The sequence below is a fragment of the Nocardia vinacea genome (assembly GCF_035920345.1).
GTDB classification, from domain to species: Bacteria; Actinomycetota; Actinomycetes; order Mycobacteriales; family Mycobacteriaceae; genus Nocardia; species Nocardia vinacea_A.
The window spans coordinates 1-230,686 of sequence record NZ_CP109149.1; the positions used below are offsets into that span (position 1 = coordinate 1).

General features: G+C 63.9%; 181 protein-coding genes, 1 tRNA gene, 3 rRNA genes and 12 pseudogenes (1 of these 197 cut by a window edge). 96 read left to right on the forward strand and 101 right to left on the reverse strand.

Annotated features, from left to right (window positions below):
* Positions 1 to 411: 411 nt before the first annotated feature.
* The 9 genes and pseudogenes from OIE68_RS00005 to recN all read left to right on the forward strand — a co-directional run bounded on the left by OIE68_RS00005 (position 412) and on the right by recN (position 12,785).
* Positions 412 to 1,928 (forward strand): 16S ribosomal RNA (locus OIE68_RS00005).
* Positions 1,929 to 2,249: 321 nt separating this feature from the next.
* A 23S ribosomal RNA gene (locus OIE68_RS00010) occupies positions 2,250 to 5,382 on the forward strand.
* Positions 5,383 to 5,512: 130 nt separating this feature from the next.
* A 5S ribosomal RNA gene (gene rrf, locus OIE68_RS00015) occupies positions 5,513 to 5,629 on the forward strand.
* The 16S, 23S and 5S rRNA genes sit together here, the layout of an rRNA operon.
* A gap of 755 nt (positions 5,630 to 6,384) precedes the next feature.
* Positions 6,385 to 7,494, forward strand: a pseudogene (locus OIE68_RS00020) (tetratricopeptide repeat protein); the annotation flags it as partial.
* 498 nt (positions 7,495 to 7,992) lie between these two features.
* Positions 7,993 to 8,910, forward strand: a complete 918-nt coding sequence (locus OIE68_RS00025) for an HAD-IIA family hydrolase (protein WP_419150660.1) — start codon at positions 7,993 to 7,995, stop codon at positions 8,908 to 8,910.
* Positions 8,911 to 8,923: 13 nt separating this feature from the next.
* A complete protein-coding gene (locus OIE68_RS00030) occupies positions 8,924 to 9,226 on the forward strand; it encodes a hypothetical protein (protein WP_327097315.1) in 303 nt (100 codons plus the stop codon).
* 1 nt (position 9,227) lies between these two features.
* On the forward strand, positions 9,228 to 10,049 hold the full coding sequence (locus OIE68_RS00035) for a TlyA family RNA methyltransferase (protein WP_327097316.1): 822 nt from the start codon (positions 9,228 to 9,230) through the stop codon (positions 10,047 to 10,049).
* On the forward strand, positions 10,046 to 11,038 hold the full coding sequence (locus tag OIE68_RS00040; RefSeq protein WP_327097317.1) for an NAD kinase: 993 nt from the start codon (positions 10,046 to 10,048) through the stop codon (positions 11,036 to 11,038). Before OIE68_RS00035 ends, OIE68_RS00040 begins: the two co-directional genes overlap by 4 nt.
* Positions 11,016 to 12,785 (forward strand): DNA repair protein RecN, encoded by a 1,770-nt coding sequence (gene recN, locus OIE68_RS00045; protein ID WP_327097318.1) that lies wholly within the window; start codon positions 11,016 to 11,018, stop codon positions 12,783 to 12,785. Before OIE68_RS00040 ends, recN begins: the two co-directional genes overlap by 23 nt.
* A 4-nt stretch (positions 12,786 to 12,789) precedes the next feature.
* On the opposite strand, the gene OIE68_RS00050 is transcribed toward recN, so the two are convergent.
* Complete coding sequence (locus tag OIE68_RS00050; protein WP_327097319.1) at positions 12,790 to 13,209, reverse strand: SRPBCC family protein; 420 nt, start codon at positions 13,207 to 13,209, stop codon at positions 12,790 to 12,792.
* 159 nt (positions 13,210 to 13,368) lie between these two features.
* Between OIE68_RS00050 and steA the strand changes: the two genes are divergently transcribed.
* The 12 genes and pseudogenes from steA (at position 13,369) to der (ending at position 27,215) form a co-directional block, all read left to right on the forward strand.
* Positions 13,369 to 14,583, forward strand: a complete 1,215-nt coding sequence (gene steA / locus OIE68_RS00055; RefSeq protein WP_327097320.1) for a putative cytokinetic ring protein SteA — start codon at positions 13,369 to 13,371, stop codon at positions 14,581 to 14,583.
* The gene (locus OIE68_RS00060; RefSeq protein WP_327097321.1) at positions 14,580 to 15,527 is read left to right on the forward strand and encodes a copper transporter; all 948 of its coding nucleotides are present in this window, start codon (positions 14,580 to 14,582) and stop codon (positions 15,525 to 15,527) included. Before steA ends, OIE68_RS00060 begins: the two co-directional genes overlap by 4 nt.
* A 130-nt stretch (positions 15,528 to 15,657) precedes the next feature.
* On the forward strand, positions 15,658 to 17,379 hold the full coding sequence (locus OIE68_RS00065) for a CTP synthase (protein ID WP_327097322.1): 1,722 nt from the start codon (positions 15,658 to 15,660) through the stop codon (positions 17,377 to 17,379).
* A complete protein-coding gene (locus OIE68_RS00070; RefSeq protein WP_327097323.1) occupies positions 17,380 to 18,039 on the forward strand; it encodes an NUDIX hydrolase in 660 nt (219 codons plus the stop codon). It begins immediately after the preceding gene.
* 11 nt (positions 18,040 to 18,050) lie between these two features.
* Complete coding sequence (xerD, locus tag OIE68_RS00075; protein ID WP_327097324.1) at positions 18,051 to 19,001, forward strand: site-specific tyrosine recombinase XerD; 951 nt, start codon at positions 18,051 to 18,053, stop codon at positions 18,999 to 19,001.
* A gap of 178 nt (positions 19,002 to 19,179) precedes the next feature.
* Positions 19,180 to 19,644 (forward strand): cupin domain-containing protein, encoded by a 465-nt coding sequence (locus tag OIE68_RS00080; protein WP_327097325.1) that lies wholly within the window; start codon positions 19,180 to 19,182, stop codon positions 19,642 to 19,644.
* Between the two features lie 226 nt (positions 19,645 to 19,870).
* Positions 19,871 to 20,815: a ParA family protein gene (locus OIE68_RS00085; protein ID WP_419150741.1), complete on the forward strand. Its 945-nt coding sequence runs from the start codon at positions 19,871 to 19,873 to the stop codon at positions 20,813 to 20,815.
* 170 nt (positions 20,816 to 20,985) lie between these two features.
* Positions 20,986 to 21,789 carry a segregation and condensation protein A gene (locus tag OIE68_RS00090; protein WP_327101538.1) on the forward strand — a complete coding sequence of 268 codons (804 nt, stop codon included), beginning with the start codon at positions 20,986 to 20,988 and terminating at the stop codon, positions 21,787 to 21,789.
* Between the two features lie 665 nt (positions 21,790 to 22,454).
* Entirely contained in the window at positions 22,455 to 23,102 is a 648-nt protein-coding gene (gene scpB / locus OIE68_RS00095) for an SMC-Scp complex subunit ScpB (protein ID WP_327101539.1), read from the forward strand.
* A gap of 1,023 nt (positions 23,103 to 24,125) precedes the next feature.
* Positions 24,126 to 24,983: pseudogene (locus tag OIE68_RS00100) on the forward strand (pseudouridine synthase); the annotation flags it as partial.
* 32 nt (positions 24,984 to 25,015) lie between these two features.
* Positions 25,016 to 25,726, forward strand: coding sequence for a (d)CMP kinase (cmk, locus tag OIE68_RS00105; RefSeq protein WP_327097327.1), 711 nt, complete (start codon positions 25,016 to 25,018; stop codon positions 25,724 to 25,726).
* Between the two features lie 73 nt (positions 25,727 to 25,799).
* A complete protein-coding gene (der, locus tag OIE68_RS00110; protein WP_327097328.1) occupies positions 25,800 to 27,215 on the forward strand; it encodes a ribosome biogenesis GTPase Der in 1,416 nt (471 codons plus the stop codon).
* A gap of 67 nt (positions 27,216 to 27,282) precedes the next feature.
* On the opposite strand, the gene OIE68_RS00115 is transcribed toward der, so the two are convergent.
* Positions 27,283 to 28,107, reverse strand: a complete 825-nt coding sequence (locus OIE68_RS00115; protein WP_327097329.1) for an SDR family oxidoreductase — start codon at positions 28,105 to 28,107, stop codon at positions 27,283 to 27,285.
* Between the two features lie 84 nt (positions 28,108 to 28,191).
* On the opposite strand from OIE68_RS00115, the gene OIE68_RS00120 reads away from it, so the two are divergent.
* The 3 genes from OIE68_RS00120 to OIE68_RS00130 all read left to right on the forward strand — a co-directional run bounded on the left by OIE68_RS00120 (position 28,192) and on the right by OIE68_RS00130 (position 30,533).
* Complete coding sequence (locus OIE68_RS00120) at positions 28,192 to 29,142, forward strand: Lrp/AsnC family transcriptional regulator (protein WP_327097330.1); 951 nt, start codon at positions 28,192 to 28,194, stop codon at positions 29,140 to 29,142.
* Between the two features lie 78 nt (positions 29,143 to 29,220).
* A complete protein-coding gene (locus tag OIE68_RS00125) occupies positions 29,221 to 29,514 on the forward strand; it encodes a metalloregulator ArsR/SmtB family transcription factor (protein WP_327097331.1) in 294 nt (97 codons plus the stop codon).
* Between the two features lie 17 nt (positions 29,515 to 29,531).
* The gene (locus OIE68_RS00130; RefSeq protein ID WP_327097332.1) at positions 29,532 to 30,533 is read left to right on the forward strand and encodes an LLM class flavin-dependent oxidoreductase; all 1,002 of its coding nucleotides are present in this window, start codon (positions 29,532 to 29,534) and stop codon (positions 30,531 to 30,533) included.
* Here OIE68_RS00130 and OIE68_RS00135 read toward each other — a convergent pair.
* Positions 30,530 to 31,057, reverse strand: a complete 528-nt coding sequence (locus OIE68_RS00135) for a hypothetical protein (protein WP_327097333.1) — start codon at positions 31,055 to 31,057, stop codon at positions 30,530 to 30,532. The two genes, OIE68_RS00130 and OIE68_RS00135, sit on opposite strands and share 4 nt — an antisense overlap.
* 124 nt (positions 31,058 to 31,181) lie before the next feature.
* Between OIE68_RS00135 and OIE68_RS00140 the strand changes: the two genes are divergently transcribed.
* The gene (locus OIE68_RS00140; RefSeq protein ID WP_327097334.1) at positions 31,182 to 31,934 is read left to right on the forward strand and encodes an acyl-[acyl-carrier-protein] thioesterase; all 753 of its coding nucleotides are present in this window, start codon (positions 31,182 to 31,184) and stop codon (positions 31,932 to 31,934) included.
* Positions 31,935 to 32,027: 93 nt separating this feature from the next.
* Positions 32,028 to 32,101 (forward strand) — tRNA-Pro (locus tag OIE68_RS00145).
* An 85-nt stretch (positions 32,102 to 32,186) separates the two neighbouring features.
* Here OIE68_RS00145 and OIE68_RS00150 read toward each other — a convergent pair.
* The 3 genes from OIE68_RS00150 to OIE68_RS00160 form a co-directional block, all read right to left on the reverse strand.
* Positions 32,187 to 33,452: a hypothetical protein gene (locus OIE68_RS00150; RefSeq protein ID WP_327097335.1), complete on the reverse strand. Its 1,266-nt coding sequence runs from the start codon at positions 33,450 to 33,452 to the stop codon at positions 32,187 to 32,189.
* A gap of 334 nt (positions 33,453 to 33,786) precedes the next feature.
* Positions 33,787 to 33,972, reverse strand: a complete 186-nt coding sequence (locus OIE68_RS00155) for a helix-turn-helix domain-containing protein (RefSeq protein WP_327097336.1) — start codon at positions 33,970 to 33,972, stop codon at positions 33,787 to 33,789.
* A gap of 860 nt (positions 33,973 to 34,832) precedes the next feature.
* Positions 34,833 to 35,384, reverse strand: coding sequence for a flavoprotein (locus tag OIE68_RS00160; protein WP_327097337.1), 552 nt, complete (start codon positions 35,382 to 35,384; stop codon positions 34,833 to 34,835).
* A gap of 1,257 nt (positions 35,385 to 36,641) precedes the next feature.
* On the opposite strand from OIE68_RS00160, the gene OIE68_RS00165 reads away from it, so the two are divergent.
* Positions 36,642 to 37,463: a hypothetical protein gene (locus OIE68_RS00165; protein WP_327097338.1), complete on the forward strand. Its 822-nt coding sequence runs from the start codon at positions 36,642 to 36,644 to the stop codon at positions 37,461 to 37,463.
* 5 nt (positions 37,464 to 37,468) lie between these two features.
* Here the strand turns inward: OIE68_RS00165 and OIE68_RS00170 are convergent, their stop codons facing one another.
* Positions 37,469 to 38,713 (reverse strand): hypothetical protein, encoded by a 1,245-nt coding sequence (locus OIE68_RS00170; RefSeq protein ID WP_327097339.1) that lies wholly within the window; start codon positions 38,711 to 38,713, stop codon positions 37,469 to 37,471.
* Between the two features lie 190 nt (positions 38,714 to 38,903).
* On the opposite strand from OIE68_RS00170, the gene OIE68_RS00175 reads away from it, so the two are divergent.
* Positions 38,904 to 39,527 (forward strand): hypothetical protein, encoded by a 624-nt coding sequence (locus tag OIE68_RS00175; RefSeq protein WP_327097340.1) that lies wholly within the window; start codon positions 38,904 to 38,906, stop codon positions 39,525 to 39,527.
* A 366-nt stretch (positions 39,528 to 39,893) separates the two neighbouring features.
* Here the strand turns inward: OIE68_RS00175 and OIE68_RS00180 are convergent, their stop codons facing one another.
* Positions 39,894 to 43,781, reverse strand: coding sequence for a DUF4365 domain-containing protein (locus OIE68_RS00180; protein ID WP_327097341.1), 3,888 nt, complete (start codon positions 43,779 to 43,781; stop codon positions 39,894 to 39,896).
* Between the two features lie 431 nt (positions 43,782 to 44,212).
* Here OIE68_RS00180 and OIE68_RS00185 point away from each other — a divergent pair, with 431 nt between their 5' ends.
* Positions 44,213 to 48,178, forward strand: a complete 3,966-nt coding sequence (locus OIE68_RS00185) for a DEAD/DEAH box helicase (RefSeq protein ID WP_327097342.1) — start codon at positions 44,213 to 44,215, stop codon at positions 48,176 to 48,178.
* 181 nt (positions 48,179 to 48,359) lie between these two features.
* Here the strand turns inward: OIE68_RS00185 and OIE68_RS00190 are convergent, their stop codons facing one another.
* The 9 genes and pseudogenes from OIE68_RS00190 to OIE68_RS00230 all read right to left on the reverse strand — a co-directional run.
* Positions 48,360 to 48,965 carry a tetratricopeptide repeat protein gene (locus tag OIE68_RS00190; protein ID WP_327097343.1) on the reverse strand — a complete coding sequence of 202 codons (606 nt, stop codon included), beginning with the start codon at positions 48,963 to 48,965 and terminating at the stop codon, positions 48,360 to 48,362.
* A gap of 233 nt (positions 48,966 to 49,198) precedes the next feature.
* The gene (locus OIE68_RS00195) at positions 49,199 to 49,660 is read right to left on the reverse strand and encodes a caspase family protein (protein WP_327097344.1); all 462 of its coding nucleotides are present in this window, start codon (positions 49,658 to 49,660) and stop codon (positions 49,199 to 49,201) included.
* Positions 49,657 to 50,022, reverse strand: coding sequence for an effector-associated constant component EACC1 (locus OIE68_RS00200; RefSeq protein WP_327097345.1), 366 nt, complete (start codon positions 50,020 to 50,022; stop codon positions 49,657 to 49,659). Before OIE68_RS00200 ends, OIE68_RS00195 begins: the two co-directional genes overlap by 4 nt.
* 68 nt (positions 50,023 to 50,090) lie before the next feature.
* Positions 50,091 to 51,488 carry a DUF4041 domain-containing protein gene (locus OIE68_RS00205; protein ID WP_327097346.1) on the reverse strand — a complete coding sequence of 466 codons (1,398 nt, stop codon included), beginning with the start codon at positions 51,486 to 51,488 and terminating at the stop codon, positions 50,091 to 50,093.
* A gap of 1,289 nt (positions 51,489 to 52,777) precedes the next feature.
* Positions 52,778 to 52,987: pseudogene (locus tag OIE68_RS00210) on the reverse strand (transposase); the annotation flags it as partial.
* A 98-nt stretch (positions 52,988 to 53,085) separates the two neighbouring features.
* A complete protein-coding gene (locus OIE68_RS00215) occupies positions 53,086 to 53,517 on the reverse strand; it encodes a DUF6262 family protein (protein ID WP_327097347.1) in 432 nt (143 codons plus the stop codon).
* Entirely contained in the window at positions 53,507 to 55,696 is a 2,190-nt protein-coding gene (locus OIE68_RS00220; protein ID WP_327101540.1) for a site-specific integrase, read from the reverse strand. Before OIE68_RS00220 ends, OIE68_RS00215 begins: the two co-directional genes overlap by 11 nt.
* Positions 55,697 to 55,749: 53 nt before the next feature.
* Positions 55,750 to 56,859: a site-specific integrase gene (locus OIE68_RS00225; protein ID WP_327097348.1), complete on the reverse strand. Its 1,110-nt coding sequence runs from the start codon at positions 56,857 to 56,859 to the stop codon at positions 55,750 to 55,752.
* 121 nt (positions 56,860 to 56,980) lie between these two features.
* Positions 56,981 to 58,003: pseudogene (locus tag OIE68_RS00230) on the reverse strand (IS256 family transposase); the annotation flags it as partial.
* A gap of 431 nt (positions 58,004 to 58,434) precedes the next feature.
* Between OIE68_RS00230 and OIE68_RS00235 the strand changes: the two are divergent.
* Entirely contained in the window at positions 58,435 to 58,737 is a 303-nt protein-coding gene (locus OIE68_RS00235; protein ID WP_327097349.1) for a hypothetical protein, read from the forward strand.
* Positions 58,738 to 58,808: 71 nt separating this feature from the next.
* Here OIE68_RS00235 and OIE68_RS00240 read toward each other — a convergent pair.
* The 6 genes from OIE68_RS00240 to OIE68_RS00265 all read right to left on the reverse strand — a co-directional run bounded on the left by OIE68_RS00240 (position 58,809) and on the right by OIE68_RS00265 (position 63,129).
* A protein-coding gene (locus OIE68_RS00240; protein WP_327097350.1) for an IS3 family transposase occupies positions 58,809 to 59,920 on the reverse strand; the annotation gives its coding sequence in 2 pieces (ribosomal slippage) (positions 58,809 to 59,653 and positions 59,653 to 59,920; 1,113 coding nt in all).
* A gap of 476 nt (positions 59,921 to 60,396) precedes the next feature.
* Positions 60,397 to 60,828 carry a YbaB/EbfC family nucleoid-associated protein gene (locus OIE68_RS00245; protein WP_327097351.1) on the reverse strand — a complete coding sequence of 144 codons (432 nt, stop codon included), beginning with the start codon at positions 60,826 to 60,828 and terminating at the stop codon, positions 60,397 to 60,399.
* Positions 60,825 to 61,100 (reverse strand): hypothetical protein, encoded by a 276-nt coding sequence (locus OIE68_RS00250; protein ID WP_327097352.1) that lies wholly within the window; start codon positions 61,098 to 61,100, stop codon positions 60,825 to 60,827. The genes OIE68_RS00245 and OIE68_RS00250 overlap by 4 nt, the downstream gene beginning before the upstream one ends.
* A gap of 3 nt (positions 61,101 to 61,103) precedes the next feature.
* Positions 61,104 to 62,504, reverse strand: a complete 1,401-nt coding sequence (locus OIE68_RS00255) for a hypothetical protein (RefSeq protein ID WP_327097353.1) — start codon at positions 62,502 to 62,504, stop codon at positions 61,104 to 61,106.
* Between the two features lie 11 nt (positions 62,505 to 62,515).
* Complete coding sequence (locus OIE68_RS00260; RefSeq protein ID WP_327097354.1) at positions 62,516 to 62,812, reverse strand: WXG100 family type VII secretion target; 297 nt, start codon at positions 62,810 to 62,812, stop codon at positions 62,516 to 62,518.
* Entirely contained in the window at positions 62,809 to 63,129 is a 321-nt protein-coding gene (locus OIE68_RS00265; RefSeq protein ID WP_327097355.1) for a WXG100 family type VII secretion target, read from the reverse strand. The genes OIE68_RS00260 and OIE68_RS00265 overlap by 4 nt, the downstream gene beginning before the upstream one ends.
* 271 nt (positions 63,130 to 63,400) lie before the next feature.
* On the opposite strand from OIE68_RS00265, the gene OIE68_RS00270 reads away from it, so the two are divergent.
* Together OIE68_RS00270 and OIE68_RS00275 are read left to right on the forward strand one after the other, a co-directional pair.
* A complete protein-coding gene (locus OIE68_RS00270; RefSeq protein WP_327097356.1) occupies positions 63,401 to 63,790 on the forward strand; it encodes a hypothetical protein in 390 nt (129 codons plus the stop codon).
* Positions 63,791 to 63,793: 3 nt separating this feature from the next.
* Positions 63,794 to 64,579, forward strand: a complete 786-nt coding sequence (locus OIE68_RS00275) for an alpha/beta hydrolase (protein ID WP_327097357.1) — start codon at positions 63,794 to 63,796, stop codon at positions 64,577 to 64,579.
* A 319-nt stretch (positions 64,580 to 64,898) separates the two neighbouring features.
* On the opposite strand, the gene OIE68_RS00280 is transcribed toward OIE68_RS00275, so the two are convergent.
* Positions 64,899 to 66,128 carry a helix-turn-helix domain-containing protein gene (locus OIE68_RS00280; RefSeq protein WP_327097358.1) on the reverse strand — a complete coding sequence of 410 codons (1,230 nt, stop codon included), beginning with the start codon at positions 66,126 to 66,128 and terminating at the stop codon, positions 64,899 to 64,901.
* 291 nt (positions 66,129 to 66,419) lie between these two features.
* Here OIE68_RS00280 and OIE68_RS00285 point away from each other — a divergent pair, with 291 nt between their 5' ends.
* The 5 genes from OIE68_RS00285 to OIE68_RS00305 all read left to right on the forward strand — a co-directional run bounded on the left by OIE68_RS00285 (position 66,420) and on the right by OIE68_RS00305 (position 68,016).
* Positions 66,420 to 66,635 (forward strand): hypothetical protein, encoded by a 216-nt coding sequence (locus OIE68_RS00285; protein WP_327097359.1) that lies wholly within the window; start codon positions 66,420 to 66,422, stop codon positions 66,633 to 66,635.
* Positions 66,632 to 66,859 (forward strand): hypothetical protein, encoded by a 228-nt coding sequence (locus tag OIE68_RS00290; RefSeq protein ID WP_327097360.1) that lies wholly within the window; start codon positions 66,632 to 66,634, stop codon positions 66,857 to 66,859. The genes OIE68_RS00285 and OIE68_RS00290 overlap by 4 nt, the downstream gene beginning before the upstream one ends.
* Before the next feature lie 189 nt (positions 66,860 to 67,048).
* A complete protein-coding gene (locus OIE68_RS00295) occupies positions 67,049 to 67,534 on the forward strand; it encodes a hypothetical protein (protein WP_327097361.1) in 486 nt (161 codons plus the stop codon).
* Positions 67,534 to 67,731, forward strand: a complete 198-nt coding sequence (locus OIE68_RS00300) for a hypothetical protein (protein ID WP_327097362.1) — start codon at positions 67,534 to 67,536, stop codon at positions 67,729 to 67,731. The genes OIE68_RS00295 and OIE68_RS00300 overlap by 1 nt, the downstream gene beginning before the upstream one ends.
* Positions 67,732 to 67,734: 3 nt before the next feature.
* Positions 67,735 to 68,016, forward strand: a complete 282-nt coding sequence (locus OIE68_RS00305; RefSeq protein WP_327097363.1) for a hypothetical protein — start codon at positions 67,735 to 67,737, stop codon at positions 68,014 to 68,016.
* Positions 68,017 to 68,126: 110 nt separating this feature from the next.
* On the opposite strand, the gene OIE68_RS00310 is transcribed toward OIE68_RS00305, so the two are convergent.
* Genes OIE68_RS00310 through OIE68_RS00320 form a run of 3 tightly spaced genes read right to left on the reverse strand, consistent with a single transcriptional unit; the run spans position 68,127 to position 70,930 of the window.
* Positions 68,127 to 68,567: an NUDIX domain-containing protein gene (locus OIE68_RS00310; protein WP_327097364.1), complete on the reverse strand. Its 441-nt coding sequence runs from the start codon at positions 68,565 to 68,567 to the stop codon at positions 68,127 to 68,129.
* A gap of 6 nt (positions 68,568 to 68,573) precedes the next feature.
* Entirely contained in the window at positions 68,574 to 69,827 is a 1,254-nt protein-coding gene (locus OIE68_RS00315) for a DegT/DnrJ/EryC1/StrS family aminotransferase (RefSeq protein ID WP_327097365.1), read from the reverse strand.
* Positions 69,824 to 70,930, reverse strand: a complete 1,107-nt coding sequence (locus tag OIE68_RS00320) for a Gfo/Idh/MocA family oxidoreductase (protein ID WP_327097366.1) — start codon at positions 70,928 to 70,930, stop codon at positions 69,824 to 69,826. The genes OIE68_RS00315 and OIE68_RS00320 overlap by 4 nt, the downstream gene beginning before the upstream one ends.
* A gap of 472 nt (positions 70,931 to 71,402) precedes the next feature.
* Here OIE68_RS00320 and OIE68_RS00325 point away from each other — a divergent pair, with 472 nt between their 5' ends.
* The 3 genes from OIE68_RS00325 (at position 71,403) to OIE68_RS00335 (ending at position 74,307) form a co-directional block, all read left to right on the forward strand.
* Positions 71,403 to 72,413 (forward strand): XRE family transcriptional regulator, encoded by a 1,011-nt coding sequence (locus tag OIE68_RS00325; RefSeq protein ID WP_327097367.1) that lies wholly within the window; start codon positions 71,403 to 71,405, stop codon positions 72,411 to 72,413.
* Complete coding sequence (locus OIE68_RS00330; protein ID WP_327097368.1) at positions 72,410 to 73,291, forward strand: aminoglycoside phosphotransferase family protein; 882 nt, start codon at positions 72,410 to 72,412, stop codon at positions 73,289 to 73,291. Before OIE68_RS00325 ends, OIE68_RS00330 begins: the two co-directional genes overlap by 4 nt.
* Before the next feature lie 587 nt (positions 73,292 to 73,878).
* Entirely contained in the window at positions 73,879 to 74,307 is a 429-nt protein-coding gene (locus OIE68_RS00335) for an NUDIX hydrolase (protein WP_327097369.1), read from the forward strand.
* A 51-nt stretch (positions 74,308 to 74,358) separates the two neighbouring features.
* Here OIE68_RS00335 and OIE68_RS00340 read toward each other — a convergent pair whose 3' ends face one another.
* The 8 genes from OIE68_RS00340 to OIE68_RS00375 all read right to left on the reverse strand — a co-directional run bounded on the left by OIE68_RS00340 (position 74,359) and on the right by OIE68_RS00375 (position 87,568).
* Positions 74,359 to 74,781 carry a hypothetical protein gene (locus OIE68_RS00340; RefSeq protein WP_327097370.1) on the reverse strand — a complete coding sequence of 141 codons (423 nt, stop codon included), beginning with the start codon at positions 74,779 to 74,781 and terminating at the stop codon, positions 74,359 to 74,361.
* Positions 74,782 to 75,054: 273 nt separating this feature from the next.
* Positions 75,055 to 76,623 carry an EAL domain-containing protein gene (locus OIE68_RS00345; RefSeq protein WP_327097371.1) on the reverse strand — a complete coding sequence of 523 codons (1,569 nt, stop codon included), beginning with the start codon at positions 76,621 to 76,623 and terminating at the stop codon, positions 75,055 to 75,057.
* A gap of 27 nt (positions 76,624 to 76,650) precedes the next feature.
* Entirely contained in the window at positions 76,651 to 77,004 is a 354-nt protein-coding gene (locus OIE68_RS00350; RefSeq protein ID WP_327097372.1) for an effector-associated constant component EACC1, read from the reverse strand.
* A 202-nt stretch (positions 77,005 to 77,206) separates the two neighbouring features.
* A complete protein-coding gene (mobF, locus tag OIE68_RS00355; protein WP_327097373.1) occupies positions 77,207 to 83,140 on the reverse strand; it encodes a MobF family relaxase in 5,934 nt (1,977 codons plus the stop codon).
* Between the two features lie 1,001 nt (positions 83,141 to 84,141).
* Positions 84,142 to 84,531, reverse strand: coding sequence for a hypothetical protein (locus OIE68_RS00360; protein WP_327097374.1), 390 nt, complete (start codon positions 84,529 to 84,531; stop codon positions 84,142 to 84,144).
* Between the two features lie 93 nt (positions 84,532 to 84,624).
* Positions 84,625 to 86,166, reverse strand: coding sequence for a hypothetical protein (locus OIE68_RS00365; protein ID WP_327097375.1), 1,542 nt, complete (start codon positions 86,164 to 86,166; stop codon positions 84,625 to 84,627).
* 515 nt (positions 86,167 to 86,681) lie between these two features.
* Positions 86,682 to 87,074 (reverse strand): hypothetical protein, encoded by a 393-nt coding sequence (locus OIE68_RS00370; protein WP_327097376.1) that lies wholly within the window; start codon positions 87,072 to 87,074, stop codon positions 86,682 to 86,684.
* 113 nt (positions 87,075 to 87,187) lie between these two features.
* On the reverse strand, positions 87,188 to 87,568 hold the full coding sequence (locus OIE68_RS00375) for a single-stranded DNA-binding protein (RefSeq protein ID WP_327097377.1): 381 nt from the start codon (positions 87,566 to 87,568) through the stop codon (positions 87,188 to 87,190).
* Between the two features lie 95 nt (positions 87,569 to 87,663).
* Here OIE68_RS00375 and OIE68_RS00380 point away from each other — a divergent pair, with 95 nt between their 5' ends.
* Genes OIE68_RS00380 through OIE68_RS00390 form a run of 3 tightly spaced genes read left to right on the forward strand, consistent with a single transcriptional unit; the run spans position 87,664 to position 91,440 of the window.
* Entirely contained in the window at positions 87,664 to 88,788 is a 1,125-nt protein-coding gene (locus tag OIE68_RS00380) for a tyrosine-type recombinase/integrase (protein ID WP_327097378.1), read from the forward strand.
* A 2-nt stretch (positions 88,789 to 88,790) separates the two neighbouring features.
* Positions 88,791 to 91,064, forward strand: coding sequence for a tyrosine-type recombinase/integrase (locus tag OIE68_RS00385; RefSeq protein WP_327101541.1), 2,274 nt, complete (start codon positions 88,791 to 88,793; stop codon positions 91,062 to 91,064).
* Entirely contained in the window at positions 91,051 to 91,440 is a 390-nt protein-coding gene (locus tag OIE68_RS00390) for a DUF6262 family protein (RefSeq protein ID WP_327097379.1), read from the forward strand. The genes OIE68_RS00385 and OIE68_RS00390 overlap by 14 nt, the downstream gene beginning before the upstream one ends.
* 45 nt (positions 91,441 to 91,485) lie before the next feature.
* Here OIE68_RS00390 and OIE68_RS00395 read toward each other — a convergent pair whose 3' ends face one another.
* From OIE68_RS00395 to OIE68_RS00405, 3 genes and pseudogenes are all read right to left on the reverse strand, one after another.
* Positions 91,486 to 91,995, reverse strand: a complete 510-nt coding sequence (locus OIE68_RS00395; protein ID WP_327097380.1) for a single-stranded DNA-binding protein — start codon at positions 91,993 to 91,995, stop codon at positions 91,486 to 91,488.
* Between the two features lie 147 nt (positions 91,996 to 92,142).
* Positions 92,143 to 92,355: pseudogene (gene ssb / locus OIE68_RS00400) on the reverse strand (single-stranded DNA-binding protein); the annotation flags it as partial.
* 178 nt (positions 92,356 to 92,533) lie between these two features.
* Positions 92,534 to 93,721 (reverse strand): DUF4192 domain-containing protein, encoded by a 1,188-nt coding sequence (locus OIE68_RS00405; RefSeq protein ID WP_327097381.1) that lies wholly within the window; start codon positions 93,719 to 93,721, stop codon positions 92,534 to 92,536.
* A gap of 40 nt (positions 93,722 to 93,761) precedes the next feature.
* Here OIE68_RS00405 and OIE68_RS00410 point away from each other — a divergent pair, with 40 nt between their 5' ends.
* Positions 93,762 to 93,917, forward strand: coding sequence for a hypothetical protein (locus OIE68_RS00410; protein ID WP_327097382.1), 156 nt, complete (start codon positions 93,762 to 93,764; stop codon positions 93,915 to 93,917).
* A 209-nt stretch (positions 93,918 to 94,126) separates the two neighbouring features.
* On the opposite strand, the gene OIE68_RS00415 is transcribed toward OIE68_RS00410, so the two are convergent.
* The 14 genes from OIE68_RS00415 to OIE68_RS00480 form a co-directional block, all read right to left on the reverse strand.
* A complete protein-coding gene (locus tag OIE68_RS00415; RefSeq protein WP_327097383.1) occupies positions 94,127 to 95,800 on the reverse strand; it encodes a hypothetical protein in 1,674 nt (557 codons plus the stop codon).
* Positions 95,801 to 95,923: 123 nt separating this feature from the next.
* Positions 95,924 to 96,160, reverse strand: a complete 237-nt coding sequence (locus tag OIE68_RS00420; protein ID WP_327097384.1) for a hypothetical protein — start codon at positions 96,158 to 96,160, stop codon at positions 95,924 to 95,926.
* 93 nt (positions 96,161 to 96,253) lie between these two features.
* Positions 96,254 to 97,138: a DNA-processing protein DprA gene (gene dprA, locus OIE68_RS00425; protein WP_327097385.1), complete on the reverse strand. Its 885-nt coding sequence runs from the start codon at positions 97,136 to 97,138 to the stop codon at positions 96,254 to 96,256.
* A 465-nt stretch (positions 97,139 to 97,603) separates the two neighbouring features.
* On the reverse strand, positions 97,604 to 98,485 hold the full coding sequence (locus tag OIE68_RS00430) for a bifunctional DNA primase/polymerase (RefSeq protein ID WP_327097386.1): 882 nt from the start codon (positions 98,483 to 98,485) through the stop codon (positions 97,604 to 97,606).
* Positions 98,482 to 99,069: a hypothetical protein gene (locus tag OIE68_RS00435; RefSeq protein WP_327097387.1), complete on the reverse strand. Its 588-nt coding sequence runs from the start codon at positions 99,067 to 99,069 to the stop codon at positions 98,482 to 98,484. Before OIE68_RS00435 ends, OIE68_RS00430 begins: the two co-directional genes overlap by 4 nt.
* 45 nt (positions 99,070 to 99,114) lie before the next feature.
* Entirely contained in the window at positions 99,115 to 99,789 is a 675-nt protein-coding gene (locus OIE68_RS00440) for a hypothetical protein (protein ID WP_327097388.1), read from the reverse strand.
* A complete protein-coding gene (locus OIE68_RS00445; protein ID WP_327097389.1) occupies positions 99,786 to 100,070 on the reverse strand; it encodes a hypothetical protein in 285 nt (94 codons plus the stop codon). The genes OIE68_RS00440 and OIE68_RS00445 overlap by 4 nt, the downstream gene beginning before the upstream one ends.
* Positions 100,055 to 100,636 (reverse strand): hypothetical protein, encoded by a 582-nt coding sequence (locus OIE68_RS00450; RefSeq protein ID WP_327097390.1) that lies wholly within the window; start codon positions 100,634 to 100,636, stop codon positions 100,055 to 100,057. The genes OIE68_RS00445 and OIE68_RS00450 overlap by 16 nt, the downstream gene beginning before the upstream one ends.
* A complete protein-coding gene (locus tag OIE68_RS00455) occupies positions 100,542 to 101,081 on the reverse strand; it encodes a hypothetical protein (RefSeq protein ID WP_327097391.1) in 540 nt (179 codons plus the stop codon). Before OIE68_RS00455 ends, OIE68_RS00450 begins: the two co-directional genes overlap by 95 nt.
* 4 nt (positions 101,082 to 101,085) lie before the next feature.
* A complete protein-coding gene (locus OIE68_RS00460; protein WP_327097392.1) occupies positions 101,086 to 101,334 on the reverse strand; it encodes a hypothetical protein in 249 nt (82 codons plus the stop codon).
* Between the two features lie 51 nt (positions 101,335 to 101,385).
* The gene (locus OIE68_RS00465; protein ID WP_327097393.1) at positions 101,386 to 102,141 is read right to left on the reverse strand and encodes a hypothetical protein; all 756 of its coding nucleotides are present in this window, start codon (positions 102,139 to 102,141) and stop codon (positions 101,386 to 101,388) included.
* Complete coding sequence (locus tag OIE68_RS00470) at positions 102,129 to 103,346, reverse strand: hypothetical protein (RefSeq protein ID WP_327097394.1); 1,218 nt, start codon at positions 103,344 to 103,346, stop codon at positions 102,129 to 102,131. Before OIE68_RS00470 ends, OIE68_RS00465 begins: the two co-directional genes overlap by 13 nt.
* A 110-nt stretch (positions 103,347 to 103,456) precedes the next feature.
* On the reverse strand, positions 103,457 to 104,263 hold the full coding sequence (locus OIE68_RS00475; RefSeq protein WP_327097395.1) for a hypothetical protein: 807 nt from the start codon (positions 104,261 to 104,263) through the stop codon (positions 103,457 to 103,459).
* Complete coding sequence (locus OIE68_RS00480) at positions 104,251 to 105,447, reverse strand: hypothetical protein (protein WP_327097396.1); 1,197 nt, start codon at positions 105,445 to 105,447, stop codon at positions 104,251 to 104,253. Before OIE68_RS00480 ends, OIE68_RS00475 begins: the two co-directional genes overlap by 13 nt.
* A 610-nt stretch (positions 105,448 to 106,057) precedes the next feature.
* Here OIE68_RS00480 and OIE68_RS00485 point away from each other — a divergent pair.
* Positions 106,058 to 106,501, forward strand: coding sequence for a hypothetical protein (locus OIE68_RS00485; RefSeq protein WP_327097397.1), 444 nt, complete (start codon positions 106,058 to 106,060; stop codon positions 106,499 to 106,501).
* Between the two features lie 26 nt (positions 106,502 to 106,527).
* On the opposite strand, the gene OIE68_RS00490 is transcribed toward OIE68_RS00485, so the two are convergent.
* Complete coding sequence (locus OIE68_RS00490; RefSeq protein WP_327097398.1) at positions 106,528 to 106,665, reverse strand: hypothetical protein; 138 nt, start codon at positions 106,663 to 106,665, stop codon at positions 106,528 to 106,530.
* Between the two features lie 251 nt (positions 106,666 to 106,916).
* On the opposite strand from OIE68_RS00490, the gene OIE68_RS00495 reads away from it, so the two are divergent.
* The 3 genes from OIE68_RS00495 to OIE68_RS00505 all read left to right on the forward strand — a co-directional run bounded on the left by OIE68_RS00495 (position 106,917) and on the right by OIE68_RS00505 (position 108,888).
* Positions 106,917 to 107,351 (forward strand): hypothetical protein, encoded by a 435-nt coding sequence (locus tag OIE68_RS00495; RefSeq protein ID WP_327097399.1) that lies wholly within the window; start codon positions 106,917 to 106,919, stop codon positions 107,349 to 107,351.
* 131 nt (positions 107,352 to 107,482) lie between these two features.
* Positions 107,483 to 107,788, forward strand: a complete 306-nt coding sequence (locus OIE68_RS00500) for a helix-turn-helix domain-containing protein (RefSeq protein ID WP_327097400.1) — start codon at positions 107,483 to 107,485, stop codon at positions 107,786 to 107,788.
* Positions 107,773 to 108,888 carry a Mu transposase domain-containing protein gene (locus tag OIE68_RS00505; RefSeq protein ID WP_327101542.1) on the forward strand — a complete coding sequence of 372 codons (1,116 nt, stop codon included), beginning with the start codon at positions 107,773 to 107,775 and terminating at the stop codon, positions 108,886 to 108,888. The genes OIE68_RS00500 and OIE68_RS00505 overlap by 16 nt, the downstream gene beginning before the upstream one ends.
* Positions 108,889 to 109,231: 343 nt before the next feature.
* On the opposite strand, the gene OIE68_RS00510 is transcribed toward OIE68_RS00505, so the two are convergent.
* The 3 genes from OIE68_RS00510 to OIE68_RS00520 all read right to left on the reverse strand — a co-directional run bounded on the left by OIE68_RS00510 (position 109,232) and on the right by OIE68_RS00520 (position 110,839).
* Complete coding sequence (locus OIE68_RS00510) at positions 109,232 to 109,762, reverse strand: hypothetical protein (protein WP_327097401.1); 531 nt, start codon at positions 109,760 to 109,762, stop codon at positions 109,232 to 109,234.
* Positions 109,763 to 109,827: 65 nt separating this feature from the next.
* Positions 109,828 to 110,010, reverse strand: coding sequence for a hypothetical protein (locus OIE68_RS00515; RefSeq protein ID WP_327097402.1), 183 nt, complete (start codon positions 110,008 to 110,010; stop codon positions 109,828 to 109,830).
* 229 nt (positions 110,011 to 110,239) lie between these two features.
* A complete protein-coding gene (locus tag OIE68_RS00520; RefSeq protein ID WP_327101543.1) occupies positions 110,240 to 110,839 on the reverse strand; it encodes a TetR/AcrR family transcriptional regulator in 600 nt (199 codons plus the stop codon).
* Between the two features lie 695 nt (positions 110,840 to 111,534).
* Here OIE68_RS00520 and OIE68_RS00525 point away from each other — a divergent pair.
* A complete protein-coding gene (locus OIE68_RS00525) occupies positions 111,535 to 112,131 on the forward strand; it encodes a TetR/AcrR family transcriptional regulator (RefSeq protein WP_327097403.1) in 597 nt (198 codons plus the stop codon).
* A gap of 584 nt (positions 112,132 to 112,715) precedes the next feature.
* Here the strand turns inward: OIE68_RS00525 and OIE68_RS00530 are convergent.
* Together OIE68_RS00530 and OIE68_RS00535 are read right to left on the reverse strand one after the other, a co-directional pair.
* Positions 112,716 to 112,850 (reverse strand): hypothetical protein, encoded by a 135-nt coding sequence (locus OIE68_RS00530; RefSeq protein WP_327097404.1) that lies wholly within the window; start codon positions 112,848 to 112,850, stop codon positions 112,716 to 112,718.
* Complete coding sequence (locus OIE68_RS00535) at positions 112,844 to 112,978, reverse strand: TetR family transcriptional regulator (RefSeq protein ID WP_327097405.1); 135 nt, start codon at positions 112,976 to 112,978, stop codon at positions 112,844 to 112,846. The genes OIE68_RS00530 and OIE68_RS00535 overlap by 7 nt, the downstream gene beginning before the upstream one ends.
* 686 nt (positions 112,979 to 113,664) lie before the next feature.
* Here OIE68_RS00535 and OIE68_RS00540 point away from each other — a divergent pair.
* Complete coding sequence (locus OIE68_RS00540; RefSeq protein ID WP_327097406.1) at positions 113,665 to 114,294, forward strand: hypothetical protein; 630 nt, start codon at positions 113,665 to 113,667, stop codon at positions 114,292 to 114,294.
* Between the two features lie 496 nt (positions 114,295 to 114,790).
* On the opposite strand, the gene OIE68_RS00545 is transcribed toward OIE68_RS00540, so the two are convergent.
* The gene (locus OIE68_RS00545) at positions 114,791 to 115,012 is read right to left on the reverse strand and encodes a hypothetical protein (RefSeq protein WP_327097407.1); all 222 of its coding nucleotides are present in this window, start codon (positions 115,010 to 115,012) and stop codon (positions 114,791 to 114,793) included.
* Between the two features lie 86 nt (positions 115,013 to 115,098).
* Between OIE68_RS00545 and OIE68_RS00550 the strand changes: the two genes are divergently transcribed.
* Positions 115,099 to 116,322 carry an MMPL family transporter gene (locus tag OIE68_RS00550; protein ID WP_327097408.1) on the forward strand — a complete coding sequence of 408 codons (1,224 nt, stop codon included), beginning with the start codon at positions 115,099 to 115,101 and terminating at the stop codon, positions 116,320 to 116,322.
* A gap of 181 nt (positions 116,323 to 116,503) precedes the next feature.
* On the opposite strand, the gene OIE68_RS00555 is transcribed toward OIE68_RS00550, so the two are convergent.
* From OIE68_RS00555 to OIE68_RS00580, 6 genes are all read right to left on the reverse strand, one after another.
* Positions 116,504 to 116,971, reverse strand: a complete 468-nt coding sequence (locus OIE68_RS00555) for a hypothetical protein (RefSeq protein WP_327097409.1) — start codon at positions 116,969 to 116,971, stop codon at positions 116,504 to 116,506.
* A gap of 112 nt (positions 116,972 to 117,083) precedes the next feature.
* Positions 117,084 to 118,688 carry a hypothetical protein gene (locus OIE68_RS00560; RefSeq protein WP_327097410.1) on the reverse strand — a complete coding sequence of 535 codons (1,605 nt, stop codon included), beginning with the start codon at positions 118,686 to 118,688 and terminating at the stop codon, positions 117,084 to 117,086.
* Between the two features lie 664 nt (positions 118,689 to 119,352).
* Positions 119,353 to 121,791 carry a hypothetical protein gene (locus OIE68_RS00565; RefSeq protein WP_327097411.1) on the reverse strand — a complete coding sequence of 813 codons (2,439 nt, stop codon included), beginning with the start codon at positions 121,789 to 121,791 and terminating at the stop codon, positions 119,353 to 119,355.
* Positions 121,792 to 121,892: 101 nt separating this feature from the next.
* Entirely contained in the window at positions 121,893 to 122,273 is a 381-nt protein-coding gene (locus OIE68_RS00570; RefSeq protein WP_327097412.1) for a hypothetical protein, read from the reverse strand.
* Positions 122,274 to 122,306: 33 nt separating this feature from the next.
* Positions 122,307 to 122,741 carry a hypothetical protein gene (locus OIE68_RS00575; RefSeq protein WP_327097413.1) on the reverse strand — a complete coding sequence of 145 codons (435 nt, stop codon included), beginning with the start codon at positions 122,739 to 122,741 and terminating at the stop codon, positions 122,307 to 122,309.
* A 37-nt stretch (positions 122,742 to 122,778) separates the two neighbouring features.
* Positions 122,779 to 123,228: a hypothetical protein gene (locus tag OIE68_RS00580; RefSeq protein ID WP_327097414.1), complete on the reverse strand. Its 450-nt coding sequence runs from the start codon at positions 123,226 to 123,228 to the stop codon at positions 122,779 to 122,781.
* A 103-nt stretch (positions 123,229 to 123,331) separates the two neighbouring features.
* Between OIE68_RS00580 and OIE68_RS00585 the strand changes: the two genes are divergently transcribed.
* Positions 123,332 to 124,171 (forward strand): hypothetical protein, encoded by an 840-nt coding sequence (locus OIE68_RS00585; RefSeq protein WP_327102058.1) that lies wholly within the window; start codon positions 123,332 to 123,334, stop codon positions 124,169 to 124,171.
* Positions 124,172 to 124,421: 250 nt separating this feature from the next.
* Here OIE68_RS00585 and OIE68_RS00590 read toward each other — a convergent pair whose 3' ends face one another.
* Entirely contained in the window at positions 124,422 to 126,914 is a 2,493-nt protein-coding gene (locus tag OIE68_RS00590; RefSeq protein WP_327097415.1) for a tyrosine-type recombinase/integrase, read from the reverse strand.
* The gene (locus tag OIE68_RS00595; protein WP_327097416.1) at positions 126,911 to 128,155 is read right to left on the reverse strand and encodes a site-specific integrase; all 1,245 of its coding nucleotides are present in this window, start codon (positions 128,153 to 128,155) and stop codon (positions 126,911 to 126,913) included. Before OIE68_RS00595 ends, OIE68_RS00590 begins: the two co-directional genes overlap by 4 nt.
* Before the next feature lie 194 nt (positions 128,156 to 128,349).
* Here OIE68_RS00595 and OIE68_RS00600 point away from each other — a divergent pair, with 194 nt between their 5' ends.
* Both OIE68_RS00600 and OIE68_RS00605 read left to right on the forward strand, forming a co-directional pair.
* Positions 128,350 to 129,054, forward strand: a complete 705-nt coding sequence (locus OIE68_RS00600; RefSeq protein WP_327097417.1) for a Mu transposase domain-containing protein — start codon at positions 128,350 to 128,352, stop codon at positions 129,052 to 129,054.
* Positions 129,054 to 129,600, forward strand: a pseudogene (locus tag OIE68_RS00605) (ATP-binding protein); the annotation flags it as partial. The gene OIE68_RS00600 and the pseudogene OIE68_RS00605, both read left to right, overlap by 1 nt.
* A 282-nt stretch (positions 129,601 to 129,882) precedes the next feature.
* Here the strand turns inward: OIE68_RS00605 and OIE68_RS00610 are convergent.
* Positions 129,883 to 130,998, reverse strand: a complete 1,116-nt coding sequence (locus OIE68_RS00610; protein ID WP_327102059.1) for a hypothetical protein — start codon at positions 130,996 to 130,998, stop codon at positions 129,883 to 129,885.
* 202 nt (positions 130,999 to 131,200) lie between these two features.
* Here OIE68_RS00610 and OIE68_RS00615 point away from each other — a divergent pair, with 202 nt between their 5' ends.
* Entirely contained in the window at positions 131,201 to 131,368 is a 168-nt protein-coding gene (locus tag OIE68_RS00615; protein ID WP_327097418.1) for a hypothetical protein, read from the forward strand.
* 176 nt (positions 131,369 to 131,544) lie between these two features.
* Here OIE68_RS00615 and OIE68_RS00620 read toward each other — a convergent pair.
* The 5 genes and pseudogenes from OIE68_RS00620 to OIE68_RS00640 form a co-directional block, all read right to left on the reverse strand.
* A pseudogene (locus tag OIE68_RS00620) lies at positions 131,545 to 131,685 on the reverse strand (transposase); the annotation flags it as partial.
* A 319-nt stretch (positions 131,686 to 132,004) separates the two neighbouring features.
* Complete coding sequence (locus OIE68_RS00625; RefSeq protein ID WP_327097419.1) at positions 132,005 to 132,919, reverse strand: transposase; 915 nt, start codon at positions 132,917 to 132,919, stop codon at positions 132,005 to 132,007.
* Positions 132,888 to 133,343 carry an IS110 family transposase gene (locus tag OIE68_RS00630; RefSeq protein ID WP_327097420.1) on the reverse strand — a complete coding sequence of 152 codons (456 nt, stop codon included), beginning with the start codon at positions 133,341 to 133,343 and terminating at the stop codon, positions 132,888 to 132,890. The genes OIE68_RS00625 and OIE68_RS00630 overlap by 32 nt, the downstream gene beginning before the upstream one ends.
* An 81-nt stretch (positions 133,344 to 133,424) precedes the next feature.
* A pseudogene (locus tag OIE68_RS00635) lies at positions 133,425 to 134,100 on the reverse strand (IS256 family transposase); the annotation flags it as partial.
* Positions 134,101 to 134,130: 30 nt separating this feature from the next.
* Positions 134,131 to 134,766, reverse strand: coding sequence for a helix-turn-helix domain-containing protein (locus OIE68_RS00640; protein WP_327097421.1), 636 nt, complete (start codon positions 134,764 to 134,766; stop codon positions 134,131 to 134,133).
* Between the two features lie 120 nt (positions 134,767 to 134,886).
* Here OIE68_RS00640 and OIE68_RS00645 point away from each other — a divergent pair, with 120 nt between their 5' ends.
* On the forward strand, positions 134,887 to 135,375 hold the full coding sequence (locus OIE68_RS00645) for a TetR/AcrR family transcriptional regulator C-terminal domain-containing protein (RefSeq protein WP_327097422.1): 489 nt from the start codon (positions 134,887 to 134,889) through the stop codon (positions 135,373 to 135,375).
* 567 nt (positions 135,376 to 135,942) lie between these two features.
* Here the strand turns inward: OIE68_RS00645 and OIE68_RS00650 are convergent.
* From OIE68_RS00650 to OIE68_RS00670, 5 genes are all read right to left on the reverse strand, one after another.
* Positions 135,943 to 137,601 (reverse strand): ABC transporter permease, encoded by a 1,659-nt coding sequence (locus OIE68_RS00650; RefSeq protein ID WP_327097423.1) that lies wholly within the window; start codon positions 137,599 to 137,601, stop codon positions 135,943 to 135,945.
* Positions 137,598 to 138,536 (reverse strand): ABC transporter ATP-binding protein, encoded by a 939-nt coding sequence (locus OIE68_RS00655; RefSeq protein ID WP_327097424.1) that lies wholly within the window; start codon positions 138,534 to 138,536, stop codon positions 137,598 to 137,600. The genes OIE68_RS00650 and OIE68_RS00655 overlap by 4 nt, the downstream gene beginning before the upstream one ends.
* A gap of 50 nt (positions 138,537 to 138,586) precedes the next feature.
* The gene (locus OIE68_RS00660) at positions 138,587 to 139,243 is read right to left on the reverse strand and encodes a TetR/AcrR family transcriptional regulator (protein ID WP_327101544.1); all 657 of its coding nucleotides are present in this window, start codon (positions 139,241 to 139,243) and stop codon (positions 138,587 to 138,589) included.
* 93 nt (positions 139,244 to 139,336) lie between these two features.
* Positions 139,337 to 139,474, reverse strand: coding sequence for a hypothetical protein (locus OIE68_RS00665; protein WP_327097425.1), 138 nt, complete (start codon positions 139,472 to 139,474; stop codon positions 139,337 to 139,339).
* A 133-nt stretch (positions 139,475 to 139,607) separates the two neighbouring features.
* Complete coding sequence (locus OIE68_RS00670) at positions 139,608 to 140,030, reverse strand: nuclear transport factor 2 family protein (protein ID WP_327097426.1); 423 nt, start codon at positions 140,028 to 140,030, stop codon at positions 139,608 to 139,610.
* 99 nt (positions 140,031 to 140,129) lie between these two features.
* On the opposite strand from OIE68_RS00670, the gene OIE68_RS00675 reads away from it, so the two are divergent.
* Positions 140,130 to 140,840 (forward strand): winged helix-turn-helix domain-containing protein, encoded by a 711-nt coding sequence (locus OIE68_RS00675; protein WP_327097427.1) that lies wholly within the window; start codon positions 140,130 to 140,132, stop codon positions 140,838 to 140,840.
* A gap of 55 nt (positions 140,841 to 140,895) precedes the next feature.
* Here OIE68_RS00675 and OIE68_RS00680 read toward each other — a convergent pair whose 3' ends face one another.
* Entirely contained in the window at positions 140,896 to 141,276 is a 381-nt protein-coding gene (locus tag OIE68_RS00680; RefSeq protein ID WP_327097428.1) for a hypothetical protein, read from the reverse strand.
* Positions 141,277 to 141,398: 122 nt separating this feature from the next.
* Here OIE68_RS00680 and OIE68_RS00685 point away from each other — a divergent pair, with 122 nt between their 5' ends.
* From OIE68_RS00685 to OIE68_RS00695, 3 genes and pseudogenes are all read left to right on the forward strand, one after another.
* Positions 141,399 to 141,998, forward strand: coding sequence for a TetR/AcrR family transcriptional regulator (locus OIE68_RS00685; protein ID WP_327097429.1), 600 nt, complete (start codon positions 141,399 to 141,401; stop codon positions 141,996 to 141,998).
* Between the two features lie 306 nt (positions 141,999 to 142,304).
* On the forward strand, positions 142,305 to 143,024 hold the full coding sequence (locus OIE68_RS00690) for an alpha/beta hydrolase (protein ID WP_327097430.1): 720 nt from the start codon (positions 142,305 to 142,307) through the stop codon (positions 143,022 to 143,024).
* A 383-nt stretch (positions 143,025 to 143,407) separates the two neighbouring features.
* Positions 143,408 to 143,467: pseudogene (locus OIE68_RS00695) on the forward strand (hypothetical protein); the annotation flags it as partial.
* A gap of 168 nt (positions 143,468 to 143,635) precedes the next feature.
* Here OIE68_RS00695 and OIE68_RS00700 read toward each other — a convergent pair.
* From OIE68_RS00700 to OIE68_RS00715, 4 genes are all read right to left on the reverse strand, one after another.
* Positions 143,636 to 144,463 (reverse strand): hypothetical protein, encoded by an 828-nt coding sequence (locus OIE68_RS00700; protein ID WP_327102060.1) that lies wholly within the window; start codon positions 144,461 to 144,463, stop codon positions 143,636 to 143,638.
* A gap of 656 nt (positions 144,464 to 145,119) precedes the next feature.
* Positions 145,120 to 146,079, reverse strand: coding sequence for an endonuclease/exonuclease/phosphatase family protein (locus tag OIE68_RS00705; protein ID WP_327097431.1), 960 nt, complete (start codon positions 146,077 to 146,079; stop codon positions 145,120 to 145,122).
* Positions 146,080 to 146,219: 140 nt separating this feature from the next.
* Positions 146,220 to 146,504, reverse strand: coding sequence for a hypothetical protein (locus OIE68_RS00710; protein ID WP_327097432.1), 285 nt, complete (start codon positions 146,502 to 146,504; stop codon positions 146,220 to 146,222).
* A 54-nt stretch (positions 146,505 to 146,558) separates the two neighbouring features.
* Entirely contained in the window at positions 146,559 to 146,912 is a 354-nt protein-coding gene (locus OIE68_RS00715) for a hypothetical protein (RefSeq protein WP_327097434.1), read from the reverse strand.
* An 18-nt stretch (positions 146,913 to 146,930) separates the two neighbouring features.
* Here OIE68_RS00715 and OIE68_RS00720 point away from each other — a divergent pair, with 18 nt between their 5' ends.
* Entirely contained in the window at positions 146,931 to 147,506 is a 576-nt protein-coding gene (locus tag OIE68_RS00720) for a DUF3885 domain-containing protein (protein WP_327097435.1), read from the forward strand.
* Positions 147,507 to 147,529: 23 nt separating this feature from the next.
* Here the strand turns inward: OIE68_RS00720 and OIE68_RS00725 are convergent, their stop codons facing one another.
* Entirely contained in the window at positions 147,530 to 148,381 is an 852-nt protein-coding gene (locus OIE68_RS00725) for a cytochrome P450 (RefSeq protein ID WP_327097436.1), read from the reverse strand.
* Positions 148,382 to 148,544: 163 nt separating this feature from the next.
* Here OIE68_RS00725 and OIE68_RS00730 point away from each other — a divergent pair, with 163 nt between their 5' ends.
* Together OIE68_RS00730 and OIE68_RS00735 are read left to right on the forward strand one after the other, a co-directional pair.
* Positions 148,545 to 148,922, forward strand: a complete 378-nt coding sequence (locus tag OIE68_RS00730; protein WP_327097437.1) for a hypothetical protein — start codon at positions 148,545 to 148,547, stop codon at positions 148,920 to 148,922.
* 66 nt (positions 148,923 to 148,988) lie between these two features.
* Entirely contained in the window at positions 148,989 to 151,127 is a 2,139-nt protein-coding gene (locus OIE68_RS00735; RefSeq protein ID WP_327097438.1) for an ATP-binding protein, read from the forward strand.
* A 409-nt stretch (positions 151,128 to 151,536) separates the two neighbouring features.
* Here OIE68_RS00735 and OIE68_RS00740 read toward each other — a convergent pair whose 3' ends face one another.
* From OIE68_RS00740 to OIE68_RS00750, 3 genes are all read right to left on the reverse strand, one after another.
* A complete protein-coding gene (locus OIE68_RS00740) occupies positions 151,537 to 151,773 on the reverse strand; it encodes a hypothetical protein (RefSeq protein WP_327097439.1) in 237 nt (78 codons plus the stop codon).
* A 380-nt stretch (positions 151,774 to 152,153) separates the two neighbouring features.
* Entirely contained in the window at positions 152,154 to 182,660 is a 30,507-nt protein-coding gene (locus tag OIE68_RS00745) for a LuxR C-terminal-related transcriptional regulator (RefSeq protein ID WP_327097440.1), read from the reverse strand.
* Between the two features lie 298 nt (positions 182,661 to 182,958).
* Positions 182,959 to 183,273 carry a hypothetical protein gene (locus OIE68_RS00750; protein WP_327097441.1) on the reverse strand — a complete coding sequence of 105 codons (315 nt, stop codon included), beginning with the start codon at positions 183,271 to 183,273 and terminating at the stop codon, positions 182,959 to 182,961.
* 685 nt (positions 183,274 to 183,958) lie between these two features.
* On the opposite strand from OIE68_RS00750, the gene OIE68_RS00755 reads away from it, so the two are divergent.
* The 4 genes from OIE68_RS00755 (at position 183,959) to OIE68_RS00770 (ending at position 189,726) form a co-directional block, all read left to right on the forward strand.
* Complete coding sequence (locus OIE68_RS00755) at positions 183,959 to 184,693, forward strand: zeta toxin family protein (protein WP_327097442.1); 735 nt, start codon at positions 183,959 to 183,961, stop codon at positions 184,691 to 184,693.
* A gap of 312 nt (positions 184,694 to 185,005) precedes the next feature.
* Positions 185,006 to 185,749 (forward strand): zeta toxin family protein, encoded by a 744-nt coding sequence (locus tag OIE68_RS00760; protein WP_327097443.1) that lies wholly within the window; start codon positions 185,006 to 185,008, stop codon positions 185,747 to 185,749.
* A gap of 1,514 nt (positions 185,750 to 187,263) precedes the next feature.
* Positions 187,264 to 188,481 carry a hypothetical protein gene (locus OIE68_RS00765; protein ID WP_327097444.1) on the forward strand — a complete coding sequence of 406 codons (1,218 nt, stop codon included), beginning with the start codon at positions 187,264 to 187,266 and terminating at the stop codon, positions 188,479 to 188,481.
* A gap of 327 nt (positions 188,482 to 188,808) precedes the next feature.
* Positions 188,809 to 189,726, forward strand: coding sequence for a hypothetical protein (locus OIE68_RS00770; RefSeq protein ID WP_327097445.1), 918 nt, complete (start codon positions 188,809 to 188,811; stop codon positions 189,724 to 189,726).
* Positions 189,727 to 189,893: 167 nt separating this feature from the next.
* Here OIE68_RS00770 and OIE68_RS00775 read toward each other — a convergent pair whose 3' ends face one another.
* Both OIE68_RS00775 and OIE68_RS00780 read right to left on the reverse strand, forming a co-directional pair.
* Positions 189,894 to 190,718 carry an SDR family oxidoreductase gene (locus OIE68_RS00775; RefSeq protein ID WP_327097446.1) on the reverse strand — a complete coding sequence of 275 codons (825 nt, stop codon included), beginning with the start codon at positions 190,716 to 190,718 and terminating at the stop codon, positions 189,894 to 189,896.
* A gap of 52 nt (positions 190,719 to 190,770) precedes the next feature.
* Positions 190,771 to 191,595: a class I SAM-dependent methyltransferase gene (locus OIE68_RS00780; protein WP_327097447.1), complete on the reverse strand. Its 825-nt coding sequence runs from the start codon at positions 191,593 to 191,595 to the stop codon at positions 190,771 to 190,773.
* Positions 191,596 to 192,133: 538 nt separating this feature from the next.
* On the opposite strand from OIE68_RS00780, the gene OIE68_RS00785 reads away from it, so the two are divergent.
* On the forward strand, positions 192,134 to 192,709 hold the full coding sequence (locus OIE68_RS00785; protein WP_327097448.1) for a TetR/AcrR family transcriptional regulator: 576 nt from the start codon (positions 192,134 to 192,136) through the stop codon (positions 192,707 to 192,709).
* 178 nt (positions 192,710 to 192,887) lie between these two features.
* Here OIE68_RS00785 and OIE68_RS00790 read toward each other — a convergent pair whose 3' ends face one another.
* The 5 genes and pseudogenes from OIE68_RS00790 to OIE68_RS00810 all read right to left on the reverse strand — a co-directional run bounded on the left by OIE68_RS00790 (position 192,888) and on the right by OIE68_RS00810 (position 196,649).
* Positions 192,888 to 193,802: an immunity 49 family protein gene (locus tag OIE68_RS00790; protein WP_327097449.1), complete on the reverse strand. Its 915-nt coding sequence runs from the start codon at positions 193,800 to 193,802 to the stop codon at positions 192,888 to 192,890.
* Between the two features lie 100 nt (positions 193,803 to 193,902).
* Positions 193,903 to 194,037: pseudogene (locus tag OIE68_RS00795) on the reverse strand (transposase); the annotation flags it as partial.
* A gap of 192 nt (positions 194,038 to 194,229) precedes the next feature.
* Positions 194,230 to 194,799, reverse strand: coding sequence for a hypothetical protein (locus OIE68_RS00800; RefSeq protein ID WP_327097450.1), 570 nt, complete (start codon positions 194,797 to 194,799; stop codon positions 194,230 to 194,232).
* 64 nt (positions 194,800 to 194,863) lie between these two features.
* Positions 194,864 to 195,418, reverse strand: coding sequence for a hypothetical protein (locus tag OIE68_RS00805; protein ID WP_327097451.1), 555 nt, complete (start codon positions 195,416 to 195,418; stop codon positions 194,864 to 194,866).
* Positions 195,415 to 196,649 (reverse strand): annotated as a pseudogene (locus tag OIE68_RS00810) (DUF4158 domain-containing protein). The gene OIE68_RS00805 and the pseudogene OIE68_RS00810 overlap by 4 nt, the downstream one beginning before the upstream one ends.
* A 203-nt stretch (positions 196,650 to 196,852) precedes the next feature.
* On the opposite strand from OIE68_RS00810, the gene OIE68_RS00815 reads away from it, so the two are divergent.
* A complete protein-coding gene (locus OIE68_RS00815) occupies positions 196,853 to 197,140 on the forward strand; it encodes a hypothetical protein (protein ID WP_327097453.1) in 288 nt (95 codons plus the stop codon).
* A gap of 241 nt (positions 197,141 to 197,381) precedes the next feature.
* Here OIE68_RS00815 and OIE68_RS00820 read toward each other — a convergent pair whose 3' ends face one another.
* On the reverse strand, positions 197,382 to 198,095 hold the full coding sequence (locus OIE68_RS00820) for a TetR/AcrR family transcriptional regulator (RefSeq protein ID WP_327097454.1): 714 nt from the start codon (positions 198,093 to 198,095) through the stop codon (positions 197,382 to 197,384).
* Positions 198,096 to 198,534: 439 nt separating this feature from the next.
* Here OIE68_RS00820 and OIE68_RS00825 point away from each other — a divergent pair, with 439 nt between their 5' ends.
* Together OIE68_RS00825 and OIE68_RS00830 are read left to right on the forward strand one after the other, a co-directional pair.
* Entirely contained in the window at positions 198,535 to 200,751 is a 2,217-nt protein-coding gene (locus tag OIE68_RS00825; RefSeq protein WP_327097455.1) for an MMPL family transporter, read from the forward strand.
* Between the two features lie 286 nt (positions 200,752 to 201,037).
* A complete protein-coding gene (locus OIE68_RS00830; protein ID WP_327097456.1) occupies positions 201,038 to 201,766 on the forward strand; it encodes a hypothetical protein in 729 nt (242 codons plus the stop codon).
* Positions 201,767 to 202,105: 339 nt separating this feature from the next.
* On the opposite strand, the gene OIE68_RS00835 is transcribed toward OIE68_RS00830, so the two are convergent.
* Positions 202,106 to 202,297, reverse strand: coding sequence for a hypothetical protein (locus tag OIE68_RS00835; protein WP_327097457.1), 192 nt, complete (start codon positions 202,295 to 202,297; stop codon positions 202,106 to 202,108).
* On the opposite strand from OIE68_RS00835, the gene OIE68_RS00840 reads away from it, so the two are divergent.
* The 4 genes and pseudogenes from OIE68_RS00840 to OIE68_RS00855 all read left to right on the forward strand — a co-directional run.
* Positions 202,296 to 202,808, forward strand: a complete 513-nt coding sequence (locus OIE68_RS00840) for a hypothetical protein (RefSeq protein WP_327097458.1) — start codon at positions 202,296 to 202,298, stop codon at positions 202,806 to 202,808. The two genes, OIE68_RS00835 and OIE68_RS00840, sit on opposite strands and share 2 nt — an antisense overlap.
* A 51-nt stretch (positions 202,809 to 202,859) precedes the next feature.
* The gene (locus OIE68_RS00845) at positions 202,860 to 203,243 is read left to right on the forward strand and encodes a hypothetical protein (RefSeq protein ID WP_327097459.1); all 384 of its coding nucleotides are present in this window, start codon (positions 202,860 to 202,862) and stop codon (positions 203,241 to 203,243) included.
* Positions 203,244 to 203,557: 314 nt separating this feature from the next.
* Positions 203,558 to 203,935: a nitronate monooxygenase gene (locus OIE68_RS46910; RefSeq protein ID WP_419150661.1), complete on the forward strand. Its 378-nt coding sequence runs from the start codon at positions 203,558 to 203,560 to the stop codon at positions 203,933 to 203,935.
* 16 nt (positions 203,936 to 203,951) lie between these two features.
* Positions 203,952 to 204,053, forward strand: a pseudogene (locus OIE68_RS00855) (TetR family transcriptional regulator); the annotation flags it as partial.
* 779 nt (positions 204,054 to 204,832) lie between these two features.
* Here the strand turns inward: OIE68_RS00855 and OIE68_RS00860 are convergent.
* The 5 genes from OIE68_RS00860 to OIE68_RS00880 form a co-directional block, all read right to left on the reverse strand.
* Positions 204,833 to 204,961, reverse strand: coding sequence for a hypothetical protein (locus OIE68_RS00860; protein ID WP_327097460.1), 129 nt, complete (start codon positions 204,959 to 204,961; stop codon positions 204,833 to 204,835).
* Positions 204,962 to 205,093: 132 nt separating this feature from the next.
* Complete coding sequence (locus tag OIE68_RS00865) at positions 205,094 to 205,834, reverse strand: hypothetical protein (protein ID WP_327097461.1); 741 nt, start codon at positions 205,832 to 205,834, stop codon at positions 205,094 to 205,096.
* Between the two features lie 154 nt (positions 205,835 to 205,988).
* Entirely contained in the window at positions 205,989 to 206,942 is a 954-nt protein-coding gene (locus tag OIE68_RS00870) for a DUF2637 domain-containing protein (protein WP_327097462.1), read from the reverse strand.
* 183 nt (positions 206,943 to 207,125) lie between these two features.
* Positions 207,126 to 208,178 (reverse strand): site-specific integrase, encoded by a 1,053-nt coding sequence (locus OIE68_RS00875; protein ID WP_327097463.1) that lies wholly within the window; start codon positions 208,176 to 208,178, stop codon positions 207,126 to 207,128.
* Entirely contained in the window at positions 208,175 to 208,456 is a 282-nt protein-coding gene (locus OIE68_RS00880) for a hypothetical protein (RefSeq protein ID WP_327097464.1), read from the reverse strand. The genes OIE68_RS00875 and OIE68_RS00880 overlap by 4 nt, the downstream gene beginning before the upstream one ends.
* Before the next feature lie 1,619 nt (positions 208,457 to 210,075).
* On the opposite strand from OIE68_RS00880, the gene OIE68_RS00885 reads away from it, so the two are divergent.
* From OIE68_RS00885 to OIE68_RS00985, 21 genes are all read left to right on the forward strand, one after another.
* Positions 210,076 to 210,243: a hypothetical protein gene (locus OIE68_RS00885; protein ID WP_327097465.1), complete on the forward strand. Its 168-nt coding sequence runs from the start codon at positions 210,076 to 210,078 to the stop codon at positions 210,241 to 210,243.
* Between the two features lie 65 nt (positions 210,244 to 210,308).
* Entirely contained in the window at positions 210,309 to 210,692 is a 384-nt protein-coding gene (locus OIE68_RS00890) for a nuclear transport factor 2 family protein (protein ID WP_327097466.1), read from the forward strand.
* Positions 210,693 to 210,764: 72 nt separating this feature from the next.
* Positions 210,765 to 211,640, forward strand: a complete 876-nt coding sequence (locus tag OIE68_RS00895) for an RHS repeat-associated core domain-containing protein (RefSeq protein ID WP_327097467.1) — start codon at positions 210,765 to 210,767, stop codon at positions 211,638 to 211,640.
* A gap of 94 nt (positions 211,641 to 211,734) precedes the next feature.
* A complete protein-coding gene (locus tag OIE68_RS00900) occupies positions 211,735 to 212,187 on the forward strand; it encodes a hypothetical protein (protein WP_327097468.1) in 453 nt (150 codons plus the stop codon).
* Positions 212,184 to 212,600, forward strand: a complete 417-nt coding sequence (locus OIE68_RS00905; protein WP_327097469.1) for an HNH endonuclease — start codon at positions 212,184 to 212,186, stop codon at positions 212,598 to 212,600. The genes OIE68_RS00900 and OIE68_RS00905 overlap by 4 nt, the downstream gene beginning before the upstream one ends.
* A 1,109-nt stretch (positions 212,601 to 213,709) precedes the next feature.
* Positions 213,710 to 214,108: a hypothetical protein gene (locus OIE68_RS00910; protein WP_327097470.1), complete on the forward strand. Its 399-nt coding sequence runs from the start codon at positions 213,710 to 213,712 to the stop codon at positions 214,106 to 214,108.
* A 264-nt stretch (positions 214,109 to 214,372) separates the two neighbouring features.
* Positions 214,373 to 214,777, forward strand: a complete 405-nt coding sequence (locus OIE68_RS00915; protein WP_218007749.1) for a hypothetical protein — start codon at positions 214,373 to 214,375, stop codon at positions 214,775 to 214,777.
* A 486-nt stretch (positions 214,778 to 215,263) separates the two neighbouring features.
* Complete coding sequence (locus tag OIE68_RS00920) at positions 215,264 to 215,395, forward strand: hypothetical protein (protein ID WP_327097471.1); 132 nt, start codon at positions 215,264 to 215,266, stop codon at positions 215,393 to 215,395.
* Between the two features lie 199 nt (positions 215,396 to 215,594).
* Positions 215,595 to 216,200, forward strand: a complete 606-nt coding sequence (locus tag OIE68_RS00925; protein WP_327097472.1) for a hypothetical protein — start codon at positions 215,595 to 215,597, stop codon at positions 216,198 to 216,200.
* A 270-nt stretch (positions 216,201 to 216,470) separates the two neighbouring features.
* The gene (locus OIE68_RS00930; protein ID WP_327101545.1) at positions 216,471 to 216,710 is read left to right on the forward strand and encodes a TetR/AcrR family transcriptional regulator; all 240 of its coding nucleotides are present in this window, start codon (positions 216,471 to 216,473) and stop codon (positions 216,708 to 216,710) included.
* Positions 216,711 to 216,764: 54 nt separating this feature from the next.
* Positions 216,765 to 217,406 carry a lipoyl(octanoyl) transferase LipB gene (gene lipB, locus OIE68_RS00935; protein WP_327097473.1) on the forward strand — a complete coding sequence of 214 codons (642 nt, stop codon included), beginning with the start codon at positions 216,765 to 216,767 and terminating at the stop codon, positions 217,404 to 217,406.
* Between the two features lie 118 nt (positions 217,407 to 217,524).
* Complete coding sequence (locus OIE68_RS00940; protein WP_327097474.1) at positions 217,525 to 218,766, forward strand: PucR family transcriptional regulator; 1,242 nt, start codon at positions 217,525 to 217,527, stop codon at positions 218,764 to 218,766.
* A gap of 134 nt (positions 218,767 to 218,900) precedes the next feature.
* Positions 218,901 to 220,910 (forward strand): fatty acid desaturase, encoded by a 2,010-nt coding sequence (locus tag OIE68_RS00945; protein ID WP_327097475.1) that lies wholly within the window; start codon positions 218,901 to 218,903, stop codon positions 220,908 to 220,910.
* Positions 220,911 to 221,311: 401 nt separating this feature from the next.
* Complete coding sequence (locus OIE68_RS00950; protein WP_419150742.1) at positions 221,312 to 222,658, forward strand: aldehyde dehydrogenase family protein; 1,347 nt, start codon at positions 221,312 to 221,314, stop codon at positions 222,656 to 222,658.
* A gap of 277 nt (positions 222,659 to 222,935) precedes the next feature.
* Complete coding sequence (locus OIE68_RS00955) at positions 222,936 to 224,801, forward strand: GMC family oxidoreductase (protein WP_327097477.1); 1,866 nt, start codon at positions 222,936 to 222,938, stop codon at positions 224,799 to 224,801.
* Positions 224,802 to 225,145: 344 nt separating this feature from the next.
* Positions 225,146 to 225,943, forward strand: coding sequence for an ABC transporter permease (locus tag OIE68_RS00960; protein ID WP_327097478.1), 798 nt, complete (start codon positions 225,146 to 225,148; stop codon positions 225,941 to 225,943).
* A gap of 10 nt (positions 225,944 to 225,953) precedes the next feature.
* The gene (locus OIE68_RS00965; protein WP_327097479.1) at positions 225,954 to 226,841 is read left to right on the forward strand and encodes an ABC transporter permease; all 888 of its coding nucleotides are present in this window, start codon (positions 225,954 to 225,956) and stop codon (positions 226,839 to 226,841) included.
* Complete coding sequence (locus OIE68_RS00970; RefSeq protein ID WP_327097480.1) at positions 226,838 to 228,004, forward strand: MCE family protein; 1,167 nt, start codon at positions 226,838 to 226,840, stop codon at positions 228,002 to 228,004. The genes OIE68_RS00965 and OIE68_RS00970 overlap by 4 nt, the downstream gene beginning before the upstream one ends.
* On the forward strand, positions 228,001 to 229,020 hold the full coding sequence (locus OIE68_RS00975; protein ID WP_327097481.1) for an MCE family protein: 1,020 nt from the start codon (positions 228,001 to 228,003) through the stop codon (positions 229,018 to 229,020). Before OIE68_RS00970 ends, OIE68_RS00975 begins: the two co-directional genes overlap by 4 nt.
* 7 nt (positions 229,021 to 229,027) lie before the next feature.
* Positions 229,028 to 230,017: an MCE family protein gene (locus OIE68_RS00980; protein ID WP_327097482.1), complete on the forward strand. Its 990-nt coding sequence runs from the start codon at positions 229,028 to 229,030 to the stop codon at positions 230,015 to 230,017.
* Positions 230,017 to 230,686: the 5' portion of an MCE family protein gene (locus tag OIE68_RS00985; RefSeq protein WP_327097483.1), read on the forward strand. It continues 524 nt past the right edge of the window; the window shows 670 of its 1,194 coding nt (coding positions 1-670); the start codon lies at positions 230,017 to 230,019; the stop codon falls past the right edge of the window. Before OIE68_RS00980 ends, OIE68_RS00985 begins: the two co-directional genes overlap by 1 nt.

The following is a 230,686-nucleotide window of genomic DNA, read 5'->3' on the forward strand; positions in this document are numbered from 1 at the left end:
AGTCAGAGCGACACGGACACCGACCCGGAGCCCAAAGCGCAGCGGAAACGTTGAGCACAGTGGCCTGGGAAACGAGGTAGGACGAGGAGCGCCTGGTGATCAGCGTTGCCGGATCGAACGAGCGGACTTGACTCTGCGCGGGCGGTTGGCTAGGCTAGGACAGTTGCCTCAACAAGCCCCCACGAGAGAATCTGGGGTCCAGTTGTGTGCGTGTGTTCTTTGAGAACTCAATAGTGTGTCGATGAATGTCAGTGCCAAATATTTTTTTGGTTCCGGCTCCTCAAACCCCCGTTTGGGTGGGCTGGACATTTTAGTCAGCAAATACTTTTTGCTGGCGTTTGATTTTGCCAAGGTTTTCGGACTCTGGTTAATTCTTCTGATTGCATCCTTTTGGGGTGTGGTTGAGAGTCTTCAACGGAGAGTTTGATCCTGGCTCAGGACGAACGCTGGCGGCGTGCTTAACACATGCAAGTCGAGCGGTAAGGCCCTTCGGGGTACACGAGCGGCGAACGGGTGAGTAACACGTGGGTGATCTGCCTCGTACTTCGGGATAAGCCTGGGAAACTGGGTCTAATACCGGATATGACCACGGGATGCATGTCTTGTGGTGGAAAGATTTATCGGTGCGAGATGGGCCCGCGGCCTATCAGCTTGTTGGTGGGGTAATGGCCTACCAAGGCGACGACGGGTAGCCGACCTGAGAGGGTGACCGGCCACACTGGGACTGAGACACGGCCCAGACTCCTACGGGAGGCAGCAGTGGGGAATATTGCACAATGGGCGGAAGCCTGATGCAGCGACGCCGCGTGAGGGATGACGGCCTTCGGGTTGTAAACCTCTTTCGACAGGGACGAAGCGTGAGTGACGGTACCTGTAGAAGAAGCACCGGCCAACTACGTGCCAGCAGCCGCGGTAATACGTAGGGTGCGAGCGTTGTCCGGAATTACTGGGCGTAAAGAGCTTGTAGGCGGTTCGTCGCGTCGATCGTGAAAACCTACCGCTCAACGGTGGGCTTGCGGTCGATACGGGCGGACTAGAGTACTTCAGGGGAGACTGGAATTCCTGGTGTAGCGGTGAAATGCGCAGATATCAGGAGGAACACCGGTGGCGAAGGCGGGTCTCTGGGAAGTAACTGACGCTGAGAAGCGAAAGCGTGGGTAGCGAACAGGATTAGATACCCTGGTAGTCCACGCCGTAAACGGTGGGTACTAGGTGTGGGTTTCCTTCCACGGGATCCGTGCCGTAGCTAACGCATTAAGTACCCCGCCTGGGGAGTACGGCCGCAAGGCTAAAACTCAAAGGAATTGACGGGGGCCCGCACAAGCGGCGGAGCATGTGGATTAATTCGATGCAACGCGAAGAACCTTACCTGGGTTTGACATACACCAGAAAGCGGCAGAGATGTCGCCCCCCTTGTGGTTGGTGTACAGGTGGTGCATGGCTGTCGTCAGCTCGTGTCGTGAGATGTTGGGTTAAGTCCCGCAACGAGCGCAACCCTTATCTTATGTTGCCAGCGCGTTATGGCGGGGACTCGTGAGAGACTGCCGGGGTCAACTCGGAGGAAGGTGGGGACGACGTCAAGTCATCATGCCCCTTATGTCCAGGGCTTCACACATGCTACAATGGCCGGTACAGAGGGCTGCGATACCGTGAGGTGGAGCGAATCCCTTAAAGCCGGTCTCAGTTCGGATCGGGGTCTGCAACTCGACCCCGTGAAGTTGGAGTCGCTAGTAATCGCAGATCAGCAACGCTGCGGTGAATACGTTCCCGGGCCTTGTACACACCGCCCGTCACGTCATGAAAGTCGGTAACACCCGAAGCCGGTGGCCTAACCCTTGTGGAGGGAGCCGTCGAAGGTGGGATTGGCGATTGGGACGAAGTCGTAACAAGGTAGCCGTACCGGAAGGTGCGGCTGGATCACCTCCTTTCTAAGGAGCACTTCTCCAGACATGCCAACACAGGTTGGATGTTGTTCTGGCAGAGACCGTTTCGGACTCACATGTAGTCCGGCGGACGCTCATGGGTGGAACACTGACATGTGCCTCGAATTGCCGGAAGCCTGAGTGCTTTCGGTTCGGGGATGTAATCGACACACTGTTGGGTCCTGAGAGAACAGACGTTCTTTCCAGGCAAGATAACGACGAGATTGGGCCGCAGTCATACCGGCTTCTTCGGAAGTGCTGGTGCTGTATCGGGTTTCAGTCTTGTGTGTTGTTTGAGAACTGCACAGTGGACGCGAGCATCTTTGTTTGTAAGTGTTTAAGAGCGTACGGTGGATGCCTTGGCACCAGGAGCCGATGAAGGACGTAGGAGGCTGCGATAAGCCTCGGGGAGCTGTCAACCGAGCTGAGATCCGAGGATTTCCGAATGGGGAAACCCAGCACGAGTGATGTCGTGTTACCCGCATCTGAATATATAGGGTGTGTGGAGGGAACGTGGGGAAGTGAAACATCTCAGTACCCACAGGAAGAGAAAACAATAGTGATTCCGTGAGTAGTGGCGAGCGAAAGCGGATGAGGCTAAACCGTTCAGATGTGATACCCGGCAGGGGTTGTCTGGACGGGGTAGTGGGAGCATTCTTCCCTGATCTGCCGGTCAGGGCGACAGTGAGAAACCGTTGTGTTAGTTGAAGTGGTCTGGAACGGCCTGCCATAGACGGTGATAGTCCGGTAAATGAAAACTCAACGGCTGTTGTGGATGTTTCCCGAGTAGCAGCGGGCCCGTGAAATCTGCTGTGAATCTGCCGGGACCACCCGGTAAGCCTGAATACTCCCTGGTGACCGATAGCGGACTAGTACCGTGAGGGAAAGGTGAAAAGTACCCCGGGAGGGGAGTGAAATAGTACCTGAAACCGTGCGCTTACAATCCGTCAGGGCCTGCGAGTGACTTTGTCACTGTGGGTGATGGCGTGCCTTTTGAAGAATGAGCCTGCGAGTTAGTGGCATGTGGCGAGGTTAACCCGTGTGGGGTAGCCGTAGCGAAAGCGAGTCCGAATAGGGCGTTTCGAGTCGCGTGTTCTAGACCCGAAGCGGAGTGATCTACCCATGGCCAGGGTGAAGCGACGGTAAGACGTCGTGGAGGCCCGAACCCACTTAGGTTGAAAACTGAGGGGATGAGCTGTGGGTAGGGGTGAAAGGCCAATCAAACTCCGTGATAGCTGGTTCTCCCCGAAATGCATTTAGGTGCAGCGTCACGTGTTTCACACCGGAGGTAGAGCTACTGGATGGTCTAGGGGGCCTACAAGCTTACCGAAATCAGCCAAACTCCGAATGCCGGTGTGTGAGAGCGTGGCAGTGAGACTGCGGGGGATAAGCTTCGTAGTCGAGAGGGAAACAGCCCAGATCGCCGGCTAAGGCCCCTAAGCGTGTACTAAGTGGAAAAGGATGTGGAGTCGCGAAGACAACCAGGAGGTTGGCTTAGAAGCAGCCATCCTTGAAAGAGTGCGTAATAGCTCACTGGTCAAGTGATTCTGCGCCGACAATGTAGCGGGGCTCAAGTACACCGCCGAAGCCGCGGCATTCACACAATACATCCGCCATCTTCTACGGAGGGTGGTGCAGTGGTGTGGATGGGTAGGGGAGCGTCCTACAGCCATGGAAGCAGCAGCGTGAGCTAGTTGTGGAGGCTGTGGGAGTGAGAATGCAGGCATGAGTAGCGAAAGACGAGTGAGAAACTCGTCCGCCGAATGACCAAGGGTTCCTGGGCCAGGTTAATCCGCCCAGGGTGAGTCGGGACCTAAGGCGAGGCCGACAGGCGTAGTCGATGGACAACGGGTTGATATTCCCGTACCCGTGTATCCGCGCCCAATGGCGAATCAGTGGTGCTAAGTATCCAAAAGCGGATGGACTCCCTTCGGGGAGCCGGAAGTGGCTGCATACGACCCTTGCTGTAGTAGTCAAGCGATGGGGTGACGCAGGAAGGTAGCTGGGCCAGTCAGTGGTTGTACTGGTGTAAGCCTGTAGGGCGAGACATAGGCAAATCCGTGTCTCATGTGCCTGAGAGGTGATGCGTAGCCGATTGAGGTGAATTCAGTGATCCTATGCTGCCGAGAAAAGCCTCTAGTGAGTTGGTACACGGCCCGTACCCCAAACCGACACAGGTGGTCAGGTAGAGAATACTGAGGCGATCGAGAGAACTGTGGTTAAGGAACTCGGCAAAATGCCCCCGTAACTTCGGGAGAAGGGGGACCCGGTCTGGTGATGAGATTTACTCTCGGAGCTGGGTTGGGTCGCAGAGACCAGAGAGAAGCGACTGTTTACTAAAAACACAGGTCCGTGCGAAGTCGTAAGACGATGTATACGGACTGACGCCTGCCCGGTGCCGGAAGGTTAAGAGGACCGGTTAGCCAGTAATGGCGAAGCTGAGAATTTAAGCCCCGGTAAACGGCGGTGGTAACTATAACCATCCTAAGGTAGCGAAATTCCTTGTCGGGTAAGTTCCGACCTGCACGAATGGCGTAACGACTTCTCTGCTGTCTCAACCACAGACTCGGCGAAATTGCATTACGAGTAAAGATGCTCGTTACGCGCGGCAGGACGAAAAGACCCCGGGACCTTCACTATAGCTTGGTATTGGTGTTCGGTACGGTTTGTGTAGGATAGGTGGGAGACTGTGAAGCGGGCACGCCAGTGTTTGTGGAGTCATCGTTGAAATACCACTCTGATCGTATTGGACCTCTAACCTCGGGCCATGATCTGGTTCAGGGACAGTGCCTGGTGGGTAGTTTAACTGGGGCGGTTGCCTCCTAAAATGTAACGGAGGCGCCCAAAGGTTCCCTCAGCCTGGTTGGCAATCAGGTGTCGAGTGCAAGTGCACAAGGGAGCTTGACTGTGAGAGTGACAGCTCGAGCAGGGACGAAAGTCGGGACTAGTGATCCGGCACCGGCAAGTGGAAGCGGTGTCGCTCAACGGATAAAAGGTACCCCGGGGATAACAGGCTGATCTTCCCCAAGAGTCCATATCGACGGGATGGTTTGGCACCTCGATGTCGGCTCGTCGCATCCTGGGGCTGGAGTAGGTCCCAAGGGTTGGGCTGTTCGCCCATTAAAGCGGCACGCGAGCTGGGTTTAGAACGTCGTGAGACAGTTCGGTCTCTATCCGCCGCGCGCGTCAGAAACTTGAGGAAGGCTGTCCCTAGTACGAGAGGACCGGGACGGACGAACCTCTGGTGTGCCAGTTGTCCTGCCAAGGGCACTGCTGGTTAGCTACGTTCGGAAGGGATAACCGCTGAAAGCATCTAAGCGGGAAGCCTGTTCCAAGATGAGGTTTCTCACCACCTTCGAGTGGTTAAGGCCCCCCACAGACCATGGGGTTGATAGGCCAGAACTGGAAGCCCGGTAACGGGTGTAGGTGACTGGTACTAATCGGCCGAGGACTTACCAACGAAGAAGCTACGCGTCCACTGTGCGGTATCTGAAACAACACACAGATCACCGAGAAGACAAACACGAGGAAACCCTTTATGTGGGGGTGGGTATCGGGTTTGGCTCTCTGTGTGGATAGTTTCATAGAGTTACGGCGGCTATAGCGGTGGGGAAACGCCCGGTCCCATTCCGAACCCGGAAGCTAAGGCCACCAGCGCCGATGGTACTGCACTCGACAGGGTGTGGGAGAGTAGGACACCGCCGGAACATCCTTCACGATAGGGGACCCAGAACTGGGTCCCCTATCGTCGTTTTTGCACCTATATCTATGCCGTGCTCGGGCCGACCGCCGACACGTGATTGAATTCAGGGGTTCGACAACCTCTGGCGGAACCTAGAAAGGGGCCACCGTGTCGGAACAGAACGACGGCCGGAAGTCTTTCCGGCAGGACGGTCCCGACCGCGATCGAGGCGGCGACTCTCGCGGCTCTTCCGACCGAAGTGATTCCGGTGAACGGCGCGGCTTCAAACGCAGCGACTCGACCCGGAGTGGTTCGAACGACCGCGGCGACTTCAACCGTCGCAACGATTCCGATGATCGCAGCTCCGGCGACCGCGGTGGTTTCAAGCGCAGCGGATCCGGCGAGCGTGGCGACTCCGGTAACCGTGGTGGCTACAACCGCGGTGCCGATGATCGCGGAGGTTTCAACCGTGGCGGCGGCCGTGGCGGTTTCGAGCGCGGCGAATCCGGCCAGCGCGGTGATTCCGGTGACCGTGGTTTCAACCGTGGCGGTTCGGGTGAGCGCGGCGGATTCAAGCGCTCCGGTGATTCCGCCGCCCGAGGTGGTTTCAACCGTGGCGACTCGGGGGACCGCGGCGGTGTCAACCGCAGTGGCGATTCGGGCCGACGCGGCGACGCGGGCGATCGGGGCGGTTTCAGCCGAGGTGGCTCCGGCGATCGCGGCCGTTTCGATCGGGGCGATTCCAGTGAGCGTGGCGGTGTCAACCGTGGCGGCGATTCGGGTCAGCGCAGTGATTCCGGCGATCGAAGTGGCTTCGGCCGCAGTGGTTCTGGTGACCGTGGCGGTTCCAGCCGTGGTTCTGGCGATCGCGGTGGTTTCAGCCGCGGCGGTTCGAGCGATCGCGGGGGTTTCAACCGTGGTGACTCGTCCGATCGCGGTGGTTTCCGCCGTGGTGACTCGGGGGAGCGCGGTGGTGGCAGCGGTGAGCGCGGGGGTTTCAAGCGTGGTGGCGACTCGAGTCCGCGCGGCGACGTGAATGAAGGCACCGGGTTCAAGCGACGCGATGACGCCGGACAGCGTGGCGGTTTCAACCGTGGCGGTGACTCCGGTCAGCGCGGTGGCTGGACCCGTGGCGACGACGCACAGGATCGCCGTCGTGGCGGCGAGGGCGCGCGTGCCGGGGGCGGTTCGGCTGATCGACGCGCAGCGCGTCCCGAAGAGCCGGATCTGCCCGATGACGTCCAGGCCGCCGACCTCGAAACCGAGGTGCGTCGCGACCTGCTGAGTCTGGACAAGAGCAATGCCGAAACGGTCGCCCGGCATCTCGTGATGGCGGCCCGACTCATCGACGACGATCCGGGTCTCGCTTTGGCTCATGCACGGGCCGCCCGCCAACGCGCCGGCCGCATTGCCGTGGTCCGCGAAACTGCGGGCGTCACCGCCTATCACGCGGGCGAGTGGGCCGAGGCCCTCTCCGAATTGCGCACGGCCCGCCGGATGTCCGGTGGTTCCGGTCTGCTCGCCGTTATGGCTGACTGCGAACGCGGCCTCGGCCGCCCCGAACGTGCCATCGAACTGGGCCGCAGCGACGAGGCCCGCGCCCTGCGCGGTGACGAGGCCACCGAACTCCGCATCGTGGTCGCCGGCGCCCGCATGGACCTCGGCCAGTACGACCAGGCCGTGGTGACCCTGCAAACCTCGGAACTCGACCCTTCCCGCACCGGCTCCGCCGCGGCCCGCCTCTTCTACGCCTACGCCGACGCCCTGGTCGCCGCAGGCCGCACCGCTGAAGGCCTCACCTGGTTCCTCAACGCGGCCTCCGCCGACCTCGACGGCGAAACCGATGCCGAAGAGCGCGCCGAAGAACTAACCGGCGACACCGACCTGTAGGACACATACCACTGCGCGCCCGCCTGGATACATTCGGCGTGGTCTCGCCTCCTGATCAAGATCAGGAGGAGCTGGTGGTGGGGGCTTCTCGACCGATGCCGCCGTAGATTCCGCCTGATCTTGATTTCGGCTGTTGTGGACTGCGATTTCTGAGGCCCGCTGATTGCTGGCACGATTGCGGTGAAGCTGGCGACGCCGGTGGAGGCGGGCACGCCGTGAAAGGGGCGCCCAGTCGGCCAGTCGGCGAGGGTGCCGATATGGCGCGGAATGTGGGGTTCCTGGGCCGTGCTGAAGAGGCGGGCCTATCTCGTGTTGGGCGGTGACCGTGGCAGCGAACGCGTGGCTTCAATGGTTGGTGGCGAGTTGCGGAGACATGGTGGGCGGTGGCGCGCTGCAGTTCCGGGATGTGCTCGGAATTGGCTTGCGGCATGCGGTCGGTCGACGCCGTCATTTTCCTGTCGGCGGGCTGGCGTAGGGTTCGGGAACGGCAAGGTGTCGGTGACATGGAGTGAGAGTGGTGTGAAGCGGCTACGAGAGCGGTATCAAGCCCTGCTGCTGGATCTGGACGGCACGCTGTATCGCGGGCCGGAGGTGATCGAGGGCGCGCCGGAGGCGTTGGCGGATTCCGTTGCGGCACAGCGGCTTGTGTATGTCACGAATAATGCGAGTCGCGGTCCGGATGTGGTCGCGCGGCATTTGGCCGAGCTCGGGTTCGCGGCGGAAACCGATGATGTCGTGACCAGTGCGCAGGCAGCGGCACGGTTGTTGGCCGAGCGGCTCGATTCCGGGGCAACGGTGTTGATCGTTGGCACCGATGACCTGGCCAAGGAGGTCGAGGCGGTCGGGCTGCGTTCGATCCGGCGCTTCAACGGCGCCGCGCCGGATGCTGTTGTACAAGGACATTCACCCGAAACCGCCTGGCCGGATCTGGCCGAGGCGGCCTACGCGCTGAGCGCAGACGCACTGTGGGTCGCCGCCAATACCGATAAGACGCTGCCGAACGAGCGTGGCCTCGCGCCCGGCAACGGCGCCATGGTCGCCGCACTGCGTGCCGCCTCCGGTAGAGAGCCTGTTGTAGCGGGCAAACCCTATGCGCCTCTACTGGAAGATGCGCTGGTGCGCGCCGGAACGCGCAGCGCGCTGGTCGTGGGCGATCGCCTGGACACCGATATCGAGGGCGCCAACCGCGTCGGCCTCGAATCGCTGCTGGTCCTGACCGGCGTGAGCACCCTCGACGAACTACGCGACGCCCCGGCGGACCTGATCCCGACCTACGTCTCGGAGTCACTGGACGCACTGAATCATCCGCCGGTCGAGGACGAGGCGACCGACCTCGCCGATGACTTGGCGGAACGGCTACGGGGTAACCCGGGACGAGCCGTTAGGGTGCGGGCGTCCGGTTCGGAAATCCGATAGCGTTGACCCCACGATGACTACTCCGATGCCACGCCCCAACGGACCCGGCTCGAACGGACCGCGCCCCGGGCCACCGCTGCCCGGCCAGCATCTGCCGGGTGCGCAGGGACGCCCGGAGCCTGCCGACCCCGAGCGGATCCGCTCCGAGATCGACGGTCTGCTCGCCGAACTCGACGCGCGTCCGGCATGGACCGGCCTGGCGGCGCCCCCGCCGACGGATTCCGATTCCGGCGCCGATATCACCCGGCGCGCCCGCATCCTGGAACAGGCGCATGAGGTGCTCGTACAGGCACTGGCCACGGTGGACAAGATCTGAGGTGGCCAGGCGCGCGCGGGTGGACGCCGAACTGGTTCGCCGCGGATTGGCGCGATCGCGTGAACATGCGGTCGAGCTGATCGGTGCGGGCCGCGTCCTGATTGCTGGAACGGTCGCCGTGAAGCCGGCGACCGCCGTGGAGACTGGCACGCCGTTGGTCGTGCGCGAGGAGCCCGACGAGGTGTCGTGGGCCTCGCGCGGTGCGCACAAGCTGCTCGGCGCGCTCGAAGCATTCGAAACCCAGGGTCTGACCGTCGGCGGGAAGCGTTGCCTGGATGCCGGTGCGTCGACCGGTGGCTTCACCGATGTACTGCTCTCCAGGCAGGCGCGCGAGGTCGTCGCCGTCGATGTCGGCTACGGCCAGCTGATCTGGCGGCTGCAGAACGACGACAGAGTGCGGGTTTTCGATCGCACCAATGTCCGCGCCATCACCCCCCAATCCATCGGCGGCACCGTCGAACTGGTTGTCGGCGATCTGTCGTTCATCTCACTGAATCTGGTGCTGCCCGCCCTCGCGGCCTGCTGCGCGCCGGGTGCCGACCTGTTGCCTATGGTCAAACCCCAGTTCGAGGTGGGCAAGGAGCGAGTAGGCTCCGGCGGTGTGGTGCGTGATCCCGCATTGCGCGCGGAAGTGGTGCGCGATGTCGCGGCGGCAGCCGCCGAATTGGGCTTGCGTACCGTCGGGGTGGTGGCCAGCCCGCTGCCCGGCCCATCGGGCAATGTCGAATACTTTGTGTGGCTGCGTAAAGACGGGCAGTTCGAGTACGACGGCGAGCAGGTCGCGGCCCTCGTCGAACGTGCGGTTGAGGAGGGTCCACAGTGAACGCGCTGACGCCGGCCGAATCCAGAGAGATTCTGCTGGTTTCGCATCCGGGCCGGGCGGAGATCATCGAAACCGCTCATCGTGTCGCGAAGATTTTCGCGGACGCGGGCATCGGGTTGCGCGTGCTCGCGGACGAGGCGGACAGCACGCGATTCGACTGTGAGCCCGACACCCGGGGTGGGACTGCCATCGCGGAACCGGGCGGTTATCCGGCGCGCGTGGTCGAGCACTGCCCGGACGCGGCGGTCGGCTGCGAGATGGTGCTTTCGCTCGGTGGTGACGGCACTTTCCTGCGCGCAGCCGAATTGGCCAGGCCAGCGGGGGTGCCGGTGCTCGGAATCAACCTGGGCCGCATCGGGTTTCTTACCGAGGCCGAGGCCGAACACCTCGATGAGGCATTGGCGAGCGTGGTCCGCGGCGACTACCGCCTCGAGCATCGGATGACCATCGATGTGAACGTCCGGGTGGACGACGAGATCGTCGAAACCGGTTGGGCGCTCAATGAAGCCAGCATCGAGAATGCCTCGCGCATGGGTGTGCTGGAGGTGGTCCTCGAGGTCGACGGGCGTCCGGTTTCGCAATTCGGCTGTGATGGCATCCTTATCTCCACACCAACCGGATCGACCGCCTACGCGTTCTCCGCGGGCGGCCCGGTGGTGTGGCCGGAACTCGAAGCGTTGCTGGTGATTCCGAGCAATGCGCACGCACTGTTCGCGCGGCCGCTGGTGACCAGTCCGGAGTCCAGGATCGCGGTCGAATCCGTTGCGGCGGGCCACGATGCGATAGTTTTCCTGGATGGCAGGCGCACCCTGGCATTGCCGAAGGGCGGCCGGCTCGAGGCGGTCCGCGGTGCCGAACCGGTGCGGTGGGTGCGGTTGGATTCCGCACCGTTCGCGGACCGGATGGTGCGCAAATTCCAATTGCCCGTGACAGGCTGGCGTGGCCGACGGCGAACGGAGATCACACGTGCTGACAGAGATCAGGATTGACGGGCTTGGCGTCATATCCACGGCCACCGCGCAATTCCATGAGGGGCTGACGGTTCTGACCGGTGAGACCGGCGCTGGTAAGACCATGGTGGTGACCAGCCTGCACCTGCTCAGCGGGGCGCGGGCCGATGCGGGCCGTGTCCGGTTGGGTGCGGACCGGGCCGTGGTCGAGGGGCGGTTCACCGTCGACGAGGTGAATACCACCGCGCAGAAGCAAGTGCAGGAAGTCCTGGAATCGGCTGCGGCCGAACGCGATGACGACGGCAGCATCATCGCGATCCGCACCGTCGGCAGTGACGGACGTTCCCGCGCGCATCTGGGTGGGCGCGGCGTACCCGCCTCTGTCCTCGCTGATTTCACCGCGCCGTTGCTGACTGTGCATGGTCAGAACGACCAGCTGCGCCTGCAGCGTCCGGATCAGCAGCTGTCCGCACTGGATCAGTTCGCCGCCGATACGGTCGGTTCGCTGCTGCGCAAGTACCAGGTGCAGCGGCGATCGTGGCTCGATGCCCGCAACGAGCTGCTCGAACGTACCGCGCGCAGTAGGGAACTCGCGCTGGAGGCCGATCGGCTGAAGCATTCGCTGTCCGAAATAGATGCCATCGCACCGGAACCCGGTGAGGACGAGCGCATCGTGGACGAGGTGCGCAGGCTCAGCGATCTGGATTCGCTGCGTGAGGCCGCTGCGATCGCGCACGATGCCTTGGCCGGTCCCGCCGATTCGCCCGAAGACGGTTCGGGCGCACTGGAATTGCTCGGTGCCGCGCGTGCCCGTATCGAATCGGCCCACGATCCGGCGCTGACCGCACTCGGGCCGCGGCTCGGTGAGGCCATCGCGGTGGTCGTCGATCTCACCACCGAGCTCAGTGGCTACCTTTCGGATTTGCCTTCGGACCCGGGCGCATTGGATTCGCTGCTCACCCGGCAGGCCGAATTGAAATCGCTGACCCGCAAGTACGCACCGGATATCGACGGGGTCATCGCGTGGGCGGATGAGGCGCGCACGCGTCTCGGCTCGCTCGATGTCTCCGAAGAGGCGTTGGCCACCCTGGCGGCGGAGGTGGATATCGCCGCGGACCGCGTTCGTGAAGCGGCACGCAAATTGACTGTGGCGCGCACCAAGTCGGCAGGCAAGCTCGCCTCGGCGGTGAGCGCCGAACTCGGTGGGCTCGCGATGGGTAAGGCGAAACTCGAGGTCGTGGTGCGGCCAGTGCCCGCGAGCCCGCAGGATTCCGCGCCGCTGACGGTGGACGGGCAGGAATTGCACGCGGGTTCGACCGGCGTCGACGAGGTGGAATTCCGGCTGTCCGCGCATTCGGGCGCGCAGTCATTGCCGTTGAGCAAGAGTGCATCCGGTGGTGAGCTGTCGCGTGTGATGCTGGCTCTCGAAGTGGTGCTGGCCAGTTCGGATCACGGCGCGACCATGGTGTTCGACGAGGTCGATGCCGGTGTCGGCGGCCGGGCCGCGGTCGAGATCGGCCGCCGACTGGCTCGGCTCGCGCGCACCCATCAGGTGATTGTGGTGACCCACTTGCCGCAGGTCGCGGCATTCGCCGACACTCATCTGGTGGTGGACAAGTCCGATGACGGCAAGGGCAAGGTGAACAGCGGCGTCCGGGCATTGACCAAGGATGAGCGCGTCATCGAATTGGCTCGCATGTTGGCCGGTCTCGATGACACCGAAACCGGCCGAGCCCACGCCGAAGAATTGCTCGCAACTGCCCGCGCCGAACGCGCCCTCGCCTGACGATTCAGCGCAGGGATTTTTGGGCGCCCTTGATGAACTGGTTGATGAGGTTCTTCAGGCCGAATTCCAGGACCTTCGCGGGGACGGGAAGGCTGGGTTCGGACTCCATCGTGTAGGAGACCAGGGTGCCGTTATCGGCATCGGTGAAGGTGATGGTGCCGACGTGCCGCTTCACCGGCGCACCCTTGATGATCTTGTATTCCATGAGCTCGCCGGGGACCAGCTTGGTGGTCTCCTCGACGATGCCGACGCCGGCCTTGCCGATGAAGTACTGTGCGCCGACGCCCGTCGGGGTGGGCGAGCCGGGGGTCTTCAGGGTGAAGTCGACCGGGATGTACGGGTTGATGCCATCCCGCTCGGTGAAGAACTTGTAGACGACATCGCGGGGCGCCGCGATCACGGCGTCGACGGTACTGCTGACCATGGTGACTCCTATTCGGGATATCTGTGACCCGCAGCATACGGGTACTTGTTGGCGCGCTCTCGGCGCGGCGTGGTGTTCGTGTTATCACAGTGACGAATGTGACAGGTGGTTCGGCGCGCCTCCACCAATGGTTGAGGGTTTGCGGCCAGGATCGGCCCCATGAAGAGGTTGGCGTTGTTGTCGAAGAGCACCGAAGCGCTGCCCGGACTTACCGGGACAGCTCGGGTTGACCGCAACACCAGGCGTCTGCTGAAACGGGTCGGGCCCGGTGATGTCGTAATACTCGATGAGATGGATCTGGATCGGCTCACCGCCGATCGGTTGATCGAGGCGGGTGTGGTCGCGGTGGTGAATACTTCGCCATCGATCTCGGGCCGCTACCCCAATCTGGGGCCGGAAGTGCTGGTCGCCAACGGAATTCTGCTGCTGGACACGGTGAGTTCGGATGCCTTCCGGATCAAGGACGGCACCAAGGTCCGCATCGATGAGGGCGTCGTCCACTCCGACAAGCTGGTCAAGAAGGAGCCCGAGGTCTTGGTCACGGGCATCGAGCTGACCGAATCCGATATCGCCGAGCGAATGATCGCTGCGCGCAACGGTCTCGCCGATCATCTGGAGGCCTTCGCGGGCAACACCATCGAATTCATTCGCACCGAGAGTGCGTTGCTCATCGACGGTATCGGGGTGCCGGAGCTCGAGCTCAATATGAAGAATCGGCATGTGGTCGTGGTCGCCGACGGCCCGGACCACGCCGACGATCTCAAGCGACTGAAGCCCTTCATCAAGGAGTACGCGCCGATCAAGGTCGGCGTCGGACGCGGTGCGGACACCTTGATGAAGCAGGGCTACCGCCCCGATCTGATCATCGGCGACCCGGACGAAATCACCACCGCCACATTGAAATCCGGTGCCGAGATGATCCTGCCCGCCGATACCGACGGCCACGCCAAGGGGCTGGAGCGCATCCAGGATCTCGGCATCGGTGCGACGACATTCCCGTCGTCCGGCGCACCTTCCGACCTGGCCCTGCTGCTGGCCCACCACCACGGCGCATCGCTGATCGTGACCGCCGGCGCCGCCGCCTCGCTGGACGATTTCTTCGACCGCGGCCGCCGCGACAGCAATCCGGCGACCTTCCTCACCCGGCTGAAAATCGGCGTCAAACTCATGGATGCCAAGGCCGTCGCCACGCTCTACCGGAACCGGGTGTCCGGCACCGCCATCGCGATGGTCGTACTCGCCGCCCTGGTCGCGGTGATCGTGGCCATGCTCGCCTCGAATATGGGGACCGAGGCGCTGGATTGGGCCGCTGATACCTGGAACCGCTTCACGCTGTGGGCCGAGGGCCTAGCCGGTGGGGGAGGGAACCTATGATTTCGATTCGGCAGCACGCGGTTTCGATCGTCGCGATCTTCCTGGCCCTCGCCTTAGGTGTGGTGCTCGGGTCGCAGACCGTGGCGGCGGACCTGCTGTCCGGATTGCGCGCGGATAAGACAGATCTGCGCAAACAGCTCGATGTGGCCACCGATCAGAACCGGCGGTTCGGCGACGAAATGAATGCGGCGGACCGGTTCATCGCCGGATCGGCGGGGCGGATCCTCGGCGGCACGCTCACCGACCGCAGCATCGTGGTGTTCACGACCCCCGATGCCGAACCCGCCGATGTCGAGGCCGTCGCGAAGGATCTGGAAACCTCGGGTGCCACGGTGACCGGCCGCATCGCACTCAACGACGCCTTCCTCGATGCCGCCGAGGGCGACCGGATGCGCACCGCGGTCACCAATGTCATCCCCGCGGGCGCGCAGCTGCGCACCGGCCAGGTGGATCAGGGCAGTATGGCGGGCGATCTGCTCGGGCTGGTGCTGCTGCTCGATCCCGCGAGCGCGCAACCGCGTAGCACCCCGCAGGAGTTGAGCCTGGTGCTGGAGACGTTGCGTGGCGGCGGATTCCTCGCCTACGGCGACACCCCGACGCAGGCCGCGAACCTCGCCGTTGTCGTCACCGGCGATGGCGCGAAATCCAGCGAGAACAGTCAGGGCAGCAATATCGCCCGATTCGCCGGCGCCCTGCGTGGTCGCGGTGCGGGGGCGGTGCTGGCGGGCCGATCCGGCGCCGCCGACAATCCGGGCCCGATCGCGATCATTCGTTCCGACGCCGCGCTCGCCACCGCCGTCACCACCGTCGACAATCTCGACCGCGATATCGGCCGGGTCACCACCGTGCTCGGCCTGAGCGAGCAGCTCAACGGCGGCGCGGGCCGATACGGAACCGGCACCAAGGCGACCTCCCTCACACTCGTCGCACTGCCCTCGAGTTGACCCGCCCGACCCGCGATGCCCCGTGCTGCGAACATGGCGCACGGTGTGGATCCGATCGATCGCAGCGACTCGGTGGCAAACGTGCGTGGCGTGTGATCAGGCCAGCAATTTCGTGTTACCGTGAAGACCCGTGGGTCATACACGGAATCAGGCGCGAACGGCCACGAAGCACATCTTCGTCAGCGGTGGTGTCGCCTCCTCATTGGGTAAGGGTCTTACCGCCTCCAGCCTCGGTCAGCTGCTGACCGCGCGCGGACTGCGGGTGACCATGCAGAAACTCGACCCGTACTTGAACGTCGATCCGGGCACCATGAATCCGTTCCAGCACGGAGAAGTGTTCGTCACCGAGGACGGCGCGGAGACCGATCTCGATGTCGGCCACTACGAGCGTTTCCTCGATCGGGATCTGTCCCGGGACGCGAATGTGACTACCGGGCAAATCTATTCGTCGGTGATCGCCAAGGAGCGTCGCGGCGAATACCTCGGTGACACGGTGCAGGTGATCCCGCACATCACCGACGAGATCAAGAGTCGCATCCTGGCGATGCAGGGGCCGGATCTACAGGGGCAGGTACCCGATGTGGTGATCACCGAAATCGGTGGCACCGTCGGCGATATCGAATCGCAGCCCTTCCTCGAGGCCGCGCGCCAGATCCGCCACGATGTGGGCCGGGACAATGTGTTCTTCCTGCACGTATCGCTGGTGCCCTACCTCGCGCCATCGGGTGAGCTCAAGACCAAGCCGACCCAGCACTCGGTGGCCGCGCTGCGCAATATCGGTATCCAGCCCGACGCGCTGATCCTGCGTTGCGATCGCGAGGTGCCGCAGGCGCTCAAAAGCAAGATCGCGCTGATGTGCGACGTTGATGTGGACGCCTGCATCTCTACGCCGGACGCGCCCTCGATCTACGACATTCCCAAGGTGCTGCACCGTGAGGGCCTGGACGCCTATGTGGTGCGCCGGCTCGGGCTGCCGTTCCGCGATGTGGACTGGACGGTGTGGGGCGATCTGCTGGATCGGGTGCACCAGCCGCGGGAGACGGTCGAGGTCGCACTTGTCGGCAAGTATGTCGATCTGCCCGATGCGTATCTGTCGGTGACAGAGGCGTTGCGTGCGGGTGGATTCGCTTCGCGGGCCAAGGTGAATATCCGCTGGGTGCAGTCGGATGAATGCGAGACGCCGGCGGGTGCGCAGGCCGCGCTGCGCGATGTGGACGCGGTGCTGATTCCGGGTGGGTTCGGTATCCGTGGCATCGAGGGCAAAGTCGGCGCCATCAAATACGCGCGGACCAGGGGGCTTCCGCTGCTCGGTCTGTGTCTGGGTCTGCAGTGTGTGGTCATCGAGGCCGCGCGTTCGATCGGTCTGGCCGAGGCCAATTCGGCCGAATTCGAGCCGGATACACCGCATCCTGTGATTTCCACCATGGCCGATCAGAAGGAGATCGTGGCCGGTGAGGCCGATCTCGGCGGCACTATGCGCCTCGGCGCCTACCCGGCGACGCTGCAGAAGGGTTCGGTTGTCGCGCAGGCCTACGGCGCCGACCAGGTCTCCGAGCGACACCGGCATCGCTACGAGGTGAACAACGCCTACCGTGACAAGATCGCCACCAGCGGTTTGAAATTCAGCGGTACCTCCCCCGACGGGCATCTGGTCGAATTTGTCGAGCTGCCCGCGGATAAGCATCCGTTCTTCGTGGCCACCCAGGCGCATCCGGAGCTCAAGAGCCGCCCGACTCGCCCGCATCCACTGTTCGCGGCGCTGATCGCGGCGGCGCTGAAATATAAACTGGCCGAGCGGCTTCCGGTCGATATCCCGGACGAAGAGTTCGCGAACGCAGATCAGGCGTCGTAGATGAGTGAGAACGGGGGAGCCCAGCCGGGCAGCCACGACTTCGAGACCGTGGCGAGCAAGACCATGTACAGCGGTGCCATCCTCGCTTTGCGGATCGACCAGGTGGCAATGCCGGGCGGACGCGTCGTCGAGCGCGAGGTGATCGAACATCATGCGGCGGTTGCGGTTGCGGCCATCGATGATGCCGACAATGTGGTGCTGGTCAGGCAGTATCGGCATCCGATCGGTCGGCGGCTGCTCGAGCTGCCCGCCGGGCTGCTCGATGTGCCCAGCGAGGATCCGCTGGCAGCGGCCAAGCGCGAGTTGGCCGAGGAGACCGGACTGGCCGCCAGGGAATGGTCGGTACTGGTGGATGTCGCGCTTTCGCCCGGATTCACCGATGAGGCGCTGCGGGTGTATGCCGCGCGGGGTCTGTACGAAACCGACCGGCCGGAGCCGGAATTGGAGGAGGCGGACCTGGAATTGGTCCGCCTGCCGGTGGACGAGGCCGTGCGGGCCGCATTGGCCGGTGAGATCGTAAATGCCACGGCCGTCGCCGGTCTGCTCGCACTCGCGGCTGCCAGGGCGGGTGGGGCGCAGTTGCGTCCGGCCGACGCGCCGTGGCCGGGGCAGCCCACCGCATTCCTGCGTCGCAAGGCGCAGCGGCAGTCCGAAGACTGACGGGTAGGGCGGTGCTCGCGCGGGAGGTGGACGCCTACCTCGATCATCTTGCGGTCGAGCGCGGCGCCGCCCGCAACACCCTCGGTGCGTACCGTCGCGATCTCGACCGGTATCGGGATTTCCTGACCGGGCGCGGGATTACGGCGCTCGAGCAGGTCTCCGAATCCGATGTCGCGGAGTTCACGATGGTGCTGCGGGCGGGTGGAGAGACGTACTCGCCCCTGGCCGCGAGTTCGGTTGCTCGTGCGCTGATCGCCGTGCGCGGGCTGCATCGCTTCGCCGCGGCAGAGGGTGTGACGAGTACCGATGTCGCGCATGCGGTGAAGCCGCCGACGCCCGGACGGCGGTTGCCGAAAGCGCTGCCGTACGACCAGGTATTGCGATTGCTGGAGGCGGCTGGCGGCGGGCCGATCGATGATGCGAACGGGGCCGGAACCGATGGCGGGCCGCGCGGATTGCGCGATCGGGCGCTGCTCGAGCTGCTGTATTCGACCGGGGCGCGGATTTCGGAGATGGTCGGGCTCGATGTGGACGATCTCGATACCGAGGAACGCGCTGTTGTGTTGCACGGCAAGGGCGGCAAGCAGCGCATGGTTCCGATCGGCAGGCCTGCGCTGGCGGCTGTCGACGCCTATCTGGTGCGGGGCTGGCCGGTGCTCGCCGCGAACGGGAAAGGCACCGCAGGCGCACTGTTTCTGAATGCCCGCGGTGGTCGGTTGTCGCGGCAGAGTGCCTGGCAGGTTTTGCAGACCGCCGCCGAGCGGGCGGGCATCGGGGCTACCGTTTCGCCGCATACGCTGCGTCATTCCTTCGCAACGCATTTGCTCGATGGGGGTGCGGATGTGCGTGTGGTCCAGGAACTTCTGGGACATGCGTCGGTGACGACTACTCAGATCTACACCCTGGTCACGGTGAACACGCTTCGTGAAGTTTGGGCAACCGCGCACCCCCGCGCCCGCTGAGTCTGCCGTTTGGTTTGCCGCGCATGTTGCCCAACGAATCCGTCCATGGCGTGCAAGAACGTGCGCGGTCTGGCCGGACTCTAGCGCCAGCAGGACCAGGAAGAAATGGGACCGTGGTCCGGTTGTGTCGGTATGTCGGGATCGGATGGTCTCGGCATACCGACGTGAGGTGAATTGGATGGCAAAGGCTTTCATCGTTCAGGAGCGCGATGTCGAGGCGGTGGCGCTGCCCGGTGGCGGATCGTTCCAGTTGCTCGAGGACAGCGAGAACACCGATGGGCTGTTCGGAGCGAATCGGCTCGTCCTGCAGGCGGGCGCGGATGGGACCAGACCGCACCATCACACGAAGTCCACGGAAATCTTCCACATCCTGGACGGGACCATGGAATTCCTCGTCGACGGCGAACGGCATGCGGTCGCCAAAGGTGGTCTGGTGGTGGTTCCGCCGGGTACTGTCCATGCCTTCGGGGCGTCCGCGGACGGTCCCGCCGAGTTCTTCGCGGTACTCACACCGGGTATCGTCCGGTTCGAGTACTTCCGGCAGCTCGGTCGTATCGCTCGGGGTGAGGCGGATTGGGACAGCATGGATGAGCTCCACGATCGATTCGACGTCCATTTCGACGGTGGACCGGATTGGCGCTAGGGGAGTGGACGCCTGCGCAGGTAAACGCGGGTGTCGCGTGTCCGAGCGTGGGTCTTGCGCTGTCAAGCGGTAGCGTCTATCGAGAGCTGGACCGTACGAAAGCGAGGTCGGGGCTGATCGGCCTCGCTACGCTCGGGCAGATGATGCCGGAGTCGGGCGAAGGCAACGGGCAGGAACGTATAAGGAGCAGCGGATCGTGACGACAGCGGGTGCGGCAGAGCCGCCGATGAGTGCTGGGGCGCAGCCGCTTACGGGTCCCCGGACGGGTCCGTACTCGGCGGCCGCGGCGGAAACGCTGTGGGGCGAAGGCGCCGAACCCGTCCCCGACGATGCGACGCTCGGGCCGACCGGACGCCCGCTGCGTGTCGTGCCCGACCCGCCGCCGGTCGAAAACCACGGTGATGCACTGATCGTCGCGATGTGCAATCAGAAGGGTGGCGTCGGCAAGACCACCTCGACCATCAACCTGGGCGCCGCGCTCGCGGAGTTCGGTCGGCGGGTGCTGCTGGTGGATCTGGATCCGCAGGGTGCGCTGTCGGCGGGATTGGGTGTGGCCCACCACGATCTCGATCTGACCGTGCACAACCTGCTCATCGGATCCAAGGTCTCGATCGACGATGTTCTGATGGAGACCCGCGTCGAGAATCTGGATCTGCTGCCGAGCAATATCGATCTGTCGGCCGCGGAAATCCAGCTGGTCAACGAGGTCGGTCGGGAGCAGACGCTGGGCCGCGCACTGGAATCGGTGCGCGATCGCTATGACTACGTCCTCATCGATTGCCAGCCGTCGCTCGGCCTGCTCACGGTGAATGCGCTGGCGTGTTCCGATGGTGTGATCATTCCGATGGAATGCGAGTACTTTTCGCTGCGCGGACTCGCCCTGCTCAACGACACCGTGGAGAAGGTGCGGGACCGCTTGAACCCGCGTCTGAGCCTGTACGGCATCGTTGTCACCATGTTCGATGCGCGGCTACTACATTCGCGTCAGGTCATGGCGCGCGTCGTCGAAGTGTTCGGCGACCTGGTGTACGACACGGCGATCGCGCGCACCGTACGTTTTCCGGACGCCAGCGTCGCGGGTGAACCCATCACCACCTGGGCACCGAAATCCAGTGGAGCCGAAGCATATCGGGCGATGGCGCGGGAAGTCATCCACCGGTCCGGCCGGTGATCGGCGGTACGGAACCGGCGCCATCGACGAACACGGATACGCTCGGCTCGGAGTCTGATGAGTTCGTCGATCGGGACTCCGACGCCGGGCGTGCCGCATCGGCTGCGGATGATCCGCCAGTTAGACCTGGCGGCGAGAGCGAGCCGACGGCCCAGACCTCTGGGTTCCAGCTGCGGCTGAGCAACTTCCAGGGGCCGTTCGATCTGCTGCTGAATCTGATCAGTTCGCGCAAGCTCGATGTCACCGAGGTCGCGTTGCATCAGGTGACCGACGAATTCATTGCCTACACAAAGGCTTTGACCGCCAACATCGGGCAGCAGGCGTTGCGTGCGGACAAGATCCTGGATCAGACCACCGAATTCCTCGTCGTCGCGGCGACATTGCTGGACCTCAAGGCGGCGCGACTGCTGCCGTCCGGTGAGGTGACCGACGTCGAGGATCTCGAACTGCTCGAGGCACGCGATCTGCTCTTCGCCCGGCTGCTGCAGTACCGCGCGTTCAAACAGGTTGCCGAACTGCTCGGGGAACTGGAGGCGGTCGCGTTGCGGCGGTACCCGCGCGCGGTCGGGCTGGAGGAGCGCTACGCCGACCTGCTGCCCGAGGTTAGGCTGGGAGTTGACGCAAACCAGTTCGCCGCGATCGCCGCGACGGCCTTCCGGCCTCGGCCGGCGCCGCGGGTTGGACTCGACCACCTGCACCAGCACGCCTTCTCGGTCGCCGAACAGGCCGCGCTCGTGCTCGAACAGCTCAAACTGCGCGGACCGGGCGGCTGGACGACCTTCGGCGAACTGGTCGCCGACTGTGATGTGCCGATCCAGATCGTCGCCCGCTTCCTGGCACTGCTCGAGCTGTACCGGGGCAAGACGATCGAGTTCGACCAGCCCGACCCGCTCGGCCCGCTCTCGATCAGCTGGACCGGCGACCCCAGGGACGAGACCGCCGACACCGTGACCATCGAGGAGGACTACGGGTGAGTGAGCGCACCGACGATGCGACACCGCTCGAGCACAACGGCATCGAGCACGACACCGGGGTGGTGGGCGAGCAGGTCGACGGCGGTGACCATGCAGTGCTCGCGCGGAGCGGCGATGCGTTGGGCGCGAGTGCGGCGGAATCGGACGACGAGGCGGCATCGTCGAGTGATGAGCGCATCGAAGACGCCGCGGATGCGAGCGTGCCAGGATCCGACGGCAATACGGCGATCTCGGGCGGTGACGATTCCGGGGATGCGGCGATCTCGGGCGACCCGGGAACGGCGGATGTAAGCAGCCGAATTGTCGACCCGGATTCCTCGAGTGCGGTCGAGCCGATCCGCAGCGAGCAGGCATCGGGCGGAGTCGAAGGCATCGCAGGGCGCACTGATACGACGCCGACGAGCGGTGGGGGCGAGGAGCCCGCAACTTCGGCAGCGGCGACGGAGGCGGTGAGCAGTTCAATCGTCGACGCGGATTCCTCGGGCACGGCCGAGTCGAGCATCAGCGGGCAGGCATCGCCGAATACTGAGGGTGGCGGAGGCCTTGCGCGACCCAGCGACACGCGGCGGGGAAGTGGTAGCGGCGAGGCGGCCGCAGCTGCCGCGACGAAGACCGCACGTGCGACGAAGAACAAAAAAGATGCCGACGCCGGTTCCGATGACGAAGTGGCGGAGTTCACGCCCGAACCGCTGGATGACGATGAATTCCGGTCGGCGTTGGAGGCGATGCTGCTCATTGTGGACGCTCCAGCCCCGGTAGAACTGCTGGCCGACGCGTTGCAGGACAAACCGGCGCGGGTGGAGCGGACGCTGCACGAAATGGCGGCGGAACTGTCCGCGCGGGCCAGTGGCATCGATCTGCGTTTCGTGGGTGACGGGTGGCGCTTCTATACTCGCAGCGAGTACGCGCCGTATGTGGAACGGATGCTGCTCGACGGCGCCCGGTCGAAATTGACCAGGGCCGCTTTGGAAACATTGGCGGTGGTGGCATACCGCCAACCGGTGACCCGGACCAGGGTCAGCGCGGTGCGCGGCGTGAACGTCGACGGTGTGATGCGAACCCTGCTGGCTCGCGGATTGATCGCCGAGGCCGGGGTCGACCCGGAAACGAACGGCACGCAGTACTGCACGACCGAACTGTTCCTGGAGCGGATCGGACTCGCATCGCTGTCCGATCTGCCGCCACTGGCGCCCCTACTGCCGGGCGTCGACCTGATCGACGAGATCAACGAGAGCCTGGACACGGACCCCCGTTACACCAGGTTGAAGAAATCCGCCGAGACCGATTTGGATCTCGGTACCGAAGAAGACTGACAGGACAACATGAATACGCCCGCTCGCCGAGATGGCACACCGGATCGTAGGACCAGAAGCGACCAGCCCACGAGGGGCGGCGCAGGCCGAAACGCACGCGATATGCGTTCGGCGCAACGGGGAAGTACGCAACGCGGGGGCGGTTCCGAGCGCGGCTCCTCGCAAGGGGGCTATCGGGGGAGTTCAGAAGGCGGCGATCGTGGGTACCGCGGTTCGTCGCAGGGCGATCAGCGTGGCTCCTCGCGTGGCGGCTACCGCGGCACTTCGCAGGGTGACAGTGGCTATCGCGGTTCCGCCGAGCGCGGTTCTGATCGCCGTGGTTCGTCGCAGGGCGGCGGCTTTCGTGGTTCGTCGCAGGGTGATAGTGGCTATCGCGGTTCCGCCGAGCGCGGTTCTGATCGCCGTGGTTCGTCGCAGGGCGGCGGCTTTCGTGGTTCGTCGCAGGGTGATAGTGGCTATCGCGGTTCCGCCGAGCGCGGTTCTGATCGCCGTGGTTCGTCGCAGGGCGGCGGCTTTCGTGGTTCGTCGCAGGGTGATAGTGGCTATCGCGGTTCCGCCGAGCGCGGTTCTGATCGCCGTGGTTCGTCGCAGGGCGGCGGCTTTCGTGGTTCGTCGCAGGGGGATAGTGGCTATCGCGGTTCCGCCGAGCGCGGTTCTGATCGCCGTGGTTCGTCGCAGGGCGGCGGCTTTCGTGGTTCGTCGCAGGGGGATAGTGGCTATCGCGGTTCCGCCGAGCGCGGTTCTGATCGCCGTGGCTCCTCGCAGGGCGGCGGTTATCGCGGTTCTGCCCAGGGCGACAGCGGTTATCGCGGTTCCTCGCAGGGCGGCTCGGGTTACCGTGGTTCGTCGCAGGGCGGCTCCGATCATCGTGGTTCGCGCGGCGAGGGCTATCGCGCTGGCGCACAAGGCGGTTCGGCCCCGCGTACCGCCGGTTCGCGCGGCTACGCGGCGGGAGGTGCTGCGCAGCAAGGCAATCCGTCGCGCCGCACAACGTCGGCCGCGCTGTCCGCGCCCGTCGGCAAGAAGCCGAAGAATCCGAAGCCGCAGAAGAAGGTCGTCTCCGCCCCGCTGCTGAGCAACGCCAAGCCCGCCAAGAAACAGCACGTCGATCAGCCCGCCGAGGGTGGCCACGAGAAGTTGCCGTGGGGCGAGGGCGAGCGGCTGCAGAAGGTTCTCGCCAAGGCCGGTGTGGCATCGCGCCGCGCCGCCGAGGAGATGATCGCCCAGGGGCGGGTCGAGGTCGATGGCGCGATCGTCACCGAGCAGGGCCTGCGCATCGATCCGCAGCACGCGGTGGTCCGCGTCGACGGCACTCGCGTGATGGTGCGCGAGGAACTCGTCCACATCGCGCTGAACAAGCCGAAGGGTTGGCAGTCCACCATGTCCGACGATCTCGGCCGACCCTGCGTCGGCGATATCGTCGCCGAGCGCATCGCGGCCGGTCAGCGCCTGTTCCACGTCGGCAGGTTGGACGCCGATACCGAGGGGCTGCTGCTGCTCACCAATGACGGCGACCTCGCGCACCGGCTCATGCACCCGTCGTTCCAGGTCCCGAAGACCTATCTGGCGACGGTGAACGGTGAGGTCCACAAGTCGGTCGGCAAGCGCCTGCGCGACGGTGTCGAACTCGAAGACGGTCCAGCCAAGGTCGACGGGTTCCAGGTGCTCGAGTTGGGCGAGGGACGTTCGCTGGTCAAGATCGTGTTGCACGAAGGGCGCAAGCACATCGTGCGCCGGCTGCTCGACGCGGTCGGTCATCCGGTGACGCGGTTGGTGCGCACCAATATCGGTCCGGTCGCGCTGGGCGACCAACGGCCCGGCACGCTGCGCGTGATCGGCCGCGATGAAGTCGGCAAACTTTACGAGGCGGTGTCGTTGTGAACGGTGTAGAGATTCCCGTGGAGGTCCCTGCGATGGTTGAAGGCACCACGCCGCTGGTCGTTGCCATGGACGGGCCTTCGGGCACGGGCAAGTCCAGTGTGTCGCGGCGACTGGCCACCCGGCTCGACGCCAGCTACCTCGACACCGGTGCGATGTATCGCGTTGCGACGCTGCGGGTGCTGCGCGCCGGTGTCGAGTTGACCGATTCGGCAGCGATCGGTGCTGCGGTGAAGGAACTGCCGCTGACCATCGGTACCGATCCCAGCCGTGAGCTGATCCTGCTCGACGGTGAGGACGTCTCCTCCGAGATCCGCGGCAATGCCGTCACCAGGGCGGTGTCCGCGGTGTCCGCCGTGGCCGAGGTGCGCGAGCTGCTCGTCGCGCTGCAGCGTGAAATCGCTTCCGCCGCACAGCGAATCGTGGTCGAGGGGCGCGATATCGGTACCGTCGTGCTGCCGGATGCCGACGCCAAGATCTATCTCACCGCCTCCGCCGAGGCCCGCGCGCAGCGGCGCAACCAGCAGAACATCGCCGAAGGCCGCGGCGACGACTACGAGGGCGTACTCGCCGACGTGCAGCGTCGCGACACCCTCGACTCCACTCGCACGGTGTCCCCACTGCGTCCGGCCGATGATGCGGTGCAGGTCGACACCAGCGAACTGAATATGGATGAGGTCATCGACGAGCTGTATCGCGTTGTGGTGCGGCAGGTTTCGATCGGCCGGACAGGCAGGACAGCGTGAGCGAGCGTAGCGAGCGAACCGAAGACGCAGCAGTGTCACTCTTGACGGAGCCGAGCGCAGGCGAGGCACAGTCATGAGTGAAGACGTTCTCGCGGGGGATGGCGTCTGGAGCGACGAATCCGATTGGGAGGTGGCCGATCTCGATAGTGAGTTCGGCGAGGACGAACACCTCGCGATGCCGACTGTGGCGGTCGTCGGCCGCCCGAATGTCGGCAAATCGACCCTGGTGAACCGCATCCTCGGCCGTCGAGAAGCCGTCGTCGAGGACATTCCGGGCGTGACCCGCGACCGCATTTCCTATGAGGCGAACTGGGCGGGGCGCCGTTTCCTGGTGCAGGACACCGGTGGCTGGGAGCCCGATGCCAAGGGGCTGCAGCAGTCGGTCGCCCGCCAGGCCGAACTGGCCATGGAGACCGCCGACGCGATCCTGCTGGTGGTCGACGCTGTGGTCGGTGCGACGGCCACCGATGAGGCCGCGGTGAAGAAGCTGCGCCGCTCCAAGATTCCGGTGATCCTGGTCGCCAATAAGGTCGACGACGAACGCGTCGAGGCCGAGGCAGCCGCGCTGTGGTCGCTCGGTCTCGGTGAGCCGCGCATGGTCAGCGCCGCGCACGGCCGCGGCACCGGTGACCTGCTCGACGATGTCCTGGAAGTCCTCCCGGAAACCCCGCGTGAGGGCACCGGCGGCGCCGGCCCGCGCCGGGTCTCGCTGGTCGGCAAGCCCAACGTCGGCAAGTCCAGCCTGCTCAACAAGCTCTCCGGTGATGAGCGTTCGGTCGTGCACGATGTCGCGGGCACGACCGTCGACCCGGTCGATTCGCTGGTCGAATTGGGCGGCAAGATCTGGAAATTCGTCGATACCGCGGGTCTGCGTCGCAAGGTCTCCCATGCCAGTGGCATGGAGTTCTACGCGTCGCTGCGCACCAAGGCGGCGTTGGATGCCTCGGAGGTCGCGATCATGCTGATCGACGCCTCCGAGCCGATCACCGAACAGGACCTGCGGGTGATCAGCATGGTCGCCGACTCCGGTCGCGCGCTCGTGCTGGCCTTCAACAAGTGGGATCTGGTCGACGAAGACCGTCGCCTGCAGCTCGACAAGGAAATCGACCGCGATATGGTCCGGGTGCCATGGGCACAGCGCGTCAATATCTCCGCGCATACCGGTCGCGCCGTCCAAAAGCTCGTTCCCGCAATGGAAACCGCGCTGGAATCCTGGGATAAGCGCATCCCCACCGGTCGGCTGAACAACTGGCTCAAGGAAGTCATCGCGGCGACGCCGCCGCCGATGCGCGGTGGCCGGTTGCCGCGCGTTCTGTTCGCCACCCAGGCCACCACCCGGCCGCCGACCTTCGTGCTCTTCGCGACGGGGTTCTTGGAGGCGGGCTACCGCCGGTTCCTGGAGCGTCGTCTGCGTGAAGAGTTCGGCTTCGATGGTTCTCCGGTTCGTATTTCGGTGCGTGTGCGTGAGAAGCGGGAACGCAGGAAGTAGGGCCCTACGGAACGGACGTCGTTGCCGAGCAACGGCGTCCGTTCCCATGTGCCTGCCGGATACTCCATCAGCGGAAGTCGGCGAGGTGGTCGGATACCCACTCGGCGAGAGAACGTGCGGGGCGACCGGTGATGTCGGCGACGGTCGAGGTGATTTCGGGGCGGGGCGCGGCCAGCATCTCGGTGTAGCCGTCGAGGAGGGCGTCGACGAACGAGTCGGGGAAGGTGTCGTCGTCGAGTAGGCGCCGTCTGGCTTGGTCGAGGGTGAGTTCGGCCCAGCGCAAGGGACGCGCGAGTACTTCGCCGATGATCCGGACCTGCTCCGCCTGGGTGAGTACCTCCGGTCCGGTCAGCGCGTAAGTGGCTCCGGCATGGGCGTTTTCGGTGAGTGTCCGGGCCGCGACGGCTGCGATATCGGTCTCGTGGATCAGGCTCATCGGCAGGTCGCCGTGGCTGCCGTGCACGATATCGCCGGTTCGGATCTCATCGGCCCACCACAGGGTGTTGACGGCGAAGGTGCTCGGGCAGAGCACCACCGATTCGATTCCGCAGCCGTGCACTAGGTTCTCCTGATCGTCGAAGCTGAGGTCCGGGATGCCGCCGGTGCCGAGAAATACGATGCGCCGGGCGCGCTCGGCGATGAGATCGACTGCCTTGGGCAGTTGTGCGCCGGTGTGCAGTGCCCACAGCAGGAAGACCGCGTCGATGTCGTCGAGGCAGGCGAGGAGCGTTTCGGGTTCGGACAGTTCGACGCGCACGACCTGCACATCGGGCGGGAAATCAGCGGCCGCTGGGTTGCGGGTGCCCGCGCGCACAGTGTGACCCGCGGCGCGCAGTTGGGGGACGAGCTGGCTGCCGATGTTTCCGGTAGCGGCGAGGACGAGGATGTGCATGCCTCGATCCTGACGCTATGGGAGCGAAATCAACCAGAGTAAGGTCTGATATCGCTGGAAACCGTCAGATTTGGAGGGCTATTGATGGATACCATCGAGAAGGGGATCATTCATGCGCTGCGGATCGACGGCAGGGCACCTTTTCGAACCATCGCCGAAGTCCTCGACGTCTCCGAGAACACCGTGGCACGTCGGTATCGTCAGCTGCGAAATACGCATGGGCTCAGGGTGATCGGACTGGTGAACGGTCAGCGGCTCGGTTACGTCCAATGGACGATCCGGTTGCGCTGCACTCCCGACGCCGCCGTTTCCGTCGCGAAAGCCCTTGCGGCACGCGACGATACGTCCTTTGTGTATCTCCTCTCCGCTGGCACCGAGGTTTCCTGCACGGTGCAGACCCGCAGTATCGAAGAGCAGGAAGCTATACTGCTGCACAAACTTCCACGCACCAGCCGAATCGTCGCCATGTCCGCGCACTTGCTGCTGCGCGGATTTGTGCTGCCCGACGGCTGGCAAGGTTCAGCCGCGCTGACTCCCGACCAGGTCGACCATCTGAGGGTCACCCCCGTCGACCCCGAAGACGGACCCTTTCATCTCGACGAAGGCGATAGGTCCCTGCTGCGCGTCCTCAACCACGACGGCCGCACCTCCTACTCCGACCTCGCCACCGCCACCCAGTGGTCCGAATCCAAGGTTCGCCGTCGGATGGAAGCCATACGCCGCAACGGAATCCTGCACTTCCAGCTCGACATCCCGTCCACTGCAATGGGATTCGGCACCGAGGCCCGACTCTGGATCGCCGCACAACCTGCTGCCGCTGTCACCGTCGGCGAGGCGCTGGCCCGCCACCGCGAAGTCTCCTTCGCCGCTCTCACCACCGGCGCTACCAATCTGGTCGCGGCGGTCAACTGCCGCGACCCGCGAGATCTCGGTCGCTACCTCACCGAGCGCATCGCCGAACTTCCCGGCATCGCCACGCTCGAAACCGCTCCGATCATTCATACCGTCAAACGCGCAGGCTCCCTGCTCCTCTGACGTGGGCTGCGTCACGATGCCGAGTCGTGTCATCCGGCGTAAGTTCGTTAATTAGCGAAATACCGAAGGGAGGTGGATGTGCTCGACGAGTGCAAGGCATTGGCGAACGAGACCCGCTTGCGCATCCTGGCGTGGCTCAAGGATCCGGACGCGAACTTCCCGGTGCGGGGCAATGACACCGCCGAGTTAGGGGTGTGCGTCGGTCTCATCCAGCAGAAGGCGGGGACCTCGGCCTCGACCATTTCGGCACACCTCGCGATCCTGCAGCGCGCCGGATTCCTCAGTGCCACCCGACGCGGCCAGTGGACCTATTACCGCCGCGACGAAGCCCGCATCCGGGCCTTCACCGAAGAACTCGACCGCGTTCTCTGAGCTACGAAGGAAGTTTTATGCCCACCGCACTGTCGATCCTCGACTTGGCATCGGTCGCGCCCGGTAGCACCGCACGCGACAGCTTCGAAAATAGCGTCGCGCTGGCCAGGGCCGCCGAACGCAGCGGCTACCGACGCGTCTGGTACGCCGAACACCACAACATGCGCTCGATCGCGTCCAGCGCCACCAGTGTGCTCATCGGTCACGTCGCGGCGCAGACCGAGACCATTCGACTCGGTGCGGGCGGCATCATGCTGCCCAATCACTCGCCACTGGTGATCGCGGAGCAGTTCGGCACCCTGGAGACGCTGTTCCCCGGACGGATCGACCTCGGACTCGGCCGCGCACCCGGCAGTGACCAGAAGACCATGTTCGCGCTGCGCCGCAATCCTTCCTCGGCGGACTCCTTTCCGCAGGATGTGCTGGAGCTGCAGGGCTATCTATCGGGCAACTCACGGGTGCCCGGTGTGCAAGCCGTGCCGCGAGCGGAAGGCATTGTGCCGCTTTATATTCTGGGGTCGTCACTATTCGGTGCGCAGCTCGCCGCTCAGCTCGGCCTGCCGTATGCTTTCGCATCCCACTTCGCGCCGGACGCGCTGCACCAGGCGGTCGCTGTCTACCGCGACAGTTTCCGGCCGTCGGAGCAACTCGCCGAGCCGTATGTGATGGCCGGTGTCAATGTGTTCGCGGCCGAAGACCACGATGCGGCGGTGACGCAGAAGACGATCTCCTACCGTGCTCGCGCCCGAGCCATGATTCGGCGTGGCGCGGCGGGCGCGGACTTCACCGACGAGGAGATCGATGCGTTCCTCGCCTCGCCGAACGGCAGCCAGCTCAGCGCGATGACTCGGTACACCGCCATCGGCACACCCGCCGAAGTCCGTTCGTACCTGGCGGATTTCGCGGGCTCCATCGCTGCGGACGAACTCATCGTCGCCCACCACGCCACCGAAATCGATGACCGACTCCGGTCCGTCGAACTCACCGGCGGTCTCATCACCGAGCCGGTCGCTCGCTAACTCAATGAGCCGCCCACGATCAGATTCGCGATGATGGTGCCGTCGGCATCCTTATTGCCGTAGACGACGACCGCGGCACCGACCGTCACATCCGACACGCTACGGCCGGTGAGGACAAGTACCTGGGTATCGGTGTTGACATGAACGTTCGTCCTGGCACCCGATATCCCTTGCACCGCAAGCGTTTTGCCGTCGTTGGCAGTGACTTTGCCGATGGTCAGCCCGCGTTTGACCTGGACCGCATTCGCCGAGCCGGCGGTGGCCGCCGCTGATGCGCCGGTTGCCGAATCTCGAGCCGGTGCCGAACCGATGGACGCGACGAAGAGGTAGACCACCAACGACAGCAGGACCGCGAAGCTGGTTCCGATGAGCATGCCGAGGTCGGGATAGTGCTGCCCTCGCTTCGACGGAAGTGTGATAGCGGTGAGAATCACCGGGTCGATGGCCAGCTCCGCGCCGCCGCTGGACTCCTTGCTCGGGAGGCCCTTGGGCTGGTTCGACCACGGCGTGGCCGGGGGACTCATAGCTTCAACGTTATTTAACCGAGTGCGAATACCTATCACCATTGGCGGGAGCACCTTGCCGCAGTTGACACGCTGAGCGGGTCGGGGTGCTGCTGAAGGGGCGAGACCTGGCATTATCCGTTGCATGGTCATTCCCAGCGTGCTGCCGGAACGCCCTACCGTCGGATCCCCGTTCGAGACCGGCTGGCCGGTCCGCCTCGCCGACACGGACCGGGACCAGCGTCTGCGCCTCGACGCCATCGCCCGCTACCTGCAGGACATCGGCTTCGAACACCTCGAAGCCGTCGAGGACGGTGACATCCACCGCGGCTGGGTGGTCCGCCGGACCGTCATCGACGTCCTCAAGCCCATCGAATTCAGCGAGCACGTCACCTTGCGCCGCTGGTGTTCGGCCCTGTCGAACCGCTGGTGCAATATGCGCGTGCAGATCTGCGGCAGCAAGGGCGGTCTGGTCGAAACCGAAGGATTCCTCATCCATTTCGGCACCGAATCCGGCGTCCCCGCCCGCATGAGCGACCGCTTCATGGCACCCATGCTCGCCAGCACCACCGAACACCGGCTGCGCTGGAAAGCCGCACTCACCGACCCCCCACCCACCGGCCCCGACATCCAGGAATTACCCTTCCCCTTGCGCGTCGCCGATATCGACTGGCTCGACCACGTCAACAACGCGGTCTACCTCAGCGCCTTGGAAGAACTCCTCGCCGCCCACACCGACCTCACCTCGGGCCCCCACCGCGCAGTCATCGAATACACCAAACCGCTGACAGCAGGCGAGCAGGTCCGCGTAATCGGCCGCCGCGCCGGCAGCACCCTCGACGCCTGGTTCGCCGTAGCCGACGACACCCGAGCCGCCGCCCGCATCACCCCACGCTGACTCCCGCCCCACCCGCCACACCAACAACCAGGCGATTCGGCGTCTGGGCACCCCCTGAGGTAATCTTTCCGAGCGCCCGAACACCAGGCGCAACGGGCTGTGGCGCAGCTTGGTAGCGCACCTGACTGGGGGTCAGGTGGTCGCAGGTTCAAATCCTGTCAGCCCGACAAAGAAACCCCTTCCGACCAGCATCGGAAGGGGTTTTCTTGTTCCACGACACGCCGTGGAATTCGAACCGAGCCAGTCAAAATCTCATACTTTCGGCTCGTGTCCGCGTGCCCAGGCATCGAGCACGGCCCTGTTGTCGGGCACGGTCTCGGGCACGTCGATGTAGTGGGTCTTGGCGACCTCACGGGTGTTGCCCAACTGGCGGGCCGCGCGTTCGGGATCTCCGGAAGCGTGATCGACCGCGGTGGCCACGCCTTTGCGGAAGGTACGAGGGGTCACCCAGGCGAATTCGCTCCCGCGTGCGGCGCGCCACATGCGGCCGAAGTTGTTGGGGTTGCGTACCGACCCGTTGCGTGCGGGAAACAACAGCCGGTCAGGGTTGGGGCAATCGGTGACCTCGAGGTCCTTGATCGCCTCGCGCACGGCTTCGACGGTGTGCTCGGGCAACAGGATCCGCCGCCACCCGTTGTCGGACTTCGGTGCGGGTTTACGCACCCAGCCGCCCGCACCGGCACCCTTGACCTCCACTAGGGTGCCAGTGACATCGAGATAGGGGTCGCTGGCATCGAGGTCTATGTCATCGAGCAATAGCGCGAACACCTCGTGCGGGCGCATCCCGGTTCCGGTGATCACATCCACCACCCAGACCACCGTCCAATCCCGCGCCGGTCCGCGTGTATAGGCGGGTGTGCCGGGGATGGCCTCACCGCGTGCCCATGCCCGTACCTGGGCTCGGAACTGCGGCAGCGCGGTGTGGTCTTGTACCTTGCCTCGGGCCGGGTTCCGACGGCGCACGAAGGCGCCGACCCCATCCACAGGGTTTGTCTCCAGTGCGCCGTGACGGACTGCGATCTGCATCATTGCCCGCAGAATGATCTTGTGCTGCTTGGCCTTCCTTCGCAGCCCGAGCGCGACCAGCCGTTTGAGGTGCCGGTCGATCTCCCCGGAAGTGGCCTGCCATACCTGCAGGTTCCCGACCGAGTTCTCGATCTTGATCGTCGCCCGGTTGGCGCGACGATCCTTGGACACATAGACCTCGCGTCGATAATCCTCGATGTTGCCCTCGGTATAGGCGTCGTCGTTACTCAACTCGAGCAGTAGTTCCGCGGCCAGGTCGATCAGCTTGGTTGTTCGGGTGATCCGCCCGTAGCCGATCTGTTCCCGATGATCTCGCATCGCCTCGGCCAGGCGATTGCGTGCTTCGTCGGAACTTTCTCCGACGCGTTCGAGCTGCACCCGACCGGCGGCGCCGTAGAAGTACACCGTGGTGCGCCAGCGTCCGTTCTTCTGCTTCTTCGGCTTCGTTGGTGTGCCGAAGGTTCCTACGGGCTTGGGGAGTCTGCCGCCCAATTCTGCTTTCCTCCTTCGGTACTCGGTATGTGGATTCTTGGGGTGCTGCGCGATGTCGAGCCGTGGACCTAGGCGGCCCTGGCAGGTGCTCGGTGGGGCGCGTGAGATGGCTTCGTCGGACGGGTTGATTCGGCCGAGGTGGGTAGCGATGCCCAGCGGTGACGAGTCTCGAAGGTCAGCAGCCCGGTTTCAAGATCAGAAAGTTTGCTAACTAGTAGCTGTGAATCGAAAGCGCTCTGCTGGGTTGCTTGGATTCGGTGACGACTCCCTCAGTCACGACGGACATTCGAGCGAGGACGGCCTTGTGCCGGGTGCGCAGAAACATCGCAGCCGGTCACGTCTTGTCCAGTTGTTCTTGCTCCCAGGCGAGCAGATCGCTCAGTCGATAGCGCCGGTACCGTCCCATTCGTGCGAATCGAGGACCGCGTCCAGCGCTCGCCCAGGCGGCGAGAGTCTTCTTCGGAATCTTCAGCCGTTCGGCGACATCGTCGGTGCTGAGCCAGACCACGTCACCGCTCATCGAGGTCTCCATGCGAAATCACCGCACTGCACTGGCTGTTGATGTGTTCGTCGCCGAGGACGCGGTGAGCCGAACGCGATTGTGCTACGGGCTGATTCGCTTCTTGTCGGTGCGGAGGTGGCCCGGAAGACTCCACCCGGAGTCGGTGCGCAGCTGTGCGCGCACCGACGAAACTGACTCGCAGTCCATGGCCAGTGACCGAAGTGATGCCGAGCGGTCGACGGGGCCAACTGACAGCGCTATGCCCTCGCTTGGAATCCCGTGCCCCAAACACAGACAGCGCTGTTGTGTTTGGTGGTATGGCCGCGCTGGAAGAATCAAGGGGGAGTGGATACATGGGTTACTCATTCCTCACCCGATCCGCGATTCATCCCCAATCTCCATGAAACCCCAGATCCCACATTTTCGCCACCGATCTTGTATCGGCGGACGGTTTTCACGTGCGCGCCAGCCTTCACATTCGGTCGACAACTCGGGGAGCGTGAGGTTGCCCGTCGACTGGAGTTGGCGCTCGATGTGACCAGAGACGATCGCCGAACGAAGCTATCGGTTGTCGGGGCCGAGCGTCACAGTGAGCTCGAAGACGCTGTCGCATCCGGTCGGCAAAATTCTTCGTGCGCTGAAAGTTCGAGTGCCACAGTCACATCGAGGTGAGGACACTTGTCTGTGTCCAGGAAACCTTGAAGGACAAGGTAAGTGCCCCGACTGCGGGCGACTTGGCGCGCTGGCGCTGGACCACCCTCTGTATTCGTTCGGCGCCGTGCGGATGGTGGCGACCAATCCGCTTTTGCGTCATCGTTACGGCGATAACAGCCTGAAGCCCTGTGTCCGGGGGATTGGAGACGGCGGGCCCTATCCGGCTAGCTCGTGAGTGAGTTCCTCGGATGATCCAGCAGAGCCTGCCGGGCTGGTTCCCATGGGAAGAGCGGGATCTGGCTAACGCCGTTCCCTGGCTCGTGGGGCTGCTTGGTCACCATGGTTACGCCCCATCCGGACAACTTCCCGATCGCGTCCTGGATTGTGGGAAAGCCGAGGTGAGCGCGATTGGAGAACGGCACAGCAACGACGGGCAGACCCTTGCCGACAGCCTCTACGAGCAGGCCGAGTACGAGGGTGTCGGAAATTCCAGCCGCCCATTTGGCCAACGAATTGGCGGTAATCGGTGCCGCGATTATGGCATCAGCGGGTGGGAGCACGTCGGGCGTGCCGGGGTCTTTGTATTGGCTGCGCACGGTGTGTCCCGTCTTCGCGGCCAGGGCGTCGGCGTCGATGAATCGAAGCCCGTAGGGGGATGCGATGACGCATACATCCCACCCGTCGGCTTGGGCCAACTCGATTAGCGTGCCCACCTCGTGAGCGGCCGGCGATCCGGTGACGATGGCATACAGGACGGGCTTTCCCTCGTCGTTCATCGCTTCATCGTGTCAGCCTGCCCGCAATGGCGGCTGCGTGCTGGGTTGCTATGGCTGGAACGGCGCCGACGCGTTGAGCAAGGCGGCCCAGGTCGTCGGTTGTCAGGTCGCGGCGGGACCTACCCGTCATGTGCCCGACCAGCTCGCGGACGATGTTTATGCTTGGAACATGCTGCGGTGCAACATGTTCTGCGCGCAGTGGTGCATTCGGGGAATGCGGATAGTCGCGTTGTAGTGCGTGTGCCCGTCCGGCTTCGACAAGGTACTGCGCCGTGCGGCCAGCCGCCGGAAGCTTCTCCGGCCCTAGGGACAGCGCCAATTCGAGAACCTGGCCAGGTTCTCGCTGTTCCATCGCCGCGGACATGTGCCACATCTGGACGTTCGCGGGTCCGAATGTGGGATTGCGCAGGATTGATTTCCCCGGCTCGGCATCGGCGAGTCGGTCCGCTTGCTCGCCGGCCTCGTCCAAGTGTGGCCGAGGGTCGTCGCCAAATGCCGCAGGGACGAGCGAGGCCTGCCTGCGTGACGACGAGTCCGACACCGGCGAACAACCCAGGACTCCCAACAGCACCCCGTTGGCTCGCCCTCCGATTCCTGTCCGCGATGATGATGATCGCGCGCTTCCAATCGACACTCGAGCTCGCCGATCCGCCCGGTGTCGGCGCAGACGAGTGCGTTGGGTGTGGGCTGCGTCTTCGCGACATGATGAGCGGGAGACAGTACGCGTAGGTCTCCCTCCGGTTGCGTGCCGCCACACGCCTGAGATTGGACGGGCCCGCCATGACCAAATCCACGCCTCTCTGGGGGTTCATGTCGGGAGGGGGACACATGCGCTAACCACACGAATCGACCTGCGGAAACGTTGAAACGGGTGCGTCCTCGCCAGAGGTCGTTGATCTCCACCGCGAGACCAGTGGTGGATTGGTGGACTCTTCGCATGAATCATGGAGGTTACCAACGGTATTCAATCGAGGCCGACAGGTGCGTCTCGGCTTAGTGACAGACACTCACCTCCCACGTCATTAGGGGAAGTTGATCAAGATGACGGGTCGCCGTCGCCATCGTCGATCAGGATCCACCCAGTATTGGATAGTCCGAGAACTAGGGCGTGGCCAGCGAGCACCCGTGCCACCACCCGGATCGCATCCAGCGCAGTGCGATCGGCGCATAATGCCGTTTGGGCGCCGAGTCAACGCCATCTTCCGCTCCACGAGTTAATGTTTCGGGGAGGACTACAAGGTCGACGAGGGGGAGCCGGTGAAGTCATCACCAGTCACGTATCTGTACTGGTCGGATCGACGGATCCGCAATGTCGCGGGTGATTGCGGGATCAAGATCGAGCGCCGCGGGGACATGACCGTGAAGTCGCCTCGGGTCCCCGGTGTCCCGCAGGTGGAATGGAAACAGCGCGATCCCGCGCTATCGCGCGGCGCTATCTCGGAAAAGATCGAGCGGGGGGTGCGCGGAGACGTGCTCACCGATTTCCGGCCTCGGTCGATCGGCAGATTCGCCAAGGGGATCGGCTCGATATTCTTCAGCGAACTGACCCAGGGCCTCGAAGTGACGATGATCAGCGCGGGCACCGAAGCCCGTACGCCACAGGGGGAACCCGTCGCCATCTGCATGTTCGGCAGTTTCGAGAACCTCACCGAGGTGCTGACCGACGGCGAGGTCCCGCGCGTTGGATGGTCGTCATCCTCGCTGCGCCACGTAGTGAAGTTCATCGAAACCGAACTATTGGAACCGAACGAATGCTATGGAACCGATGCGGGACTGGCGTATTCGGCCGCGCAAATCGTGTTCGAGAACGGCGGCGACGACGGCTATCCCTGGCGTCGCAGCTTCACCTACGGCCACTTGCGCGACGTCGGCGAGTGGTTCATGGAGGTGTTTCTCGATATCTCGATAGCGCCCGATGAGGTTCCATCCCAATACAACTCGCTATCGCGCTTCCGCCGCATCATCGTCGGCGCACCGCTGTGGATTCGGACACCCAGCGCGAAGGCCCTGCGGGTCTACAACCGGTGCCAACTCGAGGAACTGGACGCCGAAGCGAGACGAACTCCCGGCCTATGGTGACGAATTCACTGCCGCGCCCACGCGATACGACGCATCGAGCGTTTTAGGCGGCCGACGAACCGCTGCAAAGCGTGCGGGGGCAGCCCTGATTCATCGTCCACGGACACGGTCTCCTCAGGGAGGTCTGTGCTGGGAATCGGGCGATGACGGGGTATACGCAACATCCGTGCACCCTCCTCGTGCACGAGATCGGAGGTGTAATCGCGCACGTGCCAGCGCCGGACCGGACCTCCGGCGAGCGTCTCCAACTCCTCGTGCGTACAGGGGCCGAGCCGGAATCCGGACAGTGCGTCAGGATCCGTGAAGCTGCTGATCCAGCACATATCACGCTCGCTACCGGACTCCCGCGAATACCCGAACTGACCGGCGGCGTCGTAGGTGGCCCAGATGATCCGATCGGACGCGATGTCGCCGAGCAGCTTGTGGCTCACTATCTTCGCCACCTCGTCGATCCCGTTGGTCAGGCTGGTCGAACGATTGTCGGTGAGGTCGCCGAGCACCACGAGGCGGGTCTCCACGGTTGGCGCGTAGACGCGCACGTGATAGCGGCCCGGTCCATGTGTCCGAGGCAACGCGTAGACGAGCACAGCCTGCTCGATCAGGGTCGGACCGTCGAAGGTGCCGGCGCAGACGGTCGCCGCCTCGTTGTGGATCTGCCCGACGAGGCCCTGAATATCCGCCGAGAGGCTCGCTACATCCTCCTCGAGGATCGTTCGCAATCGCTCGACCTTGTCCGCGAGCTGCTCTGCCACACCGGCACTCTCGTCCCGCGCGGTTTCGATCAACCGGCCGGTCGCCAGCCCGCGACCGAGTGCGGCGCCGCTGTCGGTGACGAGTTCGGCTGCCGCGGCGGCAAGCCGGGTGACCTCGCTGAACAGCTCGGCGGCGAACAACGGTTCGGCGAGCCCGCGGCCTTCCAAATGACGGTGGTATCGCGGCCTTTCGAGATAGGCCATCCTGGACGCCGAGTATCGAATGCCGCTGTCGTGTGTCCCGGTGAGAGCCTTGCCCACGCGGGCCGTCGCGTCCTCATCGAGCAGTTCCGTGAGCTCGAGCACGGGCAACTCGTGCAGAATTACCGGCTCCGAGCCATCGTTCGAATCCCAGGATGAACGGACATGCAGGTGCACCATCGCCACCTGAGCCGCGGTGTCCTGCACCTCGATCCAGCGGCGCAGCGCGCGCAACAGTCTGTCACTGTAGGTTTCCTCGGTCTCAACCATCAATAGCCCCGGGGTCGGTCTCGGCATCGAATACCATACTGTACGAGAAACTTTCGTATGCCTGCCGGTGCCGGCGGCGCTCGATCTCACGCAAGCCAGTTTGCCTAGGATTCCTCGATGAGCCCAGGCGGCCGGCGCATCTCGGATAGAGGGCCGCGCGCGTCCAGCTCCATGCCGATCTCTTCCAGGGGGATCAGCGTAGGTCTCCAGGTCAGAAGTGTACTGCCCTTCGACCATTCGGGCTTCTATCTGGCCTTCCACCCATTCCAGGGCGGCACCACCCTCAAGCCCAGCGAATCTCATCAACGTCCCCGGCTACTCGAATATCCTTGTAGGCAACAGCTGCCGTCCGTTCAAGCGCCAACCCTGGCCCCTGGATGCCGAGGCCGACTGGATCAGCGACCGGCAACCCGGTTGGCTGGCCCGGCTCGAACGCGAGCAACCCAACCTGCGCGATGCGCTCGAGTTCTGCCTGTCCGAGGACAGCACGGAGTCGGCCGAGGCAGGGCTGCGCACCGCCGCCGCGTTGGCCGCAGTGTTCTGGGGCTTTCGGGGTCTGTACGGCGAAGGCAGACGCTGGCTCGACCGCGCCCTCGCGCACCCGGGCGCGCGGTCGATACCAGACCGCGTCAGGGCGCTAAATGCCGGCATTACCGCAGCCGCGATGCAACGGGACTTCCAGGCAGCGACTGTCTTGCTCGAAGAAGGACGCGCACTAGCCGAACAGGATCGCACGCCCGTGAACCAGGAGCTGATCGCCGAACCCGCCGTTACAGCGACTTGGAGCTGCGACTTCTGCGGTGGCTCTTCGAATATGCGCCGGGTCGAAGCCGACCTCTGATACCCGACGGCATGACCTGGGCGGTAGGCGATCTCGTCATGGACGGGATGATTGAACTCCGAAAGGACGCATGGCTTTTGCCATCCGGGCGACGAGATGGTCCGAAACCAGGTCGGCTGCACGAGGAACTCCTCCAAGGACGTCCAGCCCGGTTCGTTTCTTTGGCTCCCAAGGGGCTTGAGCTCGTCGAGCGGTGGTTCGGAGGCAAACCGCTTGATCTCGTGGCGTGGGAAGACTTTCAAGACAGGCTTTTTAGAGATCCAGCACTGCGCCGACTACACGGCTTGACGGACTCCGATACCTAGCCGATCGCCCCGGCTGGGCGGAAGGGATTCGACCCAGCATGTGCGACGCGCCCGCGTGAGATCACCACAGCTGCACGTCAGCGGTCCGGTTTGGTCCCCGGCCGGATTCATGGTTGTGTTGATCGGTCGCGTCTGCGATTGCCAGGACTCGCTGCACCAGTTCGTCGGGGTCGTCACATTCGCCTGATTGCTGCACTACTGCTGCTGCGGATGGTAGTCCGCTGGCTGGATCGGGGATTCCCAGCTCCGCCGCTATCTGACGTGCTTGGGACAGGCCCTGAGCACGCTCTTCGTCGGTAGTCGCGTGATCGAACCCGGTGAGCGCGAGTAGCGCTAGTACAGCGGGGGCGGCTTCCGGTCGGATGGCGCGCGTCAAGCCGTGCATGGCCGCGTACTGCCAGCTCACCAGCTCGTGTGGGGAATGTGTTCGGGCGCGTGCATAAATCGTGCGGAGTGTGAGGATGCCGCCTGCGTGATTGGCAGCCCACCATGCGGGCCTGGTGAGCGGCGCTGCGGCGGTGCGAGCTTTCCAGTCGTCTTCTTCGGCCAGGCGAAGTAGTTCTTCATGGGTCAGGGGGAGGTCGACGACGTAGTCGCGGGCCAGTTCCATGTTGAGGGTGGCTGCCCACGTCACAGCTGCGTCGTCGGCCTCGGCGGTAGTGGATTTCTCAAGTCTATCGGTGCGTACAGCGTCTATCAGCGCTGGTGTTCCGAAGGCGGTGAGGTTGAGGGAGCGGGCTAGTCTGCGCATGCCGAGATCGTCGGTCCAGATCGCGGTGTCTTCTTGTTGTGCGAGTTCGAGAGCGTGGATCCAGGGAGTGTGTTCGGTGTAGTGGCTGAGTTCACGTAGCAGCGACGGCTCGTTGACGGATCGGACTACGAGCCGCTGGGTGAAAGTGTCGATGCATTCCGCGCGGTGGTTGAGGCGGTCGAATTCCTGGTCGCTCAGTTCGGCGAGGGCTGCGGTTTCGAGCTGTGCGTTCCAGCTGAGTCGGCCGAAACTGCCGGCGAGAGAACGCATGTCGGCTGAGGCGCGATGCAGGTCGTGCATCGTTGGCGGCGGGACGATCAGCGCATTGAAACGGCCGGTGAGTGCGTGTGGTTTGGTGAGTCCGGTTAGCGTGACGATGGCGCTGGCGTCTATCGAGATGCGTGCTCCGAGCGCAGCTCTGGCGGCTTCCATTTCGATCTCGTGCTCTTCGTCGATCGGGGAGGAGGCGACGAGGACTCCCAGTGCTCGCTGGAGAACCAATGTCGTGTAGCTGCGGCCGGTCGCACCGGCGAGAAATCCGATCGGGAAACGTGAGGCCCGGGTCATTCGTATGAGTTCCTCGACGGCCGGAGCCGCGGCGGCTGCACGTTGGAGCTGATGGATCATCTGATCCATCAGCTCGTCCGGGGCCCCTGTGAGAATCGTGATTCCAATGCCATCGCCGTGGCGCTGGGCGAGTGTGTTGATCAGTTCGAACGCCCTCCGATGGAGGTCGGCGGGTACGGTGTCTTGCGCCAGCTGGCGGCGTCGTTCGAGTTCCGTGTCGTCGAATTCCTCCACCTCGGTCGTGTCCCATGCTGAAGCCCCGAGATCGGCATCGCCGTGTGTGCCTCTGGTTTCATCGGCGTCGTCACTGGTGGATGTTGCTGTGGTGTTCTCGTCGACGGCGTGGGTGTTGAAGACGATGTGGCTCAACAGGGCGGTGGCGAGTTGGGGGTCGTCGAATCGTTCGGCGAGCGCGTAGGCCTGCATCGCGATTTTCGCGTTCCAGCGCAGCGTTGCATGGGCGTGAAACCAGAGGTGAGCCTCTTCGAGTGAGGTGACCGGGGGGTTGTAGTCGTCGATGAGGCGTGCGGCTTGTTTGATGCGGCCTTGATTCGTCAGGCAGACGACCACACGCCAGACCTGGGTGCCCGACGGTGCGGCGAATAGATTCAGTGCCCGGGACAGATGCGATTCGGCGGTGCTCCAGTCCTGCTGAGCGAAGGCTTGTGCGCCGAGAAAGGTGAGAAGTCGGCTCAGATCGACCGGCTGGATCGAAGAATTCCGAGCTACGGCTTCCTCGGCAGCGTGGACGGCTTCGGTACCGGCTTCGGCATCGATGAGTGCTGTGGCCTTCTCGATGAGATAGCTTTCGGAGTGTGTGAGTTCGTATAGTTCGTGAGCGATTTCGGCGACGTCACGGAAGCGCCCCGCTTCTCGGAGGAGCCCGATCAGATGCATGGCAGCGGCAGCATCGGTCCTCGCGAGTTCGTGCAAATCGGGTAGCGCGGAATCCAAGTCGATGCGGGCAGCCAGTAGCGCTGTTGCGAGCTCGATGAGCGAGTGGGGGATGATTGAACGGTCGACGTACGACTGGAGCCGGTCGCGAACGTCCACTCCATCGAAGGCAAGGGCCATCCCGTGGCGGGCGATGTCCTCGAATTCGTCGTTCTCAATGGCGGTTTGGAAGCATTGAAGTCGAAGATTTGTGATGTTCTCGTCCGACATGGTGAGCGCGCCGACGTCGACCTTCGTCAGCAGGTCTTCGGGTGCGTCGCCGAGCAGCGTGGTCGCTTGGTCGAGGCGTTCACGCTGGCCTAAAGCGAGAGCCGAGTGGGCAGCGATGCGGATACAGGGCATGTGGAGCTCGGTATCGTCGGCCGCTCCGAGTAGAGGCGGCAGCGCGACGTCGAGGACTTCTTCGAAGCGGCCGACGGTGTGAAGGACGCGGACGAGCCGTCGCTGTTCGGCCTCGATCGGTCCGGACCACTGCTTTCTCTGGGCGATGAGTGCCCTGAGATGATTGATCGCCTGCTTGAGGTCGGTTGTCGATGCTCCTTGCTCTGTCCATCGGGCAAGGAGGAACTCAGCCACCAAAGCCATGGCGTGGGTACTTGAGGGGTCGGCCGCAAGGGCCGCCGCGGCATGTTTCACAGCTTTGTTGAAGTCACCCGTGCGTCGTGCGCTGATCGCGAGTATGCGTTGTGCCGGACTCGATGCCCGCACCTGCTCGGTGTCCTCTACCAGAAGGGGATCGACCGTCATAGGTCCGGAATCCCCAGGCGGTCTCGACATGATCGTGCGGGCGACGGCACGCAGAAGCTGGTCGCCCTCATGTGTTTCCACCTTGGCATGCGCCCGGGAGAGCAGTCGTTTTGCTCTGTCATTGTCCGAGCCGAGCAGCAATATCGCGGCGGTGATGAGCAGGCGAGAACGCAGGACCTCGTCGGCATTGTCAATCGCGCATTCGAATGCGTTGGCGGCGAGGTCATGGAGGTTGTGCTCGTTCGCGTAGTTGCCCAATGCCATCCATCCCCAGGGCGCTTCGCGTTCGAGCCAGGAGGGTTTGGTTGCCAGGAGCGCGCTGACGGTGCCCTTGGGGTTGGCTCGACCTTCGCAGAGGTGCATGGCAAGCAGGGCCGCATCAGCGTGCCGCTCTTCGGGACGCTGGCTGAGCATGGTCCGTGCCGACGGCGGAAGGTGAAGCAGGGAGTATTCGAAGCGGGATCGAGCGCGAAGTTCCAGCCCGCTGGCCAGCTCGACCCACTCGGCATCTGCAGTCGGCACCCGTTGTGCCCGCGGCACATTCACCTTGTAATTCTTGCCGGTTTTGACGACGGTACTGGGTGAAATACGCTGCCAGTACACGACGCCGTCATCGAGGTCGACGAGTACGACGATGACGGGCAGGGCATGGCCGAACCACAACTTTCTCTTCTTCTCGTCGAAACGGAACCACCAGCCGTCGGGAGACGGTTCGCCGAAATGCGATGATCCGCCTTTGATCTGGACGGCGATCAAGCGGCCCGTCCCCACCTCGCAAGATTTGCCGTCGGCGCCGGTCTGCCACTCGAACTTCTCGATAAGTGCGTCGATACCTTGGTCACTGACCTCCTGCGAACGGAAGAACCAGTCGATTCGCAACACTGCGCTTTCGGCCGCGTTCACCGCCAAGCGGTTGGTCTTCTCGCTCACGACGTATCCTTCCGCGGCATCAGTGGCATAGAGAGATGCCCGTCTGGGGCAGCGAACTCCCTGATCGGCCAGCGGGGACCACATTTACCACGCTTCTCCGACAAGGATTTGAAGCATGTCGCTGCAGCCGTCGGCAGCGGACTGTACGGCAACCGTGTCGACGCCGCAGAGTATCCGCGAGTTCGTCGACTAACTACAAGATGCCCCGGAGATCTCGTCGATCGGCGGCCGGGCCGCCTCGGACACGCCGTCGTGTTGGAGTCGGCGCCGCCGTCATTACCTTTGAGCACGGGACGTGCCTTCCCGCCCGGCGTTGGCGCGCCAGACGATCAAAACCATTGAGTTACTTGGTCATCCGGGAAGGTATTCCCTCCAGGGCATCCACAGGTTCTGATCATTGCTGTCGGACAGCTGATCTATTGTGCGACGTTATGGGGACCTTCGTCGAGCTCTTTAACCACTTGGACATCAATCCTGCAGTGCGGGGCAAGGAGTTCGAGCATCTTTGCAAGTGGTTCTTGACCAATGACCCGACCTATAAGGCCACGCTGCGACGGGTGTGGTTGTGGGATGACTGGCCAGGCCGCTGGGCTGCCGACGCTGGCATCGACCTGGTTGCCGAGGACCATGACGGGAAAATCTGGGCAATCCAGGCGAAGGCTTATGCTCCGGATCACACGGTCACTAAGAACGACGTGAACAAGTTCCTTGCCGAGTCGTCGCGTGCGGTCTACTCCTTCCGGCTCCTGATTGCTACTACCGACAAGCTGCACCACATCGCTCGACGAACAATCAATGACCAAGAAAAGCATGTCAGCTTCCTGGGTTTGAGTGACCTGCTGACATCGGAGGTCGACTGGCCGAGCGAACCGACGAACCTCCGTCCGACGCCGCCGCCGAAGTCGGCCGAGCCGCATGACTACCAGCGTGAAGCGATACACAACGTCATCGAGGGCTTCCAGACCGCTGAGCGTGGGCAGCTCATCATGGCCTGCGGCACCGGCAAGACCCTCACATCCTTGTTCATCAAGGAGAAGCTCGATGCCGAGCGGACCCTTGTCTTGCTGCCCTCGCTGTCACTGCTCAAGCAGACGATGCATATCTGGAGGGTGAACGCCAAGAAGTCGTTCGAGTCTCTGCCGGTCTGCTCCGACGAGACTGTTGCCGAGAACGCCGACGAAGCAGTCACTCACATAAGCGAGTTGGGTGTGCCTGTTACGACCGAACCCGCCGATATTGCGGCATTTCTGCGTCGGCGGTCGGGCCCGCGCGTGGTCTTCTCGACCTACCAATCATCTCCGCAGATCGCCGCAGCTTTCACACTCGGACGGCTGCCCGCGTTCGACCTAGTGGTCGCCGACGAGGCACACCGGATCGCCGGTGACGACTCCACAGTTTTCGCAACGGTTCTCGAAGCTGACGCCATCAAGGCGCACCGCCGCCTGTTCATGACCGCGACACCGCGCTACTACACCGGTCGCGTCCGAAAGGCCGCGCAGGACGCGGAAATGGACGTCGCGTCGATGGACGATCCGACCAGATTCGGCGAGGTGTTCCACCGACTGAGTTTCGGCGAGGCCATCAGCCGGAAACTTCTCACCGACTATCAGGTCGCCATTGTCGGCGTGGACAACGCGACGTACCGCGAGTGGGTGGAAAAGGGCACCTTGGTCATGCGCGATGGCAAAGCCACCGACGCCCGGACCCTGGCAAGCCAGATAGGGCTGGCTAAAGCGATGCGCAAATACGACCTCCACCGGATCATCAGTTTTCATTCCCGCGTCGCCCGAGCCCGCGCGTTCGCCTCCGAGATGCTGGAGGTCATCGAGTGGATGCCAGCCCGCCAGCGGCCGAAGGGCACGTTGTGGACGGGATACGCCTCTGGAGAGATGACCGCCGGTGAACGCCACCTCCGGCTCCGACGACTGCGGCAGCTCGAAGACGGCGAGCGCGGGCTGTTGGCCAACGCCCGATGCCTCTCTGAGGGAGTCGATGTCCCGACACTTGACGGTGTCGCGTTCATCGACCCCCGCCGCAGCGAGGTGGACATCGTGCAGGCGGTCGGCAGGGCGATCCGACTGGCGGAGGACAAGACCGTCGGAACAATCGTGCTTCCGGTGTTCATAGACACCGAGACCGACCCCGAGAAGGCGCTCAAGGATTCCTCCTTCAAACCGGTGTGGGATGTCATCAATGCGCTCCGGGCACACGACGAGGAGCTAGCCGAGCAAATCGACACCATCCGCTTCGAACTCGGCAGGAAGGGCGGTCGCGCAAGGATTCCGGACAAGATTCATTTCGACGTCTCGCCGCGGGTGAGTGCGAGTTTTGCCCGTGCCTTTGATGTTCGGTTGGTCGAGAAGACCAGCGCGAAATGGGAGTTCTGGTATGGGCTGCTTGCCAGGTATGTCGCCGCGAATGGCGCGGCACAGGTTCCTGTCGATTTCGTTGTAGAGGGGTTTGCGCTCGGGCAGTGGGCGAGTGTGCAGCGGGGTATGTACTCGAAGGGAACGCTGAGCGACGAGCGGCGAGCCAGATTGGAGACGCTTCCGGGTTGGTCGTGGGATGTCCTGTCGGACAGGTGGGATGTCTGGATGGGGCTTATGAACGAATTCGTCGCCGAGCATGGTCATGCCAACGTGCCGTTTCCTTACACGGTCGGCGAGTACAACCTCCGGAGCTGGGTTGCCATCCAGCGCGGGGCATTCCGACGAGGACAGCTGTCCAAAGAACGTATCCGCGAACTCGAAGCTCTGCCGGATTGGTCGTGGGACTTGGTTCAGGACATCTGGCAGCAGAACTACAACGCCCTCACGAAGTTCGCTGAACGTGTCGGGCACGCCCGCGCCCCACAGAGGCATGTCGAGAGCGAGTTGAACCTCGGGACATGGGTTGCGGTTCAACGCAGAAACCGCGAGGAGATGTTCTCGGAGCGGCGGGCCCTCCTGGAAGCTCTTCCCGGATGGTCATGGGACCCCTACACCGAACGCTGGGAGAAGGCATACGCAGTTTTGGTGGCGTTCACCGAGCGCGAGGGTCATGCTCGCGTCCTCATCTCGCATCGTGAGAATGGTTTTCCGCTGGGGAGATGGGTTACACACCAACGCCGCAAGCGGGACAAGCTGACCGTCGAGCAGCGCAAGCGTCTGGAGGCTCTTCCAGGCTGGAACTGGGACGCGCGGTCGGATCTCTGGCATCGAAAGTTCGCGCTGCTGCAACAGTTCCAGCGGAGGCGAGGACACGCATTGGTTCCACAGAAACACATCGAGGACGGCATCAAGCTCGGATCGTGGGTCAACGAGCAACGGAACAGAAGAGACGAGATCAGTGCCGAACGGCGCGCGCTGCTGGAGTCCGTGCCTGGGTGGGCGTGGGATCCGCATACCGCAGCCTGGGAACGCGGATACCGCGCGTTGGTTGAGTTTGCCCATCAAGAGGGTCACGCCCGTGTCCCCGCCGGACACGTCGAGGCCGGTGTGAAGCTTGGCGTGTGGGTGGGTGAGCAGCGGGCAAACCAAGCAACGATGCACCAGGAACGCAGAAGGCGGCTCGAAGCAGTCCCGGGCTGGAGTTGGAACTCCATAGAGGACTCTTGGATGGAACACCTCGAGGTGCTACGAGCCTTCGCTGCTAGGGAGGGCCACACCAACGTTTCCGTGGACCACATCGAAAACGGCTTGAAGCTCGGACAGTGGACACGGCTCCGGCGGCGCGAGCTTACGAAACTCACACAGCAGAGAAAAGCCCTACTGGAATCCGTTCCTGGCTGGTTCTGCGGTAGGAAGTCGGACTACCTCTGGAGCCAGAAGCTTGGACTTCTGAAGCAGTTCATCACTCGCGAAGGTCACGCGCGCATTCCCGAAGGCCATATCGAAGACAGCGTGAGGCTCGACATTTGGGTAAGAGAACAGCGGGCAGAGAGGGCGAACCTCTCTGCCGAGCGAAAAGCCGGACTTGAAGCATTGCCCGGATGGAGGTGGACCATTTTCCAGGAAGTGTGGGGTGAAAGGTACGACCTGGTAGTGAAGTTCGCCGCTCGAAAGGGGCACTCCCGTGTCCCCCAGAGTCATCTCGAGGACGGGGTAGCTCTCGGTTCGTGGGTTGCAGTTCAGCGGCAGAAGCGAGATGCCCTGACCGCAGAGCGCCGGGAGAAGTTGGAGAATCTTCCTGGTTGGGCATGGAACCCGCACGATGCACGATGGGAGAGCACGTATGAACTCCTTCGGGAGTACATCAAGGAGCACGGTACTAGCCGTGTGGCGTATAGCCGCAATTACAAAGGTACGAAGCTCGGCAACTGGGTAAGCCTCCAACGCAGCAACTACACGAAGCGCAAGCTGAGCGCGGAGCGTCAACACAGGCTTGAGAAGCTCACGGGCTGGGAGTGGACAATTTAGACCCGGTCCGATCGCGCGGTAGATGAGCGGGACGGTTCACAGCCCGGCTTGGAAATAGTTGCAGATCCGGTCGAAATGTCGGCCACCGTGGCGAGGACTTGTCCAGGGATTGGACAGCGCCGTCGGTGTGCTGCGGCGGCGCTGCTCAGACTGACCTGGTGGAATGACAACGGCGCACATGTCAATGGGACTGCGTTCGGGAGACCGGACCGCGCGGCTTATCGTTGGTGCGTTGCGCGCGCTTGTGCCCGGCGCTGTGCCACCAGGTAGTGGCCTCGGAGTTCTGTCCTCGATAGCGGAGCCGGATCGCGAGGTTGTGCATCGCATCGGTGTGACCGGCTTCGGCGGCCCGCCGGTACCAGGTGATGGCTTCGTCGAAGTGGAAAGATTTGTCGAGCATGACGGCAAGGTTGTACATGGCGTCGGCATTGCCGGCTTCTCCGGCCAGGCGCCACCAACGTTCGGCGTCGTCGATGTGTCGTGCCTCGTACAGCAGATTTGCCAGGTTTCCCATTGCATCAGAGCTGCCCAGCTCGGCGGCCCTGCGGTACCAATCGTGTGCTTCGCGTGCTTGTCTGCGGGTAACGAGCAGATTGGCGAGGTTGTTCATTGCGCCGATATGGCCTTGGGATGCGGCGCGCCGCCATGAGATCTCCGCTTGGGGGAGATCACCGTGGTTGGCGGAGTGCCAACCACTTTCGAACAGAGTCTCGCTGTCGGCTCCTGTGCCTGGTGCGATCGGGGCCTCGGCGCCGGGTGTCAGTTGGTAGTTGGGTGTGGTGAACAAGCGCAATTCGCCGGCGACATTGACGCTTCGTCGTTGCGGGCGGGGCTGCCGATTCTGGCGCAGAATCTGGTCGACCCTCCGATAGAGCTCGTCGAGAGTGAGGCCGGTGTCGGCCGCCGCCGTGAGCAGCGCGCCGGTGAAGGCGGTGTGGCGCTGGCCTTCAGGTGCAAGTGAGGTTTCGTCTCTGGCGGAGGAAGTGATGGTGTAGGTGCCTCTAATATCGATTTGACCGTCTATGACGGCAGCGGGGTACTCATGGCCTCGAACGCGCGCCCCGAGAAGCAGCAGTCCAGAATCAGGATTCGTGCGCGGGCCGGGCTGTCCATGAGTTCGTCTCGCAGCGTTGTGAACGGCACCGAACTCCATTCGGGGTGGTCGCGGTCGGTGCCGGGCAGTACCAGATAGAGGCGCCCACCCCGCCCGACCAGTCCGTGTCCGGCGTAGTACACGAGCAGGACATCGTGGGCGTTCTGCGCGGCGGTAGCGATAGCCTCGCCGACCTGCATGCTCTGGTCAGGATTGGTGAGGACGGTGCAGTGCTCTTCGGAGAATGCGCCACCGGGGGCGGTCAGGGTCCGGGCGAGGTCTTCGACATTGTTGCGGGCGGCCGGAATATCGGAGAACGTGGGATCGGCGTATCGGCTCACCCCGATGAGGGCGGCGCGCCAACCGTCTCGCTTCGGTGCCGCCGTCATTGCCGGTTGTTGAGTTGTTCCAGCATGGTTTGCACGGCCTGGGTGATTTCCGGCATGGTGACTCGCTCGGCATCGAGGGTTATCTCGCCTGTGGTGGCGCTGAGAGTGAGGGCGATTTTGGATCGCCGGACGGTGAACCACGTGGTCAGCGACCGGGCCAGAGCGGTTGCGGTTCCGCCGGCTCCGAGGGTGACGACGAGCACGTCGGAAAGGCCACCCATCTCACCTGGGCGAATCCTTTTCTTGGGCAGACTTACTCGGCCGCGCAGGTCGTCGTTGTCGTTGAACCATTCGAGCAGCTGGAACAGGTCGTCGGAGCTACCGTCCATGCGAATTGTCAACTGGTCCTGTGGTTCCGGCATGCTGTTCATCCTTCTGGGTCGGTTTCGTGGTGTGTCCGGGGACGGCCGAGAAGTAGCTTTCCTCCGCATCATTGCGGGTTCGCATCACGTTCCGTGCTGCGGCTCTGGTGGTATTGGGTGGCTTCGGGCCGCTCGGTGAACTCGTAGTACGTATCCGTCAGTTCCCGCAGGTGTTCGTTGACCTCGGCGGGAGTGGCGCGGAAGAATTCGCGGCGTCGGTTGACCTTGTTGATGCGCTTGTGCTCCAGTCGGCGGTGCAGCTCGGCTTCGATTTCGGCGGCGTTGTTGTCGAAGAACATGACATGGCGGTCGTACCTGAATGGCACCGACGAGTTGCTGAGGTCATCGATCCGCTCCTCCGGATTGAATCGACGGGTCAATCCGATCTGGACCACATACTTGCCGAACGCGCCGACATTCGAGATGACGTAGATGTAGCCCGCGCGAATATCGGCTGCCCGGGTCTTGACGGTGATGATGTCCTGTTCCAGGTCCGCCAGGCTTGCGCGCAGCTTGCTCGCGGCTTCAGTATCCGCCTTGCCCTCGGCTTCGAGGCTGGTCAGAGCATTGCGCTCCCGTTCCTGCCGTCGTTCGAGTTTCGCCTGCTCACGAGCATATTCCTCGTGCGCCCGGCGTTCCTCGCGGAGGCGATCACGTTCGTCGCGCTCGTACTCTTTCTGACGTGCCAGCTTTTCGAGATGGTCGGCGGTCAGTTCCAGTTCGCGGCGCCGGAGCTGGTGATATTCAGGAGCTATGCGCAGCTTCATCGTCGCGCCGAACCTATTGAGGGTGTCGGCGAGCTTGTCGAGGCGGTCGAGCTCTTTGGGTAATTTGTACGGCTTGAGACCTCGGACGATGTTCTCGGTCTCGGCGTTGTAGGCGCGCAGCATCAGCTTCGAATATTCGCGGACCATCTTGCGGCCATCGGTGACCGATCCCTCGACCACCCACGCCTTCAGCGTCTCGATTGCACCGCCGTCGCGGCGAGCCAGGGCTTTTATTTCACCCTGCAGGTGCCGGAGCGCATCGCGGTAGGCAACCGAATCCGAGAGGGGATGGCGGTATTCGTAGATGCCGATCTCCTGGAGGACGTGCGCTTCTCGGGTGTCGGTCACCTGGGTGAGCAGATTGTCCAGCAGCACCTGATGGTCGTTGACCTGCGCGACGAGCTGATCACGAAACTGCTGTAGCCCGGCGATCTCGAGGCCGCCGAACTGCTCCAGTTGTGCACGTAGTCTTCGGTTCTCGGCGAGCGCGTCGGCCAACTCCTCGGACTGTCTTCGCGCGTGGGCGCGAGCGCCGAACAGTGGGACCTTCGTAGTCTCCGCGGTGTCTTGCTGGGGCGGCTCGATGGAATCCGTTGCCGCAGCCTTCATCCGGTCGGCCGTCCAGGCTGTGCCGTCCCAATATCTCAGATAGCCCGCGTTCTGAGGGTCCGGATACCAGTTCGGTGGCACTGTGCTCATGATCCCCCTTGTCGCAGTTGCTATTTGGAGGATGCCAGCTCGAAGAGGCATCCGCAGGCCGAACGGACAATTGTGTGTCCTGGGCTACCGGCGATCAGTGCCACAGCAGCCGCTGCGGCAGCATTCTGTCGGGCCCGGGGCTGTCCTCGGTCACTTCATCCGGCGATTGGTTTGAGCAAGGGCTCAGCGGCCGGAGAGTAGACGCTGTCGGCTGATTCAACAACACGGTCTACGGCCTGTCCGAGCAGGTTGTGGTGGTCGGCTACGAGTGCGCGGACCGGGCCGTCGCCATTGACCCGACGATGTAGGCCGCTCGCAGAATCCGTTGATTGTGAACGGGTTTCGCGACTTTGTCGGCTACGGCACAGCGCTGATTCGTTGCGCCGGTTTCCGAGGTCACCGGAGCCTCGATCTCGGCTTCGTCGGCGAACGTAATGTGGAGGTGGGTGCGATCCATTCGTGGTCGGGCGGCCAGACACTGGGTACGGTCCCGACTTTGAACCGCTCGGTGCCACCGCCATAGTGCATGTCGTTGAGCTCGAACCGATACCAGTTCCCATCTTCGTCCCAACAAAATAGCGACAGAATGCACATACCGGTTGATGCGAATCTCGGGTGGCTCCACGAGCAGATAGCCTGTCGCACAACTGATCTTCATCCTGCGCCCCTGATCGCTTGCCGGGCAAGGGTTCCTACATCTTGACAATGTGCGGTATTGCCGATTTGCGAGCGGATCTCGATCCGCGGACCGGCGTCCGAGAATTCGACAGTTGAATACATGATTCCACCAGTGGGCGACCCCTACCAGGAGCATCGCAGACCCGTACCAGGCGGCGCAGCCGAACCGCCGAGCATCGCGCTAGGGTGGTCACGGCCGATGCACCGGCCGGAATCTGCGCCGAATCGCCCACGTCGATCGGCAAGGCGGACAAGGGGTCTACGACTACGTGCAGTTGGTATCTGATGTGTCCTACTCCAACGTGATCGAGGGTAGGACGCGTGGGGTTCTGATCTCGAAATGACGAGGGACAAGCGGCGCAAGCAGGCCGCGCGGCAGCGCTCAAACACGCAGGGCATCCGGTACACCCGCGCGTTGCGGGAACTGAGTCGAGGAACGGACACTCCAGCCCGATGCAGAGCTGAACTCAGCGCCGAGTGCGCGACGGTGCGGCGAAAGGCTGGCGATGAGCGCACCGGTTGATGGCGCTGCAGTACATACCCGCCGAGCCGGTCGCACACCGGGCCGAGCGGGACTGTCAGATGAACGGCGGATCTGATCTCGGCATTGGTTAGTTGCCGGTCGGGGTGATCCGGCCTTCGAAGGTGATAGCGAACGCGTTGAGCGCTGGCTTCCACCTCATTGCCCATCGTGCCTTGCCTAGGCCGGTGGGGTCGAGGGATCGGGTCACCAGATACAGGCATTTCAGGGCGGCCTGCTCGGTCGGGAAGTGGCCACGAGCCCGGATGGCGCGACGGTAGCGGGCGTTGAGCGATTCGATCGTTATCTCTAGTCCGAGGTCGGCGCGGTGCTGTGGCCAGCGCGGATGTGTTGTGGATGGTGTTGTCGACGCAGCGGCGTAGCCGCTGCGTCGACTGTTCAGCACGGTCGCATCGTTACCGGATTGCGATGCTGTGCAGCTGGTTTCGTTGATCGCTCGGCGCGAAGTTGTCCGAGGGTCTGTTCGAGCTGGCGGCGAAGTTTCTGGTTCTCCTCGGTGAGCTGGCGGATGCGGGTGTTGGCGATGTTGAGCCGCTGACGCAGCGATTGATCACTGCCTCGCTGGCGAGATGGTATGGCGGCCTTGATGTTTAGGCCTTGGCTGGCGCGGATCCTCTGGATTTCGTCTTTGATGTCGGGCTGGCTGTATAGCCAGGAGCGGGAGACATCGGCGTGCTGGGCGAGGGCTTGGAAGGTGATCGCTGTTCCTGCTTGATCGAGCTCGTGAAGAGCTTGGATGGCCTTGGCGCGGGTCAGTTCGTGACGGCGTTGGGCGGCGGTGATCAGGTGTGCGGTGTTGTCAGCTCGCATCGGGGACCGCCTTCTGGTTGCTGCGGGTTTCGTCGTCGAGGGCGTCGATGATCTGGTTGAGGTTGGTCAGCACGCCCTTGTTCATCTCGGCGAGGCGCTGCTGGCCTCGGGCCTCGGCGGCGTCGATGATCTGGAGAACCTGTTGACGCTGATTGCGGTGCTGGGGAAGGAATTCCGGTGTTGTGATGAACATGGGGCAGGTCAGACACGCGTTGGCATGCGGGCAGCTCTTCTGGACCGGCAAACCGCAGAACCCGTTCGGCAGGGCCTGTGTGACGCGGCTGATCCGCTGTTTGGCCCAGGCCGCCTCTGCCAGCGGACCATCCGGGTCGAGTCTGACGGTGTCGCCGTTGATGTCGACCTTTCGGGCCGCTTCCCAGTGCCGGCGGACGGTCGTGTCGTGCAGGCGGGCGTAGTGCGCGGTCATCTGCGGCGAGTCGTGGTCGAGGATCTTGCGGACGACTTCCTGGGGGACGTCACGGTTGATGAGTCGGGTGCCCAGAGTGTGACGCCATTGATGCGGGGTCAGGCGCACCTGGGCGCGGTGTTCGTCGCGGATGTCGCAGTACTCGAGCCAGCGATAGAGCGCCAGCCGGTAGGTGGAACTGCCGACGGGGTGCTCACCGGTGATGTTCTTGGTTGGGCGCGGAAACAACCATGGGATGCTGGCCTGCCATCGTTGGAGAACGCGCTGTCGCTGCCCGTTGATCAGCTCGCGGAGTTCCTCGTCGATAGGAACCAGGGCGTCGCGTTTCATTTTGTGGTTGAAGTAGCGCAGATAGGGTGCGCCGTCGGCGTCGGTGACGACGCAGTCGCCGCGCAGCCGCGTCGTGTCGGTGATCCGCAGTCCGCAGCGCATGAGGATGAGCGTGATCAGCCGGTAGGTGGGGTTGTCCCAGCGGTCGAGGTTGATGGGCTGTTCGAGCTGGGCCATCACGTTGTCGGGCAACGCTCGGGGTGCTCGTTCGTCGCGCTTGGGATAGTCCTGTGTGAAGAAGGACGCTTCGGCGGGAAGTCGTGCGTCCCAACGATGTTGGCGGATGGCGGCGAAAAACCCATTGAGCAGACCGATGTTGGTGCCCTGGCGATGCGGGCCGCCGGGTTCGCTGCGAAGGTCGGCCAGATATCGTTCCAGAACCGGCCGCGTCACCTCGGTGATCTCGGTGACGCCGACGCGGTCCAGAAATCGGGAGAATCGGGTGATCGCCAGGACGGGGCGTCCGCCGCCGGCTTCGAGCCCGAGCCCGGTCGACAACCGCCAGCGAACCCATCGCTTGGCCAATGCTTTCAGCCATGGTTGAGCAATACCGTTGAACCGCAACACTCTTCGACCGTCGAAACCCAGCCGGTGCATGCGCCAGGCATCGCGTGGATACTCGGTTTCCCACCCGGTCGGCTCGGCGAGATCCTCGACGACGCGGCGAGCGTAGTTCAGGAAACCGATAGATCGTGTGTCACGTGGCCAGTATTCGCCGGCCAGAGCGCGCCAGGCGGATTCGTCGAGGTCCAGCAGCGACGACGCCGTCGCGTTGGCCAGCAGGCGCACCACCCTCATCACCGTGTCCGGGGTGATGGTGCCTTCGCGCTGGTCGTGACGGTGTTGCAAGACGTACTGCATCTCGAGCCGCATCCCGACCTCGAGTTCATCGAGCCGGATAGTCTCCCCGCTCGGAATCTGGATGTCGTCAAAGCGTCGAACGAACTCGCCAATATCGGGTCGTCCGTTGACCTTCCAAGTGGCGGCATGGGGATGACAGAACGGGCCTTGCGCCTTCGGCCAGAGGTCGCAACACGTGATCGCGCAGGTCACTCCCGGTGCGGGCCGCTTGAACGGCAGCGGTTCGGCCAACCACTGTTGCAGGTTGGGGCGACCCGCCCGGGTCCATCGCTGGGCGTGCAGCTGACACATCCCGCCGCGCGCGCAGCCGTAACCGCAGTCAGTCACCCGGCAGCGCATGTTCGGACGCTGCCGCGCCCAACGGTGGTCGGTCGATGCAGCGAAGTCCTCGATATCGGGTCGACCGGCGTCGGCCCAGCGTTGATGATGACCGGGACACATCCCGCGCGAGCGTGCGGTTCGCTCGCACTGTTCGACGCGGCATCGACCTCCACCGAACACCGGATCCTCGGCGGCGAACCGTAGTGTAGTGCTGCGGAATTCGGGCCTCACCGCTGCCATCAATTTCGCCAGTAACCCCGAGCAGGCAGGTGCGGATTTCGTGACAGGCGTGTTCACCAGCGCACCTCCTGATCGTTGAACCAGCCCGCCCGCTCCAACACTCGGCGAGCGTCTTCGACGGTGAGGTGCCCGTAAACCGTTTCGGTGGTGGTGATGTCGACGTGGCCAAGGATGCGCGAGACCACCTCGATCGGGACACCATCTCGAAGTAGACGGGTCGCGGCGGTGTGACGCCACCAATGCGGGTCGAAGTCGATGCCAGTGCGGCGGCGCAGCCGCCCGACCAGGTCATAGACGTTCGAGTAGGTCATCGGGTGCCCGTGCGGGCGGCCCCAAAGGTTGACGAACACATAGTCGCTGTCGAGATCACCGTATTCCTCATGCAGGTAATCGGCATATAACCGGACCAGCTGGGCGCTGATCGGAACGCTGCGCGAGGTCGATGATTTCGTGCGAGCTCCGTTGTCGTTGTCCCGTGGACATACCGTCAACTCGCGCTCGGCAGCGGCGATGTCTTCGTGCCGAAGCCCCAAGGCTTCACCGATCCTGACACCGGTCTCATGCAGCACCGCGAATAGGAAGCGGTCCCGCAAACGTCCGCAGGAATCCAGGATCGCTTGCGCTTCAACGACATCGAGCACGCGCGGTAGCTTCTTTGGTGCCTTCAGCTTGATGGTTCGGGTCTTGACCGGGTCGCCCTTGCTGATGTGATGCAGAAACGGCTTCCAGCCGCCCCTGCCGCGACCCACCGGCTGCCAGGACACCAGCAAGTCTCCGACGTCAACGCCATGGCGCACGGCGTGGAGGTAGAAGGCGCTCAACGCCGAAAGCTTGCGATTCACAGTCGATTCCGTGCAATGGTGCGCCACTGACGGCAACACCGTGACCCTGCCGTCTCGTGCCGCAGGTGGCAGCCTCAGCCAACCGACGAACCCGCCGAGGTCTTCCAAACGCACTTCCCGCCAGTCCAGGCCACGGAAGGTTAGGAACTCGAACCAGTCCTTCAGGTCGTGGGCATACGCCTTGACCGTGTTCGGGGACCGCTCGATATCGGTCAAATACGCCAGATACCGCTCTACCGGCCCCAACGGTCGGTCGTCATCACCGAGAACGGTCCATGACTCACGCGACGAGACCGGCGAAACCACCCGCGTAACAAGCACTCCGCCTCCCTGAGATCTGCCTCCTGGACCGCGGTAGATAACCACATCCAGCACGCACAACAGAGCGGTTCAACAGCACGTGCTCCACATCGAAGACACCCTTCGAAGCACTGCAGATAACGATGGCGTTGGTGGAGCAGATGATCCGTCGGATCTCGACGTCGTAGTCCAGGAACGGGACGAACTCGGTCCAGGCGTTGTTCCACAGGCGCACGATCGCGGGATATCGGGTGCCCCACTTGGCCGCGAACTCGTCGAAGCGTTCTTTTGCGGCGGCTTCGGTCGCCGCGGTGTACACCGGTTTGAGATCACGCGACATCTGATCCCAGTACTGGCGAGACGCGTATCGGAATGTGTTGCGCAGCAGGTGGATCACACAGGTCTGCACGACAGCGAGTTCCCACACGGCGTTGATCGCCTCCGGCAGCCCTTTGAGCCCGTCGCAGACCGCGATGCACACATCGGCGACCCCACGGTTTTTGAGCTCGGTGAGCACCGCAAGCCAGAACTTGGCGCCTTCGCCGCCGTCGCCGGCCCACAGTCCGAGGATGTCACGTTCCCCGTTGCAGGTGACGCCGATAACGACATAGATCGGCCGGTTGGCGACCTGCCCATCACGGATCTTCACGTGGATGGCGTCGATGAAGATCACCGGATACACCCGCTCCAGCGGCCGGTTGCACCATTCGGTCATCTCGGCGATCACCTTGTCGGTGATCTTGGAGATCGTATCTTTCGAGACCGAGGTGCCATAGATCTCCTCGAAGTGGGAGACGATCTCCCCGGTAGTCAATCCCTTGGCTGACAACGACAAAACGATCTCATCGACCCCGCTCAGGCGCCGCTGACGCTTGCGAACGATCTTCGGTTCGAAGCTTGAGTTCGTGTCACGGGGCACGTCGATCTCGACCGGCCCGATCTCGGTGATCACCTTCTTCGACCGAGTTCCGTTGCGGGAGTTGGGTGTTCCACGACCGGCCGGGTCATGCTTCTCATAGCCGACGTGTTCGGTCATCTCCGCTTCGAGAGCGGTCTCCAGCACCGTCTTGGTCAACTGGCCCAGCAGCCCGTTCGGGCCCACCAGGTCCACGCCTTGCTCCTTGGCCTGGGCCAGCAGTTGCTCGGCCAGCTTCTTCGGATCCATCGCCTCAGCCACGGCATCGATGGTCTCTGACATCAGTCGATCCTTCCCGTCGAACCATCAGGCTCGACGCTTCAGACCGAGATCAGATCAACCGACTATCTGACACTCCCGGCCGAGCACCTTGGCCAATGCCTGAGCCGAGCGATGTACAGCACTGCGGTCGGCCTCGCCTGCGATTCGGCCGTATACGTGGAGGCGCACGCAAGTTCGGGCATTGTCGATGAGATGTCGGTGCACGATGCCCGGCAGGTCGTCGGACATTTCACGCGGGCGTGGGCGGCGCCGCGGGACACGTTGGCGGAGACGACCTCTGGCGCCCGTGATCATGCGGTGCAGTTGCTGGGGGTAACCGAGTCGGCGATGGTGGAGTCGTGTCAGGTGGCCAAGCAGGTGCGAATGTCGCGCAATGAATGGTTCTGCGATGTCACGGGATGGGGCAGGTGTGCGCGGCCGGTGCTCGCGATCTGCGATTGCAGGTGCGCGACGGTGAGGGCGGGCGCGTGGTGGAGATGCCGCCGGGGTGTGTAGATCATGTCGCCGAGGAGATTGTGACCTGGACCGGTATCCCGGGCGTCGAGGTGGAGGTGCTCGGTGATGACCGGGCCGCGATCGACCTTGCCCAGCGACGGGCAGATGGGTTGCGGGAGACCGAGCATCGGTTGCTCGGCCCGCGATGGTGGGAGAAGGAGCGAGCGCTGGCACCGGAGTCTCCGTTTGCCGCTCTGTTCAGGTAAACCAACCGGGCGAGCGGGCGGATCGCTGCTGACGGGACCCCGTGATTCGGTCCACCGGGTGTGAGAGCCGGTTATCGGTGGATGCAGGTTGCAGCGTATCGGGCTGGGGTCTGGTAGCCCAGCGCGGAATGTCTTCGGAGGTGGTTGTATTCGTCCTTCCAGTCGCTGATTACGACCCTGGCCTGGGTGAGGGACCAGAAGCTGTTGATGTTGAGGCATTCATCGCGCAGGCGACCGTTGAACGATTCGATGTAGCCGTTGCGCCAGGGTTGGCCGGGCGGGATGAACGCCAGCCCGATTCGTTCACCCGCCCAGTCGGCCATCGCCGCGGCCGCCAGCTCGGGGCCGTTGTCGCAGCGCAGCGCGGCCGGATAGCCGCGGTCGACGGCGATGCGGTCGAGTTCGTCGATGAGTCGGTCGGCGGTGATCGAGCGCTCGACCAGGCCGCCGAGGCATTCGCGGGTGTGCTCGTCGACGATCGAGACGATTTTGACCGGGCGGCCGTCGTCGGTGGCGTCGAATTGGAAATCGACTGCCCATACCCGATTCGGTGCGTTCGCGGTCACCGCCATGGCAGTGGAGGTGCCCAGGCGTTTTCGGCGGCGCCGCTGCGGCACTCGCAGGCCCTCGTCGCGCCAAAGGCGTTGGATCTTCTTGTGGTTGACCGTCCAGCCCTCGCCGCGAGCGTCGTGATAGGCGCGGCGGAAACCCTGCCGTGGATGCGCTTTCGCCCGGTCGCGTAACCAATCACGCAGCGCTGCATCAGGATCGGTCGCAGTCTGGTCGGCCGATGGCCGACGTTGGGTACTTCGGTGTTGCCCGGTGACCCGGCAGGCGAACCGTTCGCTGAGGCCCAGCACGCGCATCAGGTGCGCCACGGCCGCCCGCCGGCGTCCCGGGTCTAGAAGTTTCCCTTGGCGATCTCCTTCAACGCCGCCTTCTCCAGCTCGGCTTCGGCGAGAAGCCTTTTCAGGGTGGAGTTTTCGCGTTCGAGGTCTTTCAACCGTTTGGCGTCGTCGGCTTTCAGGCCGCCGAACTGGTTGCGCCAGCGGTAGTAGGTGGCCTCGGTGATCTGCAGGGTCCGGCACACGTCGGCGATGTCTTTGCCCTCGCCCAACAGTCGATCGGCCTCGCTCAGCTTGCGCACGACCTGCTCAGGGGTGTGCCTCTTGCGTGTCGCCATGGTCTTCGAGCCTCCCTGCCCACTACGTGGGCCGCAAGGCTCTCACACTCCCCGGACCGAAAACCTGGGGTCAGGTCACTGCCGTACGGATAGGCGGAGTTTGCGTGACTTGTCGGTACCCGCTGGCATCATTCAAAGAAACTCCGAGGGCGAATGTCCTGGCCTACCAATGTCATTCATGGAGAACGCTATGCAACGTAACCAATACCCGGGATTCTGCTCCGAATGCAGAGGCGGCGTAGCGCGCGACGGCGGCGCCCTTTACGGTGCCGGTGCGAGCAACACGATCGTCTGCGACTCCTGCCTGTTTGACTACTACGGCGAGAGTAACGGGTACCTCGCCCCGCTGGCGGGGCAGCGGAGCAGATTCGCAGACCTCGCCGCTCGGGCTGAGCAGGGTCGGCGCGGCTGTGACCCAGATCAACCTCAATAGCGATCGCACCGAGGTTTCGATTGCGTAGTTGCTGCTGAGTAGGTTAAGTCCGCCAGCCTTGTTGGTTCATGCGTTCGAAGTAGGCGTCGTCGGCGGCTTGTATCTCGTCTTCTGATTTCGGCTCACGCTGTTCGTCGGGGGTTTTCTGTTCGCCGCCCAGACGTTCGAGCTGGTCGCGGATCCGTGGGTCGGCTTTGTTGACCAGATGCTTGACCTTGGCTTTTGCGTCAGCTCGTGCTTTGCGGTGGCAGTCTCGCAGCACTGCGGCGAGTTGGCTGCCGGGTGAGTGCATAGCGCCTGGGGCGATCTGCAGATCGGTGAGGTCGCCGTCGGCGTCGACTTCGACGAGTACTCCACGCGCTTCGCTGCGGCCGCGTACCACAGCGATCGCTGCGGCGAGTTGCTGGCTGTTGCTGCGGATCTCGGTGAGTTCTCGTTGAAGTTGGCGCTCCCATTCCTGGATGTCTGTAGTCACGGTGAGCGCAGACCTTTCTCAGCGGGAACCGAGTAGACAATGTCGCCGGGTTCGATTCGAGACGACATCTCGGTGGAGAAGACGAGCGAGAACTTACCCGGCGCGGGCTGGTGGAAGTCGAGCGCTTCCAGAACTCCCCGGTAGGTCGTTCCGTCTTTCTTGTGCAGCTCGACCTGTTGGCCCACTGTGAAGTCTCCGACGGCCCGGCCGACCACGAACGGGTTCGGTCGGAAACTGACCGGGAAGATGTCTTCAACATAGAATTCGCTCACTGCTCATTCTCCTTTCTTCCCAGCGAGATAGCGTTGCCAGAACGCTTCATCGGCGGCGTATGCCTCGTCTTCGAGCTCTCTGGTCACTCCTGTTCCTACTCTGCCTTGTGTGTACTGGTCGATGTGGACGCGCTCGTGTACCAAGTTGCGGAGCAGTGTTTGTTCATCGGCAAATGCGCTGGGGGCCAGGGCGATATGTCCCGGCGCGGTGCTGGCGCTGGCCTCCATGTAGTCGAAGTAGCGCACATCATCGGCGGAGTTTGCTACGTCTACGCGGATGCCTGTGAGGTCGACACCGGCTCGGCGGGCGTATTCTTCGATGGTTTCTTGGGTCATCGGCAGATGGTTTCCGCTTTCGAGAACCTCCTGGTTCGTGCGGGGTCCCATCCGGGAGAACAGTTGCCCATCCCTTAAGACGGCGTCGCGTCGTGCGAACGGAGTCATTTTTATCTTGGCGGCGCTGACCCAGTTGCGGACTCGCTCGAACAGCGGCTTGAGTCGTTCAGCAAGTGGTTTCACGACATCGGTGATGAGCTTTGTCAGCTTCGTCGCGAGTTCGCCGATGAATGTCGTGATCCGGCGGGCGCGGATCGCGATACGTCCGGCCAAGGCCGCGTTGCCAACCCATTCGGACAGCGTTGCCGTGAACGGCGCCAGCGCTGCGAAAGCGACCTCGCCGGCAGCGGTTTCGATGGCGATTCCGCGTAGTTGCTCCAGGACCTTGTGGTGCGCCTCGTCGAGGTGGTGGGCGTACTCACCGCAGGCATCGCCGAGTGTCTGGCATGCATCGGCCAACGCGGTGAAATCCGTTTGCCGGGTCTGGCAGGTGCTGGCGGCGATCTCGATCTCGGGTGACTGTTGATTCTCGAGGAGCTCGACCGCCTGCGGGGCTAGACCGGCGACGGTGCGGTAGTCGGCCGCCGCAGTGTGCCAGGCAATCTTGGCGGCATTCAATTGGTCTTGATGACCGTTGGGCCAGGCGAACCCGACGGCGTCCTTGATGATGGACCATCCGAACGGTTCAGGGATTCCGTCCCCAGCTGCTGAAGGGGCGTCTCCTGGGAGGCAGGGATCGGTCGAGAGCTGTGGTGTGGTGGGCGGTTGTTGATCGGCTGGGTTCGCGCTTGTCTCGGCGACCTGGTGGTTGTACGCACCCGCCACGATCAGATTCCTGGTCTGGCCGCACGCGGTTGCCAGTTTGGATGAGGTCGATATCGCAAGCTCGGCGGCTTCGTCGTAGCCTGACGCCCACTGGCCGCCGACGCTGTCGCTGCCAGCCATCCCCGCGTACGTGGTCAGCACTGCGACCAACGCGGAGTGGGTGGTAACAGTGTCAGTAGACATCTGGCCGAAAACCTCACCGGCAGAGGTGTATTCAGCCCCTCGGTGCACGATGAGCGGCACTGTCGGTGTTGTCACTGCGGCCACATCCCGACGTTCGTTTGAACAGCAGCGGCGTAACTCGTGTGCGCTCGACGGGCCACCTCACGCAACTCGTCGAGGTTTTCCCGCATCTCTGCGGCACCCGCCATCCAACTATCGTGCGCGGCGCGCTGAGCCTGGGCTGCTTTACTCGACCACGTCTGGTGCAGGTCAGCGATATGCCGGTCGACTTCACCCAACCAGCCCTCAACGGTGCGCCCGAACTTGTCCATCGTATCGATCGCGGCGTCGAGCTGTTCGAGGTCGACGCGGTAATCATCACCGGTCACGGCAGATCCAATCCCTGTAGTCCGGTGATCGCATCCTGGTTGATCGTGTCACGGGTCTCGTACTGGTTCGCGGCTTCAGCGAGGTTTGCCGAGGATTCCTCCAGCGCGGCGATGACCGTCTCGGCACCGTGCTTCCATTCGAGCCAGGACTCGTCGTAGGCGCTGGCGGCTTTGCCTTGCCATCCATCGGCGAGAAGTTCCTTGCCGATCGTGTCGTCGAGCTTCTTCAGCTCGTCTCGGATCGCCTGGGCCTTACCCGAGGTAAATCGTGCCGCCTCGCGTAGCCGGTCCACCTCGACCTGGAGCTCCCCGGACACCCCGCCTCCCTCCGTCGTGCAGCTCGCCCCTGAACTATATGACGCAGAGCGCACCCACCCGGTTCCACACCATGGCATTCCTGGACAGCTGGGCCGCGATCGAGTCTGCGATCGCGAGGACAGGCAGCGGACCTCCCGATGTCGTCTGGGACCAGGCGTGACGCGATGTTGTCGAACTGGTACGGACGATGAGGAGCGCGCGGCGTTGCGCGACATGGGTCGATCCAGTTGGTCTGCGCGCACAGCTCGGGCAGGCAGGGCGCGACTGATCTTGCGGGAGAACAGTATCCGGCTCGGCGCTGCGCCGCGCTTGCTCGGCACCGAGGACGTCAATACTCGACACAACGACGACCGGACACCACTGCATTTCGCGGCACAGGCCGCCACGCCGGAACTAGTGGCACTGCTGCTCGACTCGGGAGCCGACATCAACGCCGTCACTGACAAAAAGATGCCCGGCGATCTACTGGGCGATCATGTCCTCGGGCACGGAGCCGATCGGCACTGTCCCTCTACTGCGAGCCAGGGGAGCCGACCCAACCAGGGCGAACATGAAATCGAACATGGCATTCGCGTCGGCGGGAGAGCTGAACGCGGCGGTGTCGCACGAGACGATGGACAGCCTGTGGTCGACGCCGAGGGCCGAGTGAAGGGGAGCTGACCGGTGCAACGCCTCGAATTGAGTTCTGTGGACGGTATCCGGCTGGCCTTCGCGGTCCACCACTGCACGGTCGAGCCCCGACTAGGGGTGGTGCTGTTGGTGCACGGCATTACGGTGGACATGGACGAGGGCGGGGGCATGTTCGTCCGGTTGGCGCAGCAGTTGGTGTCGCGGGGGTTCGATGTCGTGCGGTTCTCCTTCCGAGGGCACGGTGCGAGCGGTGGAACGCAGCAGGGGGTGACGATCGCCGGTGAATGCTTGGATCTGCAGGCCGTAGTGACCGCGGTCCGTGAGCGATTCGCTGGGCAGCGAATGTCGATTGTGGCGGCGAGCTTCGGTGCCGTGTCGACGGCATTGTCGCTGTCGTGGCTCGACGATCTTTATCGGCTGGTGCTGTGGAACCCGGTGTTAGATCTGCGGCGCACTTTTCTGGTTCCGGAGTTGGCGTGGGGGGAGGAGAATTTCGGCGCTGTTGGGCAGAAATCTCTGGCCGACAACGGTTTTCTGCTCGTCGATGGTGAGTTCCAGCTCGGCCGTGTCCTGTTCACCGAGTTCGCGCATTGCCAGCCGCTGGATGATTTCCATGCCGCAGACGTGCCGACGCTGATCGTGCACGGCGACCACGACACGGCAGTGTCGTATGACGTCGCTGCCCAGGCCGCGCGATCACGATCACACACCACGCTGCACACGATTGCCGGGTCGGACCACGGATTCGACTCCCGGGCACGCGAAGACCAAGCGATCAGCACGACCGTCGACTGGCTGGTCGAACAGTCGATGTCGTGACGGGCGTGAAGCTCTCGCGACTGTATGCGCCGGTCCGACTCGGCGAGTCCGTGATCGTCGGGGAACAGTGCACGCTCGGGTATCCGAAGGAAGCCCGTATCCGAGACGCGCAACGCGGGCAGCACACGCTCGGTGAACCTGTCGTGATCGGAGACCGCAGCCAGTTGTCCAACCAGGTAGTAGTGAACGAAGGCGCCACGCTGGGGGAGGACTGCGTGGTGAAGGATCGTTCCCGGATCGGCTACGGCTGCGTGATCGGTGACCGGACGAGAGTGGTGCAGCCCTCCGACAAAGTCGGAATGATCTCAGTGCGTCCGGATTACGCGAGTGTTGCGCGCATCCCCAGGAACTGCTTCACCTCTGCAACTGCGGCATGCGGCCGTACCGCAGTCGCGATTGCATCCAACTTGCGTTGTAATCGAGCGGACCCAACCGCGCTGATGCTGTTGAAGTTCGCCGTAAGCAGCGAACAGCCGTGGGCGGCATCGCCAGCCTTGATGTAGCTGTGTGCCAGGTCGAGCTGCCACACGCTTCGCTCACGGGGCCATTGCGCGGTACCGGCAACAGCCTGCTGCAAGTAAGTCACAGCCCGGTCGTAGTCGCCAGCTTCCATGTAAGAGATGCCGGCTAGTCCGTTGAACTCCGCTTCGGGCAGCCATGCCCAGTCGGGGTCATACCCTCGTCCGGACTCGTACGCGCGGTGTGCCCGGCTAAGTGTCTTCTCCATCGCTGGCTTGTCAGAAGCGGCACCCAGAGCTTGTGCCTCGCGAAGAGTGGTCAGTGCGCGCACCTTCGGGCCACCGCTTCGACGAGCGGCATCCTGCGCGGCCTGTGTTAGATGTACCGAGTCCTGCGGGCGTGGCTGACGGCCGGGAAGTTCTTCCAGCCCGTCCGTATCCAGGTCGATAATGCTGGCGTTGAGCAATGCGTGCGATGTGGCGATCCCGTCGCCTGCTGCGGCGGACTTCTGGGCTGCGTCGGCGTAATAGCGGCGGGCGGCGTTTCGGTGGTCCGCGTCGTAGTGCACCCATCCTGCGGCGGTCATCATCTCTGCGGTGGCCGTGGCCAGCGCTTTGCCGGTGTACTCGTTGTAGCTGCCGCTGTCCAGCAACTGCTGGACGTAGCGAGCCTGGCCAGCCGCCAGATGGCACAGTCGGTCACCGCCAACAACGAGATCCAACTCGTGAATCTGGTTAATACTGTCCGTGATTTGAGCGACGTCGCTGGCGCCGACTTTTATCCCGGATGACGCAGCGTGGGCTGGCACGTTCGCCGCGACCATTGCAGCGCCTGCGCCCCCGAGTGCCCCTGCTCTGAAGAAGTTGCGACGGTCCACGTCTGCCTCCTCGTCCGACTCAACTACCAGTATGGCAAGCGGAACCTGAAGCGCGCGTGCGACGAGTCGCAGAACACGGACGTCGTGTGAGGCGGGGCCGCCGCGCTCCAAGCCCGAGATTGCGGGCTGAGAGAAGTTGAGCAACCCTCCCAGCTCTGTCTGGGTCATCCCGATAGATTTCCTGATCCGGCGGATGACGTCGCCGGTTGTCATATACATATCCAGCGTCCCCGATTGTCGGCTGATTTGCCCAAGCTGTCTACCTGAAAACCATTCCCCCGCAGAATATATGGGTTTTCGTATAAACAAAATGGAAACCTAAATTTCCGCGCCCACCTGGCGTTTTGGCGGCTTTACGGTCAGTTTCGGTGCCCGGCACCGGGCCGACGCCGTTACCGCCTCGGGCGGCGCATTGGCCCCTTTGAGCCGGGGCCGGTGGCGAAAGCCCCCGGTGCCGGGTACCGCCTGACCTTGCTGCTTATTGCACCGGAAGAAGGATGGACGATGCCCACGAATTCTCTTGCCATGTACCAACTCATCGCCCTGTGCGACGCTGGTGCCCATCAGGCGCCGATGCTGCCGTTCACAGTTGCCCAAGCGCACGAGATTATGCAGATCCATATTGCTTGCCGTGCGAAGCAGTGCCCGCGCAAGGCTGCCGCACAGCAGATCCTGGTCGACGCCGGTCGGATGGTTCTAGCCCCGAACAGACTGCGGTGATGGTGGTGACGACACATCAGTCGCATGTCGCATCGCCGCCGCGTCGAATTCGCCACATCCACATCGAATTCGGAGCGCTGAACTTGGATTACCAAGCCAGTGCCGAACAAGCCCAAAATGTGGCCGATGAACTGGCCCAGGGCTTTCCTGAATTCGTTGTCACGGTCGATGACGATGTGCGCGTCGATCTGCCGCCTTTGCCGTGCGGCGAACTTTGGGACTGACCGCACTGGCCAACCATCGAGCACCAGTTGTCTGCGAAATGTGAAGGGACGCGCACTGTGCCATCTGACCATCAACCACCAGATCATTTTGTATTCGGGCTCTCACTGAACAGAGCGGCGTTGTTTTCAGCCCCACCGGTTGAGGCTCGGCCTGACCAGCCACTGCCGGATGCGGGGCCGTTCCTGCGGGTGTTCGCGAGCGTCGATGAACCCGGCACGGTGCTCATGCGCTGTGCTCGGCAGTACATCGGCATCTGGCGCCACGTCTACGAGCATGGCCGCAACACGGGCGTCCCGGCTGAGGAGCACCTTTCACTGCTGACGTGGCTGATCGACCGCGAAGCGGGAGGGCACGTCAGGGGGATTACGGTCGACGCTGACGCACCGACGAATCCGTCGTCGTGTGGCGAGATGGTGGCCTGGCTGGGTTGGAAGTACCTGCTGGTGGCGCTGCGGCAGGACCAATCCGCTCACGCCGAAAACGATGCGGTGGAACTGAATCGGCAGATCGAAGCGCTCGACCGGTTGGTCGCCGATGTGCGGGCTGGACGGATGCGGTTGCCGGACAAGGCCAGGGGTGTGTTTCCGCCGAAGACGATTCGGCCGGAAGGACCAACCAGCGACGAGTCTGACAGACCGCAGGCGAATGGGTCGCCCGACGAGGCAGAGTGCTGATGACGAACTCCTTCAGCCACAGGACATTCGTTCACGCCGAGGGAGTGCTCGCGGAGTACATGTGTCAGGTACACCTGATGGAACTCACCCCTAAGCGTGCTCGCCAGCTCCTCGAGATCCACCGCTACCACCATCCGGATGACTGCGTGGTGCATGCGGAGGCGGCGTATCTGCTCCTGAGCGAGAACGAATCCTGAACGATGCCAACGCTGCTCGTCGCCATCCCGTGGAGCGGCTCAGTCGTCTTCACAGCGGTGTTGTGCTTCCGGTTGGGTTACTGGTGGAAGACAACCGAGCTACAAGGGCGGCACGCTGTAGGGAACGTGTCGAGTAGGGACGATCCGTGGGAGTCCGACGAGTACGAGCTCGGCGACGAAGTGTCGACGAGTGCATCGCTGCTGGCGAGGCCGCGGCGGTGGTGGAGCGAAGATGACGACACTGAGGTAATGCCGGTGATCGATGACGCCGCAGATGACCAGTAGCTCGGACGTGCACCGTCAACGTGGCCCGCTCCGTTTCCGGAGCGGGCTGTTGGCGGCTCATGAGACTTTCAGTTTCGCCCCTTTGCGCCGCCGAATTGCCCGGTGCCCGTTCAGATCTCCCGATACCGCGCCAGGACTTGTTTCACGGCATCTGTGACCGGTGGTTCCTCGGCCAGGCTGGTCCATGTGTACGCGTCGTGTTCGGTCAGCTGCACTGTGTCGGTACTGGCGACCTCGACGGTGAAGTTGAATTGGCGGCTCTTCTTGCCGCTGCCGGACTGGTAGTCGAAGTCGCCCAGGTAGTTTCGGATGGCGGTGACGTCGAGGCCGGTCTCCTCTTTGATTTCCCGGATCAGGGCTTGGTCGATGGATTCGCCGGGATCGACTTTGCCGCTGGGAAGTTCCCAGATCCCACCCATGAAATCGTCAGTGGGGCGTTGCAACAGCAGAATCTTTCCGCTGTGTTGGACGACGGCGCCCACGACGAGTTGTTGCACCTCGTCACGGTCGGCTTCCCGCGTCAACTTCTCCAGCAGTGTTGTCTCGACCATCGAGTTCTACCCTTTCAAATCGGCGTGGTGGGTGATGACTTTGTAGAGCGCTTCGATGTAGCGGTCGACGAGCGGCAGGTCCTCGTCTCGATGCCAAACAGGGAGTTTGAGAGTGGCATGGTGGAGCTCTTCGGCTCGTGGGTAGTCACCAGGGGCGTAAGCCAGCTTGCCAGTGAAGGCGGGAAACAACGGACCTGGCTCCTGGAAAAGCGGCAGCAGGTTCAGCGGGCAGGTCGATCCTGGTCGGTCGAATTCGTAGCAGCCCTCGGCCTGCAACGCGGCGTGGAAGCGCTCGACCGGCACGTCGTCGAAGAATTCGCCGTCGTAGAGGATCGTGAGTCCGTACCAGGCTGGTCGCGTGTGTGGTTCGTGCCAGGTAATGGTCATGCCCGGCTCTCGCTGGAGTTCGTCGTGGATGTGCTCGGCGATGTGCTGCCGCCCTGCGAGGTAGTCATCCAGATGTGAAAGCTGTTCCAGCGCAACGGCCGCGGCCAGTGGGTGGATGCGATGCTTGAGTCCCATGCCCGTCACGGCGTAGCGACTGAGGTCGGAACGCGCTGGGATTTCGTTTCGGCACCGCTTGTTGTACTGGCCATGCAGCAAGACGCGGTGATACACCTCCTCGTCATCGGTGAGGATGAGGCCGCCTTCGCCTGCTGACAGCGGTTTGGGCCCGTTCATGCTGAAAGCGGCGGCTCGCCCGAACGTGCCGAGCTTCTTCTCACCGATACTCGCCCCGTGAGCGTGGGAAGCGTCTTCAAGCAGTAGCAAGCCGTGGGCGTCCGCCAGTGTGCGCAGACGTTGGACTTGGGCGGGCATTCCCCACATATGGGTCACCACAATGGCTTTGGTTCGGTCGGTGATGCGTCTCGGCACGTCGGCCGGATCGAGGTTGCCACTGGCGTCGCAATCGGCCAGGACGGGGGTCGCAGCCAGGTGCAAGAGCGGTGTGGCGGTGGCGAAGAACGTGTATGCGGGCACGATCACTTCATCGCCCGGCCCGATGCCGCAGGCGGCGTACATCGAATACAGCGCCGCTGTGCCTGAGCTGGTGAGGATGGCGTGGCGGACACCGAAGTAGCGCTGAAGGGCATCTTCCAGTCGGGCGATGACACCCGAGCGGTCGTAGATCGAGATGCCCTCGTCGAGCTGGTCGAGGACGGCGATGCTGGTGGCTTCGGTCAGTGGTGGCCATGAAAAGTGCGGCGCTGCTCCGGATATGACAGGCGCGCCGCCGAGCAGCGCGAGTGGTGAGGTCACAAGAGCTCCTTGGGATTGAGGGGGATGTGGGTGCGCGCAGCCTCGTAGCAGGCGGCGACAAAGGCCATGTGAGCGAGGTTTTCGGCTGGATCGCTGAGGTTGGGTCGGGTGCCGTTGATGACGCGGTGGAAGTAGTCGATCTGGCAGGCCGCGGCCGAGGGCCAGGCTTGTTCACGATGCAGTGACTCGATGACCTCGCCGCTGTTGGTTAGTCGGCGGATGCGGCCACGTTCCAGATGCACGACGCCGTCAGACCCGACGAGCCGGATTTCTTCGGTTTTCGGTCCGATGAACCGCGAGAGGAGCAACGAGCCGTAGAGGCCGCCTTCGTACGAAAAGTGAATGAGCGCAGTATCTTCGGCGTCGTACCGCCGGTCCGGTCGCGCACCGACCGACAGTTCGGCAGCGATGCTGTCGGGCAATCCGAAATACCACAGGAGCAGGTCGATGAGGTGGTAGCCCATGTCGATCACGCAGCCGCCGCCCGCCTTGGCGGTCTGCCCGCGCCAGCCCTCGGACGGGTCATCGACATGCACGGTGTAGCGCGCGTCGATCAGAAACGGCGTGCCGATCTGATCAGCGAGCTGCGGGAAGCTCGTATAGATCGGATTGAATCGCCGTTGCAGCGTGACCATCAGCTTGATGCCGGATCGTTCGCACAACTCCGCCAGTTCGATGGCCTCGACCAGGTCGGTGGCGAAAGGCTTCTCCTTGAGCACGTGGACCTTATGCTCCGCCGCACACTCGATCACCGCCCGGCCAACATCGTGCGGGACACAGACCACGACGAGGTCGACGGCCTCAGCCTCAAACATTTCGCGGTAGTCGGTGAAGCCGGGCACCTGATGCAACGTTTGCTGCTCATGCACGATGTTCGCGTCCGCATCGCAGACGGCGACCAGCTCGACGTGATGTGACGCCACGAGCGCTGGAAGGTGATCGTTGATTGCTTGACGTCCGAGGCCCACTACAGCGGCGCGCAGTGTTGTGCTGCGGTCAGCGACACGGCGCGCTGTGCGCCACCCGGATTCAACGTCCGGGTGGACGATGCGCGACGCTGGTGCCGCACCGATAGCGCCTCGGACCGATTCACATGGTCTCATTGGATCCCCCAACTGATCACGTTGTGCACGACGCCCCCGCCAGATCGGAGCCGTTGTTCAAGCCTCACGCACGCGGCGCTTCAGAAAGAGGGCAAGTTACGGGGCAGATAATCTGCCCGACTCGGTGTCGGTGCCGCTCGATAGACTGAGCCGACCGATACCGGTAAGGGGACGCATGCAACCGAACGTGCAACTCCAGCAGCGACGGGAGGCCACACCGTCGCGAGTGACTTCTGCTCAGGTAATGAGCCGCGCCGAGCTGGCCGAGGCCGTCAACGCCTACATTTGGCGCCAGCACGGTCAGCGGCGCGAACTCGATGCCCGCACTATCGCCCGCTATGAGCGCGGCACTGTCCGCTGGCCCAACGAGCTCTACCGGGAAGCCTTCCGCGCCGTCCTGCACGCCACCGATAGTGAGCTGGGCTTCATACCGAATCGTCGGCGACGCGAAGCGGCGCCACAGCCGGGCGGATTGCTCGCGATAAACCTGTTCAGCCCTTTCGATCCAGGCACCGGTCCTGCCCACTATTTCGGCCCGAACGCCGACGACAAGCCGATCCGCCGTGTCGGCACAACCGAAGTCATCGACGTCCAAATGGCCACGCGCACAATCGCTTCGGCGGAGAACCTCCGTGGCGGCGGCTCGATCAGCCTTGTCGCGGGCAGACAACTTGGCCACTTCGTGCGCCTGCTCGATGCAAAGGCGTCGCCGGGCACTCGCCGGGCCATGCTCGAAGCGATCGGCAACTTCGGTAGCGTCGCTGGATATGCCTCCTTCGACATCGGCGATCACACGGCGGCTGAGCGCAGGTTCCGGCTGGCACTATGGTGCGCCGACGCAGCCGGATCGTGGGAGCTGCGCGCCAGCACGCTCGCCGACATGGCACGCAAGATGGCCTATATCGGCAATCCTGATGGCGGATTGTCGCTCATCGAGCTGGCCCAAGTGCGATCCGACCGACTCTCCGCCACAACCCGCGCCATGCTCAGCGCCCTACGCGCCCAATACTTGGCCGCTACGGCACGACCCGACGAAGCACTCTCCGAGGTGGCACGCGCCGACGAATACTTTGCCCAGCGCACCCCTGCCACGAACGCCCCGTGGCTGTGCTTCTACGACGAGGCGGAGCACCTCGGTAGCACCGGCAAGGCCCTGATCCCGATCGCACAAGCTCGACACCGAATCAAGTTGGCAGCACCCAGGATTCAGCGAGCTGTCGAACTTCAAGCTGCAGAATACCTGCGCTCCCAGACGTTCTCGCTCACGCGCTTGGCTACCCTGACGATGCAGCTCGGCGACCCGAAAGAAGCAGTAGTCCTTGGGATCCGTGCGGCTACGCAGGCCGGCCAGCTCGACTCGCATCGTATCCACAACGAACTGCAGCGATTGGCTGCTGCTTCGTCACGTCACCGGCGAATGAAGGACGTCGTGGAACTGCGCGAAGTCATCACCCGCCGATCTGCAGCGAAAGCAGCGTTATGACGGCAGCAACATCATCCGAGGAAATACTGGCGAAGGCCGCTCAGCGAGCCGACCTCGACCTGAATGAGCACGAGGTGATCCGCGAAGGATCCCACGCGATTTACCGGGTTGGTGACATCGTGGCCCGGATCGGGAGGCCCGGCAGCCTGAAGGCTGCCGAGCGGGAGTTGCGAGTGTCGCAGTGGCTCAACAGTTCTGGTATCCCGACAGTGGAGACGGTATCGGAACTGCCTCAGCCTATCGTTGTCGACGACCGACCCGTCACCTGGTGGCATCTCATCCCGAACCATCGGCCGGCCACCCCTGCCGAGCTCGGCGCCATGCTCCGCGCACTCCACTCGTTGACACCGCCGACCGATCCCGACTTGCCGAAATACGACCCGTTCGGTGACCTTCGCGAACGATTGGCGACCGCGGGCACGGTAGACCTCGATGACCGAATGTGGCTGCTGACGCGCTACGACGAACTACGGCGGCAATATGACACGCTGCCCGGTCCGCTACGGCTCTCGGTGATTCATGGTGATGCCTGGCAAGGCAATCTGCTCGTGCCGCAATCGGGTGTTGCGACTGTGCTGGATCTCGACAAGGTATCGGTTGGCCGGCCGGAATGGGATCTCATTCAACTCGCTGTCGACTACACCGACTTCGCACGGATTCCCGAGACTGACTACCTGTCGTTCGTGAACGCTTATGGCGGCCAGGACATCACAGGGTCATCGGACTTCAGACTCTTCGCCGATATCCAAGAGCTACGTTGGGTGGGGTTCTCGCTCGAGCGTGCTGCAGCGAATGCGGTTGCGGCGCAACAAGCAAAACATCGAATTGCTTGCTTGCGTGGGCACTTGCCGAAACCGTGGGAATGGAAGGCACTCTAAGTAAGGCGGGCTTGTCGGTGCCGGAAACGAGTGGGAGGCCGCACATTTGATGCGATCCGGCCAACCCGGCGGGATCAGCCACTGGCTCCGGCACCGGATACCCCGGCGGCTGACAACACCGTCGGAGCGCTCGCCGCCGTGATCACTTATGCGTCGCTGTGTGCGGGCGCCGAGCGTGAGACAGGGGTGGATCACGGAGGCGCGGTTCTGCTGAGTCGGCTCTGCCGTGCCTACGACATCTCCGCGCCGGATTGCTGTCCGGCGCATCACGCTTGCCGGAGCACACAAGGTCACCGCATGCCGGGAACGCGCGGTCGCGTACTGGTGGTTCCGCGCCGCCTCCTCGGCCTGCGCTGGTGGTGGGTGAGGGTGCCTGTGTGGCATGTCGGGAACTCACCGATACCGGTATCGCTGTGGTCGGTACAGGTGAATGGCCGGTAGCGGTCCTGATGCGGCTCGGCTGGAGCTTCGAAGAAGCAACGGTCATGATCAGCGGCATCACCGGGTGTATGGGCGTCGGACCACTGACAGATCGTCATCGTTAGCGTCCTGCCTTGCTGGTGGCGCCGGTGCTAGCGTCCCAAGCTATGGCTGGCTCCGGGTATGTGCCGCATCTGAATTCGATCTCGATCAAGGGCGTCGTCGTCCGTGACGGCAAAGTTCTGCTGCTCAAGAACGAACGCGAGGAGTGGGAACTGCCGGGCGGTCGGATCGAACCGGAAGAAACCCCCGAGGAATGCGTGGCACGGGAGATCACCGAGGAGACACAGTGGCCGGTCAACACCGGCCCGATCCTCGACACCTGGATCTACTACATCAACGCAGCCGAACGACACGTCTTCATCGTCACCTACGGCTGCTATCCCGACACCGACGACGAACCCGTACTTTCCCACGAGCACAAGGAAGTCGGGCTGTTCCGGGATGACGAGATCGGCGGGCTGAACATGCCTGACGGGTATAAGCGGTCGATCATGGCGTGGTTCGCTCAACTGCGGGCAGCCGAAAGCGTCTAGGTGCCCGTGGCGGGCGGGGACAAGCGGTGGCCTCCGCAGGGGCGAGAAGAATCAACTGAGGGCAGACGAACCGGATGGCGGTTGCGGAGTATCACCCAGCACTTTCACCTCCTGGGTCGGTGCAACCACCTGGTGTGGGTCGGTTTCGGTTGCTCCGCAGCCACCGCCAACGAGATACCGACCCGCTGCCAGGCTGTCACGCATGATCTGAATCGTCTGCCCCGCTTGTGCGTACCCGGCACCGCTGTGTTCGGCGAATTCGTGCACTGATCCGTCGATTCCGATCGTTGCCCAGCAGATTCCTGACTCGTTCGGATTGTGGATTGTTGCAGTTACCTCGTGCGGACCGGTCGCAGCGAAGCTGAGGTCCGGCACCTGGTAGCTACCCGATGCGGCGACGGACGGTGCGGCAGCGATCGGCAATGTCCAAGTGGCCATGATTGCCGCGAGCAGTATCGTGGGAGTCCTTGGCACGCAGATGATTCTGACAGGTTTGGTGGGAAGGTACTCAGCTTCCATTCCGATCCGAGAACACACTCGGCCACCGCGGGGAAAGCCTGTCGACCAGACGACTGGCCGCTGAATCCGCCGATCGATTTGTGGGATCCAGAATTGGCGGAGTGGGTGATCAGCGAGGATGAGTTCGAACGAGGATCGCCGCGTAATCCGTCGCGGTCGACTGGTGATCATCAGGCTCACGGGTGCGCTGACTCTCCCAGCACCGCAGCGCTACGTCGCGAATGGCGATTATCGGGAGGTCGGTTCGGCGTGCTGGCCAGAGTCCATCGGTTGTGGCAAGTTGCCGATGAATCCGCCGCGTGCAATAAGCGCACGAGTGTCTTCGCCGGGTATCGGCGCCGAGAAGAGGAAACCTTGTCCGCGAAAACAGCCCAGCTCGGCCAGTATTCGGGCGGCTTCCGGTGTTTCGATTCCCGCGGCGGAGACTACTAGTCCGAAGCTTGCGGCCAGTCCGATGATGGCCCGCACCACCATCGCGTCCTGATTGTCGGCCTCCAGTTGGAGCACAAACGAGTGGTGTATCTCGAGGTAGTCGACTGGTAACTGTCGCAGCATCGCTAGTGAGCCGTTGTACGTTCCGAATCCACCGATGCCCACTTTGATTCCGAGCCGTTTCAGACCGCGGACGACAGCGACGGCTGACTCGAAGTCGGTGTCGGCGTCTTCGGCGAGTTCGATCGATACCGATGCGGCTTCGATACCGGTGCGGCGGATAACTGCATCGAGGGTGTCGACGAACTCCGGCTCCGCGAGCAGGAGAGGCGAGATGTTCATCCGCAGCGTCATGTCTTGCGCAAGTCCCTGCGCCCGCCACCCGACGAACTCGGTGCAGGCGGTGCGAATGACCCACCAGCCGAGTTCGGGTGCGAGACCGGCCTTTTCGAAAGCGCGGAGAAAGGCCGACGGCAAGAGCAGTCCCCGATCGGGATGATTCCATCGCACCAGGGCCTCGACGGCCACTAGTGCTCCCGTGCGCAGATCGACTTCAGGCAGATAGTGAAGCACCAATTGCCCGGATCGGATGGCGTGACGCAGTTGCACCTCGAGTGAGGGACCGCCCGATCGGGATCGGTTGCGAATCAACCCGAGTTGGTCGAGCAGGGGGTTGAGGTCGGCCTGCGGTTGACGCAGGCCGGCCGCGATTAGTTCATGGCAGAGTTGCCGGTGCAGGGCGGGCAGCGTCAATAGTTCATGGCCGCCGGGCAGGCCTTCACGCAACAGGCGGATGAGACGGCCCGTGTAGGCGGGGTAGGTCTCGGCGTCGAGCTTTTTCGAGATCCCGTTGGGCGGTGCGGATGTCAGGATGGCCGTGCCTTCGGTGACAATCTCGTTCAGCAGGCCCTGGCCGTCTGCGGACTGGTTGACGCCGAGTGCGCGTCCGGAATAGCAACAGTCCAGGATCACGACCTTGGCGGCTGCGGGGCTGTCCACGTAGAGGTCGCGGAAGGCCTCGAATGGAACGCCACCGATTCCGGGGCGGTCTGGATGCGTGTCTGCCACCGCCAGATGCAGCTCGCCACGCCGGGGACCGAGCACTCCATGCCCGGCGAAGTAGATCAGCAGCAGATCGCGGGCCTGCGCCGCCGCCGCAGCGACCGCGTGGCCGATCGCCGATGGCGACGCGGTTTCTGGAAGAAGGGTGCAGTGGTCGGCAAGCAGCGATCCGTGTACCGGATCGCTGAGCACATCACGCAGCTCGGCCGCGCCTGCATGTACACCCGGAAGATCCGGCAGATGCTCATAGCAGTCGATCCCGATAAGGACCGCATGCGAGGTCTGTTGATCCGGTAACCGCATCTCGGCATTCCCTTGCGCCGCTTCAGCTCACCCGTCGGCGTCCAGGACCGCTTGCAGCAAAGCTGCCACATCAGGCACACGCTCAGCATCGACAATCACCGACCGCCCACTGAGGTTGCGAACCTCGATGTGGATGTCGGAATGCCGTGGCTGGGCGAACCAGGTCTTCAGCGATGTAGCCAGCACCGATAACACCCCGCCACCGCCGACCGCGACGGTGGCCAGCTCGACCAGCGAACCCATGTCGCCGGGATTGGGAACCGCATCGGTGACGGTGATTTTTCCGCGCAGTTCTGGCTCTGCACGCAACCAGCGGATTAGTTCCCCGATGTGCCAACTGGGGTCGGCACCGATGATCGACAGTGTCAGTTCCGTGTCCATTGACTGCCCCCGCTTCGCCCGCGTGATCGCCGAGCCACTGTGGACGATACCGTGATCATCGAAGTCCCAGGCCCAGAGCCGATTTCGAACTTACCGGAACTCCGAACCTGGCAACATCCGTTCGGAAAATGACGTTGGGTTTATGAGCCTGTCGCTCGGCGATTCCCGGTGAAAGCGTCACACGGGTTCGTGCTGCGCTCACTCACAGTCCGAAATCGTGCTCGTGCTGTGCCTGGCTGATGTCGACGGGATCGTCGAAGTAGTCGAAGCTTTCGTCGTCGGGCCCGCTGAGTTGTTGACGTAGTTGTTGTTCGATGTCGGCCTCGATGGGGTTCAGTTGGGTGCGTCGGTGTTGTTCGGATAACAACTGTTCGAGTTGCTGCTCGAAGTCGGCGATGCGAGCGGCGTGTGCTTGTTCGGCCGGGTCGATCTCGGCTGGCTGCGAGGTGGTGGATGTGGAGGCAGGTTGACTGTCGGCGGTCAGGATTTGTTCCCATTCCTCGGCGGGGCCAGCGATCTGTAGCGCTCGACGTTGGGCGTTGCGGGCGGTGGTGCGTGCGGAATCCCTGAGGTTGGTGCGGCGTTGTCGTTCGGTTTCGAGGCTGGCGATCTGGGTGTTCAAGGCGCGGAGTTGGCTACGACGGTAGACCGGTGTGTCTACGAGCGTGGTTCTGGCGCTGTCGATTTGGGTGGTGACGGCGCGGACAGCGCGTTCGGCGTCTTCGAATTCGCGGATGCTGGTGCGGGCGTTGTGGATTGCTTGGCGCGCTTCTTGCTGATGGCGTCCCGCTTCCTCGTCATGAGGGTCGGGCTGGTTCACGTGGGGGTTGTAGATGAATGCGTCGGTGTCGGCGAGCGCGATGCACTGGTAGAGGTCGTTGATGCTCTGGTGGAGTTCGGTTTCGCTGAGCACTCCGAGTGCGTCGAGCGTTGGTGTGGTGACCGGTTCGGGGAGGGGATGAGCTGTGGTCCATGCGGTGATTCGTGCGCGGGCGACGGGTCCGCTGGCGCGCCAGTCGCGTCGCAGTATGGCGCGGGCCGCCTCAGGTGGATGGATGGCGGCGATGTGGTCGCAGCGGGCTTGGATGTGGTCGGTGGGGTCGTGATCGGGGATGCCGGGTTCGTTGTTGTCGCGGCAGTCGCCGCAGAGTCCGTCGTCGCTGCGGCGCAACGAGATCGGCGTGATGTCGATGCGGGCGCGCTCGAGTCCGCAACAGACGCAGCTGAGGCCGTGGCTGTCGGGAACGGCGGCGAGGTCGTAGTCCAAGACGTAGCCATCGGGCTGTGATTCGGGGATGACGTCGCGGTCGTAGTGGTGGGGAACTCCTTCGGGTAGTGGCTGATCGAAGGGGTTGTCGTCGACATTGGCGCGGGTATCGAGGTAGTCCTCGACCGCATTTGCGGAGTCTTCATCGATCGGCTGCGGGATCATGTCGGATCGGCTCGACTCTGTGCGGGTGGGGTTATCGCGGGCGGCTTCGTGGCGCTGGTCGCGGCGATATCTGGGTGCCGCGGACTCGGTGGCTGGTTGGTATACGTGCGGATCGCTGCTCGGTGTGCAGGATTCGATGAGTGCGCGATGTTCGGGGAACTGGTCGGCGGCGTAGCGTAGCCGAGCGAGCGCAATGGGAAATGCATAGTGGTACAGGGTTTCTGCGACGCGTTCGATGATTGCGCGTTGTTCATCGGCGACGTTGTCGGTCAGTTCGCGGAACGCAGCAGCAGCGGTACGGATCTGGCCGGTCCGCAACAACTCTGCAATCTCGCCGATGTCGACCGGGATGCCCTCGGCCTCGAAATCACCACTGTGGGGGCGTGTTTCCGGACGGTCCCCAGTGGTGGTGTTGGACGGACGATCGGATCCGCCGACGACATGCGCTTGAGGTTCGGGTTCCCGGTCAGGTTGGTTGGCGGTGGGGTTGTGGTGTAGGAGTGCGTCGATGCGCCAGGCGAGTGCGCTGGCGAGCTGGTCCGGGCGCAGGGCGCGGGTGTTGTCGGGTTGGGCGGCTTGGAGGAGTTCGTGTGCGGTGGTGAGGAGTTCATAAGGTGTCCAGTCGGTGCCGGTCGCGCGGTCGATGGCGGCGACGATGCGCGGCCAAGCCGGATCGTGGATGATCCGGTCGCCGGTGTCGGTGCCGAGGATGTCGTGCAACTCGGTGGTCCACGGCGGGCGCAGATCGCGGTCGCCGGTGGCGTGGTCGAGCGCTGAGGGTTCGAGTTCCAGGCGTGACCACAATGCGGCGGCGGGCATTTCGTCGGGCAAGGGTCGGAGAGCAGCGGCGTCGCACAGACGGGTTTTGATGTCGATTCCGGCGCGGTCGGCGAGGTCGATTTTGTCGGCGAGGGTGGGCCAATAGGGGTCGGTGGTGATGCGCTCGTCGAGTTGTTTCACCACTGGCGACCATGTGGTGACGGGCCGATCGATGTCACCGATGGCGTCGATGACTTGGGCGTCGAGTAGTTGCTGATGTTCGCGTTCCAGGGTGGTGCGGCGGGCGGGTCCGGTGGGGCGTAGATCGCGGTCATCGACATGCAGGGAGGCTCGCCAGACCGCGAGGTCGGCGAGCAATTTCGGGTCGCTACCGATTAGGGTTCGTGCCCAGAACGGCGCTGTGGCCGCGGTCCAGTCTCGGGCTTCGGTGCGGATCGCGGTGGCGAGGTCGGCGACGATCCGCGCTCGCGCCGCGAGCTGCCCGGAATCGGTGTCCTCGTCCAGGCCGCGCGGCAGGCCCCGAGTCCAGGGCAGCGGCCCGACCCCGCACGAATGCGCACCGGAAGGGTCCAGGCGCCAATCCAACACGGCGGCAACATCATCGGCAGTATCGAGCTCCCGGCCCGCCGCAGCAGTGTGCAAGGCGGGGATCGGATCAGCTCCTGTGAGCGCGATGCTCGCGAGGTGTTGCCGCAATATCGGGTAGGCGGGGCAGTCGGTGAGTCCAGCACGCAGCGCTTCAGCCGCGTCGTCGAGCGCGGCGAGTCCGTCTGCACCGAGGGCGTTTTCGGCGGCGACGCCGATCGCGTCGAGGTAGATATTGACCGCACGGCCGATGCGACGGAACGGATTCAGTGCGTCCCGCAGCTCGGTGTGCGCGGATTTCTGCGTGCCGTCTCGGCCGAAAATGCGCAACAGGACTTCGACCGCAGTGCGCGGAAACACCGCCGGCTCGCTGTAAAACGATGCCTCGCTACCGTCCAAAGTGGTCGGTACGTAGGCGTGGTTGGTGTGCGCGCCGCGGGTCATCGCGACATACAACTGCGCGCGAGTCTCGTATCCGGTCAGCGCTACGTGACACGTTTCAGCGGTCACTCCTTGCGCCGAATCGATCGTTGTCGCGTACCCGAGACGCACAAACGTGGACACATATCGCGCGGGAAGTGCCACCGTGTGACCGCGTTCGCGACCCGAACGCAGGTGCGTGACCGCCAGGCTTCCGTCGTCGTGCACGTCGGAAACGATCCATCGATACCCATTGCGAACCCAATCCCGATCGCCCACACGCAGTCGTCGATCGTTGCGCCGGGTCAGGATCGTGTCACCCACCGACGCGCGAAGCCCATCGGCGAGTACGCATTCCGGCCCGACATGTGCACCGGAACGAGCGATCCGATCCTGGCGAGCGCGCTGGTTGAGCTCACCGACGATGTCGTGGGTGGCCGCGAGCATGATGCTGTCGCGACCGCCCAGGTGGTCATCGATCCACCCGGTGTAGGTGTCGTCGTGAGTCGTAGCAGCAGAGCCGGAGTGGATGCGGCGGTGATCGAGGTAGAACCCGAGCGCGGCCGGATCCCCCTCGCGTAACAGCAAACTCGCCGATGCTTCGCCCGGTGAGGTGAAGCGCACGACGTGGCTGAGGGTGAGCGCGCTGTTATTGGTGGCGGTGTTCATGTCGGTGTGGGCGCCACCGGCCTCGATGGAGGGCAACTGTTTCGGGTCACCGAGGCAGCGGATCGTCGCGTCGCGTCCGGCGAGGAATTGGAGCAGACGTAGGCGTTTGAGGTTCCCGATTTTGATGTGTTCGTCGACGATCACCAACGTGTCGGAGTCGATTTGCAGCACCCATTGGGGCAGTGACGGTGGTGGCCGGTTCCCGTCGCGGGCAAGGTTTTCTAGTGTCGGTGTGTGGCGGCCCAGGACGTCGAGGACTTTGTCGACGGTCTCCACCCGTGCCCCGATCGAGGTACCCAACTCCGCTGCCGCGGCCGCGGTGGGTGCTAGACCGAGGACGGTGCCGCCGCTGGCGTGCCAGGCGTCGGCGAGTACGCGCATGGCGGTGGTTTTGCCGGTGCCGGCGGGTGCGTCGATGGCGTGCACGCGCAGCGGGGAGGTCGCGAATCCGTGTATGGCCGCGATCTGTCCGGCGTTGAGCTGTTTGTCGGGGTGGGTGGTGTTGTAGGCGTGTACCGCTTGTTCGATGGTGGCGGAAGGGATTTGGCGGCCTCCGGGTTGGACGGCGAGGTCGATCAACTGCTGGGTGACACCCAGTACGTGCTTGGAGGTGTAGACCTGAGACCCGGCGCGGGTGTGCACGCTGGTGCCGTCACGGCGGGCGAACATCACCGGCACCGCTTGTAGTCGCGGCTCGTCGGCGATATCGGGATCTCCACGCGCGATCACCGAACTAGGTGAGAGCGCCTCGGCGACGACGGCTTCGGCGATGCGTTCCCACTCACCGAGGCGGATGTGTCCGCGGATTTGGCGTTCGGTTTCGCTGCGGATGTGGTGATGTTGCCATGTCGAACGCTGCGCCGACACCGTCTCGACCACCGTCTCGGCGGTGCGCGCGATCCACGCCCCATCGACCGCCGTACGCGCCCGCCGCACCGGATTCAGAGCGGCGGAAACCATCCGCGCCACCGCTTCGCGGCCACCCAACTCCGTGAGGGCTTGGGCGCGCCAGTCGCTGCGCTGCTGGGCTCGTGAGCGCATGCGGTGTTTGTCGGGACGGGTTTGCAGGGTCGCGCGGTCCATCAAATCGAACGTCTCCGCCGGTAGCGGTTCGCGCCCGAGGCGGCGTTGGAACTCCACGGTGAGCCGTCCAAGATGTTTGGTGATCGCCGCATCACGCGCAGACCACAACTCGTTCAACCGGGTTGGGATGCCGACAATTTCGCGGATCGGGCGTTTGGACGGGTCCAGGCCGGGCCGTTCTGTGAACTCCACACCCACCATGTCCCCGAGGAACAACTCCAGGCTGGTGTTGTAGATCTCGGAGACGGTGACCATGTGTTGGTAGATCATCGCGCCGTCGAGGGTGCGCCACTGCCCATCCAGTGTGCGCACGCGGTTGGCGATGAGCATGTGCGTGTGCAGGTCCGGGTCACCGGCACGGCTTTCTCGATGTGTGAACATCGCCGCTACCAGGCCCTCGACATCGACTTGGCGGACACCGTTGCGCCCCAGCCTGGTGAAGATCGCGTGCTGTTCCAGCCATCGCACTGCCACCTCGATCGCGGCGTGGTGGGCGTCTTCGATCTTCTCGGAGACCGACCTCGGTGCCAGCGCCCAGAGCGCGGAGACGGACTTGACGGGACTGAAGGTGATGTCGAAACCCGCGACAGCGGTCGCTTTCGGACGCGAGTTCCGTGCGACCCAGCTCGACAATTCACGCGCGTCCAAGGGGGCACGGTCGTACTGTTCGGTGAACATTTCCGTCGCGACTTCGGTGCGGATTCGTGCACGAATGTCATCGGGAATGTTGTCATCGAGGTCTGAACCGTTCGCGGTGTTGTGTTCTTCGTAGGCTTGCGCGCACCGTTTCCGGTATTCGGTGACGTCGGAATAGACCCGGAAAGGATGCCCCAACTTCGATGCTTTATCGGCCGCGCGCGAGGCGTCTTTGATTTTCGCACCCGCATCTATCTGCTCGTCGAACACGCGCGCTTCGATGGCGTCGGCGTTGGGGTGGCGACCCAACCCGAACAGGGACTTCATCTGATCCTCGGTGACCTCGTCACCGAGCCCGATCCCCAACGCCGCCAACCCCGTACCGTGCCAACGCCCCGGCGACTCCCCATGAACCGAGTAATAGTCGGCCAGGCTGGATCGGCCGCGAGCGGGATCATCATTCGCGGCCACATTACGCAGGTAATACTGATAGCCATTTCCTGCGACGACTTTATGCAATGTCGCGGTCATACCTCCAGCAAGCACCACATCCGCGATAAAAGCCAGACTCGCAATTCACCTAATTATCGGCAAATCAAACAAAACCCCTGGTCGTTATAAAATTGTGACAGCTGTGGGCGCTGGGGAACTATAAATGATGCGTCAACAATCTTCGAGTCGGTGCAAGAGTGTCGCGCGGTAGCAGTTCCTGATAGTCCACCTGGGAGACCGCGACGTCGTCGCGTTTCAGGCGATAGTCCCGGTTCGCCCCCTCGATGCAAGAGGTCTATTTGTGGAGATGAGGGGAGTGGGGTGGTGGGGGTGAAGGTGTGCGTGGTGGAGGAGTAGTAGGTAGGGGTGAGTGCGGTGCGTGGTGGTGTGGGTGTGGTGGCGAGTGTAGTTGGGGCGTGAGGGTGGGGTTGGTGATTCGGTGAGGGCTGGTGGTGGCCGGTCGGTCGCGGGAGTGGGCACCGCGACGGACCGGGGTATCGAGGGACGCGGATGGTCTGGGTGGCGGGAGTCGCTGTGTGCGAGCGGGTTCCGAACTATCTCGCGTCGGGTTCGGTGGCGGTTGTGGTGGAACACCCGCAACGGCAGCGAGATTCGGTCAGGGGGCGTATCCAATGCGCGAGGATGGCGAGCCAGCACAGGATCCAGATCGAGGAGTAGTGGTCGGAGAGGAAGTCGAGCCAGGGGTTGGTCAAGGTATGTACCTCCAAGGCGGAGCGGGAGTGAGGGGGATTGCGGTGGCTGGCGTCCGCCGCAGGAGCACGACACCGCGGCGGACCGGAGACGTGAGACCCGTTGCGGGAGGGCTGGTGCGGAGACGACCTGGGGCAAGCTGCAATGTGTGGAGGTCGCGGTACTCGCCGCGCAGGTCGTCGATGTCGCGCGTTCGTGGGGTGTAGGGCGTGCGGTCGCTCGTTGAGAGTCCCTTTCGATTGGGGGTGGCTGGATGGTGGCCGTGGTGGCCCTCGACTCGGTCGCCCCCCTGACCGGGGACGGAGTTGAGCTGTGGTGAGGGCGGTCGGTCAGCTCGGTGGGGCGGGGATGGGTGTCCATCCGACCGATGCGCAGGCGTAGCAGCGGTCATCGAGAGCGACGACATCTCCGACGGACAGCGACCGCAACGGTTTGGCGTACCAGGCGTCGGTGTGGGCGTGGTCGTCGTCGTGGTCGGGATGGTCGTTGAACGTGGCGAAGACTCGTTCGAGCAACACCTCGTCGGTGGTTGGTCGGTCGATGGGCATGAGGTAGGCGTAGGCCAGTGCCAGCAATGCGTCGGGCTGATATCCAGTGAGCATCGCGGTCGTGGCGGTGTTGAGATAGACGCGCACCCGGACCTCACTGCGGCGGGTCGGGTGCAGCGCGCGATACAGCACGCGCAGGATGCGGCGCGCTCGGGTGGGCAGTTGGTGCATGACGGTGCTCCTGTGATTCGGGGTTGGTGGACCGGTCCGCCGCGGGGAGTCGACACCGCGGCGGACCGGCGAACGAGGAGTGTTGGGCGAGGATCAGGCCGCGCGGGTGCGCGCGGAAACCAACCCGAGGTCGATCCGGCAACCGGTGCAGTAGTTGTCGGCGTGGACAACACCGTTTCGGGCGCAGGCGTCGCAGCGGCCGATGCGCTGTCCGGCTCCCAGTGCCGAGCTACGGCGCGGGCGGCGGGAGGCGCTGCGGTGCGGTGCGGGTGCGGGCTGGTCGAGGTTGCCTGCCATCCAGCGCGTGATCAGCCGCCAGGTCGGTCCGGTATTCGCGGCGGCGGCCCGGATGCGGTCCAGCAGCAGCCGCGCCTGCTGCGGGTGGGTGGCTGCGATGTGGGCGCAGCGGGACTCCACGTAGGAGCGAAGGCCGAAGCCAGCGGGCAGCGCGGGGATACCGGGGTGCCCGTCGGCGCGGCACACATCGCACAGCCCGTCGTCGCTGACCGGGTGACTGTCGCGGGCGTGGTGGGGTCGGCGGTCGGCGGCGGCGCGGTCGATCCAGCAGTTGACGCACGGCCACCCGAGGTAGGGGGTCACCGCGGCGAGGTCGTAGTCGAGGCCCGAGCCCTGCCAGGTGGATTCGGTGACGTCGAGTTCGGTGTAGGGCAGGTACTCGTCGCGATCGCTGGGGACGGGGATGCCGGTGCGCCGGGCCGCGAAACGGGCTTGGTCGGCTGTGGTGATCGCGGGCGGCAAGACGGCACGAGCCCACCGGCTCCGTGCCCGTCGCGCACCAGGCGAGGGCTCGGTGTCGGCATCATGGCCGCGCAGGAAGTCGCGGGCGGCGGCGTCGAGGCCGCTGTGGTGAGCGTGGTGTCCGATGTGACGCTCAGGCGTTTCGGGGGCAAGCAGGTGGCGGTCGGCCTCGGTGTAGCAGCTCGCGATGTGCAGGAAGTAGCTGCGCTCCCACAGCTCGGCTTGCACGTGCGCCCACAGCAGGTCGGCTCGTTTACGTGGTTCGGGCACCGGTGGGGTGCGGTCGGTCTCGGGTGCGGTATCGATCCCGTACAGGCGGTGAGCGGCGTAGTCGGCCCACTCGTGTTCGCGGCGTTCGGCCACGGCGAGGTCGCGGTCACGGTGGCGCAGACTGACCGGCGCAGGTGCGGGGATGCGGGCGCGGCGTGCGGCAATGGCCTGCGGGCGCAGGCGCGCGGCGTCGGTGGCCGCCGACGGGGTGGCGGTGAGCCGGTCGCGGTTGCGGCGGTCGCGGATGGAGCGGCGCACCCATTCGGCGGCCTCGATCGAGGTGTCGTTGTGTTGGGGGAGTTCGGGGCGGTAGAGGCCGGGGTCGCCATCGGCGGTGTGGTCGATGATCATCTCGCGCAGTTCGGGGCGGCTCTTGGCCATCCATCCCAACCGGCGGGCGGCGACCTTGTAGGGGGCGCGCGTCATGAGGTCCGCGACGCGGTCGAGGAATTCGCGTTCGGCCGGGGTGGCCAGGGCCAAAACGTGGCTGAAACGCTCACGCGCGGTGTCTGGGTTGACCTCGAGCAGGTATTCGATCTCACCGAGCGCGGTGGCGAACGGGGAAACCTCGGTGGTGGTGTCAGCGCTGGGCAATGTTGCGGTCATCACGGTTCCTGTTCAGTCGAAGAGACAGCTCGGCCCCGCACCGGACGCACACGAGCACGCACCCCGGCACGGGGCTGGGCGGCTGGTCGTCTGACCCGCCTGAGTGCGGCCGACCAGGGTGGGAGCCCGACACAGCGGAGGGAACGCGCCGGATCGGGCGGCACCGAATTCGCGGGCGCTGAGCACCGGGCCGCCGCCTCGCGCTGGTGGCGTGGCGCGGGCGAATTCGGTGACGGGCGGGCGCGGGCCCGCAGACGTGGCGGGAGCACACCCTGGTAGCACTCAGAAAGGCGGGGCAGATGGCCAGACGGTCAGCCCTCACTCACTGCCACACTCGAGTTTTCACGCAATCAGCGGCGCAGCGATGGCGGCCTAACGTGTCGGAGCAGGTTCATGTGCGGGGCGGATTCACCGCGACGGCGCGACTTGCGAGGGTGCGCCCGCTGAGCTGGTAGCCCGCCCCGGCCTCTTTCTGCTTCCTGTTGACTGTGTCTTACTTCGCGGAACCGGATTGGTCAGGCCGCCAGTGGGTCTCGGTCGGCGAAGTATGAGTCGATCTCGGCTTCGGCGGCCTGTCGGTGGGCAGCGTCGCGGCTAAGGTGACGCAGATCCACGGCCGCGACCGGGTGGGGTGTGCGGCGGGCTCGGCGAGCAGCGACCGCTTCCGGTGCGGTGCGGGCGGCGTCGGTGGCGGCGGTCGCGATCGCGTGCAGGCGAAGATCACCGCCGGGTTCGCGGGCGGGGGTCCGCAGCCACGGGCCGAGTTCGTCCTCGATCGATACCGCGACAGCGTCGGCGACCTGGACGTAGTAGGGGTGGGGATCGAGGTCGTCGTCGAGCAGACGATCCAGATCACCGCCCCCGAGCCGAGTCACAGATGAGGTGGTGAGCGTGTTCGCGTAGAGCATCGCGGTCTCCTCGTATGGGTGAGGTGGATGAACGGAATAAGGATCGAGTCGCGGCGATGTGCCGGACGGTCGAGGTCGACCATCGGGCACCGCTCTCGCGGAAGAGGCGGTGTTCACAACGGTGGCTCGTCGCCGGTGGGGGATCCGCCGCCGAAGGAACCCGCGCCGGTGAACGCCCACGGGTCGTCGCTGCCGGTGGTGCGGCTGCCGCCGGTGGCTGCTGCCGCGCCGACGAGGTCGCCGGAGCGGTCCTCGCGACTGCGGCGGTCGGTCGAGGAGCGGCTGAAGCCGTTGCCGCTGCCACCGACACCGCTGGTGCGGGAGACCCGGTGAACTTTGGCGGTGGCGAACCGAAGCGACGCGCCGAGTTCGTCGACGTCGAGCTCAGTGGTGGTACGGCTCTGGCCGTCGTCGGTCTGCCAGCGGCGCTGCTTGAGACGGCCAGTCACAATCACGCGCGTGCCCCTGGTCAGGCTTAAGTAGACCTCTTTCACGAGTGTCCATAACGTCCGTACGGTTTGGATTTGGTCGGTAGTTCCTGCTACACAGACACCTCGTCTTGTTGTGTCGTTGTGGAGGAGGGTGGCCGGTGCCGCTTCGGGTGCAGCGGTTGCGGTCACCGGATTCGGGGCGGCGTTCGGTGACGGTGGTCGACGCGGCGGGTGTGCCGGTGTGGCCGATCGAGGAGTTCTTGTCGCATCTGGTGGCGGTGGGTATGGCTCCGAACACGGTGCAGGGTTACGCCTACGATCTGCGGGATCTGTTCACCTGGCTGGATCAGCGGGGGTGGGATTTCCGGAGCCTGAGCCTGGAGCAGTTGTCGGAGTTCTTCTCGTGGTTGCAGCGTCCGAAGCTGACTCGGCAGCCCGGGGTGTTCGTGCTGCCGGGAAGCCCGGTGGCTGTGACGCGGACGACGTTGGTGCGCAAGCGTTCCGCGGTGGCATCGTTCTACCGGTTTCATTCGCGTCGAGACGATTCGGTGCCTGCGCTGCTGGGCGAGTTGGTCGGCCGGCGGGCGACGGGCGGGTATGTGCCGTTGCTGGCGCATACCCGCCGGGGTGGGCCGAATACTGATTCCTACAGCCCGATCCGGCTGCATGCGCATCGCAAGCCTGCCCGGACGGTGACCGTCGAGCAGCAGACCGCGCTGATGGATGCGTGCGCGCGGTTGCGGGACCGTTTTCTGCTGCTGTTGTGGTTCGAGACCGGGCTGCGGTTGGGAGAGGCGTTGGGGTTACGGCATTCGGATCTGCGGCTGCGGACCGGTGAGGTCCATGTGGTGCCGCGGGAGGACAACGCCAATCACGCGCGGGTGAAACGGCTCAAGCCCCGTGTCGTTCCTGCCGCCACCGAGCTGTTCGACCTGTATGCGGAGTACATGGAGGTCGAATACGGCTGTCTCGACAGCGATTTCGTGTTCGTGAACCTGTTCCGGCCACCGGTGGGCGCGCCGATGACCGAGGCGAATGTCCACAAGCTGGTCGAGCGGCTGCGGCTGCGCTCGGGTGTCGGGTTCTTCGCGCCTCACCTGGCCCGGCACACCTACGCGACTCGACTGTTGCGGGCCGGGGTCCGCATCGAGATCGTCGCAGCATTGCTCGGTCACTCGAGTTCGCAGACGACCGAGATGACGTACTCGCATTTGACGGTCGAAGACCATCGCCACGCCCTCGTCGCTGCGGGAATTCTGCCGGAAGGAACTGAACAACCTTGACCATGCCGCACGAGGTGCAGACAACGACGTCGGGGTTGCTGGAGCGGTTGATGCAGACCGTCGATCCGATGTTCCGCGGCGAGGTGTTCTACCCGCCCACCGACAGTCGGGTCTTCGTCCAGGACACCTGCCGCATCGACTCGTGCGGCATCGCGCTGAGCTATGCGTCACGGCGGTTGTGTCAGGGGCACTATCAGCGGTGGAGGGGAGCCGGGCGGCCGGATATGGATGAGTGGGCCGCGGCCGAGGAGATCGCGACAACGCAGCGGCGGACCGTGCCGGGGTGCGGGGTGCGTGAGTGCAATCGGGCCCAGAAGTCGCACGGTTTGTGTCATCGTCATGCCAGCGCGTGGATGCGCTACGGCCGCCCGGACCTGGAGGGCTGGCTGGCGCGCACTCTCTACCACCCGCCCCGCGGGTCGGTCGAGACCGATTGCGAATTCCCTGATTGCGCCCGCTGGAGCGATGGACCCAGCAGACGGTTATGTCGCGCGCATCACCAAACCTGGTGCTACGCCGGGCGAATGCCGTTGGCTGAGTGGTTCGTCCACGTCGAACAGCAGCGCAACCCGCACGTGAAGCTGCATGATCTGGGCGGGCAGGTGCGGTTGGAGATCGGATACGGACTGCAACGCCGACACGAACTGGGCCATCAGCACACCGCGCCGCGGGTGGTGACCAAGGCGGCCGGGTGGATCCGCTCGGCGGGGGTGCACAGCCTGCTGGACTGGGACGACGAGGAATGGAAGGCGTTCTGCTTGCCGAGGGAGGCCAACTACGACACGTTGTCGCTGGCTTTCATCAAGGACACCCGGTTCGAGCTACGAGCGCTGCTCATCGACGCAGACCCCTGGGCCGACCAATATCCGCGCGACACATGGGATCTCAAACACGTCGGTCTGAACACCAGCGACGTTCGCTACCTCCGCTTCGGCGACATCACCCAGCCCTGGTTGAGAGAGCTGACCAAGCGATGGTGCCGGTGGCGGCTGAGCCGCGAGCTCAGCCCGTCCACCGTCGCGATCAATGTCCGCGGCTGTGTCCGGTTGTCGGAATACCTCAGCCACGCGGTGGGACCGGACACCAGGCCGGACCAGCTGACCAGGATGCGTCTGGAAGGGTGGCTGGCCGACTTGCAGACCAAGCTGCCGGACGCGAGTAGTCGCGGCGCGGTGATCGCCTCGATCAGTGCACTACTGAAAGACGCTCACCGGCACGACTGGCAACCGGGACTGCCGCGCAACGCGTTCATCTACGACGACATGCCCACACGGTCCCACGCCAAGCCGAGGTTCATCCCGGAGCAGGTGATCCGGCAAATGGAGACGCCACAGGCGCTGGCACTGTTCCCCTCTCCCGACGGGAGCCTGATCGTGGAGATCCTGATCCGCTGCGGGCTGCGGCTCAAGGACGCGCGCACCCTGCCGTTCGACTGCATCGTCCGCGACGGCGACGCCAACCCCTACCTGGCCTGGCTCAACCGCAAGATGGCCGACCGCCCGGCGTTCTTCCCGCTCTCGGAAGAACTGGCCGAGAAGATCACTGCGCAGCAACGGGCAGTGCTCGACCGGTTCCCCGCAGGATCGCCGTGGTTGTTCCCGGCGATCAACGGCAACATCGACGGCAGCCGCTACGCCAGCAGCACCAGACTGCGCGGACAGCTGGATCGCTGGCTCGGGCAACTGGACCTCACCGACGAGCACGACCGGCCGATCCGGGTCACGTTCCACCAATTCCGGCACACCGTGGGGACCAGGCTCATCAATGCCGACGTTCCGCAACCGATCGTCCAAGCGCTGCTCGATCACATGTCTCCGGCCATGACCGCGATTTACGCTCGTTTGCACAACGAAACATTGCGTGAGCACTGGCTCACGGCGGTGAAGATCAACGCCGCCGGCGAACCCGCCACGATCACCGCCGATCACCCACTCGCCGATGCGGCCTGGGCGAAACTGAGCATGGTCCGGGCGAAAGTGACGTTGCCGAACGGATATTGCGGCGCCCCGGTCCAAACCGATTGCGAATACGCCAATCCGTGTCTGGACTGCCGATTCTTCATCACCACCACCGAATTCCTCGGCCAGCACCGTCGCCAGCGCGAGGACACCGCACGCATGATCGACGATGCCGAAGCCGCCGGGCACAAGCGGGTCGCGGAGAAGAACACTCGCACCCTGATCAAACTCGACACCATCATCGGCGCACTCGAATCGGCCCACGACGGCCAGATCGTGGCCGGAGGAAAGGTCGAAGAACTCGATGCCGCCGGCTGACAACACACGGTTCCTGCTCGAAGCCACCCAACAGCGCAGCGCGGACGCACGCAGGCGAGCCGAAGCCGCGATCACCGCAGCGGCCCGCGGCGCGGGCCGCATCACCGTCGCTGGGATCGCCAAGACCGCAGGCGTTTCACGATCCTGGATCTACACACAATCCGACCTCGTCGACGCGATATCCGCTCTGCAACAACGGAAACCGGCTACCGGCCAGGTGAGGTCGACCTCAGCGACAGTGGAATCGTTGCAGACCCGGTTAGCAGCAGCCAACGAACGCAGCAAACAGCTACGCGCGCAAGTCACCCAGCTGACCGCCCAACTCGAAACCGCATACGGCGAAATCCGGGCCCTGCGCAACGCCCAGCCGCATTGATCCCAGGCCTCCAGCCGCGCCTCGCGGCCGGAGCCCCCGAGAGGATCAGAACGGCGCATCCTCCCCGCTAGCACCGAAGCCCCCGGCGGCAGCGCTCACGAACGCGGTCTCCGCGGAAGCAGCAGAACCCCACGGATCATCACCGGCGGTGCTGCTACCGAAGCCGTTGTTCGCACTCCCACTGCCGTTTCTGTTGACCCGGTTGACCTTTGCGGTCGCGAACATCAACGACGCAGCAACGTCCTCGGCCTGCACCTCGACCACAGTGCGTTTCTCACCCTGCTGGGTTTCATACGAGCGCTGCACCAACCGCCCGACAACCACGACTTTCGCGCCCCGCGTGAGGCTTTCCGCGACATGCTCGCCCAGAGCATTCCAGGCGCTGCACCGCAGAAACAATGCCTCGCCATCCACCCACGTGTTGGTTTGACGGTCGAACCGGCGCGGCGTCGAGGCCACCGTGAACGACGCAACCGGCTTGCCTTGCGGCGTGAATCGAAGCTCCGGATCCGATGTCAGATTCCCTTGAACTGTGATGACCGTGTCACCAGCCATGACGAACCCCTTCCTCAGATAAGTGATTGATCTGCTGACCGGTCAATGCGCGGGAATCGCAATCGCTCCGGAAGTGCTCGAAATAGACATGTCCACGTCGGAAAACTGCTGGTAGACAGCCATTTTCATTTTCGAGATCCACATAATCAACGTCTCCGCGGCATTCTCCGCGGCCTCGCGCCAGAGGTTGCAGCGCAGGAACAACGCCTCGCCGTCTTTCCACTCCCCGTTGTTGGGGTCGCGGTAGCGGGGTGTGGAGGCGACGGTGAAATCGAGGACCGCCACACCATTGGGTGTGAACCGGAGTTCCGGGTCCGCGGTCAGATTCCCTTTGACGGTAATGACCGTATCTGCGACCATGCCGAGTACTCCTTCGAATGTTAGTGGATGAGAACAGCAATCGCGCCTGGCCCGCACGGACCGCGCTGGCGGCCGGTGAGGGCAGCCAGTGAATCGGGCGGGTTTTTAGTCGTTGAACCCGACATCGCGGGAGCCCGAGGAATCCCCATAGCCGGCGCGGGGTGGATGCCGCGCCGGGTCAGTGGTGGATCGGTCCCAGATCGACGCCAAGGTCGGCGGCGATGCCGCGTCCGGTGTGGGCGAGTGTGCGCACGGTGTGCGGCCGTATTCCGGCGCGCAGCGAAGTTTCGAGCAGGATCGCCATCGAGTGTGTTGGGTTGGCGTGGCGGGCGGCCTGTAGGGCGATACCGGCGAGCGGACCGTCGCCGCGGAGGTAGGCGCTGTAGGCGAGAAGTGTTGCGGCATCAGCGCGATCGCAGCCCGAGAGTGCCCGAGCCGAAGCCACCCACAGCCGTTCGGCGGGCGCGGCGTGCTCACCCACCGCGAGCGCGAACAATGAATCACGCACCATCCGATCCCGCAGCGCCGCAGCCAATTCGGCGTACTCACCGGCGGTGAGCACGATCCCGGAGTCGGTGTCGGCGACCCGCCACAGCACCCACTCCAACATCCGCCGGTGATAGCTGTCGGGATCGCCGCGGCGCACGGCCTCGGCATACCGGTCGTGCGCCTGCCGCAGGGCCTCATCGAGGTCCGCGGCGACCTGGGTGGCCAGTTCGGTGTCGGGAGTGAGCAGTTCGGTAAGTTCCGAGCGGGTGCCGCGGATCGGTCGGCCCCGCAGTACATGGGCGAGGGTCACCATCGAGGTGGCCGGATCCGGCAGTGTCCCATGACTGTTGGGGCCGAGCAGACCCCACCAGCCTTGCCAGGGTTCGATCGCGCGGACCGCCCACGCGCCCGCGACCACGATGCTCTCCCCGGCCAGGCGACTGCTGAACGCGGCGATCAGCCGCGCCCACGGCCCGAGATCCGAACCGGCCGGGGGCTGTGTGTCGCGGGGTTCGCTCATCCGGTCATCGACGATGACCGCGAGCACCACGGTCGCGTCCTCGGTGGCGCAGATGCTGACGACGGCGTCAGCGTAAGCATCCGCCCGACCCGGGTGGCTGTCGTCGATGTCGAGATCCAACCGCAGCACCGCGTCGATGGTGGGCGCTCGCCTCCGATCATCGGAGTCGCGAAGCAGGGCCACTACCAGCGAGCGTTCGGGGACGAATCCGATCATCGCGGGCACCGCCACGATCAATTGACCGGGATCATCCACATGCAGGGACTCGCCATGAGTGCGATCCGGGGAATCCCGGTCCAAATCACCGGTCGACTGATCGAGCAAGCGTGATAGAGCGTTATCGGTGTTGTCGGTCATTGAGAGTCCTCTTGGTCGCGGGTGTGTGTGGGATGACCTGGTGCGGCTGCGGTACGAGCGGTCAGTGCGTCGGCTGGTCGCGACGGGCGCAGGCGTCGATGAATCGCATCGGCAGCAGCACACCGCGGACGCGGGCGTGACCAATGACGGTGTGGTGGTGCACGACGCGGACGTGGTGGTGTCCGCCGGGGTGTGATCGTTACCGCGGCAGCCGCGCGGGGCAGCCGATGCGGTTCGACAGCGAACAGCCGCACTCTGGGTGAGCTTCAGTCCGGGGTCAGCGCCGATCACGATGAGGACAGGTGTCTGCGGCCCTGCGGGTGTTCTGTTTGTGTTCGGGTGAGTGACGGGCCCGGCCACCACGAACAGTTCCGTGGTGGGCCGGTGGGGTTGTGGTGTGCTGGTTCAGGACTCGATGTCGATGTCGTGGTAGTCGATGAGTTTGGCGGCGGCTTGTTCGACGTCGACGAGGGCGAAGTCGAGGTCGGGATCGGCGGTGGCCTCGTCGAGGAACCGCAGATACCGCTGCGTGGCGGGTAGGGCGTCGCGCCACAGGCTCTTGCCGATCTCCAGTTCTGCGGAGGCGAGCTGCATGGCGAGCACGATCGTCCACGCCCGGTTGGGTGAGGCGCTGCTGATCGCGGTGACCAGCGCCTCGATAGAGTCGTCGATCCGTAGCAGCGCGGCCACTTTCGTGCGCTCGGTGTGGCTGAGTTTGTGCGCGAGGGCTTCGGCGACGAACGTGGCGGTGGCCCGGTGCAGGGTGGCACCGGCCACGAGCCGCGGCAGGAATTTGTTGCGGCGCTCGTTGGCGGCCTCTCCGCGCTCGTTCAACTTGATCACCCGCCGCCGCGCCAGCCGCGCCTGCTCCCGCTCGGCTGCGGTGTCGGCTTCGATCTGCGGGTCGGATTCAGGTACTACGACCTGGAATCGGCTGCCCGCCAATGCATCCTCGGGCAGGTAATAGGTCGGGGTCCACCGATCCGCGCGCTGCACCGACTCGGCGTGGCGCAGTCCCTCGCCGGGTTCGGCGTCGGGGTTGGTGCGGGTGTTCCAGTCCACGGTCTCGGTGTCGACGAGCTCCCCGGTCTGTGTGTCGACCAGCAACGCGTTTTTCTCCACCGCCAGCCACACCACCCACTGCTGCGGGTCGGCATAGATGTCCTCGGCGGTGACCGGATCACCGTCGGAGGTAGTGAGCGTCGCGGCGGGCACGAACCCGGCATCAGTATCGGGTTCGGTGGTCAGGATGCCGAATCCGTAAGCGGCATACGGGAGTGCGGCTTCCAGCAGGGCGCGGGTGGCGGCGCGTTCGTTGTCGATGCGCTTGTGCACGTAGGTGAAGTCGTAGCGTCCTGCGCGTTCGAGGCGCCCCACAGCGTCGGTGTCGCCGCGGCGTTCGTAGTCGGCGATGATCGCGAGCTGATCGAAATCGAGCTGCCGCCCCTCGGTCAGCAGCCGTTTCGCGGTCGGCGACGCCCCGATGGCTGCGGTCTTGGTGATCTCGGATCGCTTGCGCTGCAACCCTTCGGCCACCCGCGTCGCGCTCGCCCCCAGCTCCAGGGTGAGCGCGACACCGCTGGCGCGGTCGGCATCGAGTAACGGGATCCGGCGGTCATTGATGTTGATCTGGTCGATCGTGCGCGCGATGCGGCGTTCGTTGTCGCCGACGGTCGGGTCGGCGTCGGTGATCCACACCGGCACCATCGCCAGGCCGACCTCGCGGGCCAGCAGCACCCGCAATTGGCCGTCATAGACGTGCACCGACCCGTCGGGCTCACGCTCGGCCAACGCCGGGGCCCGCACCCCGAACATGCTGATCGACGCCTTCTCCTTGGCATAGGCGTCCAGATCGATACTGGTACGCACATTCTCATCAATCAGCAGCTCATTCGGATCCATGTACGCCGCCTCGGCCTGCGGCGGCGGCGGCACGATCGGCTCGGAATCGATGGCGGTGTCGTCGCGCTCCACATCGGTGGTGCCGTCGATATCCACGGTGTCGGGCGTGGGGCTGGTGCCGGACTGTTCGGGTTCGGTGCTGGTGTCGGCGACGACGGACAGGGAGGCAGTGCTCACGGTGATCTCCTTACAGAACAGACGACACAGCAGCGCACCCCGGTCGAGCGGGGTGTGGTGCCGCGCCGAAAATGCGGATACGGGACAGCCCAGGCACGTGGGAACCTGGGGCCGCGAACGGGGTTAGGCGGCGCGGGCGCTGCGCTGGCGGGTGAGGTTGACCGGTGCCAGCCGCAGCACGCCGCGGTCGTCTTCGGTGTAGATCCAGTTCCGGGCGCGCCAGTCCGGGAACTGCGCCCGCCAGCCCTCCAGCCCCGGTGTGTCGGGGACCGCGGTGACCAGACCGGCATAGCCCCGGTCGACGAGGGTCTGATACTCCGCGCGGGTCATGCTCTGCACGGCAACAGGATTCGAGGACATCAACAACCTCCAACACAATCGATTCGGATGAGGGTGCTGCCGCCATGAACAGCGGTGACAGCGAGCGAACACGCCATAGCTGCTGCCGGGTGATCAGCGAGACAGTGAGTCGATCGCTGCCAGAAGGGCGGCGGTGGTGGTGACCGGCTCGGCGCGGCGGTCCTGGATCAAGCGGTGACAGCCCGCTGAGGCTGCGGCGTCGGCGGGTCCGGCCACCGCGAACACCGGCCGGTGCAGCCGGTGGGCCCATCCGGCGGTATTCAGGGTGCCCGACCAGCGACCCGCCTCGGGCACCACCACCGCATGCGACAGCGCGGCGACGAGCCGGTTGCGCCACAGGAACCGGTCACGCGTGGGTCCACTGCCCGGCGGGTACTCCGACACGATCGCCCCCGACTCGGCGATCCGGTCGAACAACTCCCGATGCGGGAACGGGTATGCGCGGTCAACGCCGTTGGCGATGACCACGGTCGTGCCCGCCGGGTGGGCGAGCGCGGCTCGGTGCGCGACGGCGTCCACGCCGTAGGCACCGCCGCTGACGATGTGCCAGCCGCGCTCAGCCAACGCGGCGGCGATCTCACCGGTGATCCGTTCGCCGCGTTCGGTGATCGCCCGAGCCCCGACAACCGCGACCCTGCGCGCGGTCGCTGGCACACCGTGGCTGCGGACCCACACCGCGACCGGAGCGGCGTCGGCGACGGTGAGGTCGTCGAATCCCAGTGCCGCCCAGTGCGGGTCGTCGCGGGTCAGCAGCCGCGCCCCCGTCCGCGCTGCCTGGTCGAGGTCCTCGGCGGCCAGCTCCGCCAGAGTCATGCGTGCGCGCGGCGGTGGACGGTGATCGGCGAGCTGGTCGGCGATTGCTTCGACAGAGCCGAGCTCATCTGGCACCGCATCCGCGACGCCGGGGACGTGGTGCAGGGCTGCGCGGGCGAGGATCGCCCACGCCAGCTGGCGTGCCTGCGACGTGGCAGTGGTCACGACGGCCTCCCGGGGGATCGTTGGGGTGATGGGTGCGGGCAATGGGGGCGGCACCGGATTCGGGTGCGGTGTCATCGGCGGTGCGTGGCTGGGCACGGCGCCATCGGTGTTGGCGAAGTTGTTACCGAGGCCGGTGGCCCATCGCCTCGACGCTAGGATTGGCGGGCCGATCGATGAGACAGCGGCAAGAGCCGGCGCGGAATTCACCAGCGGGGCAGGGGAAGAACATCGAGGGCACAATGGACCGCGCGCGTCGAGACCCGTCGAGGCGGCGATGGAAACAGGAAGACGTGGATACACTCCGGAGGGGTTGGAGGTGTATCCACTCTCGCGCCTCTGCGTCAACACCATGGGATGCTGAAGCGGGCAGCGTCGGAGCCGATCCCGTGGGCTGTGCGTAGCGTGACCCCCAGCGACCCCGACCCTGGCCTTAGAGGCTAGCCGGTCGCCGCGCACGGCGCTTGCCTAATTGCCCAGTGCTAATTGTGTGGTGTGGGTGGCGGCGTAGGTGAGGCCGTCGTCGATGGTGCGGATGGCTTCGAGGCTGGTGAAGCCATCGACACCGACATGCTGTGCAGCGGCATCGACCAGGACCCGGTGGGCGTGGTCGCGGTCGAGCAGGCCCGTGCCGACGAGCCGCCCGAGGCTGTTGGCCGCCAGCAACACCGCACGGTGGCGGGTTCCGGTGCGCGCGAACCGGATCCGGTCGGCGTGGTTGCGCAACGCCGCCGCGACATAGCTGTGCGGGTGTGTGATCTCGGCTGCCGGTCTGATGGTTAGCGGCGGGGCAGGCGGTGGTGCGAGGAGTTCGGTCAACCAGCGCGGTAGCGGGATCGGGTCGCGGTCATCGAGGAGCCGATACCGCCCGTGCGGCAGCGTAGAGCCCGCGGCGACGACGTAGCCGCCGACACCGCGACTGTCGATGCGCCACCCGAGCCGCGCGATCGTGTTGCGTAACACTGGGTTTCGCGGCGGCCGGTAGTACAAATGGATCCCGCCCGAGGGCGTGGCGACCGCCAGGGTTGGTACCGGGAGCGGGTGCCCGGCCTCCGTGGCGAGGCGGACCAGGACATCGCGGCCGTCACGCGCTCCCGCCCAGTGCTGTGGCGGGGCTTGGTCATGGCTGGTGTCGAGGTCGAGCACGTGTAATCGGCTTGGCCCGCACGCGATCCCGATGTTTCTCTCGGGCCAGCGTCGCCACCACCAGCGGATGCGGGTGGGGTCGACGGTTGCGGCGTTCTCCCAGTTTTCGATCGCCGGTGCCTTACTGCCCGGGTGCAGCGGAATCACATGGAACCCGCGAGCGGCGTTGGCCAGTGCCGCGTCGGCGTGGGTGGAGGGGATCACGACATGCCTGCTGTAGCGTGCGCGGGGAGAGTCCGGGCGCGATCGAGGACCCGGTCACCCGCCACGCGTAGCTCAACCTCGCTCTCGCCGCTGTAGCGGATGCGGATCGACCCGGACACCGCGGTTGCGGTGCCGCCGAAACTGATCCGGTCCTCCCGATCCCGTTGTACCGGGGCCAGGATGGCGGCGAGTTGGTCGAGCAGGGCGTTACGGGCGGACAGGACCGCAGCGTCCTCACGGGCCCGAGTCCGGCACACCGCGAGGGTGCGCTGGTAGCCGGGCAGTAGACGACGGGCGATCGCGGTGGCGATATCGGCCGGTGCCCGATGCGCGGCGATGGTGATGAGGTCGCTGTGACGGGGTTCGGTGCTGTAGTGGTAGCGGCCGAACCGTCCGTAGGTGGCCTCGATGTGCAGGCGGCCGTGATCGCAGCGGCGCGAGGAATCATCACCATGGGTGATCGTCCTCGACTGGTCCGCTGGGCCTTTCAGCACGAGGTGACGGCGGATCATGTATCCGCGTTCGGCCCGCCACATCGGCCCGAGCGACGCGGCGACCTGCTGAGTGAAATCGAGGAAATCCATAACTGCGCAGCTCCTTTCACGCTCTATCGGCGAATGCGGGGTGTTTCAGAAGTCGAACAGCTCACGGGCGGTGATCAGCACATCCAGCGGTTCGGGCGCTCGATGCTCGCCGCTGGGTGCGGCGGTGTCGCGGATTTTGCGCAGTTTGAGGAACCGGACTCCGGTGAGGTTCACTCCGACCGCGGGCGCGGCGTGCTCGCTGCCGGGGTCGTCGATGATCCGGTAGTCGTCGATGTGCAGCCATGCCTCATACCAGGCTTCGGCCGGTCGGCCGTCGCGGGACGGTTCGCGGGGGTCGGGGTCGCGGGGCTGCCAGTACCGGCATTCGCAGTTCGGGTCGTCGCAGTGGGCGAAGCGGACCGCCGGGCTGGCGTGATAGTGGTGTTGGACTCCGGCCAGCATCGGGCACGCACGACGGCTATAGTGCGCACACTCGGGATGGGCTCCGGGCTCGACCGCCAAACCCCGCAGGTAGTCGATCGAGCGGATGAACACGACGACCCGGTCCTCGAGTCGTCGACCGCAGATCTGACACAACTTGCCCCACAGGGTGTTCCAGGCACGCTGCGGATCCAGCATCCCCCAGACGGGACGCGTCGGGTCACGATGGGTGAGCGTGATGTGTGGGACGACCAGCCCCCGTGCACGCGCTGCTTGGGCCAAGCGAGCGGGGACCGGGACCCGGTCCGGCCCGTTCGGAGACGACGGTGTGGAAGTCAATGCTCACCTCGAATCTGAGTCGACGGGTGGGGTGGTGCGCCCATGCGGGGCGTGGGGTGGCGGCCAGTGGGCGAGTGGAGGGGTTCGGCGGACACCTCGACGCTGACCTGCCGCACGCAGCGGTTGAGACTGTGGACGCGGACCTGGATTCGGGCGGTGAGCGCGCCGGGTGCGGCGGGGCCGGCGGTCCAGGGATGGAAGTGGTCTTCGTCGAGGTCGGGCAGGTTCGCCTCGATCCAGGAGGTGAGATCGCCGATGTGGGCGATCACGAACTCGACCACTGGCGTCCGGTGTGCGGGTCGTGGTCGTAGATGGTGACCACCGTTGGCGCACCGGGGACCTGCGTGGTGATTGAGCGCGGCAGTACACCTTGTCGGCCACCAGCGGACCACCATCCCGGCGCGATCACCCACCGGCCCGCGGTGTGTTGGGCGGGGAGCAGGCGCCATCCGAACTCGGGCAATCCGATACCGAAGAGGTCACTGGCCCACCCGATTTCGCTGACCCCATCGAGGGTGACGGTGGTGATCTCGGTGGCGTACTCGACCCGCACCAACGCCAGCGCCGCAGAGCCCTCGACCAGTGCGCGGGCGGGCAAGCCATGAAAGATCGCGATCGCTGTGCCCGGACGCGGTCCAGTGGCGAAGGCCGCGTGGTAGCCCACAACCAACATCGACGACAGTGACCCGCTCTCGGGTAGATGCGGGGCGTAGCGCGGATCGAGCCTGATACGAGCGGAGTAGGACGACAGGTCAGCGATCATCGGACTCACCGCTACCTGGTTTGGGTCCACCAGATCCTCGGGCGTGGTGAGTTGGTCGGGGTCGGCGGGCAACGGGTCGGTCATCGGGTGTCGGCTCCTTCAGAGTCGGGCCAGGGACGTGGGGGTTCACGGCTTCGATGAACCGCAGCGGCAACAGCACTCGGTCTCGGCCGCGGTGCAGCACGGTGTGGTGGCGGTGCACTGGCCCGATATGGACGCGGTCGTGTCGGTGCCCGCCGAGGGTGGTGATCGTGACCGCGGTACCGGTGCGGCGCAGCCGGTGCAGTTCGACGGTGATGAGCGCGATCACCGGATCACCCGCCTCACCGCCACCGTGACCGTCGTCATCGGTGTTGAACCCGATGTCTGCCAGTACGGTGACGCGCTGCGCGATGAGTTCGCGCACGCGGCGCAATCCATCCCACCCGTCGCCCTCGCGCATCAGGATGTCGAGGCGGTCCAGGACGTGACGAAGGAACCGGATTTGTGTCCCAGTTCCCGTCTCAGCGATGGGGTGGTCTTCGCTCATCGCTTCACTGCCCGTCGCCAAGCCCGCCGCGCGAACTACCGCACGGGCCGCAGGTGGTGTCGTGTCGCGATCGCCGCCGCGAGAGCGTCGGCGACCTCAGGGCGAGATCGGCGTAACGCCAATCGGTGGCAGGGTTGTCGGCGTCACGGATCAACACCCGCACGCGGTGTCCATCGGTGCTGGCGATGACCGGGTGGTCATCGATGTCACGGACACGGATGAGCATGCTGGCCAAATTCAGGCTGTACGGCATGACGGGCGCGCTCCTTCCAAGGTGGCGGAGGTAGGGGAGAGTGCCGGTGGTTCAGGCGTTTTCCATGTCGAGCAGGCCCGCGTAGCGTTGGCGGCCCGCGAGGTCGGGGCAGTCGCAATGGGGGAAGGGCCGCCAGCAGTCGACGCAGAATCCGCAGTAGGTGCAGTGCGGTCCGCAGGCGATGGCGTCTTCGGTGCCGCAGTACTCGCAGTCGCCGGAATAGGTGTAGTCCCAGGCGGTGTCGAGGTAGTCGCGGTTGGAGTACCAGATCCCGGTGCCGGTGTCCCAGTGCCCGCGCGCCTCGTTGAACACATACCCGCGATGGGTGTAGGCGGGATCGACGGTGAGCAGCACGAGTTTGTCGGTGCCCAACCAGCGCTCCAGGGCTTCGCGCCCGGTCCAGGAGTCCAGCGACCCGAACGGCCTCGTGGGCAAGAAGTCCTCGGCCGCGATGCGGGTATCGGAACGCTCGTCGCCAGGGGCGGGGTGCACAGTGGTGGGCAGGATCCCGTTGTGCGCCAGCACGGTACGCTCGTCGCCACCGACGGTGAAGGGGTGGCAGTTGTCGATGGTGGGTTGGCCGTGGGTGGCGAAGCGGGAATGAAACAACGCCGCACCGTCGGGGTATTCGACACGCAGGGCAGCGAATTCGGCGAGCGCGGTCTCGGCGTCGAGGCTGTGCCCGGTGGTGATCGTGTCCGCGGTGATCAGGGCGTAGCCGTGCCCGTGCGGATTGGACAAGGCCCCGTTGCGCAACGCCGTGACATCGGGGGCCGCGCCCGGCTTGAAGAATGTCAGCATGCACATCGCAGGACCTCCAACTCGGTGAGCAGATCGGCGTAGTCAGGGCGGGTGGACAGCCAGGCGGTGAACGCCGACCACTCCCAGCCGCGGCGGCGCGCGACCTGCGCGGCGGTGAGGGTGCGGGTGTATTCGACCGACGCCGCCGCGAACGCGAGCGCGGCCTTGACCTGGCGCGGGTACAGGGAACTGGCGAACACGCGCAGCTCGAAGGTGTGAGCGGGGTAGACATTGATCGCCTGATAGCGGCCCCACCCATTGGTGCTGCCCTTGGCGTATTCGGCGGCGCGCGAGCGGGCTTGGGAGGAGAATTCGGCCCAGTCCGGTGACTGGCGTCGGGCGAGGGTCGTGACCTGGGATTCGTTGCGGTACACGAACTTCAGCCACCGGTAGATGTGGGCGGGTGAGGAGAACCCGGCCCGTGAGGCGTGCACGTGGATGCCGACGGTGGCGTCGGTGCGGCATCCGAGTAGCCGCAGCTTGTTCAACAGCTGCCACGGGAACCGGGTGCGCGCGTACTCCCACGACATCGGGTGGGTGACCAGCTCGAACCCGCGCGGACTGATGGAACTGTCCTCTTTGAGGTAGCCCAGATCCCCGAGCTCGGCGACCGCGAGCTCGACCGCGTCGTCGAACTGCGAATGGGGGGTGATGAGTTCGAGTTCCATGCCCAAAAACAGCGGGCCCCGACCGTGGAACAACGGTTGCGGGCGGTAGTCATAGTCGTGGACCAGATGGTGGCTGCGGCTGTCGTCGTAGCAGTTGTCGCAGCGGTTGTCGCTGAGGGGGATGAGGGTGTAGCAGTCCTCGCAATAGTGGTAGTTCTCGTCGCGGCAGTACGAGCACACCTCGTCGCCGCCCTCGACCGTTTCGGTGTGGCTGGCGCGTGCGCCGCAGTCATCGCAGCGGTCATAGTCCTCGACGCACGACTCGCACACATCCGGCCCGTTGATGACCGCGGTGACCTCGCGGGTGAACAGCTCGCAGCGGTCACACCGCGACCAGCCAGCCAAGCAGCGATCACACAGCGCGGTGTCGGTGACGGTGTGGCCGGTGCTGCGGGCATGAGTGCCGCAGCCATCACAGAACGAGAGAGCATGGGCGCAGTCTTCGCAGACGCGCTCACCCTCGGCGATAGTGACGAGACTGTCCGGGGCGACGGCGAGCGCGCACTCCTCACATCGGGCATCGGGCAGGGTAGCGGTGGGCATGAGGGATCACGACCTTTCGACGGAAACGACGAAGCCCCCGCACAACCACCGGAAAATGGGTGGGGTGCGGGGGCTTGGATCGGTGAGGTGGAGTTCGAGGGCGGTGTGAGTCAGGCAGTGTCAGAGAATCTCGCGAGGGCGCGATGGTGACCGCCTGAGCGTGGTCGGGTCAGCGAAGGGGTCTTGCCGCTGTGATGCCCGGTAGTGCGGCGGGGGTAGCAGTCGCAGTGCGGGAAGGGTTGCTCGCAGTCGAAGCACCAGCCGCACCCGGTGCAGTGGCGGCCGCGGCGGTCGAGATCGAACTCCCGGCAGCCCCCGCAGCGCAGCCGGTAGCGGTCGGGCCAGCGTCGTGACATCGGCTGATAACTGGTGTTGGAGTACCAGATCCCGTCTTCCCAGATCCCGGCCTGTTCACCGAACAGATATGCGCGGTGGTGATAGGTGGGGTCGACGGTGAGGATCAGCAGTTTGCTCGTGCCCAGCCACGACGCGAGCCCGCGTGCGCCGCGGTGGGTGTCGATCGACCCGAACGGCTGCCCGGCGAGGTATTCCTCGGCTGCGATGCGAGTATCCGACCGCGGATCATAGGCGCGCGGATGCACCCGCTTGGGCAGAGTCCCGTTGTGCGCCAACACCGTTCGAGGATCATTACCGAGCGGGAATGGGTGACAATTCTCGATTCCGTGGACGCCGCGGGTGGCGTAGCGGGAATGGAACAACGCGTACCCATCGCGATGGCGGGCACGCAGATCTATGAACTCCTCGATCAGTGGTTCGGGGTTCATGCTGTGGTCGGTGCGGATCTGGCCGCCGATGATGAGGGCGTAGCCGTGGCCGTGATGGTTGGTGTGCGCGCCGATCCGCAACGCGGACGGGTCCGGGGCGACACCGGGCGGGAAACAGGTCAGCAGGCACATGCGAGCTCCAACTCATGCAACTGTTCGGACAACGACAGATAGGCCGGGCGCGCATCCACCCAGGCGGCGAAACGGCTCCACTCCCATGCCCCTGCCCGCACGTCGGGGATGCGCAGCGCGCGGGTGTAGTCGATCGAGGCCGCGGTGAACGCCAACGCCGCCTGCACCCGCCCCACATCCAGGGAGGAGGCGAACACCCGCAGTTCGAGGGTGTGACGCGGATACGGGTTGATGGCCTGATACCGATCCAGGCCCAGGGCGTGAACATGGTTCTTGGCGGTGTCTTTCACCCGCGAACGTGCGACCCGATCGAACGGGGCGTAGCGCGAACGCCTCCGTGCCAGGAGAGTGACCTCGGATTCGTTGCGGTACAACAACTTCATCCACCGGAACACATGCGCCGGGGAGGCGAACCCGGCGCGGCTGGCATGCACATGCAACCCGACACCGGCGTTGGTGTCGCACCCGAGATCCTCGAGTTCGCCCAGCAGGGCCCAGGGGAACCGGTCGAGGGCGTAGCTGTAGCTCATCGGGTGGGACACGAGTTCGAACCCGCCGGGCTGGATCGAGGAATCCCGCTTCAAATACCCCAGCCCGGCCAGGCGGTCGGTCGCCAACTCGACTGCAGCGTCGTGGATGTCGTCAGGGACGACGATCTCGAGTTCGAGCCCGAGAAACAGCGGCCCCTCGCCATGGAAACGGGGATCGGGTTTGAAGCTGTAGTTACGCACCCGCGCCGGATACGCACACAACTCACAGCCACGTTGCCCACGCAGCAGCGTCCCGCAATCCCGGCACGAGCTGAACCCGGCCGCGCAGCGGGCGCAGGTCCGCAGCCCACCGCAGACATAACGGCTGGCGGCGCTGTGGCGGCCACAGCTGAAGCAGCGGTCGAAAAACGCGCTCGCGCACTGGTAACACACCACCTCATCGGTGTCGGTGCGCTCATGCGGGCCGGTCAACCGGGCACACGAGACACACCCACTCCACGCGGCCCCACACGAATGGCACAACCAGCGATCATCAGCGGTTTCGGTGGCGCGCAGCACCCGGTGGCCGCAGCCATCGCACAACGGCAGCTCACCCAGACACCCACCGCACACCGACAGGTGCTCGACCGGATACCGAGGCCCCGCCCGGCGGGACCGGCACACCACACACGCGGCAGTATCGAGTTCAGGCATGGCAGAACACCTTTCGCGGAAACGAAAAACGCCAGCCCCAAGCGAGGAGATCGCTCGAACCTGGCGTTGGACAGGGCAGGACAAGGAGTTTGTGGCGAGCGCGGGCTAGCGGTGCAGTGTCGGGTGCTTGGTCACCGCGACGTTTGTCGCCGGGACCCATTTGATGTCATAGGCGGTCGCGTTTGGAGCCGCGCTGTCTTCCCACCGACCCGCACTCGCACCGGTGGCGTTCTCGGCAGCAGGAATCGTCGTCACCGCCTACTGGGTCGGATCGCAGAACCGATCGGACAGCCAGCGCACGAAAAACTCTTTGCAACAATCGGATTGACAGCCGACTTCCGGTAACACCGCGTGTCGACACCTGCGCAAAAACCATGCGGGGCAGGTGCGGCCTGGACGTGCCGCGAGTGCCGTGCGCGTAGGATGAATGGCGGGAGAATTTGCAGGCGGGCCCGAAAATCAGGAGGCCGCCATGTCGTCGCGTCGCCCGCCGCGCTCGCCGCGGACGGATCGTTCCCCGGAAGTCGTTGAACGATTGGAACGCTCGCGTGCCCGCATCCGGGAACGTCGAGCGCTGGCACGTCAGCGAGAGCGAAACATCCAGGAGGCAGTGAAGCGTTATCTCAGAGACTGGCAGGCGATCACCGCGTGTGAAGCCAAGCGTGACAATGAGATCGAGGCATTACGACAGCAGATCAGCGATGTCGAGTCACGCGCCGCGCAGGAAATCGCCCGCCACCGCGGCGACCAAGCCGAGGCCGCAGCGGTGATCCGTGACCACGGTCAAACCGACGACGACGTCGCTGACCTGCTCGAGATCAGCACCAAACAAGCCCGCCAGCTCATCATCGCTGGCCGCTCACACCGCGGCACACCCTCGCCGGGCGCTTCACCGGCATCCACCGCCGCACCGACCGAGCAACCCGAGCATGCTCGCCACATGCCTGCCGAGCCCAGCCGCCAGGAATTGCGGGAACAAATCACCGACCCAGTCGGCACCGTTGAGGGCCGCGCATCAGCACGTCCAGCACCGACAGGCCACGACCAAATCTGAAAGCTGTGGTGGAAAAGGGGAGATCACTACGGTTGTTCGGCGGGAACGGCGTAGGTCAGATCGGTTGGCCACGGGTAGGTTCCCGGCGTGTCGGCGACAGCTTCGACGATGGCTTTGGTTGGGTCACCATCCACGCCGATCTCGACGATGCGAAACGCACTCACCCCTCCCCGGGGCTACGTGGATCAGCGAGCTTACTTCGAATTGCACAGCTGAGAGACTTTTGAACCATACCGGATGGTCGGTATTTGCTTGCGAATACGCTGACAATCGTGTCTGCCGTGCATAGTCCGACATTCAACCGTTACGAACCGGTCGGTACGATCGGATTGGTTGGCCGGTGAATGTCGGTACCCCGAGAAGGGTTGGCGATGGCGGCGACAAGGCGGTGAGCAGGCTTCCGCGGTATGCATCGATGCTGGCGGCGCCTGGAACGCTGCCCAACGATGATGCCGACTGGGCCTACGAGGTGAAATTTGATGGCATCCGAGCCGGCGCCTACGTCACCGACAGCCTGACGCTGATCTCCCGCAACGGCAACGACATCACCGCGGCATGGCCGGAACTGTCGGGTCTGGCACCGGCGGATCCGCAGTACGTGATCGACGGCGAGATCGTCGTCTTCGCCGACGGACGACCGTCTTTTCGGGCGTTGCAGCCACGAATGCACCAGCGCAACCCACGCGCGATAGCCGCGCTAGCCGCCTCGACCCCCGCCACCTACGTCTTCGACCTCCTGCACATAGGAGACCGATCACTGATCGATCTGCGCTACCTGCAGCTTCGGCAGCTGCTCGAACAAATCGGGCTCCACGGTGTCGGCTGCCAGGAGCAAGGGACCACTTTGTAGCCGGTTAGCCAGGCAGCTTGGGACCACGTCGTTTGCCACGCTGATGGGACCACCTGGCGGTTTTGCCACGGTATGGGACCACCCGGGCGTGGTTGATGGGTGTCCGGTCGCTCGGCCGCTGTATTTGGCGTATGAGCTACCGGGAGGTCAGCGTGATCGAGATCAGGGAGATCCTGCGGCTATGGCTGCAAGGTCGTGGATTGCGGGAGGTCGCCCGGCTATCGGGCAGTGACCGGAAAACCGTGAGACGGTATGTCGAGCGGGCGCAATCGTGCGGTCTGGACCGCGACGGCGGTGTCGGGCAGTTGACCGATGAGTTGTTGTCGGCGGCGATCGCCGGGTCCGGCGAGGCCCACGTTCGAATGGGCGCAGCGCGGCGTGGGAGACCGTCGATGGGCAGCGCGAGCAGATACAGGGGTGGCTGGATCAGGGCCTGACCCTGACCAAGGTGCACATCCTGCTCGGCCGTCGCGGGGTGGTGGTGTCGTATCGGACGTTGCACCGTTACGCGGCAACGGAATTGGGGTTCGGCAAGCGGCGCACCACGGTGCGGGTGGCAGACTGCGAGCCGGGCGAGGAGGTGCAGATCGACTTCGGCCGGTTGGGTTTCCTCACCGATATCGAGGGGTGGCGGCGGGTGGTGAAGGGGCTGATCTTCACCGCGGTGTATTCGCGGCACATGTTCGTCTATCCGACCTACCGCGAAACCCTGGGTGATGTGATCGCGGGGTTCGAGGCCGCGTGGGTGTTCTTCGACGGTGTGTTCGCCGCCGTGATCCCGGATAATCTGAAGGCGATCGTCGATCAGGCGAATGCAACCGATCCGCGGTTGAACGACTCGTTCCGTGAGTATGCCGAGTCCCGGGGCTTCGTGGTGGATCCGGCCCGTGTTCGCAGCCCTCAGGACAAGCCCCGCGTCGAACGCTGTGTTCCTTATGCGCGCTCGAATTTCTTTGCCGGAGAACGGTTCCGGGACCTCGAGGACTGCCGTATCAGAGCCGAGCGGTGGTGCCGGGAGACCGCGGGGATGAGGATACACGGCACCACCCGGCTACGCCCGGCCGAAGTGTTCGCCGCTGAGGAGGCGCCGAAGCTGAAACCGGTGCCCGAGGGCGCGTTCGACATCCCGACCTGGGCACATCCCAAGGTCGCACCCGATAGACATGTTCAGCTGAACCGGGCTCTTTACAGTTTTCCCGGGGAGTTGGTGGGGCAACGGTTGACCGCCCGCGTCGACGCGGCCACGGTGAAGTTGTATTTCCGTGGTGAGCTGGTCAAGGTTCATCCGGTCGTCGCGCCGGGCCGCCGCCACACCGACCCTGCCGATCTGCCCAGCGAGCGGACCGTTTACGCGATGCGGGACCTGAACACGTTGCAGCGCAAGGCCGCAACTCACGGCCACCATGTCGGCGCTTATGCCGCCGCGGTGCTCACTGTGCGTCCTCGGCAGCTTGATCGCCCAGTATCGGGTTCGCCAGCCGGTTGTCGAGCACCTTGCTGTAGAGCGTGGCGAGCATGGTCGCCTTTTCCTCGGTGAAGGTGACCTTCTCCATCTGAACCCTCCTCGAAACATCGGAACGGACCCGAACTCCTTGTCGGACAAGCCTTTCAGCGCAGCAGCTGGATTCCGTCAGGCACTCGACCGTCCTGACGTGATCTCGACGGCGCGGCGGTGTAGTCGCCTCGCCGGATGTGCTCTCACCACACAACTCGATGTGCCGGGTCGGCAACAGCCCACCAAGACCTCCGATTGTGAACAATATTCGCAATTCGCATATATGTTTGTTAACAACGTTCGCAACTATTCGTGGACGCTCGACCTTCACCCCGCCACGCCGCCGGAGGCCCGAATCGGCCGCACAGGTGGCCGGGCCCGGGCTTCACGCGGTCGAGACCCGAGGCGGAGCGACTTTCGTGGACCGGTTCCCGAGTAGTCGTTTTATGATTCGGGCACCCGATCGGGGACGGCATGGATCGGCAATCGTGCCGGTGGCGAGGAACTCGAGGTTGTCCAAGATGCGCTCGCTGATAGCGTCGTGGGTGTGGCGTAACGCCACTGTCCACAGGAGGTACGGGATGATCGGTGGCTCGGCCGTCAGTATGTGGCTGATCCGAGTGCCTCCGTCGACGGGCTCCAGGACATATCCGTGACTTCCGTCGAGGCCGGGAATTTTGCCGAACCACAGCCGCCGCGGTGGCTCGACTTCTGTAATGCGGTAGCTGATCGGGCCCGCGCCGTTGTACTGGACCATCCTGCCGCCCGAGTGCAGACCGTCGGGAAAGCGCACCCAACCCCACTCCGGCGGGTATAGCGGGTCATTGTCGGTGCCGAGCAATGTCAATGTGGCCCATACATTTTCGGGAGTTGCCGGAAGCGCTCGCCAGTGCAGGTTGTGGATGCGGTGGGACATGACTCACCTTTGCCGGAAGAAAGTTGTCATTGTTCATATCTGACGAGAAGATAATGTGAACAATGTCAACATCGAAAGAAAGAATACATCTCCATCAGCGCACAGGCCGCGTTACCGAGCCGCGCATGGCGGTCGGCCGCATAGTCGGGATCGACTTTCGCCCGCTCGAGATCGGTCTCGACAGAGCCGTAGTGACCGTCGCGTATCTTGTGCACCGCTTCCGGATCATGACCGGAAATATTGCTCATATCGACGAACCCTTCCTCCTCGAAAGATAACTAACGGCAGCGTTCTCACACCGCATCCATGACCGAACCAACCGACCGTCTCGCTCGGCCGGAATCAAAAGCCTTCACCGGACTCAGACCCGGCATCGCCCGATTCGCCCGAATCCGCCACGGCATCACCCCCCCCGGGAGTGCCGACCGGACCGACGAACATGGTGGATCCTTGATAGGGGGTAGGGGATGAGGATGGTCAGGGTGGCGGGCCGACCGCGAGCACGGCCCGCACGGCGCCGCGGAGGTATTCCCGCGCATGGGGATCGGCGAGCCGCTCGCGGCGCAGCAGTACGGCGGTGGGCAGGTCGACCAGGCACAGGGTGATCGCGTCGACGGCGCGGCGGTCGCCGCGCTGCCACAGGTGTTGCGAGAGCCGGATCATCAGCTCGACCAGCATCCGGTCGGTCACGGCGAGTTCGGCGGCGAGGCCCTCGGGCAGTTCGCCGAGCAACTCCTGACGCCGCACGGCGAGCAGCAGCCGCGACGAGTCCGGATGCCGCTCGGCGAAGATCGCGGGCGCCTCGGCGGCCGCGACCACGGCTTCGACCTCGTCATGGCTGCCGAGCGCCGTCTGAACCAGCGTGGTTTGCAGGTCGAGGAAGCGGCGCGCGGCACGTAACCAGGTGCGCCCGAGCAGTTCCGCGCGCGATCCGAAGGTGTGGTAGATCGCGCCGTTGGAGATGTCGGTGGCAGCGGCGACCGCACGCGTGGTGACCGCGGCGGGGCCGCCGCGGACGGCCAGTGATTCCGCTGCGTCGAGCACGGTGTCGGGGTCGTGCATCCGGGGGCGGGGCATGCCGTCACTATAACAGAGCACTTGCTCTGTTTCAGGGCGCGACAACGGCATCTGCGGCCAGGTAGTCGACTCGACGGCGATTTCGTGCCGCCGCACAGCGTCGAGCGCGCTCTCCCGAATCGTTCCCATGATCTCGGCCACCAACTCCTGGCGAGCCATGCTCACGATCGTCCCGGGAGCGATATACAGGTCGGCGAGCCGACCGACCCCCATCCACTTCCGGGATCACCCTGGAGGTGCGCGAAGGCCACCGAGCACGGATCTTGCCGATCCGTTCCTCCACGTCATCGACGGCATAACCCAGTGCCCGGCTCGACCCCGGCGCAGCTGCCGTCTCGGGATGCATCATGCCGGCCTCGCTTTCCGTATTGCGCCTTCGCCCGAGCCACCGCCCGGGTCCGCCGCGCCGTAGACGGCAGAATCGGACTCTTCCGAGGTCGGGCCGGAGCGGACATTGCCCCTGTTCATTGCGCATCCGCTCGTACTCGGCGTCGAGCAGGCCCCGGCGCTCGCGTCCATTGCAAACATCGTCCGCAGATGCAGAATATACATCTGCTAACAACGTTCGCAACTATCTGATGATGGCGTGGTTCCTGGAACCCGCTGACGTGCGCAGTGGATGCGGTGGGACATGAACTCGCCTCCATCGAAGAATGTAATCTTCGTTAACATCTGACGGGAAGGTAATGTAAACGATGTCAACATCGAAGCGCAAGGCATATCACCATGGAGACCTGCGCCGGGCCTTGGTCGATGCCGGACGCGCACTGGTGCAGGAGGGAGGAGTCGCGGGGCTGACGCTGCGGGCAGCCGCGACGCGGGCGGGAGTGTCCGCAGCGGCGCCCTACCGGCACTTCGCCGACAAGGAGGCGCTGCTCGCCGCTGTGATGACTCAGGGGTTCGGAGAGTTGGAGGAAGCCCTCTCCGCCATCGATGTCGATGACCCACTGCCACGGCTGCACGCCATCGGCCACCGCTACCTGGAGTTTGTGGCCGCCGAGCCCGCCCTGTCCCAGCTGATGTTCGGCGGAACGGTCACCGATGGCGACGCCCACCCAGAGTTGGCCGCGGTGCGTGGTTCGGTGGGCGACACCTTCGCAGGAGCATTCGGGGACGCATGGCGTGCGGGTGCGATCTGTGGACCTTCAGTGGATGCGATCATGCTCACGATGCGCTGCGTCATGCAGGGCTTGGCCACGTTCATCGCGACTGGTGAAATCCCCGCCGCACATGTGCGATCCCTGGCCGACTCCGTCTTCACTACCATCGATACCGGCCTAGTGCCACGCTGATCCGAGGCATCCGGACCACATCTTCTTCGGCGTCTCGGCTGTGATCGGCCTGCTGCTGACCTATGCAGGCTGGTTCACCAGGCCGGTCGCCGCGCAGCCATCAGCGCCCACGACCATGACTACGGGAGTGCCACCCACAACTCGCCATCGCCCAGCAGCGCAATCCACCACCCGCGCGATCACTTTCCGGAGACGCGAGCACGGCAAGAGCGGAACGGCATGCCCAAGCCCGCGCTCGGCCGACCACCGCCTGGGACGGTACCGAACAGCAGTGCTTCGATGCCCCGCTCGGAACAGCGCACCATTGTCGACTGGTGCAGTCGCGGACCCGGCAGTGGCGAGCAGCGCGGTTAGATGCAGATAGTTACCGTGGGCCAGCATAGTCGGAATGTTGTCGAATTCACCCATGGTGGGAGTGGAAAACCCCGCCGCTTCCAGCCCGGCGAAGTTGCGAACCCACGCCCCCAGCAGGGCGATACCCATCATGGTCGCGTTGGCGCCGAGCCACGCTTGGGCCAAGGCGCCGGCCATGTGGTCGAAGAATCGCATCGAATTCGGACCGGGGCTCAACGAAACGGCCTCCCCTAAGCTAAGCCCTCCCACAGCCATGGGTGCCGTCGATGCAACGCCCGACCTTGCTCCAGCATGACGAAGACGTCGGTGCGCACGTTCCCGGTCAGGGGCGGGTAGTCGTATTCCGCGGCGACGCGGTTCACCATGAGCGCGAGTAGGTCGTTTTGCCGTCGACGTACCGATAGAGCGAGGCTGCGGCGGTCCCGAGGTCCTCCGCGATGCGACGCATCGATAGCGCGGGCAGCCCCTCCACGTCGGCGAGCCGGACGCACATGTCCGCGAGCTGGTCCAGGGTGTAGGTGCGACGCGGCCCCCGGTTTGGGATCGGCGCCTCGCAACCACAACGAGGTCGAGGAAGCCGTGGGTGTCATGCCATTCAGCATGCCACTACTGGAGTGTTGCGAACCATGTTAGCAAACATCTATGCTGCAATTGCGAACGTTGTTCACAATTAGCGGGAGGTTTGGTGACCGTCATTGAAGCCGCGGCGCTGACCAGGCGATATAGCTCAGGCGCCGCAATGGACGGAGTGGATCTGCGGATGCTCATGGCCAGGTCCATATCTGCTCGGACTGAACAGTTCGAGCGAGACCCACCGTGCGCATACTGGCAACACGTGTCGCACGTCAGCGTCCATATTTCCGACCGGGGTCGATGCAGGGTTACGGCGGTTTCGTCGCGTTCGCCATTGCCGGGGAAGTGGTGCGTCGCATCACCGGGCAGTAGATTCAGAATATTTTTGAGGAACGCATCCGAGAGCCAGATCACTCTAATCGCCCGTCGGGACAACCGACAGGACCGACCGATGTTCACTTTTTGATGCGATAAACGACGCACATGTCGAGGTCTTCGACACCATTCGAAAATCCGGTGGCGATGTTTCCACGGCACCGCAATCGCCATTTCGAGACCTGAAAGAATCGTGAAGATCTGCAGACAGGCTCCACTTCGATCACTCGAATGGAGTTGACTGGAGTGGTAGTGATCGAATCATACAACCGCACCAGGCTGGTGAGGAAAACGCTACCTGACCTCACTCCAGCCAACGCTGATAAACGGGAGTCGAGTGTCGCCATGACACCAGAGTCACACGAAGGAATGATGGAGCGAGCAGCGGCCCTCGCGTCGAGCTTCTTCCCCGCAGGTAACGAGAGCACACTGCGCCAATACTCGGAAGCATGGATAGACATCGGCGAACGCTTGGAGGCCATGGCGCGAATTCATGAAAATATCTATCATCAGTATTCTGCCCGGAACTCCTCCGGCCGGACCGACAGGTCGATCGCCCAGCTGCACATCCGATTATTCGCAGATCTACACCATCATGTCCTGTACTGCTACGGCATGGCGGCGCACCTGGACAAGATTTCCGACCTAATCGAGCTGGGAAAACTTGAGATCACCGCTATCGCTTCGGCCCTGATAGCCGATCTTGATTCGGACATGTCGACACTTCCAGCAGGCCAGATCACGAATTCCAAGCCAGACCTCGCAATCGCAGAACAAGCAATGCGGAGGATAGCGAGACGCACACAGCAACAGGTCGATGAACTTCCTCCCCCGACCGTGGGCACCCTCGAAAAAATGTAGATTCCGCAGAAGTCGAACTACCTCCGGCACCATAAGAACGGCCGACCGCGTGACCACCCGTTCGACCATTGACAGCCCGATGTTGCGTGAGGCCTCGCGTGTCCGGCGGTGAAGTACTCATGCGCTCCTGGGTCAAGTGATATACGGCGTTGACAGCCGGTTGGGCACCGAGATGTAGCAAAGACCGATCCTGTGATGTGCAGGTCGGGGTTCTACCTTGCATTTGAGCTTCGAAGATCTGAATAGGTTCGCGCAGCCGCGGGCCCGTCGACCTCCAGGCTCGATGCCGAGCTCACGGGATCTCGAAATCTGAATTACTCCAGGTAATTACGAGTCCGGAAAGGACTTCTGCGTAGATATTCGCACGACTGGGGGCCGTGGTGGTCCACAATCCGTGGAAGGTGATCGGCCTGTGGGTGCTGCTCGCCATCGCGGTGGTGGCTTCGGCGCCGGAACTCAAATCAACGACCGATCAATCCACTTTCCTGCCTTCGTATTATGAGTCAATCCAGGCGTTGGAGATGCTGCAGGAGGCGCTTCCGCAGAGCTCCGCGCCAGCGGCGATCATCGTATTCGCCCGGCACGACGGGGCGCCGCTGACCGAAGGCGATTCGGCCTCGGTCGTCGCGATCGGCACCGAACTGCTCGGCGAGCAGATCAAGGACGTCACCGCGATCCAGGCAACGCCGCCGTCGGAGAACCGGCTGATCCAGATCATTGCCGTACAGACGACCAAGGTGACCAATCCGAACGACACCACGCAGAGTGACGCGGTCAAGGCGCTGCGCGGAACTGAAAGAGCGCGTGGCGGGCACGGACCTGAAGGCGGGTATGACCGGCCAGGCGGCTCAGGTGCTGGACCAGCAGGAATCCAGCGAAAAGGGCATGGCGATCATCGGCGTCGCCACCATCGTGCTGATTCTGGTGCTCCTGCTGGTCATCTTCCGCAGCCCGGTGATCGCACTGCTGCCGATCGTCGTCATCGGCGCGATCTCCAGCATAGTCAATGGGTTGATCGCCATGGTAGCCAAGGCATTCGACTTGCAGATCGACGCCTCGATCAACGCCATCCTGGTGGTCGTGCTGTTCGGCGTCGGCACCGACTACATCCCGTTCCTGATGTTCCGCCACCGCGAGCGGCTGCGTGCGGGCGAAGATCCGAAGACCGCCATGGTCAGTGCCGTCACCCGCATCGGTGAGGCCATCACCTCGCCTGGCCGGTGCGTCAGCTTCGATTCACGTTCACCAGAACCTCCCACTAACCATGAACAAAGTTTGAACGAACGTTTGCCAACGGTGTTCGCAACTCTGAGTGGTGGCATGCTGACTGACATGACATCCGCTGCTTCCTCGACCTCGTTGTGGTTGCGAGGCGACAACCCCAAACCGGGGCCGCGCCCCGCCTACACCCTGGACCAGCTCGCTGACGTGGGTATCCGGCTCGCCGACTTAGACGGGCTGCGCGCGTTATCGATGCGCCGCATCGCGGACGAACTCGGCACCGCCGCGGCCTCGCTCTATCGGTACGTCGACGGCAAGAACGACCTGATCGCGCTCATGGTTGACCACGTCGCCGCGGAATACGACTACCCACCCCTGACCGGGAACGTGCGCACCGATGTCTTCGCCATGCTGGACCAGGCGCGGGCGTTGCATCAACGGCACCCATGGTTGAGGGAGGGCTTAGGGGAGGTCGCTTCGTTGTCGTCGAACCTCGGTCCGAATTCGATACGATTCCTCGACCGTATGGTCGGCGCCTTGGCCTCGGCGGGACTCGACGCCAACGCGACCATGATGGGTGTCAGCCTCCTGTCGGGGTGGGTGCGCACCTTCACCGGGGTAGAAGCAGCGGGGTTTTCCACCCCCGTCATGGATGCGTCCGACCACCCTCCGGCAATGCTGGCCCACGGCGACTACCCCCATCTGACCAGGCTGCTTGCCGCCGCCGAGTCCGAGACCGCACCAGTCGACAATGACGCCGTGTTCCGGGCCGGCGTCGAAGCACTGCTGTTCGGCATCGTGCGATGAGGTCCGCACACGGTGCTCCGCGCATGGTAGCCATTGCACCTCAACCGAATAGTGTTCGTCGCCCGAGGGCGTGATCAGCGCTTATGGCAGCGGCAGTGGAGCGTTTGCGTTCGAGGCGGCGTTACGCAGGTCGTGCACAATCGCTTCCGCCGGCATCGAGCGTCATCATTACCCCTGCCGATCAGGACTCTTCGGCCGCGCGTATCGGCGCGGCTGCACCCGCGGAGTCACCGCCGGGCGTCTGCGCACCGCCCGTCACGGTCTTGCTCTGCCTCTGCTCTGCGGCCGCTTCGATGCCGTGCGGGTGGTCGAACCCGGTGAACACGCCGAACTCCGCCCGTCGCTGGTTCAGATCCTGATCGGCGAGACGCCGCATCTCGGCTTGCCGCGCGATCATCGGCAGAATCGTCCCCACCAGCAAGTCCAAACCCGGTCCCGGGAACGACCCGGCCTCGGCCCCAACCACACCTGTCCCCGGCATGGCTCCGGCCCGGCGCTCGGCATCTGGCGCCGCGCCTGCATGCCCGGCGGAATGGTTCTCCCCCACACCGGGATCCGGGCCGATCGGTGTCGCCGCATTCATCCGATCGGCCACACTGTTCGTTGCACGCCGCGCCTTACCCGGCCTTCCGCTATTTGTTCGTGTCACTGGTATTACCTTCTTGCTCGATTCACAGAGGAGAGGAATAGATCTGAGATTCCGGCGACTCCACGCCATGTCCTTCTATTCGTCGAAATCGGCCGGTGCCACGCCGCCGGCGTCAGGTCGCCGGCGCAGCAGCCACCGACGCTGCGGTAGCAGCCGACGCATCCGCGGGTGACGAAGCCGGGGTGGCCGAATCCGGCGCGGGGGTGGTGGGCTCGATGCCGCGTGGGTGGCGGAATCCGGCGAACGCGCCGAAGTCTCCTGCGCTGTCGGACATTTCCGCGGCGAACGTCCGCAGCTGCCCGTTGACGACGACCTCCGGCGGGCCGCCCTCGAAGGAACCGAAAACCACAACGATCGCGGAATGATCGTTCTCCCACGTAGCGACATCGCCGGTCATCAACTGGTACGGGTCGATCGGATCGATCTGCTTGTTGTCCGACCACTTCGCCGACGTATTCGCGTACGCGGCTTTCGCATCGGTACCGCTCGCGTTGCCGAAAGCCGCATCCAATGCCTGAGCAACCACGGCGGAAACCCACTGTCTGGGCCGGTCCGGGAACGGGTAGTACCTATCCCCACTCCCGTCCTGCGCGGGCGTCCGCGTCGGCAGCCCACTCTGCGCGGACGTGACATTCGGCCCGATCGGCTGGCTGTGATTCGGCACCGCGCCAGCGGAGGGTTGGCTCCCTGGCGTCGCCACAGGAGCTGCGGTGACCGCTGGAATCGGCGACGGCGCGACTGCTTCGTCGTCGCGGGGGAGCCTGTCCGGATCCGGCTCGTTGCGCACGCCGGGTTGCATGCTGTTGGACAGTGCTGGGATCATCCAAGGGTTAATCCCCGTTGTCTGGTCGTCTCGGGAGCCCATCGCCGAGCCAATAGGCGTCGCCGCTGGAGCCGCCGGTCCAGCGACCGCTTCTTGCGGATCCAGATCCACATCGCTCCGATACGGCGACGCACCAGGATCTTCCGTCAGGTCCGGATCCGAATCCAGCGGCAGGCGTGGATCCATCGAAGGACTCGGGTCGTACGGGATGCCCGGGTCAAACGGCATACCGGGCTCTTTCGGCACGCCCAGATCCTTTGGATCCAGCTCCCCGGGCCGCGGGTCGCCCTCATCCCCGACCTGCTTCTTCAGCTTTTTCACCTGCTGCGTCAGCGTTTCCGACTGCTGCGTCAGCTTCTCCACCTGCTGCGCCAGCTTCTCGATCTCGTCTGCTTCTTTCTTCTGGCCCTTCACTGCGTCGGCCATGATCGCATTCAAGTTGTCGATCGTCTTGGTGATTTCATTCATGCAGTTCTCATCGTAACTCACACCGTCCGGAGGCGGTTTACTTATAGCAGCGTTGTGATCCTCGATGAATTTTGACGTCCACACCCTCACGTCCTTGGAATACTCAGCGGACCTGCGTGTCCGATCCGGCACCTCGCCGTACAAATCCAAGAGTTTGACCCCCGTCATCCGGAGCTTCTCCTTCTTGACTTCATAATTCTCGATACCACTGAACTGTTTGTCGCCCGACTCGATGTGCAGCTTCGGCGGCTTCAGATCCGGCGGTTCCTCCGGGGACTTCTCACCCGTACTCAAATAATGCTCACGCAGGCTCACAGCGAGCCCCTGCGGTCCCTCGTAATAATCTTGGACCGACGGGGAGAGATCAACTTTATCCGGGTCGGGCATAAACAATCGCGGCAATTCATCAGGCCATGCCTTCGACATCGTCTTCCACCGCTCACGCAGTCGGATTCACTGGGACGAGAGGAACAGGACCTGTTGCATTCGAGCTGGATGGGCCGGATGGGCTCACCAGCCCGCTCGCGACAAGACCCCCCGCTCCACGTCCCCCCGCAACGAGCCTGCGCTCGACCTGATGGGAAATGGTGCGCTGAGATTGGTTGCCAGCCCTTCTCGCAGCGCGCGTCATCAGTCTTCTTCCAACCCCTCGCCCAACTGGGCCGCCAATAGCAGTCAGAGCTCCGCCCACGAGAAACCCGGTAGCCACTTCGTCAAAGTCGGTGATTTTAAACTCTCCATCGGCGATACCATCGACAACAGTTGCTGCGCCGCCTATGAGGCCTGCGGCCAAATTAGTTCCCGGCAAAGCGGACATTACGGTAAATGCGACGGGTAGCGCAGCAGGTGCGGCATCAGCGGCTAAACGCCCCAAATCGCCCAAGGAGTCAGCTCCATCACTCGCGATATGGCCTACATCACTAGCGATTTCACGTATGCCATCAAAAATCCCCATGGTTTCCCTTTCTTCTCGAAGAATATCTTTGGGCCTTCGCCAGCCGCCTCCGACCAAAAAACCAAAACTACGGCCGGGTCGTTGATCTCCGCGTCTGACCCGGTCGACGAGATTTGTGTTGACGGGTCCGGCCGGTCAGATCTGCGGTGGCCCAACCGGCGGCGGACCGGCGGGCTGCTTCGGTGCGGCCACGGTCGGCGGAGCTGCCGTCGCGAGTGCGGGGTCGCCACCGGCGGCGCCATCCAGGCCGGTCGGGTGGGCGTAGCCCGTGCAAAGCCCGTACTTTTCCTCCAGCGGAGGTTTGCCGGGATCAAAGGGAATGAGCTGGCCGTTGTCCAAGACAAATAATTGGTTAGATTCCTTGACGATCAGCGCGTTATGTCTCTCCCACTGAATAATATCGCCCGTATTAAACGCTTGCGGGTCACGACTATTGATCACTGCGGGCGGATGATCCGCTGACAACTCACCCGCAGTTCCCCGGTACGCGGACATCGCATCGATGGCGGTGTTCTGCACCTGCTTCTGCAAAGCCTCCGCCACCGGCTGCGACGCCTTCACGGTATTCTCGCCGATTTGGACATCCACCATCGCGCCCGGTGTCGTCACCGGCGGCGGAGAACCCACATAGGCTGGCGCCACCACGCCGGGAGGAGCTGTCTGGGCCGCGGGATTCGGTGTGGCCGTCTGGGCTGCGCGGTTCCGCTCCCGTTCTCGTTGCCGGTCCTCACGCGATTCTCTGTCTTCGTAGCCCCTGTCATCGCCGGGAACCCGGTTCTGGTTGAGAGCATTCATCGCCATCATCTGCCCTATCTGCCCCATAGCATCGCCACTGCTATTCGTGGGTTGCTGCGGGGCGCTGGGCGCAACGGTCGATCCGGTTCCGGCATCCTGCGTCGCCGTCCGGATCAGAGAACGAAGGTCTGTGCCCAACGGGGTATCGCCGCTAGTGCTGTCCGCAATTGGCGGGGTACCGGTCGGGGAATCCGTGCTGTCCATAGTTCCCAGGCCAAGATCGTCCAACGTGGGGTTCGAATCCGGACTCGGGAACATGTCTTGTGGCGTGGGAGTAGTCTGCGTCGGCGGCGGAGTGTAGGGGGGAGGGGTGATGGTCGTAGGGGGAGGGGTGGTCTTTGCGGCGGGCTTTTCCTTGTCGCTCTTGTCGCCTTTCTCGCCCGTGTCGTCCTTCCCGCCCTTATCGCTCTTGTCGCCTTTCTCGCCCGTGTCGTCCTTCCCGCCCTTATCGCTCTTGTCGCCTTTCTCGCCCGTGTCGTCCTTCCCGCCCTTCCCGTCCTTGCCGTCCTTCAAACCCGGGAAACCATAATCCGATAACTTCAGCCCGTACTCCGCGAGTTCCTCAGACTGCTTGGCATAGTTGGCGACCAGCGTTGCACATTCTCGCACCGTCTTCCCAAGCAGAGGATAGAGGGGCATTTCTTCGATTAAGTTCTGGATTCCGAACTGATCGAATTTAGACTTATAACCGGGCTCAAGTCTACCCTTATCTTTTTCTACGAGGCTGGCCCGAACTGCTTCGCGAGCATCTTGAATCTTGTTATACATCAGTTTGTATGTGCGAATATTGTCTTCATTAAGCTTGCTGGTGACTTGTTTGAACTCGAAGTCCATGTCGTGCCACCCTTTCGCCAATTTTTTCAGCCTCCCCGCCGCCGCTGCATGACTTTCGTCGGTTGCACCTCTCCCCATTGACATGTCGGTGAGGAATTTTTTCTCCAGAAAATCATTCCACGGATTCTCATCCTCGCCCTTCGAGAGCAAGTTCAGCGGTTTACCTCCAGATATCGGCTTCAGCCCACCAAATTTATCCTTACCCTTATACACCACCTTCTCCATTGTCCCCATTTGACGCATGAGGTAGGCGAGCCCATCGTTGCAGACGGCTATGAAATTTTTCAGATTCTCCGAAGCCTTGGCCGGCGGATCAATCCTCAGCAGGAACTCGGATGCCTTGTCGCCGACTTCCGGATCCCGCTTCTTGTCCCATTTGGACTTTAGCTCGGCGATTCTTTCGGGACTATTATCAAGGGGGTTGCCTTCGGCATCTTTGCCGCTTCGGCCGCTCTGCCACAGAACGTTTTTATCCTCTGGACCGAGATCTCCCCAATCTTGGTCCAGTTTGTTTTTGAGAATTAATAGCTTGCCATTGTCAGTCAGAACCATCTGACTCGATTCGGGCTGGCCATCGCCTTCCCAATCATACCATTTGGAAATATTCCGTTGTTCCCAATTATGCCATTTCTCATCCCAGCCATCCCCTCGATTCTTTTGGTGGTCAGCGCCCGCGTTCCAGATCTCTTTGCCGTCGCCATTATGATCGTTGAATACGAGCTTGTGATCGATGCGGCCTATCCCTATTTCCCCGAAGTCGATTTTATCGACCTTTGCGCCGTCCAGACCTTTTTCCCAGACGGGCTCTTTGGATTGGACGTGCCGGATAGTCGGCTTACCGCCGACGATCCGGAACTCGAACTGGCGACCAGGCGATATCAGCCAATCGTCTTCATGGAGGCTCTGACCCGGATTCAGACTTTCGTATTCTTTTCCCTTGCCCATCAGTACGCCCCCCGATCACACGTCTGACGCCGCATTATTCGCGAGCCTGGAACGGCCATCCCGAATCCTCCCGACCAGATACCTATCGAATCACCAGAGCGTCACGCATCTGGCGCACTCCGCCGAACCGACGCACCTCCATCGCCATCGGTGTTCACGAGTTCACCTGATGCCATATGCACGCCGTCGCCGAGACTTTGCTCCTGATCAGCTAAAGAGGTCCAACCTGACTCATGGGCAGGGAGAAACTTATGCTTCGCACACTCCGTAAACGCATAGGCCGCGTTTCCGAGCTGATCCTCGAGTTGGCGCACGAGGTCGGGATCGATTTTCGCCCGCTCGCGATAGGGCTCGACAAAACCGTAGTGGCCGTCGCGTATCTTGTGCGCCGCTTCCGGATCATGACTGAAAATATTGTCCATGTCGACGAACTCTTTCTCCTCTTGAGATAAATAATGGCAGCTTTCTCGCGCCGCATCCATGACCGACCAACCGACCGCCTCGCTCGATCGGGATCAGAAGCCTTTACCGGACTCGGATCCGGCGTCGCCTGATGCGTCCGAATCCGCCACGTCGTCGCTCTCCGGGAGCGACCACTCAGAACGCGGCCACGATATCTGCGGCCAGGTTGTCGTCTCGACGGCGATTTCGTGCTGCCGTAGAGCGTCAATCGTGCTCTCCCGAATCGCTCCCATGATCTCAGCCACCAACTCCTGGCGAGCCATGCTCGCTATCGTCCCGGGAGCGATATACAGGTCGGTGAGCCGACCTACCCCATCCACTTCCGGGATCACCCTGGAGGTGCGCGACGGCCGCCGAGCACGGATCTTGTCGATCCGTTCCTCCATGTCATCGACGGCATAACCCAGTGCCCGGCCCGACTCCAGCGCAGCTGCCGTCTCGGGATGCATCATGCCGGCCTCGCTTTCCGTATTGCGCGCCCGAGCCACTGCTCGGGTCCGTCACATCCATGTATATAAAAATTGACTACCCATTAAACTTTTCATTTTTTCGGCAGCATGACGATCTCACCTTCCCCGCTATCCATGCGGAAGAGTGACCTGTACTCGCTATCCTTTGCTGCTTGTCCGTGAGCTCTGACGAACGCTCCCATTCATCACCGCGTGCAAGGCATCTATGTTGTCCGGGTGGAATAATGTTGCCGTCGTCTCTGACAAGCAGATAATTCTTGGCTGGCGCACCCTCGGCATAACGGACATTCATCCAATCGAGCACGTCGATGTTGGGGCCACTACTCGTGGAAGTCCCGGTCTGTCCGTGAGCGATCACATCGAAGATTCCCGGGATAGCGAGAAACGCCGCAGCAGTAAAACTGATCCTCGAACCGTCCGGTCCGGGCAAGGCGTGGACTCGACCGGCGGGCACCCGCAGAGTCACCCGGTCCACCAAGGTGCGGTGAGCTTCGATGTCGTTCACCAGAACCTCCAGCCAACCGTGAACAGCGTTCGCAGTCGCGAGCGTACACTTCTGCTAACGATGTTCGCAACTATGATGGCACGCCAGCTGCCGATGACGCCGGGTGTTCGGCACCAGCGGACAAAGCAGCGCCGAGCATCTGATCGACCGCTGTCACTTGATCTGCCGGCCGATACGCGATCTGCTGGTCGACTACCTGCGCGAACGCCAGCCCACGGTCGACTACGTCACCTTGCAGTGCCTGGCTGGCACGCTCGGCAAGCTGTTCTGGGCCGACCTCGAGCACCACCCCCCAGGAATCGATTCGCTGCGGCTGGCACCCGAGGTCGCCGCGGCCTGGAAGCAGCGCATCCTGACCCGTGAGTCGGGTCTGTCCACCCTGGCCATGGTTCGCGCGTTCTATCTCGACATCGCCCAATGGGCGATGGAAGAACCCACCCGCTGGGGCCCGTGGGCGGCACCATCTCCGATCCGCGCCGAAGAGATAAGACGAACAAAATCCCTGCAGCGCCGCAAGTCCCGCATGAATCAACGCACCCGCGAACGACTCCCTGTGCTGCCCACTCTCGTCGCCTCCGCCAACACCGAGCGCCGCGCGGCCGCAGAAAAACTGGCCGCTGCCGAGGCCACCGCGCCCGGTGAAACGTTCGACATCATCAGCCTCGCCGAGGAAGCAGGGCTGAAGCGAAACAGGCTGACTCACAAGCACACCGACCTCGCAGACCCACCGCCCTGGCGACGAGGCCGAGGTCGATTTCGGCGAGGTGACCGTGGAGCTGCGCGGGGCCCGGGTCGTGCTCTATCTGTTCTCGCTGCGAATGTCCTGCTCCGGCCGTTCGGTTCAGTGGGTGTTCGCCTCCGGCGGGCAGGAAGCGTTCCTGGAGGGGCACGTGCACGCGTTCACGCAGCTGGGCGGGGTCCCACACGGCAAGATCCGTTATGACAATCTGAAACCCGCGGTTGCCAAGGTCCTCGGGTTGGGGAGGCCAGAACCGAATCTGAGCGCTGGACCGCGTTCCCCAGCCACTACGGCATCGACGACCCGTTCTACTGCATCCCCGGCATCGAGGGGGCGCACGAGAAGGGCGGTGTCGAGGGCCAGATCGGCTACTACCGACGCAATCACTTCGTCCCCGTCCCTTCTCTGAACTATGGAATTGCCGGATTTGCCTGATAGTCACGAGAATTCACTGTTAGTCGGTCTGATGCCGGTGGGCTGTTGTTCGTCCGACGAGATCGTGGAAGCCGGGCATGCCGAGGGCGGTTGTGCTGGTTCGCCGCTCAAGGGTGTGGTCGGCTTGGGCGAGTTTGTCTCGGGCGGCGGTGAGGCTGACCCTGAGTCCGTCAGCCTCACCGGTCCAGCCCTCCCGTTCGGCTTCGGCGATGCGGGCGATGAGGTTGTCCCGGATGTCGATGAGACGTTGCCGCTGGTGGGGGTCGACGCGAAGTAGTGGGCAACGGACGCAACTGTGTTCATGGACGCAGCTGGTTCCCCATGCTCGCCCACAGTCGCCGAGAGCAAGTTTGCGGCGTTCGAAGTGGCCGAGGAATTCATTCCATTCGTCGTCGGTAGGTTGTCGGTATTCTTCGGTCGGACGGAGTTGTCGTCGCCGAGCGATAAACGCCCGGTGGCCGTTGATGGCTTCCTCTGGATAAACGGCTTTGTATCCCATAGTGGTGTTGATGTCCTTGTGCCCCAATAGAATTTGGGCGATATGGGGTGGCATGCCGTTCATGATGGCCTCCGTAGTGAAGACCCTCCGGAAGTCGTGCGGAGCCCATTCCAGCGGGGATCCGTCATTATCGATGATGCCGCTGCGGGCCAGCGCGCCGGTCACCAATCCGCGGATGCCACTGACCGGGATCGGTCGTGCTTCCAGGCTGACGGTGCGCTGGAACAACAGCGGCATGGGCGGATTCCAGATCTTCTCGTGCTGGTCGTAGGCGATCACGAGTGGGACACTGCCGTCGGTATTGCGGATGCGGCAGATCATCGCCGACAGCACGTCGGCCAGTTCCGGGGCGATCACGAGCAGCCGTTCCTGATCAGTCTTGGACGGTGGAACCTGAAGCAGCGGAACGAGTTCGCCGGTTTTCGGGGTGCGGTATTGAACGAGGCTGTGGTGGGTGAGCTCGCTGAGTTCCTCGACCCTGACGCCGGTCAGCCGCAGAACTTCCACGGCCGCCCACGCCCAGAACGCGTTGTCCTCTTCCCGGGTGAGATCGCGGCGCAGGCCGGTGTCGCTTTCGTCGGCCCAGATTCGCGGCGATGGCCTCTTGAGCACTGGTCTCAGGAAGGTAGTGTCGTCAACGGTGAACTGTTGGCCTGGTTCGGTTTTCGCTGCTGCATCGAGCCGGGCCGCGGCGACGTTGCGTTCGCGGTCGACGGATTCGATGAGAACAGGAAGAACGGGTAACCGCTGGCGCGTGCGCTGGTCCATGCGGGCTTTGCGGCGCGAGACCATTTTGCGGTGCTGGACGTCGTCGGCGCGGATCGGGCAGGGAACCGCCCAGCGGCCCCAGCGGGCGGGGTCGTCGAAGGCCCACTGCGCCAGGTCGAGATAGAAACTGCGCACGGTGATCAGGACATCGGCCGCGGTGTCTCGTTCGACAGTGGTTTCTGTGACGACGCCCGCTGGGGTGGTCGAGCGGATAGTGCGGGTTCGGATCCGTTGCTTCCAGGCGGCGGCGGTGGCGGGGCTCAACTTCAGGGAGTCGACGCCAGGATGATGGCGTTCGATGTCCTTCCAGAAGGTGAGGGCCAACGTGATCGCCAGGCCGGACAAGGTGCTGTAGTCGATGCCTGGCTGGCGTTCACGCAAGTAGTCGACCAGCAAGTCCCGGATCGGGCGGCTGGTGATCTCGTATCGGTCGACGAGTTGTTCGACGGTGAGCCGACCACCGAACATCCGGCTGAACATCCGCACCGTTGCCGGGGCGTCGGCCGGGAAGGTCCCGACCGAGTGCAGCAGTTGATAGAAGGCCGGACTGTGACGGCTGGCCCGCATTTGGCCGGGGAACTCCTCCCGCGCGATCCGTAGTACTTCCAGGCAGTCCCCGACGGTGATGCCGGCGACCCGGCCGCCCTTGGCGGCCATGATGACTGCGACCTTTTCGATAGCGGGGATCATCGTCGCGTCACCGAGCGAGTTGGCTGCTCTGACCGCCTCCAGTTCGGCGAACCCGCCCGGATCACGAACGCGCGCCATCTCGTTGGCGATCCGCAGCGGGCATGAGGTCGTGAGCAGCCACCGCAACGACGGGCGGACGTAATCACCGCATATCAGTTGAACAATTCCGTGTCCCAACGCTTTTCGCACATAGTCACGGTGCTGGTCCATCAAGCCCGCCGCAGTGAGGTCGGCGACCAGTTGTTCACGCCAGTCGAGGCGGCCGTCTCGTCCAGCGCCGCTGACTTCCCAGCGCTCCTGCCAGGACGCGCCGGGAAACAGTTCGAGCCAGTCCAGCACCGCCTGCAGGGTCTTGGTCCGGTGGCAGCGGTTTGCCCCTTTAGCCACCAGATATGGCCATTTCAGCAACCGGGCCTCGACCGCAGCGCGGGTTTGGCGGCTGCGCGGCCAGCTCACCGGAACAGAACGGGCCGGAAACCTCAGCGCCAAGGCTTTCGCCTCGCCGCTGAGCTCGCCGGCCCGAGATACCTTCCCGGCAGCGGTCAGCACGGTCACGACAGCCTCCGACCGAACAACACATCCAAGCTTTCCTGCCGATACCGCAACACCGGCGGTTCCGGCCGCTGCTCCAGCGTCTGGCCTCGACGCTGATGGTGGGCAAGCACCGCATCGATGACGTCGGCCGGCGTCGGGGTCGTATAGATCTGGGTCGTGGTCAGCGCGGCATGGCCGAGGACCCACTGGACGTCGGTGATCGGCATGTCCGGGTCGCGAGCCAGCCGATAAGCCGCAGTATGCCGCAGATCGTGCAGCGAATAATTCGCTCCGAGTTGCTCGTTGGCGCGGCCGAACATTGCCCGGGCGGCGTGATAGTTCAGCGGCCGTAACGGGCGCCGCAGCGTCCACCACAACGGGTCATCCGCCCCGGCCGGGACAAGATCGTGGATCTGATGCTGATAGAGCCGCAACCACACGAACGCATCCGGCGAGGCCGGTAACTGCTGCATCGCCCGAGAACCTTTACGCACCACGGTGATCAGCTGCTGTCCCGGATCCGCGCCGCCACGCAGCACTCCGAGCAGTTCGCAGGCGCGGGCTCCGGTCGACACCCACAACGCCACCAACGCCCGGTCGCGGTCGCTGGACAGGCGCGCGAACAGCTCGTTGAACACCTCGTCAGGGATCTGTCGCGGAATCCGCTGCGGCTGACGAGGACGATACAAACCGGAACGCTGCCGAGGAAACTGGTCCATCGGGTTGTGGTGCGCATGCTCCCGCCGGGCCCTTGCCAGCGGGAACGGGTTCACCAGCGGACCCGTGCCTGCTTCAAGATGAACCGCATAGAAGCCGCGCAGCACCGTCTCGCAGTGAGCGACCGTCGCGGGAGCGTAGTTGCGGCCCGGGGAGCGCTTGCCCGTGACCGGATTGGTCACCGCCGGTTTCACCACCGGCGGCTTGCTCGGCGAACGCCAATGCGGCCGAACCGGTTTCGGGCTCAACTGGATCCACCGTGAGAAATCCCGCGCCTCGATCCGAGTCGCTCGCTCCCACCCGACGTCGACCGACCACAAGAACCGGAACCATCGCAACAAGTCCATCGCATACGACCGTCGCGTCGCCGCCGACCGGCCGCCGGCCTGCAACTCGGCCAGATACGTCGCTATCGCGGCAATCGGTTCACCGGCCGGATCGAGGACCCGATACGGCTCCCACGGATCGCCGGTCGCGGCGACCGAACCGATTCGGGCGACCACAAGCACATCCAAATCCCTTGGCGTTTCCCCTGCTTCAGACACGAGCACGGAACATAGCCGCGCGGTCGCAGTTACGGTGGCGGATCGGAGCGAGCCGGTCGGGTAGTTCAGTCAACAGGACGCGCGTCGAGTCGATCGAGGAGCTGAACGCGCGTGTCGAGCAATGGGACACCGAGGATCTCGGTCGGAGGACTGGGGCGCGGGCCCGCACGATCGGGGAGCTCTTCGAGGTCGAGGTGCCGACGCTGAAACGGTTGCCGGTCGAGGAGTTCGAGACCGGGGCGTGGCTGGCCACCCGGGTCGACCGCTACTCGATGGTTGCGGCGAGGACGGACAAATACAGTGTCCCGATCCGTTTCATCGGCCGCTCGGTCCGGATCCTTTTGCACGCGTCCTGGCTGGTCGTCTACGACGGCCGCACCGAGATCGCCCGCCACGAACGCCTGATCGGCAAAGCATTGACCTGCGTCGAACTCGACCACTACCTCGAGGCGCTGATCCGCAAGCCCGGCGCGATGGCCGGGGCCACCGCCCCCGAACAAGCCCGCCAGACTGGGAAGTTCACCAAGAGCCACGACGCCTGGTGGGCCGCGGTCCGCAAAGCCCACGGCGAACGCGACGGCACCCGCGCGATCATCGAAGTGCTTCTGCTGCACCGAAATATGCCCCACGATCAGGTCGTCGCCGGCCTCGACGCCGCCCTGCGGGCGCGGGCGCTGACCGCGGACGCGATCGCGTTGGAGGCCCGCAAGGCCACGGAAGCCGCACCGAAGTTGACCGGCGTGGTCGATCTCGACGAGCCCGACCCGGATCCGGTCCCGTCGCTGACCGCCCGGCGGATCGCGCAACTACCCCCGGACACCAGACCATTGCCTTCTGTCGCGATCTATGACCAGTTGCTCCGCATCACCAAACCGAGAACCACCGAAGGGAATTCCTGATGACCAGCCCGCTCCCACGCCGTCATGGCATGACAGACCAGGCCGCCGACACCGCCATCGACCAAGCCTGCCGGATGCTGCGCCTGCCCACCATCCGCTCGCAGTTCAACGACATCGTCGGCACCGCGACCCGCGACCAGATGACCTACCGGGCGTTCCTGGCCGAACTGCTGCTGGTCGAATGCGACGACCGGGCGCGGCGCCGGTCCGAACGCCGCATCCGCGCCGCCGGGTTCGCGCGCGAAAAGTCGTTGAGGGCGTTCGACTTCGACACCAACCCGAACATCGACCCGGCCGTGGTCAACACCCTCGCGGCCTGTGATTGGGTCAAGAAAGGCACCCCGCTCTGCCTGATTGGTGACTCCGGCACCGGCAAGAGCCACCTGCTGATTCGCCATCGCATCGAATGAGGCGTTCTCCGGCTGGTCGAACACGTTCCCCGAACCGCGGCTCTGCGCCGCGATCGTCGACCGGCTGACCTTCGGCGGACAGATCATCGAGACCGGCCCCCAGTCCCACCGACTCACTCGCACTGCCCTGGGCAACACTGGCGGCACCTCTGCTACACCCGCACCGCAACCAGCCGGTATTCATCGACGCCCCGCCGCAGCAGCCACTGGAAATGGCACTCTGACCACCTGCCTATCCGCGAATTACGAGACCACCTCCGACGCTCCGAGCGCGACCCCGCACTCCGAAGGCGCGATCCGTGACCACACCCGACAGCTTGGTGGGACGCGGAAGGAGCCGTGCACAATGCCGGGTTGGCGCTGGCAGTGGCGCGGGAACCGGCCGAATTCGCGCGCGAGGTCATCGCGCGAGCGGCGTCTACCCCACGGCGGCGGGGCCGTTGGGTGGGGGTGCGTGTCGGGCGGCGGCATCGAGCTGATCGCGGAGGGTCGATATCACCGTGTCTCGGGACGTATTTTCGAGGTCGGCGACGCGGGCGGTGAGTACATTGATCAAAACAATGGCAGGCGTGAGAATCGGCGAAACATCAACTCCGACAATGACATCCGCTGGCTTTGTCACGATTACCGGTTCCAGATCCGTGAGGCCGGCAAGTACGTGATTGAGCGCCTGCCCTGGATTGTCGGGGTCATCGAGTGCTGTTGCCGTTTCCAGGAGGAGGTTGCCGACGCGGCTCGCGTGTTCGGTGAGACCGACTTGGGCGGGGGCCCCGGTAGCGAGTCGGGTGTCGTCCGCGAGCACGCGGTCGGCTCGGATCTGAAGCGCCCCAGCGTGGCCGGACCGGGTGGTTATCGAGACATTGATTCCCACTGGCCTACCCGCTTCGTCCCACAGGGGTACGTCGTCATCGTCGGATTGCGGGTCGGCGACGAGGTCTTGGACTGCGGATCGGTCGACGATGCCGCCGACGAGTGGCATCCAGATGGACGTTACGTCGTGCGGTGCACTCCCGTGCAGCACGACGGTCCATTTGCCCGCCGTGACAGCTATCCGGCCGAAGATGTCGTAGTCGACGGATACCTCTGACATATCGCCGGAAGCCAGGGGCGCGATAGCCCGAATGGCGTCGGCGAGGCCACTGGGACTGAATGTGTCGACGATGTCAACCGCGAACGCGCCGCCCTGGTCCGGGTTGGTCCAGTCGATGTCCCGGTCGAGGCGAATCCACCTGTCTGCGAGCTGACTGATCTGACGGGACGCTCGTCGCGCCCACCAGTCGACGTCGCCGCGCACAGCGCTGATGGTCGGCGACGCAAGAAATTCCGCTTGGTCCCAGCCATAGTTGTCTTTGATCGTGCCGGTCGCGTACCCACTCGCGGTGAGGACGAAATCGCCGGTGACAGTGCCGAATGTGGTGGAGTATGCCGCCGAGACTCCGACGACCCCGCTCTCCGTGAGCCGGTCCGCAGCCTTGAGGAGTGCTTCCGATGGAGAGTTGACGATGGATTGCCACTCCGGAACATCCTTGGACACGCAGTCTCCTCATCGGTCTACGTTGCACTGTGCCTGAGCCTAGGACGGATACTCACATACCTGTTCCATGTGATGGGAAACGATGGCTTGCCGACGATGACATCGGCCGCGGACAGGATGTACCTGGTGCGTTGTCCACGAACGTTTGCCGGTTCGGAGGGCCCATCATGCCAACTGGCTAACCGACAGCCACCTGGTTGCCGTGCAGTCCCTCCACGCCTTCCTCGCCGCGGACGGCTACATGCTCACCGACCTGCGGGCCGACCTGAACCGGTTCGTCACCGTTGTTCAGAACATCACGATCCCGCGGAAGACCTTCACACGCCACCGTTCTGACACACCCGACGACCGGACGCGCCGACCGGCGTGACGTCGAAATTCATGGACACGCCTGCCCCGGATCGGCCCCGAGTGACGTCAGGATTCGTGGATAGGCGGTCTTGGAATTCGTGTTTACGGCCACACCTCGGCATCCCACACTTCACCCACCTAGTCGGACGCACCCTCACCTGACCGAAACCTCTCTGCCCCAACAAGTTCAGAGAACAAATGGATGAGACAGGTTTGGACCGTGGCCAGCGGCCACACGTTCCCCACCGCATCGAGCAGCCCTTTGAGCCCGTCGCAGACCAGGAAGAACACGTCCTTGCAGCCGCGGTTTCGGATGTCGGTGAGCACGCTCATCCAGCTGTTCTGGAGTGCTTGTCAAGTGGTGATGGGCGTGTTGGATCGACTCGCGGTGAGGCGCGAGTTTTCGATCTCCGCCTCGCAACGAATGGATGTCCCTGCGGCGCTTACTCATATAGGCGCGACTCCGATTTGGGCGCTGGCTGTTGTGCGCGCTCGCGTGATGGGACAGGGGCCGCACGTCATGCTGGCTGCGCAGTCCGGTCGGTACCGGCGTGCTGGAACTTGTCGACGTCGCTGCGGCCCCCGCCACCGTCACCTTCCGGACGAGCCGGAAGGAGCCTGTTGTGGTGGGCGGTAAGGTTGTCGGCAGGGTCGGTTACGTCGTTCCGGTCGCTTTCTCGGTGACCGTGACGGACCGGCCCGCCCGGTGTGATTTGGCCGCTGAAGCGGCCCATTGTGTTGCGACGTAAGGTTTTTGGGATCGCATGATCGCACAGGCCAGACGATGCGCGCGGTGGGCGACGGCGATGGTGGCGACGATGGGTTTCTTCCCGGCGGCGCGCAGTCGTTGTTTGTAGGCGGCGAAGTCGGGGTGGTGCAGGGCGATGCTGGTGCCGAGTGTGATCATGGCCTGCCGCAGCTGCACCGACCCGATCTTGCTGATTCGTACCGTGCCGGCCCGGCGGCCGGCGGATTCGTAACTGGTCGGGGTCAGTCCCGAGTATCGGTAGGCGGCATCGGCGTTGCGGAACCGCCACGGATCACCAAGGGCAGCACCGTAGTACGAGGCGGTGATGACACCGATGCCGGGGACGCTCAGCAGCACTCCGGCGGGGGTGTGTGGCAGTATCTCGGCCAGGTGTTGCTCGCAGTCGCCCAGCTCATGCTGCAGGATGTCGAATGCCGCGATCTCCGAGGCCAGCATGCGCGCCGCGGTCGTGCGCTGAGCGTCGGGCACGCATAATGCATCGCCAGCGGCGGCAATGACCTGCGCGGCTTTCGGTCGCAGCATGCGCACGTTGTGGTCGGCAGCATGCCGCACCAGTTCCGTCGGTGTCATGGTCGCGACCTGGGCCGGATCGGACGCGGTCGCCAGCAGCATCCGCAGGGTTCGCGATTCCAATCCACTGGCGAAACAACCGGTCAGTCCAGGAAACGCAAGGTCGGCCAGGGCGTGGATCTGGCTGCCCAGGACCTGGGCGGCATCCAGTTTCCGGCACCGCTGCGCAACCCACATCGCCTGCTCGGCCAGCGGGCCGTCATGGCGATGCAGCGGCCAGCCCTGCCCCACGAACCAGCAACTCCACCATGGCCAAACAGTCCTGACGATCGGTCTTCACGCGGGCCTGGCCGAGCTGCACACGAGCTGTCTTGACCTGAAACGGGTTGAGCTCGACTACATCGAAACCATTGCGCGCCAGCGATGTTGCCACCGCACGGTGATAGTGCCCCGCCGCCTCCACCCCGATCCGAACACTCTGGGCACCGGCCCGCCGCTCGGCGTCGGCGACCACCGTCACGAATCGGGCCAGTCCGGAGACGGTTTGGTCGAACTCGAACAGGTCCGCGACGACCTGACCATGATGATCGGCGACCAAGGCCGCTGCCGACCGTTTGCCGACATCGACCGCGACGACCAGGCACCGCTCCGGATCCAGACCACGAATGCGGGCCACATAACTGGCCTGCGCCGCACCACCAGCGAACCTGACCAAGACGAACCTCCCCGCAGACAACCGAGTTTGGGTTCGTCCACCCTGCATAAGTAGTAGTCCCCGAACCAGGACTTACTATGAGAACTTCGCGCCCTCGCCACCGTCTCCGACCCACAATCCGAATGTCGCGTTCACCGCCGATGGTGACGCCCAGGACCACGTAGATCGGGCGGTTCGCGACCTTGCCTTCCCGGATCTTCACGTGAATGCAGTCGATGAACAGAACCGGATACACCCGGTCCAGAGGCCGACTGCACCAGCCGGTCATCTCCGCGACCACCTTGTCCGTGATCGCCGAGACCGTGTCCTTGGACACCGACGCCCCGTAGATTTCGGCGAAGTGCGCCGAAATCTCGCCTGTGGTCAGTCCTTTCGCCGACAGCGACAACACGATCTCATCGACCCCGGACAGGCGCCGCTGGCGTTTACGCACGATCTTCGGCTCAAACGTCGAGCTCGTGTCGCGGGGCACGTCGATCTCGACCGGCCCGGTCTAGGTGACCACCGTCTTGGACCGAGTTCCGTTGCGGGAGTTACCCGTTCCCCGGCCAGCGGGATCATGTTTCTCATACCCGACGTGCTCGGTCATCTCCGCTTCCAACGCGGTTTCCAGCACGGTCTTGGTCAGCTCGTTGAGCAGACCACCCGGCCCGACCAGGTCGATGCCCTGTTCCTTGGCTTGGGCCAGCAACTGCTCGGCCAGCCTCTTCGTCTCCGCCGCGTCCTTGTTCACCACGGCCTCGAGTGTCTCCGACATCAGTCGGTCCTTCCTGCCGAACCTTCAGGTTCAGCTCATCGGACCGAGATCAGATCCGCCGTCTTTCCGACAGTCCCCCCGCAGGCCTGTCAGTAGTTTGGTGAGGATGGCGAGGGTTTGTTCTCGGGTTGTGTCGGTGTCTGTGTCGGCGATTGTGAGTGCTGCTTCGCCGATGAGTGCGCAGCATAGGCGTGCGAGCAGGTGGGCTGGATAGTGTGGCAGGACTTGCTTGTTCATGAGTTCGGTGAGGACTTGTTCGAGGAGGTGGCCGGCGTATTGCTGGTCGAGTTCGCGCCATTTCGACCAGCCGAGTACTGCTGGGCCTTCTTCGAGGACGATGCGTCGGTATCGGGTCTGGGTGCACGCTTGCAGATATTTCGCGATGGCGTTCAGGCCCCATTGCCAGGCGTCGTCGGTGATGGGGATGTCTGTGAGCAGGGTGGTTGCAGTGTCGGTTTGGACTCGTATGAAGACGGCTTCGAACAGTGATTGCTTGTCCTTGAAGTGCCGGTACACCGCGCCTTTGGTGAACCTGGCTGCGGCGCCGACTGCGTCCAGTGAGGTTCGGTGGTAGCCGTTCTCGGCGAACAGCCGCTCGGCCGCGTCGACGAGCGCTTGGCGGGTCTGCTCGACGTAGTCCAGGCGTTGGGGCTTGACATCGCTCACGATGCTCATAGTAAGGTTAGATCCCTTCAGTATCCATGATACTGACGGTATCATCGTGATTGAGCTGACTACCGGATTGCGCCCATTGCTGAATTGATGCCAGTTTCCGAAGGAGTTGCCATGACACACCGCATCCCGATTGGCCACGGACTGGGTATCGCACGGCTCGCCGCGGAAGTCGACTACCCGCCTCTCACCGGAGATGTGCAACGCGACATCATCGGCATCCTGGAACAGTTACGCGCCCTGTACCGATGCCACCCACGGGCACCGGAGGTCGAATCGCCGACCCTCTGCCCGCATACCATGCGATACCTCGACCACATGGCCGGCGCATTGGCGCCGACCGGCCTCGACGCCACCGCTACGCTAACGGTCATCGGCCTGCTCACAGGGTGGGTGCGCGCCCTCGCCGCACAAGAAGAAGCCGGACTCTCCGCGCGCGCAAACATGGCCGACCACATCTCAGCGATGCTGTCCCACGGCGACTACCCACAGTTGACTGCGCTATTCGCCACCCTCGAATCCGCCACCCCACCCGACACCGAAACAGCATTCCGAACATGCATCGAAGCGCTACTGTTCGGCATCATTCCGTTGGAACCGTGAGTCGCCCAGTGCAATAGGTGTCCCGCATTGCCATGCGCCGATGGCCATCGCAGCAACCCTGGCGCGCTCGACCACCCGAGTCAATTCTCCCTCGCACCAGAATGCATCGGTACGTCGATCAACCGCCTCTCAGATCGAGCGACCTGAGTGCGGCTGGTACGTCGAGAGATCAACCATAGTGATCCGATTATTAAGGACACCACGGTCATAAATATCTCGGTAAGAATAATCATCTCGCAGACAACGAATACTGTATTCATGGCGAGCCCCTTCTATTCAGGCTGTGTGCGCGGATGACTCCCCCACAAAGTTAATTCTGGGCCGAACTTCCATCGGCCGTATTCTGGCCGCGCAAGGGAAGATTGCAACTCGCCGAATTATCGAGTACTGCGGATTGTCGGGCCGTGAAGTGACGTCGATGTTGGTGGCCTTCAGATCTTCGGGATTTCTTGATGCCCTGAACTGCAGTCTTCCATCGCATATGCCGACCATCCGATCGGAATAGCTATCACCGGTGTCGTGCGGCCCTTGGAGCCAACGCTCCAAGGGCCGCACCCGGGATACTACTCAGCGCAGGTCGCGGCGACGGAAGCCGAAAAGCCCCACTGTGACAGCCATTGCTGCAATCGCCGCCAGGATCATCACCGGGGCGGCGGCGAATGATGCCGCGGGCAGCTTCGGCAGGTGGCTGTATGGGTCGAGGTTCAGAACCCATTGCGGCATACCGGAGATGGATCCGAGCAGGAACAGGGCGAGCCCGCCGGTGAACACGCCCCACGCCACTGGTGTCCACCGGGGCAGCAGCCCGAACAGCAGCACAGTCGCTGCGGTGAACAGCCAGATAGCCGGAAGTTGTACCAACGCCGCGCCGAGCACCCGCGGGAGTTTGCCGCCGACATCATGGGCCGCCAAGCCGTAGGCGAGGCCACCGACGCAACCCGAAACCAACAGCAGCACTATCGGTCCCCCGAGCGCGAATACCAGATGTGAAGCGGCCCAGCGGATCCGGCCGATCGCTCCAGTGAGCACGGCCTCGGCACGGTCGGCGGTTTCTTCCGAATGCAACCGCAGCGCAGCCGAAATCGAGTACGCGGCCGCGGCGAGGCCGAGCATGGTGTACACCATGGTGACCACCGAATCCTCGAGCACCTGCGAGCCGCCCATTCGGGCGATCATGTCGCGCATGGTCTGATTGGAACCCAGCTCGTCTCCGATGCCGTTGATCACGCTGCCGAACATCAGAGCGTACAAACTGAGCCCCACGCACCAAGCCGCCAGCGTGCCACGCTGCATCCGCCATGCCAGCCCGAGCGGCCCCGCCAGCGCGGAACCCGCCACAGGTGCGCCGGACCGCTCGGCGATCAGCCCCGCCCCGAGATCGCGCCGGGACAGCAGAAGATAGGCTGTGACGATCAGCACCGCAGTGGTCGCCGCGTGCAGCAGCAGAATCCACCAGTGATCGCCGGCGAACGGCCGTACCTGCAACGACCAGCCCAGCGGTGACAGCCAGGTGAGCACGTTTGTGGGGCCATCAGCGGCGCGCGCATCACCGATCGCACGCAGCGTGTATGTGCCCGCCAGCACGGCGAAGGCGATACCGCGCGCGGTCCTGGCACCGGCGCTGAGCTGTGCGGCCACCGCGGCGACGGCGGCGAACACGATGCCCGAGGCAGCCTCGGCGAGCCCGAACGCCAGGGCACCATTACCGGGGACTCCGGCGCCCTTGATGCTGGCAGCACCGATCAGCCCGGTGGCCAGCGCACCTCCGCAAGCTACCGTCAACGCGGCAGTAAGGCTCGCGAACCGCCCGACCTGGGTCGAGGCGAGCAGTTCCCCGCGTCCCGTCTCCTCCTCAGCTCGAGTGTGGCGGATAACGGTGAGAATCGTGGCGATCGCGATGAGCGTGTGAAACAGCCCAGCCTTCCACACACCCGCCGCACCGAGCGTGGTGTTGTAGATCGGTCCGTACATGGCCAACTGCGCCGGGCTGGACAGGATCGAGTTCGCGAGGTCGGCCAGATCGGCGGGGGTGTTGATCAGCTTCTCGACACTCTTGACGTAGACGCTGCCCAGTGGGACCGACAGCAGCAGCACCCACAGCGGCAGCACGATGCGGTCGCGCCGCAGATACAGCCGCAGCAGTTGCACGGTTCCGGCGAAAGCTGAGGCGCCGCGCGCGGATTCGGCGAATCCGTAGTGCGGGCGCGTGGCAGTGGCGGTTGTCATTTCGATGCCTCCGCGTAGTGGCGGCCCGAATCATTCCTGCCGGCGTCGTGCCCGTCGAGCGAATAGTGGCGCAGGAAAAGCTCTTCCAGTGTCGGCGGCTGGCTGACGAGGCTGCGCACACCGGCATCACCGAGGATTCGGATGAACTCACCCAGATGTTCGCTGTCGACCTGGCAGCGCAGCGTGTGGTCGTCGATGCTGACGTCCTCGACTCCCGCGATCCGGCCGAGATCGCCCGGATCACCGATCATTTCGGCCTTGATCGAGGTGCGACTCAAATGCCGCATCGACGCGAGTGTGCCGCTCTCCACCGTCGCGCCGGCCCGGATGATGGTGACGCGGTCACACAGCGTCTCTACCTCGGACAGGATGTGGCTGGACAGCAGCACCGTCACCCCCCGATCAGTAGCCTCCTGGACGCATTCCCCGAAAACCTGTTCCATCAACGGATCCAGCCCCGAGGTGGGTTCGTCGAGCATCAGCAGATTCGCGTTCGAGGAAAACGCCGACACCAGGGCGACCTTCTGCCGGTTGCCCTTAGAATAGGTGCGGGCCTTTTTTCGCGGATCCAGCTCGAAACGCTCGATCAATTCCTCGCGACGATCGGGATCCAGGCCGCCGCGCATACGAGCCAGCAGATCGATCGTCTCACCGCCGGACAGCGTCGGCCATAGCGTGACATCACCTGGAACATAAGCGATTTCGCTGTGCAGACCAACCGCGTCGGCCCACGGATCGCGGCCGAGCACACGCACCTCACCCGAGGTGCGGGCCAGGATTCCCAGCAGAATACGGATGGTGGTCGACTTGCCCGCCCCGTTGGGGCCCAGGAAGCCGTGCACTTCCCCTTCGACGACCTCGAGGTCGAGACCGTCGAGAGCGTGTACCTGTCCGAAATGCTTGCGCAGTTCGCGGACGACAATTGCCGATGACATCGAATCTCCTTGAGAGACTGAGGATCAATATTTGTATGTAGAAATTGGGATCACTGGTCGGCGAGCAGGGCGTCCAGCACCGTCGAATCGGTGAACAGGCCGTGCGTGCTCATCTCGACCGCTGGCAGCATCATCTGGTCGGCGAACTCGCGAAGCGCCTTTCGATAATCGAGCTCCCCGTCATGCCTAGCCGCGTGCAGCTGCAGGAAGAAGAAGAACCCACCGCCGCTTTGGGTCGCCAGATAGCGGGCCATTGACTTGAGATCCGTTGGTGAGCGCAAGGTCCCAGCCTCGATGCCGATCGCCAGATACGCCTCGACGTCGGCCACCATCTGCTCGAACCACGTCACCAGGAGGGCACCGCCCGCCTGAAAGGTCCGCATCAGGTAGGCAATGAGCGGCGCGTACTCCTCGATCTCCGTGAGCGCTTGCAGCGTCGCAGTCGGCGAAGGCTCCTGCACGTACTCCGTCTTCGCTGTCCGGATGAGCGAACGAACATACTCGTCGCACTCCGCTCGAAGTCCATCCTTGGACCCGAAGTGATGATTCACCAACCCGGGCGACACACCCGCCGCCCGCGCGATCGCTCGAACACCGACTCCGAACCCCTCTTCGCCGAATACGACGATCGCGGCATCCCGGATACGGGCCCGAGTATTCAGATCCGCGGGCGGATCCTTCCGGTACGGTTGCTCTCTTAAACGCATGTTTAATATGCTAAACACATGTTCAATCATCGCGCAAGTGTCAAATCCAGGAGGCGGAGCCGTCGAAGATCAGCAGCGACTGCCGACGCATTACTACGGCAGGCGCAGGCCTGCCAGCAGTTTGGTGAGGATCGCGAGAGTCTGTTTCCGGACCGCGTCGGGGGCCTGGGCGTCGGCGACGGTGAGTGCGCCTATCCGGTGTTGGGGAGGGGTGGTCGTGTTAGCGGGCATTCGTGGCGTGCAGGGAAGCGTGGTGGCGGCCGAGTCCGATGGTGCGTGCCTCGTGCGCTTCCGGTGCGTTGAATGGTCGTGGGCGCCACAGAATTTCGTCTCCGGCGCCCGCGACCTCGCCGATCATCGCTGGTTACTTCGAGTGCGCTCCGTTGGTGAGCATTCCGACGCTCACCCAGCCCCAGTAGACGCGGTGGTGGGCGATGAGGCCGTCTCGGATTTCCATCACCTCCACGATGTCCATTTGGTCACCGTCCGGGGACTTGCGGGGGTATTCCCAGGTGAGTCGGCTTCCGTCGGTCAAGAAGCCGACGCGGTACCGGCGCCGTTCAGCGGGTTGGTGGGCGAACACCTTGTCCACGAATCGCCGCAGGTTATCTCGGCCGCGCACCACACCCTCCTCGGTGCCCAGCAGATGGCAGACCAACGGACTTTCCAACGTCGCGTCGGGCTGATAGAGCGCCATTGCGGCGTCGAGGTCCTTGGCGCCCAACGCATCATCCCAGGCGGTGAAGATGTACTCGATCTGCTCGGCGGTCGTCGTCGACTCGGTCATGGCCGTCTGGCCCTTTCTGTGCTGGTGGTTGTGACGGTGCGACGGTAGGTCGGCGATGTTTTGGTCGGGAGCTAATCGTGGTTGTGGCACGGTTGCGGCATGACCAGTGAACCGGACGAACAGCGGATGCTCGATCGCGATCTCGCGCCGGTGGCAGCGCTGATCGGCGATCAGACCCGGGTCGCCATCCTCGCCGCGCTGGCCGAGGGGCACGCACTGCCGGCGGGTGAGCTCGCCCGCCGCGCCGGAGTGCAACCGGCGACTGCGGCCGCTCATTTGCGACGGTTGGTCGAGGGAGGCCTCGTACTAGTCCGCGCGCAGGGCAGGCATCGTTACCATGAGCTGGCCGGACCGCAGGTCGCCGCCGTACTCGAAGCTCTGGCGCAGCTGGCCCCGGCGACACCGGTGCGTTCGCTGCGCACCGATCGTGCTGCCAGGACTCTCACCGAGGCCAGGACCTGCTACGACCATCTCGCCGGTCGGCGCGGCGTCGAGTTACGCGACCGCTTGGTGGCCGCTGACGCCCTACGGTTGATCGATGACCGAGACCACCAGCTCACACCGGTTGGGTGGCGGCTGGCCGGAGCGTTGGGAATTGATCTGCGGGCGCTGAACAGCACTCGGCGAGTGTTCGCGCGGATCTGTGTGGATTGGACACAGCGGCGGCCCCATCTGGCCGGTGCACTGCCCGCGGCGCTCACCGACCGATTCCTCGAGCTGGGATGGTTGGCCCGGACAACGGGGCGGAGCCTGCGCGTCGCGCCCGATTACGATCAGCGGCTCGACACCTGGTTATCCAGATCGAGCTGACCGCCGACCCGCCCACCCGCGAGGTTCCTCAACCGTCGTTGTCGACGTGGACGTATCACCGGATCGGTGGCCGGGCTCGCTTCGGAAGCGCTGCCAGTCCAGCGAGGGCGAACAATGCGGCGCCGCCGCCGACCACGGTTGCACCGCTGGCAGTGACACCACCTCGGCGGCCGAGCAGTACCGCAGCGGTGTCGGCCGCGTCGGCGAGCACACCGAGTTGCAGCCCGACACGTTGAACGGCCGGGTCGGAGCTCAGTGTTGCCAGACCGAGCGCGGCATCTCGAATGCCGAACATTCGTGCGACGACACCGCCATCGGCGTCCTGCCCTGCGACGCCGAGCGATCGGCGGGTCATCGCCGGCTGCGCGAACGCAGACAGGCCGATCGCAAGCCGTGCGATCCCCAGCCCGCGGATGAGCATGGCGCGTTGTGTCATGGCGACTCCTAAGTTCGGAAACCGGGTGGCGATTCAGCAATGGCCCAGTTCTAGCGTCTGCGCAATCCTACGATACCATCGGCATCTATGATTCTGACAGTATCAGATGTACTATGCGTACCGTGAATGACGTCAAGCCCCAACGCCTGGAATATGTCGAGCAGACTCGTCAGGCGGTGGTCGAGGCAGCCGAACGGCTGTTCGTCGAGAACGGCTACTATCAGACCTCACAGGATGCGGTCGGGGCCGCCGCGCGATTCACCAAGGGCGCGGTATACCGGCACTTCAAGGACAAGCAGTCGTTGTTCGAAGCCGTATTCGAGCGGGTCCAGACCGAGACGGTAACCGCGCTACTTGCGGGCGCCCCCACGGTCGGCGACGATTGGCAGTGGGGTTTGGAAGCGATCGCGAAGTACCTGCAGGCATGCACCGAGACGCGGTACCGGCGGATAGTGCTCGAGGAAGGCCCGGCGGTCCTCGGCTGGTCGAGGTGGCGCGAACTGGACCAGCGATACGCCGGTCGCCTTCTGGAGCAGGTCCTCGATGAACTCATGGACAAGCAGGTGTTGCCGCGCTATCCGGCCGACCTGCTGGCACGTCTGTGCTGCGCCCTCATCGGCGAGGGCGCGCTGACCATCGCGGACGCCGCGGACCCCGAAGGCGTCCGGAAACAAACTCTCGCGATTCTCACCAAGCTGCTGGCCGGCCTACGCCTGCCGTAGTGACGAGCCGCCAATCGCCTGCCCAGAACCGGACATACACATCGCCACCAATCGACAACCGCCGATGCCGTCCGGCCCCGCAGCGATCTGCTCGGATGTCCCGGCGGACGGCAGCAAGATTGTCACGCTGGGACGGTTCGCGGACAGCGCCGCCCGCGATGTCCGCTGCAACAAGTGCTGATCGTGGTCGAGCATGAGAATCGTGACGCGTTCGATAAATATCGCAACGATCCGGCCTAACAATGAAACTCATTGAAAGACAATAGATTTGATGCTAGTAGATCGGAATCAGACAGGGTGCGGAGCATGAGCGAACCAGACGATATCCAGGTTGAACGGCAGGACGACTTCGACGTTTATCGGCCACAGAACGCAATAGGGCCGTTACCTCTCGTGATACTGGTGCACGGGCCAGCTCCTGCCGGCAGGCGACCGCGTGACTCTCCGTTCTTCGGCGGCTATGGCAGATTGCTCGCCGGGCGAGGTGTCGCTGCTGTGGTCGTGGATGTGCGATACCAGGGAGTGGACGACTGGGCGCCGGGCACGGTGTGGCCACCGCATGCGGACTGGACCGGAACCGCGATATGGCTGACGGCCGTTGTGGATCGCGTACGCGGCGTGCCCGGAATCGACCCTGACCGAGTGGCGATCTGGGCGTTCTCTGGTGGTGGGATGCTCACCGGCTCGTGGCTGACCGAATCACCGTCGTGGCTACGCTGCCTGGCCCTGACCTACCCGGTGCTGGCTGATCCGTTCTCCGGCTCGACCACCCCCGCTGCATGTGACATGGTGCGTCCTGGTCGGCCGATCGTGCTCACCAGAGTCGGACGTGAGCGGCCAGAATTCCAGGCGACCGTGGACCGCCTTCTGGCCCGTGCTGAGGAGGTCGGCGCCACCATAGCCGTGATCGACGTACCCGACGGTGAACACGGCTTCGACGCCTTCGTGCCCGAGTTGGCATCGTGTCAACCCGTGCTGACCGCGATCGCGACTGTTGCGAAACACTTCAACCCGGAAGATCTGTAGTCGCACCGTCGGCCTGCCTCCGCAGTCGAACAGCGATCCCGTCTCGGCGATCGAGGGCGGAGGACGGATGATCAGGTCGACCTGACCGACGCCTCCGTCCGCTGGTGGCTGGAATCGCCACTGCACCAGCGAGCATCTCATCGACCGGCTGACCACACCTGCTCCCTGGTTACCGACCGGCTCGACAGTCTGTCGACGTTCATGAAAATACCGTGCTGAGATCGGGTGTCGTTCACGGAATTCCGCAGGGTCGCGTTAACGTAATTCCCAGTGGGAAGGCGGTCGGCGGCGGGTCCTCACAGGTAAGAGAGGCTGTGCTCCCATCCGAGAAGGCCGACAATCTCTACGAGCTGGTGTCCGAACGCACCGCGGCTGGCGGATCGATGATCCTGACCTCCAACAGGTCTCCGGTCGACTGGTATCCACTGTTCCCGAATCCCGTTGTCGCCGAATCACTTCTGGACCGGCTCATCAACACCAGCCACCAAGTGTTCATGAACGGACCTCATACCGGCCCAACAAACGCCCCGGCGCCTCGAACGAACCGGTGTGGCGCAAACCCGCTACCGGACAATAGCTGGCAGCACGACCTGGGGCCTGGCCAAGCCAGGTCAGGCCCCAGCCCCGTCGAGGCTCGTGCCGAAATGGTTCAGGAATTCCTCGTCGGCGCAGGTAGTCCAGTCGTCGCTGGCCCAGAACGTCCAGCCGTCATCAGGGCCTGTGCCCATGCGGATCGAGGTCTCGACCGGCTTGTTCCGCCAGCACACCTCGACACGATGCAACTGTGAATCGTGGGCGGCGATGTAGTCGGTGATCGCGGTGGGAAGCCCGATGTCCGGCCAGTAGTAGCTGAGCCAATCCTCGCTGATCAGCCAATTCGTCTGAGCGTCGGTGGTCGAGGTCGTAGTCGGCACTCCCGGATCGACAAGCAGTGAGAACCAGTCGCGGTTGTTGTCGGCAAACCGGCGGCATGGCCTGGTGGCCGAGTGCCAGCCGGTGGGAGTCACCGACCATCCCGGCGGCGCAGGTAGTGCAGGCATTGGGTCGAAAGCCGGGGTCAGCCGGATCTCGTCGAACCAATAAGGACACCGACGGGGTATGGGGTCGGCTGTGTCGGCGGTGCGGCACATGAGAACGTCGCCATCGGGCAAGACGCAATCGTAGTTCCAGCTGATATGGCCTCCGGTCCAGCGGACCCAGACCGAACTCAGCTGGTCCCCGAACTGTTCCCACAGTTCCTCGACTGCCCAGCTGGCGCCCCATCTGGCACCGAACTGCACGTCGATCGAGGTGGTGGTTGTGCGATCCCACAGCGGTACGTTGTAGGTCTCACCGCGATTCATCTGCAAGAGCACCTTGAACAGGTCGGCACTAGTAAGGTCGCGTTCGCGTTCGGGTCGTTGTTCGACCCGAACGAACACCGTCGATATGTTGGCCATCGCTCACCCCTTTCGGGTCCGTCGCCTTGCACCAACTAGATTGCCAAATCCTCACGCCGGCGTGGACATCAAACCCGATGGACGCTTCCGGCTCGACATGACCACTCGCCTGGACCTGACCCGGGAACGGGTTGCGGGCTGAGAAACTTCCGGGTTGCGGCGGGTGTCGCGATGTAGCGGTAGTCCGCGAATCCGTGTGTTCGGTTTGGCGGTACACGACCTTCTCCAGGCGCGGGAAGGCGTTAAAACTGAGTTCACAACGGGATTTCGCGGCAGACAGGATCCAGAACATGACCTCGATAAGCAAGCTGGCGGTCGTCCTTGTGGCTGCTGCCGTCTCAGTGGGGGCGGTCGCCGGCTCCGCGTACGGCGGGCAGGAGACGGCAGTGAACAGGCATGAAGGTGTGGCAGGCTGCATCCGGTGGTGGTGGACCGACAACGGCACGTCGACGACCACCATCCAGTGGCACAACCTATGTCCGAGCAGACAGAATCTGATGGTCTCGTGGCGGAACAATCGGACGAATATGGATCCAGACAATGTGATGTACGGAATTCCGGGCGGTGACGAGGGCTCCGACACGTGGGCGGGCCTTCCGATCTCCTTCAGGCAATTATGAAACACATCCACCGCCCGCCCACAGTGCGATTCACTCCTACTGCCTTGCACGGTTCAGGCGGATCTGCGCTACCAGGGCGCGGTGGTCTGCGCCTGGTAGGTCCACTGTCTCCACCGCGACCGTTCGCCCCTCGGCGACGAGGATATGGTCGATACTGACCAGGGGCGGGCACCGTTTGTCGGTGGGATAGGTGACCAGATGTCCGGCGCCGGCCTGGACGGCGGCATCGCCGAAACGTCCTGACAACATCGCGCGGTACTGCCAGTGATTGTAGGTCGCGTTGAAGTCACCACCGACGATTACCGGCCGATCCGATGGTGACCGCTCGAGGATTTCGCGCAAACGGGACAACTCGTCGGCCCACACCCGGGTGCCGAACACCGGTGGTACCGGATGGAAGGCGTACAGCGTGACCGGTCCAGCGCCCGGAATGTCTCCGGTCGCCGAGAGCTGGTTCAGCACGAACCCGTCATACTCAACAGTTTCCGACAGCGGGTAGCTGCTCCAGATTCCCGTCCCGGCCGCGGTCCTTCCCGGGGAGAGATACCGGTGCGGCAACACTTGGTCGAGCCCTGCACGGCCAAGACCCTCAACCGCCGCCGGAGTGAGTTCGTTGACGGTGAGCACACCGATGTTTCGTGCGCGCACCTGATCGACCAGCGTCGCTGGATCCGCTCCGTCGAACAGAAGATTGGCCTGCATCACCATCACCGCAGGTCCTTCGACGCCACCTGAGCGATGGACGTACAGCGGAGCTTGAGTCCACACCGCGGCGGCCACGACAACGACCGCCGCCCCCACACTGATCCAGCGTCGCATGGCTACAAATGCCACAGTCCCAACGAGCGCGGCACCCATCAAATACGGCGCACCCGAAGCCGCCAAGACCAACACTCGAGACCCCGACCAACTGAAGTGCAACGCGACCCCCGCAGCTCCCGCCAGGGTCGCAATCCACGCGAGCACGCCGCCACCGACCCGAACCAACTTCGACATCACACCCAACAGACAAACACAAGTCCCACAACACATGTCGATGGCCAACCGGAGACAGGAGACCAGGACGGGCGAAAACGCGACTTACTCCGCACCGGCCCTTGGTCAGGATCTGGTCCGCTGAGCCGGTGCCAGATGTATTACCCGCGGTGAGGGCGTAACGCTGCGAAGAGACCGAGTACGGCGACGACCACCAGCCACACTGTTGCTCCGAAGCCCGCGGTGCCGACCGTTCCCCACAGCATGATGAACGGCCCGTATTCCGCCACGCGGGCCCAGTATCCGCAGGGGCCCACATCTTCCGGGATGGTCGCGCATTCGGGGTGGCCGATGGCCGCGAAGGCCAGGGTCGCGAGCATCGGAATCGCAACGGCCACACCGAGTACGATCGCCAGGCTTGCGATGGGGCGGGAGAGGACTGCCATGCGGTCAGACCCTAATGCGCGGCCGGGGGCGATTTCCACGCGCACCCGCAGCCATCAAGGGGCGGCCAGTTCCTCGTACCAGTAACCCAAGTCGGTCAGCAGTGTGTCCAGGCGTACCAGCACATCGTGGCGCAGCTGCTCAACCGAGTCGTCGCCGGAGACCATGCACCCAGTCCGGTTGATGACATCCACCGGGAAGATGGCGACCTGGCCGGTCTCGGCCAGGTCGCCGGTGAACATCACGTCCGCGTTGGGGAAGGCGGCCATTTGATCGCCTCTGCTGTGGGCGCGGCTGGTGGGACGCAGCACCACTGATCGGCCGTCCAGGTCGGTTTCGTGGGAATCGTCGTAGGCGATGTCCGGTGCGGGGATCTGGACGTCGTGGAGTTCGCGGGCGTGAAAGATCAAGTGGTGTACCGTAACTCGGTGCGTGAGAACGATCTGCTACGCCGCTGGGAAGAACTCTGGCCCGCATGCCCACCGATCGCCGATGCGCTGAAAATGGCCTATCCGGATCGGTGGGTACGGTTTCACAGTCTGCCGGAATCCAAGCGGTATGCCGACAGCGCGGACGACTACGCGATCGTGCTGGACCGATACAACACGATCCTGGACGAACTCTTCAGCGGCGAGGACATTTACATCATCACGGCAGACGGGTCCGAAACCCCCACTCCGGCACGGCGTTCCCACACAGCCGCCAGCTTGCACCCGGGAGCCCGGTATTGGACATCCGTGCTCGAGGATCCGGATCCCGACGCCCCTTGGTACTGGCACCTGTACGTCAGCGAGAAACCTTGGGAGCGTGGTTGTCTCGATGAGCTGCTATGTGCCGCCGCCGACGAGGTCACCGTCGGACTGCTGATCACCGACACCGCGCTACAGCAGCTGCACCATCCCTACGACGGTGGCGCCGACGTCATCCTGGCCACGACCGACGAACGCGATCGGCTGCGCTGCAGGCACGCCGAATGGCTGTCATCGGAACCGTCAGGACTCTGAACTCGAGGCCCCGGAGCACGGCGTCACTGGTGCCCTGCGGCGGTCCAGTGGTGACGCACCACGGCCCGTGCGCCTCTACCCGGCGTCAGTGAAATGTTGTGGGGTAGGGCTCGTTCTGGTTCGGGATCCGCCGGAGCGAGGTCCAGGTGGCTGAATACGGTGCGGAGCACCGCCGTCATCTCGACGAGGACGAGTCCTTCGCCTATGCACCGGCGCTGTCCGCCGCCGAACGGTATCCAGGTGTGGCGTCCGGGCGGCCCGCTCAGGAAGCGCTCGGGCCGAAAGGCGCGCGGTTGGTGGTGCCACTGTTCAGAGTTGTGTACCAGGCCGGCCACCGCAGCCACCGAGATTCCTGCTGGCAGAAGGTATCCGGCGAGTTCGACCGGCTCGGCCAGCTTGCGGCCAGCGGCGAGCAGCGGTGGGCGCTGACGTAGTACCTCGTGAGCGACCGCATTGAGGTAGCCGTTGTCGCCGGCGTGCACGGCCGAGCGCACCCGGGCCGGCATGCCTGGTTCGTGGAGAATCCGTTCGAACATCCACGACAAGGCATCGGCGGTCGGCGCGTATCCACCCAGAAACAGGTCCACCACCTCATCGCGCAGCTGCCGGTCGGTGGATGCGTTTCCCTCATCGGAATCGACCAGCGTCGACAGCACGTCGGTACGCTCGTCCAAGGTCGATGCCCGGCGGCGCCGTGCAATTTCCGCGAGAATCGGCTTGTCTGCCCGGTCCAGGTGACCTCGGAACCATTGCAGCGGACCCACCCGGCGGAGCCCCGGTACGAGAAGCAGAGGGTTCGGATCGGCGAGGGCAGGCAGTACTTCCCGCAACTCGGACAGCCGCGCCGGTTCGGCCGCGCCGAAGAGGACATCCAAAGATGACCTCTCGGGCAATCACCTGCATGTGCGGATGCAGAGCGAATGGCCGTCCAATCGGCCACTGACGCAACTCTTTCGCGGTGACCGCTTCGATCATCTCCGCATGCCCGGCCACTGATCTCGCTCGGAACGACGGCGACAACAACCGCTTCATCCGACGATGCTCGTCCCCGTCCCGAAGGCCGAGGGCGGCGCGGCCGAGGATGAGGCCGAGCCCTGCGACGGCGTTGAACTCACCGGCGCGGAAGACCGCGGGATCGCCGGTGAGCATCTGCTCGATGGCGGATGGCTCGGAGACGAGGACGATTGTCCCGAATGGGGCGATCCGCAGAGTGAAGCAGCCACCGTAGCGGCGCCGGCAGGCATCGAGAAAGGGCTGCCGGCGTCGCCAGGCCAGCATGGTCTGCACGGCCGGCGGCAGCTGCGGGCCCGGTGGAAGCCCGGTTGCGGCGGGCGCGGCGTCGGCGGGCTGAGAAGTCATCGTCACACTCCGATGTCGGGCGACCTGGTGAGCAGTCGCATCTGCAGCACACGATGACTCGGCCGATTGTTCATGTGCCAGATCAATTCCTGCTCATTGTGGGCGGCCAGCTAGCCTGGAGGTGTGTCCCGTATCGCGGACCGGATACAGCAGGTCCGGAGGCAGCGGTTCGTCGGCCGGACTGCCGAGACGGCGTTTTTCCGTGCCGCACTGACCACCGAAAGTCCCTTGTTCTCAGCTGTTTTTGTCCACGGAGAGGGCGGTGTGGGAAAGACTGCGCTGTTGCGCGTGTGGGGAGAGATCGCCGAGGCGGCGGGAGCCGTCGCCGTTCGAGTGGATGCCCGAAGCGTGGAGCCGTCGCCCGTGGCATTACTGGCCGTACTTGCCGCGTCGCTGGGGCTCGAGCAGGGGTGTTCGCCGATCGATGCGTTGGCGCGCGGGCCGCGGCATGTCCTGTTACTTGACCCCTACGACTCGCTGGCGCCGATCGACGAATGGATCCGTGAACGGTTCCTGCCGGAACTGCCCGGTACCGCACTGGTCGTCATTGCGAGCCGAAATCCGCCGTCACCGGAATGGATCTCCGATCCTGGATGGCGGGAATCCCTCCGATCGGTCCCGCTGCGAAATCTGCCGCCGGAGGACGCGCGATCGTATCTGCGCGTCGAGAAGGTTCCCGAACCCCTGCACGACCAGGTACTAGCGGCCACACATGGGCATCCGCTGGCGTTGTCCCTGCTGGTAGACGTGATACGGCAGCACGACCGGGATCACCGAACGATCGCCGAGGTCGACCTGCGTGACACACCCGACGTGGTGCGGGTTCTGATGGAGCGCATCATCGCGGCTGTTCCGAGCCCGCGGCACCGGAGGGCACTGGAGGTCTGCGCCCACACGAGAGTCACCACCGAAGAGACCCTGCGCGCGGTCCTCGGTGGTGACGATGCCGGTGAGCTTTTCGGCTGGCTGCGCAGGTTGTCTTTCGTCGAGGAGGGTGAGACAGGGGTGTTCCCGCACGAGCTGGCCCGCGACGTCATCGACGCGGACCTGCAGTGGCGTGATCGGGCGAGCTACACGGCCATGCACCGCAGGGTGCGCCGTCATGTTCTCGGGCACCTGAAGCACGATGCCGGAAGGGTGCAGCAGCAGGCGGTCGCAGATCTGGTTTTTCTGCAGCGGGTTCATCCGCCCATCCGCGCCTTCATGGACTGGTCGAGCCTCGGCTGGCATTATCCGGACACACTGGTACCGGGTGATCGCGAGGCTCTGCTGGACATGACGCGGCGGTGGCAAGGGTCGGAATCCGCCGAGCTGGTGGCGTATTGGCTGGACCGCCAGCCGCATGCCTTCGTTATCGTTCGCGGCCACAGCGGTCCACCCCTCGGGTTCGGGGCCCGGCTGCGCCTGCACGAGGCCACCGCAGCGGACCTGTCCGCCGACCCCGGTGCGAACGCGATGTGGGAGTACGCCCAGCGGCACGGTCCGCCCCAGCCGGGTGAGGAGGTTCTCGCGAGCCGCTTCTTCATGGATCGCGATCTCTACCAACAGCCTTCACCGTCGTTCACCGTCATCACCATCGGCTACATGCAACGCAGTTTGGCCAACCCCCATGTGCGGTGGGATTTTCTCGGCGGTTACGAGAGCGTGGATCCGTTGTCGCCACTGTTTTCCTATGTCGACTATCACCGTGCGCCGGAAGCCGACTACCGAGTGGGCGACCGGCACTACCAGGTGGTCGCCCGCGACTGCCGGCACGGCTTGGAAGCGTGGCTCGATCTGCTGGCCGAACGAGAGGTCAGCGGCTACGACCCGTCGACATCGCCGGTGGCCCATCCCGTTCCGGCAATCACGTGGTCGCGGCCGGAATTCCGCGAGGCGGTGCGTCAAGCGCTTCGTGACCTGCACCGGATCGACAAGCTGGCGCAGAATCCACTGCTTCGAACCCGGCAGGTGCAGAATCAGAGCGGCGCCACATCCGCCGCAACCGCATTGGCCGGGATCGTTCGCCAGGCGGCGGAGACGCTCCGCGAAGATCCGCGCGACGCCAAGCTGTTTCGGGCGATAGACCGAACGTACCTGCGACCGGCAGTCACACAGGAGCGGGCCGCCGAGGTACTGGGTCTGCCGTTCAGCACCTACCGGCGGCATCTCACTGCCGGTGTGGCGCGGATCGTCGACCTGCTGTGGCAACGCGAAGTCCACAGGAGCCGGGAGCCAGGGCTACACCTGCGGCACCCGGCTACCCGGTCACCGGGCCGCTGAGCAGACTACGACCGCCCGGCCACCGAACTGACATGGCAACGCACAACCGAGTTTCGCGCCGAATCCGGACCGAGCTGAGCCGTCGCGAACTCTGTCCGGGCCGGTGAACGGACCGCAGCACGACGAATTGGGCCGCGAGGTCAAGCTGTACGGAATAACGGCGTACGGGCTGGCCAAAGGTGTTGCATCGGCTGGTGGTCAAGTTTGCGCGCGGGCGGGTCTGGCTCGCAGTGACCGCCTCCGTCGTGTCGGCGCCGAGAGGAGATCACCGGTTGGATCGCCGGGGATATGCTCGACGGCGGCCCTGCTGTCTCGTGGCGGATACGCGCACGCACGGGCATTCGACGCAACCTCAACCTCGCACCGGGCCGAACCGTTCCGTGCAGCGACAGCGATAGTGTCTGTTTATTCAGCGCTCATTCGCCCATCTGCGGAACAGTGCGCTCAATTCTTCCCGTGAAATGCCCGGCCGAGGTTCGGAAAGTACAGACAACCACTCATGGTAGAAGTCGACCCAATACTCGAAGCGGCTCGGTTCCGTAGCAATGCTTTCCAGCATCTCCTCAAAACACAGCATCATTCTTCTCCAGGCCTCGAAACGGCCATACATGGTAAAGACTGCTTTGATATCGACGGCAGGATTCACATACGATATCCGCGCGATCCATATTGCAGCAGCCCGAGCTCAATTCGCCTCATCCGGCAAACTAACTATCGCACGCTCAAAGAAGAATATTGCGTTCCAGAGTGGATCACTAGGTCCGGCCAGGTCCCCGTCGACGGTCCATACTTCGTTTCGATAGAGCAGCAGGTTGGGTCGACAGACGTCGTTGTGGTTGAAGCGCCCGCTGAGTCGACCGGCATCGCTCCCACCTCACGCGTCGTGGGCTGATGTGAGTCCGGCGCCGTGGCGGCGGATGGAGAACCTGGATCCCTTGCCGACGGCGGCTCGCCGAAGTCTGCGGCATCGCGGTGAACTGTCTGCCCACCGGTGGAGATCTCTGCCATCTCGATTACGGTGCGCTTTTAGATAGCCGGAGCAGTCGGCCCTGTATTCGTACCTGCAGCGCCGCCGGACTCACGGTTGCCACCGTTGTTGCGCTCGGGCATGAGCTTTCGCCGGAAAAAGGCATAGACGAGCGCCTCCTCGAATGCTGCTTGGCGGTTGTCCCCTGTGTCTTCATGCCCGCCCTCGGTGCTTTCGTAGTACCAAACCTCGTAGCCCAGTTCTTCCAGCCGCGCCGCCATCTTCCGGGCGTGGCCGGGATGCACACGGTCATCATTTGTGGAGGTCCGTAGCAGGATCGGTGGGTACTGCCGGTTCAGGACGGCCTCGTGATAGGGGGAAATGATGTGGGCTGCCTCGTCGGGATTGTCGGGGTGCCCGTATTCGGCGGCCCAGGGCGCACCTTGTAGCAGCAGGTGAAAACGCTGCATATCCATCAGCGGAACCTCCGCTACAAGAGCGCCGAACAGGTCGGGATAGCGGGTGAGCATCCCGCCCATCAACAGGCCGCCGTTGCTCGCGCCGATCGCTCCGAGTTGTTCGGGGGTGGTGATGCCTCGTGTGACGAGGTCCATCGCTACCGCGGCGAAGTCCTCGAACACTTTGTAGCGGCTGGCCTTCACGGCGCTGGTATGCCATCGCGGCCCGTACTCACCGCCACCGCGAATGTTGGCCACCACCGAAATTCCGCCGTCCTCCAGCCAGGCCAAACCTTCGGCACCGTCGTAGGCAGGAGTCTGCGAGTCGCTGAACCCACCGTAGCCGTGCACGATGGTCGGACCGACGGCGCCACGGCGACGGGTGACGAAGTACGGAATCCGAGTGCCGTCCGCCGATGTGGCGAAGAACTGCTCGGTGACCACGTCGGTGGCATCGAAGACGGCCGGCTCCTGCTCGACCCCCCGCCCCTCGCCGTCCATTGAGCCAGCCAGCACCATGGGGGGAATAGTGAATCCGCTGACAGACAGCAGGAATTCGTCATCACCCGCCAGCCGGTCGAGGCCGATGACCGACGCCGTCGCCATCTTCGGGACGGCATCAAGGGACCGGCGGGTCCAGCCCACGGGAGTTGGAGTCAGAGCTTCGATCTTGGTCTGAACGTCGGACAGCAGCGTCAGCAGCAGGTGATTCGCCGTCCACCCCCAGTCGTGCAGAACAGTATGCGCATCCGGTTCGAACAGCATCTCGAACTTACGGTCTCCGGCGAGGAAAGCATCGATATCCGCAACCAGCAATGAACCGGCAGGATACTCACGGCCGTTGATATTCCACGGACTTCCCGGCTCCACCATCAACCGATTCTTGACCCACCGCACCTGTGCGTCGGGCGGAACGTCGAGCCGCTGTAGCGAACCGTCGGGCTGCACCAGGTAGTACTCGCGGTTGCCGAAGCCGATGAACCGGATGACGTGGTGCGGACCCATACCGGGCCACTCTCCGTGCGCCACCACGCCGTCGGTGAATTCACCCTCGAGAATTGTTTCGGCCTCGCTCAGCGGTGTTCCGCGACGCCAGCGTTTGGAGAAACGGGGATAGCCGGCCTGGGTAAGGGAATTCGGTCCGAAATCCGTTCCGACACAGACCGTGTTTTCATCTACCCACATGAACCGGTTCAGTGCCAAAGGAAGAGAGAATCCTCCTTCTTCCGGGCTTACGAATCGCTTTGTACGGAGATCGAATTCGTGCACTTCATTACGGTCGCCGCCGCCCTCGGACATGCTGATCAATGCGCGATGCTGCCCGTCACGCAGCACCTTCGCCTCTCCCCACACCCAGTTCTTGCCTTCGGTGTCGGCCAGCGCGTCCAGATCCAGCAGGACCTCCCACGCCGACTCACCATTGCGGTAGTCCGCGGCGGTTATGCGTCGCCATACGCCCTTCGGGTGCTCCTTGTCGCGGCGGAAGTCATAGAGCCAGTCACCATAACGGTCTGGGTGCGCCACGCGGTCCGCGCTGTCGAGCGTGGCAAGAATCCGCTCCCGCAGATCGTGGAATTCCCGGGAGAGCGTGAACTTCTCGATCGTCCACTGGTTGTGCGCGTTGACCCAAGCCTGAGTGTGCGGGCCTTCCTTCTCGAGCCACAAATACCGATCGCCGTGCAACTCGTCTAGCTTGCGTAGCAGTTCGGTGAGCTGTTCGGTTGCTCCGTCGATGCGAGCGAACGCGGTGGCCTTCCGTTCTGCTTCGGCGAGGCGATATCCACGCTGGAATGCGGTCTCTGTCGGCTTCGGTTCGGTCGCGGTCACCGCGATGGGTTCGATGGTCGGTCCGTGTTCGCCGGCGATGTGGTCGGCCATGCGGCGGAGGGCGCCGTGAGCCATGTGTTCGATCGTGGGTTGGTCGAGCGGCATTATCTCCGCCATGCGGTCGGGAGGTATCCCTTGGCTGAAGAGGCCGACGATGATTTTCTTCTGGTCGGTCCCGAGTTGTTTGAGTGCGGCCTGCAGCTGCCATGGGGCTGCCTCGGCCAACGCCGCGGTCTGTGTGGTGAGCCTCTGGTGTGCGGGACTGTCATGCACGAGTGACTCGATCACGCGGTCGGCGGCCTGGTTTGCCAGGTGGATCACTTCATCCCAGCTGGAGGTGAGGTCCTGGACTATTCGGTCGGTCGGATGCTCTGCTTGCAGGTGCCGCAGGATGTTGACTTGGTTGGGAACGAGCCGGCCGAGCGCCGCCTGCATCTGCTGTATGGTGGCATTGGCGAGTACCTCCCGGACATCGGGCTCCGCGGTGCCCTCTGCCAGGGCAGCACAGAGCGCGGCGCGGAACTCTTCGAACCCGGCTGGTGCCCGCTTGATCGGGGGTTCCGTTGCCGCAGGCTGCTCGGGTGATGGTGCTTTGCCCGAATTCGCGTGCGCGGCGTTGTCGACCCCGGGGGCGTTGGCGAAACCCAGCCACGGGTGACCGATACCAGGCTTACCGATCGGCGCATCAGCAGCGTCCCTCGCCTGCTTCCAGTGCAGAGCGAATGTATCCGCGGGGTTGGGCGGGACGCCTGCCGGTGCCGGCCCCGGACGACCGGGCGACTCCGAATTCGCCGCAACCGAAAACGATTGGTTCCACTGTGGGCGATCGCCCAGCCTCCTGTCCCCGCGATGGACATGTGGATCCACCCACCCCGGTCGAGCCGCAGCCGATACATCCTCACCGGGATCCCCGTCGCCACTCCCACTGCCCGTAGCCGATTCGGGACCGGTCGGCGGACTCTCAGGGGCACTCCGCGTCCGGGGTGCAGATCCCTGCTGCTCCGGTGCGGTTGTCTGGGCCGTGCGGTCGATCGCGATTGCTGAGTCAGTCTGCTGAGCTAGGGGCCGCACGTCGCTCCAGGGCGTCTCGCCTCTGTTTTCCGAGGTGGCTCCGTCCTCGATGACGTGGACTTCGATGTGCCGTCCAGCGGAGGCTGGATCGGCTTGTTGTCGCCCGAACGGCCATTTCCACCGAGGCTTTCCTGGGTTGCGATCGCTATTGGTATTGGTGGGTGAGGTTCGAGGTTTTCCTCTTTTGCGTGGGGTTGGTTGGTTGGGTTGCTGGGGTTGGAGGCTGGTGAGGTTGCCGTCGGTGCCGCGGGTGCAGTACCAGACGAGTAATTCGGCGTCTTCAATGTTGGATATGTCGGGTTGTTGCCATTCGCTGCTAATACGGACGCAGGGATTACCGGCGGGGTCGGGGTTGGTGATGGTGGTGTCGAAGACGATGCTCTGGCCATAGGTTCCGGTATCGGTGATGACATAGCGGCGGTCGTCGAAAAACACGACGGCAGTGTCGATGTCGCTATCTGTCTCCACACGGTCGATGACTTGACCGAAGAGGTTGTCGGCATCAGGGTCGAGGTGGATTTTGACGAGTTGGGTGGCGATGGCGTCTCTGAGGTGAGTCCATTTCTTCTGCCATGGTTTGCACTTGGGTTCGTTGAGACCGAGTGTCCACACGACTTCGGCTGTTCGGTTGATGCCGTCGAGCAGCTTCCGGGCGCGGGCGGCGACAGCCGGGTCCTGCAGTGCCTTATCTTCTCCGAAGATTCGGCGGATGACGGACACGAACGCGATGGAGCCGAATGCCGCGGCCATACCTATGGCTGTGGCCGCGGGTCCCCATGCCCCGATTGCGCTGGCGGTGCCGAAGGCGCCCAGCCCTCCTGTGGCCATAGATGTCATATTGCGGAGGGCACCCACACGTCCGCTCACTTCATCCGGGACCGTCCGGTCCACATGGGAGTTGATAGCAGTATTGCTCGGATAGAAGACCATCCAGGCGCCTGCAAGTATCCCCGAGGCCGCCCAGGGGCCGGGGGCGGTTGCCATCGCGATGGCCGCCCCTCCCGCGACGACCAATTTGGCGGTGAGTAGCCTGCTGATTCTGACTGCTTGCGCCCGCTCGTCCTCCAACCGCTTGATGCGTACCGCGTTCGAGAGAAAGATCGCGATAGGAGCGATCGTCGCCGCCAGTCCCTTCTGCCCCGGTGAAAGCCCGGAGTCGGCGACCAGCCACGTGACCTGAGCCGTTTGCGCACCTAGAAAGAGCCAGGTGATACCCCAGTTGGCGTTGATTTCTCGAAGCAGGCGATCGTCCTGGAACGTGTGCACACCTTCACGGATCGACTTGATGAAGCTTTTCCAGGCACTTTCCGATTCTGAAGTTTTCGGCGCGGCCGGGGTGTCCGGCACCAGCGGCATGGTCACAGCGCTCAGGAAGTTCGTCCCGAGATTGATGGCCGGAGGGAAAGCGGCGCCGAGTGCCAGCATCGGAGGCCCGAGCCATTTTGCGACGAGTGTTATACCGGCCCCTGAGACGGAATGGAAGCGGTTCAGTCCATCCCGTGCGTCCTTGCCGACCTCCTCTCGGAGGTACTTGAACATCGCTGCCCTATAGAGCTGGTTTGAGACTACTTCCAGCATTATTGCTGCGAGGAGCCCGGGGATGGTGAATGAATTTTGAGCCTCCGCCGCGGCAATCGCTAGCAGTGCTCCTGCCGAGCCTATGCCCAGACCCCACAGCATTACCTCCCTACGCGAACCGCGGTCGGCCCGATCTCCCGCGAACAGTGAAACGCCGATCGGTAGCACGCTGGTGATCAGCTCACTGACACCCAACGCCTCAGGTCCGACCTCCGCCATGTAAAAGCTCATCGCAGTTGACGCCAGTACCATTCCGCCCGTGTGGATTTCCTCGGCGGCGATGCGTATGCCGATAGCGGGGTTGGCGCGAATCACGCTCAGCAGGGATACGGTATTTTTAGCTTTTTCGTTGTCATCCGACGGCTCAGTTTCTCGGGAGGGCTCGGATCCGTTCGGCTCGATACTGGAATCATTCGCCGCGGCGGATAGCTCCAGATAATCAGGTATAGTCTCGGGCAATAGGTCTTCGCGCGGCAAAGCAAGCATTTCGGGCAGCAGTGCTTCTAGATCAGCTCTTCGTTGCAAGGCTTCCGCTATTTGGGCAGAGGTGAGGCCCGGGGTAGCGATGATGGCTTGATTGGCGTTCCAGCTGGCGATCCAAAGCCTGAGCTTCGGTACCATCTCTTCACTGGCGACATGATTCAGCGCTGCGTCATCCCGCTCCCGGTCGCCACCAACCGAGGGCATCGCATCGTCCTCGGCAGCCGCTACCTGCCCGCTGCGTTCATGCACACCAACCGCCAATCCATCTCGGTCGGAGCCGTCGGGTTCGGGTTGTGTGTGTTGGTCGGCTGTGATGCTGGTGGGCTGTTGTGTGGGTTCGTGGTCGCTTTCGGTGGTTCGGTCCGCGGATCGGTTTCCCGGTGCGCGGGAGGTTGTTTTCGGCGCGGGCTCGGGCGCATCCTGCTGCTTGGATGCGTCGTCGTGCGGTTGCGGGTTCTCCGGTGTATCCCGTTGTTTTCGTTTACTGAAACGCAGTGCCCACGGCTGTCCGGTTCTGGGATTGAGAATGAAATCCTGTGGTCCGCCTTCGGGAAGATTGGTGGCCTTCGCTTCCCTGCGCCTCTGATTGCCGAGTTCATCGACATCGCCGAAGTCGCCGAAGTCTTCGGCCTTGCCGGGTGCATTTTTGCCTATGTCGTGCGCATTCGTCTGCTGCCACAGTGTTGGCCTGCTGGGCTCTTTCTGATTCTGCTCTCCTGCCGCGGGTGGCTGCTTCGTGCTCCCTGGTGTCGACCCAGCTGCTGCGCTCGACCGGGTCGTTGCCTGGCGGTCGTCGGATTCGGAGCGTTCGGCTATTTCCGGCTGGTGTCTGCCCTTTGCCATGGTGTTCTGGTGCGGCTGGGCTCGTGCGGGTCCTGATGGTGGTGTGGTACCGCGGTGCCCGCCGGGTGGTTTGCCGAGGAAGCCATAAGCAGTTGTCTTTTGGTCGTCTACGACGGCGTTGGTTGTCTCTTTGTCGTCTACGACGACGCGGGTCACCCTCATGACGTTTGGGGTAAGTACCAGGCGCGGGTTCCCAGTAACCGGATCGTCCTCGGCTCGCGTGACCAGGGTGCCTGCTGGGGCGAGCGCGACTCCGATGTTGTTGTCGGGCAACCGGTTCCAGGGCGAGGTAACGATCACGACGGTCGAGTTGCCGGTTATCGGCAGGAGCGCGCCCGGCAGGCTCTCGGGGGTGCCGGCGTCGAGCTGGTCGAGTTGGAGCGCAAACGTGACGACCACGTGCCGGGGAAGTCGACGGCTCTGTGACGTCCAGTCGACCGGACCCCGTTCCGATACCGCGGTTACGGGATCGCCGAGGTGCGCAACAAATTCGGCTGCTTCCGCGTTGCTATCGAAAGTGAGGGCATTGTAGTCGATTTCCCTCATGGCGTACGCATGTTGGTCTGACGGTGACAGGCTTGCGAAGTCCGCGGAAGTAAAACCACGAGCATGCATCACCTTGCCCTCGCCCTTGCCCCGGCCCTGGCCGGTGGGCACCGGTTTCCGATCTTTCGCGGTATCGGTGGTTTCAAGTCCCCGCGGTGCTGCGACGATATTGTCGGTGTCGGCGAGTGCGTCGAGCCGCTGCGCCTCGGCGTTGTATTCGTCGAACCGGCGGGCGTTCTCGACTAGTTCGTGGAGTTCGAGCCACTGTGAGCCGAGGGCGACCCGGTGGTCGGCGTCGGCTGGGCGCTGTGGGTCGCCGACCGGCCGCCGCGCCATCACCAGGACGTCCTCGACCCGGTCCACATCCAGTTCGTCGGGTTCGACTTCGATCAGATCCGCCAGCTGAGCGTGGAGGTCGTCGAATTCGCGTTCCGACTGTTCCCGTCGGGGACTATCCGGTGCCAGATCTTTGTATGGCACCCGCAGTTCCGCAGCGGCTTCGTCTCGCAGTATTCGTGCCTGTTCCCGCTTGTTGTAGGCGTAGGCCGCCGCGGCCAGTAGTTCGACCTGCCGGGCGCGCTGGTCGCGTTCTGCGATCTGCCTGACCAGGGTGTCCAGCAGCGGAAACTGTTCGGCGAACTCGACAAGGTGGCCGTCGCCGCCCTCGGTGCGCACCGCCTCCGCACGAGCCGCGGCCTGCTCCGGGTCGTCGTCGGCCGCGATCGCGAGCGCGGTCCGCATTTTGTTGTGAAGCTTCCGCCACCGTTCTTCCCGGGCGGCATCCAGTGGCCCTGGCTCTTCATCCCACAGTTCCGCGGTCTGCGCGACCAGTCCTTCTAGCCGTTCTCGCTGGCGCTTGGCGACCGCCAACGCTTCACGTACCCGCTCCAGACGTTCCGGCGCGGTGCGTTCCAGATGCCCGGGTGGCGCGGCCGGGTCGGTCCCGCCCGGCTGCCGTGGTTTGTTCGCAGAGGGCCCGGAGGCTGATGTCCCGACGCGCGGTACATCATCACGCGAGGTTGCCGTGGTGTTCTGGTTATCGGGTTGAGACGGGTTCTGTTCGGGGTTCCAGCGGAACCACATGTCCGGTCGGCCGATCCCCGAGGTGGGATTGGGTGCCTGCAATGTGCCGGGAGTTGGGACGCCGGGGCGGACATCGAGTACTTCGCGGGGACCGGCGTGCGGGTGGAAAGACAGTCCTGGGCCGAGAGGTGGTGCACCGCCTCCGGATTTCGCGGTCGAGTAACCGGTCGTGGTGGCGGGTGGTGTGTGGTTTATCAGTACGCCGGTGATGTTGTCGCGCTCCTTTTCCCGCAGTGCGTTCTGTTGGAAGGCGCGCAGTGCGGCGGGCAGGTCGCCGGGAGATTGTTCCTGCGTGTGCCGGAGGACGTCCGCGAGGGACTCGGCGGCGAAGGTCTTCCCCCACAGTCCGTCGGTGCACAACAGCAGGTGCCCTTTGCGGGGAAGAGGAATCGTCTTAGCATGGGATGGCTGTTCACTTCCCGGGGGCATTCCCAGGTAGCGGAAAATGCGGTGAGCGTAGGCACCTTCGAGTGCTTCGGCTTCAGGGATGCCGGCGTCGACCAGTAGCGGAACAATCGAGTCGTCCGTGGTCAAACTCTCGGAGTTGGGGGCATTCTCGTCCAGCCAATATGCCCGGCTGTCGCCTTCCCAGTCCAAGGTGACTTGATCGTGCTCGACCAGTGCCAGCACGATTGTGCACGCTGGGGGATGGGGCAGTCCACGGTATTCTGGCAGTTCGGCCAGGGCGCGGACCGCCTGTTGTGCTGTTTCAGTAGCTCCCTGCACCATCGACACACGATCGAATTGCCCGTCGGAGCCGACTTCGGCCAGGGCCGCTACCAGATAGTCGCGGGCGGTATCGGCTGCCGCGCGTGCGGCGAGTTCACCATCGCGCGAACTGGAGACACCGTCGCAGACGACGGCCACCTGGATGGGCTTCCCCGCGACGTCGAGCTTCGCGATCGCGAACGCGTCTTGATTGTTGTGATGCCCGCGGCCCGTGGGCCCGACACCGATATCGCTGTATCCAGCAATCGAACCCAGGTCCTGCTGCACCGGAGGAGGGAGATGGTGGTGCTGTTCCGGCGCTCGCTGCCCGGACTCGGACTGCGCCTCTTGCTGGGGGCGAGGCACTTCAGTTTGTTCTCGCTCGGCAGGCGACACCTCTGCTCGGGATTCCGCCTTTTCCTCGGACCGCGATTCGGGCTGCCGCGCGGACCCGTCACTGTGCTCGTCGGTACGGAACGCCGCGTGGAGTTGGCGGACTCGTTGATCGGCCTCGCTGTAGCGGTCGACGGCTTGTCGGGCGTGTTCGATTCGCTGGCGGAGGGTCGGTTGCGTTCGGCCGGCGAGGTCGGTGTCGGCGAGGTCGGTGGGGAGCCCGGCGGTGGCGTTGTCGGCGTCGGTGAGGGCGGCCAGCCACTCTATGGTCGCGTGGTAGTGGTGGACGAGGCGCTGGATGCGTTGAGGTGTGGTGTTGTCGGGTTGTTGGATGGCGGTGTGTAGTTCGTCGAGCCGTGCGGCGATGTCGGTGAGTTTCCGCAGACGGTCGGCGTCGGTGTGTTCGATGGTGTCGGTGCGTGGATCGTAGGTGGCGGTCTCGAGTTCGGCGGCGATTCCCTCGCGGATCAGCCGCAGTTGCTGCGCGTCGATCGCTCCCAAGAGACTCGCGACATCGATGCCTGCAGTTTCTCCCTGACCGACCGGTTCAGCACCCGAAGCCGGTGACCCTGGCGCGACCGGATCGTCTGCTGCCGGGTCGACTCCGTGGACAGCGGCGAGCCCGGCGGGGGCGAAATCTGGTCCGGATTCATCGAATTCGAACCACGTCACCGTAGTGCCTTCGGATTCCTCATGTCCGTACCGGTGCGTCAGTAGCTGAAGTCTCTCCAGCGAAAGGCTGACGAAGTACGCGGGCAGCGTGGACGGTGCCTCTCCGATGTCGGAGATGACGACACGCAGCACACGGTGGCCAGGTTCGCCTGCTTTCGACACCGACATTTCGGCGCCGTTTCCGAGGTGGACGTGCATGCTGGCCAGTTCGGTGGCCAGGTATGCGGTTGCGACGGCTTGTTCGGTGTTAGCCCAGTCGTGTGTTAGGGCTCCCACATCGGCGTGGACTGTGGCCAGTTTCTCGGAATCGACCGAAATGTCTCCGCTGCGAGGTACCGCCAGCTGTACGTTGTCGGGCACTTCTATGGACGTCGGCGCTGGTTTACGCGATGCCGCAGTCTTGCCTCCAGTGTGCTGGATTCGCCGGGCCTGGCCGGATGTGGACGGAGCGGGATCGTGTGTGGGCGCGCTCTGGGAGGTGGCAGGACCCGATTCGGTATGCCAGGACCCCGATCCGCCCACATGGAGCATCACGTCGGATGCCCAATTGAGTCGCAGTAGGTCGGTCTGTTGGAGACTGCGAAGATCGGCGATGAAGGTTTCGTCATGGATGCCGATACGCTCCGCGTGCCAACGGATGGGTTCGTGCTGCCCCGCCTCGCTTCCCCACATCGAGACCGACGTGGTTGTATGACCGGCGGCCGTGAGCCGAGCGCTTACCGCGGGCATAAGACATCCGGTCTTCAACGACCACTTCTTCTTATCCTGGATCAGGTGATCCCTTCCGATGAGGACAGCGATCTTGGCCGCCGGGTTGTCCTGAGCAACTCGGGCGATTGTCTTGGCCATGTGGGATTCTCGAATGTCCCGCAACGGAGAGCCATGCGGCGAACTTGGATGTAGCACATCGAAGGGGACGATCTGTATCCCCTCCGCCGCCATTGCCGCCACCACCTCGGCCCAGCCACCCTCCCAGCCCGGACCGGCCATAACCCCGGACAAGTCCGCTTCTTGCCCGGCGTTCAACGCGTCGAACGCCGGGTGCGGCGGCGCCTCGATGCAGTAGTGAGTGACCCCTGCCGCGCGTAGCGCTGCCGCTTGGGTCGCTAGATACGCGCGCACGGAATCGTGCCCGTGATCCTCCCCGAGCAGCAGGATCTGCGTGCCCTGAACCAGCTCCTTCCAGTTCACCGGCTTCCGGTTTCCGATAGCGGCCCCGAGCAGCTGTTCGTCGGGCGTGAGGCCGGACAGATCGGCCGGCGGCATCCCGGCTTCCTCGTTGTCGCCCGCCCCGGTCGAACGCTCGGCGCGTTGCCGGTTTCTGCGCGCGACGTCGCGCGGGTCGTCCCACTCTTGGCCGTTCGGGTGGTTGTGGAAGGTGACCGGGCCGGAGGGATATCCCGTGGCGGTGTTGGGGTCGGTGAACAGCCGGTGTTGCTTGCGGGCCGGGAGACCCGCTGCCTCGGCGGGATCGGCAGGATGGAACTGTAGCGTCATCGATCCCCGGAGCTTCCGGCTCCACGGGGTGGTGGCTTCAGGGGCGCCGGGTTCTGGTTTCGCGGGACTAGGACACTGGTCGGCTCGGCTATCATCCACTGGCGCGCGTGGGTCGCCGGGTTCAGCGGCTCTATCTGTATGGTGGCCGGTGTCTTGTGCAGTGTCGGACGGGTTTGTGTCTGGTACGGGTGTGCGCTGCGATTCCGTTGATGGCTTCACGGCGTCGACGGCAGGGGTGTTTGGCTGGGTTGGCGCAGATCCCGATGGCAATGTGGTACCGCGGCGCCAGTCGGGTGGTTTGCCGAGGAAGCCATAAGCAGTCGTTTGGTCGCCGTCTACGACGCTGGTCACCGTCATGACGTGGTCGTCGAGAAGTACCAGGCGCGGGTTCCCAGTAACCGTGTCGTCCTCGGCTCGCGTGACCAGGGTGCCTGCTGGGGCGAGCGCGACACCGATGTTGTTGTCGGGCAATCGGTTCCAGGGCGAGGTAACGATCACGACGGTCGAGTTGCCGGTTATCGGCAGGAGCGCGCCCGGCAGGCTCTCGGGGTTGTCGGCGTCGACCTCGTCGAGTTCGAGCGCAAACATGACGACCAGGTGCTGGGGGAGTGGACGGCTCTGTGGCGTCCAGTCGACTGGACCCCGTTCCGATACTGCGGTTACGGGATCGCCGAGGTGCGCACGCGCAAATTCGGCTGCTTCCGCGTTGCTCTCGAAAGTGAGGGCACTGGAGGCGATTTCCCGCATGGCGTTCACATGTCGGCCAATGTCGAAGATGGTGGTGTTGGCGGCGGCTGGACCCCGTCCGTGAGGCGGCACGCTGGCGAATAGAGCGGCGAGTTGGGCTTCGACGGCCGGGAGCAGGTCGAACGCGGCCCATGTGGTCCACCCATCCCCCCAGAAATACTCACCCGCCCTGGTGGCGCCCTCCCAACCTGCACCCGCTCTGGTGGCGTCTTCCGAACCGTCCATCCGCGCACGCGGAGACCGATAGGTCACCGCCACCCGGCATTCCAGGCCCCGCACCCCCATCCCGATGGTCCACGTGACCACACCATCCCGACCCGGGACCAACAGCCGCTCGTCGATCATCGTCTCGACCAGCGTGCAGGCCCGGGCCATCACGCCGCGCATGAACGGCAAGTCTGGTCGCGGCTCTGGTAGTCGGACCAGTTTGTCGGCCGAAAACAACACCGCATCCCGATCGGCACCCGCGCTGACAAGCCACTCCGCGCGCTCGTCGGTCACCGCGACCGGGCTAGTCGCTTTCCTGCCCGGCTCGACCCCGGCAGACCGGTGCAGAAGGGCCAACCACCAGTGTTCGGAGAAGAACTGTATCGCCGCACCAGGAGTCAGATCCGACGGCCGGGGCCGCTGCCAGAGTTCGATCACCGCCGGGAAGTCCTCAGAGCGGTCACCCGGAGAGTGCAGCTCGACTGTCAGGATTTTGTCGCCCTGCTCCCCGAATACCGAAGCGTCCAATCGTAGGGGCCGATCAATCCGATCTTCGGTCAACATGCTGTGCAGCCGCCGCGACACCACGTTTGCGGCAGTGCTGAGGTCGTCCGCGTCGGTCCAGTGGTTGCCCAGCATCTCGTCACGTGCCCGTCGGCTCGCCTCCTTCGCTACCGCGTCGACAGAGTCGAAGACGGTTTGTTGATGCGTCGACCGTCCGGTCTGCGGGTCGCACACGGCGAGGTCGATGCGATCGCGGCGAGCGGTGAACCGTAGCCCGGAAGCCATCACCGGATCGTCATGTTCGGCGGCATCGGCCCGGAGCAACCGTTCTGCCGCATCTCCCAGGCTATTCGCACGGCCCGCAGGCCGACCCGCCGTCAACTCTCGAGCCACGCCCCGCACGCCGGCGATCACGCTGTCCGGATCCTGCTCCGGATCGGGCCACATCGTGAGGGTCAGCTCCGCATCGGCCAACTCACCGCCCTCGGGCACCTCCAGCTCCAGCTTGGCGGTTGCACCCACTCCGTGCCTGCCGAACTCGGCGGACAACTCGCAGTCACCGTCGGAGCCCCGATACATCGTGACCTGCAACCAGCCCGCGCCGGTCGCGCCGAGCTGGGCGGCCAGCTCTTCCAGCACTGCCCCCACGACCATCTGGTAGTCACCAGCCGAACCGCGGCCGAACATGTCATCTATCCACGACCGCAGCACGCCCTGCCGGTACACAAACTCTCGCACCACCAGACTGAATCCGTTGAGCGGTATTCCTGGAATAGAATCCGCCTTCAACGACGCCAACTGCCTATCGCCCTCGGAGCTATCGAGCGTCAGTAACGGGCCGACGTCGTCGTCTGTTGGTTGCACCACATCTTTCCCTTGTTCGACCTTGGTGAGATCGAACAACAACCGCACAAGGCGCTTGCCCGCCTCCCGCGCCTCTAGGGACCAGCCGGATCGATCGATCTTGTCGGCTGCGTCACGGAACCGGGACTCGACGGGACCGGTCGGCGTTGTTGACGCTGTGGTCTGCGGTGGAGTGGCATCGGGAGGTGTTTCCATGCTGTCAGCAGAATCGTGACGGCCGACATTGGGGGATGCGTCGCCCCAATTCTGGCCGTCGGGGTCCCGGGCGAACACGAACGCCTGTTCCGGGACACCTCGGCCTGGGTTCGCCACCCGTGGCTCGGCTTCCCGGCGGTGGCGGGGGAGGTCTAGGGCTTCATCGACTTTCGGAGCTTTGTCGAGGTCTGCCTGGTGGGCGGCAGGATGGTGTGTACTCGGTTTCCGGCCCACGCGATCAACCGGTCGATCTGCCGCACCGGGCTGGTCGACATCCGGTACACGCTCGCCGGGTGCCCGATTGCCGCCATTGTTACGGGACCGGGGAGTCGGCGACGGGTGTGGCACTCGGGTAGGGACGTCCGCCGGTGCGGACCTCCGCCGAGCGAAGGTCTGCTGGTTGCTCCATGGCGTCCGCGCCGCACTCCTTTCCGGAGTGGCCCTTCCGGGAGGCGGTTCGAGCAGCGTGCTGATGAAAGGCACTTGTCCGATGGCTTCGGGCGGGTGATGGCGACCGACGGTTCGCCGGATGTCTTCGACGAATGCCTGCGTTTCCGGAAGTCCGCGGTGGTGCAGGTATCGGCCGAAATCGGTGTGTCCGGACAGCAATTCGCTCACTGTTGTGGCGAACTGCTGGACTGCCCGGTCCTGGGCGGACATCCCGGCGTGGAGGGCTTGGCGCAGTAGCTGAGGGGCCGCTTCGGGGGGTGCGTCCAGCATGCTCGTCACGGTCGTCGCGAACCATTGGCTGATCCGGTCTTCGGCGGACAGGGTGCGGCCGACGTAGCTGTCCAGGAGTTGATGGGCCTCGCGCCGCTGGTAGGGCGCGACGACGTCGTTCATCAGGTACTCGCAGAACGTTCGCGAGCCGATCTGGCGGAGCAGGACGTCGGCGAGGGGGCGCGTGCGTAGGTAGTCCGGTGACCGGTTCGGCAACGAACGGCAGCCCGGGTAATGCGCCGTGTACACCCCGTCCCTGGGCACCCGAACGAAGCGTGGCCGCTCGGCGGGCTTCAGCATCCGAATCGTCAGATCGAGGTCGGCTTGGAGCAGTGGTCTCGCCCCGACCGGCGAGATATACGCATGCTGCAGCAGCTCGTCGAGGGAGAACCGACGAGCGAGCAGGCCGATGACGCTGGCCTGGTCTGGATCTTTCCCTGGCAGCGTCCGAAGCTTCCAGATGGGCAGCATCTCACCGGGCAACCGTGGCCGCTCTTGCACGATCAACAGCGGGTCCGGCCTCGTATTGGGCAGGCCGAGCAGGATTTCCGCCTCCAACGAGGCCAACGTCATCGCGGCAAGAGCCCCGAGGCTGGGACCGTTCTCGATGAGCCAAGCGCGCTCCCAGGCGTAGCGCTGCGGGCTGTTGAACCAGGCCTCGCCGGTCAGCTCCCCGGGCGCGGCGTCGGGCCGCTCGGTGAGGTAGGCGAAGCTGGAGTAGCGCATCAGCTCTGCCTCGTCGGCGGTGTCCGGATGGAGAGCGTCCTGCCGTGTGACGCCTTCCACGTCTGGCTTGGAGCCGGCCTTATCCGGCTCAGCATTGTCACGTTCGCGCGTCAATTGCGCCGGATCGGCCGGGTCGACCTCCGACAGCTCGGCGTATCCATCGCGCTGCGCCTGTTCGCGGCGCGCCTCCTCCGGCGGCTCGGTTTCGTCCAGATGCTGCGCTGCTTCAGCTTTCGTCTCGTTTGCGTTTGGATTCGGGTATCCGGTGGTCGTCCGGGTTCTCCGAACTGCTGTGGTCGTCGTCTCGGGTCGGATGTGCGGTCCCTCAGGCTTACCGAACCGCACATCGACCTCGGTGAATTCGCCGTAGGAACGAAGACCTTCTACTGCACGCTCACCACCGCGGCCTTCGAGTGTGATGAATCGAACTCGGGTGTAGCCGTATTCGGCTGCCATCTTGCCAGTGAAGGTGTTCCGTGCCGCATCCTCCGGAGATAGGAACAGGTCCTGCATGAGGGCATTGAAGGTTTCAAGGTTGTCACCCAGCCAGCGGGGCTCGTTCTCGGCAGTCACCTCATGTGGGCGGACCAAGCCGGCCCCAGGACCATAGAAATCCCAATGCCCATGGATCTCATGCACCGGACGGGGAATGGAATCCATGAGCTGGCGGAACATCACGCGCCCTGTGGGGGTTCCGCGGCCAGCTTTTATGGTGAATCGGAGAACGCCCTCCTCGATCTCCGCTGTGACTCCGTAATGCTCACTCCCATAGCTGTTCGAATAATCGGCAGCTTGTTGCTCCGGATAATCCGTCCACAATCCATGCTGCCTCGAAGTTTCCCACGGCCGGAAACCAAGTCCCACGCTGGTTTGGTCCTGCTGCGAGGTTGTTGCGGGGTTGGCTGTTTCGGTCTGATCTGCTCTGTCCCACTCCTCTTGCCGTTGGAACCATTCTCTGCGGCTGTCGGGCGTATAGTCGGCGGCCTGCGCCTCGATCCTGTTGAGCCGCCGCTGTTGGAGTTTCTCAACGATGGCGCTGGCGAACTTGTCGAGCGGGACCGTCCGGCCTTCTCGTCCGGTCAGATCAAACGCCCGCAATCCGTCCTTGAATTGCTGGTCCCGGAACGAGTAGATATTCAGTTCCACCACCGAGTCCCCGAACCGGAGCTCGATGTTCTCGGCCTCGACGTCGGATCGGGAATCGAGCAGGCGTCCCCGGTTGACAGTCGACCGATGCCGCACGCCGTGCTCGATGTTGTCCTGTACTACCTCCACTGGGCCGCCGAGCTTGTCGAAGGAGGCGAGAGTCTTTGCGATCTGCGGGATTTGGGCATATCCCACAGCAATGGCCAGCTCACCCGGGACGTTCAACCGGACGTGGCGCACGGGCGCGATCGCGTCAGCCAGCCACCGCGGCAACTCGTACGCCTCACCGAATTCGAAGCTGGAATCGCCGACCGTGACGCGTGCATGGCGCTCGCCCGGCTCACCCATCTCCTCCAGCGCCACTCGTACTGTGCCGTCGTCGCTGTTCTCCAGAGCCGTCGTCACACGGTCGGCAAGTTCCAGGCCCGCATCATCGATCTTGCCGGCCGGCCAGTCGAACAGCTGCTCGTCCAGCCAATCCCAGGCCTGTGAGGCCGCACGCATCCGCGCCTGTTCGTCACTCGGATCATGCCCCTGCACGCGCACCACGAACTCGCTCCGCGACGATTCCGAAGCGGGCGCTACTCGCGGTCCCTCTATGCCGATTGCGCCGACGGCCGCTCCCTGCGCACGGACCACGAATTGCTCTCGTGCCAGCGGAGTCTGCTGCGTGCTCGCACGGGAGAACGTCGAGGGGCTGGACCGTGGACCGTGCGGCGCGTCGTCGCGCACACCCAACTTTTCCTGCATGGCGGCGGTGTGGCGGCGGATTTGCTCGAGTGCTTGGGTGGCAGTGATTTCGCGGTCGGCGAGTTTCTGGCTGAGCTCTCGTGCTTTCTTGCTGAGCGCGGCGCGGAGCTGGGGGTTGTCGAGGGTCCAGGTCGGCGGGTACCGGTGGCCGGTGACGGGGTCGCGGAAGCCCGCGTCACCGGCGAGCCGGTTTGCGACGGCGTCCATCACATCCCGGTCGGAGGGGACGCCGTCGATGGTGGGCCGGTAGCCGGCGTATTCGTCGATGATCGCCTGTGCTTCTTCGGTGGAGCGGATGCGCAGGCCGTGGTCGACTATGGTGCGGCCGAGGATGCGGTCGCGTGAGTGGCGTTCCGCGGTCAGGTCCTCGGGTATCAGGTCGAACGTGTCTTCCAGGGATGAGGGTTGCGCCAATGTTTGCAGGTCGATGCCGGCGATGGCTTGCACGAGGGGGTCGGGGTCATGTTTGCCCGCTTGAGCTTTGGTTCGTTCGTCGAAAGCCGTTCCCATGATCATGCGGTGGATGCGGTTGGCGCGGTCGGGTTCGTATCCGAGGGACAGCGCGTGGGCGCGGGCGAGGTCGGCCGAGCGCAGCTCGTCGTACCCTTCCGGGTTGTTGCTGCGGCGGCCGTTGCCGTAGACGGCGTCGCTGTAGGTGTCCGCTGCGGCAGCATCGAGCCGCTCATGCGGGCGGGCGGCGATATTGCCCAGGTGTTCTTGGAGCAGGCGCCCGTCTTCGACGAGACCGAAACCGTTGTGGTATGTCGCCGGGACGCGGTATTCGGCCAGCTCGAGATCGCCGATGATCTGGTTGGCCCGCCCGATGGCGGGATCGCCGTAGAGCGTGGAGCAAATATGCATCCCGTTCGCGCCGAGCCGGACCGCGACCTCGGCATCGGGATGATCGAGCGCTACCTCCGGCAAAACCGAACGCAGAGCGTCGATCTCACGCGCAAGCACGTGCTCCGGCAGCGGCGGTCGCGTCGGGTCGAGCAGCTTGCGTCGGATAGCCGCGGTGTCGCGGAGATCTTGCGGTAAGCCGCGCTCCTGGAGTACGGCATAGACGTCGGGAAGGCTCGCGACATGGATGCCTGCGGGAGTCTTCCAGGAACGGCGCAACAGCTCACCATGTGACGGACCCGCATTCCACCCCATACCGATCGACATCTCGGCGTTGACCAAGCGAGCAGTACCGTCGGCTGCCGGTGTCTCCGTCCACTCCGCCTGCCCGCGCAGATACCGGTACGCCTCTTCGGGGACTGACACCTCCAGCCTGGACCCCAAACGCATCCTTTCCCCGAAGACAGCGTCCACCGCATCGCGGCCGAGCAGCATCGAATCCCCGGCCACCCGATCACCGAGCCGCCCCACAGCAGCCTCCGGCGGAACATCGCCCACCAGACTCCGAGCCACGGCGTGCACCGGACGATGGGTGACCTCCATCCGCGCTGGCCGCTGGCCGACCGATGGGGTGGGGAACAACTTGTCTAGCCTGCGTAGCAGATCGGAGAGTGGCGCGGTTGCTCCATCGATGCGACCGAACGCGGCGGCTTTCCGCTGCGCTTCGGCGAGGCGATATCCACGCTGGAACGCGTTTTCTGTTGGCTCCGGCTCGGCCGTAAGCATCGCGACGGGTTCGACGGTCAGTCCGCGTTTGCGGGCGATATGGTCGGCCATGCGGCGGACGGCACCGTCAGCTATGAGCTTGATCGTGGGTTGCCCGAGCGGCATGATCGCCGCCATGTCGGCGGGCGATTTTCCTTGACTGAACAGGCCGACGACGATTCTCTTCTGATCGGTCCCGAGCTGTTCGAGCGCGTCCCGCAACTGCGAAGGAGTCCCCTCCGCCAACGCCGCGGTCAGCGTGGTGAACCTCTGGTGTTGGAGACTGTCGCGCACGAGTGACTCGATCACTCGGTCGGCGGCCTGGTTCGCCAGGTCGATCACTTCATCCCAGCTGTGGGTCAGGTCCTGGACTATTCGGTCGGCCGGGTGCTCTGCTTGTAGGTGCCGCAGGATGTTCACTTGGTCGGGAACGAGTTGGCCGAGCGCCGCATGCATTTGTTCTGCGGTCGCATTGGCGAGTACCTCCCGCGCATCGGGCTTCGCGGTGCCCTCTGACAGGGCCACACAGAGCGCGGCGCGGAACTCTTCGAACCCGGCTGGGCCCCGTTTGATCGGGGGTTCTGTTGCCGCAGGCTGCTCGGGTGATGGTGCTTTGCCCGAATTCGCGTGCGCGGCGTTGTCGACCCCGGGGGCGTTGGCGAAACCCAGCCACGGGTCGCCGGTACCGGCCTGCTCTGCGATCGGCTCACCGGCAGCGTACCTCGCCCGCTTCGGGGGCAGGTCGAATGTTTCTGCGGGGTTGGGAGGGACGCCCGCCGGAGCAGACCGCTGGTTGGTCCATGGCGTCGGCCCCGCTTTCGTGTTCGAGGTGCTCGAGGAGGGACCAAGAGAGTCTGGTATGTGTGGTGTTACTACCGACTGGCCGCCTGTCGGGGGAGGCGCCGTGGATTCGCCGGATGTTGTTGTTGCCGAATCATTTTCGCTCTGTGCCGGTGTCACGGTATTCGCTGGAGCGACGGCCGACTGCTCGTCGGCGGCGGAACCGATTTCGTGGCGGAAGCGTTCCAGCCATTCTTCATCGGATTCGCTGCGCAGGGCAGGATATTGCGCGCCCTCCTCGAGATCAGCTAGGCGCTGTGCCAGAGCCGCCAAGTACTCGTCCGTCAGTTCTGGCCACGTGCCGTCGAGCTCATCGGCACTCACCTCGTTCATCTGTGCATGCAGGTGCAGTTGGGTGAGTCTTTTCAGAATGGTGATGTCGCGGTGCGTGTGCGGATCGGGGTAGCCGTCGAACCGTTGTTCCAGATACGCGACCACCCGAGGCCAGTCACGCCACGTCCAGTCTTTCCTGGATCCAACGATGCGGGGTCCATCCATCAGTTCGGCGTAGTACCGGAGTACGAGCCTGTCGCGGAGCTGTTCCAGCGCGAGCACCACATCGGTGTGTTCAGCGCTCGGTGGTGCAGGGCTTTCGGCCGCGTGCTCCTCGACCTCGGTGAAAATTCTCAATACGCCCTCATACCAGGACGGTCGGTGCAAGCGCTCGAATTTCGGTTCCGCCGCAATGATTCGCTGCCGAATCGCCCCAAGTTCCGCACGTGGGACGTGGTGCTGCACCCACGTCCACACGCCGTCGCGGAAAGTCGCGAAATGTTCGTGGAATCCAGTGCGCGCCCAATCCTCATCTCCGGTGAATCCGGCACCCGGCCAATCCTCGGTGAAATCGAGGGCGTTGTCGATCGGCACGATATGCACACCGTGACCGAGTATCCAGTTTTGGCCCTCGTGGCGGTCCGGTGGGCGAAGTAGTGTGTCGCCCAAACCCTGACGCCGCGCAGCCGGGGTGCGGAAGAAGTAATGCCACGGATCCTTGCCGTTGCCAGAGAGATCTCGCGCGACAACCCCCGGTATGTACTCCATGGCGAGTACGCGCTCGCTGATCTCGCTGAGGCGAATTACCTTCGGTGGCCGTGCCCCGATGGCCTCGAGAATTATCGCTCCGAGTTCCTCGGCATCGGCCTGGTCCACGTCCCGGACCGTCTTCACGATCACCTTGAAGCCATTTTTGTAGGAAATGAGAACGACGCTCTCGGACATTGTGTGATCACCCGAGCCGTCCTTGAGGATCTCACGGAAACTTTCACCCGAGTCATTCGCCTCGGCCAACTTCTCCGCAAAAGGACGTTCATCTGTGAGGCTGTTGATCCAGGCGACGGTGTCGCGGTCCTCATAGAGGCGATCGATAGGTTCCGGCTCGTCGTGCTGGCCGGAGATCGGCTCGACGGTTACTTGGCCGTCCTCGTCGACCAACACCAGCCGATAGTCGATCTGCACCCCTCGTGCCGCCAATTCGCTGCTGCCCTCGACCATGAAGTCCAGCAGAGCCTGCTGGCCACGCAGCGGTGACGCGACCACGACCCTGCCTGGCGCCACTCCGATGCCCTCGACTAGACGCCCGTTGTCGTCGATGAATGGCTCGGCGCCCTCCGCGGCGAGTACGTCTCGGGCGGCCAGTATCGCCATGGCGGTGCGTACCTCGTGCGCGTAGCGGCGGTAGCTTTCGATGTGCTCGGCCAGGGACCGGTACTGCGCACGGATATCGGGCATCGCCCCTGCGATCGCCATTACCTCGGCCAGCGTGCGTGCCGCCTGCTCGTCGACCACCAGCCGCCGCAGCAACGCATCGAATCGAACCCCCTGCCGGGCTCGGAGAATTTCGATCGATCGCTCGATCGCCGCGGCTTCCTTCCGGTACAGGCTCGTGACATCCACGCCGAGATCGCGAACCGGTCGCAGCGCTTCGGCTGCGACTTCCTCGACGTCGGCCATTGCCGCGTCCAGCACTCGGCGTGCACTCGGCGAGAGTTCAACCGCCGTGTTCTCGCTGGGCGACGAGTCGGGTTCGTCCGGTTGTCCGGTAGACGACCGGTCGGCGGTGTCGTCGGTGTGAATCGGTGCACCGAGATCGTTGGGATTGCGGCGGGGTGCTGCGGACCGATCCCGGCCCCCGGGGTCGTAGCGAGACACCGACTCTTGTACTGGCACTCCCCGTCTCGGCTCCGTCGACCACCCACCACGCGCTGGGATGCCGCCGTTGTTGCGGGACCAGGGGGTCGGCGGCAGCGCGTGTACCGAGTGACTACCACCCGGCGCGTAACGGGTGCCGGGGTCCGCCGCCGTGTCCGTCGCGGGCGCCCACCTCATGGTCACTGCCCGGTGCAATACCCACTGAGGAGTGTATTCCTTACCTCCGTGGATTTCGATATCAGCGAATGCCACCGCGACGGCTTCCCGCGTGTTCGTGAGCCCATATACGGGAAATTGAAAAAGCCACGCCGCCTTGCCCATCTGGATCTCGATATCAGCGAATGCCTCCGCGACGGCTTCCCATGTGTTTTTAGGCCCGAACTCGGGGAATTCGTCTAGCCATGTCCTCTTGTCCGTGTGGATCTTTCCGGCAGCGCGACCCTCTTGGTAGCCGGCATCAAGGATGGCAATTACAGCCGCAGCTTGCTCCGCAAACTCCGCCACTCGGTTTATTTCGATATCGGCGAATGCCTCCGCTACGACTTCCCTTGTTTTTTTACGCCCGAACTCGGTGAATTGGTCCAGCCATGTCGCCTTGCCGGTGAACTTTCCAGCCTTGCGAGCTTCCTTGTAACCGGCATCAAGGATGGCGTTTACCGCGACAGCTTGCTCCGCGGGCTCTGAGGCAGGATAGACTGGACGTTCCAGAAAATGACCCATTTCGTGGTATGTAGCATCGAACAGTGGGCGTCCGGTACCGCGGGGGTGAAAGCGCGCTTTGACGGCTCGGCGATATAGCTCACTCCAGCTCTCTTCCTTATCCAGCACCCGATCTTCCAGACGCTCGGCGAGCCACGTCATGCGAATTACTTGAACCCCGTCCAGTAACGGGTCGTTGACGAAAGCATCGGAATTCGCGAGTCTGGGCCCCTTGGTCGCGTGGACATGTGCAGTTGGTTCAATCCGTATCTGCAGCCGATTATCCAGCGGGTACCTCGTCAGTACGGTGCTGATGGCTCGAAAAATGTCGCGGACCGCGCCGACCCCGATCCGGCGTGGCGCGCTACCCCCGGGACCGAGCCATTCCGATTCGATCAGATCGACTTGCGGATGACGCTGCGTCAGCATTGTCAGCAGCTCGCGCTTGGCCAACTCGGCCTCGTCGCTGCCCAGCCGCGGATCCAGCGCCGGACCTCCCCGCCAGAGTGCGTCGCGCCAATCCCGTCCCCTCTCGGGGTTGTCTCCACCGAAGCGCTCTGCCAAAGCGTCGGCTACCGCTTGCCGCCGCCGAGCTTCCTCTTCTCGACGAGCAGACTCCTCTTCTCGACGAGCAGACTCCTCTTCTCGACGAGCAGACTCCTCTTCTCGACGAGCACGCTCTTGTTCTCGGAGGGCGGCCGCCAGTTCCTGGCGGACAACCTCGGGTTCCGCGGGAAGAACTCTCTTCCACGCATTACTCAATGCCTTGTACACGACAGCTTGTGGAGTATACGGCTTATCTCCGTTGATCTCGATGTCGGCGAATGACACCGCAACGAGATTACCGCCGCCGCAGGGGATCTGTTCCTCCCACACTTCCCGGTCGATATCGACATGTCCGGCGGAACGCAGCTCCTCGTAACCAGCGCTCAGAATGTCTTCCTCATTGCTGCTGATTTCGCCACCAGTCGCGATATCAATGGCGGCACCGAACAGAATTATCATGAGGTCGTACATCGGGTCGCCGGTACCCTGCGGAAAAAATTCGCCATCGAATTCATCGCGAAAGTCCTCCGGACTGATGATGAAGCCGCGACTCACCCCGATTTCGTGCACTCGCCCGGTGTCGGGGTTTCCAATCGCCGCACCGCCAACGAGTGGATTGATGTCATCTCTGATTCGGATAATCGGGACGTCGATATGCGGGTATTTCGTTAGGACATAATCGGCTGCGCGGGCGATGTCGCGAACGGCGCCGACGCCGATGTCCCGGTCGTCGATACCGATGACTTCGAAACCGATCTCCGTAAGGCGCGGATGGCGAGATCGCAGCAGGTCCACGAGCGTGCGTTTAGCCAGTTCGCACTCCGCTGTCCGTGTCGGCGGATCCGGCTCCTCGCCTCGCCAGAGTGCGTCATTTCGGTCCAGCGCGGCTCCGTCTGCGCCAGCAGACTGTTCGCTGGCCCCCACACGCTGCTCGGTCTCCGCCGAGGCAGGTGACTGCCCTTCCACGCGCGCGGTGTTGGAGCTCCGCGGCGATACTTGGGCCGGTTGGTTACCGTGGCTTGCACCGTTCCCAACGCCTGCGTCGTCGAGTCCGCGAGCATCGGCCTGGACCGCCCGTTCTGTCGGTGCGTCCGAGGCGGAGTGTGGTGGGTTCGCACCGACACCCGGAGTATCACTCGGCGGTGTGTGGAAGACCAGGGGGCCTTCGACCGACTCTCCCCTCTTAGTCCACGGTGTTGCGACCATCGCAGCGCCATCGGAGCGGCGCACGCGGCCCGGGGCGACGTCGAGCGTGTCGTCCAGGGATGCCGGGTAGCTCCTTGGGGGGGGTTTGTATTCGACCCAGACTGTTTTGCCGTGTTGGGTTACGTCGGTGCCGATGGCGAGGGCGGTGTCGGTCATGATGCGTGCGCCGCGTCCGTGCTCGCCGTCGGCGTGGTTCCCGAGTTCGTTCGGGTTGGTTGGGTCGGAACTTGTTGTGCTGGAATCGCCTTCGCCTGTGTTCGCGGAGCTCGATGTCTGCGCGGGTGTCGCATCGGTGGTCGATGCTGCGGCGGTGTTAGGTGTCGATGGCTGCTGGCTCGCAGTGTCGTCGTCAGCCGATTGTGGTGCCGCAGGGGACGGCGGGTCGCTGGGGTGTCCAGTAGCGTCCTGCGGCGCGCTGTTCGAATTCTGTGATGAACCGCTTCCCTGTGCGGCGTCACTCTCTTGTTCGCTCGGTGTGGTCTCGGGCGGTGCTCCCGAAGTCGGTGCGTTGTTCGGCTTCTGCGGACCGGGATTGACCGGGCCGAAGTTGTTGAGCACCCAGTTCGCCTCGACCTTGCGCCTCTTGAATAATCCGTGATCGACCGCGGGATCGGCGTCGTTGTAGAACTGGGTTTCTGGGCCCGGGGCCTGCCCACCGCCCCCACCTCGCTCCGGCTGCTGTGAGAGGTCGCGTGCGGCGCGGTCGGTGTCGGAGTCGTGGACGTGTGTGATCGGGCCGGGGGGTGGTGCGTCGGTTGCGGATCCGCCTCGGTTGTGTGGGGTGTGTCCCTGCTCGCCCACCAGAGCGTTAGTATCCTCAACGGTAACTGGTCCGCCGATGCTCGGTCCGTTCGAGCCGAATCCACCGCCGTGGCCCGAATCTGCGCTGGCAGGAACTCCGGTATTCAGGACGATCCCCCGGTCGAGTGCGGCCTCAACCATCGCTGTCCGATCGTGCGCTCGAAGCTTGAATCCGATACGGAGCAGCAGCGACCTGACGGTAGCCGGTGACATAGCCCGCGCCTCGCCGATCTGCCTGTTCGTCAGCCCCTCTGCGACCAGGCTGAGTATCTCGAATTCCGTCTCGGACAGCACGTCACGACCGGGCATCGGAGCGGGTTCTTCAGCCACTGGGTCGGCGAGTGGGAGGATGCCCGCGCGCAGCGCCCGCCCAACCATTCCCGCGCGTTCGCGGATACCGAGCTTGTCACCGATCCGGTTCAGTTGTTCTTTCACATCGTCGGGTGACCGCACGACGTCAGCGGACACGACGACGCCTATCTCCTTATTCGTCATGCCCTCCGCAACGAGGGCGAGCATCTCGATCTCCGCCTCGGTCAGCACGTTGTGGCCGAGGGCATGACCGGAATGGGTGACAGGGAGGATGCGCGCGTGCAGCGCACGTGCCACCATTCCGGCTCGATCGCCTGTCCCGAGTTTGCCGCCGATGCGGGCCAAGTGGGCCTTCACTGTGAGCCAGGACAAACCCATGGCTACCCCAATGTCCTTGTTGGACATGCCATCAGCGACCAGGTCGAGTACCTTGACCTCTTGTTCGGTCAAAATGCCACTCGGCATCTCCTGGAATGACTCAGCGATATCTTCGTCGCCGACGATGCCGCTGGCTCGGGCTGCGTTCACGATCCCGTGCCGACCATGGATCCCCAATTTGTCGCCGATCGCCTTGAGATAGAACTTCACCCTGCTCTCGGATCGGTCCAAGCGGTCCGCGATGGCTTTGTTGGACATTCCCGACGCGACCATTCGAACCACTTCGACCTCTTGATCGGTCAGACCATGATTCGACGGCTCCGACTCCGAGCTGCTCGGCTCGGGTCGCTTATCAGCGTCATCAGTTGTGTGCGGGGTGGTTTCGGTGTCGATCTCCGGGACGCCGGTCCGCGGTTCGGGGTCGGGGGTGGTGGTCAGCTTGTTGGAAGTCTGCAGCGGCGCTGCTTTGAGTCTGCGCTCCAACATGTTCCGCGCCATGCGCTGCAATGCTCCGGTGACATCATCCCCCTCTACGAAGACCCATTGCTGCCGCTCGGCGTTGGTGAACACGGCGCGATTGACTGCCTGCGCGAGATTGATCGCCTGTGCGAACAGCACAGACTGGGCCGGAGCATCGCCCTTGGCCGGTCGAACCCCTAACTGTTCGAGAACGAATTCCAGAATTTCCCGCCCGTGCCGGTTACGCAGCTTTTGGAAGGCTGCAGGATCACCCTGCTTGGCCCGCTGCAACACCGGGTCGGTGGCCTGCTCACCGTCGGTCGGGGGTCGGCCGTCTCCGGCATTGTCGCATTGATCGTCGGGGGTTGCTGGAGTGGTGTCGGCTCTGGGATCGCTCGCCGCGGCTGGCGTCGGTTCGCCGGGTGTGGATTGGGGAGCTGGTGGTGTAGCGGAGTAGTTCCCGTCGACGTCGGCAGGACCCGTCGTCCCGAAGTCGAACCAAATCGTCTTGCCCCTAGCGCGTTCCAGGTTGACGCCCCATGTGTTGGCAAGCTGACCCACCATCTCCTGGAAGAAGCGGCCGTGGGTGCCGGGCAACAACGCGCCCAATGCCCACTCATCGGCTTCCCCATCGGAGAACGCGTCGGTATCACTGTCTTTCGGCGGCTGTGGCAAATTTTGGCTGTTGTCGCCGATTTCGACTCGCCCGGTTCGCCAAACCCGTACTCGTGCATCCGAGTCGGGCACGTGTCGAGCAACGTTCTGCATTGCGTCCGAAACCACCGACACCACATCATCGATTCGTTCGTCCGGCAACCCGGCTTGCCGCAGCCGGTCGCGGACCTCCCGCCGTGCTTGCGAGGCCCCACGCTTGACGGTGCCCGGGGCGAAAATCAGGTCGACATCCGGATCGGGCATCGCCTGCTGCGATGGATCACCGTCGCCCGCCGCTTCGAAGAGCTTGAACCACACCGTCTTTCCCGCACCCTGAGGCAACTCGTAGCCCGACGTCTCTGTTTTCTCGATCATCGAGTCGATGGCAGGCCACCCAGGTTTGCCGCCCTGGGAGCGAGTAGGCATGTCGCCGTTACCGTCTGATACCTCGACCAGAGCCCACCGATTGCCCGGCTCCCCATGAATCGACGCCGACACGCGCGGATCGCGATCCCTGCTGGGATCGAAATCAGGCCGGGTGAGCGCCTGCAGCGCCAACGCCACCGCGAGCGCCGCGGCGGTATCGACCTGTTCGGCATGCGGCCACTCTCGCAGTGCCGTGCGAACGGCTCGGTCGGCCGCGGCCTGTGCTTTTGACTGCTTGGGCTTCGATTGCTTGGGCGTGGAAGGCCCCGGCGCCGGTGCGGCGGGAGCCGCCGAGTCCTCTTGTGACGACTGGGGCGGCGGTGGCGGGGGTGGTGGTGTCTCCTCGGGAGGTTTGCGTTTCTTGCGCTTCTTCTCGTTGGGATCGTCGCCCATCGTTGCTTGGGCTCGGGTGGTCAGACGCTTGCGTTCCACCGGCTTTCGAGGCGATGCGGCGGGTTGCAGGTGTGGTACTCCGCCGATGGCCGGCACGCCGCTTTCTCGGGGGTTGTATTCGAGGCTGTGCGGGTTCAGTTGCGGACCAGCGGGTTTCTGCGGAGCGCCGGGAGTTTCGGGGTTGGGTTCGACGGCGTACTTGGTCCGCAGGATTGGTGTGTCGGGTTTTTCGGGGACAGCGTCCTGATGGGATGGGTGTGCGGTCGAATCACGTGGCAGGGGAGTGACTTCAGGAGGGCGTGTCGGTGTGGGGTTGGGGGTGTTGTCGTCGGGGTTTTGAGGTGCGGGGGTGAAGCGGGCGGAATCGGCGGGCAGGTCGATCGGGGTGAGGGCGGGTGTGTGCGGGATTATGGGTGTGGCGTTCTCAGGTACCTCGTTGTCGAGTGGGTAGGTGATGCTGGGGTTGGTGATGTAGTCCCCTGCTGGGGTCTTCTGCACGTTGTGGTCGCGGTGGTCTTGCCACACATTGTGGTCGCGGGGGTCTTTCTGGACGTTGTGCTCCCATGGGTTGGGCACAGTGGTGCCCGGTGGGGTGGGGAACTCCTCGGGGTCGGCGTCGGGTTCGTCGTCGGTAGCTGGGCCACTGCTCGGCGCACCGAGTGGTTTGATCGAGCCTTCAGCTGCGGCGTCGGGATGATCGGCTTGGGTGACGGGTTGCCCGCCGGACGTTGCGGGCTGGGGTGCCGAAAGTCCAGTAACCGCATCTGGATTCGACGCCCCGTTCCCGCCCAGTGCCGCTGCACCAGCCAAGGCTGCTGGTGGGATCGCTTGGGCTGCGAGGTTGTTCGCAGCAGCGCCGGTGATCGGTGTGGCCATGTGCGGCTGCTGTGGTGAATTGGCTTGCGCGGCCTGCGGGTTGATGTGCTGCTGTGGTGTGTTGGCTTGTGCGCCCGGTGGTGTGGCGTGGGTTTGAGGTGGGTGTGGGTTGGCGTGGGGTTGTTGGGGTAAGTTGGCTTGTGGTGTGGCGTGGGGCGTGTTTGCTACAGGTGTCGGAGCGGGTGTTGCCGGTGGGCTGGCGGGACCAGGCGTTGTACCCGCCTGCGCGGTTGGGCTCTTCGCCTCCGTCGGGGTGGCGGGCGGCGTCGGGTTGGCGGGCGGTGTCGGGCCGGTCCCGCTGCCCGGCACTGGTTCGACCGGTGCGGTGCCTGCGGCGTGTGGCATCGCCGCGGGGGAGTTGCCGGTCGGTGTGACCGGTTCGTTGGGAACCGGCTCGTAGTCGAAGAAATCGAGGTCGAGGAGGATCTCCTCGTCGGACGGTGGTTTGCCAGGTCCTTCGCCACTCGCGGGCGGTCGCGGGCCCGATCCGCCTCCGGACGGTGAATCCCCGTGTGAGACAGGCGGTCTCGCTGTGACGCCCGGCTCATTGCCGCCGCCGGTGCCGCCGAGATCTTTGGCGGTGCCGATGTGGGTCTTGCTCTCCACATGGGTGTTGGCATTCATCGTCAGCACCGATCCCGGTGCGGCGCTGTTGGGTTGGCCGTCGGCGGCGGCGACTGGTCCGGCCAGGCTCATCTGCGGACTGCTCTCGGGTCGGCCGGTTTGGTATTGGGCGGTGCCGGGAGGGTTGGTCGACGACCAACTTCCCGATGCGGCCAAGGTAGGTTCGGCTCGTGCGGCTCCGAGGTTGCCGGCGATTAGGTCTTGCTGGCCATTTTCCCAACGACTTGAGCCGTGGCTGGGGTCGGGCTTGTTTCCGGGGGAGGACGGCGGCGTGCCCGGGGGGGGATCCGATAACGGTGGCGTGTCGCCCTTATCGAGGTTGCGGAAGGCCTCCTCGTATGACTTACCCTCGAATTCTGACTTGCCGAGCTCGTTGATCGCGGCTTCCAATGACTTGATCTCGGCGATGGTCTCCTCGTGTGGCCGTGCAGCGGAACCGTCGTTGTTGCTGCGCTGGCTGACCCGCTCCGGTTCTGGTCGGACCGGGAGGGCTTCGCGCGACCTGTTGTGCTGGGATCCGCCGATCTCGGGGATGGTCTCCCCACGCGACCGAGGTGCGTCGGCGCTGATGCCCGGCCTGGTCGAGTCGGGCACTGATCGGATCGGGAGGCCGTCGCTACTGCCTCGGGATCCGCCGATCTCGGGGACGGTCCCCGTAGAGGGCCGGGCGGCGCTCATGGCTCCGGTGACGCGCACTGCCACGCCGATGCTCGTGATCGCGCCACTGGCGCCACCCATCACCATCATCTGGACAAGGAGTCGGCCGGTGAGTTCGGTGTCGGTGAGCTCGGATACGACAAGCGCGGCGCCGGCCCCACCCGCGGCTCCGCCGGCAACGCTGGCGAGCACGATGGCCACGGTGCGTCCCGTCGCGCGAGTGAGCGCGGGCAGTACCACGCGGGTAACCAGCGAGCCTGCCAGGCCGCCGCCGCCACCGGCGGCCGCCGCCACCCCCACCTGGCCCCAGTCCATGTGGGTGCGGCGTCCGGGTTTGCCTTGGCCCTGGATGATTTGAAGCTCTTGTGCACCGGCCACGACGCCGCCCATGGTGAGTGCGCCCATGATGGTCGCGCGAATGGCGAGCGCCATGGTGGGGAATCGCTCCATGAAGGCGGCGATGTTTTGGAATAGGGTGGTGATGGTGCCGCGGCGGGCGGCGGCGGCGGCGATATCGGCGGCGATGCGGTCGCTGGCGGCTTTCATCGGTACGGCGGTGTCGATGAGGAGGTTGGCGAGCAGGACCGCCGCGATACCGATGACGATGTACTGCTCGAGTTCGATCGCGTTGGCGAAGTCGTAGAGCAGGGTGGCCATACCGTCGGCGTATTCGATTTGATTGCGCGTGTTGGCGATCTCGGTTTTCAGCTGTTTCTCGATCGCGTCGCCGGCCTCGCCCTGGATTGCTTCGGGTACTCGTTGTGCGAGGTGTTCGAGCTGCCCCAGGGTGACGGTGAGCCGTTCGGCCGAGCGTGCCCAGGCATCAGCGGTGTCGCGGATGCCAGCCGGATTACCGTTGGGGATATGGCCGACTATCCAGCGCGTCACCGAGTCCGGGAAGTCGGGCGGGATGGTGACACTCATCGGGGCTTCGACCGCCCTCTCGCACCCTCCAGCACCTGTCGGCCCCCCGGTACGGCCTGCGACGCGGAATTCGCTCCGGCCCGGATGATGTCAGGATCGACCTGCAATGATTGCCCCCATATCCGACTCCCTTTTCAAACCCTCAGCAGTGGAACCGAGCAGGAATTGGCTGCCGCTAGGTCTCGCTGAATCGACAACGCAGCCGTGTCGGCGACGCGAGACAGCGGGATCAGGTTCGTGGCGGTCTGTATCTGTTGGATTTGGCGATGGTGAGGTCAATGAGCGTTTCGTAGTCGCGTCATTCGAGTCGGTTTGTGTTGTCCAGGGGTTGCATGGTCGGCGACTTCGGCCCGCCCGAACCGCCTTCGTGCGATGCGGTGTCGGTGATCGTTCTTCTCGTCTGAGCCCAGGCAGGCCACCCGTAGTCGGGTCCCGGCGCAACCCGGGCGGGGAAACCCAGTTGCTGGCCTGTGGTCCCTCCGCCGTCGTCTTGTTCGTTGCGCATACGCTCGTGCTCGGCGTCGAGCAGGTTTCCACGCTCGGGGGCCACGTCCTGGAGTTCGGTGGCGTCGGCCTCGGGCAGTGTGCCGGGTGAGTCGGGCTCGTTGTTCATGAACTGAGGGCCTTGTCCGCCGCGGTCTCGAGCCGATCCGCCACTGCGGCACACTTATTCGCCCAGTCCGACCAGCCGTTGGCGCTCCGCCGCATCGCAGCCGGGTTCTTGACCGAAAAATGCTCTAGCGCTATGCCCCTCAGCCGCGCGGGAAAGTACTGCGGAATATGCATCACCACTAGCGTCAGTCCTCTCGCGATCTCGACGACAAAGTCGGTACGGCCAGCCCCGTCGGGCCGGACGCGCTCCGACCACATAACTCAGCTCGGCGAAGCACCGAACTCCGTGACTGTGAACCACGTTCGCAGTCATAGGATATGCATTTGCTAACGACGTTCGCAACTATCCGGCCCGGGTGCTGATTTCTGGCGCGACGGGTGCATGACCGCTGAACCTGAGCCGCGCCGTCGAGATCGCGTCAGGACGGTCGAGTGCCTGACGGGATCTGTTTGCTGTGCTGAAAAGCTTGTCCGACAACGAGTTCGGGTCCGTTCCGATGTTTCGAGGAGGGTTCAGATGGAGAAGGTCGCCTTCACCGAGGAAAAGGCGACCATGCTCGCCACGCTCTACAGCAAGGTGCTCGACTGGCGATGACCTGGCACATTCCGAGGTTGCGCGGGCTTGCCACGATCGGCCGCTGGAGCTTCTGACCGCCTGCCAGAGCGGTCCGTAGCGGGAGCGAAGCATGCCGCCGGGTTCGGAAGTCGCTGCCGCGCTGCGCCAAGTGCTCTACCGCCTCGAGGCGGCGTTCGGCAGCGCCGGTGCGAGCCTCAGCGGTACCGGACACCGGTTCGCGGATGCGGTGCGTGATGCTAGCCGCGCCTACCAGCTGTCCGATCAACAGATGCGTCGTATCTTCGACGAGAGGATCGTTCCGGAGCAGCTCGGTGGCGCATCGGGATCTGTCCGACGACCCGAGCTCGTTGTCGTTACCGGGCAACCCGCGTCCGGGAAGTCGACGGCCATCCGTGAGATCGCCGATTCCTTCCATGACCGCAACGCGGTCATTCTGATCGCCGACAACTACATGCCGTACCACCCGTGGTTTCACGAACTGCGGGCCCGCGACGACTTCACCGCCGGTGACCATATCTACCCGATTGCGGAAAAGTGGCTCGATATGGCCATCGAGTACGTGATCGCCCTCCGCCGCAATGCCATTCTCGAAGAGGGAGTGGGCGATCTCACCCGCGCCACCGGCATCATCCGCCGCTTCGACCACAATGACTACGGATCGCGAACCGAGGCGGTCGCCGTACGCCAAGAGCAGAGCCAGCTATCCAATCTCACCCGCTTTCTGGAGGAGCGCATGCGGCCCGGCACCGGTCGATACGTCCCCTCGAGGCGCAGAACGCGTGTTTCACCGGCTCCGCCGATCTGGTTCGTCTGTTCGAATCTCCCGGATCACTGGTATCGATGAACGGGCTTCGAGTGCGGTCGCACACCGATGTGCTGTTCGAGAACCACCGCCTGTCGTCGGGTGAATGGGCCAAGTCACCGCAGGGCTCGGAAGCCATGGAGCAGGAGCGCAATCGGCCGCTGACGCCCGTGGAGCAGCGTGCCTACGCCGACCAGATGCAGGATTTGCGCGACGGCATCGCCGCAGGCCGACAGCTGCGACCTAACGACGAGCACATCTGGGTGCGCTTGTCCAGGGAGGCCGATGAGCTCGAAGCCCTGGCCAGCCCTTGCTCCGGCCCGGGCCATCCGGCGGTCCGTCATAATGGCCTGCATGACCGCAGCAGCCGAGCTGCCCCCGCAGTGGGAGCGTGTGCTGCGCTACGAGGCCGCGGTCGACATCGTCACGAGCTTGATGGCGCAGTGCACCGCAGTCGAGTGGCTGGCCGAGCGCGCCGACGAGGTTGTCGTGCGACAGAATATGCGTTCTTTGCGCCGGGCATATCTCGCCGAGCTGTCCGAGCTCGACCCTCGGAACACCACGGCCGTGGCCAGGGTAATTCGCGGCTATGGCACAACACTGGCGGGGAAGGTCGAAGCACCACGGCTGCACCTGCCTTCCTGGAACGAACCAGCCGCCTGTCGACTCGACCGCGCGGCGCACGCGGCGGTATTCCGGGATCGGATCGCGCCGGAGACCCTCAGCACGCCACACCCTCGCGAGCGACCGATGGCGGTGATCCTCACCGGCCCACCCGGATCCGGAAAGACCACCGCGCTCCGCTGCCGGTATCACAGCTGGGACGATGCCGCCCCGGTGCTGATCGATCCCGGTATCTACCCCGCATTTCACCCGCGCAGCTGGGATCTCGTCCGCGCCGACGATGCGCGCGCCGGCGCTGCCGTCGAGGCAGATGCGCTGGAGTGGGCCGCCATGGCGGTCGACTACACGATTGGCCACCGCAATGATGTGCTGCTCGCAGTCGGGGAGCAGACGCCCAGGCGACGCGGACGCCTACGCCGCCAGTTTCCGGAATGCCGGCTACCGAGTGGAGAGAGAGGCATTGGCGGTCCCTGAGCCGGTCAGCGATCATGCGCTCACGTTCCGCTACTACTGCCGCCGCGGCAACTGGCCAGTGCTGAACGTGTAGGAGCACCGCCTGGGTGGATCGTGCTCGAGTAAGCCCGCGCACGCCGACCACCGTTGCCGGTGGACGGTCCTCGGCGTAATTGCGTTTGCCTCGGTAGTCGCGTGCATCTCGCGAGCCTTGATCAGCTGGAGTTCGGGTGAGGCCAGCGGGTCAGTGCCGACGCGGCAACGCGCTCAGGCGGATTGCACTCCTTCGCCAGCGCCTTGGCTGATGGGGTCGGCCGGCATCTCGTCGCGCGAATCATAAAGCGACTGCTCGGGAACCGGTCCGCGAAAGTCGCTCCGCCTCAGGTCTCGATCGTGTGAAGCCCAAGCTCAGCCACCTGTGCAGCCGATTCGGGCCTCCGTCTGCGGAGCGGAAGTGAAGGTCAAGTGCCCACGAACAGTTGCAAACACTGTTAGCAAACAAGTATCGTGCGAATTGCGAACAATGTTCACAATAGGAGGTCTTGGTGGGCTGTTGTCGACGATCCATGGTCGTCGTGGGAGGAGCCGGTTCCACTCACCTGGCCGTGCCCGCGGAGGCGCTCAGCCGCTGCGTCGTGGTCGATCCGCTCGGGCTGAGTTCGTGCGGAATGTCCGAACTGACTTGGTGGCCACGGAGCCGCAGGTGTTCTGAACCGGGTTCGCCTGGTCCACGACCTCTGGGTGGGCATCGATGAGGTCGTGGATTTCGCGGTGCCGGCTTTCGTTGCCGACGTGGGAGTCGGTGTTGACGGCCCTTGCCGAGTGGCACCCCAGCATGCTCAGCCGACAGATTCCGGCGTGGGTTCGCGCCTCGCGGCGGCGGACCAGGATCGTGTGGTTCATCGTTTTGGCCTTCGTGCTGGTTGTTTGGCCCGGCTTACTCGGCGCGGTCGCCATGGCGCAAATCGATACTGTGTCGGACGGACCGCCCGGGATCGCAGGAGTGGGCTGGATGAATGGTCTGCCGCCAGAGGAGACCGGTCTGCCGCCAGAGGATCGGGGGGCTCCGCAAGAAGTAACCGGTGAGCAAGGTTTGAGTGACCTCGGTTTGACTCCAGGAGATGTGGACACTGGCTCGTCGGATTCGACAACGCCATCCAACCCACTGGCGCCGCCTCCGCAGACGGGACAACCGGCAGCCGGTTCGGCGCCCCCTCCGAGTCAATCGGTTGTAGCCCCCAGCGGCACGTCCGCAGCGCCCGCGGACAACGGGATGTCGCCGCGGGCGCCTGGCACTGACGGGGCCGTCGACTGTATCTTCCCGGACGGGGAGACTCAGAAGGTCCCGGTGGTGGCAGCTCTGGGACTCACTGCTCCCGTATCGATCGACATATAGGACGCGGGCGGCGATGGCGATCTGGATACGGCGGGTGCGGTTTCGGCGGCCGCCCGCCGTGGTGCCGCCGAGTGGATGTGGTCGGAAGCTGGTATGGACGGTGAGAGGGCCTCAGGGCAGGCGTAGGTGCTCGTCGGTATTGGAGCCGGAGGAGTTCTGGAATCCGGAGCGGTGGCGGCCGGGTGCCGTGGCAGGACGCTGCTTCGTATGGATCAATTCCGGTCGGCGTCGGCGTCGGGTGGTCTGGATCTTGATTGCTGTTGTTGTGTTCCTGGCTATACCAGGGATCTTTGATGGAATGGCACGCGGGCAGACCGGGACTGGGGGCGGTGGCGGCTCCGGCATCGACGTACTCGATTGGATGGATATCCGGGACTCCGAGGGTGTGCCGGCGACGAGTTATCAGATCTCGACAGATGATGGAGGCCTTTTTCACCCGGGCGACACGGTGAGATCTGCCGTGCTCAATTTGGAGGTCCAGATCTGGCTGTTCCTGCAGATTCCCGCGTGCGAGTTCGTGGGCTTTTCGGCTGGTTACGAATGGCTGGACCCGTTTCATCGTGCTTTGACCGGTGTTGCGGAGAATCTTACCAGGCAGGTTGCCACACCGCAGGTGCTTTTCACTGCGGCAGCGATAGGCTCTTTAATTGTTGCACTGTTCGTTGTGCGGGGCTATTTTGCTCGGGCTACGACGCAGGTGTGTTTCATGCTGTTGGTGGCAGTGTTGGGTCCGGTATTTCTTGCGGAGCCTCTAGCCGAAGTGCTGGCTCCGAACGGTCTCCTGGCTCAAGGGCGTGATCTCGGTATCTCGGTGGCGGCCGGTCTCAACGGTGATGCTGACCCGAATCCGGCCGATCAGGTGGAAGTCATGCAGGCTGGTTTGGTCGACAACCTGCTGCGGCATCCGCTGCAGGTATTGAATTTCGGTCACGTCGTCGATCGGTCGCCGGCCTGTCGTGATGCTTGGTCGACCGCGGTTCTCTCGGGCGATGATTCCGATATCAGGGAAGCAATGCGTGACTGCGGCGACTCGGCCGCTTATGAGAGGGCTTCCGAGCCGACCTGGGGACAGGTGGGGTCCGGTTTGGTGATCATTTTTCTGTCCCCACTTGCATCGCTGGTATTGATAATGGTCTCATTCATGATTATCCGAGACGGTTGTTATGCTATCTATCACGGTTTCATGACAATTTTTGGTTTTGCTGCAGGCGGATTCATTTACGGACCGACGCAAACTTTTCTGATAAGGAATGTGGTGGATGCGTTTATAGCTGCCGGTCGAATGGCCGCATACACCATATTTCTCGGCGTATACACACTTTTTCTCAACAATATGTTTCTGCAGGCAGGCGGCTAGGTGATGGAAATATTGTTCCTCTGCGCTGTTGTGAACGTGGTCGCAATCTTCCAGGTCCGCAACCTGAGTCGGGCAATGCGAGGTGGTAGTGACTGGATCGCCAACCGGCTCGGGCTCGCGGCGCAGGGTTCCTCGAGCCCAGGCCATGGTGGCGGAGGCGGTTCTCGCGCCTTGGGGATGGGCGTGGTCGGTGCTGCCCAGTCCATGCCGGCCCATGTACTTGCCGGGTTCGCTGCGGCGAGTACAGTCAACAGTTCGCCCATCGCCGAATGGCTTTTCGGCGGGCGAGGTCGGCCGCTCAGTTCCGATGCGAAGCGTAGGCGCAGGGTGGAGAAGAAGACGTTGTCGGGGTGGGATGAAATAGCGGCTGAGTGGGCCAATTCGTATCAGCCTATTCGGCAGTTCAATAATGCTGGTCTCCGTGCGTTTCGTGATCCGGATCATTTCGCCGCCAACGTCGGTCGTATTGTCGGGCACCGCAATGTCCGGTCGGTAATCGGTCGAGGCGGTGTAAACTCTGCGAGAGGAGCATCGGCGATCATCGAAGGCGTGATCTGGGATGGCGCTGGGTCGGCAGAAAGGGCCCGCGGCGCCATGTTGGCTGCAGGCTACACCGATGAAAGGGTAATAGAAGCGGCCATCGCGGCTCGCAGCCATGTCGGCGGACGTGTCAAGTCTGAGCCATGGCAGAACGATGAATTGTCGATGTACATGGCTGCGTTGCGGAACTTTCAAGACGATCGGACTGCGGCGAACCTCGCGGAGGTCGAGACCTTCGCACTCAGATATCGCAATACGCACCGCGGGGGTGTGTCTTTCGATGATCCGGAACATGAGCGGCTTGCTCGGCATTACTTTGAGAACCCCGATCCTGATTCATGGCGGCAACTCCGAGATATAGCGGATGGCTTTGACCCTTCAGGGGAGCGAAAACCCGAAAATGTTGTGCCAGCGAATGCCCGTATACCGATCAATTTGGGTACCGGACTTGTGATGGTGAACAGAGAAGAGGCACAGCGCATTACAAGCTGGGTCGGCAACGAGCACCCACGGCAGATTGTGGAGTCGCTCGACAGGGTCATGGACTTGCCCGAGGGCGAGTTGCATTCAGACCGAGCCGACCGGCTGATCGCAGACCTACGCTGGCATAGCGTCCGTGCGAGCAACGACGACGTCAGGGCTGCCGGGCTGCACAGGAGCCCGTGGAGCCCGCCGCCCCCGCGGCCGTCCAGCCGGACACCGTGACAGCAGAAGACTCGAATGCCGAAGACGGGCTGTAGCCGTCGTCAATCAATCCCATCACCTAATCCGAAAATGATGGTGACCCCAGCCTGTCGCTGGATCTCTCGGGTATGTTTGCGCGTGATGGCTCACTGCGGCAAACGCTGGTTGGCGGGAGCTCGCCCAACGGTCTAATGCGGTCTCGCAGTGGACGATTGACGGTCGCGAGGGTGTACTTGTCGCACAATGGTGGCGATGAAATGTCGGCTTATAGTTCGGGGGGCGTAGCGGAAGGCGACGGTGGTGGCGCGATTGATGGCACCCGGAACTATGATCGCTCGTCCGCGCCGGTAGCCGCGCCAGCCGATTCGAGCGACAGTGTCGGCGCTCATCCAGGACATGCGGGGCAGGCCGCTCGCATCGACGCCCGCCGCATCCTGTAATTCGGTCCGGGTGTACCCGGGACAGAGGCAGCTCACCCGGACACCGAAGGGTTTGACTTCGTGATGGACCGACTCGCTGAGGGTGATCAGCGCCGCCTTGCTGGCGCTGTATGCGGCCAGACCTGGGCTTGCTTGTAGTCCGGCGGTGGAAGCGATGTTGAGCACGCCGCCGCTGCCCTGCTGCACCAGCTGCGGCAGTAGGGCACGCATCAGGCGCATCGGGACCGCGGTATGTAACGCCAATTGTGCTACCGCCCGGTCGATTTCACTGTTGGCGAAGAAGGTGTAGTCGGTGACGCCAGCATTGTTGACCAGGTGCTGGATGGGCTCGGCCCGACTTCGCAACCGATCCTCCACCCGCCGCACATCACTGTCGTTCTGCAGATCGGCGACGAGGACCTCGATGTTCGTTCCCGTGTCCTGCAGCTGTTCGGCCAGCTCGTCGAGCCGGTCGGCGCGCCGGGCGACCACGATCAGGTCGTGGCCGCTGCCGGCGAGCATCCGGGCGAACGCCGACCCGATTCCGCTGCTGGCTCCCGTAATCAGGACCCCGCCCCGCCGTGTTGTTTCCACGTGCACCACCACTAGCGACAGTCCTCTCTGTGCCGTAGTCGCGAATCGCCGGTCAGAAGCTCCAGCGGCCGATCGTGGCAAGCCGGCGCAACCCTGGAATGTACCGGGTCATCGCGAATTGCAGTCGTACACTGCGGGACAGTCCGGACTTCTGCCCCTCAGGCGTCCGGGGGTCGAACCAGTCGGAGGCGGCGAGGCACGCGGTCGTGCGATAGCCGAGTTGATCGAGTTCGGTTGGGTCGTCGATGCCCCAGTGCAATGTCGAACCGGTGTTGCGGGTGATCGGTGTGGCCTTCTGCATCTTGACGCCGAGCTTGCTGAGCATGTCGGCGATCAGCTCGCCCGATGGGAACTTGCGGGCGAGCTGTCGCAGTAGTTCACCGCCTGCTTCCGGCTTCAGGTACACGAGCAGCCCTTCGGCCAGGAGGAGTGCGGGGCGATCGGAGGGGATGCGGTCGAGCCAGGCGAGGTCGGTGATCGGTGTGCCGATGAGGTGGTAGTTGGCGCGCTGCGGATAGATACGGGTACGCAGGTCGATCACCTCGGGATAGTCGATGTCGAACCATTGCACCGATGGTGGCGGGTCGAGCCGGAAGACTCGGCTGTCCATACCGCAGCCCAGGTGCAGCACGATAGCCTCGGTGTGGTCGTGCAGGTACTGCGCGGCCCAGTCGTCGATGACCTTCGCGCGGGCCGCGATTCCCTCAGCGGAAGCCGCTGTGACACCGAGTCTTTGGAAGTCGTAGTCGATGTGCTCGAGAGCGTCCTCAGCTGCTTGATCGCCAAGGATCGGGTTCGCCAACCGGTTGTCGAGCACTTTGCTGTAGAGCGTCGCGAGCATGGTCGCCTTTTCCTCGGTGAAAGTGACCTTTTCCATCTGAACCCTCCTCGAAACATCGGAACGGACCCGAACTTGTTGTCGGACAAGCCCTTCAGCACAGCAACCAAATTCCGTCAGGCACTCGACCGTCCTGACGTGATCTCGATGGCTGGACAGTGCAGCCGCCTCGGCGGACCGGATGTGGTCTCACCACACAACTCGATGCGTCGGCGTCGACGACAGCCATTGAGACCTCCATTGTGAACAATGTTCGCAATTCCGCACGATACTTGTTTGTTAACGACGTTCGCAAGTTGTCGGTGGTGCTTGGTCTCCGCTCCCGCAGCGCAGTCACAGGCCCTGGATCAGCTAAACGGCTTGCGGGGTTTGGTCGACCACAGAACCACCCGGCGACCGGTGTGCGCCGGACCGGCGAGCGGGTGCTGACTCGCTATCGAGAGAGCGGTGGTCGAGCAGACGGATCAGCGCGCCTTTCCTGGTTTACAATACGGATCAGATCTGTATTATAAGTGCCATGAGTGCCGATGATCGTGCTCCTGGCCGTCCTCGGAGCAGGGAGGCCGATGCCGCTATCTTGAACGCCGCGCTGGAGCTGTTGATCGAACGCGGCGCCGAGGCGACCAGCATCGAGCTGGTTGCCCGGCGCGCCGGAGTCACCCGGGCAACTGTGTACCGGCGGTTCCCGGACAAGACTCGGCTGTTGATCGCGGCGATTGAGACAGCCTACAGCGACCCTCCGCGCACGCCGGAGATCCGCGACATCGAACACTTTTTGGCCGGTTCTGCATACGTCCTCGCCAACGCGCGCCTCCGCCGCCTCTTGCGGCGCCTCTACGACGCGATCGATGACTATCCCGAGCTCGCTCGTGCCTACCACGACCTGTTCGGCCAGCATCGTGACCGGGCGCGCAAGGACGTGTTCGAGCGGGCCCGTGATCGCGGGCAGCTACCCGCGGACACTGACCCTGACGTGCTGCTGGACCTGCTCACCGGAGCGGTCTGGCAACACTTGGCCACCCGGCCGGACACCAGCACGGCCAATGAAATCGAGCAGTACCTGCGCGCTGTGCTCCACCAGGCCGGCTACCGGCCCGACGCACATCAGCAACAACCTGTCGAGGACGGCAAACAGAGCCGGCCGACTCAATGAGAGGAGCAGCAATATGTCAACCGCCAGCGTCGAGGCGCACGAACGTACTCGGGCGTTCGCCCGCGTCATCGGTCCCTATATCGGCACGTGGGACTGGATCTGAGAAATCTGGCGCTTAGTGACCACCAGGGAACTCGACGTCGAACCACATGATGCGTTTCGGCCCTCGCGCGGTCGCTCAGGTGTCGATCTCGCCGACCCAGGTGTACTTCAGGAGCGCGGTGGGCAGGTACTCGGATTCGATGTCGATGGGGAAGCCGGCGTCGTGGGCAAGGCACGCGATGGCGAGCAGGTCGAGGGCGACGAGACCTCCCGAGCTGATGGCCCGATCCTCGGTCTCGGTCCAGTACTCCTTGTGCCACCGCAGCGCATCGGCCAGCGCGCTGTTGAATTCCTCATGGTCCTGCTGGAGATAGCGATAGAAGAGAATGATCGGCGGATAGATGACCTTCAACAGGGCCTCCTTATCCTCCTTGCCGACAACCGGAGCCGCCTCCTCGTTGGGGCCGTCGAACCGAGCAGTTTGCGGGTCGGTGCCGTCGACTGCGGCGACCAGCTTGTCGCACATGTCTGGCCGGCCGAGCCAGAAGCTCTGCAGGGTCTCCACCCAGGAGTAGATGTACTCGAGAAGCACCGCACCCGACCCCAGCGACTCGCGCAACAGGGAGACAGGTACCTGCGCCAACTTCTCCAGGCGCTCGGTCTCCCGACAGATCAACGCGAGGTAGAAGGAGGTGACCCACGCCTCCGCGTTCACACAGAACTCTGGGCCGATCGCGGGCAGGGATCGCTCCTGCTCCTTGATCCGGACCGTTACAGTGCTGTCTTCGGCCGCGGTGGCCGCGGCGAACAGCGCGGAGCCGGTCTGCATGGCCGTGACCCACGCTTCCCACGTCTCGAACTTCACCGCTTCCGGGTCCGTTGCACATCGCGACTGCGCCAGGGTCAGAGTCATGTTCAGGGCCTGGGCTCGTCTGACGCCCTTCGGCTTGTCGAGCCCGGCGATGACCCAGCTCGCGTTCTCCTTGAGCCCTGCTAGGCTCTCAGCCTCGTTGTCTATGGCACAGTCGTGGCGAGGAATGCTCGTGACCACGTGCTCTCCTGGTGGATCTCAAAGTTGCTCCAGCGAAGCACCAGCATAGGCACCACATCAGGCGCGACACGAGCGGGCAGTTCGGCCCGTCATCATGCGCCAGTAGCGGGACCGCGCCATCGCGGTCCTGTGTGCTGGCAGCGGTGACCACGACCGTCAGCAGCAGACCCATGGTGTCGGTGGCGATATGGCGTTTGCGGCCGCCGACTTTCTCAGCCGCCCCATCTCGTCCTCCCCGGTCGTTGCAGCCCGGCCCGCAGTACAACCGCATGATCGGACTGTCTTCGTCAGGGATGTTGAACGCCGGCCGGTGCTCCGGGGGCGTCGGGCGCAGATCGCAGAGCGCATCCGATGCGATTCAGCGGCGGGTCTCGACTGGTAGGGGCCAGTATTCGAGTGTTCTGTATTCCTGTCTCAGTGACGGTGATCAGCGACTGTGATCGCCGGGTGCGTAGCTTTTCCAGTTTCCCCCGGAGTCGGTCCAGATACGGTTCATGTGGTGGGCGGAGAAGCCGAGGGCTTCGGCGATCACAGGAGCGGGGGCCTGCAGGACGAGCTGGCGCAGGGTTGCTGCCCGGGTGGCTCCGGTCGGCAGGCCGAGATCATCGCGAAGATGTTCGAGCATGGTGCTGAAGTGCAGGGGCTGTCCTGCTCGCCGCCCTGGGAACAGCCAGCGGCTGCCCGCGTTGACGGTGTTCATGTTCTGGCGGTTGCCAACAAGTTTGAGCAGCAGCCCGCCGAGGGGCTCGGGAACGGGCGAGAGTGGCGTGCCGAGCCGGATGAGGACCTGATCACCATGGGTGATGACGTCCTCGACGGTGAGGCGGACGAGACGGGTGGCGGGTTGACCGTAGAGCAGCATCAGCGCGGCCGCGACCCGTGACCGGATCGGTGGCCGATCGTCAGTGAGCACCCGACGTAACAGGGCGAGCCGTCGCGACTGGGTGATGGGCTGACCGGCGCCGGTGCGGAGGGTTGGCAGGATCAGTTTCGGCATGTGACCAGCGTTCATTGCCCAGGTCAAGAAGGGGCGCAACGCCTTCTTGCAGTGATCGAGCGCGTCAGCATGCCAGGCATCGAAATCGGCTTGCGTGCATCCAGCGAGCCCGCAATCGCGCTGGTCGAGCCAGGACAGGAACCGTTCGGCCTGGTCCCTCCCCCAGATACGCGGCCAGCTCCCGGTAAGCGCCGTCGAGGCTTTGGGCCAGCTCGCCCAGCATCGTGCGTGGGTTGCCCGGCAGGCCGAGCGCGTTCATGCCCCGGTCGCGGGCTTCTTCCCACGCCATACCGGACAGCAGGTGCGCGCGGGGGTCACGCCATTTGGAGGAGTGCTCGGCGAAGATGTTGCGGTGCTTGAGATGCCGATGAAACTGCTCTAGCAGGCACAGGGTGCAGGCGCGGCGGTCAACGGTCTGTTCCGGCCGCTCGGGTAGGTACACGAGGCGCTGCCAGCCACCTCCGACCAGGGCGTGATCCACGCGACGGGCATCGAGCCACCGCGCCGGCAACCCGCCCCGGCCACTTCGTTGCGGAGAGATCATATCCGCCAGCGCAGCAACAGCTTTCAACACCGGCGCGGCATCGGCCGTGGCACCGAAGTCGATGTTGCGCATCATCGCGGGCAGGAACCCCCGCACCGTGGCGTACCGGTTGGCCAGCTCTCGAGCCGCTCCGAATCGCACTCCGGATCGGCTTGGGGCACCAGCTCATCGATCGCCGCGAGCGCGGCCCGCAGCTCGGCCCTGGACACGGTGTTCTCGATCAGATCCCACACCAATTCCAGCGACAACCCCGGTTCGCTCTCGCTCATCTCCAACAGCACTCGCACCGCCTGGGCCAGCTTGCCGGCGTTGCGGCTCACCCGCGGGTAGCGCTTGAGTTTCTCGTCCTTGGACTGGCGTTCGGCCTTGGCCATCAAGTCGGTGACCATCAGCCGGTCGAACAACTCCAGCACGTCATCGATCGCCTTGGCGCGCAAAGTGAACACCGTCGCGGTAAGCAGCGCCAGCAGCCGCTCCCGCTGGGATTTCATCCGCCGCAGATGCGCAGTCTTGCCGGTCAACCCGTGCGTGGCCAGGGCGATCACCCGGCGCGCCGGCACCGCCGTGACGTCCACCGACGCCGGGACGACCGCGTTCACACCCCGCCCCCGCGCCAATGCGTTCTGCATGCCCATCGGCGACGGGGTGAACGCGCCCCTACGCAACTGCTCCAGCTCGACATACCGGCGGCGGTTCTCCTCCCGGGTGTCCAGCAGCCCCAGCAGCTGCCCAGCCTCCCCGCCGGTCAGCTGGCTGACCAGCTGCGCCCATAGTCGCTGGTCGGCGTCCTGTTTGCCGTCGGTGATCAGCCGTTCCAGGGTGGTGATGCCCGGTAGCAGAGCATTGTGTTCTCGCAGCCAGCCCACCGCGCCGGAGAGCGAGGCCTTCGGTCCGTCGCCGGTCATCCACGCTTGATCAGTGATCCACGCCAGCAGTTCGGCCTCGACCTGCGCGAACGAGATCAACCCTTCCTTGCGCTGGATCTCCCACGCATGTTCGAACCTGGTCTTCTCCCGGTCGGTGTAGGACTTCACGCACGACGGATCCGCGATCTCGAGCTGCTCAGCCAGATAATCGACCAACTCACCCGGAACATCGAGCGGATCCGGCAGAAACACCCCAAGTAGCGGACCGTGACCAGCTGCAAAGCGAATCCAAGCCGATTCGAATCCCGTCGCCGGACCGCGATCAGCTCCCGATCGGTGTCATTGGACCGTTCCCGGTTCAGCTCGACTCGCGACAGCACACCGAACTGGCCGTACCCGACCCCGCCCTCATCACCCACAAACCGACATGCAACCACCACACGCCCACCAGCATCCGCCAATCCAGCGAATCAACCTCCACAGCAAACGTTTCGGTCACAACACTCGCTAACGCCAGTTTCCGGTCAACTGGACCCCACATGCCTATATCGCAACCTTCACGACCGTCTACGCGATCCGTCTGCCCAGCCTGGACATCGACCTGTTCGCCGAGCCCGTCCATGTGTGGTTTGTCGGATCCCTGATGCTCTGCGGAGGGCTTGTCATCATCGGCGGTCACCGCAGCTGGCGCGGACCGCTCGCGGTTACCGTGTCGCTGTTCGGCTGGTTCGTCGCGCTACGGGGATTCCTCTTGATCGCCAACCCGGAAGCAGCCGAGTCGGGCGTCGACAGCACCATGCAATCACCGACGGCAACGCTCGTGGCCCGCATCTTTTTCGGCGTCTTGGCCGTGATCGGCCTGCTGCTGACCTACGCCGGCTGGTTCACCAGGCCAGTCACCGCGCAGCAATCAGCGCCCACGACTATGTGAGTGCCACCCACAACTCGCCATCGCCCACCGCTTCGTTGGCGACCGATCCCGGCATGCGTCGGTGCTCCACCAGGCCGGGTACCGGCCCGCACATTTGCGCAAAGTATCGGTGCCTACCGCGAATGTCGCGACGGCCAGAAAGCAATTCGCTTGGCAGAAGCGTCCGCGAATTCTCCTCTTGCACACGAGCCATGGTGGCGCCCAGTGCGATCAACCACCCGCGGGTGATCACAAGCGTGCCCTAGCCCTCGCTCGGCCGACCACTGCCCGGGATGATGCCGAACAGTAGTGCTTCGACTCCCGCCCGGAACACCGCATCATTGTCGACTGGTGCAGTCGCGGACTCGGTAGTGGTTAGCAGCGCGGTCAGATGCGGGTAGTCACCATGGGCCAGCATTGTCGGAAGGTGGTCGGACTCACCCATGGTGGAGGCGGAAAACCCCGCTGCTTCCAGCCCGGCGAAGGTACGTACCCAACCCGACAACAGGCTGATACCCATCATGGTCGCGTTCGCGTCCAGTCCCGCTTGGGCCAAAGCGCCGGCCATGTGGTCGAGGTATCGCATCGAATTCCGACCGAGGTTCAACGAAACGGCCTCGCCTAACCCCTCCCTCAACCATGGGTGCCGTCGATGCAACGCCTGCGCCTGCTCCAGCATCGCGAAGACGTCGGTGCGTACGTTCCCGATCAGGGGCGGGTAGTCGTATTCCGCGGCGACGTGGTTCACCATGAGCGCGAGTAGGTCGTTTTTGCCGTCGACGTACCGATAGAGCGAGGCTGCGGCGGTCCCGAGGTCCTCCGCAATGCGACGCATCGATAGCGCGGGCAGCCCTTCCGCGTCGGCGATACGGACACACACGTCCGCGAGCTGGTCCAGGGTGTAGGTGCGACGCGGCCCCGGTTTGGGATCGGCGCCTCGCAACCACAACGAGGTCGAGGAAGCCGTGGGTGTCATGCCAGTCAGCATGCCACTACCCGAGCGTTGCGAACCCCGTTAGCAAACATCTATCCTGCAACTGCGAACGTTGTTCACAATTAACGAGAGGTTTGGTGGCCGTGATCAAAGCCGCTGGCACTTACCAGGCGATATAGCTCAGGCGCTCTATCGGCCGGAGTGGATTGCGGATGCTCGTCGGTCATGTCCATGCCCTGTGCGGACCGAACAGTTCGAGCGAGACTCCACGGTGCGAATGCTGGCAACATTCCTGCGTCCGATCCGTCGGCCGCGGCCCGGATCGGCAACCTGCGGGTGGTGCCCAACTTGCCTTCTGATCGCGAAATCCCTTCGGTGCGGGCCGTCAGCCTCGAGTTCGATGCCACCGAACCCGAGTTCGCGAGACCACGAAATCTGAATTACCCCAGCTCATTACGAATCCGGAAAGGATTTTGCGCAGATGTTCGCACGACTTGGGGCCGTGGTGGTCCACAATCCGTGGAAGGTGATCGGCATGTGGATGCTGCTCGCCATCGCGGTGGTGATCTCGGCACCGGAACTCAAATCAACGACCGACCAATCCGCTTTTCTGCCTTCGCATTACGAGTCGATCCAGGCGTTGGAGATGCAGCAGGAGGCATTTTCGCAGAGCTCAGCGCCTGCGGCGATCATTGTGTTCGCCCGGCAAGACGGGGCGCCGCTGACCGAGGGTGATTCGGCGTCGGTGGTATCGATCGGCACCGGGCTGCTGGGTGCGCGGATCACCGACGTCACCGCGATCCAGCCGGTGCCGCCGTCAGAGAACCGGCTGATCCAGATCTTTGCGGTGCAGATGACCAAGGTGACCAGTCCGAGTGACGCTACCCAACGCGATGCGGTCAAGTCGCTGCGCGCGGAACTGAAGCAATGCGTGGCGGGTACAGAGCTGAAGGCCGGCATCACCGGTCAGGCGGCTCAGGCGCTGGACCAGCAGGAATCCAGCGAAAAGGGCATGGCGATCATCGGCGTTGCTACCATCGTGCTGATTCTGGTGCTGCTGATGGTCATCTTCCGCAGCGCGGTGATCGCGTTGCTGCCGATCGTCGTGATCGGCGCGATCTCCAGTATGGTCGATGGGTTGATCGCCATGGTGGCCAAGGCATTCGACTTGCAGATCGACGCGTCGATCAGCGCTATCCTGCTGGTCGTGCTGTTCGGCGTCGGCACCGATTACATCCTGTTTTTGATGTTCCGCTACCGCGAGCGGCTGCGTGCGGGCGAAGATCCGAAGATCGCCATGGTCAGTGCCGTCACCCGCGTCGGTGCGGCCATCACCTCCGCGGCGGGCGCGGTGATCATCGCGTTCATGGCACTGGTTTTGTCCACGCTCGGCATGTTCCGCGCGCTGGGGCCGGCATTGGCGATCGCGGTGGCCGTGGCGCTGGTGGCTGGGCTGACGCTGGTGCCAGCGGTAGTTTCGCTGCTGGGCACCAAGGTGTTCTGGCCGTCCAAGGCTTGGCGGACCGAGCCAAGAGGTGTGCGTTTCGCCGCCGGCAACTCGCTCGGTCGGCGGCCCGGTGTCTTCGCGGTGATCTCCGGTGGGGTGCTGGTCGCGCTAGGGGTGTTCGCGTTCGGTTTCCACCCGACCTTCGACCTCAGCTCCGGCTCGACCTCGCAGGCATCCGAATCCATGGTCTACAGCAAGGAATTGGTGAAGGGTATGCCCGCGGGGACGGCGCAGCCTTCGGATGTCCTGCTGCGTTCCGGCGGTAGCGAGTTGACCGATGAACAGCTCAACGCCTACCGAAACGCGCTGGCCGCGGTGCCCGGCGTCGGCCAGGTGGCCGAACCGAAGCGGTCCGCGGACAACACGATCGCCGATTTCGTGGTGACACTGACCGACGTGCCGGAATCGGACGCCGCTCTGGACACTGTCAAAGGGCCGCTGCGGGACGTCGCGCACTCGGCCGCACCCGTCGGCACCACTGCGGCGGTAGGCGGGATGACCTCGGTCTTCGTCGACTTCCAGGATGCGATGGCCCGCGACTACGCGATCGTGTTCCCGGTGGCGGCGGTCCTGATCATGATCGTGCTCGGGTTGCTGCTGCGCAGCCTGGTCGCGCCGTGGTACCTGATGGCGTCGGTATTCCTCGGGTTCGCCGCCACGCTCGGCGCCGCGGTACTGGTGTTCCAGCACATCCAAGGAGAATCCGGCCTGATGTTTACGCTGCCGGTGATCATGTATCTGTTCGTGGTCGCGCTCGGCACCGACTACAACATCCTCATGGTCGCCCGGCTGCGGGAGGAAGCACACGCGGGCAATGAACCGAAACAAGCCGCCGCACTAGCAGTCCGGCACACCGGACCCACCATCGCGGCGGCCGGCGTGATCCTGGCGGGCACGTTCGCGTCGATGATGCTCTCGGGCAACAACGCGCTCGCACAGATGGGCTTCGCCATCTCGGTTGGTATCGGAATCGCCGCGTTCGTCATGGCGATGTTCTTCACACCCGCACTCACGGCGATGATCGGGCATAAAGCATGGTGGCCCGGGCACGGTGGCCATAGGGTCGATGGCGCCGGATCGGGTGTGCCGCGGTGGGGCAAGTCCGATGATTTCGCCTACTTCCACGACGCCGAGCAAACCCTGGCCGCGAAGAGCGAGTCCCGCCGGGAGTGGTCGAACACCGGCGATTGACGCGGGCAAGTTGAGCGAGGGCTGTGCACTCGGAACCTATCGAGCGCACAGCCTTTTTCGCAGCGGAATACTGGCCGCGTAGGCATGATTCGCGTCAGCTTCGCCGGGGTCTGGGCGGCGGCGTCGGCTGTGCAGAAACGCCCGGCTGGTCACCACGAACTCACGAATGGAACTCACGAATGATTACGCGATCTCACCAGTACGGTCCTCATTGCTGGGAGGTCCGCGGTGCCGGTCCGGGGGATGCCGAGAACCTGAACCTCGACCGTCTGCAACAGGTAGCTTGATGGAGATCAACATGTTGGAGGAGCCGGCCGATCCCACGCCAGCGCCGTCCCCGGGACCGGCGCCTACCCCACCCAAGCCGGAGCCCAAGGGCTGGCAGGTGCCGCTCGACCCGCCACCCCAGGCATCGAAAGCCCTGGCCGACTATGTAGTCGATGCCCGAGACATTTTCCAGGATTTGGCCGATACCCTAGGTACCCCGGAATACGCGGTATCTCCGCCCGTGGCTCCGCCCCTGCTGCCTGCCGACAAGGCCGCCGGTCTTGCCGGATTCGCCACCGAATCGTATTCGACCTCCCAAAATGTTCTACAAGGTCATCAGACGGTGTGGCATGGCGCCGACGGCGCGGCCGTCACCATCGCGCAACGAGCCGCCACCGTGGGTTCGACGGCCTTGCAACAACTCCAGGACCTGGTCTATCGATTGCAGGAAATGTTGATCGCGGCCAATCTGGATCGAACGGTGCCTGCCTCCTACACCGAACGCCCTTCAGCCGGTGGTGGTCTTGCGTCGTATGCCGAATACAGGCTTGCCGTCACCATCGAGCGAACACTTATGCAAGCCTACGATGTCGTCGCCAGTGCACAGGCGGAATTGGGCTTTCTCGACACGGCCCCATGGCTGGTGCCGCAGTTTCCGACTGTCCCTAAGGGGATTGTGCCGCCCCAACCTGTCCCCATGCCTGAGCGACAGCGGCATCCGCAAAGTCCCGGGACGCTCGAAGTATGACGTCCGACCGGATGCAGGAAGTAGCCATCGCTGCACGTGCGCCGTCGAGCGCCTCGAGTCCGGCTTCATCCGTGATGAGGCCGGACTCGACGAGCGGCCACCGGCCCCCAGAGCGCACTGTCGGCAGGACGTCGCTCGCCCATTTCAGCGGATTCGATGTCGTCTGCCTCGTCGGCGACGGCAGCCCGCCGCGATCCGCTCGACCGAAAGGCCGGGCGCCTGGTCGGAATCGTCGTGGCGACGATGGTGTCGATCCTGAAATCCGTTGGTTAATTGTAGGATTCGCCGGAGGCGAAGACTGGGTCGCCGAAAGTCGACCGAGTTGGCGGTGACCGTGGCTCAGGGGCGGAAGTTGGTGCGGGGTGCGCGGGCGGCGACGTCGACGCAGGCGTATGCGTCGCGGTGCCGGATCGCAATGGTCTGCGCCGAGCCGGGCGCGTTCAATACCCATATCGCATCCCAGTTGGGGGTGTCGCCGCCGACGGTGGCCAAGTGGCGGTGCCGGTTCGTCGAGTGCGGGGCGGCTGGCATGGCCGACGAGCCTCGCCAGCCGCCGTCGATCTTGCTGGATCAGGTGAAACAATTGGACGAATTGACGTTGCAGGTGCCGTTCGATGCCACGCACGGGTCGCGGTCGTCGATGGCCGAACGGACCGGGATGTCCGAAATCGACGATTGGGCGGGCCTGGCGGCGGTTCGAGCTGAAACCGCACCTGAGCGATGGTTTCAAAGATCTGAAGACGAACGAATACCAGTCTCCGGAAAGTACATCCGCCCCGAGTTGGTACGTCACACCGGGCTGGCCGCCGCCGGCGCCCGCGGATGCACCTGCGGCCAGAAACCTGAACTCGCTCCAGCGAGAGGTCTTGCCCTTTCAGCCAGGTCAGGAACTCGCTGCCCGCATGACCTGGTCAGGCGACTCCAGCGCAGCCACCACCCGCAGCCGCACTACCTCCTGGGCGGCAGGCGACAACCGCCGCGCGTCCGACTCGCTCACGCACCGTCGACGAGCAAGGCAAACAAGAAGTTTCGGTTCAAATAAGCGCGGGGTTATCTTGATGGTGTGGCCCGAGAGCAAGGAGCTCCACTGTCCATGTACGACGACGCCGATAACGCATCCGATTTCATATCCAGGATCGCCGAGCGCTTCCCTCGGTTGGCCGAGGACCTCGAGTGCCATATCGAGAACGACGGCGGGCCGCTCGCCCACGTATTCCTCGGTATGTATGTAACTCCCGCAGTGGTTTCCGCATTTCTCGGCGAGGACGGCGAGTTCAAAGACCTCAACTGGCAAGGACTGATCCACTTCCTGTCCACCGAGTTCGAGAAGACCCCGCTCGGCGGGGAGGTCAGGGCCGCTATCGGCACGTCCTTCCTCATGCACCTGCCATGGCCCTCCGACCCCGGCTATCATGTCGTCGATCGCCTTGGTCCGACCCTACGCGAGAAGTTCGACGAGCTCAGGCCAGCTGGCTGATTTGGTTGTGTCTCCTTTGCTGCGCCACGCAAGATGACACGCCATAGGGATCGGGGCCGCGGGCGTGATTGCTGGGAGGCGGTGTGATCGAGAGCCGTTTAGGGGCTGGTTTGTGGATGTTCTCGACAGATTTCGGTTGGATGCTCCCGTTGCGCAAGCGGGGATGGGCAACATCGCTGGCGGTTGACTGGCAGCGATGTTGCCGGTGCGGGTGGGCTGGGAACTATCGGTCTGCTGCCTCCGGGCGAGTTGCGTGTCGCGATCGGCAGGTCCGTGAAGAAGCTCCCGATCGAACAGTTGCGGTCAACTTGTTGATGCCGGTCGCGCGCCGACACCATGTCCAGGTCTGTCTGCGGGAACGCGTTGACGTCGTGGTCCTCGCTTTCGGTGGCAACCGGACCATCGTGCGGGAACTCCGGGACGCTGGTGTGTCCGTTCTCGTCCTGGTCGGAACCGAGGACCAGGCTTGTGCCGCGGTGGAGTGGGGTGCCGACGGACTGATTGCTCAAGGCCGCGAAGCGGGCGGCCATCTGGTGGGAACTGTTGCAGCGCTGGAGTTTTTGCCGCGGGTATTGCCGATCGCGGGCTCTCGTCCGGTGCTGCTGGCCGGAGGTATTGCCGACGCAACTGACACTGCCGCCGCATTGGCCGAGGGCGCGGCCGCAGTGGTGGCGGGCACCGGTTCTTGTTGACCGAGGAGTCCGGAGTCTGCGTGCCGTGGCCACAGCCACAGGAATCAGCGAGGCATTGATCTTTCACCACTTCGGCAGCAAGGACGGGCTGCGAACCGCCTGCGATGAGCACGTTCTGACCGGCCGGGCTGTAGGTTAGCATCCGCCATAGAGGTTCGATCAGTAACAACCACAATGGATTTCGAAGGCGCTGATACCACTACCTTCTTTCATGGCTGGGACCTCCGGGGAATGCTTTCGGCGCTTGTCCTTCGAGGACTGAAATGAGACGGCGTCCTCGGGGGTTTTAGCTGGAGGCGAGTCGTCTTTGAGGGTGTCGTCCCGGCGAGGACTGGTTTATCAGCACGACGCAAAGCCTTCTGCTCCAGTCGTTTCCGATAGGACCGTGAGAGGAGCCGGGTTTCTTGTTGGCGGTGGGTACCGATTGGGCCGAGTCGTTTCACGACGTGGCCCTGGGCCGACCGGGCGAAGGGGTGGTCGAACAGTTCCGTTTCGATCACACCGCGGCCGGAATCGAACGGCTCGTGGCGTTGTCTCCCTCATCAGTATTGCTGCTGGTCACGAGCCAGGTTGAAGTCACGCGGCACCCTAATCACGGGACTCGAAGGTCCGACATCTCATTAGCCGTCCGTGACTCCAGCGCACCGCAGGACCCCATGCTGTCGAAGAGCTCAAAGGCTCGCGAAGACATCGAAGAGGTCACCCCTGCAGCGGGCTCGAGCAACGGAATCCCACCACCACACAGGTTGGTCTGCCGTCAGGCGCGCCGTTCTTTCAGAAGGCATTCCAACACCGGGAGGACAAGGGGCGTCACCCGACGACAGACCAACCACAGGAACAAGAACCACGGCCAACGGCCGTGCAACCCCGTCCCTACTAACTGATTAGGAGAGATCGCTAGTATTCAGCGGGAACGGCATAGGTCAGATCGGTAGGCCCTGGGCAGGTGCCCGGAATGTCGGCGGCTGCTTCGGCGATGGCTTTGTTCGGGTCGCCATCCACACCGATATCTAGGATGCCGAACACGCTCACCCCACCCGCAACCACGCGGATTAGGGAGCCTATTTCGGGACTCCACAGCTGCGAGAAATATCGAACAGCGGGGGCAGGTCGGTCGATTGCGGTGTGCGGATTTCTGCAGGCTTCTCCGTGCGAGGTTCAGGCGTTTGCGTAGCCACCGGCGTTCCGCACGTGCCAGCGGAACTGCTGCGGCGCGAGAGCCTGCCGGGAGGGGATACCCGGCGCTGGTGAGTAGGGCCAAAACGCAAAGCCGCACCGATGGCAATAGAAACCGGCTCGCCACACCGTATGCGCCTTGCGCCGACCTCGTACGACTTTGCCGTTGCGACGAATACGGCACACCGCAATGGTGAGCGGGACGGCCCCGGGCGCCGCCAGCATCGCGAAGAAGACGACCATCGCTAGCGCGGTGATCCATCGCGACTCCCCAGGAGCCGGATTGACGATCGAGATGAGTGCCGTCCCTACCCAGCACATTGCTGGCAAGAGCAACACCAGCGCGATGAAGGTCAGGAGCCCTGCCGGGGTACGGGCTGGCTCTCGCGACAGACTCGCTGCGAGTGCTGTTGTGTGAGTGCGCTCTACGGTGGCAGTGCCGAACACCGGAACCAGGCCAGTCGAAGTTACCCCGACCCCGGAATAGCTGTTCGTCCCGGAACTGGTCGACACACCGTCGGCATGCAGGGCCGGCACACTCTGCACCAAGTCGAGTTGGTTGCAGTGCGGACACGTCAGATCGATGTCCATGCAGACAACCCCCTCCAAAGCCGTTGCGCTGTAGCGGCGCGTCTGTGGTGCTGGTACCTGCAACGAAAGCTCTGATGGGTATCCAACACCGTCCGTGACCTGCTGTCGAGAGATATTCGCGAGCTTCTGCATCGATGTCCCCTTCTCAAGGGTTGTTGGTAGTTGGAGTCAGGGGATCCAGTTGCAACAGCCTCAGTCCGGGCCAAGTCAGCGCATTTGTGGCTTGCGTCCCGCTCGTAGAGGAGTTGAAGTCGATTGGACCGCAATTGGGCAGGGCGTCCGGACGTCAGCTGCAGGCACTGCTTTGAATGGTCGCTGGAACCGAAAGTTGGGCGGATGGGCCTCGGATGTGTCGGGGATCGCCTGCGGAGAATCCGGGTACTGTCGGCGCGGTCGCAGGTGATGACGCCGTCGTTTCGTGGGTGCTGAAGGTTGCTGCGTCGCTGAGTATTCGGCTGATGGTGGACCGGCTTTTGTTCAGTTCGTTGGCGATACGGGTCGGGTTCCAGCCATCGAGGTGATGGTGTGCCAGGGCTTGGGCGACGAGTTCGGGGTCGCGACGCCGTGCGGGATCGCGTGCGCACAAGCGCCGCGCCAGATCGGAAAGGTCTTGGCGGGCATCGACTGCAGTGTGTGATGGCGTGTGCACGGCGCGTATCGCGTTCGGTGCCATCGGCGCAGTGTTAGCCGTATTTTCAGCGATTGCTCGGTCGATGTGCCGGGAGGGGGAGTCGTCAGCTACGTGGTGGTCTGCAGCGTGCCGATGCTCGCCACCGTGAGCGGAATGGGCGAGCGCCAACAGCGCGACGGTGGACTGTGCCATCGACCCTTCGATGATCAACGGCCACAGCCACGCTTCACCGTGCGGGACACCGGCGGTGATCGCCAGCGACCGCAGGGCGGTGAACGATAGCCAGAACGCCCCGATGGCAATGAATGCGGTCATCGCGGTCGCGACCATGTGGGTGCCGCGGGCTCCGGCGTGCGCACGCAGCAGGATCGAGACCCCGTGCACCGCGGCCAGCAGCGCCAGCGGCGGGATGACCGCGACCGCCGCGGCGACTGCGGGCAGCGCGGTGTCGTGCAGGAGGGCTTGGGTGGCGTTGCCTGTGATGCTCACGATGGCCGCTGCGGTGAGCACGGTCCAGAAGAACGCGTGCGCACGCGGCTTGCGGGCGGTCGGTGCGGGCCGTGCGGTGTGCACGCCGCCGTGAGGTGAGTCGATGGATTCCTCAGGCATGGAACAGCTTCCTTGTGCGACGTGGTCAGCGTGCGGACGAGGCATGTGTGCTCGGCTGGTGTGCGGATACCTCGGTTGAGATGGATCGCGAGTTGCAACCCAGGCGCTTTGACTTGGGCACTACCGACCGGAAAGAGCTCCACATGAGCTGGATGCCGACCCGGCGCCCTTTCCGAGACCGCGCTATTCGTTGGGCTGGCTGCCGTAGTCGGCAGATGGGGCCAGGGGATGTTGTTCACCGGTGAGCCAAGACAACGCTTCGGCGACTTCGCTGGTGCTGGCGCGGGTGTAGATCGTGGTAGCGCCGTCGCGATGGCTGTCGGCATGTCCGGCATAGGCTTTGGCGACCGATAATCCGAAGTTGCGTTCGACCCATTTCAGGGTGGTGTGGCGCAGCCAGTAGATGCTGATGCCGCGCACGGTGATGTCAGGGATGTAGCGCGACATGCGGACGAACATGTTTTCGTAGCGGCGACGACGGACCGGGCGGCCGCCACGCTTGGATCGCAACAGTGGTTCGTCTGGGGCGACCGGGCGGTCGGCGGCGTGGCGCAGCAGCGCGTCCATCAGGCTGGGGGAGACGGGCTGCCAGCGCTCGGTGTTGCCTTTCTCGCGCAGGCGGATCAGGCATTGGGTGGTGTCGAGATCGATGCGGCGCAGCGACATCGCACCGATAGGCCGACATGCGGTTTCGGTGTGTAGCCGCAGCAACAAAAGGTCGAGTTCGGGGTCCTGACCGGTGGTCGCCGCGATGTCGTACATCTGCCGCAGAATCTCGTCGGGGATCTTGTCGCGGGTGGAGGGCTGCTGGCGGGGCAGTCGTAACCGCTGGGCGGGGTTGTCGGTCGCGTCGATGAGGCGATCGTCGACCGCGCTCTGGTACAGGCGGCGTAGTGCGACGACGGCATGGATGCGCACGGAGTAGCCGTTGCGATCGTTGCGGCGCACCTTACGTTGGGTCTGGAGCAGCTCGATGGCCAGTTGGAGGTCGGTGACGGTGACTTCGTCGAGACGCCGATCGGCCCAGCCGTCGAGTTCGAGCAGGCGGCGCCAATATCCCAGGTAGGCGTCACGGGTGAGCGTGGCAGGCAGGGATGCGTAGACGCGGGGGATGTATTCGGCGAAAGTCGGTAGTGGAGGGCGAGTGCTCAGTCCTTTCAAGTCCTCTGCGGACACACCGAGGCTCTGTAGCACGGTCAGGGCGGTGGCGATCTTGTCAGGTGCTGGGGGAGTCATGCCGGTCCCTTCTCGGTGAGGGCGGTGAACAGCGGTGCGGTCAGCTCGTCTATGAGTGGTCGGGGGAGTACGAGCAGCGTTTCGCTGGGTAGGTGGGCGGCCAGGAGGACGCGCTGCCCGGCGCCGATGCGCAGCGCACGGCGGATCGCCGCGGGCAGATGCAAGCTGCCCTGGTTATCGATGCGGGCGTGTTCACCGGGGCAGGTGACCACGACGAAGCCCGCGCGCAGCCGGATTCGCACCCGCGTGCCGGGGGACCAGCTCAGGGTGCGGAACATGACTGCGTCGCTGATCCGGCCTTTGACATCGATGGAGCCGACGCCGTAGAGAGTTGTGTTCGCTGGCAGTTCGCTGACCGGTGCTAACGGCGGTGCGGGGGGACGCGGTGTGCGTCGCGTGGAACCAGGTTCTCTACTGTCTGCGCGGCTCGGCGGGATCAGTGGTCGCACTGTGTCAGAAGACACGGCTGTCGGCCTCTGCCAGCGCTATCGATCAGCGAACTAGGCGGTAGGGTGTTCCGGCGGCGTACCGACACCTGGGCAGTAGTGAGTTCGCAACGAGTTCGCGTCACTGTTCCGTTACTGACACGCGAACTGGGATATCTGCTCGTCTGCTTCTTTGCTGAAACAGCGAACGGTTGTGGTGTCGAAACAGGCTGACTGTGGAACCCAGTGCCATGCTTGGCTTCTCGCGGAGGCGGAATCGGGGTCACGGGCCGTGGAGCCGCGAAAGTGCATCGGTGCCGCTGAAGCCAGTGCGAAACCGGACCGGCGCAGTACAGCGGATTTCGCAGGTGTGCCGGGCGCGGGATATGTTGGTGTCGTCAATCACTGAGCGATCGGTTGGTAGGCGCGAACACCCCTGAATGAGCCTCGAACCGTCGCAGACCGGTCCGGGGCTCATTCGGATTCCGCGGTCGGGCAGGTGTCGACACTCTCATGACGCGGTGGCCAATCGCAAATGCCGAAAGAATAGTCTGGCTGGGCGGAATCTTTACGACACGCCGAATAAGTTGGTGCCCAGACTATCACGCGTCTGTCGACGCTCTTCGAATTCAGCTGCCGTTGACAGGTTCCGATCGTCGAGGGCGCATACACAGGATCGCTATCCGGATATGAGGCAGGAAAGATGGTGTTGGGCGCTGGAGAGCCGGGCCGCGGAGGGTGCGCGACATCGAATGTGGATGTTCGGAGGCGGTGATCGGGTACTGGTGTCGGAGTCTTCACCTCTCCATTCTTGTGGGGGTTCAAGTCCGGACAGGGAACTGACCCATACCCCCAACCTGGTGTATGCCGCGGACCTGCAACTTTCTTGACACTAGTAGTCCGGTGATCTCCATTGAGAAGTACCCCTGTCTCCTCATTCCCGAACTCAGGTAAATCCTTTGCTGTAGTTTCCGATTCGCTGCCCTAGAACTCGGATCTATGAGCCGCAAATTCCGAGGCGATTGCTACAGTCAGTGCTCGCCATGACTGCTGGAATTTGCAACACCATGTCGTTCCAATTCCGCCCCGACTTCCTTCATGTCGACGCCCAGTGCAGCAAGCTGTTCGAATACCCGGCGCGCGTCCTCGTACCGGCCGGTCACCTGGTCGCCGTGATCGACGACAGCCCGTCAGCGTCGGCTGCGGCAGTATGTTCACGGTGCCGGGTGCCACGAGCTCGATCACATAGCGGGTGTCTTCGTATGCTGGATCCTTGACCCCGGTTGATGCCCACAACGGTCGATGTGAGCGGGCATCGGCCGCGGCCAGCACCGCCCAGCGCTCGATGCGCAAAGTGCGCTTGTACGCTTCGTAGGCGAGGATCGCGTCCGCGATCGCTGCCTTGCCGCGCAACGATCGTGGTTGTTCCGTGCCGAGCATATCCAGTCGTTCGTCCACCTCGGTGTCCGACGATGCACAACTTCTGGACCCAGACCGAGCCGATGCTCAGGCAGAACGATCGGATCCACTTCAACAAGAACGTCGAGCTCGCCGTAGCCTCGTTCATGCTCTTCGCCTTCTTCGCGTACACGCCGGACCTCGGGCTGACGTTGATCGGCCCGCTGTTCTCCCTGAATTGAGTGCGGTTCCATTGGGCGGATCGCCGATGGTCCGCCGAATTCGCTTATGTGGCAACACTGGACCGATGAAGAGCGATTCGAAGGTGTTGGACGCCGATCGAGCCCGGCGGGCGGCCATGGTCGGGGCAGACATCGGCGTGTTGGAACAGTTGCTGGCCGACGATCTCGTATTGGTCCATGCCTCGGCGCGCGTGGATACCAAGGAGACATTGCTGTCTGCGATCAAATCGGGAGCGGTGAACTACCTGTCGATCGATACCAGTGACGAGAGCTGCCGATACCTCGGAGACAACGTTGCTGTCCTGAGCGGTGTCTCCGCCGTGTCGGCCGAGGTCGACGGTTCGGTCCTGGCCCTTACCAACCGGTTCGTCATCGCATGGCATCGAACCGAAAAGGGTTGGCAGGCTGTGCATTGGCAGTCGACCGGTTTGCGCCAAAAACCGCGGTAGTCGACCGGACGGCGGATAGTTCCGGTAGGCGGGACGGACGGCTTCACTTGATTCCTCCACGGGCTACAAGCTGTGGGCATCAAAACGGGATTTGTCGGCTTCGCGGCGATGACCCGCTCGAGGAAAGGAAAACTGCAGAAGACGGTAATCGGCGCGACGACGATGGCCTACCGGCACGACGCATCAGGTCAGCTGGAGGCGGAGAACACCTCGAGGTCGTTCGCGTCGGACCACGCGGGCCGGTTGAGCCGGTTTACTGTGAGGGCCGGCGCAGGTCCCGCGTCAGTCGTGGCCCGTTACCTCTACGACGCGTCCGGCCAGCGGGTGAAGAAGCTTGTCCGTAAGGCAGGTGGCGATGAAAGCACGGTGTACATCGACGGCTTGTTCGAGCACCTGCGCAGCGGCGGAGCAGAGCAGTGCGTGCTCCACATCATGGATGACGAGCGCCGAATCGCAGTAATGAAGATCGGTGCCCCGCTCCCGGGCGACGGTGCCAGCGATAAGCCGGTGCAGTACCACCTCGGAGATCACCTCGACAGCAGTGACCTCGTAATCGGCGGAGCCAGCGCAGCAGACGCATCACTGATCCGACGCGAGGAGTACACGCCATACGGCGTGACCAGCTTCGGCAGCTACGGCCGTAAGCGTTACCGCTACACCGCAAAAGAATGCGACGAGGAGAGCGGTCTCTACTATGTGGGCGCGCGCTACTACGCGCCGTGGCTGGCCCGGTGGACCAGTTGCGATCCGACCGGCCTCGCCGCTTACACCAACCTCTTTGTCCTTCGCCGACAACAATCCCATGACGTTGCGCGACGACGACGGCGCAGATCCGAGGCCTCCACCGGGCGCACGGGTTCACGTGTTCCACCAGAAGGGCAACGACAAGGACGCCCACGGCCAACAATTGGAGGGTTACTCAAGGGTCGTGCGCGCGCCCGGCGGTAAACCCGCCGCTCAAGGGGTCAGTGACCCAGGCGGGAGTGCGCCGCCGCGCGGCTCGCCCGGAGAAAGTCGCGGCGCCGGCGACGGCAAAGGTGCCATGACGACACCTGGCGCCGAGACTGGGGCCGTGGGTGGGATGTCTGGCGGCATCGGCACTGAACGCGGCGACGCCATCGGGAACCGTCCCGGCGGCGCCGAAGGCGGCGCAGGCGGGTCACCTGCCGGTGTCAGTTCGAGCGGCTCCACCCAGGGCTCGCCGACCGGCTCGGCGGCCTCTAACGGTGGCTCTATCAACGGCACCGACGACCCGAGCCTGCACAAGAAGGCGTCGGGGGAGGGTGGAACGGGGATTACCGGCAAGGGCACGGGCACGCTTAGTCAAATGGATCTCGCCGTCGCGATCGCCAACGTTGCATCGGATCCGTTGGCAGCCGCGGCCGAAGGTAATGCGCCGCAGAGCGGTACCTCGGGCGGGCTGCCGGAAGGGACTCACCGAACGCCAAGGGAAACGAGGCCGTTCAAGCACTCTATGTCGCGGCGAAAGCCGTGAAGGCGATCGTAGGCGTCGCCGTTGGCGCGGTTGTTTCGGGCGCCAAAGGTGGCGCTCAGGCGATACAGGTCGGGACCGGAAAAGCCTATTCGGTGCTGTACCGCTTCAAGCTGAAGCCAAGGTCGGGTCTGCTCCACTTGAAACCGGAAGAGATACGGCAGATCCACGTGAAGGCGGCATGGCGACGGCTCAACAACTCGATGAAGAGGAACCCGGTGTTGCGCCAAGCAGTCCAACAAGAAATGGCCCAAGGTCAATGGGTGTGGCACCATGCACCGGAGCGCGGTGTGATGGAGCTCGTACCTGCGGTGCAGCATCGATCCGGACTTATCAGAAGTATGTTCCATCCATTCAAGTCGGCTAAGGGCCGCGCCGCAGGTGGTTTCTACCAATGGGGCCGCTTCTTCGGATAAGTGCACCAAAGACTCCGCGCACCCTCCGACGACTAGATTGAAGTTTCGGCGCGAACTACTCGCACTTATTCGCTCATACCCGCGAATCAGCGACTATATCTTCTGGGACAATTCCAACCCCACGCCGTCGTGGACCTGCGTGGAGCAGGTGGCCGTCCAGGCGCAGCAGGACTCTCTGACCGGCGAGTGCGGATCCGGTCTTGACACGATATTTGCCGAGTCTCGTTGTGCCGCTGGTATCGACGGCCCGTTCCAGTTCGATGACCGCGCCGGCGGGGAGTTCGTCGACGTGTCGAGCTGCGGTTGCGGCCGGTGGCGGGCCAGCGGGCCGAGTGCCACGCATGGTCAGCAGGGCCATGGACCCACTGTCTCCTGTAGCTAAAAGTTAGCTGTCGCCGAAAATGTTTGCGTGTTGGATTGGCGACACGCCGACTTTCGATTCGTTTCTGCACAGCGGTGATCGGATTTGGTCTGGCCCGCTGGCTCGTAATGAACGGGTTGTGCTCCCCCGATCTTCACTTGTCGATCGCTTCGGCCCGGGGGAGTGTCGGCGATGGGCGACGCGATTCCGTCATTCGATCCGTCCCACCAAAATCTCACACTTTTGATGGGAATTGCCCGGATCCGATAGGACATGACGGGCAGGTCGCCCGACGCGAAAAGAGTGCTTGACCAGGCATGATGAGGTCTGCTGAGGCACGTCGATGAAACTAGAACCTGTGTCAGGTGGTCGCAGGTTCAAATCCTGTCAGCCCGACGCATGAGAAACCCCTTCCGACCAGCATCGGAAGGGGTTTTGTCATTCGCCGACCACCCGCAAAACGGGACCAGCACGGGACCGAATGTGCTCCGAGAGCTTGTCTCCAGCACCGGTGATCTCGCGGCGGTCCGGATGCAAATACCAGAGTGCGTGCCCGCTCGACTCGTCGCCGTCAGGACGCGCCGAACCTGCAGGGGAAGGGAAGTCACCAGATACGTGGGTTGCCGCCCGCAGCGCGCTAGTCTCTCACTGCGCAGTATTCCGCGGCGAGCATGTACCAGTTCTGATCCGGTCGACCCACTCACGGAGGGTCGGAAATGGCGGAATTCAACGAAGCGCTTTGGATGTCATGCTGTGCAATCGCGCCGTGATCGCCCTGGCCAACGCCGTCACTGCTCCGCGAGTCACCATCGTCATGGCTCGAATCCGTGAGATCCGTGAGGACGTGCCCGGTCTATTTCCGGTCTTGATGCGGTGCGCGCGCCTGATTTTGGTCACCGCGCTGATCAGCCTCATCGGTACGGTCTATCTGCTCGCCGTGTCGCTGGTGTGGCTCGCGCAAAAGGTCGACTACGTGGCACCACTGGTCGCGGCTGTTGTCACCACAGTCGCGCTGGCCCTCGTTTTCATACAGGTCGTTGCCGCTGAAGCCTTCCTGGTTTTCTCGCCCTGGGCAACGACGGCTGACCTACTGGCTACTTCCCGACTGCAATCCACCGACGAGCCACCTACCTCGAGCGGCGAATAGTCGGGTCGAACCTACGCCGGAGGCGCAAAACTACTGACGCAGACGGAATCACTCTCGGGCGGTGCGAGTCGGTTGCGGTCGTCCGATGCTTCCACGGACAGCCAGAGGGGAACGGGAAATTTCGAAACAGAGTGAACCATCATGTGGTGCACAGCGTTTCTTCTCGTAAGCCCTCGACGGTGTGTCAATAGCGTCGAGCGCCGTTCGGAGATCTTGCGCTACCCGCGTACGCGAGACTGCACGTCAAGAAGAAGAGGTTTCTACGTGATCAACGCCAAGAAGACAATTGCCGTGTGTGCGAGCGTAATCGGAATCACTGCCGGGATGGCGGTATTCCTCCCCGCGACGGCATCCGCGGCAACCTACGGTGGTCAGTGCGGTAAGGGATATGACGTGATCGATTCGCACGACATCGTCGGTGGCACCGCCTTTCTGACCTACAACGGTAAGAACAATTGCGTTGTCACCGTCCGGGACCAGCCGGGGAAACCCGTGCGGATGGGCGCCGGGCTCCGGCGGTCAGGGGATAGTCGCGCCGTAGTCGTCGACGACGCCGAATACACCGAGTTCGCGGGTCCGGTGAAGGTCGAGGCAAAGGGCGAATGCATCGACTGGGGCGGCCTCATCGGTGATGACGAGTGGCAGGTATTCAAAGTGCACTGCGGCTGAACGGCACGTGCCCGTACCTGCTCATACCAGGCCGGTACGGGCTCGTGCGCAGGGGTCTGGCGGCAGCACCGATGCGTACTAGCGCCACACACGGACATACTCAATTCCGCATGTGCCTGCTTCGCCGGAGCTGGCTCTGGCAGTGTCCGAGATCGGTTGGCGGACAACCGCTCCACGGGTGCGTGTGAGTGTGCGCTTTGTCGTCCTCGAGCCTGCAGGGTGCGATGGCGAACGCCATCAGTCGAGCGCATGGCGCGTTTGAATCGAGTTACGGTCAGGATCCGAACTGGCTGTATCTCCGGCCTGCGGCGCTGATGGGTATGACCGGCTGGGCGTACGTGCGGATCGGTGACCATCACACGGCGACCACGTACCTGAAAGCGGCGGTCGACGGTACGGCGTCACGGCCACGGGGGAAATGTCGGCTGGCGAATCAAGTTGGCAGAGAATCACATTCAGGGTGGAGAGATTGCCGGGGGTTGCCAGGTGCTGATCGATGACTTCGAGCAGATCAGCGACCTGGCGTCGACGCCGTTGCAATTCATCCTCGACGGCATCGTGGGGGACATCTACCTCATGCTGTGGTTCCTGAAGTTCGGGAGCTCTTCGATTCGGTAATGGCTCTGGAGGCGTGCGTACGACGCGATGGTGCGAATCCTGTACTTGCATAGCCAGCTACATCTGGTGCGCAAGTACGGTGGGTCATGTCAACGGCAAGCGAATCGTGGATCTGGCACAGACTTGGCGATTGACCCGTTCGGGATGCGAAGGGGCGGTTGATAGTTCATCATGTCGCGGGTGTTCTGATCTTGAACTGATGAGGGTGCTGTTCCCGCATCTGGACGGTCTGCGGATCGAGGCGATCCGCGCGGCGGGGTCAACAGTGCGGATCGAGGCCGCCACCGGTGAGGATCCGGTCGTGTGTTCGGGCTGGGGGATGCTGTCCAGGCGGGTCCATAGCCGTTACCGGCGACGGTTGTCCGATGCCTCGATCACCGGCCGCGAGGTCCTGATCGGTTTACAGGTCCGCAGACTGTTCTGCGACAACTCCGAGTGCGGCAAAACAACTTTCACCGAACAAGTGCCGCAGCTGGCGGCCAAGTATGCCCGCCGCACATTGACCCTGCAGCGTGCGTTGTGCGCGGTCGCGCTGGCGCTGGGCGGCCGCGCCGGAGCGCGGCTGACTCGACAGCTGGCCGCCACAGTGAGCCGGATGACGTTGCTGCGCCAGATCCGAGCATTGCCCGATCTGCAGCACCCGATCCCGCGGGTATTGGGAGTCGACGACTTCGCCCTGCGCCGCGGGCACCATTACGGAACGATCCTGATCGATATGCAGACTCGCCGTCCGATCGAGGTTCTCGACGAGATCGGGACAAGTTCCAGCGAACACTGTTCTCCTACACCGGATACATTGTGCTGATCGCCCCGATACTCGCCTGGCTGCTGATCGTCGTCCCGACCTCCACGTAACTCGAACCGGGGCTTACTGCCATAGCGCGAACGCATTGCGCGGATGGTCGGCAACAACGTCAAACCTCCGCCGGCCGCAGCGACCGGGTCGGAATGGGGGAATGCGTGACATGCGTTGACATGAAGCGTAAACGAAGCGTCCGTACTGGCTGAACCTACGGGACCCCAGGATTCCCGGGGCATCCGCGCCGTCGGAGTCAACCGGTTGAAGACCTCGATCATGACCTTGTACCGGCATTTTGGGTCGAAGGAGGCCCTGGTCGAGGCCTTCCTGATCGACCGGGATCAGCGACTCCGCGCCAAGTTCGAGCGCGAGGTCGAACGGCCTGGCGATTCCGGCAGGGAACGCGTACTTGCCGTATTCGACTTCCTCGGGCGTGACCGCAGACCCCGAATGCCGAGGCTGCACGTTCATCGAGCACACCGGTCCCGAGTCTGCTGCCTCCTGACATGCTTATGAGCCTCAATCCCGGTCTGTTGGTCGGGTATGCATGTAGCACAGAGAGGGCCGAGTGTGAGCGAGGGTGAGCTGGAGTGGGTTGATCTGGGCGAGGTTCCATATCTCGAGGCCGTCGCGCAGATGGAAATCTGGGTTCGAGAGCGGCGGGAGGGGCTGATTGCGGATCGGCTGGTATTGCTCACTCATCCCGCAGTGATCACCTATGGTGTCCGGACCCCCCGTCATGAATTGCCGCTGCAGACCGAGATTCCTCTGGTTGAGGTGAACAGAGGAGGGCAAGCGACCTACCACGGACCGGGGCAGCTGATGGGTTATCTGGTGGTCGATCTCCGTCAGCGCGGCCCCGGGGATATCGTGCGCTGGCTGGAGCAAGGCTTGATCAGTGCCTTGGATTCGCTTGGCCTGCGGGCTGTTCGACGTGACACGCCGGCCAAGGCTCAGAGCCTGGTCGGAGTCTGGACGTTGGAGCACAAGAAGGTTGCCTCGATCGGTATGCGGATTCGCGGCGGCGTGACGAGCCATGGGTTTGCTCTGAATATCGCGCCAGACCTGGCCGCGTTTTCGGCATTCACGGCCTGCGGGCTGCCGGAGGTGGCGATGACCTCAATCGCGGAGATGGCCGCTGCCATGGGAATGCCCACCCCTTCAGAAGGGGCGGTACGAGCGGCCGTAGCCGCAGCGCTCGGAGCAGTTTGACGTTGGCAAACCGGTGTGGCCGACAGGCCCTCGCTCGCCCCAGCCACGGAACAACTCCGTTGCTGCGTCGATAGTGAACGGTCGGCTGTAGCAGTTCGGTCGAGGATAGTGTGCAGATATGGAGGCGCTGGAGCCGGCTGACGGTGCGGAGGCTGGAAGGGGTATTGCTGCGTATTTTCTGGCTAATGTGTCCAGCCTGGCCGACGACATGCAGAGGTACATAGTCGAGCGGGTACCGGAGGTCGCTGGGGATGCTGAGCTTCGCGGCCTGACCTTGGGATCGTGCTCGTCGAATCTCGAAGCGGTACTTTCGATGGTTCGTCATGGGATCGATATAGCGGCTGTGGAGGCGCCGGTAACGGCGCTCGAACACGCGCGAGCAATGGCATCACGGGGGCACAGCGTGGATGTGATGCTGCGGTTCTATCGGTTGGGACATGAGTTCTTCACCGAGAAGCTTTCCGAAGCGCTGACTGACTCGATCGACGACCCCGCTGTCGCGTTGCGGACGTTTGTCGATCTCGAGCGGTTCGGGTTTCGATACATCGACCGCATCTCCAGTCTTGTAGCTGCCGAGTACGTCGCTGAGCTCGACCGACGCCAGAACCAGGCAAGGGCCGAGCGCGCCGATGTCGTGCGGGCCTTGCTCGCTGGGGAACGTGTCGACATCGCTCGGGCCGAACGTGTGCTCGGCCACCGGCTCACCGGTCGGCAGATCGGCTTCGTGTGCTGGGTCGACGACCGCGGCGTCGACCTCGAGGGATTCGCTCGGCAGGTTGGAAGGTTCCTTGGGGCGGGTCACTCGCTCGTCGTGGCGGACGGTCCACTCGCGGTGTGGGGATGGGCATCGATCACGGGGGAGGTGAGGACCTCGCTCACGGGCATGGCGACGGAGTTTCCCGGCGAAAGTAAAAACGTTCATATCGCGGTGGGCTCTCCCTATCCGGGGGCTGCCGGCTTCCGTACCTCCCACCTGGAGGCTCTACGCACTCGCCGCGTCATCGAACTGTCCGGTCGCGCGGCGCCATCGATTACTCAGTTCAGCGATGTCGCGTTGGTGGATGCCATCTCGCGCGACCTGGATGCGGCGCGAGCCTTCGTCGCCGCTCAGCTCGGCGCTCTCGCACGGGACGACGCGAAAGAGCGCGGCGAGCGCGCCGCACTCCTGGCTGTGCTCGACGCGCAAGGGAGTCTGGCGATCGCAGCACGCACCTTGGGAATCCACCGGAACACGGTCCTGCAAAGGGTGCGTCGTGCCGAAGAGCGCAGGGGCCGGCCCGCAACTGTCAAGATCGCCGAACTGCATGCCGCCCTCCTCGTCTGCGACGTGCTGGGGGCCTCGGTTTTGCGCGAGTCATAGCCGCACCGACGGACGCCGAGCGTGCCGGGATGTGCTCGCAGCACACCGGAGAGGGCTGAGATGGCCTTGTCGACCGATACCGGTCGTTAATAGGTTGTGAGGCATCTCATCCCGAAGCGCGAAGGAGGAGTCCGATGTCGACGACGACTCGACACCCCCAACCCCCAGCAGCCGCCTCGCAGCACGCCTTGCCTGATCCGGGCGAGCAAGTTCCTACGCTGTCCTGGCCGATAGTCGGCATCTTCACATTTGCGCTTGCGCTCTTCGGCGCCTCGACCTGGGCCGCGCTCACCGACGCTTTGCCTGCGATCGCCACCATCGCCGCGAGCTCCGCGGCAATCTTCGTCCTGTTCACCGTGTTGCACGACGCCTCGCATTACTCGATCAGCTCCCATCGCTGGGTCAACGTCGCCTTCGGTCGCGTGGCAATGTTCTTCGTCTCGCCGCTGATCTCATTCAAGTCGTTCGCGTTCATCCATATCGAGCACCACCGCAACACCAATGACGGTGAGTTCGATCCCGATCACTTCGTCAGCGCCGCACCCTGGTGGCAGCTGCCCATCCGTTTCCCGGCAATGGACCTGCCGTATATCGGTTTCTTGGTGCGTAACCTGCGCCGGCGCCCACGCGCCGAGGTCCTGGAAACGGCGGCGTTGATGACCTTTTCGGTGACGGTGATCGTGGCGGCCGCTTTCGCCGGATATCTGTGGACGCTCGCGGTGATCTGCCTGATTCCCGGGCGGGTGGCGATGTTCGTGCTCGCATGGTGGTTCGACTGGCTACCCCACCACGACCTGGAAGACACCCAACGCGAGAACCGCTATCGCGCGACCCGCAACCGCGTCGGCTCGGAGTGGATCCTGACTCCTCTGCTCTTGTCGCAGAACTACCACCTGGTCCACCACTTGCATCCCTCCATTCCCTTCTACCGCTACGTCGCGGTCTGGCGACGCAATGAGGCCGCCTACCTAGAGCGCGACTCGGCAATAGGCACCGTCTTCGGGCAGCAGCTCGACGCCACGCAGTACCGCGAGTGGAAACGCCTCAACGGCAAACTAGCCGCACTGCTCCCGGTTCGGATACCGCGTTCCTCCGCGGCACGCCATGCCAGCGCCCACCCGATCCCCGTCACAAGCGTCGAGCCCCTGACTCCGGACAGCGTCAAAGTCACTTTCGACGTTCCCGATCACCTCAGCGATCAGTTCCAATTCCAGGCGGGCCAACACCTGACCGTTCGACGCCGCATCGGTGGGCGGGAGGTGCGGCGAAACTACTCGATCTGCACCTCGGCCACATCGGGAGAACTGGCGATCGGAGTACGGCACATCGCGGGCGGGATGTTCTCGACCTTCGCGGTCGAAACGCTGCGAGCCGGTGATGTCCTGGAGCTGATGACGCCCACGGGTAGCTTCGGCGCACCCCTTGATCCACTCGCTCGGCGCGACTATGTCGCGGTGGCGGCAGGGAGCGGCATCACGCCCATCCTGTCGATCATGCGCACCACGATGGAGATCGAGACCGAGAGCCGTTTCATCCTCTTCTACGGCAACAGAACCGCAGAGTCGACCATGTTCGCCTCCGAACTCGATGAGCTCGAATCTCGATATGCAGACCGGTTACGCATATTCCACATCCGCTCAGGTGAGGCGCACCACCCCGCCGCTGTTCGTGGCCGTATCGACCTGGCGATGGTTCAACAGTTGCTCGCCAGCGATGTCACTTCGATCGACCGGTGGTACCTGTGCGGCCCGAGCGATCTCGTCACGACAATGCGCGAGGACCTCGCATCTGAAGGAGTGCCGACCGAGCGGATACACCTCGAACTGTTCCGCGGCACGAACCGATCCACACACGTCGATGCCTTCCGCAAGTCCGAAGTGACCATCACTCTGTCCGGCGCGCATCACACCGTGGAACTCGCTGCGGGCGAGACCGTCCTCGAATCCGCGCTGAAAAGCAACATCGATGCGCCGTATGCCTGTCTCGGCGGCGCGTGTGGCACTTGCAAAGCCAGAATCACAACAGGAGCGGTATCGATGGAGCAAAACTTTGCGCTTACCCCAGCCGAGGTCGACGCCGGCTTCGTACTGACCTGTCAATCTCATCCCACCACCCCGACGGTCGCAGTCGACTACGACAGCTGAGCCAACACATGCGCGAACTCCGCCAGAAGACCGCACTCGTCCGCATCGCCTCGATGGGCATCGGCAATCGCCAGGGCACTAGCGGCCTTGCTCGCTCGCCAATGGTCTCGGTGGTCCAACCGCCCGCGAACGCCCCAACGCGTGATCACCGGGCTCGGGATCATCGTCGGTCCCCCTCGTCTCGGTAGCCAAAACCATCTACCAGAGACCTCATCCATTCCCGGTCAACGAAACACCCTGCACGACAAACACTTTCGCGCCAGCACCGCGGGCACGGAACTACTTCTCGAACACGGCCTGATTCCGTCGCCGAAGGCGTGACGGAACTCCTCAGAGGTAACCAGATGTCTATACCGACTACCGCACCAGCGGTCTCCAATTTGCCCGACATCCCCGATGCGATGGCACGGGTTCGCCGCGAGTTCGCCTCGGGCCGGACCCGAGACCGCACTTGGCGTGCGGAGCAGTTGCGGAACGTGATCCGGCTGCTTGATGAGCAGGAGGATCAGATCGTAGCCGCGCTGGCTAGTGATCTTGGACGCAGCCGGGCCGAAGCCTGGATGGGCGATATATCGTCCACCAGGGGTGAGGCCGTGTTCGCCCTGAAACACCTGCGGCGGTGGATGCGCCGGCGGCGGCAGCCGCTGTCGCTGGTGCAGTATCCGGGTTCGGCCTGGGTGCAGTACGAGCCGCTCGGCGTCGTTCTGGTCATCGGCCCGTGGAATTACCCGGTGTACCTGACTCTTTCGCCGCTGGTGGCCGCGCTGGCCGCGGGCAACTGCGCGATACTCAAGCCGTCCGAGTTGGCGCCGGCCACGTCGGCCCTGCTGGCTCGGCTGGTTCCGGAATACCTGGACTCCGAGGCGGTCGTCGTGGTCGAGGGCGACGCCCCGGTCACCCAGGAGCTGCTGGCGCAGGGTTTCGACCACGTACTGTTCACCGGCGGCGACCAAATCGGAAGGAAGATCATGGCCGCGGCCGCGGCGACGCTGACTCCGGTGACCTTGGAGCTCGGCGGTAAAAGCCCGGTAATCGTGACCGCCGACGCCGACATCGCTATCGCGGCCCGCCGGATCGCCTGGGTCAAGTGCGTGAACTCGGGACAGACCTGCATCGCGCCGGACTACGTGCTGGCCGATCACCGTATCCGGGATCTGCTGGTGGACGAGATCGTAGCGGCGATCGAGCAATTCGAGGGGGAGGGAGGCGCAGACGGCCGCCGGATCGTCAACGAGCGCCAATTCGCGCGACTGGCTACCTATCTCGCGCAGACGCGCGGCACGATCGCGCTGGGCGGACGGGTCACCGAGGCGTCGTTGTCGATCGAGCCGACCGTGATCGTCGACCCGGATCCCGACGATGCGGTCATGCAGGAGGAGATCTTCGGACCTATCCTGCCGGTGTTGTCGTACGAAAGCCTCGACGATGCGATCTCATTCGTGAACTCCCGGCCGAAACCACTTGCCGGGTACTACTTCACGAAATCGGCGGCGGTGGGCGAGCGCCTGGTGGACGAGATCCCGTCCGGCGGTGCGGTGATCAACCATGTCGCCATGCACTGCCTGGTGCCGCAGCTTCCGTTCGGCGGTGTCGGCGCCAGTGGCATGGGCGCCTACCACGGCCGCTGGGGGTTCGAAGCACTCAGTCACCGGAAAGCGGTGTTGCGCAAGACCTTCCACCCGGACCTGCAGCTGATCTATCCCCCGTACAGCAAACGGGCGCTGCAGATCCTACGAAAGATCTTCTAGCTACTTACCCCTGAAATTCGCCCTGGGAAGGGATCTCTGAGATTCCGAGACTCCCGCCGATGACCGGGACCCAAACCGACAATCCTCGTGCCGCTGTTCGGGCTGATCCTGTCCCCGCTCCTGATACCCACAGCGATAGAAATCGCTGGGCGTGTGCAGGACAGGCTACAAGTGAAAGAACCGTGACCGCCTACCGTCGCGAGACCATCGGTTCGAATCCCTCCGACTTCCGGATGACCTCGGTCGCCTGAACGCGATCCTGAAAGGCAAGGTGCCCATGACTTTCGATTACGACGTCATAGTCGTCGGCTCGGGCTTCGGTGGCAGCGTGAGCGCGCTGCGCCTGACCGAGAAAGGTTACCGCGTCGGTGTTTTCGAGGCCGGCCGCCGGTTCGCCGACGACGAGTTCCCGCAAACCTCGTGGCGTATCCGGCGCTACCTATGGGCACCGGCGCTGGGCTGCTACGGAATTCAGCGGATGACGCTACTCAAGGACACTTTTGTGCTGGCCGGAGCCGGGGTGGGCGGCGGCTCCCTGGTATACGCAAACACCCTGTACGAGCCGCCGGATACCTTCTTCGCCGACGGCCAGTGGGCGCATATTACCGACTGGAAGGCCGAGCTGGCCGCGCATTACGACCAGGCGAAGCGCATGCTGGGTGTCACTGTCAATCCGGCGATCACGCCTGCGGACCGCGTCATCGCGGAGGTCGCGGAGGACATGGGAATCGCCGATACCTACCAGCGCACACCGGTGGGTGTGTTCTTCGGCGGGCCCGGGCGCCGGCCGGGCGAGGATGTACCCGACCCGTACTTCGGCGGCGCCGGGCCGGACCGGCGCGCCTGCACCCACTGCGGCGAATGTATGACCGGCTGCCGGCACAACGCCAAGAACACGCTGGTGAAGAACTACCTCTATCTGGCCGAGCAGGCCGGCGCCACCGTGCATCCGCTGACGACAGTGACCGATGTCCGCCCACTGCCGGACGGCGGTTACCAGGTCACCACGGTCCGCACCGGCCGGTGGATGCGCAAGCGGCGGCATCGATTCACCGCCGAGCAGGTCGTGTTCGCCGCCGCTGCGCTGGGCACCCAGCAGCTGCTGCACCGGCTGCGCGACCGGGGCTCGCTCCCCGACCTGTCCGCCCGGCTCGGGTATCTGACCCGGACCAATTCCCAGGAGCTGCTGGCGGTTCGCAGCCGAGACAAGTCCCGCGACTTCACCAAGGGCATCGCGATCACCTCCTCCGTCCACCCGGATCCGGACACGCACGTGGAACCGTTGCGATACGGCAAAGGCAGCAACGTCATATCACTGCTGACCACCGTGATGGTCAGCGGCGACGGCCCGCGCGGACTGGGCTGGCTGCGTGAACTCGGCCGGAGCCGCCGGGATCTGGTCCGGATCCACAATCCGCGTCGCTGGTCGGAACAGACGATCGGCCTGCTGGTGATGCAGTCGGCGGACAACTCGCTCACCGCCTACACCCGGCGCAGCCTGTTCGGCCGACGCATGACCACCAAACAGGGTGAGGGACAACCGAATCCGGCCTGGATCCCGGCCGGCCACGAGATCGCGCGGCGGCTGGCCGAGAAGATCGACGGTGTTCCCGCGGCGGCCACCAGCAGCAGCGTCTTCAACATTCCGATGACCGGGCACTTCATCGGCGGCTGCGCTATCGGCGACAGCGCAGAGACGGGCGTCGTGGACCCCTACCACCGGCTGTTCGGCTATCCCGGCCTGCACGTCGTCGACGGATCGACCATCTCGGCGAATCTGGGCGTGAACCCCTCGCTCACCATTACCGCACTGGCTGAACGTGCGATGTCGTTATGGCCCAACCGCGGTCACGCCGATCCGCGCCCCGCACCGGGTGCGGCGTACGAGCGGGTCGCGTCGGTCGCGCCCGCGCACCCGGTAGTGCCGCCTGCCGCGCCGGCCGCCCTCCGGCTGCCCATCGTCGGCATCACCAACGGAGACACCGATCGTCGAGCCGACTGGCCGGATGCAGCGTTCGGTGCCGCCACCACGAGCAATTCCGGTAGGAAGCTGCAGGGCCGACCAGGGCCGGTACTGGACGACGACAGCCCGGCCCGGCCATCGAACTGGACTGCACATTCCGACAAGGAGATTCACCGGTGAGGACGTCGCTTCGATCCGCCGCCGCGATCGCCGACCGGGCCGCCGAGACCGTCCGTGCCGTAGCGACAGAAATAGATCTTCGATGTTGAAATCCCGGCTCACCGAGGAATTCGAGGAGGGCGACCTCGACGCCGGATCTGCAGCTGATCTATCCCCCGTACAGCAAACGGGCGCTGCAGATCCTACGAAAGATCTTCTAGGAGGCCGCTGAATTAGCAGTTTTCTGGGTCATCGGTTCGGTGAGTTGTCCGGTGCGGTTCGCGGCGGGCGGATATGGCCAGCGACTTCAGCACGGTGTGATCGCGGTCCGGTCAATCGGTTTCAGATTTCTGAAAGGTTCAACGATGGTGGATTCCGGCGAGATCTCCTCGCCTGCCCGCTGGGACAGAACACGGTCCGCCGCGGAGGTCGTCCCACGTGCGGTGGGAGAGTTTTTCGGCACCACGCTGGATACCCTGCGGACGCTGCCCCGGCGGCCCTTCCAATTTCGGGAGTTCGTTCATCAGGCGTGGTTCATCGCAAATGTATCGATTGTGCCGACCTTGCTGATCGCGATCCCGTTCTGCGTCATGGTGATCTTCCAGATCAATGTGCTGCTCAACGAGATCGGAGCCATCGACCTGTCCGGGGCTGGCGCCGGAATCGCTGTGATTCGCGAGATCGGTCCGGTAGCAACAGTTTTGGTGGTGGCGGGTGCAGGCGCGACGGCGATCTGTGCGGACCTGGGCGCACGGACCATCCGCGAGGAGATCGACGCGATGCGGGTGCTGGGCATCGACCCGATACATCGGCTCGTCGTGCCCAGGGTGCTCGCCTCCACGGTCGTCGCGCTGTTCTTGAACGGACTGGTCACCGCGGTCGGCCTGGCCGGTGGCTACCTCTACGCGGTCTATCTCCAGGGCGCGACGCCAGGCCAGTTCATTACCGCGATTCCGCTGTTGACCGGGATACCGGATCTGCTGGTCAGCGAGCTCAAAGCCGGGATATTCGGGCTGCTGGCCGCACTGGTGGCGTGTCATCTGGGTCTGCATGCGAAGGGCGGCCCGAAAGGGGTCGGGGACGCCGTCAATCAGACCGTCGTTTTCAGCTTCGTCTTGTTATTCCTGGCCAACTCCATCATCACCACCCTGTGGCTGCAATGAACGGACCGATATGACCATCACCAGCCAACAGCCGTCCGTGGCCGAGCTGCTACGACGGAAGTCGTGGGGGCGCAGGCTAACCGCCGCCGCTGCGCGCCCCGGCGACGCCGTCGGCGGCCTCGGCCACCAACTGTCGTTTCACTTGCACGGACTCGGTTGGATTCCACGCACACTGCGCCGCTATCGCGGTGAGGTGGTCCGCTTGATCGCCGAGGTCAGTCTGGGATCCGGTGCGCTCGCGGTGATCGGCGGCACCGTCGTTGTCGTCGGATTCCTCACCGCCGCTGCCGGTTACGAGGTCGGCCAGCAGGGAGCTACCTCGCTCGGCCGCGTCGGGGTCGAAGCGATGTCCGGATTCATTTCCGCATTCTTCAATACCCGTGAGGCCATTCCGGTAGTGGCCGGTGTCGCGTTGACCGCAACCGTGGGCGCTGGGTTCACCGCGCAGTTGGGTGCGATGCGGGTGAGCGAGGAGATCGACGCACTCGAGGTGATGTCGATTCCCTCGGTTCCGTATCTGGTGACAACCCGGATCCTGGCCGGGCTGCTCGCGATTATCCCGCTTTATGGCATCGCGCTTTTCATGGGCTACGCCTCGACCCAGTTCGTGAGCATCGTGCTGTCCGGACAGTCACCGGGCACCTACGACCATTACTTCAACGTCTTCCTGGTGCCCACCGACGTGCTGTGGTCGCTGGCGAAAGTCATTGTGTTCTCGGTGGTCATCATGTCTGTGCACTGCTACCACGGCTACCACGCCGCAGGCGGTCCCGCAGGTGTCGGGGTGGCGGTGGGCCGGGCGGTGCGTACCTCGTTGATCGCGATCATGATCATCGACCTGATCATCGGAGTCGCCGTCTACGGCGGCGTCCACTCGACCGTTCGGGTGTCCGGATGACCCTGGAAGTCTCCCGGCGCCGCGCCCTGCTGCTCGGCATCAGCGCCATCGCCGTCTTCGTACTTGCCTGGACCGGCGCAATCGCCTCCTGCAGTGGCGAATTCGTCGCCAGCACCCGGGTCTACCTGCTCGCCGACCGGGCCGGGCTGCTGATGGGGCCCGGATCAGATGTCAAGGTGCGCGGCGTGGTCATCGGGCGGGTCAGCGCCGTCGAGGTCGACAACGATCGGGCGAAGCTGACCTTGGACCTGAATCCCGGCCAGGCGCGGCGGATTCCGGCGAACGTCGGCGCCGAGATCGCCCCGACCACCCTGTTCGGGCGCAAATTCGTCACCCTGGTCTGGCCAGCTGAACCGGCAGCAACGACACTCGGTGCGGGCTCGACGATCGATGGGTCGAAGGTGAGCGTCGAAGTGAACGACGTCTTCGACACACTGCTCACTCTACTGAAAACCGTTGAGCCGCAAAAGGTCAACGCGACACTGACCGCGCTCGGCACCGCCCTGGACGGGCACGGCGCGCGGTTCGGCGACCTGCTGGTGTCCACCGATCGCTACCTCGGGCAGTTCAACGAGGCGATACCGACATTGCGGCGCGACGTGCCACTGCTGGCCGACAATCTCGACACCTTGGCAGCGGTCACACCGGATGTCATGGCCACGCTGAAGAATCTGTCGACGACCGGCACTACCCTCGTCGAGAAGCAGGCGAGCCTGAGCGCCTTCCTGCTCTCGTTCACCCAATTCGGCAATACCGGAGCCGCATTCACGAGCGCTTCGTCCGCGCCGTTGATCGGTGCCGCCGACGCACTGGAACCGACCACCGGGGTGCTCGCGGAACAGTCTCCGTCGTTCACCTGCTTGCTGTCGGCTCTCGATCACGATCGCGGGTTCCTCGAGAACGCGCTCGGCGGTGGGCGGCCCGGCTTGAACATCTTGAGCACCCTCTTGCTGGGCGACGCGCCCTACCGCTATGACAAGGATCTGCCCGTGAACGGTGCCAACGGCGCTCCCTCCTGTTATGGATACCCCTACACGAAGGAGAGCCCACCTGCGGGCCATATCGACTTCGACACCGGCACAACGGTATACGGGCCGATTCGCGGTCCGGAGGATCTGCTGGGTAACCCGTTCGCCGCACTGATCTACGGACTGACACGATGACCGCCCGCCACGCCGGACTCAAGCTGATGATCTTCCTGGTCATCACTACGGTCATCTCGGCCATGCTCGTCGTGGTCGTCGGCGAATTGCGCTTCGTGCCGACCCACACCTACCGTGCGCTGTTCACCTCGGCCTCGGGCATGAAATCCGGCGATGACGTCAAGCTCGCCGGAGTGCCGGTCGGCAAGGTGAAAGCCGTCGAATTCGCCCACGATCGGCTCGTGGAAGTGACATTCACCGTCGACCGTGAGGTCGATGTACTCACCAGTTCCACCGCTGCGATTCGATACAAGAATCTGGTCGGCGACCGCTACCTGGAGTTGACCGTCGAACCCGACGGTTCAGGCGTGCGTTCCGAGCAGGATCCCATTCCCGTTACCCAGACTGCTCCGGCGCTCGACATCGACAGTCTCGTCAATGGTTTCAAGCCGCTCCTGCAGGGATTGGACCCGGACCAGGCCAACAGGCTGTCGGGGTCGTTGATCGCGGTGCTCAACGGCCAGGAGCAGAATATCGCCGCGTTCGTGGAGCAGATCGGCTCACTGGGCAATGCGCTGGCCGATCGCGACCAGGTCATCGGATCGACGATCGACAACCTCGGCGCGGCGCTTGCGGTAATCGATCAGCGCGGCAAGCAATTCGACACATTGGTCGTCGACTTGCAACAGCTCGTCAGCGGTCTCAATGCGGATCGAGACACCATCACCGCGGGTCTGACGGGCATCGACGCGGGCACCGCCGAGATCGCCGGACTACTGCGCGACGACCGCCCCGCCATCGCCGGTGACGTCGCACAGCTGCGACAGCTGGCGGGCAACCTCGATGCCCATTCCGACTCGCTGTCGCTGTTGCTCGCGAAGCTGCCTGTTACGTATCGCCTGGCGGGGCGGGCCAGCAGCTACGGCAGTTTCGTCAACTTCTTCCTCTGTGGTCTCACGATCCGGTACCCGGCCGTCGGTGGCTCCGGCTACCAGGACTCGCCGACGTTCACCGTCCCGGCCGAAAGGTGCAAGTGACGCCGCAATGAAACCCTTCTCCGAACGTAACCCCGTACGAATGGGCTTGGTGGGCACCGGCATTGCCGTTGCCCTGCTCGTCGGCGCGTTCAACTACCAGCGCATCCCCGGGCTGCCGGGACATCAGACGATGGTGGCCGAGTTCGCCGATGCCAGCGGCCTGAACGCCGGAGACACCGTGCAGATTTCGGGCATCAAGGTAGGTACGGTCGACCGCATCACGCTGGGCGGCGACCACGTCGATATCGCCCTGCGGGTGGACACCCATGATCAGCGTCTGGGTACTCGCACGACCGCCGCGATCAAGGTCGAAACGGTGCTCGGCCCCCGCTATGTCGAGTTGCGGCCGGACGGCGACGGCACCATTGGTGATCGAATTCCGTTGGACCACACAATTTCCGGCTACGACCTCACCGAATCGCTGAACCAGCTCACGTCGAAGTTGGCCGACACCGACAAGGCCCAGCTGGCCGATGCCGTGGACAGTGTCTCGAAGGTGCTCGCCGCGTTGCCCGCGAACCTGCGCCCCGCACTGGACGGGGTGTCGCGGCTGTCGCAAACGATCGCCTCCCGCGACGGCGCATTGCGCGATCTGCTCGACCACACCGGCAGCGTGACCGGGATTCTCGCCCAACGCAATCAGAACCTCACGACTCTGGTCACCGATGGCGGTTCACTGTTCGCGGCACTCAACGACCGTGCCGCCACGATCCGCGCACTGCTGGTCGATGTTCGCGATGTCAGTACCGAACTGCATGGGCTGGCTCAGGACAACAAGCAGGCACTCGCGCCCATGCTGGCCAACCTCGATCGCGTCTTGGGGCTGCTGAACTCCAACTACGACAACATCAACTCCGCGATCTCCGGTTTGCGGCCGTACGTGACCCAAATGGGTGAGGTCGTCGGCAGCGGACCGTTCTTCGGTGTGCTCCTGCACAACATCACGCCCGCGAACCTCAATGGACAGCAGCCCGGCAGCCCGGGAGGAGGACGATGATGACCGCACTGCGCGCGGGCTGGTCCCGCATCCCCACGCCCGGACGGATTCTCGCCGCGCTGCTCGTCGCTGCGCTGATCAGTACCGGTGTCACCTTCGGGCTCACCCGCAACGCGACCAGCCGCGTCACCGCGTACTTCGGCAACTCGGCCGGTCTGTATACCGGAGACCGCGTCACGCTGCGCGGCGTGCCGATCGGCGCGGTCGACGACATCACGCCCGCGGGTGACCGCGTCCGTGTCACCCTGCATTTCGACTCGGCACACCCGGTGAGCGCCGACACCCACGCCGTGATCGTGGCCCCCACCCTGGTGTCGGGCCGCTACATCCAGCTCATTCCGAAACGCGGTTCGGAGCCCGAACTTCAAGACGGCGCGGTGATTCCACTCGAACGCACCGCCGTCCCGGTACCGTTCGACGAGATCAAAAAGCAGGTCACCGACCTGGCCACCCAGCTCGGACCGGAATCCGGCGACCCGATCGGCCCGCTGGCCCGATTCACTGACGCCACCGCGAGCGCGCTACGAGGCAATGGCGCAACGCTGAACGACACACTGGTCAACCTGTCCAAGGCGATGCAAACGCTCGCCGATGGCGGCCCCGACCTGTTTGCTACCGTGCGGAACCTGCAAACCGTGATCTCGGCGCTCGCCGCCAACGACGGACAGG

Coding starts and splice junctions, on each gene's coding strand:
- OIE68_RS00030 (WP_327097315.1), top strand. CDS start 8,924: ATGACTACTCCGATGCCACGCCCCAACGGACCCGGCTCGAACGGACCG.
- OIE68_RS00910 (WP_327097470.1), top strand. CDS start 213,710: ATGCTGTGCAATCGCGCCGTGATCGCCCTGGCCAACGCCGTCACTGCT.
- OIE68_RS00455 (WP_327097391.1), bottom strand. CDS start 101,081: ATGAGCGAAGACCACCCCATCGCTGAGACGGGAACTGGGACACAAATC.
- OIE68_RS00645 (WP_327097422.1), top strand. CDS start 134,887: ATGACACACCGCATCCCGATTGGCCACGGACTGGGTATCGCACGGCTC.
- OIE68_RS00665 (WP_327097425.1), bottom strand. CDS start 139,474: ATGCCCGCTAACACGACCACCCCTCCCCAACACCGGATAGGCGCACTC.
- OIE68_RS00730 (WP_327097437.1), top strand. CDS start 148,545: ATGCTCGTCCCCGTCCCGAAGGCCGAGGGCGGCGCGGCCGAGGATGAG.
- OIE68_RS00680 (WP_327097428.1), bottom strand. CDS start 141,276: ATGACACAACGCGCCATGCTCATCCGCGGGCTGGGGATCGCACGGCTT.
- OIE68_RS00160 (WP_327097337.1), bottom strand. CDS start 35,384: ATGAACGACGAGGGAAAGCCCGTCCTGTATGCCATCGTCACCGGATCG.
- OIE68_RS00280 (WP_327097358.1), bottom strand. CDS start 66,128: ATGACAACCGGCGACGTCATCCGCCGGATCAGGAAATCTATCGGGATG.
- OIE68_RS00215 (WP_327097347.1), bottom strand. CDS start 53,517: ATGCGAGCTGACAACACCGCACACCTGATCACCGCCGCCCAACGCCGT.
- OIE68_RS00335 (WP_327097369.1), top strand. CDS start 73,879: ATGGCTGGCTCCGGGTATGTGCCGCATCTGAATTCGATCTCGATCAAG.
- OIE68_RS00360 (WP_327097374.1), bottom strand. CDS start 84,531: ATGCACCAACTGCCCACCCGAGCGCGCCGCATCCTGCGCGTGCTGTAT.
- OIE68_RS00130 (WP_327097332.1), top strand. CDS start 29,532: ATGCCCACCGCACTGTCGATCCTCGACTTGGCATCGGTCGCGCCCGGT.
- mobF (WP_327097373.1), bottom strand. CDS start 83,140: ATGACCGCGACATTGCATAAAGTCGTCGCAGGAAATGGCTATCAGTAT.
- OIE68_RS00940 (WP_327097474.1), top strand. CDS start 217,525: ATGGAGGCGCTGGAGCCGGCTGACGGTGCGGAGGCTGGAAGGGGTATT.
- OIE68_RS00135 (WP_327097333.1), bottom strand. CDS start 31,057: ATGAGTCCCCCGGCCACGCCGTGGTCGAACCAGCCCAAGGGCCTCCCG.
- OIE68_RS00330 (WP_327097368.1), top strand. CDS start 72,410: ATGACGGCAGCAACATCATCCGAGGAAATACTGGCGAAGGCCGCTCAG.
- OIE68_RS00675 (WP_327097427.1), top strand. CDS start 140,130: ATGACCAGTGAACCGGACGAACAGCGGATGCTCGATCGCGATCTCGCG.
- OIE68_RS00115 (WP_327097329.1), bottom strand. CDS start 28,107: ATGCACATCCTCGTCCTCGCCGCTACCGGAAACATCGGCAGCCAGCTC.
- steA (WP_327097320.1), top strand. CDS start 13,369: ATGAAGAGGTTGGCGTTGTTGTCGAAGAGCACCGAAGCGCTGCCCGGA.
- OIE68_RS00700 (WP_327102060.1), bottom strand. CDS start 144,463: ATGGCCAACATATCGACGGTGTTCGTTCGGGTCGAACAACGACCCGAA.
- OIE68_RS00950 (WP_419150742.1), top strand. CDS start 221,312: ATGGCACGGGTTCGCCGCGAGTTCGCCTCGGGCCGGACCCGAGACCGC.
- OIE68_RS00745 (WP_327097440.1), bottom strand. CDS start 182,660: ATGAGTGTCACCATCCCGCCCGACTTCCCGGACTCGGTGACGCGCTGG.
- OIE68_RS00475 (WP_327097395.1), bottom strand. CDS start 104,263: ATGTGCCTGCTGACCTGTTTCCCGCCCGGTGTCGCCCCGGACCCGTCC.
- cmk (WP_327097327.1), top strand. CDS start 25,016: ATGGTTGAAGGCACCACGCCGCTGGTCGTTGCCATGGACGGGCCTTCG.
- OIE68_RS00350 (WP_327097372.1), bottom strand. CDS start 77,004: ATGGACACGGAACTGACACTGTCGATCATCGGTGCCGACCCCAGTTGG.
- OIE68_RS00655 (WP_327097424.1), bottom strand. CDS start 138,536: ATGTCATCGGCAATTGTCGTCCGCGAACTGCGCAAGCATTTCGGACAG.
- OIE68_RS00320 (WP_327097366.1), bottom strand. CDS start 70,930: ATGAGACCATGTGAATCGGTCCGAGGCGCTATCGGTGCGGCACCAGCG.
- OIE68_RS00955 (WP_327097477.1), top strand. CDS start 222,936: ATGACTTTCGATTACGACGTCATAGTCGTCGGCTCGGGCTTCGGTGGC.
- OIE68_RS00310 (WP_327097364.1), bottom strand. CDS start 68,567: ATGGTCGAGACAACACTGCTGGAGAAGTTGACGCGGGAAGCCGACCGT.
- OIE68_RS00235 (WP_327097349.1), top strand. CDS start 58,435: ATGGGGCAGGTGTGCGCGGCCGGTGCTCGCGATCTGCGATTGCAGGTG.
- OIE68_RS00525 (WP_327097403.1), top strand. CDS start 111,535: ATGTCAACATCGAAGCGCAAGGCATATCACCATGGAGACCTGCGCCGG.
- OIE68_RS00435 (WP_327097387.1), bottom strand. CDS start 99,069: ATGGATTTCCTCGATTTCACTCAGCAGGTCGCCGCGTCGCTCGGGCCG.
- OIE68_RS00670 (WP_327097426.1), bottom strand. CDS start 140,030: ATGACCGAGTCGACGACGACCGCCGAGCAGATCGAGTACATCTTCACC.
- OIE68_RS00395 (WP_327097380.1), bottom strand. CDS start 91,995: ATGGCTGGTGACACGGTCATCACAGTTCAAGGGAATCTGACATCGGAT.
- OIE68_RS00650 (WP_327097423.1), bottom strand. CDS start 137,601: ATGACAACCGCCACTGCCACGCGCCCGCACTACGGATTCGCCGAATCC.
- OIE68_RS00825 (WP_327097455.1), top strand. CDS start 198,535: ATGTTCGCACGACTTGGGGCCGTGGTGGTCCACAATCCGTGGAAGGTG.
- OIE68_RS00530 (WP_327097404.1), bottom strand. CDS start 112,850: ATGGTGAACCGCGTCGCCGCGGAATACGACTACCCGCCCCTGACCGGG.
- OIE68_RS00365 (WP_327097375.1), bottom strand. CDS start 86,166: ATGACCGCAACATTGCCCAGCGCTGACACCACCACCGAGGTTTCCCCG.
- OIE68_RS00465 (WP_327097393.1), bottom strand. CDS start 102,141: ATGTGCATGCTGACATTCTTCAAGCCGGGCGCGGCCCCCGATGTCACG.
- OIE68_RS00845 (WP_327097459.1), top strand. CDS start 202,860: ATGTACGACGACGCCGATAACGCATCCGATTTCATATCCAGGATCGCC.
- OIE68_RS00805 (WP_327097451.1), bottom strand. CDS start 195,418: ATGATGCGCAACATCGACTTCGGTGCCACGGCCGATGCCGCGCCGGTG.
- OIE68_RS00345 (WP_327097371.1), bottom strand. CDS start 76,623: ATGCGGTTACCGGATCAACAGACCTCGCATGCGGTCCTTATCGGGATC.
- OIE68_RS00305 (WP_327097363.1), top strand. CDS start 67,735: ATGCCAACGCTGCTCGTCGCCATCCCGTGGAGCGGCTCAGTCGTCTTC.
- OIE68_RS00880 (WP_327097464.1), bottom strand. CDS start 208,456: ATGTTCCGCACCCTGAGCTGGTCCCCCGGCACGCGGGTGCGAATCCGG.
- OIE68_RS00155 (WP_327097336.1), bottom strand. CDS start 33,972: ATGAGCGGTGACGTGGTCTGGCTCAGCACCGACGATGTCGCCGAACGG.
- OIE68_RS00780 (WP_327097447.1), bottom strand. CDS start 191,595: ATGGAAAAGGTCACTTTCACCGAGGAAAAGGCGACCATGCTCGCGACG.
- OIE68_RS00750 (WP_327097441.1), bottom strand. CDS start 183,273: ATGAACAACGAGCCCGACTCACCCGGCACACTGCCCGAGGCCGACGCC.
- OIE68_RS00815 (WP_327097453.1), top strand. CDS start 196,853: ATGCTCTGCGGAGGGCTTGTCATCATCGGCGGTCACCGCAGCTGGCGC.
- OIE68_RS00840 (WP_327097458.1), top strand. CDS start 202,296: ATGGCCGACGAGCCTCGCCAGCCGCCGTCGATCTTGCTGGATCAGGTG.
- OIE68_RS00865 (WP_327097461.1), bottom strand. CDS start 205,834: ATGCAGAAGCTCGCGAATATCTCTCGACAGCAGGTCACGGACGGTGTT.
- OIE68_RS00120 (WP_327097330.1), top strand. CDS start 28,192: ATGGATACCATCGAGAAGGGGATCATTCATGCGCTGCGGATCGACGGC.
- OIE68_RS00870 (WP_327097462.1), bottom strand. CDS start 206,942: ATGCCTGAGGAATCCATCGACTCACCTCACGGCGGCGTGCACACCGCA.
- OIE68_RS00660 (WP_327101544.1), bottom strand. CDS start 139,243: ATGCGTTTAAGAGAGCAACCGTACCGGAAGGATCCGCCCGCGGATCTG.
- OIE68_RS00510 (WP_327097401.1), bottom strand. CDS start 109,762: ATGTCCCACCGCATCCACAACCTGCACTGGCGAGCGCTTCCGGCAACT.
- OIE68_RS00450 (WP_327097390.1), bottom strand. CDS start 100,636: ATGACCGACCCGTTGCCCGCCGACCCCGACCAACTCACCACGCCCGAG.
- OIE68_RS00390 (WP_327097379.1), top strand. CDS start 91,051: ATGCCGCCGGCTGACAACACACGGTTCCTGCTCGAAGCCACCCAACAG.
- OIE68_RS00800 (WP_327097450.1), bottom strand. CDS start 194,799: ATGCCGAAACTGATCCTGCCAACCCTCCGCACCGGCGCCGGTCAGCCC.
- OIE68_RS00965 (WP_327097479.1), top strand. CDS start 225,954: ATGACCATCACCAGCCAACAGCCGTCCGTGGCCGAGCTGCTACGACGG.
- OIE68_RS00170 (WP_327097339.1), bottom strand. CDS start 38,713: ATGCCGAGACCGACCCCGGGGCTATTGATGGTTGAGACCGAGGAAACC.
- OIE68_RS00970 (WP_327097480.1), top strand. CDS start 226,838: ATGACCCTGGAAGTCTCCCGGCGCCGCGCCCTGCTGCTCGGCATCAGC.
- OIE68_RS00385 (WP_327101541.1), top strand. CDS start 88,791: ATGCCGCACGAGGTGCAGACAACGACGTCGGGGTTGCTGGAGCGGTTG.
- OIE68_RS00885 (WP_327097465.1), top strand. CDS start 210,076: ATGCACAACTTCTGGACCCAGACCGAGCCGATGCTCAGGCAGAACGAT.
- OIE68_RS00195 (WP_327097344.1), bottom strand. CDS start 49,660: ATGACGGCGGCACCGAAGCGAGACGGTTGGCGCGCCGCCCTCATCGGG.
- OIE68_RS00480 (WP_327097396.1), bottom strand. CDS start 105,447: ATGCCTGAACTCGATACTGCCGCGTGTGTGGTGTGCCGGTCCCGCCGG.
- OIE68_RS00460 (WP_327097392.1), bottom strand. CDS start 101,334: ATGCCGTACAGCCTGAATTTGGCCAGCATGCTCATCCGTGTCCGTGAC.
- OIE68_RS00080 (WP_327097325.1), top strand. CDS start 19,180: ATGGCAAAGGCTTTCATCGTTCAGGAGCGCGATGTCGAGGCGGTGGCG.
- OIE68_RS00085 (WP_419150741.1), top strand. CDS start 19,871: ATGAGTGCTGGGGCGCAGCCGCTTACGGGTCCCCGGACGGGTCCGTAC.
- OIE68_RS00140 (WP_327097334.1), top strand. CDS start 31,182: ATGGTCATTCCCAGCGTGCTGCCGGAACGCCCTACCGTCGGATCCCCG.
- OIE68_RS00285 (WP_327097359.1), top strand. CDS start 66,420: ATGCCCACGAATTCTCTTGCCATGTACCAACTCATCGCCCTGTGCGAC.
- OIE68_RS00565 (WP_327097411.1), bottom strand. CDS start 121,791: ATGGGCAAGGGAAAAGAATACGAAAGTCTGAATCCGGGTCAGAGCCTC.
- OIE68_RS00060 (WP_327097321.1), top strand. CDS start 14,580: ATGATTTCGATTCGGCAGCACGCGGTTTCGATCGTCGCGATCTTCCTG.
- OIE68_RS00690 (WP_327097430.1), top strand. CDS start 142,305: ATGAGCGAACCAGACGATATCCAGGTTGAACGGCAGGACGACTTCGAC.
- OIE68_RS00420 (WP_327097384.1), bottom strand. CDS start 96,160: ATGTCCTCGAATCCTGTTGCCGTGCAGAGCATGACCCGCGCGGAGTAT.
- OIE68_RS00500 (WP_327097400.1), top strand. CDS start 107,483: ATGAGCTACCGGGAGGTCAGCGTGATCGAGATCAGGGAGATCCTGCGG.
- OIE68_RS00925 (WP_327097472.1), top strand. CDS start 215,595: ATGAGGGTGCTGTTCCCGCATCTGGACGGTCTGCGGATCGAGGCGATC.
- OIE68_RS00185 (WP_327097342.1), top strand. CDS start 44,213: ATGGGGACCTTCGTCGAGCTCTTTAACCACTTGGACATCAATCCTGCA.
- OIE68_RS00220 (WP_327101540.1), bottom strand. CDS start 55,696: ATGGCAGCGGTGAGGCCCGAATTCCGCAGCACTACACTACGGTTCGCC.
- OIE68_RS00930 (WP_327101545.1), top strand. CDS start 216,471: ATGACCTTGTACCGGCATTTTGGGTCGAAGGAGGCCCTGGTCGAGGCC.
- OIE68_RS00760 (WP_327097443.1), top strand. CDS start 185,006: ATGACCGCAGCAGCCGAGCTGCCCCCGCAGTGGGAGCGTGTGCTGCGC.
- OIE68_RS00405 (WP_327097381.1), bottom strand. CDS start 93,721: ATGACCGACAACACCGATAACGCTCTATCACGCTTGCTCGATCAGTCG.
- OIE68_RS00515 (WP_327097402.1), bottom strand. CDS start 110,010: ATGAGCAATATTTCCGGTCATGATCCGGAAGCGGTGCACAAGATACGC.
- OIE68_RS00980 (WP_327097482.1), top strand. CDS start 229,028: ATGAAACCCTTCTCCGAACGTAACCCCGTACGAATGGGCTTGGTGGGC.
- OIE68_RS00755 (WP_327097442.1), top strand. CDS start 183,959: ATGCCGCCGGGTTCGGAAGTCGCTGCCGCGCTGCGCCAAGTGCTCTAC.
- OIE68_RS00875 (WP_327097463.1), bottom strand. CDS start 208,178: ATGACTCCCCCAGCACCTGACAAGATCGCCACCGCCCTGACCGTGCTA.
- OIE68_RS00560 (WP_327097410.1), bottom strand. CDS start 118,688: ATGTCGAAGGCATGGCCTGATGAATTGCCGCGATTGTTTATGCCCGAC.
- OIE68_RS00540 (WP_327097406.1), top strand. CDS start 113,665: ATGGAGTTGACTGGAGTGGTAGTGATCGAATCATACAACCGCACCAGG.
- OIE68_RS00495 (WP_327097399.1), top strand. CDS start 106,917: ATGCTGGCGGCGCCTGGAACGCTGCCCAACGATGATGCCGACTGGGCC.
- OIE68_RS00900 (WP_327097468.1), top strand. CDS start 211,735: ATGACGACACCTGGCGCCGAGACTGGGGCCGTGGGTGGGATGTCTGGC.
- OIE68_RS00300 (WP_327097362.1), top strand. CDS start 67,534: ATGACGAACTCCTTCAGCCACAGGACATTCGTTCACGCCGAGGGAGTG.
- OIE68_RS00520 (WP_327101543.1), bottom strand. CDS start 110,839: ATGCCCCGCCCCCGGATGCACGACCCCGACACCGTGCTCGACGCAGCG.
- OIE68_RS00945 (WP_327097475.1), top strand. CDS start 218,901: ATGTCGACGACGACTCGACACCCCCAACCCCCAGCAGCCGCCTCGCAG.
- OIE68_RS00705 (WP_327097431.1), bottom strand. CDS start 146,079: ATGTCGAAGTTGGTTCGGGTCGGTGGCGGCGTGCTCGCGTGGATTGCG.
- OIE68_RS00070 (WP_327097323.1), top strand. CDS start 17,380: ATGAGTGAGAACGGGGGAGCCCAGCCGGGCAGCCACGACTTCGAGACC.
- OIE68_RS00890 (WP_327097466.1), top strand. CDS start 210,309: ATGAAGAGCGATTCGAAGGTGTTGGACGCCGATCGAGCCCGGCGGGCG.
- OIE68_RS00830 (WP_327097456.1), top strand. CDS start 201,038: ATGGAGATCAACATGTTGGAGGAGCCGGCCGATCCCACGCCAGCGCCG.
- OIE68_RS00370 (WP_327097376.1), bottom strand. CDS start 87,074: ATGCTCTACGCGAACACGCTCACCACCTCATCTGTGACTCGGCTCGGG.
- OIE68_RS00205 (WP_327097346.1), bottom strand. CDS start 51,488: ATGAGCACAGTGCCACCGAACTGGTATCCGGACCCTCAGAACGCGGGC.
- OIE68_RS00470 (WP_327097394.1), bottom strand. CDS start 103,346: ATGCCCACCGCTACCCTGCCCGATGCCCGATGTGAGGAGTGCGCGCTC.
- OIE68_RS00570 (WP_327097412.1), bottom strand. CDS start 122,273: ATGGATGCGGCGCGAGAAAGCTGCCATTATTTATCTCAAGAGGAGAAA.
- OIE68_RS00960 (WP_327097478.1), top strand. CDS start 225,146: ATGGTGGATTCCGGCGAGATCTCCTCGCCTGCCCGCTGGGACAGAACA.
- OIE68_RS00535 (WP_327097405.1), bottom strand. CDS start 112,978: ATGTGCGTCCGGCTCGCCGACGTGGAGGGGCTGCCCGCGCTATCGATG.
- OIE68_RS00975 (WP_327097481.1), top strand. CDS start 228,001: ATGACCGCCCGCCACGCCGGACTCAAGCTGATGATCTTCCTGGTCATC.
- OIE68_RS00200 (WP_327097345.1), bottom strand. CDS start 50,022: ATGCCGGAACCACAGGACCAGTTGACAATTCGCATGGACGGTAGCTCC.
- der (WP_327097328.1), top strand. CDS start 25,800: ATGAGTGAAGACGTTCTCGCGGGGGATGGCGTCTGGAGCGACGAATCC.
- OIE68_RS46910 (WP_419150661.1), top strand. CDS start 203,558: ATGCCGGTCGCGCGCCGACACCATGTCCAGGTCTGTCTGCGGGAACGC.
- OIE68_RS00710 (WP_327097432.1), bottom strand. CDS start 146,504: ATGGCAGTCCTCTCCCGCCCCATCGCAAGCCTGGCGATCGTACTCGGT.
- OIE68_RS00820 (WP_327097454.1), bottom strand. CDS start 198,095: ATGACACCCACGGCTTCCTCGACCTCGTTGTGGTTGCGAGGCGCCGAT.
- OIE68_RS00545 (WP_327097407.1), bottom strand. CDS start 115,012: ATGATCTGGATCAGCCGGTTCTCCGACGGCGGCGTTGCCTGGATCGCG.
- OIE68_RS00050 (WP_327097319.1), bottom strand. CDS start 13,209: ATGGTCAGCAGTACCGTCGACGCCGTGATCGCGGCGCCCCGCGATGTC.
- OIE68_RS00835 (WP_327097457.1), bottom strand. CDS start 202,297: ATGCCAGCCGCCCCGCACTCGACGAACCGGCACCGCCACTTGGCCACC.